Origin of the sequence: Nonomuraea sp. NPDC051191 (genome assembly GCF_044455665.1) — a bacterium.
Taxonomy (GTDB): domain Bacteria; phylum Actinomycetota; class Actinomycetes; order Streptosporangiales; family Streptosporangiaceae; genus Nonomuraea.
Window position 1 is genome coordinate 1 of record NZ_JBITEZ010000020.1, and the last position, 171,865, is coordinate 171,865.

The 171,865-nt window shown below is 70.5% G+C and carries 193 protein-coding genes and 4 pseudogenes; 96 read left to right on the forward strand and 101 right to left on the reverse strand.

Annotation, left to right across the window (positions count from 1 at the left end):
- Positions 1-312: pseudogene (locus ACIA8R_RS43050) on the forward strand (hypothetical protein); the annotation flags it as partial.
- Between the two features lie 257 nt (positions 313-569).
- On the opposite strand, the gene ACIA8R_RS43055 reads toward ACIA8R_RS43050, so the two are convergent.
- Positions 570-1,148, reverse strand: coding sequence for an AAA family ATPase (locus ACIA8R_RS43055; protein ID WP_397043383.1), 579 nt, complete (start codon positions 1,146-1,148; stop codon positions 570-572).
- A gap of 284 nt (positions 1,149-1,432) precedes the next feature.
- Here ACIA8R_RS43055 and ACIA8R_RS43060 point away from each other — a divergent pair, with 284 nt between their 5' ends.
- Positions 1,433-1,633, forward strand: coding sequence for a hypothetical protein (locus ACIA8R_RS43060; RefSeq protein WP_397043385.1), 201 nt, complete (start codon positions 1,433-1,435; stop codon positions 1,631-1,633).
- A gap of 87 nt (positions 1,634-1,720) precedes the next feature.
- Complete coding sequence (locus ACIA8R_RS43065) at positions 1,721-2,308, forward strand: hypothetical protein (protein ID WP_397043387.1); 588 nt, start codon at positions 1,721-1,723, stop codon at positions 2,306-2,308.
- A 12-nt stretch (positions 2,309-2,320) separates the two neighbouring features.
- Here the strand turns inward: ACIA8R_RS43065 and ACIA8R_RS43070 are convergent, their stop codons facing one another.
- Positions 2,321-2,776 carry a hypothetical protein gene (locus tag ACIA8R_RS43070; protein ID WP_397043642.1) on the reverse strand — a complete coding sequence of 152 codons (456 nt, stop codon included), beginning with the start codon at positions 2,774-2,776 and terminating at the stop codon, positions 2,321-2,323.
- A pseudogene (locus tag ACIA8R_RS43075) lies at positions 2,727-3,575 on the reverse strand (tyrosine-type recombinase/integrase); the annotation flags it as partial. The pseudogene ACIA8R_RS43075 and the gene ACIA8R_RS43070, both read right to left, overlap by 50 nt.
- 551 nt (positions 3,576-4,126) lie before the next feature.
- Between ACIA8R_RS43075 and ACIA8R_RS43080 the strand changes: the two are divergent.
- On the forward strand, positions 4,127-5,008 hold the full coding sequence (locus ACIA8R_RS43080) for an NEW3 domain-containing protein (protein WP_397043389.1): 882 nt from the start codon (positions 4,127-4,129) through the stop codon (positions 5,006-5,008).
- A gap of 217 nt (positions 5,009-5,225) precedes the next feature.
- A complete protein-coding gene (locus ACIA8R_RS43085; protein ID WP_397043391.1) occupies positions 5,226-7,046 on the forward strand; it encodes a M4 family metallopeptidase in 1,821 nt (606 codons plus the stop codon).
- 102 nt (positions 7,047-7,148) lie between these two features.
- Here the strand turns inward: ACIA8R_RS43085 and ACIA8R_RS43090 are convergent, their stop codons facing one another.
- Positions 7,149-7,718, reverse strand: a complete 570-nt coding sequence (locus ACIA8R_RS43090; protein ID WP_397043393.1) for a hypothetical protein — start codon at positions 7,716-7,718, stop codon at positions 7,149-7,151.
- Between the two features lie 119 nt (positions 7,719-7,837).
- Positions 7,838-9,910 carry an NAD-dependent DNA ligase LigA gene (gene ligA, locus ACIA8R_RS43095; RefSeq protein WP_364088719.1) on the reverse strand — a complete coding sequence of 691 codons (2,073 nt, stop codon included), beginning with the start codon at positions 9,908-9,910 and terminating at the stop codon, positions 7,838-7,840.
- A gap of 158 nt (positions 9,911-10,068) precedes the next feature.
- Here ligA and ACIA8R_RS43100 point away from each other — a divergent pair, with 158 nt between their 5' ends.
- Entirely contained in the window at positions 10,069-10,185 is a 117-nt protein-coding gene (locus tag ACIA8R_RS43100; RefSeq protein ID WP_357699642.1) for an alpha/beta hydrolase, read from the forward strand.
- A 25-nt stretch (positions 10,186-10,210) separates the two neighbouring features.
- On the opposite strand, the gene ACIA8R_RS43105 is transcribed toward ACIA8R_RS43100, so the two are convergent.
- The 3 genes from ACIA8R_RS43105 to ACIA8R_RS43115 all read right to left on the reverse strand — a co-directional run bounded on the left by ACIA8R_RS43105 (position 10,211) and on the right by ACIA8R_RS43115 (position 12,888).
- Entirely contained in the window at positions 10,211-11,107 is an 897-nt protein-coding gene (locus ACIA8R_RS43105; protein ID WP_357699644.1) for a hypothetical protein, read from the reverse strand.
- A gap of 202 nt (positions 11,108-11,309) precedes the next feature.
- Positions 11,310-12,233, reverse strand: coding sequence for an endonuclease/exonuclease/phosphatase family protein (locus ACIA8R_RS43110; RefSeq protein ID WP_364088715.1), 924 nt, complete (start codon positions 12,231-12,233; stop codon positions 11,310-11,312).
- 79 nt (positions 12,234-12,312) lie between these two features.
- Positions 12,313-12,888: a TetR family transcriptional regulator gene (locus ACIA8R_RS43115; RefSeq protein WP_364088710.1), complete on the reverse strand. Its 576-nt coding sequence runs from the start codon at positions 12,886-12,888 to the stop codon at positions 12,313-12,315.
- Positions 12,889-12,951: 63 nt separating this feature from the next.
- Between ACIA8R_RS43115 and ACIA8R_RS43120 the strand changes: the two genes are divergently transcribed.
- Positions 12,952-13,926 carry an SDR family NAD(P)-dependent oxidoreductase gene (locus ACIA8R_RS43120; RefSeq protein ID WP_397043396.1) on the forward strand — a complete coding sequence of 325 codons (975 nt, stop codon included), beginning with the start codon at positions 12,952-12,954 and terminating at the stop codon, positions 13,924-13,926.
- A gap of 139 nt (positions 13,927-14,065) precedes the next feature.
- Entirely contained in the window at positions 14,066-14,464 is a 399-nt protein-coding gene (locus ACIA8R_RS43125; RefSeq protein ID WP_364088704.1) for an ATP-binding protein, read from the forward strand.
- Positions 14,465-14,482: 18 nt separating this feature from the next.
- Here the strand turns inward: ACIA8R_RS43125 and ACIA8R_RS43130 are convergent, their stop codons facing one another.
- A complete protein-coding gene (locus ACIA8R_RS43130) occupies positions 14,483-14,848 on the reverse strand; it encodes a nuclear transport factor 2 family protein (protein ID WP_364088701.1) in 366 nt (121 codons plus the stop codon).
- Positions 14,849-14,918: 70 nt separating this feature from the next.
- Here ACIA8R_RS43130 and ACIA8R_RS43135 point away from each other — a divergent pair, with 70 nt between their 5' ends.
- The 19 genes from ACIA8R_RS43135 to ACIA8R_RS43225 all read left to right on the forward strand — a co-directional run bounded on the left by ACIA8R_RS43135 (position 14,919) and on the right by ACIA8R_RS43225 (position 30,899).
- Positions 14,919-15,806 carry a LysR family transcriptional regulator gene (locus tag ACIA8R_RS43135; protein ID WP_397043398.1) on the forward strand — a complete coding sequence of 296 codons (888 nt, stop codon included), beginning with the start codon at positions 14,919-14,921 and terminating at the stop codon, positions 15,804-15,806.
- A gap of 52 nt (positions 15,807-15,858) precedes the next feature.
- Entirely contained in the window at positions 15,859-16,299 is a 441-nt protein-coding gene (locus ACIA8R_RS43140) for a ClpX C4-type zinc finger protein (protein ID WP_397043636.1), read from the forward strand.
- A gap of 47 nt (positions 16,300-16,346) precedes the next feature.
- Positions 16,347-16,985 carry a TetR/AcrR family transcriptional regulator gene (locus ACIA8R_RS43145; RefSeq protein ID WP_397043400.1) on the forward strand — a complete coding sequence of 213 codons (639 nt, stop codon included), beginning with the start codon at positions 16,347-16,349 and terminating at the stop codon, positions 16,983-16,985.
- 12 nt (positions 16,986-16,997) lie between these two features.
- A complete protein-coding gene (locus ACIA8R_RS43150; protein ID WP_357699660.1) occupies positions 16,998-17,282 on the forward strand; it encodes a DUF6204 family protein in 285 nt (94 codons plus the stop codon).
- A gap of 37 nt (positions 17,283-17,319) precedes the next feature.
- A complete protein-coding gene (locus ACIA8R_RS43155) occupies positions 17,320-17,880 on the forward strand; it encodes a helix-turn-helix domain-containing protein (RefSeq protein WP_397043402.1) in 561 nt (186 codons plus the stop codon).
- A gap of 19 nt (positions 17,881-17,899) precedes the next feature.
- Entirely contained in the window at positions 17,900-18,430 is a 531-nt protein-coding gene (locus tag ACIA8R_RS43160) for a GNAT family N-acetyltransferase (RefSeq protein ID WP_397043404.1), read from the forward strand.
- 55 nt (positions 18,431-18,485) lie between these two features.
- Positions 18,486-19,784, forward strand: a complete 1,299-nt coding sequence (locus ACIA8R_RS43165) for an alpha-amylase family protein (protein WP_397043406.1) — start codon at positions 18,486-18,488, stop codon at positions 19,782-19,784.
- A gap of 175 nt (positions 19,785-19,959) precedes the next feature.
- Entirely contained in the window at positions 19,960-20,592 is a 633-nt protein-coding gene (locus tag ACIA8R_RS43170; protein WP_397043408.1) for a DNA/RNA non-specific endonuclease, read from the forward strand.
- Between the two features lie 61 nt (positions 20,593-20,653).
- Entirely contained in the window at positions 20,654-21,247 is a 594-nt protein-coding gene (locus ACIA8R_RS43175; protein WP_357699670.1) for a biotin transporter BioY, read from the forward strand.
- Positions 21,247-22,599 carry an AMP-binding protein gene (locus ACIA8R_RS43180; protein WP_397043410.1) on the forward strand — a complete coding sequence of 451 codons (1,353 nt, stop codon included), beginning with the start codon at positions 21,247-21,249 and terminating at the stop codon, positions 22,597-22,599. The genes ACIA8R_RS43175 and ACIA8R_RS43180 overlap by 1 nt, the downstream gene beginning before the upstream one ends.
- A gap of 1 nt (position 22,600) precedes the next feature.
- The gene (locus tag ACIA8R_RS43185) at positions 22,601-23,737 is read left to right on the forward strand and encodes a thiolase family protein (RefSeq protein WP_397043412.1); all 1,137 of its coding nucleotides are present in this window, start codon (positions 22,601-22,603) and stop codon (positions 23,735-23,737) included.
- Complete coding sequence (locus tag ACIA8R_RS43190) at positions 23,734-24,408, forward strand: energy-coupling factor ABC transporter ATP-binding protein (protein ID WP_397043414.1); 675 nt, start codon at positions 23,734-23,736, stop codon at positions 24,406-24,408. The genes ACIA8R_RS43185 and ACIA8R_RS43190 overlap by 4 nt, the downstream gene beginning before the upstream one ends.
- Positions 24,405-25,010 (forward strand): energy-coupling factor transporter transmembrane component T family protein, encoded by a 606-nt coding sequence (locus ACIA8R_RS43195; protein ID WP_397043416.1) that lies wholly within the window; start codon positions 24,405-24,407, stop codon positions 25,008-25,010. Before ACIA8R_RS43190 ends, ACIA8R_RS43195 begins: the two co-directional genes overlap by 4 nt.
- A gap of 309 nt (positions 25,011-25,319) precedes the next feature.
- Complete coding sequence (locus ACIA8R_RS43200) at positions 25,320-26,198, forward strand: hypothetical protein (protein ID WP_397043417.1); 879 nt, start codon at positions 25,320-25,322, stop codon at positions 26,196-26,198.
- 287 nt (positions 26,199-26,485) lie between these two features.
- Positions 26,486-27,403 carry a discoidin domain-containing protein gene (locus ACIA8R_RS43205; RefSeq protein ID WP_397043638.1) on the forward strand — a complete coding sequence of 306 codons (918 nt, stop codon included), beginning with the start codon at positions 26,486-26,488 and terminating at the stop codon, positions 27,401-27,403.
- Positions 27,404-27,489: 86 nt separating this feature from the next.
- The gene (locus ACIA8R_RS43210) at positions 27,490-29,529 is read left to right on the forward strand and encodes a prolyl oligopeptidase family serine peptidase (RefSeq protein WP_397043419.1); all 2,040 of its coding nucleotides are present in this window, start codon (positions 27,490-27,492) and stop codon (positions 29,527-29,529) included.
- 32 nt (positions 29,530-29,561) lie between these two features.
- Positions 29,562-29,900: a metalloregulator ArsR/SmtB family transcription factor gene (locus tag ACIA8R_RS43215; RefSeq protein WP_357699687.1), complete on the forward strand. Its 339-nt coding sequence runs from the start codon at positions 29,562-29,564 to the stop codon at positions 29,898-29,900.
- Positions 29,887-30,504, forward strand: coding sequence for an SRPBCC family protein (locus ACIA8R_RS43220; RefSeq protein WP_397043422.1), 618 nt, complete (start codon positions 29,887-29,889; stop codon positions 30,502-30,504). The genes ACIA8R_RS43215 and ACIA8R_RS43220 overlap by 14 nt, the downstream gene beginning before the upstream one ends.
- Positions 30,501-30,899 carry a VOC family protein gene (locus ACIA8R_RS43225; protein WP_357699691.1) on the forward strand — a complete coding sequence of 133 codons (399 nt, stop codon included), beginning with the start codon at positions 30,501-30,503 and terminating at the stop codon, positions 30,897-30,899. Before ACIA8R_RS43220 ends, ACIA8R_RS43225 begins: the two co-directional genes overlap by 4 nt.
- Positions 30,900-30,914: 15 nt before the next feature.
- On the opposite strand, the gene ACIA8R_RS43230 is transcribed toward ACIA8R_RS43225, so the two are convergent.
- Both ACIA8R_RS43230 and ACIA8R_RS43235 read right to left on the reverse strand, forming a co-directional pair.
- Positions 30,915-31,106, reverse strand: a complete 192-nt coding sequence (locus ACIA8R_RS43230; protein ID WP_397043424.1) for an SDR family oxidoreductase — start codon at positions 31,104-31,106, stop codon at positions 30,915-30,917.
- Between the two features lie 68 nt (positions 31,107-31,174).
- A pseudogene (locus tag ACIA8R_RS43235) lies at positions 31,175-31,519 on the reverse strand (SDR family oxidoreductase); the annotation flags it as partial.
- Between ACIA8R_RS43235 and ACIA8R_RS43240 the strand changes: the two are divergent.
- Together ACIA8R_RS43240 and ACIA8R_RS43245 are read left to right on the forward strand one after the other, a co-directional pair.
- Positions 31,470-31,601 (forward strand): hypothetical protein, encoded by a 132-nt coding sequence (locus ACIA8R_RS43240; RefSeq protein ID WP_397043644.1) that lies wholly within the window; start codon positions 31,470-31,472, stop codon positions 31,599-31,601. The pseudogene ACIA8R_RS43235 and the gene ACIA8R_RS43240 sit on opposite strands and share 50 nt — an antisense overlap.
- A 54-nt stretch (positions 31,602-31,655) precedes the next feature.
- The gene (locus ACIA8R_RS43245; protein WP_397043426.1) at positions 31,656-32,294 is read left to right on the forward strand and encodes an NAD(P)-dependent oxidoreductase; all 639 of its coding nucleotides are present in this window, start codon (positions 31,656-31,658) and stop codon (positions 32,292-32,294) included.
- 7 nt (positions 32,295-32,301) lie between these two features.
- Here the strand turns inward: ACIA8R_RS43245 and ACIA8R_RS43250 are convergent, their stop codons facing one another.
- Positions 32,302-32,892: a TetR/AcrR family transcriptional regulator gene (locus tag ACIA8R_RS43250; protein ID WP_357699698.1), complete on the reverse strand. Its 591-nt coding sequence runs from the start codon at positions 32,890-32,892 to the stop codon at positions 32,302-32,304.
- 43 nt (positions 32,893-32,935) lie between these two features.
- Here ACIA8R_RS43250 and ACIA8R_RS43255 point away from each other — a divergent pair, with 43 nt between their 5' ends.
- A complete protein-coding gene (locus ACIA8R_RS43255; protein ID WP_357699700.1) occupies positions 32,936-33,883 on the forward strand; it encodes a GNAT family protein in 948 nt (315 codons plus the stop codon).
- A 7-nt stretch (positions 33,884-33,890) separates the two neighbouring features.
- Here ACIA8R_RS43255 and ACIA8R_RS43260 read toward each other — a convergent pair whose 3' ends face one another.
- Positions 33,891-34,388 carry an FBP domain-containing protein gene (locus tag ACIA8R_RS43260; protein ID WP_364088651.1) on the reverse strand — a complete coding sequence of 166 codons (498 nt, stop codon included), beginning with the start codon at positions 34,386-34,388 and terminating at the stop codon, positions 33,891-33,893.
- A gap of 69 nt (positions 34,389-34,457) precedes the next feature.
- On the opposite strand from ACIA8R_RS43260, the gene ACIA8R_RS43265 reads away from it, so the two are divergent.
- On the forward strand, positions 34,458-35,027 hold the full coding sequence (locus tag ACIA8R_RS43265; RefSeq protein ID WP_357699704.1) for a WHG domain-containing protein: 570 nt from the start codon (positions 34,458-34,460) through the stop codon (positions 35,025-35,027).
- Positions 35,028-35,048: 21 nt separating this feature from the next.
- Here ACIA8R_RS43265 and ACIA8R_RS43270 read toward each other — a convergent pair whose 3' ends face one another.
- Positions 35,049-35,555, reverse strand: coding sequence for a ricin-type beta-trefoil lectin domain protein (locus ACIA8R_RS43270; RefSeq protein WP_357699706.1), 507 nt, complete (start codon positions 35,553-35,555; stop codon positions 35,049-35,051).
- Positions 35,556-35,662: 107 nt separating this feature from the next.
- Between ACIA8R_RS43270 and ACIA8R_RS43275 the strand changes: the two genes are divergently transcribed.
- Positions 35,663-37,147 (forward strand): pyridoxal phosphate-dependent decarboxylase family protein, encoded by a 1,485-nt coding sequence (locus ACIA8R_RS43275; protein WP_397043429.1) that lies wholly within the window; start codon positions 35,663-35,665, stop codon positions 37,145-37,147.
- A gap of 90 nt (positions 37,148-37,237) precedes the next feature.
- Here ACIA8R_RS43275 and ACIA8R_RS43280 read toward each other — a convergent pair whose 3' ends face one another.
- Positions 37,238-38,377, reverse strand: coding sequence for an SWIM zinc finger family protein (locus ACIA8R_RS43280; RefSeq protein WP_397043431.1), 1,140 nt, complete (start codon positions 38,375-38,377; stop codon positions 37,238-37,240).
- Positions 38,374-41,025, reverse strand: a complete 2,652-nt coding sequence (locus tag ACIA8R_RS43285) for a DEAD/DEAH box helicase (protein ID WP_397043433.1) — start codon at positions 41,023-41,025, stop codon at positions 38,374-38,376. The genes ACIA8R_RS43280 and ACIA8R_RS43285 overlap by 4 nt, the downstream gene beginning before the upstream one ends.
- Before the next feature lie 174 nt (positions 41,026-41,199).
- Here ACIA8R_RS43285 and ACIA8R_RS43290 point away from each other — a divergent pair, with 174 nt between their 5' ends.
- The 4 genes from ACIA8R_RS43290 to ACIA8R_RS43305 are packed head-to-tail and all read left to right on the forward strand — an operon-like array spanning position 41,200 to position 44,447.
- The gene (locus ACIA8R_RS43290; protein WP_357699714.1) at positions 41,200-41,817 is read left to right on the forward strand and encodes a DedA family protein; all 618 of its coding nucleotides are present in this window, start codon (positions 41,200-41,202) and stop codon (positions 41,815-41,817) included.
- Positions 41,801-42,901: a sensor histidine kinase gene (locus ACIA8R_RS43295; protein WP_397043435.1), complete on the forward strand. Its 1,101-nt coding sequence runs from the start codon at positions 41,801-41,803 to the stop codon at positions 42,899-42,901. Before ACIA8R_RS43290 ends, ACIA8R_RS43295 begins: the two co-directional genes overlap by 17 nt.
- A complete protein-coding gene (locus ACIA8R_RS43300) occupies positions 42,892-43,536 on the forward strand; it encodes a response regulator transcription factor (RefSeq protein ID WP_357699718.1) in 645 nt (214 codons plus the stop codon). Before ACIA8R_RS43295 ends, ACIA8R_RS43300 begins: the two co-directional genes overlap by 10 nt.
- Positions 43,537-43,547: 11 nt before the next feature.
- A complete protein-coding gene (locus tag ACIA8R_RS43305) occupies positions 43,548-44,447 on the forward strand; it encodes a GNAT family N-acetyltransferase (RefSeq protein WP_397043437.1) in 900 nt (299 codons plus the stop codon).
- A 5-nt stretch (positions 44,448-44,452) separates the two neighbouring features.
- Here ACIA8R_RS43305 and ACIA8R_RS43310 read toward each other — a convergent pair whose 3' ends face one another.
- Positions 44,453-45,367 carry an alpha/beta hydrolase family protein gene (locus tag ACIA8R_RS43310; protein ID WP_397043439.1) on the reverse strand — a complete coding sequence of 305 codons (915 nt, stop codon included), beginning with the start codon at positions 45,365-45,367 and terminating at the stop codon, positions 44,453-44,455.
- Between the two features lie 166 nt (positions 45,368-45,533).
- On the opposite strand from ACIA8R_RS43310, the gene ACIA8R_RS43315 reads away from it, so the two are divergent.
- Both ACIA8R_RS43315 and ACIA8R_RS43320 read left to right on the forward strand, forming a co-directional pair.
- Positions 45,534-46,094: a helix-turn-helix domain-containing protein gene (locus ACIA8R_RS43315; RefSeq protein ID WP_364088636.1), complete on the forward strand. Its 561-nt coding sequence runs from the start codon at positions 45,534-45,536 to the stop codon at positions 46,092-46,094.
- A 330-nt stretch (positions 46,095-46,424) separates the two neighbouring features.
- A complete protein-coding gene (locus ACIA8R_RS43320) occupies positions 46,425-46,793 on the forward strand; it encodes a dihydrofolate reductase family protein (protein ID WP_397043441.1) in 369 nt (122 codons plus the stop codon).
- A gap of 123 nt (positions 46,794-46,916) precedes the next feature.
- On the opposite strand, the gene ACIA8R_RS43325 is transcribed toward ACIA8R_RS43320, so the two are convergent.
- Positions 46,917-47,735 carry a TetR/AcrR family transcriptional regulator gene (locus ACIA8R_RS43325; RefSeq protein WP_397043443.1) on the reverse strand — a complete coding sequence of 273 codons (819 nt, stop codon included), beginning with the start codon at positions 47,733-47,735 and terminating at the stop codon, positions 46,917-46,919.
- A gap of 140 nt (positions 47,736-47,875) precedes the next feature.
- On the opposite strand from ACIA8R_RS43325, the gene ACIA8R_RS43330 reads away from it, so the two are divergent.
- From ACIA8R_RS43330 to ACIA8R_RS43340, 3 genes are all read left to right on the forward strand, one after another.
- Positions 47,876-48,223, forward strand: a complete 348-nt coding sequence (locus ACIA8R_RS43330; protein ID WP_397043445.1) for a hypothetical protein — start codon at positions 47,876-47,878, stop codon at positions 48,221-48,223.
- A 45-nt stretch (positions 48,224-48,268) separates the two neighbouring features.
- A complete protein-coding gene (locus tag ACIA8R_RS43335) occupies positions 48,269-48,868 on the forward strand; it encodes an SRPBCC family protein (protein ID WP_397043447.1) in 600 nt (199 codons plus the stop codon).
- 192 nt (positions 48,869-49,060) lie between these two features.
- Positions 49,061-49,957, forward strand: coding sequence for an RNA polymerase sigma-70 factor (locus ACIA8R_RS43340; protein ID WP_397043449.1), 897 nt, complete (start codon positions 49,061-49,063; stop codon positions 49,955-49,957).
- A gap of 60 nt (positions 49,958-50,017) precedes the next feature.
- Here ACIA8R_RS43340 and ACIA8R_RS43345 read toward each other — a convergent pair whose 3' ends face one another.
- Positions 50,018-50,842, reverse strand: a complete 825-nt coding sequence (locus ACIA8R_RS43345; RefSeq protein WP_397043450.1) for an alpha/beta hydrolase family protein — start codon at positions 50,840-50,842, stop codon at positions 50,018-50,020.
- A gap of 81 nt (positions 50,843-50,923) precedes the next feature.
- Between ACIA8R_RS43345 and ACIA8R_RS43350 the strand changes: the two genes are divergently transcribed.
- From ACIA8R_RS43350 to ACIA8R_RS43360, 3 genes are all read left to right on the forward strand, one after another.
- Complete coding sequence (locus ACIA8R_RS43350) at positions 50,924-51,514, forward strand: TetR/AcrR family transcriptional regulator (protein WP_364088621.1); 591 nt, start codon at positions 50,924-50,926, stop codon at positions 51,512-51,514.
- A 634-nt stretch (positions 51,515-52,148) separates the two neighbouring features.
- Positions 52,149-52,685 (forward strand): dihydrofolate reductase family protein, encoded by a 537-nt coding sequence (locus ACIA8R_RS43355; RefSeq protein WP_357699739.1) that lies wholly within the window; start codon positions 52,149-52,151, stop codon positions 52,683-52,685.
- 1 nt (position 52,686) lies between these two features.
- The gene (locus ACIA8R_RS43360; RefSeq protein ID WP_364088619.1) at positions 52,687-53,088 is read left to right on the forward strand and encodes a hypothetical protein; all 402 of its coding nucleotides are present in this window, start codon (positions 52,687-52,689) and stop codon (positions 53,086-53,088) included.
- 132 nt (positions 53,089-53,220) lie between these two features.
- Here ACIA8R_RS43360 and ACIA8R_RS43365 read toward each other — a convergent pair whose 3' ends face one another.
- A complete protein-coding gene (locus tag ACIA8R_RS43365; protein ID WP_357699743.1) occupies positions 53,221-53,688 on the reverse strand; it encodes a GNAT family protein in 468 nt (155 codons plus the stop codon).
- Between the two features lie 198 nt (positions 53,689-53,886).
- Between ACIA8R_RS43365 and ACIA8R_RS43370 the strand changes: the two genes are divergently transcribed.
- The gene (locus ACIA8R_RS43370; RefSeq protein WP_357699745.1) at positions 53,887-54,171 is read left to right on the forward strand and encodes a hypothetical protein; all 285 of its coding nucleotides are present in this window, start codon (positions 53,887-53,889) and stop codon (positions 54,169-54,171) included.
- A 65-nt stretch (positions 54,172-54,236) separates the two neighbouring features.
- On the opposite strand, the gene ACIA8R_RS43375 is transcribed toward ACIA8R_RS43370, so the two are convergent.
- Both ACIA8R_RS43375 and ACIA8R_RS43380 read right to left on the reverse strand, forming a co-directional pair.
- Complete coding sequence (locus ACIA8R_RS43375) at positions 54,237-55,199, reverse strand: RNA polymerase sigma factor (RefSeq protein ID WP_397043453.1); 963 nt, start codon at positions 55,197-55,199, stop codon at positions 54,237-54,239.
- 138 nt (positions 55,200-55,337) lie between these two features.
- A complete protein-coding gene (locus ACIA8R_RS43380; protein WP_397043455.1) occupies positions 55,338-55,667 on the reverse strand; it encodes a YciI family protein in 330 nt (109 codons plus the stop codon).
- A 34-nt stretch (positions 55,668-55,701) separates the two neighbouring features.
- Here ACIA8R_RS43380 and ACIA8R_RS43385 point away from each other — a divergent pair, with 34 nt between their 5' ends.
- Positions 55,702-56,133 (forward strand): SRPBCC family protein, encoded by a 432-nt coding sequence (locus ACIA8R_RS43385; protein WP_364088613.1) that lies wholly within the window; start codon positions 55,702-55,704, stop codon positions 56,131-56,133.
- Here the strand turns inward: ACIA8R_RS43385 and ACIA8R_RS43390 are convergent.
- Complete coding sequence (locus ACIA8R_RS43390) at positions 56,130-56,825, reverse strand: response regulator (protein WP_397043457.1); 696 nt, start codon at positions 56,823-56,825, stop codon at positions 56,130-56,132. The genes ACIA8R_RS43385 and ACIA8R_RS43390 overlap by 4 nt on opposite strands.
- Positions 56,806-58,095 (reverse strand): sensor histidine kinase, encoded by a 1,290-nt coding sequence (locus tag ACIA8R_RS43395; RefSeq protein ID WP_397043459.1) that lies wholly within the window; start codon positions 58,093-58,095, stop codon positions 56,806-56,808. Before ACIA8R_RS43395 ends, ACIA8R_RS43390 begins: the two co-directional genes overlap by 20 nt.
- 90 nt (positions 58,096-58,185) lie before the next feature.
- Here ACIA8R_RS43395 and ACIA8R_RS43400 point away from each other — a divergent pair, with 90 nt between their 5' ends.
- Entirely contained in the window at positions 58,186-59,169 is a 984-nt protein-coding gene (locus tag ACIA8R_RS43400) for a hypothetical protein (RefSeq protein WP_364088608.1), read from the forward strand.
- 11 nt (positions 59,170-59,180) lie between these two features.
- Here the strand turns inward: ACIA8R_RS43400 and ACIA8R_RS43405 are convergent, their stop codons facing one another.
- On the reverse strand, positions 59,181-59,882 hold the full coding sequence (locus ACIA8R_RS43405) for a hypothetical protein (RefSeq protein ID WP_364088606.1): 702 nt from the start codon (positions 59,880-59,882) through the stop codon (positions 59,181-59,183).
- Positions 59,883-59,952: 70 nt separating this feature from the next.
- Here ACIA8R_RS43405 and ACIA8R_RS43410 point away from each other — a divergent pair, with 70 nt between their 5' ends.
- Positions 59,953-60,816: a LysR family transcriptional regulator gene (locus ACIA8R_RS43410; RefSeq protein WP_397043462.1), complete on the forward strand. Its 864-nt coding sequence runs from the start codon at positions 59,953-59,955 to the stop codon at positions 60,814-60,816.
- A 33-nt stretch (positions 60,817-60,849) separates the two neighbouring features.
- On the opposite strand, the gene ACIA8R_RS43415 is transcribed toward ACIA8R_RS43410, so the two are convergent.
- The 5 genes from ACIA8R_RS43415 to ACIA8R_RS43435 all read right to left on the reverse strand — a co-directional run bounded on the left by ACIA8R_RS43415 (position 60,850) and on the right by ACIA8R_RS43435 (position 67,491).
- The gene (locus ACIA8R_RS43415; protein ID WP_357699763.1) at positions 60,850-62,181 is read right to left on the reverse strand and encodes a serine hydrolase domain-containing protein; all 1,332 of its coding nucleotides are present in this window, start codon (positions 62,179-62,181) and stop codon (positions 60,850-60,852) included.
- 89 nt (positions 62,182-62,270) lie between these two features.
- Positions 62,271-63,302: an alpha/beta hydrolase family esterase gene (locus tag ACIA8R_RS43420; RefSeq protein WP_397043464.1), complete on the reverse strand. Its 1,032-nt coding sequence runs from the start codon at positions 63,300-63,302 to the stop codon at positions 62,271-62,273.
- Positions 63,303-63,432: 130 nt separating this feature from the next.
- Positions 63,433-63,744, reverse strand: coding sequence for a MiAMP1 family antimicrobial peptide (locus tag ACIA8R_RS43425; protein WP_397043465.1), 312 nt, complete (start codon positions 63,742-63,744; stop codon positions 63,433-63,435).
- A gap of 231 nt (positions 63,745-63,975) precedes the next feature.
- Complete coding sequence (locus ACIA8R_RS43430) at positions 63,976-65,166, reverse strand: Ig-like domain-containing protein (RefSeq protein WP_397043467.1); 1,191 nt, start codon at positions 65,164-65,166, stop codon at positions 63,976-63,978.
- Positions 65,167-65,322: 156 nt separating this feature from the next.
- Positions 65,323-67,491 carry an ATP-dependent RecD-like DNA helicase gene (locus tag ACIA8R_RS43435; RefSeq protein ID WP_364088597.1) on the reverse strand — a complete coding sequence of 723 codons (2,169 nt, stop codon included), beginning with the start codon at positions 67,489-67,491 and terminating at the stop codon, positions 65,323-65,325.
- A 303-nt stretch (positions 67,492-67,794) separates the two neighbouring features.
- Here ACIA8R_RS43435 and ACIA8R_RS43440 point away from each other — a divergent pair, with 303 nt between their 5' ends.
- Complete coding sequence (locus tag ACIA8R_RS43440; RefSeq protein WP_357699773.1) at positions 67,795-68,292, forward strand: GNAT family N-acetyltransferase; 498 nt, start codon at positions 67,795-67,797, stop codon at positions 68,290-68,292.
- A 36-nt stretch (positions 68,293-68,328) separates the two neighbouring features.
- Here ACIA8R_RS43440 and ACIA8R_RS43445 read toward each other — a convergent pair whose 3' ends face one another.
- Positions 68,329-69,282: a radical SAM protein gene (locus ACIA8R_RS43445; protein ID WP_357699775.1), complete on the reverse strand. Its 954-nt coding sequence runs from the start codon at positions 69,280-69,282 to the stop codon at positions 68,329-68,331.
- Positions 69,283-69,381: 99 nt separating this feature from the next.
- On the opposite strand from ACIA8R_RS43445, the gene ACIA8R_RS43450 reads away from it, so the two are divergent.
- From ACIA8R_RS43450 to ACIA8R_RS43460, 3 genes are read left to right on the forward strand one after another with little or no spacing between them, the layout of a single operon-like run.
- Positions 69,382-69,705 (forward strand): multidrug efflux SMR transporter, encoded by a 324-nt coding sequence (locus ACIA8R_RS43450; RefSeq protein ID WP_357699777.1) that lies wholly within the window; start codon positions 69,382-69,384, stop codon positions 69,703-69,705.
- 58 nt (positions 69,706-69,763) lie between these two features.
- Positions 69,764-70,318 (forward strand): GNAT family N-acetyltransferase, encoded by a 555-nt coding sequence (locus ACIA8R_RS43455; RefSeq protein WP_364088592.1) that lies wholly within the window; start codon positions 69,764-69,766, stop codon positions 70,316-70,318.
- A complete protein-coding gene (locus ACIA8R_RS43460) occupies positions 70,315-70,611 on the forward strand; it encodes a DUF952 domain-containing protein (RefSeq protein ID WP_357699781.1) in 297 nt (98 codons plus the stop codon). The genes ACIA8R_RS43455 and ACIA8R_RS43460 overlap by 4 nt, the downstream gene beginning before the upstream one ends.
- Here ACIA8R_RS43460 and ACIA8R_RS43465 read toward each other — a convergent pair.
- Complete coding sequence (locus ACIA8R_RS43465) at positions 70,599-70,943, reverse strand: STAS domain-containing protein (RefSeq protein WP_357699783.1); 345 nt, start codon at positions 70,941-70,943, stop codon at positions 70,599-70,601. The genes ACIA8R_RS43460 and ACIA8R_RS43465 overlap by 13 nt on opposite strands.
- A gap of 305 nt (positions 70,944-71,248) precedes the next feature.
- Complete coding sequence (locus ACIA8R_RS43470) at positions 71,249-71,542, reverse strand: hypothetical protein (protein WP_397043471.1); 294 nt, start codon at positions 71,540-71,542, stop codon at positions 71,249-71,251.
- 410 nt (positions 71,543-71,952) lie between these two features.
- Here ACIA8R_RS43470 and ACIA8R_RS43475 point away from each other — a divergent pair, with 410 nt between their 5' ends.
- Positions 71,953-72,174: a hypothetical protein gene (locus ACIA8R_RS43475; RefSeq protein ID WP_397043473.1), complete on the forward strand. Its 222-nt coding sequence runs from the start codon at positions 71,953-71,955 to the stop codon at positions 72,172-72,174.
- Between the two features lie 47 nt (positions 72,175-72,221).
- On the opposite strand, the gene ACIA8R_RS43480 is transcribed toward ACIA8R_RS43475, so the two are convergent.
- Positions 72,222-72,596, reverse strand: coding sequence for a nuclear transport factor 2 family protein (locus tag ACIA8R_RS43480; protein ID WP_364088585.1), 375 nt, complete (start codon positions 72,594-72,596; stop codon positions 72,222-72,224).
- Positions 72,597-72,879: 283 nt separating this feature from the next.
- Between ACIA8R_RS43480 and ACIA8R_RS43485 the strand changes: the two genes are divergently transcribed.
- From ACIA8R_RS43485 to ACIA8R_RS43500, 4 genes are all read left to right on the forward strand, one after another.
- Positions 72,880-74,580, forward strand: a complete 1,701-nt coding sequence (locus ACIA8R_RS43485; RefSeq protein ID WP_364088583.1) for an enoyl-CoA hydratase-related protein — start codon at positions 72,880-72,882, stop codon at positions 74,578-74,580.
- Positions 74,581-74,614: 34 nt separating this feature from the next.
- A complete protein-coding gene (locus ACIA8R_RS43490; RefSeq protein ID WP_357699793.1) occupies positions 74,615-76,126 on the forward strand; it encodes a UDP-N-acetylglucosamine 1-carboxyvinyltransferase in 1,512 nt (503 codons plus the stop codon).
- A gap of 82 nt (positions 76,127-76,208) precedes the next feature.
- Positions 76,209-77,261, forward strand: a complete 1,053-nt coding sequence (locus ACIA8R_RS43495) for a tyrosine-type recombinase/integrase (RefSeq protein ID WP_364088580.1) — start codon at positions 76,209-76,211, stop codon at positions 77,259-77,261.
- A gap of 112 nt (positions 77,262-77,373) precedes the next feature.
- A complete protein-coding gene (locus tag ACIA8R_RS43500) occupies positions 77,374-77,892 on the forward strand; it encodes a dienelactone hydrolase family protein (protein WP_397043476.1) in 519 nt (172 codons plus the stop codon).
- Positions 77,893-77,896: 4 nt separating this feature from the next.
- Here ACIA8R_RS43500 and ACIA8R_RS43505 read toward each other — a convergent pair whose 3' ends face one another.
- Both ACIA8R_RS43505 and ACIA8R_RS43510 read right to left on the reverse strand, forming a co-directional pair.
- Positions 77,897-78,148 (reverse strand): helix-turn-helix transcriptional regulator, encoded by a 252-nt coding sequence (locus ACIA8R_RS43505; RefSeq protein WP_357699799.1) that lies wholly within the window; start codon positions 78,146-78,148, stop codon positions 77,897-77,899.
- Between the two features lie 63 nt (positions 78,149-78,211).
- Positions 78,212-79,423 (reverse strand): alpha/beta hydrolase family protein, encoded by a 1,212-nt coding sequence (locus ACIA8R_RS43510; protein ID WP_397043479.1) that lies wholly within the window; start codon positions 79,421-79,423, stop codon positions 78,212-78,214.
- A 176-nt stretch (positions 79,424-79,599) separates the two neighbouring features.
- On the opposite strand from ACIA8R_RS43510, the gene ACIA8R_RS43515 reads away from it, so the two are divergent.
- Together ACIA8R_RS43515 and ACIA8R_RS43520 are read left to right on the forward strand one after the other, a co-directional pair.
- Complete coding sequence (locus ACIA8R_RS43515) at positions 79,600-80,751, forward strand: sensor histidine kinase (protein WP_397043481.1); 1,152 nt, start codon at positions 79,600-79,602, stop codon at positions 80,749-80,751.
- Complete coding sequence (locus tag ACIA8R_RS43520; protein ID WP_397043483.1) at positions 80,748-81,410, forward strand: response regulator; 663 nt, start codon at positions 80,748-80,750, stop codon at positions 81,408-81,410. Before ACIA8R_RS43515 ends, ACIA8R_RS43520 begins: the two co-directional genes overlap by 4 nt.
- Here the strand turns inward: ACIA8R_RS43520 and ACIA8R_RS43525 are convergent.
- Positions 81,377-83,077 carry an alpha/beta fold hydrolase gene (locus ACIA8R_RS43525; protein ID WP_397043485.1) on the reverse strand — a complete coding sequence of 567 codons (1,701 nt, stop codon included), beginning with the start codon at positions 83,075-83,077 and terminating at the stop codon, positions 81,377-81,379. The two genes, ACIA8R_RS43520 and ACIA8R_RS43525, sit on opposite strands and share 34 nt — an antisense overlap.
- A 30-nt stretch (positions 83,078-83,107) precedes the next feature.
- Between ACIA8R_RS43525 and ACIA8R_RS43530 the strand changes: the two genes are divergently transcribed.
- Positions 83,108-83,869 (forward strand): MerR family transcriptional regulator, encoded by a 762-nt coding sequence (locus ACIA8R_RS43530; protein ID WP_364088568.1) that lies wholly within the window; start codon positions 83,108-83,110, stop codon positions 83,867-83,869.
- 191 nt (positions 83,870-84,060) lie between these two features.
- Here the strand turns inward: ACIA8R_RS43530 and ACIA8R_RS43535 are convergent, their stop codons facing one another.
- Positions 84,061-85,101, reverse strand: a complete 1,041-nt coding sequence (locus tag ACIA8R_RS43535; RefSeq protein ID WP_357700089.1) for a DUF4037 domain-containing protein — start codon at positions 85,099-85,101, stop codon at positions 84,061-84,063.
- A gap of 102 nt (positions 85,102-85,203) precedes the next feature.
- Here ACIA8R_RS43535 and ACIA8R_RS43540 point away from each other — a divergent pair, with 102 nt between their 5' ends.
- Entirely contained in the window at positions 85,204-85,800 is a 597-nt protein-coding gene (locus ACIA8R_RS43540) for a dihydrofolate reductase family protein (protein ID WP_397043487.1), read from the forward strand.
- Here the strand turns inward: ACIA8R_RS43540 and ACIA8R_RS43545 are convergent.
- Both ACIA8R_RS43545 and purB read right to left on the reverse strand, forming a co-directional pair.
- Entirely contained in the window at positions 85,782-86,555 is a 774-nt protein-coding gene (locus ACIA8R_RS43545; protein ID WP_397043489.1) for a GNAT family N-acetyltransferase, read from the reverse strand. The genes ACIA8R_RS43540 and ACIA8R_RS43545 overlap by 19 nt on opposite strands.
- On the reverse strand, positions 86,552-87,982 hold the full coding sequence (purB, locus tag ACIA8R_RS43550) for an adenylosuccinate lyase (RefSeq protein ID WP_397043490.1): 1,431 nt from the start codon (positions 87,980-87,982) through the stop codon (positions 86,552-86,554). The genes ACIA8R_RS43545 and purB overlap by 4 nt, the downstream gene beginning before the upstream one ends.
- A gap of 229 nt (positions 87,983-88,211) precedes the next feature.
- Between purB and ACIA8R_RS43555 the strand changes: the two genes are divergently transcribed.
- Complete coding sequence (locus ACIA8R_RS43555) at positions 88,212-88,406, forward strand: CsbD family protein (RefSeq protein WP_357699819.1); 195 nt, start codon at positions 88,212-88,214, stop codon at positions 88,404-88,406.
- Between the two features lie 218 nt (positions 88,407-88,624).
- Here ACIA8R_RS43555 and ACIA8R_RS43560 read toward each other — a convergent pair whose 3' ends face one another.
- A complete protein-coding gene (locus ACIA8R_RS43560; RefSeq protein ID WP_397043492.1) occupies positions 88,625-89,017 on the reverse strand; it encodes a hypothetical protein in 393 nt (130 codons plus the stop codon).
- A 1,097-nt stretch (positions 89,018-90,114) separates the two neighbouring features.
- Here ACIA8R_RS43560 and ACIA8R_RS43565 point away from each other — a divergent pair.
- The 9 genes from ACIA8R_RS43565 (at position 90,115) to ACIA8R_RS43605 (ending at position 100,351) form a co-directional block, all read left to right on the forward strand.
- The gene (locus ACIA8R_RS43565) at positions 90,115-91,785 is read left to right on the forward strand and encodes a TROVE domain-containing protein (RefSeq protein ID WP_397043494.1); all 1,671 of its coding nucleotides are present in this window, start codon (positions 90,115-90,117) and stop codon (positions 91,783-91,785) included.
- Between the two features lie 533 nt (positions 91,786-92,318).
- Positions 92,319-93,125 (forward strand): pentapeptide repeat-containing protein, encoded by an 807-nt coding sequence (locus ACIA8R_RS43570; protein WP_397043496.1) that lies wholly within the window; start codon positions 92,319-92,321, stop codon positions 93,123-93,125.
- A gap of 281 nt (positions 93,126-93,406) precedes the next feature.
- On the forward strand, positions 93,407-95,491 hold the full coding sequence (locus ACIA8R_RS43575) for a prolyl oligopeptidase family serine peptidase (protein WP_397043498.1): 2,085 nt from the start codon (positions 93,407-93,409) through the stop codon (positions 95,489-95,491).
- A 215-nt stretch (positions 95,492-95,706) separates the two neighbouring features.
- Positions 95,707-95,919 (forward strand): hypothetical protein, encoded by a 213-nt coding sequence (locus ACIA8R_RS43580; protein ID WP_397043500.1) that lies wholly within the window; start codon positions 95,707-95,709, stop codon positions 95,917-95,919.
- Between the two features lie 425 nt (positions 95,920-96,344).
- Positions 96,345-96,917, forward strand: a complete 573-nt coding sequence (locus ACIA8R_RS43585) for a hypothetical protein (RefSeq protein ID WP_397043502.1) — start codon at positions 96,345-96,347, stop codon at positions 96,915-96,917.
- Between the two features lie 373 nt (positions 96,918-97,290).
- A complete protein-coding gene (gene rsgA, locus ACIA8R_RS43590) occupies positions 97,291-98,064 on the forward strand; it encodes a ribosome small subunit-dependent GTPase A (RefSeq protein WP_397043504.1) in 774 nt (257 codons plus the stop codon).
- Complete coding sequence (locus ACIA8R_RS43595) at positions 98,061-98,807, forward strand: NAD(P)-binding domain-containing protein (RefSeq protein ID WP_397043506.1); 747 nt, start codon at positions 98,061-98,063, stop codon at positions 98,805-98,807. Before rsgA ends, ACIA8R_RS43595 begins: the two co-directional genes overlap by 4 nt.
- A 36-nt stretch (positions 98,808-98,843) precedes the next feature.
- Complete coding sequence (locus tag ACIA8R_RS43600) at positions 98,844-99,107, forward strand: hypothetical protein (protein ID WP_397043507.1); 264 nt, start codon at positions 98,844-98,846, stop codon at positions 99,105-99,107.
- Between the two features lie 8 nt (positions 99,108-99,115).
- Entirely contained in the window at positions 99,116-100,351 is a 1,236-nt protein-coding gene (locus ACIA8R_RS43605) for a M28 family metallopeptidase (RefSeq protein ID WP_397043509.1), read from the forward strand.
- 410 nt (positions 100,352-100,761) lie between these two features.
- On the opposite strand, the gene ACIA8R_RS43610 is transcribed toward ACIA8R_RS43605, so the two are convergent.
- From ACIA8R_RS43610 to ACIA8R_RS43645, 8 genes are all read right to left on the reverse strand, one after another.
- Positions 100,762-101,190: an arsenate reductase ArsC gene (locus tag ACIA8R_RS43610; protein ID WP_397043511.1), complete on the reverse strand. Its 429-nt coding sequence runs from the start codon at positions 101,188-101,190 to the stop codon at positions 100,762-100,764.
- Positions 101,183-102,298: an ACR3 family arsenite efflux transporter gene (gene arsB, locus ACIA8R_RS43615; RefSeq protein WP_397043513.1), complete on the reverse strand. Its 1,116-nt coding sequence runs from the start codon at positions 102,296-102,298 to the stop codon at positions 101,183-101,185. Before arsB ends, ACIA8R_RS43610 begins: the two co-directional genes overlap by 8 nt.
- A gap of 12 nt (positions 102,299-102,310) precedes the next feature.
- Entirely contained in the window at positions 102,311-102,652 is a 342-nt protein-coding gene (locus tag ACIA8R_RS43620; protein ID WP_357997322.1) for a metalloregulator ArsR/SmtB family transcription factor, read from the reverse strand.
- Between the two features lie 92 nt (positions 102,653-102,744).
- Complete coding sequence (locus ACIA8R_RS43625) at positions 102,745-103,398, reverse strand: arsenate reductase ArsC (RefSeq protein WP_397043515.1); 654 nt, start codon at positions 103,396-103,398, stop codon at positions 102,745-102,747.
- Positions 103,399-103,526: 128 nt separating this feature from the next.
- Positions 103,527-104,756, reverse strand: coding sequence for a GNAT family N-acetyltransferase (locus tag ACIA8R_RS43630; protein WP_397043517.1), 1,230 nt, complete (start codon positions 104,754-104,756; stop codon positions 103,527-103,529).
- A gap of 12 nt (positions 104,757-104,768) precedes the next feature.
- Complete coding sequence (locus ACIA8R_RS43635) at positions 104,769-105,104, reverse strand: ArsR/SmtB family transcription factor (RefSeq protein ID WP_397043518.1); 336 nt, start codon at positions 105,102-105,104, stop codon at positions 104,769-104,771.
- 74 nt (positions 105,105-105,178) lie between these two features.
- Complete coding sequence (locus ACIA8R_RS43640) at positions 105,179-105,601, reverse strand: recombinase family protein (RefSeq protein WP_397043520.1); 423 nt, start codon at positions 105,599-105,601, stop codon at positions 105,179-105,181.
- Positions 105,602-105,618: 17 nt separating this feature from the next.
- Positions 105,619-105,879, reverse strand: coding sequence for a recombinase family protein (locus ACIA8R_RS43645; protein ID WP_397043522.1), 261 nt, complete (start codon positions 105,877-105,879; stop codon positions 105,619-105,621).
- Positions 105,880-106,259: 380 nt separating this feature from the next.
- Between ACIA8R_RS43645 and ACIA8R_RS43650 the strand changes: the two genes are divergently transcribed.
- A complete protein-coding gene (locus tag ACIA8R_RS43650; RefSeq protein ID WP_397043524.1) occupies positions 106,260-106,988 on the forward strand; it encodes a CAP domain-containing protein in 729 nt (242 codons plus the stop codon).
- A 196-nt stretch (positions 106,989-107,184) separates the two neighbouring features.
- Here ACIA8R_RS43650 and ACIA8R_RS43655 read toward each other — a convergent pair whose 3' ends face one another.
- Positions 107,185-108,054 (reverse strand): hypothetical protein, encoded by an 870-nt coding sequence (locus tag ACIA8R_RS43655; RefSeq protein WP_364088531.1) that lies wholly within the window; start codon positions 108,052-108,054, stop codon positions 107,185-107,187.
- A 183-nt stretch (positions 108,055-108,237) separates the two neighbouring features.
- Here ACIA8R_RS43655 and ACIA8R_RS43660 point away from each other — a divergent pair, with 183 nt between their 5' ends.
- A complete protein-coding gene (locus ACIA8R_RS43660) occupies positions 108,238-108,987 on the forward strand; it encodes a DUF6082 family protein (protein ID WP_397043526.1) in 750 nt (249 codons plus the stop codon).
- A 79-nt stretch (positions 108,988-109,066) separates the two neighbouring features.
- Here the strand turns inward: ACIA8R_RS43660 and ACIA8R_RS43665 are convergent, their stop codons facing one another.
- From ACIA8R_RS43665 to ACIA8R_RS43680, 4 genes are all read right to left on the reverse strand, one after another.
- Entirely contained in the window at positions 109,067-110,032 is a 966-nt protein-coding gene (locus ACIA8R_RS43665; protein WP_364088527.1) for a tyrosine-type recombinase/integrase, read from the reverse strand.
- Complete coding sequence (locus ACIA8R_RS43670; RefSeq protein WP_364088525.1) at positions 110,029-110,322, reverse strand: hypothetical protein; 294 nt, start codon at positions 110,320-110,322, stop codon at positions 110,029-110,031. Before ACIA8R_RS43670 ends, ACIA8R_RS43665 begins: the two co-directional genes overlap by 4 nt.
- Before the next feature lie 368 nt (positions 110,323-110,690).
- Positions 110,691-110,957 carry a hypothetical protein gene (locus tag ACIA8R_RS43675; RefSeq protein WP_397043528.1) on the reverse strand — a complete coding sequence of 89 codons (267 nt, stop codon included), beginning with the start codon at positions 110,955-110,957 and terminating at the stop codon, positions 110,691-110,693.
- 72 nt (positions 110,958-111,029) lie between these two features.
- Complete coding sequence (locus ACIA8R_RS43680) at positions 111,030-111,341, reverse strand: helix-turn-helix domain-containing protein (protein WP_364088521.1); 312 nt, start codon at positions 111,339-111,341, stop codon at positions 111,030-111,032.
- Between the two features lie 148 nt (positions 111,342-111,489).
- On the opposite strand from ACIA8R_RS43680, the gene ACIA8R_RS43685 reads away from it, so the two are divergent.
- On the forward strand, positions 111,490-111,831 hold the full coding sequence (locus ACIA8R_RS43685) for a hypothetical protein (RefSeq protein ID WP_397043646.1): 342 nt from the start codon (positions 111,490-111,492) through the stop codon (positions 111,829-111,831).
- Positions 111,832-111,936: 105 nt separating this feature from the next.
- Here the strand turns inward: ACIA8R_RS43685 and ACIA8R_RS43690 are convergent, their stop codons facing one another.
- Both ACIA8R_RS43690 and ACIA8R_RS43695 read right to left on the reverse strand, forming a co-directional pair.
- Positions 111,937-112,095 (reverse strand): hypothetical protein, encoded by a 159-nt coding sequence (locus ACIA8R_RS43690; RefSeq protein ID WP_397043647.1) that lies wholly within the window; start codon positions 112,093-112,095, stop codon positions 111,937-111,939.
- 37 nt (positions 112,096-112,132) lie between these two features.
- A pseudogene (locus ACIA8R_RS43695) lies at positions 112,133-112,963 on the reverse strand (recombinase family protein); the annotation flags it as partial.
- A gap of 184 nt (positions 112,964-113,147) precedes the next feature.
- Here ACIA8R_RS43695 and ACIA8R_RS43700 point away from each other — a divergent pair.
- The gene (locus ACIA8R_RS43700; protein ID WP_357699845.1) at positions 113,148-113,339 is read left to right on the forward strand and encodes a hypothetical protein; all 192 of its coding nucleotides are present in this window, start codon (positions 113,148-113,150) and stop codon (positions 113,337-113,339) included.
- Positions 113,340-113,451: 112 nt separating this feature from the next.
- On the opposite strand, the gene ACIA8R_RS43705 is transcribed toward ACIA8R_RS43700, so the two are convergent.
- Both ACIA8R_RS43705 and ACIA8R_RS43710 read right to left on the reverse strand, forming a co-directional pair.
- Positions 113,452-114,372 (reverse strand): hypothetical protein, encoded by a 921-nt coding sequence (locus ACIA8R_RS43705; RefSeq protein WP_397043530.1) that lies wholly within the window; start codon positions 114,370-114,372, stop codon positions 113,452-113,454.
- 843 nt (positions 114,373-115,215) lie between these two features.
- The gene (locus tag ACIA8R_RS43710; protein WP_397043532.1) at positions 115,216-115,389 is read right to left on the reverse strand and encodes a hypothetical protein; all 174 of its coding nucleotides are present in this window, start codon (positions 115,387-115,389) and stop codon (positions 115,216-115,218) included.
- A 101-nt stretch (positions 115,390-115,490) separates the two neighbouring features.
- Between ACIA8R_RS43710 and ACIA8R_RS43715 the strand changes: the two genes are divergently transcribed.
- Positions 115,491-116,636: a pentapeptide repeat-containing protein gene (locus ACIA8R_RS43715; RefSeq protein ID WP_397043534.1), complete on the forward strand. Its 1,146-nt coding sequence runs from the start codon at positions 115,491-115,493 to the stop codon at positions 116,634-116,636.
- Between the two features lie 1,183 nt (positions 116,637-117,819).
- Here ACIA8R_RS43715 and ACIA8R_RS43720 read toward each other — a convergent pair.
- Entirely contained in the window at positions 117,820-119,205 is a 1,386-nt protein-coding gene (locus ACIA8R_RS43720) for a NucA/NucB deoxyribonuclease domain-containing protein (protein ID WP_397043536.1), read from the reverse strand.
- Positions 119,206-119,597: 392 nt separating this feature from the next.
- On the opposite strand from ACIA8R_RS43720, the gene ACIA8R_RS43725 reads away from it, so the two are divergent.
- The 5 genes from ACIA8R_RS43725 (at position 119,598) to ACIA8R_RS43745 (ending at position 123,284) form a co-directional block, all read left to right on the forward strand.
- Complete coding sequence (locus tag ACIA8R_RS43725; RefSeq protein ID WP_397043537.1) at positions 119,598-119,936, forward strand: hypothetical protein; 339 nt, start codon at positions 119,598-119,600, stop codon at positions 119,934-119,936.
- Between the two features lie 1,095 nt (positions 119,937-121,031).
- A complete protein-coding gene (locus ACIA8R_RS43730) occupies positions 121,032-121,400 on the forward strand; it encodes an HNH endonuclease family protein (RefSeq protein WP_397043539.1) in 369 nt (122 codons plus the stop codon).
- 154 nt (positions 121,401-121,554) lie between these two features.
- Positions 121,555-121,962, forward strand: a complete 408-nt coding sequence (locus ACIA8R_RS43735) for an ACT domain-containing protein (protein WP_397043541.1) — start codon at positions 121,555-121,557, stop codon at positions 121,960-121,962.
- Positions 121,963-122,016: 54 nt separating this feature from the next.
- Entirely contained in the window at positions 122,017-122,334 is a 318-nt protein-coding gene (locus tag ACIA8R_RS43740) for a PadR family transcriptional regulator (RefSeq protein WP_397043543.1), read from the forward strand.
- Between the two features lie 26 nt (positions 122,335-122,360).
- Entirely contained in the window at positions 122,361-123,284 is a 924-nt protein-coding gene (locus ACIA8R_RS43745) for a hypothetical protein (protein WP_397043544.1), read from the forward strand.
- A gap of 90 nt (positions 123,285-123,374) precedes the next feature.
- On the opposite strand, the gene ACIA8R_RS43750 is transcribed toward ACIA8R_RS43745, so the two are convergent.
- The gene (locus ACIA8R_RS43750; RefSeq protein ID WP_397043546.1) at positions 123,375-123,629 is read right to left on the reverse strand and encodes a hypothetical protein; all 255 of its coding nucleotides are present in this window, start codon (positions 123,627-123,629) and stop codon (positions 123,375-123,377) included.
- 208 nt (positions 123,630-123,837) lie between these two features.
- Here ACIA8R_RS43750 and ACIA8R_RS43755 point away from each other — a divergent pair, with 208 nt between their 5' ends.
- Positions 123,838-124,386, forward strand: a complete 549-nt coding sequence (locus ACIA8R_RS43755; RefSeq protein ID WP_397043548.1) for a hypothetical protein — start codon at positions 123,838-123,840, stop codon at positions 124,384-124,386.
- Between the two features lie 15 nt (positions 124,387-124,401).
- Here ACIA8R_RS43755 and ACIA8R_RS43760 read toward each other — a convergent pair whose 3' ends face one another.
- Genes ACIA8R_RS43760 through ACIA8R_RS43780 form a run of 5 tightly spaced genes read right to left on the reverse strand, consistent with a single transcriptional unit; the run spans position 124,402 to position 129,215 of the window.
- A complete protein-coding gene (locus tag ACIA8R_RS43760) occupies positions 124,402-125,205 on the reverse strand; it encodes an N-acetylmuramoyl-L-alanine amidase (RefSeq protein ID WP_397043549.1) in 804 nt (267 codons plus the stop codon).
- Positions 125,206-125,209: 4 nt separating this feature from the next.
- Positions 125,210-125,356 (reverse strand): hypothetical protein, encoded by a 147-nt coding sequence (locus ACIA8R_RS43765; RefSeq protein ID WP_357699872.1) that lies wholly within the window; start codon positions 125,354-125,356, stop codon positions 125,210-125,212.
- Positions 125,357-125,365: 9 nt separating this feature from the next.
- Positions 125,366-125,704, reverse strand: coding sequence for a hypothetical protein (locus ACIA8R_RS43770; RefSeq protein ID WP_397043551.1), 339 nt, complete (start codon positions 125,702-125,704; stop codon positions 125,366-125,368).
- Positions 125,701-126,375, reverse strand: a complete 675-nt coding sequence (locus ACIA8R_RS43775; RefSeq protein ID WP_397043553.1) for a hypothetical protein — start codon at positions 126,373-126,375, stop codon at positions 125,701-125,703. The genes ACIA8R_RS43770 and ACIA8R_RS43775 overlap by 4 nt, the downstream gene beginning before the upstream one ends.
- A 29-nt stretch (positions 126,376-126,404) precedes the next feature.
- Entirely contained in the window at positions 126,405-129,215 is a 2,811-nt protein-coding gene (locus tag ACIA8R_RS43780) for a hypothetical protein (protein ID WP_397043555.1), read from the reverse strand.
- A gap of 31 nt (positions 129,216-129,246) precedes the next feature.
- Here ACIA8R_RS43780 and ACIA8R_RS43785 point away from each other — a divergent pair, with 31 nt between their 5' ends.
- Positions 129,247-129,570, forward strand: coding sequence for a hypothetical protein (locus ACIA8R_RS43785; RefSeq protein ID WP_397043557.1), 324 nt, complete (start codon positions 129,247-129,249; stop codon positions 129,568-129,570).
- A gap of 26 nt (positions 129,571-129,596) precedes the next feature.
- On the opposite strand, the gene ACIA8R_RS43790 is transcribed toward ACIA8R_RS43785, so the two are convergent.
- The 4 genes from ACIA8R_RS43790 to ACIA8R_RS43805 form a co-directional block, all read right to left on the reverse strand.
- On the reverse strand, positions 129,597-130,271 hold the full coding sequence (locus tag ACIA8R_RS43790) for a hypothetical protein (protein WP_397043559.1): 675 nt from the start codon (positions 130,269-130,271) through the stop codon (positions 129,597-129,599).
- 6 nt (positions 130,272-130,277) lie between these two features.
- Entirely contained in the window at positions 130,278-130,745 is a 468-nt protein-coding gene (locus ACIA8R_RS43795; RefSeq protein ID WP_397043561.1) for a hypothetical protein, read from the reverse strand.
- On the reverse strand, positions 130,742-133,504 hold the full coding sequence (locus ACIA8R_RS43800; RefSeq protein WP_397043562.1) for a hypothetical protein: 2,763 nt from the start codon (positions 133,502-133,504) through the stop codon (positions 130,742-130,744). The genes ACIA8R_RS43795 and ACIA8R_RS43800 overlap by 4 nt, the downstream gene beginning before the upstream one ends.
- 117 nt (positions 133,505-133,621) lie before the next feature.
- A complete protein-coding gene (locus tag ACIA8R_RS43805) occupies positions 133,622-135,040 on the reverse strand; it encodes a sporulation protein (RefSeq protein WP_397043564.1) in 1,419 nt (472 codons plus the stop codon).
- 201 nt (positions 135,041-135,241) lie between these two features.
- Between ACIA8R_RS43805 and ACIA8R_RS43810 the strand changes: the two genes are divergently transcribed.
- From ACIA8R_RS43810 to ACIA8R_RS43825, 4 genes are all read left to right on the forward strand, one after another.
- On the forward strand, positions 135,242-136,267 hold the full coding sequence (locus ACIA8R_RS43810; RefSeq protein ID WP_397043566.1) for an NAD-dependent epimerase/dehydratase family protein: 1,026 nt from the start codon (positions 135,242-135,244) through the stop codon (positions 136,265-136,267).
- Between the two features lie 131 nt (positions 136,268-136,398).
- Positions 136,399-137,079 carry a hypothetical protein gene (locus tag ACIA8R_RS43815; RefSeq protein WP_397043568.1) on the forward strand — a complete coding sequence of 227 codons (681 nt, stop codon included), beginning with the start codon at positions 136,399-136,401 and terminating at the stop codon, positions 137,077-137,079.
- 12 nt (positions 137,080-137,091) lie between these two features.
- A complete protein-coding gene (locus ACIA8R_RS43820) occupies positions 137,092-138,459 on the forward strand; it encodes a hypothetical protein (RefSeq protein ID WP_397043569.1) in 1,368 nt (455 codons plus the stop codon).
- A gap of 130 nt (positions 138,460-138,589) precedes the next feature.
- Positions 138,590-139,414: a phosphotransferase gene (locus tag ACIA8R_RS43825; RefSeq protein ID WP_397043571.1), complete on the forward strand. Its 825-nt coding sequence runs from the start codon at positions 138,590-138,592 to the stop codon at positions 139,412-139,414.
- A 45-nt stretch (positions 139,415-139,459) separates the two neighbouring features.
- Here the strand turns inward: ACIA8R_RS43825 and ACIA8R_RS43830 are convergent, their stop codons facing one another.
- Entirely contained in the window at positions 139,460-140,767 is a 1,308-nt protein-coding gene (locus ACIA8R_RS43830) for a helix-turn-helix domain-containing protein (RefSeq protein ID WP_397043573.1), read from the reverse strand.
- Positions 140,768-140,939: 172 nt separating this feature from the next.
- Between ACIA8R_RS43830 and ACIA8R_RS43835 the strand changes: the two genes are divergently transcribed.
- From ACIA8R_RS43835 to ACIA8R_RS43850, 4 genes are all read left to right on the forward strand, one after another.
- A complete protein-coding gene (locus ACIA8R_RS43835; RefSeq protein WP_397043574.1) occupies positions 140,940-141,230 on the forward strand; it encodes a hypothetical protein in 291 nt (96 codons plus the stop codon).
- Position 141,231: 1 nt separating this feature from the next.
- Positions 141,232-141,636 carry a hypothetical protein gene (locus tag ACIA8R_RS43840; protein ID WP_397043576.1) on the forward strand — a complete coding sequence of 135 codons (405 nt, stop codon included), beginning with the start codon at positions 141,232-141,234 and terminating at the stop codon, positions 141,634-141,636.
- Entirely contained in the window at positions 141,633-141,866 is a 234-nt protein-coding gene (locus ACIA8R_RS43845; protein WP_397043578.1) for a hypothetical protein, read from the forward strand. Before ACIA8R_RS43840 ends, ACIA8R_RS43845 begins: the two co-directional genes overlap by 4 nt.
- 228 nt (positions 141,867-142,094) lie before the next feature.
- A complete protein-coding gene (locus ACIA8R_RS43850; protein ID WP_397043580.1) occupies positions 142,095-142,415 on the forward strand; it encodes a hypothetical protein in 321 nt (106 codons plus the stop codon).
- Between the two features lie 70 nt (positions 142,416-142,485).
- On the opposite strand, the gene ACIA8R_RS43855 is transcribed toward ACIA8R_RS43850, so the two are convergent.
- The 27 genes from ACIA8R_RS43855 to ACIA8R_RS43985 all read right to left on the reverse strand — a co-directional run bounded on the left by ACIA8R_RS43855 (position 142,486) and on the right by ACIA8R_RS43985 (position 165,415).
- Positions 142,486-143,067, reverse strand: coding sequence for a hypothetical protein (locus ACIA8R_RS43855; protein WP_397043582.1), 582 nt, complete (start codon positions 143,065-143,067; stop codon positions 142,486-142,488).
- Positions 143,068-143,075: 8 nt separating this feature from the next.
- Complete coding sequence (locus ACIA8R_RS43860) at positions 143,076-143,822, reverse strand: hypothetical protein (protein WP_397043584.1); 747 nt, start codon at positions 143,820-143,822, stop codon at positions 143,076-143,078.
- Between the two features lie 123 nt (positions 143,823-143,945).
- A complete protein-coding gene (locus ACIA8R_RS43865; RefSeq protein WP_397043585.1) occupies positions 143,946-146,228 on the reverse strand; it encodes a hypothetical protein in 2,283 nt (760 codons plus the stop codon).
- A 58-nt stretch (positions 146,229-146,286) separates the two neighbouring features.
- Complete coding sequence (locus tag ACIA8R_RS43870) at positions 146,287-149,733, reverse strand: hypothetical protein (protein WP_397043587.1); 3,447 nt, start codon at positions 149,731-149,733, stop codon at positions 146,287-146,289.
- 187 nt (positions 149,734-149,920) lie between these two features.
- Entirely contained in the window at positions 149,921-150,385 is a 465-nt protein-coding gene (locus tag ACIA8R_RS43875; RefSeq protein WP_397043589.1) for a hypothetical protein, read from the reverse strand.
- A gap of 3 nt (positions 150,386-150,388) precedes the next feature.
- Positions 150,389-150,856 (reverse strand): phage tail tube protein, encoded by a 468-nt coding sequence (locus ACIA8R_RS43880; protein WP_364335529.1) that lies wholly within the window; start codon positions 150,854-150,856, stop codon positions 150,389-150,391.
- A gap of 64 nt (positions 150,857-150,920) precedes the next feature.
- On the reverse strand, positions 150,921-151,379 hold the full coding sequence (locus tag ACIA8R_RS43885; protein WP_397043591.1) for a minor capsid protein: 459 nt from the start codon (positions 151,377-151,379) through the stop codon (positions 150,921-150,923).
- Positions 151,376-151,729, reverse strand: a complete 354-nt coding sequence (locus ACIA8R_RS43890; RefSeq protein WP_397043593.1) for a hypothetical protein — start codon at positions 151,727-151,729, stop codon at positions 151,376-151,378. Before ACIA8R_RS43890 ends, ACIA8R_RS43885 begins: the two co-directional genes overlap by 4 nt.
- Positions 151,726-152,046 carry a hypothetical protein gene (locus ACIA8R_RS43895; protein ID WP_364335523.1) on the reverse strand — a complete coding sequence of 107 codons (321 nt, stop codon included), beginning with the start codon at positions 152,044-152,046 and terminating at the stop codon, positions 151,726-151,728. Before ACIA8R_RS43895 ends, ACIA8R_RS43890 begins: the two co-directional genes overlap by 4 nt.
- 15 nt (positions 152,047-152,061) lie before the next feature.
- Positions 152,062-152,454: a hypothetical protein gene (locus ACIA8R_RS43900; RefSeq protein ID WP_397043595.1), complete on the reverse strand. Its 393-nt coding sequence runs from the start codon at positions 152,452-152,454 to the stop codon at positions 152,062-152,064.
- 12 nt (positions 152,455-152,466) lie between these two features.
- A complete protein-coding gene (locus tag ACIA8R_RS43905) occupies positions 152,467-152,814 on the reverse strand; it encodes a hypothetical protein (RefSeq protein WP_397043597.1) in 348 nt (115 codons plus the stop codon).
- Positions 152,801-153,235 (reverse strand): hypothetical protein, encoded by a 435-nt coding sequence (locus ACIA8R_RS43910; RefSeq protein ID WP_397043599.1) that lies wholly within the window; start codon positions 153,233-153,235, stop codon positions 152,801-152,803. The genes ACIA8R_RS43905 and ACIA8R_RS43910 overlap by 14 nt, the downstream gene beginning before the upstream one ends.
- A complete protein-coding gene (locus ACIA8R_RS43915) occupies positions 153,235-153,618 on the reverse strand; it encodes a hypothetical protein (RefSeq protein ID WP_397043601.1) in 384 nt (127 codons plus the stop codon). Before ACIA8R_RS43915 ends, ACIA8R_RS43910 begins: the two co-directional genes overlap by 1 nt.
- A gap of 58 nt (positions 153,619-153,676) precedes the next feature.
- Entirely contained in the window at positions 153,677-154,588 is a 912-nt protein-coding gene (locus ACIA8R_RS43920; RefSeq protein ID WP_352350527.1) for a P22 phage major capsid protein family protein, read from the reverse strand.
- Between the two features lie 65 nt (positions 154,589-154,653).
- Complete coding sequence (locus ACIA8R_RS43925; protein ID WP_364335515.1) at positions 154,654-155,469, reverse strand: hypothetical protein; 816 nt, start codon at positions 155,467-155,469, stop codon at positions 154,654-154,656.
- Between the two features lie 72 nt (positions 155,470-155,541).
- Positions 155,542-156,690, reverse strand: a complete 1,149-nt coding sequence (locus ACIA8R_RS43930) for a phage minor capsid protein (protein WP_397043603.1) — start codon at positions 156,688-156,690, stop codon at positions 155,542-155,544.
- Entirely contained in the window at positions 156,690-158,270 is a 1,581-nt protein-coding gene (locus ACIA8R_RS43935) for a hypothetical protein (protein ID WP_397043605.1), read from the reverse strand. The genes ACIA8R_RS43930 and ACIA8R_RS43935 overlap by 1 nt, the downstream gene beginning before the upstream one ends.
- A gap of 1 nt (position 158,271) precedes the next feature.
- Positions 158,272-158,421, reverse strand: a complete 150-nt coding sequence (locus tag ACIA8R_RS43940; protein WP_364335509.1) for a hypothetical protein — start codon at positions 158,419-158,421, stop codon at positions 158,272-158,274.
- A gap of 3 nt (positions 158,422-158,424) precedes the next feature.
- Positions 158,425-159,369, reverse strand: a complete 945-nt coding sequence (locus ACIA8R_RS43945) for a hypothetical protein (protein ID WP_397043607.1) — start codon at positions 159,367-159,369, stop codon at positions 158,425-158,427.
- A 13-nt stretch (positions 159,370-159,382) separates the two neighbouring features.
- Positions 159,383-160,090, reverse strand: coding sequence for a hypothetical protein (locus tag ACIA8R_RS43950; protein WP_397043609.1), 708 nt, complete (start codon positions 160,088-160,090; stop codon positions 159,383-159,385).
- Positions 160,091-160,567, reverse strand: coding sequence for a hypothetical protein (locus ACIA8R_RS43955; protein WP_352350513.1), 477 nt, complete (start codon positions 160,565-160,567; stop codon positions 160,091-160,093).
- A 2-nt stretch (positions 160,568-160,569) separates the two neighbouring features.
- On the reverse strand, positions 160,570-161,043 hold the full coding sequence (locus ACIA8R_RS43960) for a hypothetical protein (protein ID WP_352350511.1): 474 nt from the start codon (positions 161,041-161,043) through the stop codon (positions 160,570-160,572).
- 43 nt (positions 161,044-161,086) lie between these two features.
- Positions 161,087-161,284, reverse strand: a complete 198-nt coding sequence (locus tag ACIA8R_RS43965) for a hypothetical protein (protein ID WP_397043611.1) — start codon at positions 161,282-161,284, stop codon at positions 161,087-161,089.
- Positions 161,285-161,329: 45 nt separating this feature from the next.
- Positions 161,330-162,492 (reverse strand): IS3 family transposase gene (locus tag ACIA8R_RS43970; protein ID WP_397043640.1). Its coding sequence is split into 2 segments (ribosomal slippage): positions 161,330-162,294 and positions 162,294-162,492, totalling 1,164 coding nucleotides; the frame shifts between segments, so codons are not numbered across the junction.
- A 442-nt stretch (positions 162,493-162,934) separates the two neighbouring features.
- The gene (locus ACIA8R_RS43975; RefSeq protein WP_397043613.1) at positions 162,935-163,618 is read right to left on the reverse strand and encodes a hypothetical protein; all 684 of its coding nucleotides are present in this window, start codon (positions 163,616-163,618) and stop codon (positions 162,935-162,937) included.
- Positions 163,619-163,712: 94 nt separating this feature from the next.
- The gene (locus tag ACIA8R_RS43980; protein WP_397043615.1) at positions 163,713-164,993 is read right to left on the reverse strand and encodes a PBSX family phage terminase large subunit; all 1,281 of its coding nucleotides are present in this window, start codon (positions 164,991-164,993) and stop codon (positions 163,713-163,715) included.
- Positions 164,990-165,415, reverse strand: a complete 426-nt coding sequence (locus ACIA8R_RS43985) for a hypothetical protein (protein ID WP_397043617.1) — start codon at positions 165,413-165,415, stop codon at positions 164,990-164,992. Before ACIA8R_RS43985 ends, ACIA8R_RS43980 begins: the two co-directional genes overlap by 4 nt.
- 139 nt (positions 165,416-165,554) lie before the next feature.
- On the opposite strand from ACIA8R_RS43985, the gene ACIA8R_RS43990 reads away from it, so the two are divergent.
- Positions 165,555-166,088, forward strand: a complete 534-nt coding sequence (locus ACIA8R_RS43990) for a hypothetical protein (protein WP_397043619.1) — start codon at positions 165,555-165,557, stop codon at positions 166,086-166,088.
- On the opposite strand, the gene ACIA8R_RS43995 is transcribed toward ACIA8R_RS43990, so the two are convergent.
- Complete coding sequence (locus ACIA8R_RS43995; RefSeq protein WP_397043621.1) at positions 166,075-167,124, reverse strand: GNAT family N-acetyltransferase; 1,050 nt, start codon at positions 167,122-167,124, stop codon at positions 166,075-166,077. The two genes, ACIA8R_RS43990 and ACIA8R_RS43995, sit on opposite strands and share 14 nt — an antisense overlap.
- A gap of 113 nt (positions 167,125-167,237) precedes the next feature.
- Between ACIA8R_RS43995 and ACIA8R_RS44000 the strand changes: the two genes are divergently transcribed.
- From ACIA8R_RS44000 to ACIA8R_RS44010, 3 genes are read left to right on the forward strand one after another with little or no spacing between them, the layout of a single operon-like run.
- Positions 167,238-167,603 carry a PadR family transcriptional regulator gene (locus ACIA8R_RS44000; protein WP_397043623.1) on the forward strand — a complete coding sequence of 122 codons (366 nt, stop codon included), beginning with the start codon at positions 167,238-167,240 and terminating at the stop codon, positions 167,601-167,603.
- Positions 167,600-168,142 (forward strand): hypothetical protein, encoded by a 543-nt coding sequence (locus tag ACIA8R_RS44005; RefSeq protein ID WP_397043625.1) that lies wholly within the window; start codon positions 167,600-167,602, stop codon positions 168,140-168,142. The genes ACIA8R_RS44000 and ACIA8R_RS44005 overlap by 4 nt, the downstream gene beginning before the upstream one ends.
- Entirely contained in the window at positions 168,142-168,651 is a 510-nt protein-coding gene (locus ACIA8R_RS44010) for a hypothetical protein (RefSeq protein WP_397043627.1), read from the forward strand. The genes ACIA8R_RS44005 and ACIA8R_RS44010 overlap by 1 nt, the downstream gene beginning before the upstream one ends.
- Before the next feature lie 9 nt (positions 168,652-168,660).
- Here the strand turns inward: ACIA8R_RS44010 and ACIA8R_RS44015 are convergent, their stop codons facing one another.
- The 3 genes from ACIA8R_RS44015 to ACIA8R_RS44025 are packed head-to-tail and all read right to left on the reverse strand — an operon-like array spanning position 168,661 to position 170,660.
- The gene (locus tag ACIA8R_RS44015; protein ID WP_397043629.1) at positions 168,661-169,272 is read right to left on the reverse strand and encodes a hypothetical protein; all 612 of its coding nucleotides are present in this window, start codon (positions 169,270-169,272) and stop codon (positions 168,661-168,663) included.
- Positions 169,272-170,300, reverse strand: a complete 1,029-nt coding sequence (locus ACIA8R_RS44020) for a hypothetical protein (RefSeq protein WP_397043631.1) — start codon at positions 170,298-170,300, stop codon at positions 169,272-169,274. Before ACIA8R_RS44020 ends, ACIA8R_RS44015 begins: the two co-directional genes overlap by 1 nt.
- Positions 170,301-170,327: 27 nt before the next feature.
- A complete protein-coding gene (locus tag ACIA8R_RS44025; RefSeq protein WP_397043633.1) occupies positions 170,328-170,660 on the reverse strand; it encodes a hypothetical protein in 333 nt (110 codons plus the stop codon).
- A 918-nt stretch (positions 170,661-171,578) separates the two neighbouring features.
- On the opposite strand from ACIA8R_RS44025, the gene ACIA8R_RS44030 reads away from it, so the two are divergent.
- A complete protein-coding gene (locus tag ACIA8R_RS44030) occupies positions 171,579-171,752 on the forward strand; it encodes a hypothetical protein (protein ID WP_397043634.1) in 174 nt (57 codons plus the stop codon).
- Positions 171,753-171,865 lie beyond the last annotated feature (113 nt).

Consider the following 171,865-nt stretch of genomic DNA (forward strand, 5'->3'; position numbering starts at 1 on the left):
GTGCCGGTGCCGGAGATCGCGGCCAAGCTGGTCATCCCCGCGGGCAAGAACAAGGGCCGGCACCCGTCACTGGCCAGCGTCTATCGGGTGCTGGCGGACGTGCACGGCATGGCGCCGGAGGAAGCGAAAGCCGTACCAGTCACTGGCAGCCCGGCACAGGTGGCGGAACGCCTCCACGCCTACTCGGAGGCCGGTGCCGACATGGTTGGGCTCAGCCTCGACGGCGGGGACTGGACTCGGCAGGCAGAAGCACTCGCAGAGGCCAGAGCGCAGCTGAGCCATGTCCGGGCGGCTGAAGCAGACCACCCTTAAGCCACAGTTCGGGTCGTCGACATCCAACACCGTCCCTCGGCCGAAGGCTTCGCCACGCCCACCAGGCCATTCCCTTCAACCGATCACGAACGAACACGCGATGCCGGCTGGCCGTCAGAGGTGTAAGTTCCGGCGGTAAATGGCCGGGATTTCCAGTGCTATTTGGCCGGACGTGATCTCGTGGCGGTACAACCCCGGCCCCGCCGTGGCGGGGCCGGGGTTGTCGATGTGGTGGGTCGCGAGTTCGAGGGGGAGCCTCACATGACTCCGATGATCAGGTTCTCACGGGCGGCTTCGACGACTTCCTTGGTCACGGTGCTCAGCTGGTTAATCTCCAGGACGCGTTCGATCTGGTCGACGAGGCGGGTGATGAGGCGGAAATTTCCGCTGGTGATGCGGGTGATGGCGGCGATGGCCTCGGTGGTGGCGAAATCGTCGCTTGCGCTGAGCCCCAGGTGGGGCCACTTGCGGTCCAGGACGTGCGCCTGTTCGTCGATGGACAGGGGCTTGTAGTGGTGGATGAAGCCGACCCGGGAGTAGAGCTGGGGGTAGCGGGCCAGGCGCTTTTCGATGCCGGGCATGCCGATGAGGATCACACCGATGCCGGTGCGATCGTGGTGGTCGCGGAGTTGTTCGAGCCCGGCCGTTTTGAGCCGGTCGGCTTCATCCACGATGAGGAGCTCGGCACCGGTGGAGCTGGTTCCCGGGGGTGGGTTGTCGCCGTTTCCCCGGCCGGTCTGCAGCATGAGGTCGACTGTGCGGCCGAGCCGGTCGCACAGCAGGGAGATCTCTTTGTCGAGTTTATCGGGGGTGCTGTGGACCTTGGGGGTGTACATGACGGCGCGGACGGCCAGGACGTCGTCGGCCTCGGGCGCGGCGGCCGATCCCTGCCCGTTGAGGTGCGGGGCGAGCTGGTCCCAGCGGGTGTAGGCGCGGGCAGTACCTGTGGCGGGTCAGCGATCCCGCAGCGAAGAACACCAATAGCCGCGCCCGGGCCCGGTGCCACAGCCTGTGGCTAAACTTCAGCACTAACGGCCAGGAATGCGATGAGTATCCATTCGCCTCGGCCGGCAACCGGACCAAGGACACGGACAGCGACCGGAACTTCTCCGTCTGCGCCATGCCCGGCGGCACCAAGGGGCCGAACTATGTCGCGGGGATGGCTCTGCGGCGTTTCCAGAAGAAGGACAGGCTCCTGTACGGCCAGGACTTCTTCAACCGGTTCTCCACGGAACTGCAAACCCTGCCAGCCATGGACAACATCTGCTGGAAGCCGGCCAACACCGGCTCGATGTACTGGGCCGACAAACAGAAGGATTAGTGGCTGACGCACCCGGCCGCCGTGGACGCGACAATGTTGCCCGCGGCGGCCGGGTGCCCACTAACGCCTTGGATTCAAGGAGTATCGATGAGCCTGGACAGCTTGTCAGCGCATTACGGCCACCTCCTGCAGGGCGACGGGAGCTGGCTGGCCGAGGGGCTGGCGTGGACCGCCGTCCTGCCGGAGGAGGGGTCGCTCTCACTGGAGGAGATCGCGGCGCGCCTGCTCGGCGGGGATGAACGGCCGTCCCTGACGATCTGCGACATCGAGGAGGCGAGCGAAGGCGACGTCGCCATTGTGGAGCAGTCAGGCAGGGCTGCCATGATCGTCGACTTCTCTGGTGCCGGCCGCACATGGGACGACGACATTCTCAGGCGGCTCAGCGCCGGTGCGCAGGTCTGGCACGTGTCGTGGGAGGTCACGCGAAACTCCCGGCTGATCCACGCCGCCCACGGACATGTCGTCACCCGGATCCCGCATCTGGACCCCATCGGTGCTCCAGGGGCTGACGTCTCCCTCGCCGGGACGGAGCTCACAGCGCTGGGGCGCACGCTCGACGCTCCCTGGCCGGCTGCGCAGGCCATGGCCATGGCCATTGTGGAGGAGCGCACGGGCGCGCACTTGGACAGCACATGGCTCGCGTCCTCCCACCCGGCGATTCCCGTGGACGGGTGAGCAGCGGCGCCTTCAGCGCGTCCACCATCCGAAGGAACGGACAGGCCCGGTTCCGCGTGGGGATCCGGGCACCGGAAGGGTGGGGGACTTGCCGCTGCGCCTGCTCACGGGGCGAAGGGTCTCGGCGGCGGTGCGGAGTGCGGCGGCCAGTTCGCGCCCGCGGCCGTTGAGCGTGTCGAGGATGTCGGCCAGTTCGGTGGCGAGCTGGAGGTCGAGGTCGCGGGTCAGACGGCGGCCGTCGTCGTAGGTGCGGTTGATCCGGATGGTCGGCAGGAGTTCGCCGACTTGGCCGATGAACAGCTCGATCTCGACGCCGTTGACGCGCCAGAGGGGCGAGCTGGGCGGCGTGGCCGGGCAGATCGTCCATGCCGGCGCCCCGGCGCAGGAGCCAGGTGGCGTAGGTGTGCCGGAATTGGTGGGGCTCGAAGTCGATGCCGGTCCGGCGGCGCAGCCGTATGACCAGGTCATAGACGGCCGGGTAGGTGAGCGGCCGTCCATGCGGTTCGGCCCAGAGGTTGACGAAGTCGTAGTCGGAGTCCAGGACGCCGTACTCCTCGTTGAGGTAGCCGGCGTAGAGCCGCATCAGCTCGGCGCCGGCCGGGATCGTTCGCGCCCGATCGCCCTTGGCTCGGGCACGGTTGTCGTTGAGGCGCGGGGTGACGGTCACGGCGCGGCCGGCGATGTCCATGTCCTCGTGCCGCAGGCCCAGGGCCTCGCCGATGCGAACGCCGCAGTCCAGCAGAATCCCGAAGACGAGGCGATCCCGCAGATGATCGCAGGCATCCAGGATGGCCTGGGCCTCGTCAGCGGTCAGCACGTGGGGCCGCGGCCGCGAGGATCTCAGCTTGATGGTCCGCCGCCGCGGGGCCATGTGCTTGGTGACGTGGTGCAGGAACGGCTTGTAGGAGGTTCCTGGCGATCCGCGTCGATGTCCTGACGGAAGGTTGGTGACCAAGAGACCGGCCAGCTCGACGCCGTGCCGGGCGTGGAACTCGCAGAAGGAGGTCAGGGCCGCCAGCTTGCGGTTCACGCTCGCCGCCGAGCAGTGGTGATCAACCGTGGGCAGCACGCTGACCTTGCCATGGCGGGCCTCGGGCGGCAGCCGCAGCCAGGCCACGAACCCCGCCACGTCTTCCAGCGTGGCGGTCTTCCAGTTGAGGTCGTGGCCGGTCAGGTAGACGAACCAGTCCTTTAGATCGTGAGCGTAGGCCTTGACCGTGTTCGGCGACCTCTCGATCGAGGTCAGATAGGCCAGAAACTGCTCCACCGGCTCGACCGGGACGTGCTCGTTCCCGAGCAGAGTCCATGACTCCGCCTCCTAGTCCGGCATGAGTACTCGCTGTACACGCATCGCTTCCCCCGCTTCCGTGCTGGACAGCGGAAGGTAATCGCATCCACCACGATGATCGGGAAGGAGTTAGCGCAGGTCATACACGTCAGAGACAGACCCTTGAGGGCTCAAGATAACGAAGCCCAGACGTGTCGCGCCCGTCTTGATTCCGACCAGTTCCCAGTCGCCGTCCAGCAGCGTCCAGGCCGCAATCAGCTCCTCTGGCTCCCACTCTCGACGCATCCCCATCGCTCCCCTCACCCGACCGACCCCCGAGAACAGGGCAACACGATCGAACGGGGAACGCCCTCTACGCCCCGGTCCACGGGAGTCGTGACGATCGCGAACCGCAACTGTGATCTAGCTCATCGCTACTTTGGGGCTGGGGGACAGCTTCGGGAGCGGAGGGCCGAGTAGCGCCTGGACATGGCCTGACATTTGAGCATCGGCCTACTCAGCCGAGCAGAAGGTGACCTACACCGTGCCGGGTGCAGGTCACCGACGGCCAGGTGCTGACGAACCGGGTGCAGGTCACCGGCAAGGACGCCGCCGGACAACCCGAACCCGACTGGATGCTGACCGACAACACCGCCACCGCGGACACCACCGCCCACACCCCCCGCCTGTCGCTCGCCGTGGAGGGCACGCCGTCGGCCGGCGCGGGTGAGACGCTCACCTACACCGTCACCTACCGCAACACCGGCTCCGCCCCGGCGACCGGCGTGATCCTCACCCTGGACGCGCCCGACGGCGTCACCCCGCGCGCCCTGCGCCAGGAGGTGGGCACGGTGGCGGCGGGCGCGTCGGGCACCGCGCGGTTCGCCGTCCGCACGAGCCTGCTGACCACGGGCGGGACCACTGTCACGGTTGGGGCCTCGGCCGCGTACGGCGGGGCGGGCGGCTGCGCCTACCCGGCCGCGAACGCCACGGCCACCAGCACCGTGACCGAGCAGCCGCCCGGCCGCGACCCGCAGATCTCCGCCCTGTGGCTGCTGCGCACCGGCGGCCTGCCGGCCGAACTGCCGGCCCGCGTCCAGGCCACCGACACCCGCTTCGACGGCGCCGACGGCTCGGCCGCCGACAGCGTGCTCACGTCCGGCGAGGTGCGCCGGGTGCTGCTGAACCCGGTGACCCCGCTGCGGGCCGAGCTCCTGACCGTCTACCTCAACCTGGGGGAGCGGCGGGTCAACGCCGCGACCCGCATCGAGTCCCTGATCGCGACCAGGCTGGGCACCGCCACGGTGGCCGCGGCCGCCCGGCACGCCCAGGCGACGCTGGCCCTGCCCGGCACGCCCGCCAACCTGCCCGCCCACGCCACGGCCGAGGCCCTGCTGACCTCGATCAACCTCAACCTCAGGCCACGCTACTGACCCGGTGCATGGAACGGCGGCCGCGACGGCGTCGCGGCCGCCGTTCCATGCCGGACGCCCGCCACGTGCCGCCTGCCGGGGCGGCTCGGCCAGCCGCCTGCCCTGTGGCGATAAATACTGACTTTCTGCTGTTTACCACGTTATTGACCTCTTGTGGTTCATCAACTCAAATGCAGGTGACCCCATTCATCGCCCGCCTGCGCAAAGGAGCGACCACGTGAGACGCAATGCCGCGTTAGCCCTGGTCACGAGTGCCGTATGTGTGCTCGTGGCCACTTCGGTCCCCGTCCCGGCGAACGCCTCCAGGAGCGATCCCGCCGACCTCCTGGTGAAGGCCAGGCCCGCGCTGCTCCACAGCTCACCCAAGGACACCTACGTACGGCAGGGTGTGATCGAGGGGCAGGGCGGCCTGCGCTACACGACCTACACCCGCACGTACGCGGGGCTGCCCGTCTACGGCGGCGACTTCGTCGTGGTCAGCGGCGCCACCGGCGAGGTCCTGAGCACCTCCGTCTCCCAGGACAGCCCCCTGGACGTGGCCACCACGCCCAGGCTCGGCCCCGCCGACGCGATCCGGGTGGCCCGGAGCCAGCTGCCCCAGGTCTCCTCGATCACCACGCCCCGGCTGCTGGTCATGGCTCAAGGACGCGGCCGGCTGGCCTACGAGGTGGTCGTCCACGGCGCCGCCAACGGCAGGGAGAGCAAGCTGCACGTCTTCGTCGACGCGCTGACCGGCGCGGTCGCCGAGAAGTCCGACGAGGTCCGGGCGGGGGTGGGCAACAGCTACTACAACGGCAACCCGGTCACCATCGGCACCACCGGGTCCGGCGCCACCTTCTCCATGGCGGATCCGGTACGGCGGGGCGTGCGCTGCGGCGGCCAGAACGGCACCGCCTACACCGGGCCCGACGACTTCTGGGGCAACGGCTCCGGCACCAACTTCGAGACCGCCTGTGTCGACGTGCTCTTCGCGATCGACACCGAGTGGGACATGCTGAAGAACTGGCTGGGACGCGTCGGCTTCAACGGCCTCGGCGACGGCTACCCCGCCCGCGTCGGCCTGAACGACGTCAACGCCTATTGGACCGGCTCCTATGCCTCCTTCGGCCACACCTCCGACTACCAGCGCCAGCTCACCTCGATGGACGTCGTGGCGCACGAGTACGGCCACATCGTCTTCGCCACCACGCCCGGCATCGACCTAGGCGACAACGAGAAGGCCATACTCAACGAGTCCACCGGCGACATTCTCGCCGCGCTGACCGAGCAGTACGCCAACGAGCCCGCCGCCTTCGACCCGCCCGACTACATCGTCGGCGAGGAGATCAACATCACGGGAAGCGGCCCGCTCCGCTACATGTACAAGCCGTCGCTGATGCCCGGCGACCCCGACTGCTTCAGCAGCGCGGTGCCGACGATGTTCCCCCAGATCGGGGCCGGGGTCCAGAACCACTGGTTCTACCTCCTGGCCGAGGGCACCAACCCGACCAACGGCCAGCCGCCCAGCCCGACCTGCAACTCCTCCACCATCGTCGGGCTCGGCGCGCGCAAGGCCGGCCAGATCTACATGGGCACGCTGCTGCGCAAGACCTCTTCGTGGCCGCACACCGCGGCCCGCCGAGCCTCGATGCAGGCGGCGCTGGACCTGTTCCCCGGCTCGTGCCTGGAGTACAACACGGTCAAGGCCGCGTGGAACGCCGTGCGCGTGCCCGCCCACGGCGGCGAGCCGTACACGTGCGAGTTCTCGGTCGGGGTCGCCCCCGATGCGGTGACCGTGCAGCCCGGCCAGCAGGTGAGCGTCACCGTCAACAGCAGCACCGTCTCGCGCGCTCCGCAGCAGATCTCACTGGTCGCCAAGGGGCTTCCGGCAGGTATGACGGCCTCCTTCAGCCCGGCGAGCATCACCACCGGCGCGACGTCCACGCTGACCTTCACGGTCGCCGCGAGCACCGCGCCCGGAACCTACACGATCACGGTGCTGGCCGACGGCGTCGCCGTCGACCACACGGCCACCGTCACCCTGACCGTGATGTCATGAGCCGGTGACCTTGCTGCCAGGGTGCTGCCAGGGTGCCGCCAGGGTGCCGGACACCCTGGCGGCGACGCGCCCGCGTGGGCTGTCGAGGACGCGGCGCCTGCGTCAGCAGTTGAGGGCGACGGTGGACCGGGGCCTGCCCGAGCCGGGATCCAGGGCCACGGGGAACGTGCGCCCGTCGCCCACCCGGATCTCGATCGAATTCGGCCCCGTCCAGCTGACGGAGTCGAAGCCGTCGTCGGGGTCGTCGTCGTTGAAGCAGCCGAGATCCCACTCCCTGCTGAGCAACCCGCCGTCCCTGCGCACGCTGAGCCATGTCACCGTGTCGGGCCCGAGCCCCGCCATCGACTTCTGCAGCCTGAGCCGGTACGGATCCGGCCCGTCGACGAAGCCGGCCTCCTCGGTGGAGGTGAACGACAGGATCAACAGCCCCCCGAGCATCGCGACGGTCGCGACCAGCCCGGCGACGATGCCGATGAGGAGGCGCAGCCACCTCCATCGCAGCCCGGCGGCGGCCCACGCCATCAGGAGGCAGGCCAGCGCGCCGAGCGCGAACGGATGGTTGAGATGTTCCCTCAGAAGCACCAGGTCGGACTCCTGGAAGTACACCAGGGCGGCGAGGCCCCCCGCGCAGAGCGAGGCGCCCACCAGTACGAGCGAGCGGACAGGCGACATGGGATCCCATCGGTAGAGGTGCCACGAAGGATCATGACAGCCCCGCGACGCCACAACTCCGAGATGCACAGAATCACGACGATTCCCGCACAACCTCAGCGGATGCCCCGCTCCCGCGGCTAAAGCAGGGCGGCGACGAGCTCGGCGAATTCCTCCGGCGTGGCGATGCGTACGCCGAGGCTTTCCGCCTTGACTCGCTTGGAACCCGCCTTTTCGCCTGCCACCAGCAGCGACGTCTTGGCGGACACGCTGGAGGACGCCTTCCCGCCCGCCCGCTCGATGAGTTCGTTGACCTCGTTGCGCGTCAGGGCCGCCAACGGCCCCGACATCGCGCCGGTGACCACCACCGACATCGAGGCCAGCGGCAGCTCGATCGCCACGTGCTCCTCCGACGTTCCCTGGGCGGGCGGCCGAGCGCCGGGCTCGACCATGTTGACGCCGGCCTGGACGAGTTTGTCGATGAGGGGGGCGAGCTCGATCAACTCGGCCACCACGACCGGGGCCTTCTCCGGCCCGATGCCCTCCACCTCCTGGATGGCCTCGGCGTCGGCCGCGCGGACGGCGTCCATCGTGGCGAAGTGGCCGGCGATCCGCCGGCTCATCGAGCGGCCCGTGCCCCTCACCCCGAGCGCGGCGAAGGTCCGGCTCAGGGGCTTGGTCTTGGCCTGCTCGATGGCGGCCAGCAGGTTGTCGGTGCTGGTCTCGCCCATGCGCTCCAGGCCGAGCAGCTGCTCACGGGTCAGGTAGAACAGGTCGGCGAAGTCGGCGATCAGACCGGCGTCGAGCATCTGCTTGATACGGTTCTCGGCCAGGCCCTCGATGTCGAGCTGGTCGCGTCCGGCGGCGTAGACGATGGAGGCGATCGCCCGGCAGGCGCGGCCGCGCACGCACCGCCACCGCTCCTGCGAGCTGTCGATGGCGTCGCCGCAGGACGGACAGACCTGCGGGATCGGGATCGGCCGCTCCTCCCCGGTGCGCAGGTGCACCACCGGGGACTCCACACGCGGGATCACGTCGCCCGCCTTGTAGACGACCACGCTGTCGCCCAGCATCAGGCCGCGGCGGGTGATGTCGGCGACGTTGTGGAGGGTGGCGTAGGTGACGACGCTGCCGTCGAGCTCGACCGGCTCCAGCACGGCGCGCGGGGCGATGACGCCGGTGCGGCCGGTGTTCCACTCCACGCCGACCAGCTTGGTGATCTTCTCCGTGGCGGGCAGCTTGTAGGCGATCGCCCAGCGCGGCGCGCGCGAGCTGAACCCGGCCTCGGCCTGGTCGGAGGCCAGGTCACACTTGATCACGATGCCGTCGATGCCGAACGGCAGCCCGGCGCGGGCCGCGGCGATCTCGCCCACGCGCTCCTGCACCCGCTCCAGGCTGTCGGTGACGATGCCGGCGACCGCGGTGACGGCGGTGGTCTGCACGCCCTGCCCGGCCACCCACTCCATGACCTGGCTGTGCGGCAGCTCGCGCAGCCGCGTCGCGAGGTCGGAGTCGTCGCCGGGGGCGGGCAGCGCGCCGTAGCCGAAGAACGTCAGCTCGCACACGTAGGGCCGGTCCTGGGCGCGCAGCGTGCCGGCGGCGGCGCTGCGCGGGTTGGCGAACGTGGTGCCGTCGTGCGCCGAGCGCTTGGCGCACGCCTCCTCGAACTGCGACGTCGTCATCATCACCTCGCCGCGCAGCTCGACGGTGACCGGCTCGGCCAGCCGCTCGGGCAGGCCGACGATGGTGCCGACGGCGTGCGAGACGTCTTCGCCCGCCGTGCCGTCACCCCGGGTGACGAGCTGGGCCAGCCGGCCGCCGCGGTAGCGGGCGGAGATGGCCAGGCCGTCGAGCTTGGGCTCGACGCTCCACGCGGTGACCGGACGGCCGAGCCTGCGCTCGACCGAGGCGGCCCAGTCGGTGAGCTGCTCGGCGCCGAACACGTTGTCGAGGCTGAGCATCGGCACGGTGTGCGGCACGTCGCCCACGACCGCGCCGCCTGCGACCTTGCCCGTCGGCGAGGCCGGCAGCACCTGCTCGGGATGGGCCTCCTCGTAGGCCTGGATGCCGCGCACCAGCCGGTCGTAGGCGTCGTCGTCGAGGGTGGAGGTGCCGTCGGCGTAGTAGGCGGCGGCGGAGTCCACGGCCAGTTGCACGGCCTCGGCGTAGGCCGTCTCGTCGGCGAGTGCGGTGAAGGGAGGGGCGTCGCTCATAGTCACATCCTGCCTGGCCGGACCGACAATCTCCGACGGCGCAGGGCCGCACGGGCGAGCTCGCGCGGGCGCGTCGTCAACTGCCGCGAGCACCGCGGGGACGGCCAAGGGGTGATCGCCGTGGATCCGCGCGCCATGGGCGGCTCGGCCTGCGGGCGGTGCTGCCGGGCACGGGCACCGACGTCGAGGTGGTGCTCGTGCCCGGCAGCGGCCACTACATCCCCGAGGAGCAGCCCGAGTTCGTCGTCAGGCGGCTGAGCGACTTCTTCGGCTGAGCCGTCCTCGGAGCCGCCGGTGGCGTCAGGCGGGTGGCACCGCGCCGTTCTTGGACATGGGTACGGCGAGCTGCGTGGCGCCGGTGAGCCTCACGTCCTCGGCGGGCAGGTTCGCCAGCACCGGGTTCAGGTGCTTGAGGTTCAGCCCCACGATGGGCGTCGCCGGGCCGGTGACGTCGAACTTCTCCAGGTCGACCCAGCGGACGATGTCGAACACGTCCGACGGGATCTGGTCGCCGCCCTTCTGCACCGGGACGCAGAGCTGACGGGCGGCGCCGACCTGCACGGTCCTGGGCGGGATCTGGTTGACCAGCACCGGGTTGAGCTGGGTCAGGTTGAGCGCCTTATTCATCAACGGGTTCGGCGTGTGGCCGTAGCACAGCAGGTCGATGTGCGAGACGACGCGCAGCACGTCAGCCGGTGGGACGACGCCGTTCTTGGCCACCGGCACGCACAGCTGCTGGGGCGTGTTCAGGGTGACGTCGAAGCCCGGCAGGCCCTGCAGGACGGGGTTGAGGTGACGCAGCCCCAGCGGCTGGTTGATCTGCGGCCCGGTCACCTGGTAGCAGGACAGGTCGACGTACCGGACGTAGTCGAGCACGGACGCCGGCGGGATGACGTTGTTCTTGGCCACCGGAACGCACACCTGCGTGCGCTGGCCGAGCGTGACCTGCACGGGCGGCTGGTTGGCGAGCACCGGGTTGATGTGCCGCAGCGACAGCGTGACGGCCGGCGGCTGGTACGTCGTGGTCTTGTAGCAGTCCAGGTCGAGGTTCGACACGAACTCCTTGGCCGTCGGCAGTGCCAGGGCCCCTGCGGGGGTCGCGACGAGGAAGGCGGCGGCGAACACCGCGAGACCAGCGGATAAGAGACGTCTTACCGCGGTCGTCGCGTAGCGGTGGGGGGCGGGTCTTGCGTTCATCCATCCTCCTGGGCTGGGCGATCGTGCCTTGACTGTGCGCCCGCGCGCCCTGCCCGACAAGGTGGATGGCCGCTGTTTGACATGCCCTTGTCAGCGGGCCGGAGACGTTCATGTGATCTTCGGGCGGCGGCTCCCGGGACGTCCCGTGAAGGGCGTGTGCACGCCCCCCGTCCACCTGCCCGCCTTCGCCGACCGGCCGGGCTCAGGACAGGGTGACGGTCCCGACCAGCACACGGTGGTCGGAGCACAGGCCGCCGGGGTTGCCCGCGCACGTGGTCGCGGGGGCGAGCGAGTCGGCCGAGTAGGCGCCGCTGATCCTGTCCTCCCTGGCGAAGATCATGTCGAGTTTCGTCCCGGAGGCGCAGGGGCCCTTGCCGTCCGGGGTGCTGACGGTCAGCTCGCCGTAGCCGGGGCAGTTGCCCGCGTCGGCGTCGTCCAGCTCGTGGTAGCGGCCGGTGTTGCCGCGGTTGTTGGCGGTGTCCACGGTGGTGGAGTAGTAGCCGTTCAGCCGGGCGGCGTCGGGCGGGAGGTTGAGGTCGCCCGCGACGACCACGGTGTCGCCGGCCGCGTGATAGGCCTCCAGCTTGGCCAGGACGGCGTTGAGCTGGGCGGCGCGGTAGGCGTCGACGTACGTGGTGTGCGTGACGCAGAACCGGAGGCCGGGACGGGCCTGCATGGGGGCGCAGAGCATCTTCCGCTTCTCGGTCTTGCCGTCGTCGGGCAGGGTGATCCTCTCCGCGGCGCCCAGGGGCTGCTTGCTGAACAGGGCGTTGCCGTACTCGCCGCCGCCGCACGGGCCGCCGGACTGGGCGGGGTACGTGGCGACGAACCGAGCGAAGTTGCTCCGGTCAGCGGGCCAGCCGGCGTCCCGCAGGCCGGTGACCAGCGCCTGGTACTGGCTCGCGCACAGCTCGTTGAACGAGACGAGGGTCGCGCCGCGCGCCACGATCGAGCTCACGGCGGCCCGGACCATGCCGTTGCCGGTCGAGCCGTGATTCAGGGTGTTGCCGGCCGCGTTCCAGTGCCAGACGACGGCGGGCGTGGCGGCTCGGGCCGCGCCGGGCACGGCCGAGGCCGCCAGAACCGATGAGACGATCACGGCGGCCAGGCGCCTGGGGAACCACACGGGGCACGCTCCGGGAGTCGATGATCAGGAGGGTCCAGCGGACCAGAGCCGGGGCCGTCGCGTCAACCGCCCGCGGGCGTCAGGCGCGCTCGTTCCAGCCGGATTCCAGGAGGTCGAAGACGGCGTCCAGGGCGGCACGGGGGTCGGGCTCGGCGCCGGCCAGCTCGGGGATCTCCAGCACGTAGCGGGCCAGGGCGCGCACGGTCATGTCGGCGGGCTCGCGCCCGGTGGCGGCCGCGATCGCCTCGGCCAGCGGGCCCTCGGCGGCGATCCACAGGCGGCGCGAGTACTCCCGCAGAGCGGGCGTGCCGACGATCAGGTCGCGCTTGCGCCGCTGCTCGGGCGGCAGGTCGCCGGCGAACGGCCCCCGCTCGGCCAGGCAGCGGCGCAGGGCCTCCAGCACGCTCTGCCCCGGGGGCCGCTCGCGGACGGCGTCGGCCAGCCAGACGTGCCGCTCGTCGCCGTCGTCGAAGATCAGCGCGTCCTTCCCGTCGGGCACGTGCGCGAACAGGGTGGCGATGGAGACGTCGGCCTCCTCGGCGATGCGGGCGACGGTGACGCCGTCGTAGCCGTGCTCGGCGAACAGCCGGACGGCGGCCTCGGCCAGGGACTTGCGGGTCTGGGCCTTCTTGCGTTCGCGGCGCCCTGTCGTCATGCTTCCAGCGTAGCGGAAAACTAGAATGATTCTGATTTCATAGTCATTACAGAAGGAGACGACATGTCCTCCCACCCCGCCCCCTGGGACGTCGGACGCCTGCCGGCCGCCCCGGGCAGGCACTTCCTGGTCACCGGCGGCAACGCGGGCATCGGTTACTTCGTGGCCGAGCAACTCGCCGGCACCGGCGCCACCGTGATCCTCGGCAGCCGCGACCCCGCCAAGGCCGAGACGGCCGCGCTCTCCATCCGCGGCCGCGTCCCCGGCGCGCGCGTCCGGCACGTGCCGCTGGACCTGGCCGATCCCGCCTCGGTCGAGGCCGGCGTCCGGGCGCTGCGGCTGGAGAGCCTGGACGCGGTCGTGTGCAACGCCGGCGTGCTGCTCGACCACCCGCCGCGGCGCGAGACGCCGGACGGCCACGAGCTGATGTTCGCCACCAACCACCTCGGGCACTTCGCGCTGGTCGCGCGGCTGGCGCCGCTGCTGGCCGCCGCTCCGGTCGCCCGGGTGGTGACCACGGGCAGCCTCACCGCCCGATCGGAGACCTTGGACCTGGACGACCTCCACAGCGTCGGCGACTACCGGCTCAAGCGCGCCTACGCACGCTCGAAGCTGGCGCAGATGCTCTTCGGCTTCGAGCTGGACCGCCGCCTGCGCGCCGCCGGGGCCACGACGGCGAGCGTGGTCACGCATCCCGGCGGGGCCCTGGACTGCCTGACGCCCTCGCGGCCGGTCCGTCCGCGCACCGCGGGCGAGCGGCTGCGTGGCCTGCCCGCCGGGCTGCTGTTGCAGGGCAAAGAGGCCGCGGCGTGGCCGGCGGTGCGGGCCGTGCTGGATCCGTCCGTGCGCGGGGGGCAGCTCTGGGGGCCCCGGGTGCTGGGGATGCGCGGCCTGCCGGTCCTCGAACCGCTGCGCGGTCAGATGGCCGACGCCGAGCTGGCGGGCCGCCTGTGGGCGGTGAGCGCCGCTCTGACCGGGCTCGACCCGTTCGCGGACGCTTCCGGCGGGCCGCGCCCGGTTTCCCGGCGCGAGCGCTGACGCGACGTCCCGGTGCTACGCTTCGACGACCGTGCCCCGGTGAGGGCTCAACAGCGGCTCAACACAGGCTCAACGCCCCGATTTCCATACTCAGGGCAGTCCCACCCGTTCAAGGGGAGGGCGGCCGGGAGGAGATGCGATGACGGGCATCATGGACAAGGCCGGGCCGGCTCTGGCCGGGGAGCTGGAGAGCGTCTGCGGCCGGTGGTCCGAGCGCACGGGCGTCGCCGTGGAGATCTGGGCGCTGCCCGCCGGTCCCGTTGCGGCGGCGTTGCGGCGGGCCGTGCTGGCCGTCGTGGGCGAGGCGCTGGACAACGTCGAGGCACACAGCGGCGCGAGCACCGCCTCGCTGGCCGTGACCGCCGGGGCGTACGGCCTGCGCCTGACGGTCAGCGACAACGGCCGCGGCTTCGCCTCCACGGCCCCGGGCGGCGGCACGGCCCGCATGCGCGCGGCGTTCGCCGAGCTGGGCGGGCGCCTGTCGGTGCGCGGCGTGCCCGGTGAGGGCACGACCGTCAGCGGCACCGTCCCGGTCTGACCCCACCGTTCCGGGCCCTCACTGTGCCGGGTTGACGAACTCGGGCTGGTCGAGGACGCGCAGCCAGCTTCCGTCGGGCTGGCGGCGTACGACCTGGGCGCGGGCGCCCGAGCCGTCCTTGGGCGGGGTGGAGGTGAGGGCGAGGTCCCCGCTGACCAGCGTCGGCAGCGGCTGCTCCGGCTCGAAGTGCGGCCGGCCCGCCAGCACCTTCTCCCACAGGGCCTGGATGGCGGCCCGCCCGACGGTCTGGCTGCCGGGCGGGTAGGCCAGCACGGCGTCCTCCTCGTAGAGCGCGGCGACGCCGGCCGCGTCGCCGGCGTTGGACCGTTCGACGAACAGGCGGGTGATGTCCTCGGGGCGCATGGCCTTCTCGTATGTGGTCATGGTTCCAGCCTGCCGCCCTCCTTTCCAGAAGTCCAACAGATGGTTCTGATGGCTTCTAGAATCTGTGGTTATGGAACTGAGGCAGCTGGAGTACTTTGTCGCGGTGGCCGAGGAGCGGAGCTTCACCCGAGCGGCCGAACGGGTGCACATCAGCCAGTCGGGCGTCAGTGCCCAGATCCGGCAGCTCGAACGCGAGCTCGGGGCCGAGCTGTTCGACCGTTCGGCCCGGGTGGCCACGCTCACCGTCGCGGGCAAGGCTGCGCTCGAACACGCCCGCGCGGCGCTGGCCGCCGCCGGGGCGGTGGGCCAGGCGGTGGGCGAGGTGACCGACCTGATCCGCGGCACGCTGACGGTCGGCATGGTGCTCGGCTGCACGGTCACGCCGCTGTTCGACGCGCTGGCCGCCTTCCACCGGGCGCATCCGGGCGTCGAACTGTCCCTGCTGGAGGACAACTCCGACAAGCTCGTCGAAGGGGTCCGCGGTGGTGCGCTCGACCTGGCGCTCATCGGCACCGCGAACGCCGTCCCCGAGGGGCTGGAGGCGTTGACGGTCGTCAGCGAGCGGCTGGTCGCGGCGGTCCCGCCCGGACATCGGCTGGCCGCCCGGCCGCGGATCGCCCTGGACGACCTCGCCGACCACTCCATCGTGTGCATGCCGCGCGGCACGGGGCTGCGCGCGGTGTTCGACGAGGCGTGCGCGGCGCGGGGGCTGCGGCCGCGGATCGCGCTGCAGGCCGGCGCCGCCGACGCCATCGCCGACCTGGCCGTGCGCGGCCTCGGGGTGGCGATACTCAGCGAGTCGATGGCCGAGCGCCACCGCGACCGGCTCACCGCGCTGCTCCTGGACGACGTGCCGGCGCCCGCGCTGCTCGCCCTGGTCTGGCGGGAGGGCGGCGGCCCGGCGGTGCGGGCGCTGCTGCCCCACGCCCGCCGCGCGTTCTCCGCCGGACCCCCATAGCTGTCAGCCCACCCTTGACACGGCGGGCCGTCAAGGTCAGGCTGACAGCGTGATGACACGCAGCAAGAGCACCCGAGAGGTGACGCCCGTCGACCAGCTGGCGACGCGGTGTTCGTTCTGCGGCAAGCCGCACGAGGAGGTCAGGAAGCTCGTCGCCGGGCCCGGCGTCTACATCTGCGACGCCTGCATCCAGCTCAGCCAGGACATCGTCACCGGCGAGCTCGACAAGGCCGAGCAGGAGGGCGACCGCGAGCCCCGTGCCCACTGGGGCCCCGATGCGTCCGACCAGTACGTGACCGGCATGTCCGACGAGGACGTGCTGGCCGCGCTGCCGCGCCAGGCGCTCACCGTCGAGCTGGCCGAGCGCGACCTGCGCGCCTGGGTGGGCATCCTGCGCGACCGCAACGTGACGTGGGCCAGGATCGGCGAGGCCCTCGGCATCACGCGCCAGGCGGCGTGGGACCGGTTCGCCGCCGACATCGAGTCCCGGTGACGGCCGGAAAACAGTAATCCACTTCAAATTTGCAGTAGGGTCCTGTCATGACCGAAGGGCTTCGCGAGCGGAAGAAGCGCAAGACCCGCCGGCACCTCGCCGACGTGGCGATCGGCCTGTTCGTGGACCGCGGGTTCGACCAGGTCACGATCGCCGAGATCGCCGCGGCGGCCGAGGTGTCGGTGAACACGCTCTACAACTACTTCACCTCCAAGGAGGACCTCGTGCTGTCGCCCGAGGACGCCTCGCCGCAGCGGCTCGCCGACATCGTGCGCGAGCGGGCGCCGGGCGAGTCGGCGGCGGGGGCGGTGCTGGCCCGGCTGCGCGAGGAGGTGCACGCGCGTGAGCGCAGGCTGGGCCTGACGGCCGGGTTCGGCCAGGTGCTGGAGATGATGCTCGCCGCCCCCACGCTGCGGGCGCGCCTGGAGGAGCTGGGCCGGCAGATGACCGACGCGCTGGCCGAGGCGCTGGCCCAGGAGACGGGGGCCGCGCCGGGCGATCCGCTGCCGCGGGCCGTCGCCTGGCAGATCGGCTGCCTGCACTCGCTGGTGTACGCCGAGGTCGGCAGGCGGGTGTCGGCCGGGCAGCGGCCCGACGACATCGCCGAGGCCGTGCTGGAGCTGCTGGACGTGACCGAGGGGCTGCTCGCCGAGCGGTTCCTGACCTATGCCGTACGGGAGGGCTGAGCGTTGTTCCGGGTGACCATCCGCGGGAAGTTCGACGGACTCGACGAGGAGGGACGGGCCGCGGTGCTGGGGGCGCACGACACGGCGTTCACCGAGGCGGGCACGTTCACCCATGACGGGACCCTGTCGGCGTTCACCTTCCGGTGCCAGGTGGCCGCCGGGCCGGGCGACGGCGAGCACGAGGCGACCGGGCGGGCGGTGGCGGCGCTGGAGGCGTACGGGGTGCCGTACCAGGTGTTGCAGGTCGCGGTGACGGACATGCGGGACATCAAGATCCGCCGCAAGGGCCGCGCCTGACACTACCGTGTCCCTGATCTGGGATATAGTCCCGAATGTGGGACATGATTTGGACGACCGCCTGGCCGCCCGGCTCGCCGAGCTGCGGGTCGAGCGCGACTGGTCGCTCGACGACCTGGCGCGACGCGCCGGGATCAGTCGTTCGACGCTGTCCCGGCTGGAGCGCGGGGAGATCAGCCCGACCGCCGCCCTGCTCAACAAGCTCTGCGCCGTCTACGGGCGCACGATGTCGCGCCTGCTGGCCGAGGTGGAGTCCGAGCCGGCGCAGGTGGTGCGGGCCGCGGCACAGGCGGTGTGGCGGGACGAGGACTCGGGCTTCGAGCGCCGTTCGGTCTCGCCGCCGCATCCCGGGCTGCGCGGCGAGGTCGTCGAGGGGCGGCTGCGGCCGGGCGCGGACATCGCCTACGACGAGCCGCCGGTTCCCGGGCTCGAACAGCACGTCTGGGTGCTGGAGGGCGTCGTGGAGATCACCGCCGACGGCCTGGCCCACCGGCTGGAGGCGGGCGACTGCCTGCGTTTCCGCCTGTGGGGGCGGTCGCGGTTCCGCTGCCCCGGCCCCTCGCCGGTCCGTTACGCCCTGTTCGTCGTCCTGCCCTGAGCTCGGAAGGAGCCCCCTCGTGCACACCGTCACCCGCATCTCGGCGCAGGAGTTCGCCGCCTGCGTCGAGGAGCTGGCCGCGCTGCTGGCCGACGCCGTGGACGGCGGCGCCTCGGTCGGCTTCCTGAAGCCGTTCGGCCCGGCGCAGGCCGCGGCGTGGTGGCGGGAGCAGGCGGCGGCGGTGGCCGAGGGCGGCATGGCGGTGTGGGCCTGCCGCGACCCGGACGGCTCCCTGGCCGGCACGGTCAGCCTGGTCATGGCCCGCAAGCCCAACTCGCGTCACCGCGCCGAGCTCGTCAAGCTGCTGGTGCACCGCCAGGCGCGCGGGCGCGGCCTGTCCCGCCTGCTGCTGGCCGCCGCCGAGGAGGGCGCCGTCGCGTCCGGGGCCGGGCTGCTGGTGCTCGACACCGAGACCGGCAGCACCGCCGAGCACCTCTACCTCACCGGCGGCTGGACCCGGTACGGCGTCGTGCCCGCCTACGCCGGCGCCCCCGACGGCACCCTGCTCGACTGCAGCTTCTTCTACAAGCGCCTCACCACCCCCGCCTGAGCCCGTCGAGGGGCCGCGCCTAGAATGGGCTTCGGATCTTCGTCGGGGGGTTGACGTGCCGTCCTGGGCAGAGCAGGCGATCTTCTGGCACGTCTATCCGCTGGGCTTCCTGGGCGCCGAGCGCGCCGCCGTGCCGCGGGTCACCCATCGGCTCGGGGGCCTGGTGCCGTGGCTGGACCACGCCACCGCCCTGGGCGCCGACGGGCTGCAGCTCGGCCCGATCTTCGCCGCCGAGACCCACGGCTACGACACCCTCGACCATTTCCGCGTCGATCCGCGCCTGGGCGACGACGATGACTTCGACGCGCTGGTGTCGGCCGCGCACGACCGCGGCCTGCGGGTGCTCCTCGACGGCGTCTTCAACCATGTGGGCCAGGGCTTCCCGCGCTTCCAGGAGGCCCTGCGCGAGGGGCCGGACTCGCCGGCCGCGCGCTGGTTCCGGCTGCGCTGGCCCGCCGGCGGCGGCGCTCCCGCGCACGACGACTTCGAGGGGCACCAGTCGCTCGTCGCGCTGAACCATGCCGAGCCGGCGGTGGCCGAGCACGTCGCGGCGGTGATGGCCCACTGGCTCGACCGCGGCGCCGACGGCTGGCGGCTGGACGCCGCCTACGCCGTGCCGCCGTCGTTCTGGGCGCGGGTGCTGCCGCAGGTGCGCCGCGGGCGGCCGCAGGCGTACGTGGTGGGGGAGGTCATCCACGGCGACTACGCCGCGTTCGTGGCCGAGACCGGCATGGACGCCGTCACCCAGTACGAGCTGTGGAAGGCGATCTGGAGCTCGCTCAACGACCGCAATGCCTTCGAGCTGGCCTGGGCGCTCAAGCGGCACGCCGCCTTCGCCGAGTCCTTCACGCCGATGACGTTCGTGGGCAACCACGACGTCACCCGCCTGGCCAGCCGCCTGACCGACGAACGCCACCTGCCCCACGCCCTGGCCGTGCTGATGACGGTCGCCGGCACGCCGTCGCTGTACGCCGGCGACGAGTACGCCCTGCGCGGCGTCAAGGAGGAGCGCGAGGGCGGCGACGACGCCGTACGCCCGGCCTTTCCCGCCTCCCCGCGCGAGATGCCGCCGGACGGCCTGCCGGTCCTCGGCCTGCACCGGCGGATCGTCGCCGTGCGCCGCCGCCATCCGTGGTTGTCGCGCGCCCGCACCACCGACCTGACCCTGTCCAACCAGCTCTACGCCTACGAGAGCCGCTCCGGCGGCCACGCGCTGGCGGTCGCGCTGAGTACCACCGACGAGCCGTCGCAGGTCACGCTGCCCTTCCCCGGAAGCATCGCCGCCGGGGACGGCGAGCTGGACGGCGCGCTGCTGACCCTGCCCCCGCACGGCTGGGCCGTCGTCGAACCCTGAACAGGGCGACCTACCTGCAATCACTACGAAAAGTAGCGTTCTAGCAACGTTCCGCTACTAGCTTCTCCGGGCATGAATCTCGCGACAAAGCCGACGTGGTCGCCGATAGCGCGAAGCAACCCGTCAAAGCGGGCCCGTCGTGCGTTCCCCGCGAGAGGAAACCCTTCTCATGCCCATGACCCGGCTTCCCCCTGTCCTGTGCGCCGCCGCCCTGGCGCTGGCCACCCTGACCGGCCCCGCGCAGGCGGCCGACACCGACACCGCCTCCTGCGTCCGGCAACTGGCCAAGAACCACACCTACAAGGACGGCCCCCGCACCTACACCACCGACGGCGCCGGACGGCCCGCCCAGGCCCTGGCCCCGCAACTGGCCAGGAAGGCGGCCGCGCGCAGCGGGTGCGAGGCCACCGTCGGCAACTGGGGCGGCAGCGGCGACTGGCAGGGCGGCCATCTCATCGCCTCCTCCTTCTCCGGCTCCAGCATGCGCTACAACCTGGTCCCGATGCGCGGCAGGCAGATCAACCAGGGCCTGATGCTGCGCGTCGAGAACGGCGCCCGCGCCTGCCTGGCGGCCAAGGGCGGCGCGGTGGCCGACTACCGGGTCCAGGTGCACTATCCCGACGGCACGACGGTGATCCCCGACCGCATCCACGTCTCGATGGCCGCGAAGATCGGCGGGGTGTCCCGGCAGGTCAACGTGACCTTCCCGAACGCCACCCTGTCGGCCGGCGACCTGGACTCCTGGCACACGAAGATCGGCAACGCGTTCCGGGCGGCGCACTGCATGAGCGGCTCTGACAAGGCGTAGCCACCGGCGTTGTGGGAACCCTGCATGCGGGATCGACCCGTTCTGGTGTGGGATCGTCCTCATGACGAACGCAGGAAGACAGCGACGGTTCCCCACCGGCGACCTGGCCAGGATCGCGGTGTTCGCCGCGCTGATCGCGGTGCTGGGCGCGCCGGGCGCGGTCAACGTCTTCGGCAACGGGGTGCCGATCACGCTGCAGACGCTGGGCGTCATGCTGGCCGGGGCCGTGCTCGGGGGCTGGCGGGCGGCGCTGGCGGTGGTCGTGCTGCTGGTCCTGGTCGCGGCCGGGCTGCCGCTGCTGGCGGGCGGGCGCGGCGGGCTGGGCGTGTTCACCGCCGCCTCCGCCGGGTTCCTGATCGGCTGGGTTCCCGGGGCCGCGGTCACCGGGCTGCTGGTGGAGCGGGCGGGCCGGACGCCGGGTCTCCTGCGGCTGCTGGTGGCCTGCGCGGTGGGCGGGATCGGGGTGGTCTACCTGGTCGGGGTGCCGGTGCAGGCGCTGGTGACCGGGCTGCCGCTGACCAAGGTGATGGGCCTGACCGCCCTCTTCCTGCCGGGTGACGCGCTCAAGGCGGTGGTGGCCGCGCTGGTGGCCCGGGGCACGCAACGCGCCTATCCCGACGCCGTTCCCGCCGTGCACCGCGAGCGGGTGCGCTGATGCCCGTCGCCGAGCACGTCCTGCGGCACGCTGCCGAGAGCCCGTCGCGGGTCGCGCTGCGCGGTCCGCGCGGCAGCCTGACCTACGCCGAGCTGGCCGAGCGCGTCCAGGGCGGCGCGCGGCATCTGCGGGGGCGGCTTCAAGGGCGGGGCGCGCTGGTCGCCATCGCCCTGGAGGACCCCGTCGAGCTGCTGGCCGCCGTGCTGGCGGCCGATCTGGCGGGCGTGACGCCGCTGGTGGGCGACCCGGGCTGGAGCCCGGAGCGGTGGGCGCGCGTGGCGGCGGCGGCCGGGGCCGACCTGCGGGTCGGCGAGCCGCTGCCGTGCGTTCCGGGCGCGCCGCCGGCGCCCGATCCCCGTCCCGATGACCGGGCGTGGGCCTGCTTCACCTCCGGCAGCACGGGCCGGCCGCGCGCGGTCGTCCGCACCCGCGCCTCCTGGACGCGTTCCTTCCCGCACCTGTGCGAGCTGACCGGGATCGGCCCGGCCGACGTCGTCCTGGTGCCCGGCCCGCTGGTCTCCTCCCTGTACGCCTTCGCGGCCGTGCACACGCTGGCCGTCGGCGCGACCGCCCTGGTGCCGGGCGGGCGGCCGGCGTCGGCGGAGCTGCGGGCGGCGACCGCGATCCACCTGGTGCCGCACCGGCTGCCCGAGGTGCTGGAGCAGGCTCCCGGCCTGCGTACGGCCGTCGTCGGCGGCGCGGCCCTGAGCCCGCGGGCGCGGGACCTGGCCGGGCGGGCGGGGGTGCGCGTGGTGTCCTACTACGGCGCGACCGAGCTGTCGTTCGTGGCCTTCGACGCCGACGGGGGCGGGATGCGTCCCTTTCCGGGCGTCGAGATCGAGGTCAGGGCCGAGCCGGGGCGCGCGCTGGGCGAGGTGTGGGCGCGTTCGCCGTGGCTGGCCGAAGGCTATCTGGGCGGCGCGAAGGGTCCGCTGCGCCGCGACGGCCAGGGCTGGATGACGGTGGGCGACCTGGCCGAGCCGTACCGGGCGGGGCAGGTGCTGCGGGTGCGCGGGCGCGGCGACGGCGCGATCCAGACCGGCGGCGCGACCGTCGTCCCCGAGGACGTCGAGGCGGTGCTGCGGAAGGTGCCGGGCGTGGGGGACATCGTGGTGATCGGCTCGCCGCACCCGTCGCTCGGCTCGGTGGTGACCGCGGTGGTCGAGGGCGCCTGCCCGCCGCCGCGCGCGCTGCTGGAGGCCGTCGCCCGCGGCGGGCTGGACGTGGCGCAGCGGCCCCGCCGCTGGTATGCCGTCCCCGCGCTGCCGCGCACCGGGTCGGGCAAGCCCGCGCGCGGCCTGGTGGCCGACCGGCTGGCCGGCGGCGACCCCGAGATCCGGCGGCTGGTCTGACGTGGGCGGACGACCCGTCGTCGTGGCGGCCCGCCGTACGCCGATCGGCACGGCCGGGCACGCCTTCAAGGACGTGACCGTCGACCGGCTGGCCGCCCCCGTGATCCAGGCCGTGACCCAGGCCGTGACCGGTGAGGCCGGCCGGCCGGTGGACGACGTCGTGCTCGGCAACTGCATGGGCCCCGGCGGCAACGTGGCCCGGGTGTCGGCGCTGGCGGCCGGGCTCGGCCACGGCGTGCCCGGCCTGACGGTCGACCGGCAGTGCGGCAGCGGGCTGGCGGCGATCCTGGTGGCCGGGCAGGCGGTGGCCGCGGGCGAGATGGACCTGGTGATCGCCGGGGGAGCCGAGAGCGCCTCGACCGCGCCGCTGCGTACGCCGCGCGGCGCCGACCGCCCCTACGAGCGGGCGCCCTTCGCCCCCGACGGTCATCCCGACCCCGACATGGGCCCGGCCGCCGACGCCCTGGCGGCCGCGTACGGCATCAGCCGCGACCGCCAGGACGACTACGCCCGCCTCAGCCACGCCAAGGCGCTGGCCGCCCGCGCCGCGGGCGCCTTCGACCAGGAGATCGTGCCGATCGGCGGGCGGGCGGAGGACCAGCGGCCCAGGGTGCTGCGGGCGGCCTCGCTGGCCCGGCTGCCTGCGGCGTTCGTGCCGGGCGGTACAGTGACGGCCGGTAATTCCTCCCCGGTCAGCGACGGCGCGGCCGCCGTGGCGCTGGTTCCCGAGCGGGCCGGCCTGCCGGGGTTGCGGCTGGTGGCCGGGTCCGTCGTCGGGTGTGATCCGGCGCTGCCCGGGTGGGGTCCGGTGCCCGCGGTCCGCCGGGTGCTGGCACGTGCGGGAGTGGACATGGGACGGGTGGCGGCGGTGGAGATCGTGGAGGCGTTCGCGGCGCAGGTGCTGGCCGTCACCGACGCGCTCGGCCTCGACCCGCTGGAGGCCGACCGTGAGCGGGTGTGCGCCGGCGGGGGCGCGCTGGCGCTCGGCCATCCGTGGGGCGCGACCGGCGCGGTGGTGGTGACCAGGCTCTTCTCCAGGCTGGTGCGCGCCGGGGCGCCGGCGGGCACGCTGGGGCTGGCGGCCGCGGCGGTGGGCGGCGGGCTGGGCGTGGCCGCGCTGTTCGAGGTGGTCGCGTGATCGAGTTCGCCGACGTGCACGTCCGGCTGGGCGGGCGTGACGTGCTGCGCGGCGTCACCGCGAGCCTCAGCGAGCGCCGGGTGGGCGTCGTGGGCGCGAACGGCTCGGGCAAGAGCACACTGGCCCGGCTGATCAACGGCCTGGCGGTGCCCACCTCGGGCGAGGTCACCGTGCTCGGCCTGGACACCCGTCGTCAGGCCGCGCGGATCAGGCGGCGGGTGGGGTTCCTGTTCACCGACCCCGACGCGCAGATCGTCATGCCGACCGTGGCCGAGGACGTCGCCTTCTCCCTGCGCCGCAAGGGCCTGCGGCGCGAGGAGGTCGAGCGCCGCGTGCACGACGTGCTGGCCCGGCACGGCCTGGGCGGGCACGCCGACCATCCCGCACACCAGTTGTCCGGCGGCCAGAAGCAGTTGCTGGCCCTGTGCGCGGTCATGGTGCTCGAACCCGACATCCTGGTCATGGACGAGCCCACGACGCTGCTCGACCTGCGCCATTCGCGGCAGGTGGCCGAGCTGTTGCGGGAGATGCCGCAGCAGGTGGTGGCGGTCACGCATGATCTGCCGCTGCTGGCCGGGTTCGACCGGGTGCTGGTGCTGGACGAGGGCCGGGTGGTCGCCGACGGCTCACCGGCCGAGGCGATCGGCCACTACACCGAGCTGATGGCGTGAACGGGCTCACCGGCGCGTACGTGCCGGGCGGTTCGTGGCTGCACCGGCTGCCGGCCGGGGTCAAGCTGGCGGGGCTGGCGTTGTCGTGCACGGCGCTGGTGCTGCTGCGCCCGCCTGTGGCGCTGGCGGGGGCGGCGGTCGTGGCGGCGGCGCTGTACGCGTCGGCGCGGGTGGGGGGCCGGGCGGCGTGGGCGCAGGTCAGGCCGGTGCGCTGGTTCGCGGTGGTGCTGTTCGTCGTGCAGCTGGTGTTCGCGGACCTGGACGCGGCGGTGTCCTCGACGTTGCGGGTGGCGCTGGCCGTGGCGCTGGCGGGGCTGGTGACGCTGACCACGCGGACGGCCGACATGCTGGCGACGCTGGAGCGCGGCCTGTCGCCGGTCCGGTTCGTGGGGCTGGACCCGTTCCGGCTGTCGTTGCTGCTCTCGCTCACCGTGCGCAGCGTGCCGGTGGTGGCGTCGCTGGCGACGCGGGTGCGGGAGGCGCAGCGGGCGCGGGGGGTGGAGCGCAGCGTGCGGGCGTTCGCGGTGCCACTGGTGGTGGGCGCGCTGCGGCACGCGGACGCGCTGGGCGAGGCCCTGTCGGCCCGTGGCCTCGACGACTGAGCCCGCACCTCATCACAAAGCGGACATAAGGCAGTTACAACTTACATCTGCACTTTTGGGCAAATATAGCCTTCTTGCGTAAATAAACGACAAAGCGGACGTCGATCGTTCGTTGCGCAAGGAGTCCTTCCCCCGTGCTGCCCACAAGAGCACTGCTCGCCGCCTGCCTGCTGGCCCCCCTTCCCGCCGTCCTGCCGGGCACGGCGCACGCGCGCCGCGTACTGCTCGCTCCCCGACACCCCCGCCCTCACCGCCCAGGAGTCGGGGCCGCGTGAGGGCTACCTGGCAGGATCGGGCAGCGACGCCTTCGTGGACTGGATCTACCCCAGCCCGCGCCCGGCGGCCAAGGAGCCGACGGCGGCCCAGCGCCGCGACTACGCCGGCTTCCCCAACCTCACCGCCGTCGACGTCGTCAGGCCCGACGGCACGCCCGGCCAGAAGCTGATCGCCACCTGGTCCACCAACGTGGACGCGGTCATGGCCCAGACCAGCGGCATGGCCGTCTCCGACGACGGCGGCCTGACCTTCGGCCCGCCGCGCGCCACCCCGCTGCGCGAGGCCCCGGTGCAGCTGCACGACGGCCGCCTGTTCGGCACCGCCTACTACCTGACGAAGGTCGACGCCCGCACCAACGAGCTGGACGTCCACACCTCCACCGACCTCGGCCAGACCTGGGACACCGCCAGGGCCACCTTCACCAGCCCCGACGAGCTGGTCGGCGGCGGCGTGGCGCACGGCGTGCCGGTGCAGCTCGCCGACAGGACCGTCCTGGTGACCGTCTACGCCCGTTACACCGTCACCGGCGGCAAGAACCAGGCCGAGCTGTACGCCAGCGCCGACGGCGGCAGGACCTTCGCCCGCCGCGGCGTCATCGCCCGCCCGGCCGGGGAGACGACCTACAACGAGACGGCCGTCGAGCAGACCGCCGACGGCAGCCTGCTGGCGTCATGCGCAAGGACGGCGGCACCTACTCCACGCTGGCCTGGAGCCGCTCCACCGACGAGGGCCGCACCTGGTCGGCGGTGCGTGACCTGCAGCTTTCCGGGCAGAGCTGCACGGTGCGCGGCGTGGCCCCGCGCCTGCTGCTCATGCCCAACGGCGTGCTGGTGCTCAGCGCGGGCCGTCCGGACAACTGGCTGGCGATCTCCTCCGACGGCCGCGGCGACTCCTGGACGCAGCAGCGCGTGACGTACCACAACCGCGACGGCGTCTACGACACGCACGGCTCGTCCGGTTACACGGCGCTGGCCGCCGTCGGCACGAACCGGCTGGTGCAGGTCTTCGACAACTGCAAGCTGCCCGGCGTCAACGCCGGCGGGACGCTGAACGAGACCGCCTGCCCGGCGAGCGGCACGTTCGAGAACGGCGGCTGGTACGGCGTCAGGCGCCGCCACCTGGACGTCCTGGCGCCCGGCGCGGGCCGGATCGACCTGGCCGCCAAGCAGCGTGCCGGCGAGCTGACCGTCGAGACGAACATGACCTGGGCCGGCGCGAACCGGCCGCGGGTGCGTCCCGACGGCGCCTTCGACGGCAGCACCGCCTATTGGTCGAGCGCCGTCTCCCAGGGGCCCGGCGAGTACGTCGTGCACCTGGACCGCGAGCAGACCTTCAACCGGATCGGCCTCAGCCTGCGCCCGGGGCATCCGGCCTCCGCCCGCGTCTACGTCTCCAAGGACGGCGCCGACTGGGGCCCCGCGGTGGCCACGGTCGGCGGGCGCACCGACTACGCGCTGCGCTACCAGCCGGTCAACGCCGCCGGCCGGCACGTCAAGGTCGTCGTGGACGCCACGCAGGGCTGCGACGCCGAGATCGGCCAGAGCTGCGCGATGCTGAACGAGGTCGAGCTGTACTCCACGACCGACACCTTCGACAACGACCCGATCTGGCTGCGTCCGCGGGGCTACCAGAGCCTGTCGGCGGCGTGGGTGTCGCCGTACGAGGTGGGCGCCGACCGCGCGCTGCCCCTGTCCGACAAGTCCACCACCCTCATGGCCAAGGCCGCCCGCACCACGACCGCGAGCGCCCGCAAGACCCTGGAGTTCCGCTACCGGCCGGTCAGCGTGACCAACTCCTTCCTGTTCACGGTGACCAGCGGGACGACCTCGGCCTACCACCTGAGCATCAGCAGGGCCGGCGCGGTCAGCCGCTACGACGCCGCCACCAAGAAGTGGACGACGCTGGCCCCCGCAGGGACGGTCGGCGAGGGCTGGACCAGGATCCGCCTGGAGGCCACCACGTCCGCCGCCACCCTGTACGCCGGTGACCGCCAGATCGCCACGCTGCCCCGCACCGCCGCCGTGACCTCGATGGACGGCTACGCCTTCAGCAGCGCGGGCACCGCCCCCACCGGCGACGAGGCGCTGTTCGACGACGTGCGCTTCGAGGATCGCTGACCTCGCGTGGCGGCGCGGGAGCGTGCCCGCGCCGCCACCCTGGCCTGCCTTGCGCCGCCTCGACGGGCCGTGTCTATGATCGCGCCATGCCTCCCCTGACGCTTCCCCGCCAGCACGCCCGGACGGCCCGCTTCACCTACGGCGTCCCGCGGAACTTCACGATCTCCCCGGACGGCGCGCGCGTGATCTTCCTGCGGTCCTCCTCGGGCGAGGACCCGGTGCACCGGCTGTGGTCGTTCAGCGTGGCCACGGGGGAGGAGCGCCTGCTGGCCGACCCGGGCACGCCGACGCCCGGCGCGCGGCCGTCGGAGGCCGAGCGGGCCCGCAGGGAACGCACCCGCGAGCAGGCCTCCGGCATCGTGGCCTACGCCACCGACGCGGCCGTCACCAAGGCCGTCTACGCGGCCGAGGGCGCGCTGCACACCGTCGACCTGCTGACCGGCGAGGTGACGGCGCTCGGCCTGAGCGGTTCCGACCCGCGGCTCGACCCGACCGGCGAGCACGTCGCGTTCGTCTCCGGCGGCGCGCTGCACGTCGGCGAGCGGCCGCTGCTGGTCCCCGACGGCACCGACGTGACGTGGGGGCTGCCCGAGCACGTGGCCGGCGAGTCGATGGGCCGCCACCGCGGCTACTGGTGGGCGCCCGACGGGAGCCGGCTGCTGGCCGCCCGGGTGGACAACGCGGCGGTGCAGAAGTGGTGCCTGGCCGAGCCGGCCGAGCCCGGCAGGCCGCCGCGGACCATGGCCTACCCGCCGGCCGGCACGCCCAACGCCGACGTGTCGTTGTGGCTGGTCACGCTGGAGGGCCGGCGCACCCGGGTGGTGTGGGACCGCGCGGCCTTCGAGTACGTGGCGGCGGTGTCGTGGACCGGTCAGGGCCTGCTGGTGCTGGTGCAGAGCCGTGACCAGCGCACCACCCGCGTCCTGGAGGTCGATCCGGCCACCGGCGCGACCACCCTGGTGCGCGAGGACACCGACGACGCCTGGCTGGAGCTGGTGGGCGGCGTGCCGTCGCGCACGGCCTCGGGCGAGCTGGTCTGGACGGTCGACCGCGACGACACCCGCCGCCTGATGGTGGGCCAGGACGTGGTGACCCCGCCCGGCCTCCAGGTGCTGCAGATCCTGGCCGTCGACGGCGACACCGTGCTCTTCCAGTGCTGCGAGGAGCCGACCGAGCGGCACCTATGCACCTGGTCCAGGGCCGAGGGCCTGGTCAGGGTGACCGCCGAGCCGGGCGTGCACACCGGCACGCGCGCCGGCGGGGCGACGGTCGTGGTGCGCCGCGCCCTGGAGGAGCACGGCGTGCGGGTGAGCGTGGGCGATCGGGTGATCGCCTCCCACGGCGCGGTGCCGGTGCTGCGGCCGCGGGTGGAGCTGGTGTCGCTGGGCAAGCGCGACCTGCGTACGGCGGTGCTGTTCCCGTCCGGGCACGTGCCGGGGTCGGGGCGGCTACCGGTGCTGCTGTCGCCGTACGCCGGGCCGATGGCCGCGCGGGTGCTGCGCGGCCTGGACGGCTTCGCGATCGAGCAGTGGTTCGCCGAGCAGGGCTTCGCCGTGCTGGTGACCGACGGGCGGGGCACGCCGGGGCGGGGGCCGGCCTGGGAGCGCGCGGTGCGCTTCGACAAGCTGAGCGCCGCGCTGGAGGACCAGGCCGACGCGCTGCTGGCCGCCGGTGCCCGCCATCCCGACCTGGACCTGGGCCGGGTGGCGATCCGCGGCTGGTCCTACGGCGGTTATCTGTCGGCGGCGGCCGTGCTGCGCCATCCCGACGTCTTCCACGTGGCCGTGGCGGGCGCGCCGGTGACCGATGCCCGCCTGTACGACACCCACTGGCAGGAGCGTTACCTGGGCCACCCCGACGAGCATCCCGAGGCATACGACCGCTGCTCGCTGCTGCCCGACGCGCCCCGGCTGACCCGTCCGCTGATGCTGGTGCACGGGCTGGCCGACGACAACGTCTTCGCCGCCCACACGCTGCGGCTGTCGGCGGCGCTGCTGGCCGCGGGCCGCCCGCACACCGTTCTGCCGCTGAGCGGCGTGACGCACATGACCCCCCAGGAGGACGTGGCCGAGAGCCTGCTGCTGCTGGAGCTGGAGTTCCTGCGCCGCCATCTACCCCAGGTTTGACTTATATAAGGCTGTCCTGAAACACTGAGGTCGTGCACGCGTTCGACGTCCTCGGGGATCCGGTCCGCCGCCGGATCCTGGAGCTGCTGGCCGGCGGCGAGCAGAGCTCCGGCGAGGTCACCTCAGTCATCCAGCGAGAGTTCGGCATCTCGCAGCCGGCGGTCTCCCAGCATCTGAAGGTGCTGCGCGACAACGGGTTCGCCAGCGTGCGGGCCGAGGGCACGCGACGGCTCTACGCCGTGCAGGCCGCGCCGCTGCGCGAGGTCGACCTCTGGCTCGACCGTTTCCGCGGGTTCTGGGACCAGCGCCTCGACGCGCTGGCCACCGAGCTGGCGCGGGGCAGAAGAAAGAAGCACGATGGACAGCCTTGACGAGATATCCCGGATCAGGCGCGAGCTGAAGGACGGCGAGCGCAAGACCGTGTCACTGACCCGCCGCTACGACGCGGAGGTGGAGGACGTCTGGGAGGCCTGCACCGACGGCGAGCGCATCGCCCGCTGGTTCATGCCCGTCTCGGGCGACCTGCGGCTGGGGGGCACGTACCAGCTGGAGGGCAACGCGGGCGGGGAGATCCTCGACTGCGAGCCGCCCTCCTACCTCAGGGTGAGCTGGCTGTTCGGGCTCGACCCCGGCTTCTCCGAGGTCGAGGTGCGCCTGTCGCCCGAGGGCGGGGGCACCCTGTTCGAGCTGCGCCACACCGCCGAGGTGCCGCCGGAGATGTGGGGCAGGTACGGGCCCGGGGCGGTGGGCGTGGGCTGGGACCTCGCGCTTCTGGGCCTGGGCCTGCACCTCTCGGGTGCGCCGCTGCCCGACAAGGCCGGTTTCGAGCTGACCGGCGAGGGCCGGAGCTACATCACGGCCAGCAGCAGGGCGTGGGGCGAGGCGTTCGAGCAGGCGGGGGCCTCGCCCGAGTCCGCCGCCACCGCGGTCGCCGCCACCACCGACTTCTACCTACCGACGGAGGACCAGTCATGAGCCAGAAGACCACGACGTTCCTGATGTTCCAGAACCGCGACGCCGAGGAGGCGATGAACTTCTACGTGTCGCTGTTCGAGGACTCCAAGGTGGTGGCCGTCTCCCACTACGGCCCCGGCGGGCCGGGGCCCGAGGGCACCGTCATGCATGCCACGTTCACCCTGGCCGGCCAGGAGTACATGTGCATCGACAGCAGTGAGCAGCACGCGTTCGGCTTCACCCCCTCGATGTCGATCTGGGTCGCGTGCGACACCGAGGAGGAGATCGACCGGCTGTACGCGGCGCTGCTGGAGGGCGGCCGGCCGCTGATGCCGATCGGCTCGTACGGCTTCAGCACCAAGTTCGGCTGGGTCAACGACCGCTTCGGCGTGTCCTGGCAGCTCAACCTGGCCTGACGGCCGCGACGGAGGTCAGACCAGGCTCTGGCCTCCGTCGACGGTCAGGACGGTCCCGGTCACGAAGTTGTTGGCCATGAGGAACAGCGAGGCCGAGGCCGCCTCCTGGGCGGTGCCGAACCGGCCCAGCGGCGTGCCCGAGCCGGCCGCGGCGACCGCCTCCGCGCCGTCGAGGCCGACGGTGCCGCGCGAGAGCGGGGTGTCCACGATGCGTACCTGACGGTGTTGACGCGCAGCCGCATCGGCGCGAGCTCGACGGCCAGCGTCCTGGTGAGCCCCTCGACGGCGCCGAGGATCGCGATGGCGGCGGCCGCGCCGGGGATGGGCCGCTGGAGGTAGAGGCCGGAGCTGAAGGTGATGGAGCCGCCGGGGGGCAGGACGCGGGCGGCGGCGCGGGCCGCGCCGTAGGCGCCCCAGAAGCGTCCGTCCACGGCCTGGCGGAGCTGTTCGACGGGGGTGTCGAGGAACGGGCCGCCGGCCAGGTCGCCCGCGGTGACCAGGACGTGGTCCACGGGGCCGGCCTCGTCCAGCACACGTCGCAGGTCGTGTTCGTCGCTGCCGTCCGCGGCGATGCCCGTCACGGTGCCCATCGCGGCGGCGGAGGTGCGGACTCGGTCCACGGCGGCGGCCCGCCGCCGCGCGGCGGTCGTGGAGGCGGCGCGCGCCCTGGCGGCGGCCCACGTCCCCGTCCCCGCCGGCTGAGGGGGGCGAGTAGGGTGAGTAAGTGTTCACCCACCCTCTCGCGAAGGGCACGACATGAGGCTCGTCATCTTCGGCGCGACCGGCCGCACCGGGCTCGAACTCGTCCGTCAGGCGCTCGACCCGGGCCACGAGGTCACCGCCGTCGTCCGTGATCCCGCCCGGCTGCCGGACGGGCTGCGCGGCCGCGTCGAGACCGTGACCGCCGACCTGGCCGACCCGCAGGCCATCGCCCCGGCGATCAAGGGCCGGGACGCCGTCCTGATCGCGCTCGGCCCGCGCGGGCGCGGCCCGACCACCGTGCACTCGTCGAGCATGCGCTCGATCACCCAGGCGATGGCGCGCGTCTCGGTCCGGCGGGTGCTGCTGGTGAGCGCCGCGGGCCTGGTCGCCGACGCCGGTGACGGCGCGGTCACCCGGTACGTGCTCAAGCCCCTCATCCTGCAGCCGCTGCTCAAGAACTCCTACACCGACCTGGCCGAGTCCGAGCGCCTGCTGCGCGCCTCGGGCCTGGACTGGACGATCGTGCGCCCGTCGCGCCTGCTCGACGGCGGGCTCACCGGCCGTTACCGCACGGCCCGGGATCTCAACCTGCGCGGGGGCCGCTCCACCACCCGCGCCGACCTGGCCGACTGCATGCTGAAGCTGGCCGCCGACCCGGCCTCGGCGGGGCACGTGGTGTCGGTGGCCACGTAGCAGGGTTTCAGGCCGCGATCGAGGCCAGGAAGTCGTCGAGCAGGGCCGTCTGGGTCTCTTCGGGGAAGCGTCCGGGGTCGAACAGCGCCTGGACGACGAGCCCGTGGACGAAGGCCACGGCACTGGCCGCCAGCCGTTCGGGGTCGGCCGCCGGAGGCAGTTCGCCGAGGTCGCGGGCGGCCTCCAGATGGGCGCGCAGCGCCGAGCGCAGCCGGGTGTAGCGGGCGGCCTGGCCGGCGCCGAGGTCGTCGTCGGCCAGGGCCAGGTCCCATGAGCTGACCCAGATGCGGTTGCGGGCGACGTCGGCGGGGGCCAGCGGCAGGATGTCGAGCAGCGCGGCCCGCAGGGCGGCCAGGCCGGCGGCGGGGGCCCGGCGCCGGGGGCGGCCGGCCGTGCGCCGCTCCAGCAGGTCGAGCGCGTGCCCGACCAGGGCCCGCTTGGTGGGGAAGTAGTGCATGAGCAGGCCGGTCGAGACGCCCATGGCGGCGGCGACGGCGCGCAGGGTGAGCCCGCCGAACCCCTTGTCGGCCAGCACCTGCCAGACCGCCTGTGAGACGTCCTCGCGGCGGGCTTCACGGTCTCCGGCTGCGGGTGGCATGCTGCTACCTTACATACCGAACGCTCGTTACGTACCTTGGACGGTGTCCGTGTTCACACTGCCGCTCGGCGATGACGCCGAGCTCCGCCCGCTGGAGCCCTGGCAGGCCCAGGAGTTCCTGGACCACATCGACCGCGCCCGCCCCTTGGTGGACCCGTGGATCCCGTGGGCCGAGCGCAGCACCGACCTGGCCTCGGCCACGGCCGTCCTGCAGCGCTATGCCGACGACCAGGCCGGCGACGGCGCCCGCATCTACGGGATCTGGCTGGCCGGCACGCTGGTCGGCGGCGTCATGTTCACCCGGTTCGACGCGGTCTCGGGGGTGTGCGAGATCGGCTGCTGGCTGGAGGCGGCCGGGACGGGCCGTGGGCTGGTGACCCGGGCCTGCCGGCTGCTGATCGACTGGGCGTTCGCCGAGCGCGGCATGGCGCGCGTGGAATGGTGGGTCTCGCCGGGCAACACGCGCAGCGTCGAGGTGGCGCGCCGGCTCGGGATGACCCGCGACGGCGTGCTGCGCAAGCGTTTCCCGTACCGGGGCGAGCGGCAGGACAGCGAGGTCTGGTCGCTGCTGGCCGACGACGGGCCGCCCTGCGGCGTCAAGGCCGAGCTCGACGGGCTGATGGCGGCGTTCATGGGCGCCTTCACCAACACCGGCGGACGCCGCCCCGACGTCGGCGTCGTGCGCGACCTGTTCGTCCCGCAGGCGATGATCGTCAACAACACCGGGCCCGAGCCCGTGGTCCACGACCTGGACGGCTTCGTCGAGCCCCGGCAGCGCATCCTCACCGACGGGACGCTGACCGAGTTCCGCGAGTGGGAGGTCGCCGAGCGCACCGAGATCTTCGGGTCGGTGGCGCACCGGTTCAGCGACTACCGCAAGTCCGGCGTCCGGGACGGCGTGCCGTTCGAGGGCGGGGGTCGCAAGACCACCCAGTTCGTCCGGACGCCCGCCGGGTGGCGGATGAGCTCGATGGCCTGGGACGACGAATAAGGCCGGGTCAGGCGGCCACCTTGTCCAGGAAGGAGCGCACGTTGGCGTGCGTGCGGGCGATCTTCTCCGCCGGCGTCAGCGACTCGTCCACGACGCCGGCGCCCGCGGCCTGCTTCCTGCCACGCAGGTAGAGGGGGCAGGCCAGGTCGGCGCACAGGTACTGGCCGACGGTGTTGCCCTGGCGGCCGGGCTCGCCGGTGCGGCGGGCGGTCATCAGGGCGACGCCGCCGCTGGTGTGGGTGGTCAGGCAGAAGGAGCACATGCTGCGCGAGGTGAAGGCCCTCGGGGCGCCGGAGGTCACGCGCAGGGCGACGCCCACGATGGCCTCGTCGCGTTCGGCGACCAGGTAGGCGCGCTCGGGGGCGCCGGGATCTCGCCAGCCGAGGAAGTCGAGGTCGTCCCAGGGCAGGTCGGCCAGTTCCCTGGGCAGGCCGACGCGTTTGGCCTCGCCTTTGGTGCAGTTGATGAACGACGTGCGGATGTCGGGTTCGGTCAGGGGTCTCATGGTTGTGGAGGCTAGCCCTTCTTAACGGTAGTATGCAAATACTTAAAGCCTTTAAGAAGGGGTGCCGTCGTGGCCCGCGCCGGAGTGACCGTCGACCGTCTGACCAGGGCGGCCGCGGACCTGGCCGACGAGGTCGGCTTCCAGAACGTGACCGTCTCCGCGCTCGCCCGCGGCTTCGGCGTCAAGCCCGCCGCCCTGTACGCGCACGTCAAGGACCTCCAGGAGCTGCGGCTCAGGGTGGCGGAGCTGGCCTTGGGCGAGATGGCCGACCGGGCCGCCGCCGCGCTGGCCGGCCGGTCGGGCAAGGAGGCGCTGGTGCCCTTCGCCAACGCCTACCGCGGCTACGCCAAGGAACATCCGGGCCGGTACGCCGCCACCCAGCTGGAGCTCGACTCCGAGTCGCTGGACGTCAGCGCGGGCCGCCGCCACGCGGAGCTGACGCGGGCCGTCCTGCGCGCCTACGGCCTGTCCGAGCCCGACCAGACCGACGCGCTGCGCATGATGAGCAGCACGCTGCACGGTTACGTGACGCTGGAGACGGCCGGCGGGTTCCGCCGTCATCCCCGCGACGTGGAGTCCTCCTGGTCCAGGACGCTGGACGCCCTGGACGCCGTCCTGCGGAACTGGCCCCCGGCCTGAGAACCGGCCTGAGGACCGGGCTCAGACGGCCGCCCACAGCTGGGCCTTGTTGGTCAGCCCCGGCGAGCACGGGAAGATCTTGACGAAGGTGTCCAGGGTGTCCAGGCAGCTTCCCGACGCCAGGGCCGAGCGGATCTGGTTGAACCCCGAGCCCTTGACGAACGGCACCCCGCCCAGCGTGAACCATCTGACGGCGGGGTCGGACTCGCCGCAGGCCCGTTCCACCACCTGCGCGCCGAACCCGGCCGATTCGGCCGCCACGCACATCCGGGTCAGCGGGTTGCGCAGCAGGAACGCGTCCCCGGCCAGCGGGAGGATCTCCCACTGCTGCTCGTTGACGCTGTGGCAGGTGAAGCGCTGCAGCCGGGCACCGGGGACGAAGATGTCGTCCTCGGTCCGGATGTCGAGGCATTTGCTCTGTTCGGCCTCCTTGACGTGGACGGGCGTCGCGGCGTGGGCGGTGGCGGGGATCAGGCCGAGGGCGAGCGCGGCGCCCAGCGCGTACCCGATCCGGCGCAGGTGTCTCATGGGGGTCTCCTTCTGGTCGTTGCGAGTGTCCATCTGTCTGGGCGTTCCATGGCGTTCCATCGGGGTGCGTGTTGGCCGCGGGGCCGCCGGTGCCGCACAGTGGCCGGGTGAGCGATGTGACGACGGATCAGGCCCTGTCCGGCGGCGTGGGCGGGGCGGCCGCGCTGGAGCCGCTGCTGCGTGACGTGCTGGCCGCCCTGGCCGAGGGCGCGCGACGGCGGGCCGGTCCGCTGCCCGCCGGCACGCCCGGTGAGCTGGCGGTCGAGGTGGCGCGGGCGTTCGCGTCGGAGGGCGGCGGCCTGACGGCGCTGACCGAGCTGCTGGCCTACGGGAGCGCCGATCCGGCCGATCCGTTCTGCGCGGCGCATCTGCACTGTCCGCCGCTGGCCGTGGCGGTGGCGGCCGATCTGGCGGTCTCGGCGCTCAACCCGTCGCTGGACTCCTGGGACCAGGCGCCGGCCGCGACCGCGCTGGAGACGTCGCTGCTGGCCGAGCTGGCCGATCTGGTGGGGTTCGGGTCGGCGGCGGCCGGCGTGCTGACCTCGGGCGGCACCGAGTCCAACCTGATGGGCCTGATGCTGGCCAGGGACGCGGTGGTGGGCCGGGCGGCGGGCGACAGGGTCGAGCTGGCGGGCCTGCCGGGGCGGGGGCCCGCCGGCTCGGCCCGGCCGCGAGTCTTCGCCTCCGAGGCGGTGCACTTCTCCGTCCGGCGGGCCGCGGCGCTGCTCGGGCTCGGGGAGGAGGCGGTGGTGGCCGTCCCGGCCGACCGGGAGCTGCGGATGGACGCCGGCGCGCTGGCGGGGGCGCTGGGGGCGAGCGTGCGGCGTGGGGAGCTGCCGGTGGCGGTGGTGGCCACGGCGGGCACGACGGACACCGGGGCGATCGACCCGTTGCGGGCGTGCGCGGCGCTGGCCGCCGAGCACGGCGCCTGGCTGCACGTCGATGCCGCCTACGGTGGTGGCGCGCTGCTGTCGGACCGGCTCGCGCCGCTCCTGGACGGTCTCGCGCTGGCCGACTCGGTGTCGCTGGACTGGCACAAGCTCGGCTGGCAGCCGGCCGCGGCGGGGGTCTTCCTGGTGCGCCGGGCCGAGACGTACGCGTCGCTGGCCCGGCGGGCGGCCTACCTCAACCCCGCCGACGACGAGGAGGCCGGTTACCCGAGCCTGCTGGGGTACTCGCTGCGCACCACGCGGCGGGCCGACGCGTTCAAGATCGTGGTGACGTTGCGCACGCTGGGCCGGGCGGGGCTGGGCCGCCTGGTGGAGGCCTGCCATGACCTGGCCTGGCACGGCGCGGCGGCGGTGCGCGCCCATCGGCGGCTGGAGCTGCACGCCGATCCGGTGCTGACCGCGTTCCTGTTCCGGTACGTGCCGGCCGATCCGGCGCGCTCGGACGAGGTGAACGCGGGGTTGCGGCGCAGGCTGCTGCGGGAGGGGCGGGCGGTGGTGGGGCGTACCGAGCTGCCGGGGTCGGGGCCGGGGCGGGTGCGGCTCAAGCTGACCCTGCTCAACCCGTACGCCACGCCGGCCGACCTCGACCGGCTGGTGGCGGCGGTGGCGGCGGCGGGCGAGGCCGAGGAGCTCGCCCCCTGACCGGCCCCACCTCGGCCCGCCATCCCGGAGCCTTCAGCATCGCGGCCCCACCCCGACGCCCCGTCTGTTCGGGGCGCCGGCGCGGCGGGGTCAGAGGAGGAGGGTGGAGGGGTCGCGTTCCGGGGGGCCCGCGGGCCACCAGTGGCCGTCGTGGCGGGTGAAGGGGTACCAGCGGCCGTCGCGGCCGTAGCGGACCTGGCGGGGGCCGAGGGTCCAGCGGTTGCGCCAGGTCTCCAGGCCGGGCGGGGGGTCGCCGTCCCAGCCGGACTCCAGCAGCGCCTGCGCTCTGGCCAGGTCCTGGCGGGGCGGCGTCCAGGGGGTTTCGAGGGCGTCGAGGCCGGGGGCGCCGCCGTAGCGCCAGGCCTGGACGGCGGGTTCCAGGCCGAGGTCGAGGTCGTGCTCGGCGGCCAGGCGGACGCGGTCCTGGTGTTCGGTCAGCGGTTCCAGGCGGCCGCGCAGCAGGATCTGGCGGGCGCGGCCGGCGGCGGAGGCGGCCAGCACGGCCAGGGCGGCCACGTCCACGCCGGGTGCGGGGTCCAGGGCCAGGGGGGTGAAGGCGGTCTCGTGCGGCGGGGGTTCGGGAAGCGGCGGCCGGCCGACCGCGAACGCCTGCGCCGCGGGCACGCCACCGGCCGCGGCAGTGGTCCCCGCGCCGGCGGCGGGGGGCTGGGCCGGGGGCAGGTGGCGGGTCTGCAGGGCCTCGATCAGGTCCCGCTCGCCGCGTCCGCGCAGCAGCAGCAGGACGAACGGGTCGCCGTCCAGCAGCCAGGACGCCTGGTAGCACAGGGCGGCGGCGTGCTTGCACGGGTGTCCCCAGTCGGGGCAGGAGCATTCGGGTTCCAGGTCGCCGACGGTGGGCAGCAGCGGCACGGCGGCGTCCTCGGCGGCCTCGACCAGGTCGTGCGGGACGTCGCGGTCGAGCAGGGCGGCGATGTGCCCGGCCTTGGCGGCGACCTGGTCCAGGAAGCGTTCCCAGGCGGCGTCGGTGAGCTGTTCGACGCGGACGACGGTGTCGTACTCGTGCTCGGTGACGGCGGCGAGCCTGCCGGGGCTGACGGTGATCGGGCCGACCTGGCCGGTCTTGGCGTAGGCACGGCCCTTGCGCAGCAGGGTCTGGTCGAGCGAGGTGTCCTCCAGGGCCTTGATCCACGCCTGGCCCCACCAGGTGGTGGCGAAGCGGGCGCCGGCGCGTTGCGGGGGGAAGGCGGCGAATCCGCGTACGGCGGTCATCTGAGCTCCACGAGTGCGGCGAGTTCGGCGTCGGTCAGCTCGGTGAAGGCGGCCTCGCCGGAGGCCAGGACGGCGTCGGCGAGCGAGCGCTTGGCGCTCAGCATGGCGGCGATGCGGTCCTCGATCGTGCCTTCGGCGATGAGGCGGTGCACCTGGACGGGCCGGGTCTGGCCGATGCGGTAGGCGCGGTCGGTGGCCTGGTCCTCCACGGCGGGGTTCCACCAGCGGTCGTAGTGGATGACGTGGTCGGCGCGGGTGAGGTTGAGGCCGGTGCCGGCGGCCTTGAGGGAGAGCAGGAAGACGGGGGCGTGGCCGTCCTGGAAGCGGGCGACCATCTCCTCGCGGCGGGCGACCGGGGTGCCGCCGTGCAGGAGCTGGGTGCCGACGCCGCGGCCGGTCAGGTGTTTGTCCAGGAGCCGGGCCATGGCGACGTACTGGGTGAAGACCAGCACGGCGCCGTCCTCGGCGACGATCGTGTCGACGAGCTCGTCGAGGAGTTCGAGCTTGCCGGAGCGGCCGGTCAGCCGGGGGGACGATTCGTGCAGGTAGTGGGCGGGGTGGTTGCAGATCTGCTTGAGCCCGGTCAGCAGTTTGACGATCAGGCCGCGTCGGGCCATGCCCTTGGCGTTCTCGATCTGGGTCATGCTCTCGCGGACGACGGCCTCGTACAGGGCGGCCTGTTCGGTGGTGAGGGGGACGGGCCGGTCGGTCTCGGTCTTGGGCGGCAGTTCGGGGGCGATGCCGGGGTCGCTCTTGCGGCGGCGCAGCAGGAACGGGCCGACGAGCCTGGCCAGCCGGGCGGCGGTGTCGGCGTCGCCGGACTCGACCGGTTTGGCCCAGCGGGCCCTGAAGCGGGTCAGGGGGCCGAGCAGGCCGGGGGTGGTCCAGTCGAGGACGGCCCACAGTTCGGACAGGTTGTTCTCCACGGGCGTGCCGGTGAGGGCGACGCGGGCGGCGGCGGGGATCTCGCGCAGCGCCTTGGCGGTGCCGGAGGCGGGGTTCTTGACGTGTTGGGCCTCGTCGGCGACCAGCAGGCCCCAGGGGTGGGCGCCGAGGGTGGCGGCGTCCAGGCGCATGGTGCCGTACGTGGTGAGCACGAACCCGTCGTCGGCCAGGGTGCGGGCGGCGCCGTGGTAGCGGCGGACCGGGACGCCGGGGGCGAACCTGGTGATCTCGCGTTCCCAGTTGCCCAGCAGCGAGGCCGGGCAGACGACGAGGGTGGGGCCGGTGCCGGCGCGGTGCAGGTGGAGCGCGATCAGGGTGATGGTCTTGCCCAGGCCCATGTCGTCGGCCAGGCAGCCGCCCAGGCCGAGCGAGGTCATCCTGGCCAGCCAGCGCAGCCCTTGGAGCTGGTAGTCGCGCAGGGTGGCGGCCAGGCCGGACGGCGGGTCGACGGGGTCGGGGGCGGTGAGCCGGTCGCGCAGGTCGGCGAGCCAGGCGGTGGGCTCGACGGGGATCTGTTCTGGTTCGCCTTCGGCGTCGATCTCGACCGTGCCGGTGAGCGCGGCGCCGAGCGCCTGGAGGCCGGTGAGGGGTTTGAGGTCGCGCAGGCGGGCCTTGCGGGCCAGGCCGGGTTCGATGAGCACCCATTGGTCGCGCAGCCGTACGACGGGCCGGTGGGACTCGGCCAGCAGGTCCATCTCGGCGGCGCTCAGCGGGGCGCCGCCGAGGGCGAGCCGCCAGTTGAAGCTGGTCAGGTGGTGGCCGCCCAGGAAGGAGGGCAGGTCGGAGGGCGCGCTGTCGCGTTCGCCGACGACGGCGTGGGCGCTCAGGCCGCGGACGAGGGAGCGCGGCCAGTGGACCTCGACGCCGGCGGCGGTGAGCCGGTCGGCCGCGCCGGTCAGCAGGTCCTCCACGTCGCCGTCGGTGAGGGCGAGCTCGTCGGGGACGGCGTGGTCGAGCAGCCGTTCCAGGCGGGGCCAGGCGCGGGCGGCGCGGCGCAGGGCGAGGGTGACCTCGATCCTGGCGCCGGGGCCGAACCCGGGGTCGTGTCCTTGCCACAGGTCGGCGGCGTCCACGACGAGCGAGGGGTCGGCCAGGCCGTGCACCTGGACGACGGCCCGGAAGTCGGCCTGGGCCAGGTCGTCGGTCTCCAGCCGGAGCGAGAGCCGGACGCCGGAGTCGAGCCCCGCCGAGACCTCCTGGGCCCAGGGCCGCAGGTGGGGCACCTTGACGGGTTTGACGGCGGCGAAGGCGGTGGTGCCGGTGGCGCGTACGGCTCCGGGCGAGCGGGGCATGGCGTCGGCCACGGCGTCGAGGAAGGCGCGCACGAGCGGCTCGGCGTCGGGCAGCAGCAGGTCGCCCACGGGGAGGGCGCGGGCGGCGGCGGGCATGGCCTCGGCCAGTTCGCGCACCCGGCGGGCGTCGGCGGCGTCGAGGGGGCCGGCGCGCCAGGAGTCGTAACCGTTGGGTGAGACGGCGGGCAGGATGCGGCCGCGGGTGACGAGCTGGAGGGCGACCAGCGCGACGGCGCCCCAGAAGCGGGTGGCCGGGTGCGCGGCGGCGTCGGCGCGCGCCCTGGCCAGCACGGCGACGGCGTCGGCGACGGGGATCTCGGTGACGGCGCGCTCGCGGGGGCGGGGCGAGCCGTCACCGTCCTGTTCGATCACCGTGGCTGTGCCGTCGCCTTCGTCGTCGAGGAAGACCAAATGACCGGACCTGGGGGGATCGCCGGGTCGGAAGATCGCTGGGTGTCGTGCCAGATCCGGAAGAGGACTCATAGACCGTACAGTGTACGGTACGTGGGGGTGTGGTTTACCACAGAGCACATCCGGCAGTCCGCCTCATTACCGGTCTACCCGATCATTCGTAGCCTGGGGGACATGACGGATTGGTTGATTGCGTTGATGGAGAACCTCGGCGCCTTCGGGGCCGGGCTGGCGATCATGCTGGAGAACCTGTTCCCGCCGCTGCCCAGCGAGGTCATCCTGCCCTTGTCCGGCTTCACCGCCGCCAGGGGCGAGCTGGCCCTGCTGGAGGTGCTGGTGTGGACGACGCTCGGCTCCGTCGCCGGGGCGCTGGCGCTGTACGGGGTGGGCGCGATGCTCGGCCGCGAGCGCACGCTGGCCATCGCCGCCAAGCTGCCGCTGGTCAAGGTGTCCGACATCGAGAAGACCGAGGCGTGGTTCCTGCGGCACGGCCGCAAGAGCGTCTTCTTCGGCCGGATGATCCCCGTCTTCCGCAGCCTGATCTCGGTGCCGGCGGGTGTGGAACGTATGCCGCTGGTGACGTTCACGCTGCTCACGACGGCCGGCAGCGCCATCTGGAACACCATCTTCGTGCTTGCGGGATACTTTCTCGGCGAGAACTGGTCGCTGGTGGAGGCCTACGTGGGCATCGGCACCAACGTGGTGATCGGCCTGGTGGCGCTGGCGATCGTGGTCTTCGTCACGGTACGGCTGACGGAACGGCGCAAAGGACGGCATGCGAACCGCCGCTGAAGGGCTGAAGGTGCTGGGCGCGGTGGTCCTGGGCGGGCTCACCGCGCCGGCCGGCGCGCTGTTCCTGCTGCTCACCCTGCCCGTGCTGGGCCGGCCGCGGGTGCGGGAGCGGGCGGCGCGGCTGGCCGCGTTCGAGGCGCGCCGCCTGCGCCTGGACACCGCCGCGCTCGACGCCCTGTCCGGGTGGGACACGCGGCCGGCGCGCTACCTGGCCGCCAGGATCCCGGCCGGGGTGCTGGGCGGGCTGGTGGTGACGCTGCTGGTCCTCGGCGCGCGCGCCGGGGTGCTGCTGCTGGGGGCCTGGGCCCGGGGCGAGCCCTACGACGGGATGACGCCGACGCCGCCGCTGGTGCTCTACTTCGTGGTCGGCGGGTGCGTGCTGCTGTTCATCGCCCTGTCGGGGCTGGCGGGGGTGCACGCGCTGGAGCGGCGGCTGGCCGGGCGCATGCTGGGGCCCGACCGTACCAAGGCGCTGGAGCGCAGGATCGCCGAGCTGGCCGAGAGCCGGGCCGGGATCGTGGCCGCGGTCGACTCCGAGCGCCGCCGGATCGAGCGTGACCTGCACGACGGGCTCCAGCAGCGCCTGGTGGCGTTGTCGATGCTCATCGGGCGGTCCCGGCGGGGGCGCCCGGAGCTGCTGGGGCAGGCGCACGAGCAGGCCCAGCAGGCGCTGGCCGAGCTGCGCGAGGTGGCCTGGCGGGTCTATCCGAGCGGGCTGGACTCCCTCGGGCTGGGCGAGGCGCTGGCCGGGGTGGCCGAGCGCGCGGGCGTGCCGGTCACGGTGGTGTGCGAGCTGCCGCTGCGGCCGCCGATGGCGGTGGAGACGGCGGCGTACTTCGTGGTGAGCGAGGCGGTGACCAACGCCGCCAAGCACGCGGCCGCCACGCTGGTGACGGTCGAGGTCAGGCAGGAGGACGACAGGGTGCTCGTACGGGTGGGCGACGACGGGACGGGCGGCGCGCGGCCCTCGGGGGGCGGCCTTTCCGGGCTGGCCAGGCGGGTGGCGGCGCTCGACGGCGCCTTCGAGGTGGTCAGCCCGCCCGGCGGCCCGACGACGGTGTCGGCGGTGCTGCCGTGCGGGTGATCCTGGCCGAGGACTCCACGCTGCTGCGCGAGGGCCTGGTACGCCTGCTGGGCGAGGAGGGCCACCAGGTGCCGGCCGCCGTGAGCGACGGCGAGGCCCTGGTGGCGGCGGTGGCCGAGCACGCCCCGGACGTCGTGGTGGTCGACGTGCGCATGCCGCCGACCCACACCGACGAGGGGCTGCGGGCGGCGCTGGAGATCCGTCGGCGCTGGCCGCACGTCAAGGTTCTGGTGCTGTCGCAGTACGTGGAGAAGCGGTACGCCACCGAGCTGATGAGCGCCGACGTCGAAGGCGTGGGCTACCTGCTGAAGGACCGGGTGGCGCAGGTCGGCGACTTCCTGGACGCGCTGGAGCGGGTAGCGGCCGGTGGCGCGGCCTTCGATCCGGAGGTGGTGCGGCAGCTGCTGGCCCGTACCACGCAGGTCGATCCGCTGGCCCGGCTGACCGCGCGGGAGCGGGAGGTGCTGGAGCGCATGGCCCAGGGCATGACCAACGCCTCGATCGCCGCGCAGTTGCACGTCTCGCAGAGCGCGGTGGAAAAGCACGTCAACTCGCTGTTCGACAAGCTGGGCCTGTCGCACGCCAGCGGGTACAGCCGCCGGGTGCTGGCCGTCCTGCACTTCCTGAAGTCCTGAAGGGGTCCGTTGTGCGCGTGCGTGTCTTCCGCCATGAGGATCTGCCGTCCCTGCGGTCGGTCATGGCGGGGTGGATCGGCGAGGCCGGGCGGTGCGGTTACGACCATGTCGGCGAGCTGCCGCACCGCGTCTATGACAATCTGCGCGACCGCCGTCCGGCCGCCGAGCTGGTACGGCTGTGGGAGGACGGCGACGGCCTGGCCGGGATCGCGATCCTGCTGCGGTTCGGCTGCGCCTTCGACGTCTTCGCCGCGCCGCGGCTGCGTGGCGGGCCGCGGGAGCTGGACATGCTGGAGGAGGCGGCCGGGGCGACCGCGCGGATGATGGACCCGGGTGAGCCGTACGTGCTGACCGACGTCTTCGACTGCGACACCGCGCGGATCGGCCTGCTGGGACGGGCCGGTTTCGAGCGGTTCCGGGTGTGGGACCACGTCAACGAGCGCGATCTGCGCGACCCGGTGCCCGAGCCGGGCGTGCCGGCCGGGTTCGTGGTGCGGCACGCCGTCGCCGAGGACGCCCATGGGCTGGCCGAGGCGCGCAACGCGGCGTTCGGCGACGACTGGACCGGGCCGCTCTACCGCGCGGCGGTGATGGAGCGGCCCGGCTACGACCCGGCCGACGAGATCGTGGTCCAGGCGCCGGACGGGCGGATCGCGGCCTTCGCGGTCGGCTGGATCGACGAGCGCAACGCGATCGGTCACTTCGAGCCGGTCGGCACCCATCCGGCGTTCCGGCGGCGGGGCCTGGCGCGGGCGGCGATGTTGCACGCGATGCGCTGCATGCGGGCGCTGGGCGTGGGGGTGGTGACGGTGAACCACGACGCGACCAACGTGGCCGCCCGCGAGCTCTACTGTTCGCTGGGTTTCGTCCGGCGGCACGAGACGTTCGGCTTCCGCCGCCCGGTGGGCTGAGCGGCCTACTTGCTCCGGATCTGGCCCAGGGGGTGGGGGGCGGCTCGCAGGGCGGCGCGGGCGTCGGGCCAGGCGGTGTCGCGGGGGTCGAGGGCGGTGCGCAGGTAGGCCGTGGTCAGCCGCTGCAGCAGGGCCAGGCGTTCGGGGCTCTCGTCGGTGGTCTCGGCGACTTGGTGTCCGGCGACGCCGCCGAGGGTGTGCTCGGCGCCGAACAGGGTCAGCAGGCTCTTGTCGCCGGGGCTGAGGTGGTAGCCGTCGGTGAACCAGTCCGGCCCTCGCGTCGACAGCGGGGAGTCGTCCTTGTCGCCGGCGACCAGCAGGGCGGGGGTGGTCATGCCGTCGAAGGCGGGGTTCATGAAGGGGAAGTGCTCGGCGGCGAACGGTGACAGGTCACGGCCGCCCAGGCCGGGGAGGGCGAGCAGCACGCCTGCCTTGACGCGGGGGTCGGACAGGTCCTGTCCTGGCGTGCCGTCGGCGTCCAGGACGCGGGCGCCGAGGAGCATGCCGGCGCTCTGGGCTCCCCAGGAGTGGCCGGCGACGGCCAGGCGGTCGTGGTCCAGGCGTCCGGCCAGGCCGGGGAGGGCGGCTTCCAGGACGTCCAGGTCGTCGATGACGCGCCTGAGGTCCTCGACCCTGACGCGCCAGATCGTGGGGGTGCGGGGGTCGTCGGCGGGCAGGGCGAGGGTGCGGGAGTCGAGGTGGGTGGGTTGCACGACGGCGAAGCCGTGGGCGGCCCAGAAGTCGGCCAGAGGGGCGTAGCCGTCCATGGACCAGCCGTGGCCGTGGGACAGGACGATGACGGGCAGGCGGTCGCCGGTGGCGGGGGCCGAGACGCGGACCTGGAGGTCCTCGCCCCGTCCGGGTGCGGGCAGGACGACCGGCCTGACCGAGACGACCGGGGTGCTGGGCGATGTGGGCATGGGTGTGCCTTCCGGGTGGGTGGTGGCAGGTGGGCAGGGCGGTGTGCAGGGCGGAGGGCAGGGCTTTGCCGCCGGCGCTCCGCTCTGACATCATGAGCAAGCGGGACCGTGTCCCGTTTTTGACGATACGGGACCGTGTCCCGTTTAGCAATCCGGAGGGAACGGCGTGGACCACTCGCGTCCGAAACGGGCTGATGCCCGGCGTAACGAGGAGAACCTGCTCCGCGCGGCCGCCGCGGTGTTCCTCACCTCGGGCGTGGAGGCGCCGATCCGTGACATCGCGGCCGAGGCCGGGGTCGGGACCGCCACGATCTACCGCCATTTCCCGACCCGGGCCGACCTGGTCATCGCCGTCTACCGTCACCAGGTCGAGTCCTGCGCCGAGGCCGGTCCGGCGCTGCTGGCCGCCGCCGCGAGCCCGTACGCGGCGCTGGGGCAGTGGATCGACCTGTTCGTCGACTTCCTGGTCACCAAGCACGGGCTGGCCGCGGTGCTGCAGCCGGACAACACCGGCTTCCAGACGTTGCACGCCTACTTCCTGGACCGGCTGGTGCCGGTGTGCGCGCGCCTGCTGGAGGCCGCGGCGGCCGCCGGTGAGATCCGCGCCGGCCTGGACGCCTTCGAGCTCATGCGCGGGGTGGGGAACCTGTGCATCGGGGCCGGCGCCGACCCCCGCTACGACGCCCGCCGCCTGGTCGGGTTCCTCGTGGCGGGGCTGGGCCGGTGAAAGGGTGACCGTAGGAGATCTGTAAAGCCGAACTTCGGGCACAACGCGACACGGCGTGGCCGGACGGCCCCGCCCCCGCATGGAGGGTCATCATGAGGACGATCAGCGCAAACCTGTTCATCTCGCTCGACGGTGTCATCCAGGACCCGGCCGACTGGCACTTCCCGTACTTCGACGATGAGATGGGCGCGGCGGTGACGTCGCAGATGGCCGACACGATGCTGCTGGGCCGCAACCTACGACAGCTTCGCCGGGGCGTGGCCGCAGCGCGAGGAGGCGGGCGGCGAGGACGCCGATTTCGCCAGGACGATCGGCGACGCGCGCAAGATCGTGGTATCCCGTCAGCCGCTGGAGTTCACCTGGCGCAACTCCGAGCTGCTGCAGGGCGACCTGGTCAAGGCCGTGACCGCGCTGAAGTCCGAGCCGGGCGGCCGGATCGCGATGAGCGGCTCGGTCTCGGTGGTCCGCCGGCTCCTGGCCGCCGGGCTGCTGGACGAGCTGCACCTGCTCGTGCACCCGATCGCGGTACGCAAGGGCGAGCGGCTGTTCGACGAGGGGGACACCCCGATCCCGCTGGAGCTGGTCAGCTCCCAGACGTTCACCACGGGCGTGTTGTACCTGGTCTACCGTCCCGCCGAGGCCGTGGGCGAGGGCTCCTACGACGACGCCAAGGCCCATCTGCCCCAGGACGTCCGGTAACGCTCGGTAACGCGCGTCGCACAGGTCCGGTCCCGCCTCGCGCGGGGCCGGGCCTGTGGCGCGTCTCGGGCGGGATCGGGCCGGGCCGCTCCAGCCCGGGCCGGGTCTGTGGTGTGTGCCGGGTCAGCGTGCCAGCAGGTCGTCCACTTCGGCGGCGAAGAGCAGGGCGGGGTCGAAGCCCATGCCGGTGAAGTGGCCGGCCAGTTCCAGGGACAGCACGCCGTGGACCCGGGTCCAGAAGCTGAGCGCCTGGTGCAGGACGGCGGGCGGGGCGGGGTGGCCGGCGGCCCAGTCGCCATGGTCGGCCAGGTGGCGTTCAAGCAGGCTGGCGGGCTGCTCGGGCTGCTCGGGCGGGGTGGCCGAGCCGGCGTCGAGCAGGAGCGTCATGATCTGGGATGAGATGGCGGTGATGTCGTCGGGGGCGTGGTAGCCGGGGACGGGGGTGCCGTAGATGAGCAGGTACCGCTGGGGGTCACGCAGAGCCCAGCCGCGTACGGCGTGAGCAAGCACGGCCAGGCCACCGCCTTCCTCGCCGCTTGTCCCACCGCCTCCCGTGCCGCCTTCCACCCCGCCTTTTCCGCTGCTCTTCTCGCCGCCCCGCATGCTGCTCTTCTCGCTGCCTTGCACCCCGCCTCGCGCACCCCCTTCCTCGCTGCTTGTCCCGCCGTTTTTCCCGGCGGCCTCTTCGGCGGCTGTTCGGAGGGTGTCGGCGAGGCTGCGGTAGGCGTCGCGGATGAGTTCGGTGATCAGCTCGTCGCGGTTGGCGTAGTAGCGGTAGAGCGCGGGGCCGCTCATGCCCATCTGTTTGGCGATCGCGTTGAGGGACAGCGCGGAGGCTCCGGTGGTGGCGATCTGCCGCCAGGCGTGTTCCTTGATCTCGGCGCGGACCTGGGCGCGGTAGCGCTCGCGCGGGGTCGCCGTGCCGGTGTCGGCCATGGTCATACCGCCTTCCGCTACACCTCAGAAATTTAGTTAGAGGCTATCACGAACGTTGTTGACACTCCGCTCGCCGCACGGTTATAACTTCTAACGAACGCACGAGCTTCTAACCGCTCGTAGCCGTCCAGATGAAGGGGAACGTCATGACCAGCACGTACCAGCCGCCCGCCCGTACCGGTCGCGGCACGCCGGTGGCGGTGAGCGTCGCCGCCTGGGCGGTCCCCGCCCTGGTAGTCGGCCAGTTCGCGCTGCTGGCGGCCGTTCCGGTCGCGGTCGTGCTGGTCGGCGCCCTGCGTCACGCCCGGGACCGGGCGGTGCGACGGGCGGCCGTGCTGGTCGCCCTCACCTACGCGGCGCCGCTGGCCGTGTGGCTGGTCCGGTCCGACGCGGCGCCGAGCCTGTCGAAGGACCTGCACCCCGCCTTCGCCGTGCTGATCGTCGCCGCCTGCGCCGCCCTGGTCGCGGCCGTCCTGCGGGCCGGCCGCCGCTGAGGCGTCCCCCTTCGATCTCGATCCTTCAACGAGAGGAACACCACCATGTTCAGCAACGTCCGCATCGCCTCGTTCCTGATCCCGCTGGCCGTCGCCGGCGTCCTGGCGGGCAACGTCCCGGCCGCCCAGGCCACCACTCACGGGTCCCGGTGCCGCGGGGAGGGCGTGGACGCCTCGGCCCGCATCCGCTACCACGCCGACATCGTGATCAAGGCTCCGCTGAGCAGGATCTTCCGGCTGCAGACCCGGGTGGAGGGGTGGCCCGACTGGCAGAAGCCCGTCCTGTCCAGCAAGCGCCTCGACCACGGCCCGCTGCGCGCCGGGTCGTCGTGGCGCTGGACCACCCCGGCTCCGGCCACCGCCACGACCCCGGCCACCACCATGCACATCACCTCCACCTTGCGCCGCCTCAAGAGCGAGGACTGCCTGCTGTGGAGCGGCCCGGCGGTCGGCGAGGGCGTGCGTATCGACCAGGGCGTGCACCTGTGGACGTTCACCCGGGTCAAGGGCGGTGTGCGCGTGCACACCGAGGAGACCTGGACCGGCGCCCAGGTCGAGGCCGACGTGGCCACCTCCACCAAGCTCCTCGGCGCGGGGCTGGAGGCGTGGCTGCGCGACCTGAAGACCGCCGCCGAGTCCCGCTGACCGCCCGCGCCCTGTGACGCACGCCCTGTGACGCACGCCCTGTGACGCACGCCCTGTGACGCACGCCCTGTGACGCACGCCCTGTGACGCACGCCCTGTGACGCACGCCACCGTCGCCGGATGTCACAGGGCGGCGGCGGCCGGCGTCCTGTGCGTGTGGCAGGGTCGAGAACCGACAGGCAGGAGCAGATTGTGAGCCAGAGCGCCGAACCGGCGGACCCGTCCGACAGCGCGACCCAGACGTTCGTCGCCCATCGCAACCTGCTGTTCACCGTCGCCTACGAGATGCTGGGCTCGGCCGCCGACGCCGAGGACATCCTGCAGGAGACCTGGTTGCGGTGGGCGTCGATCGAGCTGGAGGGCGTGCGTGACCGGCGCGCGTTCCTGGTCCGCATGGTCACCCGGAAGGCCCTGACCCGGCTGCGCACCCTGCGCCGGCGTAAGGAGTCCTACGTCGGCCCGTGGCTGCCCGAGCCGCTGCTGACCTCGCCGGACGTGGCCGAGGACGTCGAGCTGGCCGAGAGCGTCTCGATGGCCATGCTGCTGGTGCTGGAGACCCTCCATCCCACCGAGCGCGCGGTGTTCGTGCTGCGGGAGGTGTTCGGTCTGGACTACGACGAGATCGCCGAGGCCGTCGCCAAGACCCCGGCGGCGGTGCGGCAGATCGCCCACCGCGCCCGGGGTCATGTGGCCGCGCGCCGTCCCCGCGCGAGCGTCTCGGCCGAGCAGGCCCGCCAGGCGCTGACGGCCTTCCAGGGCGCGATCGAGACCGGCGACCTGCGGGGCCTGCTCGACCTGCTGGCGCCGGACGTCGTCCTGCTCACCGACGGCGGCGGCGTGGTGCGGGCCGCGCTCGCGCCGGTCGAGGGCGCGCTCACGGTGGCCGGGGTGCTGTCCAGGATCGCCGGCGCGGCCCGTCTGCGCCCGGCCCAGGTCAACGGGCATCCGGCGTTGATCGTCGAGATCGACGGCGAGGTCGACTCCGTCCTGGCCATCCGCCTGGACGACGGTCTCATCAGCGGCCTGTACGCCGTGCGCAACCCCGGCAAGTTGTCGCGGGTCGAACACGAAACCGTCGTGACCCGCTGACACGACGCGCCGACATCGACATCCGGGTGCGGCAGGTGCCCGGTCGCCGATCATGTCCCGTCACAGGACGCGGTCCAGGAAGGCGAGGATCGTGCGGGCCAGGGTGACGCGGTGGTCCGACAGGGCGTGGTCGGTGGGGAAGAGGTGGTGTTCGAGGCGTTCGACGGGTTGTGCCTGGTAGGCGGCGACGAGGGGATCGTGGTGCAACTCGTTCGGGGTGACGGCGTCGTGGCCGGTGCCGATGAGGAGCACGGGGCGTCCGGCCAGCCGTGGTGCGAGCCGGGCCAGTTGCCAGGCGTCGCCGGCCGCCTCCATCTCGCCGACCAGCGCCTGCCCGCTGGTGCCGCGCAGGGGAGCCAGCTCGCCGTCGAACGCCTTGACGTACCGGGCGCGAACCTCGGCGTCGTCCCGGCACAGCGCGGCGGCCGCGCCGAGGTCGAACGCGGCGGCGGAGGCGACGGCGGCCACGGACGGATGGGCCGCCGCCGTCATCAACGCCGCGAACCCGCCCATGCTGTGACCGGCCAGCGCCAGACGCCGCAGGTCGAGCCGATGAGCCTCGGCGAGGCCGGGCAGCCCGGCGACGACGGCGGCCGCGTCCTCCAGCACGTGCCCCCAGGACCACGAACCGCCGACACCCCACGATCCCCGGTAGTGGAACACCAGGCCGGCGTACCCGGCGCGACGCAGTGCCTGGGCGAGGTCGAAGTTGCGTTCGTTGCCGGGGAATCCGTGCAGCAGCACGACGGTGGGGTGCGGGCCGCGTCCGGCGGGCACGTGCAGCACGCCGAGCAGGCGCTCGCCTCCGCTGTCGAACGTCACCTCCGGCGTGGTGGCCGGGAATTCGGGGTCACGCGGCGGGTCAGCGGCAAGCGGATCAAACATGGGTGAACTCCCGGAGATCGAACCGATCGGTACGAGCCGAGACGTTAGCATCGGATCGAACCGACCGGTACTATCTGTGCCATGCCCGTGGCCAAAGGCTCCACGATCGACCCCGCCCGCACCCGCGCCGCCATCCTGGGCGCCGCCACCGAGCTGCTGTACGAGCACGGCCTCGACGGCATCGGCGTCGCCGGACTGTGCTCCGGCATCGGCATCTCCAAGGAGACCCTCTACCGCCACTTCGGCACCAAGGACGGCCTGGTCGAAGCCGTGCTCCGGGAGCGCAGCGACCGGGTCGCACGCCGGCTGGCCTCCTGCGCCCAAGCCGCGGGCGACGATCCGCGCGCCCAGCTGGCCGCGGTGTTCGACGCTCTGCGGCAGTGGTACGACGACCCGGTCTTCCGCGGCTGCGCCCTGCTGAACGCCGCCGCCCAGCACCACACCGATCCCGTACGGGCCATCACCGCCCGCCACCTGGACCGTTACCTTGAACTGCTGACCGGCATCGCCGAACGCGCCGGGGCCGCCGATCCGCGACTTCTGGGACGGCAGCTGCTGATGCTGGTCGAGGGCGCTACCGTCGTGGCAGCCCACCACGACAGCACCGACGCCGCCGACCAGGCCCGCCAAGCCGCCTTGACCTTGCTCTCCGCCGCCACACCCCACACCTAGCAACCCCAGTCCCCGGCCCGCACGCCTCTCCCTGCCCCGCCCCCGCCCTGTCGCGCTCTGCTCCGCCCTGCCCTGCCCCGCCTAGCTGCGCTTCGCCTGGCTGCGACCGGCCGCGCCCAGGGCCGCCCCGCGCAGTCCCGAACTCAGCCGACCGTCCTTAGTGCGCGATGGGGGCCGTTCCGTAACAACCGGCGGCGGGGGCCCTCCGCCCGCGTTCGAAAGCCCTTCTGCGCGCCCGACAATCCGCACCCACGCGGGGGCTCTCGCGTGCTCACCATCCCGCCCGTCTTCCTCTCGCCGCACCACCCCGCCCGTCTTCACCACCCCACCCGAACGCCACCCCGCCTTCGCCTCTCGCCGCCCGCCCAGGGGCCCGCCCGCGCGGAGGCTTTCGGGTGTCGCCGTCCGGCCCGAGGCCGCGCCGCCGTCGCCTTTCGCGGTCCCGCCCCCAAGCCCGTGCCGTCGCCGCGTTTCACGGCCCGCTCCCGTGGCCGCTGCGCCGTTGGGCAGCGCGTATCCCATACCGCCGGCCACCTCCACACCCCCGAATCTCGGACAAGCGAAGTCGTCTTGACAACTTCATTTGTCGGTGGGAAGGTTGAGCCACCTTAAGAACTCAAGGAGAGCGACAATCATGAGAAAGATCACCGCGGGCCTGTTCATCTCCCTCGACGGCGTCGTCGAGGCCCCCGACACCTGGCACTTCCCGTACTTCAACGACGAGATGGGCCAGTCGGTCGGCGAGCAGATGCAGGCCGCCGACGCCATGCTGCTGGGCCGGAACACCTACGAGGAGTTCGCCGCCTACTGGCCGAACCAGGACCCCGAGAAGGAGCCGATGGCCGAGGCGATGAACTCGCAGACCAAGTACGTCGTCTCCACCACACTGACCTCGCCGTCCTGGCAGAACACCGAGGTCGTCAGCCTGGCCGACCTGGCGGCGCTGCGGGAGCGCCCCGGTGGGAACATCTCCGTCGTGGGCAGCGGCACCCTGGTCGTCTCGCTGCTGCGCGAGGGCCTGCTCGACGAGCTCAACCTGCTGCTCCACCCGATCGTCGTCGGCTCGGGCAAGCGGCTGTTCGACGACGCGCGCGAGCAGATCCCGCTCCGCCTGACCACCTCCACCACCTTCAGCACCGGCGTGCTGAACCTGATCTACACGAAGGCATGACATGACCGCCAAGACCGTCGCCGACAAGCTGCTCATCAAGCCGCGAAGCAGCGTGTGGGTCTCCGACCCCGCCCACCGGCCGCTCCTGGGGCCGCTGCCGGAGGGCGCCCAGGAGGCCGAAGCCGTCAAGGACGCGGACGTCGCGTTGATCTTCGCCTCCGACGCCGCCGCGGCCCACCGCATCCTGGACGAGCACCGCGACGAGCTCACCACCCCGCCCGTGGTCTGGGTGGCCTACCCCAAGGGCAACAAGTCCGACATCAACCGCGACACGCTGTGGCCCATCGTCGGCGAGTACGGGCTGCGTCCCAACGGCCAGGTGGCGGTGGACGAGGTGTGGTCGGCGCTGCGCTTCCGCGCCCTGAAGGAGGGCGAGCCCCCGTTCACCGGCGGCCGCGGCTGACCCCGCAACCCCGTCGGACGCCCCCGCCAAACCCAGCCCCCCAGGCGAAACCCGCACCCCGGGAAGCCCGCGCCCTGGCCGGAAGCCGGTCGGCGACGGCCCCGCCCGGTAAAGGCCCACCTCCACCCGAAATCAGGCGGGCAGGTCGTCGCCCAGCACCATCAGCAGATGCTCGTCGTCGCCGTGCAAGACCGTGCCCGCGTGCCGGAACCCGTGACGTTCCAGCAACCGCACCGAACCGGTGTTGCCCGCGAAGGGGTCGGCGTGCAGGGGCCTGGTCCTCTCCTCCGCCAGGAACAGCCCCAGCGCCGTGGTGCCGACGCCGTGGCCCCAGTGGGAGCGGCCCAGCCAGTAGCCGACGAACCGCCGCCTGCCCTCCCACCAGGACACGATGTTCCCGGCCACCTCCCCGTCGACCGTGACCGCGCGCACCAGGACGGTGGGATCGCCGAGCACCCGGGTGGCCCAGTGGGTCATGAAGGCCGCCCGCTCGCGCGGGACGAACCTGGACCGCCGGACGGCCTCCTCGTCGTGCTCCTGCTCCAGGAACACCTCCAGATCGGCCTCCTGGACGGGCCGCAGCCGCACGTCATCGCTCATGCCCGCCGAGTGTGCCACCAGGCACCGACAGTTCTCCGGCGGCACGCGCGCAAGGCGACCGTTTCCATCACCCAACGTGATCGCCGCCCCGGCCTTGAGCTGCGGACGAGGGATTTTACCTGGCCATCGAGCTTCACGGAGAGTGACATGGGGTAGTCACGGTGCAGAGTCGCCCGCTCGGGCAGGGAGGAGGAGCGCATGACAGGCAGAGCCGTCAGCGAGCCGGGGGCCGTCGTCGAGGTGCCGGCGGCCACGCTCGCGGGCGGCGGTGTCGCGGCCCAGGTCGCGACGGGCCCGGGCACGTTCCCGGGCAGGGCCGCGGGCCGCTGCGGCCATCACGGTCGCCCCGACGTTCACCCCCATGACGCGGGGCAGGCCGCTGTGCGCAGCAGGGCCGCGTACCGCCGGGCCGGGCACGCCAGGCCGTACCTCACCGCGTACGGTCTGGCCGGCCACGGCGGGAGTTCCTTGCCCGGGTCGTGATCCCGAGGCCGGTCCCGCCGCCGATGCTGACTTCCCCAGTCCTCAGCCCCGGCGGCGGGACCTTCTCATGCATCCGCCCGTGTCACCTCCGCCAGCCGCCTGGCCAGGTAGCGGCGCTCGGCCTCGGCGGGGGCCAGGCCGAGCGCCCGCCGGTAGGCGGTGGCGGCCTCGTCCCGGTGTTGCAGGCGGCGCAGCAGGTCGGCCCGGGTGGCGTGCAGCACGTGGTAGTCGCCGAGCGCGCCGGTGGCGGCCAGGCGGTCCACCAGCGCGAGCCCCGCCGCGGGGCCGTCCGCCATGGCGACGGCCACGGCGACGGCCACGGCGCGGTTGAGCTCGACCACGGGGGAGGGCAGCAGCGTGGCCAGCCGCCCGTACAGGACGGCGATCTGCGGCCAGTCGGTCGCGGCGGGCTCGGCCGCGATGGCGGCCTGCACCTGGTACGGCCCGGCCGCCCGCCGGGCCAGTGCCGTCTCCAGCACGAGCAGGCCCTCCTCGATCTCGGCGCGGTTCCACAGCGTGCGGTCCTGCTCCTCCAGCGGCACCGGCGTGCCGTCGCCGGAGGTCCTGGCGGGGCGGCGGGCGTGGTGCAGCAGCATGAGGGCCAGCAGGTCGCCGGTCTCGGGCTCGCCGGGCAGCAGGCCGGCCAGCAGCCGGGCCAGCCGGATCGCCTCCTCACCCGGCCCGCGCGGCCCGACACCGGAACGGACCTCGCTCTCACCCGGCCCGCCGCCGGAGCGCCCCTCGCTCTCGTCCCATGCGGACTGGCCGGAGTAGCCCTCGTTGAACAGCAGGTACAGAACGCCCAGCACGGCCTGGAGACGTTCGGGCAGCAGGTGCGGCGGCGGCACGCGGAAGGGGATGCCGGCCTGGCGGATCCTGCGTTTGGCGCGGACCGGGCGCTGCGACATCGTCGCCTCCGGCACCAGGAACGCCCGCGCGATCTCGGCGGTGCCCAGCCCGGCCAGCGTCCGCAGGATGAGGGCGACCTGCGCGGGCAGCGGCAGCGCCGGATGGCAGCAGGTGAACATCGTCGCGCGGCCAGCGTTCCAGGGCGGCGGCGAAGGCGTCCTGGGCGCACTCCTCGGCCAGGTCCCAGTCGCCGGTGAGCCGGATGAGGGCGGCCACGACCGTGCCCCATTCGGCGCGGAAGACCGCCTCCAGGTCGTTCACGGCTCCAGGACGGGCCTGATCTCGATCGAGCCGTAGCGGGCCACCGGGTGGGCGGCGGCGATCTCGACCGCCTCCCGCATGCCCTCGCACTCGATCAGGGTGAACCCGCCGACCTGGTCCTTGGTCTCGGCGAACGGCCCGTCGGTGAGCAGCACGTCGCCCGCGCGCACGCGCACGGTGGTGGCCTCGACGGCCGGTCGCAGCCCGATGCCGCCCCGGACGACGTCGCGCCCCGCCATCTCCGCGCTCCAGCCGCCGCACCCGTGCAGCGCGATCTCTTCCGGCACGTCGGATTCGTCCAGCCCGATCATGAGCACGTACTTCATGTCCCCGAGGATGGCCAGCACGAGGAGGCGGGCGATGAGACCGGTGTACGCGGGTGCGGCCGTGCAGGTCGCGGCGCCGCCGCAGGAGGTGTTCGCGCTGATCACCGACTGGCCGCGGCATCGCGAATGGATGTTCATGACGTCGGCGCGGCAGGTGGGCGAGCGGCGGGTGGAGGCCTACACCGGGGTGCGGCCGGTGGGGTTCCTGGACACGATGACGATCCTGGTGTGGGAGCCGCCGTCGTACGTGCTGATGGAGCACACCGGGCGGCTGGTGCGCGGCCGGGGCGCGATCCGGGTGCGGCCGTGGCGGGGCGGCAGCCGGGTGATCTGGGCCGAGGAGCTGCTGCTGCCGCTGGGCCCGGCCGGACGGGCGTTGTGGCCGGTGACGCGGCCGATCGTGACGGCCCTGGCCCGGCATTCGCTGCTCCGGCTGGCACGCCTGCTGCCGCCCGGCCCGGACTAGGTGGCGTCGTGGACGACCAGGGCCAGCTGCACCCGGTTGTCCAGGCCCGCCTTGGTCAGGATGCGGGAGATGTACCCCTTGACGGTGCCCACGCTCATGTGCAGCTCGCCGGCGATGACCGCGTTGGGCTTGCCCTGCCCGACCGCGAGCGCCACCTGCCGCTCGCGTGCGCTGAGGGCCGACAGCACGCGGCGGGCCTCGGCGCGCCGCCGGTCGTCCTCCTCGGGCATCAGGTGGGCGATCAGGCTGCGGGTGACGCTGGGCGACAGGCTGGGCTCGCCGGCCATCACCCGCCTGATCGCCTCGACGATGCCCTCGGGAGGGGTGTCCTTGAGCAGGAAGCCGCCGGCTCCGGCGCGCAGCGCCCGCAGGACGTGCTCGTCGGCGTCGAAGGTGGTCAGGATGATGACGTGCGGGGCGCCGGTGCGGGCGCGCAGACGCCGGGTGGCCTCGATGCCGTCGAGGCCGGCCATGCGGATGTCCATCAGCACCACGTCGGGGGCGTGCTCGCCGACGGCGGCCTGGACGTGGGCGCCGTCGGCCACGGCGCCGACCACGCGCAGGTCGGGGGCGCCCTTGAGCATCAGCGTCAGCCCGGTGCGGACGAGCGCGTCGTCGTCGACGATCAGCACCCGGATCGGGCCGGGCACACTCGGCGGCACACTTGGCGGCTCACTCGGCGGCTGGCTCACGGGGCCATGGTAGCCGTGCGGCCAGCCGGAACCCGCCGTCCGCGGCCGGTCCCCGTTCCAGCCGGCCGCCGGCCAGGGTGACGCGTTCCTCCAGTCCGGCCAGCCCGGCTCCGGCGCCGGTGGCGGCCAGCGCCGGAGCCGGCCCGGCGGGCGCGGGGTTGCGCACCTCGACGATCAGCTCCCGGCCGGCGGCGCCGCCGACCTCGACGGTGACGGGACGGCCGGGGGCGTGCTTGCGGGCGTTGGTCAGACCCTCCTGCACGACGCGGTAGGCGGTGCGCCGGGTCGTCTCGGGCACGTCGGCGAAGCGTACGCCGTCCTGGCGCAGGTCCACGCGCATCCCGGCCCGCCGTGACTCCTCCACCAGCGGCGCCAGGGCCGCAGGCGCCGGCGGCGTGGACGGGCTCTGCCGCAGCACCCCGATGACGCCGCGCAGCTCCTGCAACGCCTGGTGGGCGCTGGAGCGGATGACCTCGGCCGCCTCGGCGACCTCACCGGGGGTGGCGGCGGCGTTGAAGCCCAGCGCCCCGGCGTGCACGGCCAGCAGCGACAGCCGGTGGGCCAGCACGTCGTGCATCTCGCGGGCGATGTCCAGGCGTTCGGCACGGCGGGCCTCCTCGGCGCGGCGCCGCTGGTCGGCCTCGGCGCGGCGGGCGCGTTCGGCCAGCGAGGCCAGCAGTTGCCGCCGCGTCCTGGCCAGGATGCCCCAGCCGGTGACCGCCCCGCCGAACAGCACGGCGACCAGCGCCCACACCGGGTACGGCGCCAGCCCCGGCGGCCGCAGCGCGAACCTGGCCAGCGAGGCGGCCACCCACGCCAGCCCGACCGCGACGGCGGCGGGCGGGCGCCGGTGGAGCGCGACCAGGAGCGTGGCGATCCCGGCCGCCACCGACGCGGCGGCCGCCGGCACCGACAGCGCGACGGCGACCAGCCCGGCGGCCACCGGACTGCGGCGGCACCACCACAGCGCCGCGCACGCCGCCGCCCCGCCCGCCACATCCGCCCACAGGTACCAGCCGGGCGTGCCGGGGGTCAGGTCTCCCCCCACCACCGAGACGGCCGCGGCCAGGGCGAGCACGATCCCGCCCGCGGCCGCCGCCCCCTCCCGCCACGACCACCCGCCGACCTGCCCCACCAGCGCCCGTCTCCCCGCCGCCTGCCCGGCCTGATCCTCGCCGCCCGTCTGCGAGCCGCCCGCCCCGAACACCATGGCCGATCGTAGCCCGCGCCCGCCGAGCCGGCCGGCAACCCCGGTCACCGGCCATGACAACCAAAGTCACCTCCGGCTCACGACCGCGGTGGCCACGGACCGGCCGCAAGGCAGCAGCGCCGAGCCCCCGCCGCGGGCGAGCGTGAGGTCATGGTCTCCCTTCGGGCACGCGGCCGGTGGGCCGCGCTTGTGCTGGCCGGGCTCACCCCGGTCCTCGCCGAGCTCACGCTCGGCAATCCGCCGCTGCGCCAGGCGTGGCTGCTGCTGGTGTGGACGCCCATCTACGGCGCCGGCACCCTGCTGATCCGCGACCTGGTACGCCGGGCCGGCCGCGGATGGGGGTCGGTGCTGCTGCTGGGGGCGGCGTACGGGATCGTGGAGGAGGGGCTGGCGCTGCAGGCCCTGACCAGCCCCACCCTGTACGGCGCCGCGGGCTGGGCGCCGCGCGTCCTGGGCCTCAACAGCGCCTACGCCGAGCTCAACATCCCCTACCACGCGGTGTTCAGCGTGGCGCTGCCGATCCTGCTGGCCGACCTGCTGTTCCCGTCGCTGCGCGAGCGCCCCTACCTGGGACGGGCCGGGCTGGCGGCGACGGGCGTGGTGTTCGTCCTGGGCGGGCTGCTGCTGCGCTGGACGGCCACCTTCATGGACCCCGGCTACCTGGCGCCGTGGCCGATGACGGCGGGGCTGCTGCTGGCGGTCGCGGCGCTGGCCGTGCTCGCGCTGCGCGTCCTGCCGCCGACCGCACCCCCGCCCGCCGGGGTTGCGGGCGACGTTCCCGCCCCGGCGGTGGTCGCGGCCGGGGCCGCCGTCGTCGCGTTCGGGTACCTGGCGCTGCTGTTCCCCTTCGGCGGCGCCCGCCATCCGGCCTTCACCCAGGGCGGCTGGGTGGTGGCGCCGATGGTGGCCGCCGCGCTCCTGGCGGTGACGGCCGGGCTGCTGCTCCGGCGGTGGGCGGTGGGCGGCGCCTGGCGGGACCGCCACAGCCTGGCCCTGGCCGGTGGCGCGCTGGCCGGGCACACCGCGTTCGGGGTGCTGGCCAACGCCGAGACGGTCGCCGACCGGGCCGGGCTGGCCGTGCTCGGGCTGGCGGTGGCCGCCCTGCCGGCGCTCCTGGCCCGCCGCAGCCGCTGACCCGGCTGCGCTCAGGAGACGGGCACCGGCGGGTGGGCGTGGCGGCGTACGGCGGCGGCGAACGCGCCGATCAGCGGGTGCGGCCGCCGCCCGTCGCCGGCCAGCTCCGGCTGGAACAGCGTGCCGACGAAGAACGGGTGCCCGGGCAGCTCGGCCACCCGCACCATGCCGTCCTCGGCGTGGCCGGAGAAGACGAGCCCGTGCTCGGCCAGCGTCCGGCGGTAGGCGTCGTTGAGGCCGTAGGAGCAGCTGTAGGCCTCCACGACGGAGGTGGCCCCCATGATTTGCTCGACCCGCGAGCCGGGGGTCAGGCGCACCAGGCCCTCGTGCCCGACCAGCGAGCACGACAGCGGCTCCACCAGGAACGCCTGCGCGGCGCCGGGGGTGTTCTCGGCGTGGGCGACGTCCAGCCCGCACACGTTGCGGCCGTACTCCAGCAGCATGTGCTGGAAACCGCCGCACGTGCCCAGGAACGGGATGCCCAGCTCCCGGGCGGTGCGGGCGGCGTTGACCGCGCCGGCCTCGCTGACGTACGGGCTGCCGGGCACGACCCAGATGCCGTCGAAGCCGCCGAGGTCGTCGGCCTCGGTGCTGGGGATCCAGTAGGGGTCCAGGGCGATGCCGTCACGTTCGCGCAGCGCCTCGATCAGCCGGGGGATGCGGACGTGCGAACGGACACTGGGAGAACGGTCTCCCACCAGGGCGATTCTCATGCCCCCATCGTGGCCCCCACCCCCGCTTAAGCGCCAACGATGATGTCTGCACCTGCTATAAGCATTACTGATGGACCCGAATCTGTTGCGCACCTTCGTGACCGTGGCCCGCCACCGGTCCTTCTCGGCCGCCGCCCACGAGCTCGGCTACACCCAGTCGGCGATCTCCCAGCAGGTCGCGGCGCTGGAGGCCGACCTGGGCCTGCCGCTGCTGAACCGCCGCCCGGTGGAGCCCACCGCGGCCGGCGAACGGCTGCTGGAGCACGCGGCGCCGCTGCTGCTGCGCCTGCGGGCGGCACGCGCCGACGTGTTGCGGGCGGCCGCCCAGCCGGCCCACCACCTGCGCCTGGCCGCCACCCCGCTGGCCGTCAACGCCGTGCTGGCCGAACGGCTGGCCGCCGCGCGCGCGGCCCAGCCGCGCCTGCACGTGGTGGTGCGCACCTGCGGCCGGGAACACCTGGCCGAGCTGCTGGCCGAGGGCGAGGCCGACCTGGGGCTGGCTGATGGCATCGCCGCCCCCAGCGACCCGCTGCGCCTGCCGGAGTCGGGGCCGATGACCACGGTGGGGGTCGGCGAGGAGGACCTGGTGGTGGCGCTGCCGCCGGGCCATCCGCTGGCGGGCAGGCGGGCCCTGCGCCTGGCCGACCTCGTCGACGCCCGCTGGCTGCAGACGCCGCTGTGCCCGTTGCCGCGCCTGCGCGACCTGGCCGGTGACGGCTTCGCCGCCGCGATGGTCTACGAGGGCGACGACGTGCACACCGTGCTCAACCTGGTGGCCGCCGGGCACGGGCTGACGCTGCTGCCGGCCTCGGCCGGGCCGGGGGTGCCGCTGGTGGCGCCACGCCTGGTGCACCGGGTGGAACTGCTGCACGGCACGCTGCCGCCCGGCCCGGCCACCGCCCTGGCCCGGGCGCTGGCCGGCCCGCCGGGCTGACGCCCTCCCCGACGGGCAGACGAGCCGAAGGGCTCAGGCGTGCCAGCCGGTCACGCCGCCCGGCACCGGCGCGGCCGGGTCGTAGGGTTCGCGGGTGAAGACGAACGTGTTGAGGTCGAGGTGGTCGGCGGCCACGCGCAGCGTCTCACCGGCGTAGTAGCCGTCCAGCCCCAGCCACGTCCCGTCGTCCTGGGGCACGAAGCGGGAGGCGCGCCCGCTGCCGTCGACGGGCGCCAGCGACAACCCACGCCCGGGCAGCAGCCGCAGCGCGTACGGCTTGGGCCCCCAGTGCCACAGCCCGGTCAGCGCCAGCAGGGCGGGGTCGGCGGGGGCGGGCTGCCACTCCTCGGGCAGGCGCGGCTCGTGCTCGTCGAGGATGTCGAGCAGGTCGGTGGGCAGGGTGTAGCTCATGCCGCTGGTGGTGTTGGCCATGAACAGCACGCCCACGCCTTGCGCCGGGTCGGCCCACACGGTGGCCAGGAACCCGGGCATGGACCCGGTGTGCCCGGCCAGGCGGCGCCCGCCGGCGCGGGCCAGTTGCAGGCCGAGCCCGTAGCCGGCGGTCCAGGAGTCGCCGTCGGCGACGCCGGCCGGTTCGCGCATCTCGGCCAGCGTGTCGGGCGACAGCACGCCGCCGGTGTCGCCGCCGACGAAGGCGGCCCAGCGGGCCAGGTCGTGCGGGGTGGACCACAGCTGCCCGGCCGGCCCCATGGCCACCGCGTCGTGCTCGGGCTCGGTCAGCACGACGTCGGCCCACGGGTGGACGGCGTAGCCGGTGGCGTGCGGGGCGCGGGGACGGGCGGTGGTGGCGTTCATCTCCAGCGGCGCCAGCACCTCCTGCCGCACGGCCTGCTGCCAGCCGGTGCCGCGCAGCCGGGCCACCAGCTCGCCCAGCAGCGCGAACCCGACGTTGGAGTAGTGGTAGAGGCGGCCGGCCCGGTGCTTGACCTGGTCGGGGCCCACCTGCTTGAGCAGGTCAGGCACGTCGAGGCCGGGGGTGCGCTCCCACCATTCGGTCGGCGGCTCGGCGGTCAGGCCGGAGGTGTGCGACAGCAGCTGGGCGATGGTGGCCTGCCCGGCGGCGGTGCCGGGCACGTGGCGCTCCAGCGGGTCGGTCAGCGCGATCTTGCCCTCGTCGCGCAGCCGCATGACGGCCACGGCCACGATCGACTTGGTGATCGACCCCAGCCGGTACTGGGTGGCCTGGGTCGGCGGTCCGTCGCCGACGCGGCCCCGGCCGCCGAACCACACCGTCCGCCCGTCGCGGACGATCGCCGCCGTCAGCGACGGCACCCTGCACTCGGCCTGCTCGACGGCCAGCCTGCGCAAAAGCGCACGGGCCGTCACCTGTCCCACCTGACTCATGGCGACAGACTAGCGGCGTCGACCCTCCACCCGGTGCGCACCCGTCGGCTCACCCCCGTGGCCCTTTCCCCGGGGCGGCCGGTGGGCGGTCAGTGGGCGGGGGCGCGGTCGAAGGTGTCGAGGATGAGCCGGCTGGCGTCCAGGTCGCGGGCGGTGTGGCCGAGCCGGGGCACCTCGATGGGGCCGGGCCAGGTGTGGCCGCCGCCCTCGACCGTGTACAGGCGCAGCGTGGCCCCCCGAGGGCAGGACGCCCACACGCGCAGCCGGACCCGGGGCTGAGGGCTGGTGGTGGCGGGGGGCGAGCAGTGCTGGGCGGCGGCCCAGGCGTCCATGGTCTGCTCCACGGGCGGCAGCACGACGAGCGCGGCCAGGTTCCTGAGCTCGCCGCCGGTCTCGGGGTGGCCGCCGCCATAGGGGACCAGGCGGTCGGCGGTGCCGTGGAAGGCGACCATCGTGGTGGGGGCGGGGGTGCGGCAGGGCTGGGCGATGGGGATGCCGGCCACGGCGGCCACCCCGCTCAGGCGGCCGTCCAGGGCGCAGACCAGGGAGGCGGCCAGGCCCGCGCCGTAGGACAGGCCGGCGGCGAACTCACGGCCGGGGTGGACGCACTGGCGGCCTTCGACCTCGTCGAGCAGGGCGGCCAGGTAGGCGGCGTCGTCGGGGCCGGCGGTGTGCGGCAGGGTCCAGGCCAGCCGTCCGGGGGCCGATCGGGGGGTGATGACGATGTAGCCGCGTTCGGGGCCGATCCGGGGCAGGCGGCTGTAGGCGGCCTGTTCGGCGGCGTCGGAGCCCAGGCCGTGCAGGTTGAGCAGCACGGGGTGGGGGCCGGGGGAGTCGGGGACGGCCAGCAGGTAGCGGCGGGTCAGGCCGGCGAAGGTGAGCTGGTGGGAGCCGGAGGCGAGCCGGTGCGCAGAGGCGGCGCACCCACGGCTCACCGTGGCCCGCAACCGCTCCCGCGCTCGGCCTTGTGCCTGGGCCGGCGCGGATGCCCGGCCCGGCAGCGAGGTGGAGGCCGGGAACGGCGGCCGGCCGGTGCCCGGCCGGGAGGGGGTCGCGCAGCCGGACGGCAGCACGCCCAGCAGGAGCATCAGCAAGGCCGTGGCGGCGGCGCTCCTGCCCATCTCGCCCCCTTGCGCGTGCCGATGGTCCTACCGCCAGTCTGCCTTGCGCCGCCGGCCGGTACGCGCGCGCCCCGAGGCCGGCCGCCCCCGGGGTGCCTGAGGGGACGGCCGGCCTCGCGGGGGGGGCTGGTCAGCACACGATGAAGATGCTCTTCCAGCCGACGGGGGTGCGCTGCTCGGCGTTGCGGTTGGAGGCCAGCTCGAAGTGCATCACGCCGGTGGCGTTGGGCTGGTTGTACATGCGGCCGCTCTGGCCGTCGCCGTACCACTTGTAGGAGCCGTGGTAGGGGATGTTGGACACGCCGCAGGCGTCCAGGACGACCGAGCGGCCGGTGAAGCCGCGGCCTTCGTAGGCGACGTATTGGGAGGCGTACGCGGCGCCGGCCGAGGCCAGGACGAGACCGGCCGTGATCGCGGGGACGAGAAGGATCTTCTTCAACATGTTCTCCTTCGGGGTTCCTGACGAATGCCTACGGCCAGTCATCGTATGGCAACCCTCCGTGCACGTCGAGGCGTTTTCGCTGATGGCGACGGCAAAGGCCGGCCCAGCACCGTTCGGCGGACCGCAAAACAACAGCCGCTCACCGCCGCGAATGGCTCGGCGGCGATGAGCGGCTGGAAGACGTCCCGGAGCCGGGGGAGCGAGGGGGAGCCGGCGGGAACGGGGGAGCGGTCAGGCCTTGGCGTTCAGGGCGCTGCCCTTCTTCCACTGCGAGAAGGTCATCTGCCAAAAGCCCCAGCCGTTGTTCCACTCCAGCTTGCGGTCGGTGCCGGAGATGTCGACGACGTCGCCGCGCTGGAAGTTGTCGTAGAACCACTTGGCCTGGTCGGGGCGGGAGTTGATGCAGCCGTGGCTGACGTTGCGCGTGCCCTGGGCCCAGACGTTGTCCTTGGCGTGGACGTACTCGCCGGAGTTGGAGATACGCACGGCGTGGTCGATCATCACGTCGTAGTAGCCGGGGTCGCCCTTCTTGCGGCCGGGGGAGATCATGCGCACCGGGTTGCCGCGTTCCATCGTCAGGTGGACGCCGGAGGTCGTGGTGTACTCGCGCGTGGTGGCCATGCCGGCGCTGATGCGCATGGTCTGCACGCGCTTGCCGTCCTTGTAGACGTACATCATGTGGGTCTTGGTGTCGACCTTGCTGATGACCTTGGCGCCGATCTTCAGGTTGGCGGTGTAGTCCTTCACGCCGTACAGGCCCTCGCCGGCCTTGACGCCGGTGATGCGGGCGTTGAGGGTGACCTTCTGGTGGGCGGGCCAGTACTTGGCGGTGCGGTAGATGACGGTGGTGTCGTTGATCCACCGCCAGGCGCCGGTGACGGGCTTCTCCGCCTCCACCTCAAGGGCGCGCTCGATGGCCGCCTTGCCCGTGACGGGCTGGTTGAAGGTGACGATGATCGGCGCGCCGACGCCGAGGGTCTCGCCCTTGGCGTTGGGGGTGACGTCGGCGACCTGCAGCTCCCGCGCGGGCTTGACCGTGGTGAAGGTGCTGGTGGCGTCGGTCGCGCCGGCCTTGGCCGAGACGTTGTAGTTGGTGGAGGGCTTCAACGGCGTCCGCGAGACCCACTTGGTCTTGTCGGCGTTGAACCTGCCCTCGACCGTGTGGCCGCCGCCCTCGACGGTCACCTGCTCCAGCGCGCCGCCGGCGGAGGTGACCACGACCTTCTTGTCGGGGCTGACCTTGGCACTGCCTTCGGCGGGGCTGATGGTGACGGTGGGCGCCTGCGGGGTGGCCACGGTGGTGGCATCGGGCGCCTCGGGCCCGCGCGAGGCGGCGTTGCCGCTCGAGCAGGCCGTCAGGGCCGCCACCGCCAGCAGCGCGAGGCCGGCGGCAGACTTCGTCCATGCGGGCGCAACGTTCAAGACTGTCCTCTCCCCCAGGGCGGCAAACCCACCCCAAAGACTTTAATGCTCCTGCATGTATGACGCAGAATCATTTAGGAGAGTTCGGTCACATTTGCATCACTAATTGCTGTCAACCCCAGGTCAACCGGGGTCAACGCGCCGATCAACACGGCGTCAGGGCCGCTCCAGCCGATGGGTCAGGCTCGTGTGCCGCCGCCCGGCCCCCTTGGTCCGTACGGCCTGGGCCAGCGCCCGCCGCGACCCCACGATCACCACCAGCCTCTTGGCCCGGGTGATCGCGGTGTACAGCAGGTTGCGCTGCAACATCATCCACGCGCTGGTGGCCAGCGGAATCACCACCGCCGGATACTCACTGCCCTGACTGCGGTGGATGGAGACGGCATAGGCGTGAGCCAGCTCGTCCAGCTCGTCGAAGGCGTAGTCGACCTCTTCGTCCTCGTCCGTGCGCACGGTGAGACTGTGGTCGTCGGGACGGATGCCAGTGACGATCCCCACCGTCCCGTTGAACACCCCCGCCGCACCCTTGTCATAGTTGTTGCGCAACTGGGTGACCTTGTCACCCACCCGGAAGACCCGCCCCCCGTAACGCCGCTCGGGCATGCCCTCCCGCGCCGGCGTCAACGCCTCCTGCAACGCCATGTTGAGCGCGCCCGCCCCCGCCGCACCACGATGCATCGGCGCCAGCACCTGCACCTCACGCCGGGCGTCCAGCCCGAACCTGGCCGGGATCCGCCGCGCCACGACATCCACCGTCATCGCCGCGATCTCCTCCGGCTCCTCACACGGAAACAGAAAGAAGTCCGACATACCGGCCAGCACCGGATGATGCCCGGTGTTCACCCGGTGAGCGTTGGTGACCACCCCCGACTCCTGCGCCTGACGGAAGATCTGCGTCAACCGCACCCGGGGCACGTCCGCGGCCGCCAGCAGATCCTTCAGCACCTCCCCGGCCCCCACCGACGGAAGCTGGTCCACATCACCCACCAGCAACAGATGCGTGCCCGGCGCCACGGCCTTGAGCAGCTTGTTGGCCAGCAGCAGATCCAGCATCGACGCCTCGTCCACCACCACCAGGTCCGCATCCAGCGGATTGTCACGGTCGAACGTGGCCTCCCCACCCGGCCGCAACTGCAACAACCGGTGAACAGTGGTGGCCTCGTGCCCGGTCAGCTCCGACAACCTCTTGGCCGCCCGGCCCGTCGGCGCCGCCAGGATCACCCTGGCCCGCCTGGCCCTGGCCAGCGTCACGATCGACCGCACGGTGAAACTCTTGCCGCAACCCGGCCCGCCGGTCAGCACCGCCACCTTGCACGTCAGCGCCAGCCGCACCGCCTGACGCTGCTCCGGCGCCAGCTCCGCACCCGTCTGGGCGGCCAGCCACCGCTCGGCCCGCTCCCAGTCGACCTCGGCGAAGGCCCGCAACCGGTCATGACCACTGTGCAGCAACGACAACAACCCCCCGGCCAGCGACACCTCGGCCCGATGGAAGGGCGGCAGATACACCGCCGGCACACTGTTGTCCCCGGCCGGCACCTGCTCACGCACCACCCCCTCCTCGGCCGCCAGCTCCTCCATGCACCGCGCGGCCAGCTCCGCCGGCACCTCCAGGATCTTCACCGCGTCGGCGACCAGATTGGGCGAGGGCAGGTAACAGTGGCCGTCATCGGCCGCCTGCGACAACGTGTACCGCAGCCCCGCCTTGACCCGCTCAGGACTGTCGTGCGGGATGCCGACGGCCTGAGCGATGGTGTCGGCCGTCTTGAACCCGATACCCCACACCTCATCGGCCAGCCGGTACGGCTGCTCACGCACCACCGAGATCGACGACTCACCGTACTGCTTGAAGATCCGCACCGCGATCGAGGTGGACACCCCCACCCCCTGCAAAAAGATCATCACCTCCTTGATGACCTTCTGCTCCTCCCACGCGGCCGCGATCATCTTCGTCCGCTTGGGACCCAGCCCCGGCACCTCCACCAGCCGCTGCGGCTCCTGCTCGATCACCTCCAGCGTCCCGGTACCGAAATGATCGACGATCCGCTCGGCCATCTTCGGCCCGATCCCCTTGATCAGCCCCGACCCCAGATAACGCCGGATACCCTGCACCGTGGCCGGCAACACCGTCGTGTAGGACCACACCTCGAACTGCCGTCCGTACCGAGGATGAGACGTCCAGCGCCCCCGCAACCGCAGCGACTCCCCGACCTGCGCCCCCAGCAGCGGCCCCACCACCGTCAACAGCTCCGCCCCCGACCGCTCGGTGGCCACCCGCGCGATCGTGTACCCCGTCTCCTCACTGGCGAACGTGATGCGTTCCAGCACGGCGGAAAGCTCGGTACCGACGACACCAGACGCACTCTCGCCCACCGCTCGCCCCTCCCACCGATACACCTGCGGTGCCAGGGTAGAGGAATCACCACTTATGAGAACCGTGACCACCCGCCGCCCCAGCCGCCGATCTCAAGGCGACCGCGACGCAGGGGCGAGGGGGCGACCACAGGCACACCTGTGGCGCCGGTGATCGAGGCCGGGGGAGTGCCCCCCTGAGGGCCTCGACACGCAGTCAGGACCCGACGACCACCCCGTCAGCACCCACCCCCGACGGCACCCCTTACAGTGACACCGGTGAAGATCAGACAAGGCCGCCCCGGCGACGACGCGCTCCTCCTGACCATGTTCGACAGCGCCGTGCAATGGCTCGTCAGCCAGGGACGCACCGGCCAATGGGGCACCCGCCCCTTCACCGGCGACCCCCGCCGCACCCAGCAGGCCACCGACTGGCTCGCCGGCGGCGGCATGCGCATCGCCGAACTCGACGGCGAGCCGGCCGGCTGCATCGTCGTCGGCGACGCCCTGCCCTACGTCACCCCCGCCACCGAACCCGAGCTCTACGTCCAGGTCCTCGTCATCGACCAGCGCCACTCCGGCCGAGCCGTCGGACGGCACCTACTGCAATGGGCCTTCCAGGAAGCCCGCGACCGCGGCCTCGGACTCGTCCGCGTCGACTGCTACGCCGGCGACGACGGCCGCCTCGTCTCCTACTACGAAAGCTGCGGATTCACCCGCGAGGCACCCTTCACCGTGGGGGAGTGGCCCGGCATGATCCTCCACCACCGCCCCTGAACCCCGCCCACCCCGAGCCCGACCCGGGCCAGGGCCTCACACCAGCGCCAGCTGCGCCGCCCGCGGCCCCCGCCCCACCGGCTCCGGCGCACCGCACCGCATCCCATAAACCCGGCACAACTGCGCGATCTGCCCCGTGATGCGCTGCTCATAGCCGGGGGAGGGGAGACCCGCCCGATCGTAGAGCTCCTCATAACGCTCCACCAGGTGCGGATGCGCCCCGGCCAACCACCGCAAGTACCACTGCCGCGTCCCCGGCGGCAACCGCAACACCACCGGCTCCACCGCCACCGCCCCCGCACCCGCGATCCGCCGCACCGTCGCCGTCAACTGGTCAGCGGCATCACTCAGCAACGGCAACACCGGCCCCATCAGCACCCGGCACTCCACCCCGGCCTCCACCAGCGCCGACACCAACTCCAACCGAGCCTGCGCCCCCACCGCCCCCGGCTCCACCGCACGCCTGATCCGCTCGTCCACGAACGCGATCGACACCGCCACCCGCGCACCGGCCCCCGCCAGCACGGACGCGTCCCGCAACACCAGAGCACTCCTGGTGTACACCGTGAACGGCACCCCCGCCGCCCCCAGCGCCCCCACCACCCCCGGCATCAACCGGTACCTCTCCTCAGCGGCCTGATAACAGTCGCCACCCACCCCCACCGCCAGCGGCTCACCCGCCCACCGCTCCAGCTCCGACCGCAACCGCTCCACCACGTTCGCCCGGACCACGATCCGCGTGTCGAAATCAGCCCCCGCGTCCAACCCCCACCTGCGATGACCGTCGCGCGCCCCGCACCCCAGACACGCATGCGCACAACCCCGATAAGGCGAGACCGCCCACCGCTCGGCGATGCCCGCACTCCCCGGCACCCGCTCGATCACCGTACGGGCCTGCGTCTCATAGAAACCGTCACGCACCACCGCACGCCGCTCGATCAGCGGCCGGTCGTCGACGGCCTCGACAAGCGCCAGCGCATCCCAACCCACCCGACCAGTGGAACACGCATTCGACTGCCTTTTCAAGCGGAACCCCCCCACTAAACTGGCACACCCGTCCCACTTACCAGCCCCCGAGGAACCCACCCCATGGCCTGGATCCTGCTCGCCTTCGCCATCGCCTCCGAAGTCCTGGCCACCACCGCACTCAAACTCAGCAACGGCCTCACCCACATCGGCTGGACCATCGCCGTCGCCACCGGCTACATCACCTCCTTCGTCCTGCTCGCCCGCGCACTCAAACTCCAACTCGACATGGGCACCGCCTACGCCGTCTGGTCCGGCGCCGGCACCGCCGCCATCGCCCTCATCGGCGCCACCCTCATGGGCGAAACCCTCACCCCCCTCAAAATCGGCGGCATCCTCCTCATCATCGGCGGCGTCATCGTCCTCAACCTCGCCGGCAGCCACTGACAAGCAGGCACCCAGAAAACGCGTTGAACACCCCCCACCCCCTCCCTACACTGCCCCCGTGCTCACACCCGAATACCCCATCACCACCCCCCGCCTCCACCTACGCCCCTTCACCCCCGACGACCTCGACGCCCTCCACGCCTACGAATCCCGCCCCGACGTCGCCCGCTACCTCTACTGGGAACCCCGCGACCGCCACACCACCGCCACCTTCCTCGACAAGAAGATCACCCGCCACAGCCTCCACGACGAAGGCGACGCCCTCGACCTGGCCATCACCCTGCGCACCACCGGCCAGCTCATCGGCAACACCCTGCTCATCTGGACCAGCAGACAACACCGCCAAGGCGAGATCGGCTACGTCCTGCACCCCGACCACCACGGCCACGGCTACGCCCCCGAAGCCGCCCGCCACATGCTCGACCTCGGCTTCACCCACCTCGGCCTCCACCGCATCACCGGCCGCCTCGACGCCCGCAACAAACCCTCCGCCCGCGTCCTGGAAAAACTCGGCATGCGCCACGAAGCCACCCTCGTCGACAATGAGATCGTCAAAGGCGAATGGACCAGCGAAACCATCTACGCCATGCTCGAAACCGAATGGACCCCATGACCGTCCACCACCTCGCCCTGCAAACCGACTGGGAACACGCCCAGCAAGCGGGGGAGTACCGCATCTCCACCCTCGGCCACACCCTCGACGACATCGGCTTCATCCACCTCAGCCGCGACCACACCCAGCTGCGCACCGTCCACGACACCTACTACACCGCCGTCACCCAGCCGCTCCTCGTCCTCGACATCGACCCCACCGGCCTGGACATCCGCACCGAGAACGGCTACCCCCACCTGTACGGCCCCCTCCCGCTCACCGCCGTCACCGCCACCCACCCCTACACCCCCTGACCGCCCGTCCACCCCATCGACCGGAACAACCGCAACACATGCGGCGGCGTCCCCACCACCTGCGTGCGCCCCGCCCGGCACGACAGCACCAGCAGCCGCGCCCCCTCCACCCCCAGGAAAGCCAGCCCGCTCACGTCCACCACCAGCGACTCGTCGATCCGCCGCGCCCGCTCCAGCGCCTCGGCCAGCGCCGCCTGGTTGGTCGCGTCCACCTCGCCCACCAGCGAGATGATCGACGGTCCGGGCATCGGGCAGCACGTGATGCGCAACTGGTGGTCGACGTAGAGGAGTTGGGGGAGGGACGCGCACCCGAGGGGGTCCGGGGTATTCACGACAAAGCCGCCATTCCCGGGCTCTCACATGCCCGGCTTCGCAAACAGGGGAGTGGACCGTGGACCGTGCGGCCGGTGAGCCCCACCGAGGCCGCCACCCCCCCAAGGACCAGGGCAGCCCCACCGAGGCCGGAGGGGTTTCACGCCCCCCATTCACACACCCGCACCCCGACAGCATAGAGCAGCCGTCCGACCGCCGTGCGTAATCGCCGGGATCTCCAGAACGGGACGACCAGCGCTTTTAAGGACGATTTACCCAAACCAAACAGAATCCACGTTCTGTACGGTATGAGCAGTTTGTCCAGCTAGAGGCGGTTCACGAAGCGGGAGGCGGCCCGCTGGCTCATGCCGGTCTCGCCGCGTACCAGGAAGACGGCTTCCTGGATCTGGCCGACCGCCTTCAGCTCGCGGGCCTGGTCGACCAGGTCGACACTGGGGTTGGGGCGATTTCGGGGGCTCTTGGTGAGCCGGACGGCCAAGATGATCAGCCAGATGACGGCGGCGACGATGACGGCGGTGAGTGCGACGAGGCCGGCCGTCGAGGCCGCCAGGGCCGTCGGCGCCGTGAGGATCAGGCTGGACGTCGTCAGGCTGGACATGGCAGGAATCTGCCCGGCGTGTGACCGTTCATGCGGGGTGTTTTTGCCGGGTCGTGGCGTGTGGCTGGTTGCTCGATAATGAACATTATGTCAAGTAGATCGGATGGAGGGCCTCCTCCGCCTTCCGGTCACGGCCCAGGGGCGGCCTCGGGCCGGCGGGCGTTGCTCGTGGGGAAGCTGTGAAGTTTTTTCTGCCGTTCCCGCCCCCGTCGTGATCTTGGCGGCCGGATTGGGGTGCGGCGTGATCTGGGGTTTCGTGGGTCCGGCGGTGCTCCCCTGGGTGCTGACGGGGTGTTTGACGCTGTGTTGATTCGCTGTCTTTGTCATGGTGGGTGGATTTAGGGTAGAGCTCCTGCCTATTCGCTCAGCGAGAGGAGCAGCACGTGGGGACCGAATCGGTTTTATGTCCGGTGTGTCAGGGGGTTCTGCCCGCTTCGGGCAGGGAGGCGTACACCCCGCTGCGGGGCCGGTTGATCGTGACGAACGGGTACTGCGCGGGCGGGCACGCCGAGGGGCGTGCCGAGGCGGCGCAGGTCGAGCAGGTGGAGCAGACGCGGCAGGTGGCGCGTCCGATGCCGGCCCAGCCTGTGGTGCAGGGTGTGGTGGCGCCGGTGCCGATGGGGCGGCGCTGAGTTTCGGCTGAGTCCCCGCCGTGTCCCCACCGCGTCTCGGCCGTGTCTCATCGGTGGCCGGGGGTGGTGTGCCAGTAGTCGCGGGTCTGTACGGCCAGCCCGTCGGGGTTGAAGCGGGCGAAGACGCAGCCCGCGAGGGTGACGGGGTGGCCGTTGTCGAGGGCGTGGACCCGGTATTCGATGGCGGCCTGGTCGCCGTCGACGATGGGGGTGGTGAAGGTGACGTGGGGGTCGCTTTCGCCGGTGAAGGATTGCCGGATGTAGTCGGCGATGGCGTGTTTTCCGTGGTGGGGTGGGCGGAAGGGCATGCTGGTGTGGGTGGCGTCGTCGCTGTAAAGGGCGATGATGGCGGTGGTGTCGTGGTGGGTCCAGCCGTGTTGCCAGGTGTCGGCGAAGTGCTGGGCGGCTGTCTGGGTGTCCATGGGGACCATTGTGGGCGGGTTGGGGTTCCTGGTCGGGGTTGAGGTGGTCTCCCCCGCCGGGATTTTCCGGGCATATCAGGGCAATATGGCTGCTCAGCGCAGGTGTCTGTGGTGATTTGTCAGCATCGGTGGAAGATTCGTGTCAACATCTAGAGATGTCTGGGCCTCATGGGACTGCCGTTGACGGCGGTACTGGTGGTGTTCCTCCGGTCGCGATCGGTTGACACCCCCGCTCCCCCTTTGCCCGCTGCCCCTTTGACGTCTCCGCGAAGGAAGTTCCGCGTTGCGTATCCTGCTCCTTTGTTCCTCGTTCAACGGCCTGACCCAGCGTGCCTGGCTGGAGCTGCGGCGGGCCGGCCATGACGTGAGCGTCGAGCTGGCGGTCTCGGAGCAGGCGATGGTGGAGGCGGCCGAGCTGGCCAAGCCGGATCTGGTGATCTGCCCGTTCCTGAAGGAGCGGGTGCCGCAGGCGTTGTGGCGCGGGCACCGTACGGTGATCATCCATCCGGGGCCGCCCGGTGACCGCGGGCCCTCCTCGCTGGACTGGGCGATCGCCGAAGGCGAGCGCGAGTGGGGGGTGACGGCGCTGCAGGCGGTGGAGGAGATGGACGCGGGCCCCATCTGGGGGTGGCGGACGTTCCCGATGCCGCCGGAGCCGCCGCGCAAGTCGGCGCTGTACAACGGGCCGGTGGCCGACGCGGCGGTGGAGCTGGTGGCGGAGGTGGCGGTCAAGGCGGCCGACCCGTTGTTCGCGCCGGTGCCGCTGGACTACCGCTCCCCCGAGGTGACGGGACGGTTGCGGCGTGCGATGCGGCATGCCGACCGGGAGTTCTCCTGGGAGCAGCCGGCCGAGGAGATCGTGCGGGTGGTGCGGGCGGCCGACGGTTCGCCGGGCGGGCGGGCGCGGTTGTGCGAGCTGCCGGTGCGGGTGTTCGACGTGCACCGGGGTCCCGATCTGGCGGGTGCGCCGGGGGCGGTGGCGGCGCGGCGTGAGGGGGCGGTGCTGGTGCACGCCGGTTCCGGGACGGTGTGGGTGGGTCATCTGCGCCTGGAGGAGGGCGGGGTGAAGCTGCCGGCGTCGATGGTGCTGGGTGAGCGGCTGACGGGGGTGGGTGAGCGGGCCGGTTACCGGGAGATCGCCTATGAGCGTGGCGAGGACGTGGGGGTGGTGAGTTTCGACTTCTACAACGGCGCCATGTCGACCGATCAGTGCCGGCGGCTGGCGGCGGCGTTGCGGTACGCGGCGGCGCAGGACACGCGGGTGCTGGTGGTGCGCGGTGGTGAGGTGTTCTCCAACGGCATCCATCTGAACGTGATCGAGGCGGCGCGTCATCCGGAGCTGGAGGCGTGGATGAACATCAACGCGATCAACGCGGTGTGCCGGGAGATCGTGGCGTGCACCTCGCAGCTGGTGGTGACGTCGATCGCGGGGAACGCGGGGGCGGGCGGGGTGATGATGGGCCTGGGGGCCGACCGGGTGATCGTGCGGGAGCCGGTGGTGCTCAATCCGCATTACCGGACGATGGGGTTGTTCGGCAGTGAGTTCTGGACGTACGTGCTGCCGCGGCGGGTGGGGGCCGAGCGGGCGCTGGAGCTGACCGGGCGGGCGTTGCCGGTGGGGGCGTCGGAGGCGGTGGAGCTGGGGCTGGCCGACCGGGCGGTGGGCGGGTCGCGGCAGGAGTTCGAGCGGCGGGTGCTGGATTACGCTCATCGGCTGGCCCAGGACCCCTCCTATGAGGGGTTGCTGGCGGCGCGGCGGCAGGTGCGGGAGGCCGATGACCGGCGTAAGCCGCTGGACGCCTATCGGGCCGAGGAGCTGGCGGAGATGAGCCGGGACATGTTCGACGATCGTCACGGGTTCCGGGCGGCGCGGCGGGCGTTCGTGGGGAAGGTGAAGGCGTCGGCCACTCCCCCGCATCTGGCGGGTGTTCGGGAGTTGTCCGGCGCGTCGGACCCCTCGGTCCCGTTCGCATCTCATATGTGAGATATGGTCTCGTGTTGTGGCAGATGATTATCTTGTGCGGATCGGCAGGCTCATCCGGGACGCGCGTCAGCATCGCGGTTGGACGCAGCTTCAGCTGGCCGACGCGCTGGCGACGAGTCAGAGCGCGGTCAACCGGATCGAGCGCGGCAACCAGAACATCAGTCTTGAGATGATCGCCCGGATCGGGGAGGCGCTCGACAGCGAGATCGTGTCCCTGGGGTATGCCGGTCCGATGCATCTGCGGGTGGTGGGCGGGCGGCGGCTGTCGGGCAGCATCGACGTCAAGACGTCCAAGAACGCTTGCGTGGCGTTGCTGTGCGCGTCGTTGCTGAACAACGGCCGGACGATCTTGCGTAAGGTGGCGCGGATCGAGGAGGTCTACCGGATCCTGGAGGTGCTGGCCTCGATCGGGGTGCGGGCGCGGTGGATCAACGAGGGCAACGACCTGGAGATCGTGCCGCCGGCCCGGCTGGAGCTGGAGGCGATGGACACCGAGGCGGCCCGCCGTACCCGTAGCGTGATCATGTTCCTGGGTCCGCTGATGCACCGTACGGGCCAGTTCCAGATCCCGTACGCGGGCGGCTGCGACCTGGGGACGCGTACGGTGCAGCCGCACATGTCGGCGCTGAAGCACTTCGGGCTGGACATCACCGCGACGGGCGGTTTCTACCACGCCAAGGTCGACGGCGGGGCGGCTCCGGCGCGGCCGATCGTGCTGACCGAGCGCGGCGACACCGTGACGGAGAACGCGCTGCTGGCCGCGGCCCGTCATCCGGGGGTGACGGTGATCCGCAACGCCTCCTCCAACTACATGGTGCAGGACCTGTGCTTCTTCCTGGAGCAGCTGGGCGTGCGGGTGGAGGGCATCGGCACCACGACGCTGACGGTGCACGGGCTGGCCTCCATCGAGCGGGACGTCGACTACTCCCCTTCGGAGGACCCGGTCGAGGCGATGAGCCTGCTGGCGGCGGCGGTGGTGACCAGTTCGGAGCTGACGATCTGCCGGGTGCCGGTGGAGTTCCTGGAGATCGAGCTGGCGGTCCTGGAGGAGATGGGGCTCGACTGCGACCGGACGGGTGAGTACTGGGCGGCCAACGGGCGTACCCGGCTGGTGGACCTGACGGTGCGGCCCTCCAAGCTGGCCTCCCCCATCGACAAGATCCATCCGATGCCGTTCCCGGGGCTGAACATCGACAACGTGCCGTTCTTCGCCGCGATCGCGGCCGCGGCGCAGGGGTCGACGCTGATCCACGACTGGGTCTATGACAACCGGGCCATCTACCTGACGGAGCTGACCCGGCTGGGCGCCTCGGTCAAGCTGCTGGACCCGCACCGGGTGCTGGTGGAGGGGCCCACGCGCTGGCGCAGCGCGGAGATGATGTGCCCGCCGGCGCTGCGTCCGGCGGTGGTGGTGCTGCTGGCGATGATGGCGGCCGAGGGCACGTCGGTGCTGCGCAACGTGTACGTGATCAACCGCGGCTACGAGGACCTGGCCGAGCGGCTGAACGCGCTGGGGGCGCGCATCGAGACCTTCCGCGACATCTGATTTTCGTCGGTGGCGGCCGCTACCGTCTCCTCTGCAGGCAACATCATCTGCATGCGTCGCCGAGATGTGAGGAGGGGAGCCGGTGCGGCCCGCGGAGCTCGACAGGTTGACGGTGGGACAGGCGGCTGACCGCTACGTGGAGCTGGTGGTGGCCAAGACGTCCACGGGGGCGCTGTCCCCGGCCACGGCCGAGGTCTACGCGCGTGACGTGGCCACGCTGGTGGCGCTGGCCGGCGCGGAGGTGGTGCTGGACGACCTGACCGGCGAGGACGTCGATGCGATCTTGCTGGCGTTCGCACGCAAGCCCGACGCGCGGCAGGCGGCGGCCCCCGGGCCAGGGTCGGGGCCGGGTCCGGGGTCGGGGCAGTCGCCGTCCTCGCAGGCGCGGTTCCGGCGGTCGATCTCGGCGTTGTTCAAGCACGCCACGCTGGCCGGGTGGGTGCAGATCAACCCGATGACGGCGGCCACGGTGACGGCCAAGCAGCGGGGCGGGCTGCGTCCGGAGCGGCGGGCGCTGACGCGGGAGCAGGCCCAGGGGCTGATCGGGGCGGCCCGGCAGTTGCGGGAGGCGCCCGAGCAGGACGGTAAGCGGCGCGACCAGCGCACGCAGCTGCGTGACGCGGTGATCGTGCTGCTGCTGTCGACGGTGGGGCCGCGGGTGTCGGAGCTGGTGCGCGCCAACGTGGAGGACTTCTACACCAACGACGGGGTGCGCTACTGGCGGATCTTCGGCAAGGGCGGCCGTACGCGTGACGTGCCGCTGCCCGACGACGTGGCCGAGGTGTTGCAGGCCTATCTGGCGCGTGGCCGGGGGCAGGTGGCCGGCGCCGACGGTGACAAGGCGTTGCTGCTGTCGTGGCGGGGGCGGCGGCTGGCGCGGGGTGACGTGCAGGCGGTGATCGACCGGGTGCAGCGGCACGTCGATCCCGACCAGCGGCGTTCGGTGACCCCGCACGGGCTGCGGCACACCACGGCCACCCATCTGCTGGCCGACGCCGTCGACATGGACGCGGTGCGGCGGGTGCTGGGGCACAGCGACCTGTCGACGCTGGGGCGCTACCGCGATGAGCTGCCCGGGGAGCTGGAGGTGGCCATGCGGTCGCATCCGCTGCTGCGTGACAAACCCTCCCGATGAGCGGTCGCCGGCCTTGCGCGGGCCGGTGATCGGGCCGGTGATCGGGATGGTGATGGCGGCCATCGGTCCGGTGATTGGCCGGGAGGCGGGCGGGGCTGGTTGGCTCGGCGGCGTGAACGCACAGATCACCACCGGATGGGTGGACATCGCAGGTATGACGGCCTACACGGCCCTGCCCGTGGGAACGCGGCGGCCTGTGGGCGTGCTGGTCGCCGGTGAGATCTTCGGGGTGAGCCGGTACGCCCGGCGGATGCCCGACCGGCTGGCCGGGCTCGGACACGTCGTGTGCTCGGTGGCGGGCGAGCTGGGGTTGTCGGCGGCGGTGGCGCTCTACCCGGGCTGGCTGACGGGCACCGACCTGCCGCTCAGCCGGCCGGAACCGACACTGGAGCCGGCCGCGCGGGCGCCGGGACGGCTGGTGGTGCTGCTCGGCGCCGACGACCCGATCATCGACGCACGCCAGCAGGAGGCGATCGGCGAGCGGCTGGAGACGGTGGTGTATCCGGGCGCCGGCCACGGGTTCGCCGCCGACGAGCGCGACAGCTTCCACCCGGCCTCGGCGCGCGAGGCCTGGCGGCTGATCGAGGAGGTGCTGGACCAGGTGCGCCGCTCACCGCAGACGGCCGGCTGACCTTTCAGGTGCGGGCGGGGGTGGCGCGCACGGCCAGACGGTCGAGGGAGATGCCCAGCACGTCGGCCAGCGAGGCGATGGTGAAGAACGCCGGCGTGGCGATGCGCCCGGTCTCGATCTTGCGGAGGGTCTCGGCGGACATGCCGGCGGCGGCGGCTATCTCGACGATGCTGCGCTCGCCTCGGGCCTGACGCAGCATGTGGCCGAGCTGCTCGCCGCGCAGCCGCTCCTCGGGGGTCAGCGGGGATCGCACCATGCCCCCAGCCTACACCCCCGGGATACTTATACCGGTATTGTTATCGCCCCCGCGGGGGTCGGGTCAGGGGATGCGGGACACCTCCGGGAAACCACCACCCGACCCTTCGAACAGGCGCGTCGCCTTCCCCCGCAGGTGCAGATCGAAGAACGCCCCGACATAGGCGCGCTGAGCCGCCACCGACCGTCGCGCATCGATCGTCCCGACGAAATCGGCCACCGCCACCCCGCCCTTGGGCAGCGCCGCGGCGACCTGCGGCAGCAGCGCCTGCAGGTCGGTGAACGAACCGTGCGCGGCGCCCTTGAACCGCAGCTCCCGCTTCCACCCGGTCGAGGCCCGCCAGAACGACCTCCAGCTCGGCTCGCTCTCCCGCGTGTGCGCCTCGGCCGCCAGCTGCAGGAACGGCCTGGCCACCCCGGTGACGGCCACCGGCCCCACATAACCGCCGTCCAGATTGACCCCCGCCACCACCCGCCGGTCGTCGTGGACGAGCTGGGCCGCCACCGACCCGCCCAGCGACTGCCCCAGCGCCCCCACCCGCGACAGATCCGGCGCACCCCGCAACCCGGCGGGCAACGCCACACCCCCGATCGCCTCCCCCCGCCCCAGAGCGGCCACCCGATCCAGCACGAACCGCATGTCGGCCAGCCGCGCCCGCGCATGCCGCTCCAGCAACCCGGCGATGACCCGCGGCGTCAGCTTGGCCGGCAACGGCAACGCCCGCACCACCCGCCCACCGGGGAACTCCACCTGATCGGCCTCAAAGGTGTGATCCACCGTGACGACGAGATAGCCACGCGAAGCCAGATCCTGCACCAGCGCCGTGCCCAGCGTGCGCGGCCCGCCGTCCCCCGAACCGAACAGCACCACGGGCAGCCTGCCTCCGCCGCGCTCCACCGGCGCGCCGGAACGCGCCGCGGTGACGGTGGCGGCCCAGTCGACCGCCCCCTTGGCGATCCCCATGGGTGGCGCGGAACGACGATCCCAGTCGGCGGCGGCCAGCGGCGCCATGTGCGGGGCCGGTGGCAGCGCGCTGCGCGCGGCCGGGTACCACAAACTGACCATCAGCTCCCGATACCGCTTCGACCTCACCAGCGGGTCGGGACGCGACCGGTCGACCAGGCGCACGGCCACCGTCCCCACGGGGAGAGGACCAGCGGGCGCGGGCAGGGTGAGCGTGACCGCGGGCCGCCCTTGCTGCTCCTGCACGGCGGTGGCGGGCGCGAGGGCCAGGGCGGCGACGGCCAGATGAGCCGCGTACGTCATCACGGACATGCCGGTTCTCCTCCAACGGAACGACAACGGGGATGTGCGCCGACACTGGCAGCCGCGCCCGCCGACCGGCCAGCGGCCACAGGCTGACCTGCGGGTACGACTTTCGGATGAGAGCCCCCGATGTTCATCCCCGAGGAGGATGGGGGGCGCCACGGCCCGGCCTTTAGGGTGGGCGCATGAACCCGGCCGCCCGCCTGACCACGACGATCCGCTCGGTGCCGCCCACGGCCGCCGACGCACTGCTGGCCGCCGTCATCTTCACCGTCACACTGGGCCCCGGACGGGTGACCGAAGGCGGCCCGCACACGCTCGCGCTCCAGGTCGCCCTGGTGGCGCCACTGGTATGGCGGCGGCGCGCCCCGCTACTCGTCCTGTGCGCCACCGGCGGCGCGGCCGCCCTCCAATGGGTTGCCGGCGTGCAACTCCCCGCCGACGCCGCCCTGCTGGTCGCGCTCTACACGGTCGCCGCCCACCGCCCCTGGCGGGCCGCGCTGGCCGCCACGCTCGCACTGGAGACCGGCGTCGTGCTGGCCGCCACCCGCTGGGCGCCACCGGGACAGACGCCGTTCACGGTGGCCGCGCTCAGCGCGATGTCGGCCGCCGCCCTGGCCGCCGGCCTGTGGACGCGGGCACGGCAGACCCACCTCACCTTCCTCGAACGCGACCGCGACCAGCGGGCCCGCCTGGCGGTCGCCGAGGAACGCGCCCGGATGACCCGCGACATGCACGACATCGTCACCCACAACCTGTCGGTCATGGTGGCCCTGGCCGACAGCGCCGCCTACGTCCACGACCGGGTACCCCGCCAGGCCGCCGCCGCCATGACCCAGATCGCCGACACCGGCCGCCAGGCACTGCGCGACATGCGCCGCTCCCTCGGCGCCGACCAGGGGGCCGACCAGGGGGCCGACCAGGAGGAGGCCGCCCTCCACCCGGCGCCCGGCATCGCCCAGCTCCACCCCCTGGCCGACCGCATGCGCTCCGCCGGCCTGCCGACCCGCCTCCACATCACCGGGAACCCCGCCGACGTCCCCGCCGCGGCCCAGCTCACCCTCTACCGGCTGGCCCAGGAGGCGCTGACGAACACGCTGCGGCACGCCCCCGGCGCCCAGGCCCACGTCCAGGTGCGCCTCACCCCCGCGCGGGCCGACATCGAGGTCACCGACGACGGCCGCCACCCCACCACCCCCCAACCCGCCGGGAGAGGACTGGCCGGGATGCGCGAACGCGTCACCGCCTACGACGGCACCCTGCACGCCGGCCCCGCCCCCGGCGGCGGCTGGCAGGTCACCGCCACCCTCGACCTGACCGGCCCGGACACGCCATGACCATCCGGCTGCTGATCGCCGACGACGAAGCACTGCTGCGCATGGCCTTCCGCATGGTCCTGGACGCCGAACCCGACCTCCACGTCGCCGGCGAGGCCACCGACGGAGACCAGGCCACCCGCCTGGCCCGGCACCTGCGCCCCGACGTCGTCCTCATGGACGTCCGCATGCCCGGCCTCGACGGCATCCAGGCCACCCGGCAGATCGCCCGCGACTGCCCCACCTCCCGCGTGCTCATCCTGACCACCTTCGACCTCGACGAGTACGCCTTCGCCGGACTCAAAGCCGGCGCCGCCGGATTCCTGCCCAAGAACACCCCGCCCGCCGACCTGCTCAGCGCCATCCGCAACGTCGCCGCCGGCGAAGCCGTCCTGTCGCCACGCGTCACCCGCCGCCTGCTGGAGAAATTCGCCCCCCAGCTCACCCCAGACCCCCGCGAACAGGACCGGCGGCTGCGACAGCTCACCGCCCGCGAACACGACGTCCTCGTCCAGGTGGCACGCGGACTGTCCAACGCCGAAGTAGCCGCCTCACTGCACCTGGCCGAAGCCACCGTCAAGACCCACCTCAGCCGCGTCCTGCTCAAACTCGGGCTGCGCCACCGCGCCCAGGTCGTGGTCTTCGCCTACGAGAGCGGACTCGTCCGCCCCTCCTCCTGACCCCGCTCCGCCCGCTCCACCAAAGCGGCGATCCGCGCGCTCACCAGCGGCCACACCCCCGGCGGGAACCCATGCCCCATGCCGTCCACCAGCAGGAACTCCGCCCCCGCGATCGCCTGCGCCGTGGCCCGCCCACCGGCCGGATCGGCGACGGCATCAGCCGCGCCATGGATCACCAACGCCGGCACCGCCACCCCGCCCAACCCCTCCCGCCGGTCACCCGACCCGATCACCGCGGCCGCCTGCCGCAACATGCCCGCCAGCGACCAGCCCCGATCCCACACCCGCTCCGCCAACGCCCGAACCGCCTCCACATCGGCCGCCACACCACCGGTCACGGCCCCGGCCACCATCCGCTCCACATACAACTCCCGCGTCGTCGGCGGCGGCCCGCCAACAGGCGGCGGAACCCCCGGACGCGGTGGCGGCGTCATCCGGTCACCGGCGGTGGACATGATCGACGTCAGCGACCTGACCCGGCCCGGATGCCCGATCGCCACCGCCTGAGCGATCATCCCGCCCAGCGAGGCGCCCACCAGATGCACGCCGTCCAGCCCCAGAACATCCAGCAAGCCCACCGTGTCGGCCACCAGATCGTCCAGCGTGTACGCCAGCGACGACAGATCACCCGCCAGCGCCGCCCCGAAATCCGGCTCCCCCGCACCGTCGAACCGCGTCGAGCGCCCGCAGTCACGACCGTCGAAACGGATCACCTGCAGGCCATGCCCCACCAGCGCCGCACACAACCCGTCAGGCCAGCTGATCAACTGCCCGCCCGCCCCCATGATCAGCAACACGGGCGGCGCGGCCCGATCCCCCAGCCGCTCGTACACGATCTCCACCCGGGAAGGCCCCACCCCGAACGCCCGCTCCTCACCCATCCGCTCCCCCTCCTCCCGCACCGGAACCAGCAGATCCGTCACCAGCTCCTCAACCGGCGTGCACGCCGGATCCGACACGTACACCTCCCGCAAAGGCCCGCTCACCGCCAGCCCCCGCTCGGCACACCACGCCAGAACGGCATGCACCGTCAACGAGATCTGGTCATAAGGCCCCACATGAGTGGCACGCGCGAACATCCCACCCGGCAACACCCCCACCTCGGCCCCGCCACCGGGCTTCGCGTCACCTTCCAGAATCAACCCCACCCGGACCTGCACCACCTCGCCCACATCCACCGGGAACAACCCCACCAACCGAACCGGCCCCCGCACCCCCTCAAGCAACCGCGCCACCGCCGCGGACGTAGCCCGCCCCACATCCTCCAACCCCGCCGCCCGCTCACCCACGAACGCCGCCCGCCACCCCGGCTCCCGCACCAACCCCACCTCAGGCGCTGGCAACCCCTCAGCCAGCACCCGCTCCAACGACGCCAACGTCCGCCGCCGCCGCGCCAACTCCGCCTCCAACGACACCCGGACCGACTCCAGCGCCCCCGTCTCCCCCGACAACACCCGCCCCACCACCGGCAACGGCACATCCAACGACCGCAACAACCCGATCGACAACGCCTCCCGCGCCTGCCCAGCCCGGTAATACCGATAACCCGTCCCCGCATCCACATACGCCGGACGCAACAACCCCAACTCGTCGTAATGCCGCAACTGCTTCACACTCAACCGACCAAGCCGCGCGAACTGCCCAATCGACAGCAACTCCTCATCCACCAGCACACACCCTCACGTAACGTCAGACCCATGACCCTGTCCATCGGCCAAGTCGCCAAACTGGCCGGCATCACCGTACGGACCCTCCACCACTACGACGAGATCGCCCTCCTCACCCCCAGCCAACGCACCACCGCCGGCTACCGCCGCTACACCGACCACGACCTCCTCCGCCTCCAGCAAATCCTCCTCTACCGCGAACTCGGCTTCCCCCTCGAAGAGATCACCGACATCCTCGACCACCCCCACACCGACGAACTCACCCACCTCCACCGCCAACACGAACTCCTCACCCGCAAAGCCCAACGCCTCCACCACGTCATCACCAACGTCGAACGCGCCATCCACGCCCACACCCAGCGCATCACCCTCACCCCCCAAGAGCGCTTCGACATCTTCGGCGACTTCCACCCCGAAGACCACCAACCCGAAGTCCAACGCCGCTGGGGCCACACCGACACCTACGCCGAAAGCCGCCGCCGCGCCGCCACCCACACCAAAACCGACTGGCTCCACCTCACCACCGAAGCCGCCGCCATCGACGACGACCTGCGGGCCGCCCACACCCGCGGCCACGCCCCCGACAGCCCCCACGTCATGGACATCGCCGAACGGCACCGCGCCCACATCACCCGCTGGTTCTACGACTGCACCCCCGAACACCACCGGCGCCTCGGCGACCTCTACGCCACCGACCCCCGCTTCACCGCCCACTACGACCGCCTCGCCCCCGGCCTGGCCGCCTACTACCGCCAAGCCATCCACGCCAACAGCGCCCGGCAGCAGAAGTAGACAGGCCCGCGTGACCCCGCCGTTCGCCGGCCCGGGGAACGCTCAACCACCAGGACTGCCGGCACAACAACGAGAACCCCGCGACGGACACCCCACGGACTGAGGAGCGCCGCCCTCCTGACCTCGATGATGGGCTTGTGCTGCTCACCTTATGATCTTGTGCAAACCCATCGGCTTTACAATGTAGATTTCTAAGCTCCGAGATCGAGAGCCGCGGCCGTGAGCGCCCGTGCCCGGCGCGGTGAGGTCACCAGCTCCACCGTGTCCGACAACTGATCGATGCACCCCGCCACCGGCAACCCCCTGATCACCGGGTCCGTCACCGACTCCATCAGCGCCCGCGCGAACCGCTCCCCGCCGATCACCTGGAACGGCCGGTCGAAGAACCCCCGCACCCCCTCCTCCAGCCGTCCGGTCAGCGCCATGCGGTTCTGCAGCGCGGCCAGCCGTCCGTAGGCAGCCGTCAGGCCCTGCTCGCGCTCCCGGAACGAGCGCGCCGCCATCGCCGCCTCCAGCGCCTCGCCCAGCTCGGCCGAGCCCGGCAACCGCGCCAGCGCGCTGCCCAGCCATTTGGCGTACGGCGGATAGCGGCGCCGCAGCAGCAACGCCAGCCGCATCACCTCCCGCGCCAGCCGCGCCCCCACCACGGCGGAACCGAGCTCGTCCCCGACCTCCGCGCACCGCCCCGGGAACGGCTCCTCCTGGCCGATGCGCTGCCACTGACAGGCCAGGACGTAGCGCCACACGTCCTGCGGATACCAGCGCAACGCCTGCCGGACCGCCTCCAGCCCCTCGCCCGGCAGACCGTCGCAGAACACCTCGCCCCCCGTCACCTCGGCCAGGCTCTGCCACGGCACGGACAACCAGTCCAGCAGCGACACCCCCTGGCGCGGGTCGAACCCGAGCCGTCCCACCAGCCACTCCCCCAGCTCGGCGACCACGACGCCCGGCTGGCGGACCCCGTGATACTCGAAGACCGTGTCAAAACCGCCGAACCGGTCGGGCAGCCCCGCCGTGACACGCTCGCGTACCGGCTCCACCTGGCCGGCGGGCACGAACAGCAGGACCCGCGGCCCCCAGTCATGGTCGGCCGAGCGGGCCGTGTCGAACTCGAGCACCTCCGACCCCGGGCCGATCAGCGCGGCGCTGTGCCGCACCCCGGGCAGCAGCGGCGCCACGACCTCGCCGTAGAAGGCGCGAGAAAGCTCAATACCAGGCACAAAGTTGGACATCACGCCGTCAACTCTGCACGAGCACCGCCCGAACCTCACCCGGTTTTCCCGCCGCCGGTGACAGCGTGGTCCGCGACCGGACACGCCAGGGGGAGGGACCCGTTGAGCAAGGTCGTCGCCGACATCTCTGTATCACTGGACGGCTACGTCACCGGCCCCGACCCCGGCCTGGAGCACGGCCTCGGCACCGGCGGCGAACTCCTGCACGCCTGGGCCCGCCAGCCCACCGACGTCGACGCGCGCGTCCTGGGCGGCGCCGTCCGCGACACCGGAGCGGTCATCATGGGACGGCGCACCTTCGACGTGGTCGACGGCCCCTACGGCTGGGGCGACCCGCTCGCCTACGGTTCGGCCCGCGACCAGCCGCAGGCGCCGCCCGTGTTCGTCGTCACCCACGTCCCGCCCTCGGCGGTACGCCGGCCCGAACTGTTCACCTTCGTCACCGACGGCCCCGCCGCGGCCGTCGAGCAGGCCCGCACCGTGGCGGGGGACGGCGACATCGTCATCATGGGCGGCGCCGACCTGATCGGCCAGGCCACCGACGAGGGGCTGCTCGACGAGTTGCGCCTGCACCTGGTGCCGTTGCTGCTGGGCGCCGGCACCCGTCTGTTCGCCCGGGTACGTCCGCGCCAGTGGGAGCCGGTCGAGACGCACTTCTCCCCGCTGGCCACCCACCTGACCTATCGCGCCATCATCTGAACCCCGGCGGGATCGGGGCCGGTCACCTGGCAGGCCAGCACCGGCCTGCGGCGGTACCCGATCCGCTCGTACACCTTGATCGCCGCGGTGTTGACGTCGTCCACCATCAGGGCCGCGCGTCCGTGCGTGGCCACGAGCTGGGACGACCCCCACCCGCACACCCGCTCGGCCAGCCCCCGCCCGCGGAAGCGGGCGGCCGTGGCGACCCCGGCCAGCAGCCCCACCGACGGCGCGGACCACGCGTCGGCCGCCACCGCCGCCAGCTCGTGCCCCACGCGCACACCGGCCCACCGCCGCACGCCGGGCGCACCCGGCACCGCGTACGACGTGGGCGCGTCACCGGCCAGCAGGGCCGCGACCTCCTGGTCGGCCTCACCATCGAGCCAGCCGACCTCCGGCGGCGGCGCGGCGGGCGCGGCCTTGAGGCTCATCCAGGAGAACGCGCCGCTCTCCCGCACGCCCTCCAGCCCCGCCGCCACCCGCCGCATCAGCTCGCGCTCGCCCAGCGGCCGGTAGGTGGGGCCCAGCTCGGCCAGCGCGTGCCGGACCAGTTCGACGGCGTCGTCCGGATCGTCCGGGTCGCCCCACACCGCCAGCCGGTCGTGCAGGGAGATGCGCGGCGCGCCGGCCACCACCGCGTTCCCCAGCGCCCAGGCGCGGGCCTGGCCGCGCAGGTCCTGGGCGGTCCACATGACCAGGTCGTCGTCGCCGCACGCGGCGCGCAGCACGTCCAGGTCGCGCAGCCGGTGGATCACAAGATCTCGCCGGGCCGGTACGCGGCGGCCTCCGGGTGCTCGGTCACGACCTGGGACACCAGCCGCACCAGCTCCTCGACCTGCGAGGCGGCCGCGCCGGTGAAGGACACCCGGTCGGCCAGCAGCGCCTCCAGCTCGCCGCGGTCCAGCGGGAAGCGCTCGTCGCCGCCCAGCAGGTCCAGCAGCTCGTTGGACGCGCCCCGCGACCGCATCGCCAGCGCCGCGGCCACCGCGTGCTCCTTGATCAGCTCGTGGGCCTGCTCGCGCCCCACGCCGGCGCGGACGGCGGCCATCAGCATCTTGGTCGTGCCCAGGAAGGGCAGGTAGCGGCCCAGCTCGGCCGAGATCACCGCCGGGAACGCGCCGAACTCCTCCAGCACGGTCAGCATCGTCTCCACCAGCCCGTCGAAGGCGAAGAACGCGTCCGGCAGCGCGACCCGGCGCACCACCGAGCACGACACGTCGCCCTCGTTCCACTGGTCGCCGGCCAGCTCGCCCACCATGGAGGCGTAGCCGCGCAGCACCACGGTCAGGCCGTTGACGCGCTCGCAGGAGCGGGTGTTCATCTTGTGGGGCATCGCCGAGGAGCCGACCTGCCCCTCCTTGAACCCCTCGGTGACCAGCTCGTGCCCGGCCATCAGCCGGATCGTCTTGGCCAGCGAGGACGGCGCGGCGGCCAGCTGCACCAGCGCCGAGACCACCTCGAAGTCCAGGGAACGCGGGTAGACCTGGCCGACGCTGGTCAGCCGCCGCGAGAACCCCAGGTGGGCGGTGACCTTGTCCTCCAGCTCGGCCAGCCTGTCCTGCCGGCCGCCCAGCAGGTCGAGCATGTCCTGGGAGGTGCCGACGGGGCCCTTGACGCCGCGCAGCGGGTAGCGCGCGATCAGCTCCTCCAGCCGGTGGTAGGCCACCAGCAGCTCGTCGGCGGCCGAGGCGAACCGCTTGCCCAGCGTCGTGGCCTGCGCCGCCACGTTGTGGGAACGTCCGGCCATGACCGTGGCCGTGTGCTCCCCGGCCAGCGAGGCCAGGCGGGCCAGCAGCGCCACGACGCGGTCGCGTACCAGCAGCAGGCTGTCGCGGATCTGCAGCTGCTCGACGTTCTCGGTCAGGTCGCGCGAGGTCATGCCCTTGTGCACCTGCTCGTGCCCGGCCAGCGCGTTGAACTCCTCGATGCGCGCCTTGACGTCGTGGCGGGTGACGCGCTCGCGCGCCGCGATGGACTCCAGGTCGACCTGCTCGACGACCTTCTCGTAGTCGGCTATCGCGCCCTCGGGCACCGCCACCCCGAGCTCGGCCTGCGCCCGCAGCACCGCCAGCCACAACCGCCGCTCAGCGATGATCTTGTACTCGGGAGACCACAGGCGGGCCAGCCCGGGTGAGGCGTAGCGGGCGGCCAGGACGTTCGGGATGCGCGGCTTGGAAGTCACGTTGGACAAGTGTATTCACACCCCGTTACCGGCACCGCATCCAGTCCGCACGGCCCGTCCCGCGCCTGCGGTCACCGCGGGGGTCACCGGTTCCCATGCGGCCCCGCCGGCCTCGCGAACGGCCCCTGACCAGCACCGTCCTGCATACGGCCGGACCGGAACCATGTTTCCTCCTGTCCTGGCCGGTAAGTACAGGAGGTCGCGAGGAAACGACCAGAAAGGCATGAACATGAGCACCGACGACAAGATCCGCAACAAGGCCCAGGAGCTCAAGGGACGCGCCAAGAAGAACGTCGGCGACGCCACCGACAACGAACGGCTCCAGGCCGAAGGCCGCGCCGACCAGACCAAGGGCGGCCTGAAGCAGGCGGGCGAGAAGGCGAAGGACGCCGGCAAGAAGGTCAGGGACGCCTTCAAGAAGTGACCGCACGCTCCTGGCTGTGAACCGCGCCGGCCACCCGCCGCCGCCTGGGACGGACAGACACCGGACCCGCCGTGCCGCGATCGGCTGCCGCAGATCGGCTCGATGTTGCCGATCCGCAGCAGCCGACAGGCCGCACGGCGGGTCACGCCGACTCCGCACCGCCTCCGCCCGCCTTCCGGCCTACGAGACCGTCGCCGGACGCCGGCTGTCGCACTCCGCTAGCTGTTGCACTCCCTGGACAGGACCTTGCCGGTCTTGGCGTCCGTGCAGGTCTTGCAGGTACGGTTCGGGCTCGCCGGGAGCGGTTCCTTGGTGGTCGTGCACTCGCGCTCGGTGGACTGCTCCTGCTTCTGGGTCTTCTGCTCGCAGTACTGCTTCTTGAACCCGCCGCCCTTCATGTCACGGCAGTAGTAGCACCTCTTGTTGCCCTCCTCCAGCCACTTGCACTTCGGAGCGCGACCGGCGGCACAGTCGGCGAGCGCGACGGACGTGGTGGGCGTGGTGGGCATGGTGGCGCCGGTGTGGGCTTGGGCCCCCAGCGCCTGCGAGGCCATCGAAGGGGCGAGGGCGGCAGCGACAAGGGCGCTGACAGCGCATGCTTCCTTGAACACGTTTCCTCCCGCAGAACATCTTCCTCTGGCCCCTCCATCGTGGCCCGCCATTGTGGGGACGCGTCAATACACAAGCCCGGAATTTATTCTCCGCCGCCGAACGCATGTCTTCACCCTAAACGCTGAATCGCATTTCTCGTACGCCGCCGAAGCCGTCATCAGAAGCCTTCTTTGCTTTTCCTGGCCGCTTTATCTCGTCGCTCTGCCGTACGCTTCACACGTGTTTCCCGGCCCTGACATGAGCCAGGCTCACTTACGCCTTCTCGTCCGGACAGCCGATTGACTGGTCCGACCTCACCGGATGCTCCGACATCCCCGTCAACGGCACCCCAGGGGCGGTCGGCGGCGCACAGGTGACCACCCGCGCCGTCATCCACGAGAGCCTCGCCCGCTTCAGGACGCTGTTCGACCAGAGCGTCACCTTCAACGACGTGTAACATCCCGCAGCCTTTCTGGACCGGCACGACGACCAGCCGCGCGAGATGTTCTCCGTGCCGTCCGGCAGGTGGTGGTGATCGCCAGAAAATGGATCGAAGTCCGACGACTGATCCGCTAGCGTCTGTTTCGCAAGTCCCCCTCAGATCCGTCGGGTCTGGTGAGGGCACGGGTCGAAGTTCGTCGGTTACCACTTCTAATGGGGCGGTCGCAGGTTCGAGTCCTGCCCGGGGCCAACGCTCCGGTAGCTCAGTCGGCAGAGCACCTGAACGCCGGTGAACGTCCCACATCCGTGTCCTCTCCAGGCCTCGCCGGTCCGTCAAGTCAGCATGGCCCGGTGGCACGGGTCGAATCCGGTCGGTTACCACAGGGTTCGATTCCTTCCGGCCCCTCCTCATGGGGCCGGCCGCCCAGATCGGCTGGGCACCCGGTCGGAAACCCCACATCCGTGCCGTCGGCCGGCTGGCGACGGAATGACGGCGGGTCGACGTCGTTCGGTCATCTCCGGCACCGGCGGTCGCGGGGTTCGAGTCCCCGCTGCGCGAGTTCTCGCGCACAGCTCAGCGGTGGAGCTCCGGTCCTGACCCGGTCGACGCACCCATGTCCGCCGTTCCATCACATCCGCCGCCTGGCGGGTCGAACACCCTTGTGGAGGCACATCCATGACCCGCAACCGTGACCCTCTGGCCGGCGTCTCCGCCATCGCGACGCCGCAGACCCGGCCCATCCCCGGTCGCCCCGACCAGGTTCGGAACGCGGCAGGCGGCCACGTCTTCGCCAAGGACGTGTGGCGCAAGCTGGAGGACTTCCTGATCCTCGGCACCACCGGCGGCACCTACTACGTGGGCGCGGACAAGCTGACCGCCGACAACGCCGGCGTGTTGTTCCAGGCGATCGCCGAGGACGGCCCCCGCGTGGTCGAGCTGCTGACCGCGATCTCCACGGCGCGTCCGCCCCGAGCGCCGAAGCAGCGTCCGGCCCTGTTCGCGCTGGCCGCCTGCTACGCCAAGGGCGACGCCGACACCCGTCAGGCCGCCAAGGTGGCCCTTGCCAAGGTCGCTCGCACGACTGACCATCTGGCCCAGTTCTTCGGCTACTACAAGAACCTGGGCGGTAAGGCGACCGCCCGCGGTGTCGCGCCGACGGCGGGCCGTTCGCTGCGGACCGCGCTGGGCTCGTGGTTCCTGAACGGGACCGCCGACGACGTGGCCTTCAAGGCGTGCAAGGCCCGTCAGCGCAGGACCCCGCAAGGTGAGGCGTTCGACCTGCGCGACGTTCTCCGCATCGCCCACCCGGCAGCGGACGGAGAGCAGCGCAGGACCCTGTTCGGGTGGATCGCCGGCAACGTGGGCGACGAGCGGGCGCGCGAGGCGCTGCCCGCGGTGGACCGGTTCCTGACCGCGAAGGCCGTCACGAGTCCGTCCGAGGCGGTACGGGTCGTGACCGCGGAGAAGGTGCCATGGGAGTTCCTGCCCGACGCCATGCTGCGCGAGCCCGCCGTGTGGGAGGCCCTGATCGAGACGGTCGGCATGACGGCGCTCATCCGTAACCTGGCACGGATGACCCGCCTGGGCACGCTCACGCCGACGGCGGCGGCGACGTCGCGTGCGGTGCTGCGGCTCACCGACCGCCAGGCGGTCCTGCGGGCCCGCATCCACCCCATGGACGCCTGGCTCGCCCTGCGCGTCTACGCCTCCGGGCAGGCTCAGCCGAACCCGCGCGCGGGCCGCCAGACCTGGCATCCCGTCCCGGCCATCCTGGACGCGCTGGAGGAGACGTACGAGGCGGCGTTCGGCACGGTCGAACCGTCCGGGAGGCGACTGCTGGTCGCGGTGGACTCCTCCGGCTCGATGAGCTGGGGCGGCGGCGTCCGGCTGGGCGGTTCGCCGATCGGGTCGCCGTACGAGGTCGGCAACGCCATGGCGGTCATGCTCGCCCGCATCGAGCGCGGCAACGTGCACGTCATCGACGTCGACACCGGCGTCCACGCCTCGAAGGTGACCCCTCGCACCAACCTGCGTGAGATCGCCTCATGGCAGCCGTCCGGCGGTGGCACCGACCTGTCCCTGCCGTTCCGGTGGGCGCGCGAGCAGCGCATGCGGACGGACGGGATCGTCGTCTTCACCGACAACGAGACGTGGGCGGGCCGGGCTCACCCGTCGCAGGAACTGGACGCCTACCGCCGTACCGTGGCCCCGGGGGCCCGCGTGATCGTGGCCGCGATGACCGCGGCGGGTTACTCGATCGGCGACCCCCAGGACGACGGTGTGCTCAACGTGGCAGGCCTGGACGCCTCACTGCCACTGATCGTCAACGGCTTCCTCCGAGGCTGACTGAGTTCTGGCTCCTCCCCAGGGTCCGGCAGCGCCTGCACGAGGTGCTGCCGGACCGGTGCCGAGCGGCGCACGCCCTGAACTTCTCCCGCCGGAAAGGGCGAACTACGGCAAGCCGCAGCTCCGCTGCCTTTCATGGTGGACATGATCTTCGCAGGCGCAGGGAACGCCTGCGGCCAAGAGCGGCACGTGCACGCAGGAGAATCTCATGTCGGTTAATTCGATCTCGCTGGACGACCTGCCGGCCCGTCAGGAACAAGCGGCTCTGCTGTCCACAGTCGAAGCCATATCGGACAAGCCGGGCCACATCAAGGTGACGCCCTACATGCGCGACGCCGGCTGCCTCTGCTCCCACGCCGTCACACTGCCGCGCGAGGAGATCGCGTCCATCACCATCACAGATCAAACGCACGACTGCTGCGGCAAGACCTTGACCGTTGTGTCGGTGATCCGAGCGACCTCATCGGGGGAGGCTCACGCACATTGCACACCTCCTTCATGGGGGTCACGATCCCGTCACTCCATACCTGCGCATGCTGTGGAAAGCGCCGGACGTCCAGGATCGGTCCCAGCAGGTCCGCGCCGCCCAGCGCGCTGCCCGTACCCCGGCTTCGGGCCGTGCTCAGGCGCGGGCGGGCAGGGACCCCAACGAGGAACGACAGGTCCGGCTCACCGCCCAGCGTTTCCTCACCGACCACCTACGCTGCTACCGGCGCCGCTGGTGGCAGCGCCGCACCGCCGTCAACCCGCACTACTGGCCCGGCATCAGCCTCGATCTCACCGGTGCCGTGCTCATCTCCTTCAAGTTGACCTCCTGCCGGATGCATCGGGCGCACTTCAGCGAGGCGCTCTTCCTTGGGGACGCCGACTTCAGGGGGGCGACCTTCACCGGCGATGCCTGGTTCAGCGGGGCGACCTTCACCGGCACCGTCGCGTTCAACACCACGACCTTCACACGCTCGGCCGACTTCAAGGAGGCACGGTTCACCGGTGTCCACGTCTTCTTCAACGGAGCGACCTTCACCGGCGAGGCCACGTTCAACGGAGCGATCTTCGCGAGCCATACCGACTTCGACGGGGCGATCTTCGCCACCTACAGCCGCTTCAATGGGACCGCCTTCACTCGTGGTGCCACGTTCAGTCGGGTGAGCTTCGCTGACAACCCCGGGTTCAACCACACCCGGAACTCGCGCATCTACGTAGCGAATGCGCGGATTGGCAGGCAAGAGTGGGCAACAGCCTCGAACGTGGTGACCGACCCCGCCGATGAAGTACTGAAGCCCACCCAGCCGCCTGACGAGAAGGCCCGCGCTCCCGGAGCACGGCGAGGGGCAAAGTAACTCGCCGGCAACTTAGAGATTCCGGCTCATGACGCCCTCTCCACAGCCGCCTGACGACCTGCCGTCCGCCGCCCGGGCCCGCGGCCGGATCGGGGGCCGGCCCACCGTGGTCAGGCCTGAACTGCTGCGGGCGGCCCGTACCCGCTGCCCAACCCTGAGCGCTCCATCACCTCGATCGCGCGCCTGCTCGGCGTGAGCCCCGGCACGCTCTGCAACCACCAGCCGACCGGCGGCGCTGGATCCGATAAGCCGCTGGATCTCCGGCATATGATCATGCGCCTATGAGCGACATCACCGAACCCGCGATCGCCCGGGTGGACGTCGTGCGCGAGACCCTCCACGGCCTCACACTCGAAGACCCCTACCGGTGGATGGAAACCGAAGGCGAGGAGTTCCACCACTGGCTGGACGGCCAGGCCAGGCACGCCCGCGAGCACCTGGACGCCCTGCCGCACCGCGCCGGCCTGCTGACCCGGATCCGCGAACTGGACAGCGCGCTCACGCGGCACTTCGGCCTGGCGATGGCAGCCGACAAGGTCTTCGCCCTGGTACGCGAGCCGGACGCCCGCGTACCGGTGCTGACGGTGACCGAGGCCGACGGAGCGAGCAGGGTCCTGTTCGACCCCGGCACGGTGCCCGGCGACGGGCATCACACCATCGACTGGTACGTGCCCTCCCCCGACGGCCGCCACGTCGCCTGCGCCGTCTCCGACTCCGGGTCGGAGGACAGCTCCATCCACGTGATCGACGCCGACTCGGGGGTTCTCCGGGAGACGATCCCGCCCACGACCCGTTTCGCCTTCCTGAGCTGGCTGGAGGACGGCCGGTCGTTCGTCTACCACCGCTACGCGGAGCAGCACCGCTTGGACAGCCGCTCCTTCCTGCATCGGCTGGGCGCCGACCCGGCGCAGGACACGGTGGTGTTGGCCCGCGGCCTCAACCCCCACGTCGAGCTGACCCCGCGGGACCGGCCTTTCCTGGTGGTGCCGCCGCACGGCGAGTGGATGCTGGCGATCGTCTCCCACAGCGCGCTCAGCCCCTGGCCCTGGACCAGCGAGCAGCTGAGCGACTGCACGGTGTACGTGGCGCCGCGCGCCGGGCTGGCCGACCCGGCCGCCTGCCCGTGGCGGAAGGTCGCGGGCGCAGCCGACGGCGTAACCGCCTTCGCCACCAGCCACGACACCCTCTACCTGGTCTCCCATCGGGACGCACCGCGCTCCCGCGTGCTGGCCGTTCCGCTTGCCGCACCCGATCTGTCCCGAGCCCGAGTGGTCGTACCCGCAGGTGAGCGGGTGGTGGAGTCGGTGCGGGTGGTGGGCGACCGGCTGCTGGTGCGCGATCTCGACGGCGGCGTCAGCCGGGTACGGCACGTACCCCTGTCCGGCGGCGAACCCGCCGACCTCCCGATGCCGGTGGACGGCGCCATCGTGGAGTGGACCACCCACCCGACGCGGCCCGAAGCCCTGCTGCTGGTGGCCGGCTGGACCCACGCGCCGCGGCTCTACCGCTACGACGGCCGGTCACTCCAGGACACCGGGCTGGCGCCCCGCTCACCGGTGCACTTCGGCGACGTGCACGTCCGTACTCTGCACGTGCCCGCGAGGGACGGGACGCCGATCCCGCTCACCGTCATCCACCACAAAGACCTGAAGCTGGACGGCGACCACCCGGCCGTGCTCACCGGCCACGGCTCCGGCGGGCTCATCGACCTGCCGGAGTTCCGTCCCGAGATGCTCGCCTGGTACGAGCGTGGCGGCGTCTACGCCGTCGCGCACCTGCGCGGTGGCGGCGCCTACGGCCGCGAGTGGCACGAGGCCGGGCGCGGCGAGCGCAAGGAGGCCACCATCACGGACTTCATCGACTGCGCCGAGCATCTCATCGCCCTCGGCTACACCCGTCCGGGTCGGCTGGCCGGCGAGGGCATCAGCGCCGGCGGCATCCCCACCGGCGGCGCGTTGGTGCGGCGCCCCGATCTGTGGGCGGCCATGGCGATGCGGGTGCCGACGGTGAACGCCACCCGCAACGAGTTCACCGAGAGCGGGCCGATCAACGTGCCCGAGTTCGGCAGCGTCACCACTGAGGAGGGCCTGCGTGCCCTCCTGATCATCGATGCCTACCTGCGGGTCCGGGACGGCGTGCCGTACCCGGCGGTGCTGCTGACCACCGGCCTGCGCGACGCGCGGGTGCCGCCGTGGCAGCCGGCGAAGCTGGCCGCCCGCCTGCAGGCGGCCACCGCCTCCGGCCGGCCGGTGCTGATGCGCGTCGAGGAGCACGGCGGGCACGGCGCCGGCTCGGACCGAGACCAGGAGCAGGCCCTGCTCGCCGATGTGCTGGCCTTCATCCTGCACGCGTCCGACGGGTCATGACGACGACAGACCTGTCAGGTACGGCACGCGCACGCCCCCTCAGCCACGTCGCGGCCCGGTCGATCCCGGGCTGTGTGTGACGCTCAACCTCCATCCCGACCGCCCGGTGGGCGAGTCGGCGATCCTCGACAGGCCGGCAAGGACGGCGTCTACCGGTCCCGGTTCGTCACTGAGACCGGCAACGGCGGCCTGACCGCCCACCCCGGCGGGGACAGGTGGCCCTGAGAGGGCCGCATCTTCGCGCGGGCGCCGACGACGAGGCGCCGCGCGACAAGGTTGAGCAGGCCGCCACCGCATGGGTGGCGGCGCGCCGTCACGACGTCGTCTACCACGGCAAAGCCGTCAAAGGTCGCGGTGACGAGGATCAGGAGGAGCAGAAGATGCGGTCGGGCGACGCCGGTGAGGGCATCGACAGGGCAGGTGCTTGAGCCAGTCAGAGCGCACCGGCGTGAACAGGCGTCTGACGTGGCGTGGTGCCCTGCCGGCTGTCGCAGCCGGACGGCAGGTCGTCGAGGGGAAGGCCCTGAGAGGCGGTGAGGACGGGCCGCCTGGGCGAAACCTGGCGCGGGTGCACAGAGGGCAGGGTCGGACGGTCGCGTCCGGGTCCAGTTCATGCAAGTCCGGAGCCCGCTCGCCTCACCTGGGACCGTTTGCCCAAATATGAGCGCCAGCCCCTATTTGTCGCCGAATATCTGAAATGATTGCTTTTTTATTTGCCTTTCGATACTCCTTACCTTCCACAGAAAACTCGCGCGCTTTATCGCTACATCGAAGGGGGTACCTCAAACGCGCAACCATTTAGGGCCAGCTCTTGGCCCCTTTCGTTCGAATCCGGCATCTTCAGGGGAAACACGTGGCTCAACACCAGAGCGGGCGCGCTTCGCACCCACTCAGCATCACACGTACGCTGGCGTTCGCCGTTGCCGCTACGGCGACCAGCGCACTCACGGCTCTTTCCATTCCAGCGCCGGCCTCTGCCGACGTCCAGACGACATCGGTCGTCAGCGGTCACGGCCTCGCGGATGCCAAGGTCGCGAAAGCAAACCATCGCTCCTTCCCCCTCGGGGTGGACGACGACAACGCTGTCGCGATCGACTCGGCCTTCCAGGGGGACCCGGAGGACGAGGAGAGGCCCCCGACCAAGTTCGTGGGGGTCGTTCGGGAGGACAAGGTACTGATCAGGGATCCGCGGTCGACCCCACGGTGGCACGACCTGTCCTCGCGGCTGCCCAGGAACTTCGGCCGCCTGGTCGACATCACTCTGGCTGCGCCCGACGAGGGGACGACAGTGCACGTCACCGTGCTCAACGCACACTCCCGCATAGCGCAGAGCACGTGCGCCGTCTTCCCGCCTCCGGGCACCATGACGACGCGGCCCTGGCCTGCCAACTGCAGCCCCTTCGTCGACATCACGCCGCCCGCCTGAGTCGACCGGATCTGATCCGCTGACGCCACTTGCCGTGCCCTGGAACGTCCGGGGCACGGCATTCACGTTTACCTCTGTGGTGGCGGGCGTGCACGGCGTGCCGGGCTGCCTGGGCCTGTAGACGATGCGGCGGGTGGCCTGCTCGATCTTCTCAGGCGCCCTGTCGGCAGAGCGGTTTGCACGGCGCCGAGGGGCACGGAACGCGCCCCGGGCCGGAACGCCTTCCGCCGTCGGCGGGCCGCTCTGCGACATCTGCACTCGGGATCCTGGACGCGGAGCAGACCCGCGGCGAACCCCTGATCCACGACCTGACGAAGGATCGCCCCGGCGCCGCATGAGGTCGGCGCCGGGGCGATCCTGTCAGGAGGTGGGGGTGAGGACCCTGGCTCGTGCTTGGGCGGCGACGGCCTGCGCCGCATCCGCCGTCGACACGGTCGTCATCGCCCTGTCCCTGGCCACGCCCCTGGACGCGGCCAAACTAGAACGGCTGCTCGCCCTGGCCTGGGAGAGCGGAGCACAGCCGTTGATCGTCTTGACCAAGGCGGACCTGGCCGCCGATCCCGAGGGTGTCCAAGCCGAGGCCGGCGCGCTGGCACCCGGTGTGGACATCCTGGTCACCAGCGTCGCCACTGGTCACAACATCGACGTACTGGCCGCGATGATGCACGGCACCACCGTGCTGCTCGGCCCCTCGGGCGCGGGCAAGTCCACCCTCGGCAACACGCTGCTCGGCGAGGAACTGCTGGCCACCGGAACGGTACGAGAGCAGGACGGCAAGGGCCGCCACACCACCGTCCGCCGCGAGCTGCTCCCCCTGCCCGGCGGCGGGGTCCTCATCGACACGCCCGGCCTGCGCGGGATCAGCCTGCACGACGCCGCCGACGGCCTGGAGCAGGTCTTCGCCGAGATCGAAGAACTCGCCGCGTATTGCCGCTTCGGCGATTGCTCCCACGACACCGAGCCAGGATGTGCGGTGCAGGCCGCCATCCAGGCGGGTGAACTGCCCGAACGTCGCCTGCACAGCTACCGCAAACTGCAACGGGAGAACGCCTGGGCGGCCTCACGTACCGATGCACGGCTGCGCGAAGAGCGCGACAACCAGAAGAAGGCCATCACCAGTCACCCAGCTCCCTGCCCGGCCGGATGATGCCGATCCCGGCCGACGGCGGCTACCCGGACGCCGCCCACGTCGTCGCCTACCTCACCGACTACGAGCAGCGTTACCGGCTGCCGATCGTCCGCCCGGCCGCCGTGCGGGCCGTGCGGCGCGCCGGCCCGAACCTGGCCGTGGACAGCAGCGCCGGCACCTGGCACGCCCGGATCGTGGTCAGCGCCACGGGCACCTGGTGGCGTCCCTACGTGCCGCACTACCCCGGCATCGGTGACTTCCGTGGCGAGCAGTTGCACACCGCCGGCTACCGCGGCCCCGGGCCCTTCCGCGACCGTCGGGTGCTGGTCGTGGGCGGCGGCAACTCCGCCGCGCAGATCCTCGCCGAGCTCTCCCGGGTCGCCCCGACCACCTGGGCGACGCTGCGCCAGCCCCGGCTGCTGCCCGACGAGATCGACGGCCGCGCCTTGTTCGACCTGGCCACCCGCCGCCACCCCGCTACGGCTGCGCGGCCCCGGCGGCGCGATTCCCACCGACGGCACCCGCGCCCTGGCCGAACCGCGCCTGCACCTGCTCGGCTACGGCGACTGGACCGGCCCCGCCTCGGCCACCCTCATCGGCGCCGACCGCACCGCCCGGCAACTGGCCGCAGAGGTCATCGCCCAGCTTTAGGCGCACGCACTACGGTGTCATTCACCGTTGATTCGACCTTCGTCTATCTTGACGTACATCTAAGCAGCGTGAGATCGTGGCTCCTGATTCGACATACATCTAAGTGTTGATGGTCTCGACCTCACACAGGCAGAAGGGCAACCACCATGACGACGAACCAGACCAGCGGCGGCTTCATCGGCGACCTGGCAGAGGCCTTCGTCCCGCCCGCCGCCGGCGGCTGCTGCGGAGCTCCTGCCTCCCCCTCCGTGGCCAGTGACACGGCCCAGCAGGCAGATGCAGCCGCCACCGCCTGCTGCGGCAGCACGTCCGCCACGCAGCAGGCCACCCAGGCGGGCTGCTGCGGTCAGGCGCCGGCGTCGGCCGCCATCCCGGCCGTAGAGGCAGCCTCCACCGGCTGCTGCGGATGACCTCCACCATGCCGGACCTCCCTCAGGCGCCCGGCCTGGCCGCCGTCGTGGAGCGGGTGTCGGCGGCGCGGATGCAGGCCACGGTGCACGAGCTGGCCCGCGACCACTACGCCGGGCGGCGCGTGGGCACGCCCGGAGGCCGCGCCGCCGCCGCCTGGCTCGCCGAGCGGCTGCGCGAGCTGGGCGCCGAGGTCGCACTCGACTCCTTCCCCGTCGCCGACGTGCGGGAGCTGTATGCCACCCCGGTGCTCGAATGGAACGCAGGCGGCCAGGTGCTGCGCCTGGAGCACCGCCGGGACTTCGTCGAGCACCTCGCCTCGGCTGAGTTGCCGGAGCCACGCACCGCGCCGCTGGCCGCCGCCTCCGAGGCCGACCTGCACGGCCGATGGGTGCTGGCCGAGGCCGGAGACTGGGCGCAGGCGTGCGAACGAGCCGAGGCCCACGGCGCGGCCGGAGTACTGACCGCGCGCGGCACCGACGCCGAGGGGTGGATGCCCAAGATGATCGCCGGACCGGCCACCCGCGGCGTCCCGATCATCGCCCTGCGCATCGACCGGCACGCCCGCCTGGCCGACATGCCGGCCGCCGGCCCGGTGCAGGTGACCGGGTCGATGCCGCTCCGGCAGATCTCCGCGGACGGCCACAACGTCCACGCCCGCTTCCCTGCCTTCTCCCACGCCAGGGGCGCGGGGACCGGGCCGCGGGTACTGCTGACCGCGCACTACGACGGCGTCGGCGATGACCCCGGCCAGCGCATGCCGGCAGCCGCCGACAACGCCTCCGGCGTGGCCGCCGTCCTGGAGGCCGCCCGCGTCCTGACAGCAGACCCGGCCATCCAGGCCGAGCTGTCGGTGGCCTTCCTGGACGCCGAGGAGAGCGGGGCATGGGGCTCGGCCCACCACGCGCCCGCCCTGCCGCCCGACACGCTGGTGATCAACCTCGACGGCGCCGCGCAGCTGCATCAGGCCGCCTCCGTCGAGGCCGGCGGTCCCGCCCACGCCCTGCTGGCCACTCTCGATCAGGCAGCCCGCCTGGCCGGCGTGCCGCTGCGAGCGGGCGCGATGGCGTCTGACAACCGCCGCTACGCCGCCGCCGGGCTGGCCGCGATCGGCATCGGCATGGGCATGCCTGGCTACCAGACCCCCGCCGAAACCCCCGACCGCGTCGAGGCAGACACCCTCGTGGCGGCCGCGCGACTGCTGGTCGCCTCGGTCGGACTGCTGGCCGTCCAGGCCTCGGTCTGATCAGCTCACGATGGCCTACCCAGGCGGAGGTTGTGGTGCTCAGGTGCCGCCGGCCGATGATCGGGCGGCGGCTTGCTGGGTGAAGTGCTCAGCCAGGGCGGTCATCTTGCCCAGATAGCGGGCGGCCAGTTGCAGGTGGGTGTAGGCCGTGTCCTCATCGACGGCTTGCCCGCGCGGGTGGCCGGCCTCGTTGCGGTGGCTGGCAGCCGGTGGCTGCCCGGATGGCCTGGGGCAGGTAGGCGTCGTGGAAGCGGGTGTCAGCGCGCGGGATGGCCATCAGTCTGAGGACCTGGCTACGGATCTGCATCCCGACACAGTAGCCAGCCGATTGCCGTCCGTACCGGCCTGAAGCGGGCAGTGGCCACCCTCTCTCGGCGAGAGCGGCCACCACCGTCGTTCATCTCGGCTGCTCAGCTTGGCAGCAACTCGCTGAGCAGCTTCTCCACTCGTAGGCGGATGTCGTCCCGGATGGCTCGGACGGCGTCGATGCCCTGCCCAGCCGGGTCGTCGAGCTGCCAGTCCTCATACCGCTTGCCGGGGAAGATCGGGCAGGCGTCCCCGCAGCCCATCGTGATGACCACGTCGGAGGCTTGGACTGCGTCGACGGACAGGACCTTGGGCCGGGCGGTGGTGATGTCGATGCCGACCTCGGCCATGGCCTCCACAGCGACCGGGGCGACCTGGTCGGCGGGCGCGGAACCGGCCGAGCGGACCTCGACGCGGTCGCCTGCCAGGTGGGTGAGCCATCCTGCGGCCATCTGGGAGCGTCCGGCGTTGTGCACGCAGACGAACAGGACTGACGGCTTACCGGTGATGGTCTCGGGGGCGTGCTCAGGCACGGGCGGGCTCCTCGGCGGTGGGGCGGAACAGGCGGCGGCCGGCCAGGCTGACGTAGACCAGGGCGACCAGGACGGGAACCTCGATGAGCGGGCCGACCACTCCGGCCAGGGCCTGGCCGGAGGTGACGCCGAAGACGCCGACCGCCACGGCGATGGCCAGCTCGAAGTTGTTCCCGGCGGCGGTGAAGGCCAGCGTGGTCGAGCGCTCGTAGCCCAGGCCGATCAGCTTGCCGGCCAGGAACGACCCACCCCACATGAGCGCGAAGTAGGCCAGCAGCGGCAGCGCGATCCGGGCCACGTCGCCGGGACGGGAGGTGATCGTGCCGCCTTGCAGGGCGAACAGGATGACGATGGTGAACAGCAGCCCGTACAGGGCCAGCGGGCCGACCTTGGGCAGGAAACGGGTCTCGTACCAGTCCCGGCCGCGGGCGCGTTCGCCGAGCTTGCGGGAGGCGTAGCCGGCGACCAGTGGGATGCCGAGGAAGATGAGCACGTACTGGGCGATGTCGAAGGCCGAGACCTCCAGCGCGGACTGAGCGAGGCCGAGCCAGCTGGGCAGCACCTGCAGGTAGAACCAGCCCAGTGCGCCGAAGGCGACCACCTGGAAGACCGAGTTGAGTGCCACCAGGACGGCGGCGGCCTCGCGGTCGCCGCAGGCCAGGTCGTTCCAGATGAGGACCATGGCGATGCACCGGGCGAGCCCGACGATGATCAGGCCAGTGCGGTACTCGGGCAGGTCGGGCAGGAAGGTCCAGGCCAGCGCGAACATGACGGCCGGGCCGAGCAGCCAGTTCAGGACCAGGGAGGTCAGCAGCAGGCGGCGGTCGCCGGTGACGGTGCCCAGGCGGTCGTAGCGGACCTTGGCCAGCACCGGGTACATCATCAGCAGCAGCCCGAGGGCGATCGGCAGCGAGATCTCGCCGACCTTCACCGCTTCCAGCGCGGTGTTCAGCCCCGGCACGAGCCGTCCGAGCAGCAGCCCGGCGGCCATGGCCGCGATGATCCACACAGGCAGGAACCGGTCGAGCGTGGACAGGCCGGCGATGACACCCTGCGCGGGCGCGGCGGCCGCTGGCGCCGATGACGCCGGAGTGGGGGAAGAGGACATCAGGCTTGCTCCTCAGACGGTGGCGGGCACGTCGAGCAGGGCCGACAGCTCACCCAGCGTCTCGGGCACCAGCCGGTAGTACACCCAGGAGGCACGCCGCTCCGAGGTCAGCAGCCCGACCTCCTTGAGCACCTTCAGGTGGTGGCTGATGGTCGGCTGGGACAGCTCGAACGCGCCGGTGATGTCGCACACGCACACCTCACCGCCGGCGCGACTGGCCACGATCGACAGGATGCGCAGACGCACCGGATCGCCCAGCGCCTTGAACACCCGCGCCACCCCGGCCGCCTGCTCGGCGTCCAGCGGCTCGCGGGCCAGCGGCGGGCTGCACTCCAGGATCTCCAGCAGTTCCATCCACTGCCCTTCCGTATAGACATTCATCGAAATAGGTACCTGTCTATATTGACATCTGCCGATGTGTGCTCCGCACGCGAGGGCGGCAGGCATCAGAGGGCGGGGATCTCCAGGTCGGCCAGCAGGGTGCGGACCCGGCGCTCGATGTCGTCGCGGATGGGGCGGATCTGCTCGACCGCCTTGCCGTCGGGGTCGTCCAGGTCCCAGTTCAGGTAGCGCTTGCTCGGGTAGACCGGGCAGGCGTCGCCGCAGCCCATGGTGACCACCACGTCGGCGGCCTGGACGATCTCGCTCGTCCACGGCTTGGGGAACTCGCCGGTGATGTCGATGCCGCGCTCGTGCATCACCTCCACGACGGCCGCATTGATCAGCTCGCCGGGCTCGGTGCCGCCGGACCAGCCGAGCGCGCGCTGCCCGGCCAGGTGGGTGAAGAAGCCGAGCGCCATCTGCGAGCGGCCGGCGTTGTGCACGCACAGGAACAGCACGATCGGCACGCCGGCGTCGTCCTTGCCCTCGACGCGGGCCAGCGCGCGCAGCTGCTGGCGGGCGAACCGCTCGGCCAGCAGTGGCAGGTAGTTGGCGATGACGGCGCGGCCGGCGAACTGGTCGTAGCTGCTGTGCAGGAACCGCTCGATGGTCTCGGTGCCGAAGGTGCCGGTGAACTCCTCGGCGAGGGTGCGGGCTGCGGTGAGCAGGGCGTGCTGCTGATCGGTGGTCAGATCGGCGTGTCGGTAGGTGCTGTCCATGAAGGGCTCCGGCGGCGTCGCTCATATCGACGGCTGTCGATTTCGATGTACGTCGATATTGGCAGCCGTCGATGTCGTGAGGGTGAACGCCGGGCCGACAGCGAGTCCTTGCGAGCCCTTGCGGGCTCTCAGGCGCCGACCAGAGTGCTGCGGCGTTCGATCATCAGCACGTCACGCCACACTCCGTGGTGGCGGCCGACGCGCTCGCGGGTGCCCACGACGCGGAAGCCGAGCGCCTGGTGCAGGCTCAGGCTGGCGGCGTTCTCGGCGAAGACGCCGGACTGGATCGTCCAGACGCCGGCGTCCTCGGCGGCGGCGATGAACGCCGCCAGCAGCGCCCGGCCGATGCCGTGGGCCTGGCATCCGGGATGGACGTAGATGCTGTGCTCGACCACACCCGCATACACCGGACGGGACGAGACCGCCGAGGCGGCCACCCAGCCGAGCACCTCGCCAGAGTCGGTATCCACCGCCACGTACCGCAGGTGCGACAGCCGGCTCGCGGTGAACCCCTCCCAGCTGGGCGCGGTGGTCTCGAAGCTGGCCTGGCCGGTGTCCAGCCCGGCCTGATAGATGGCCAGCACCTGTTCGGCGTCGCTGTCGCGCATCGGCCGGATCTCCAGGCCAGGCCCGATGGCAGGCTTGACGGCCCGGACGATGGCCGAGTGCACCCCGTCGCCGTGATCGGCGGTCAGCGTGATGGCGATCTGGACGAAGCCGGCCTCGATCAGCAGGTCCCGGTACTCCTGCACGGTGAGCGACCCGGCCGCGCAGCCGATGCGCTGCTCGGCCCGCTGACGCGCCTGCTCGTCCAGCACCCGTGCGGTGACGACGTCACTGACGCCGAACCGGCCACCCGGTCGCAGCACCCGGAACGCCTCGGCCAGCACCGCCGCCTTGTCATCGGACAGGTTGATCACACAGTTGGAGATGACCACGTCGACCGTGTGGCCGGGCAGCGGGATCGCTTCGATCGTGCCGTGCAGGAAGCGCACGTTGGACGCGCCCGCCTGTCCGGCGTTGCGCTGGGCCAGGTCCACCATGGCAGAGCTGGCGTCCAGACCGAAGACGGTGCCGTGCGGGCCGACCCGGCGGGCCGACAGCAGCACGTCGATGCCGCCACCGGACCCGAGATCGAGCACCGTCTCACCGGCACGCAGCTCGGCGACGGCGACCGGGTTGCCACATCCCAGGCTGGCCCGCACCGCCCCCTCGGGCAGCACGGTCAGGTCGCCGTAGCCCGCCGGACCGAAGCCGCCCTGCTCGAACGCCTCCTGCCGGCAGTCGGCGATCGTCCGCCCGGCGTCCGCGGCACGGGCCAGGGCCGAGTAGCGGTCGATGATCTCGTCGTGCGCCATGGCGAAGCTCCTTCACTCGCAGGTGGGCGCGGCCGGCACGGGCTTGCCCATGACCACGTCCGCGGCGGTCGGGAAACAGCTCACGCAGTTCTCGTTGATCCGGTACAGGCTGGAGGTGCCCTGCCGCTCCACCAGCACGAACCGCACCTCGGCCAGGATCTTCAGGTGGTGCGACACCGTGGACTGCCCCACCCCGGACGCGGCCACGATCTCGCCCACGCTCATCGGCGCGCGCCGCCGGGCCAGCAGCGACACGATCTGGATGCGAGTGGCGTCGGCCAGGGCCTTGAACCAGCTCGCGTACTCTTCGGCCTCCGCGCGGGGCAGAGGCTCCCGCTCCTCATTCATCGTCAATCGACGATAGTCGATATACAGGAGCCGGGGGAAGCCCGCAGGGCGACCATCATCGGAGATGGCGGCGATCAGGTTCCGGCCGGAACTCCGCCATCATCGGCCAAGATCCGGTAGACACTGGCCACCGAAGGATGCTGGCCCTTATTCTTCCCGGTGGGGATGACCAGCTTGCGGGCGATGTCAGGCACCGCCACACCGCGGGCACGCAGCGACCGCGCATAAGCGATCATGCCGTCGTCGAACACCTTGGGACGGCCGCCGTGCCGGCCGCGCTCGCGAGCGGAGGCCTGGCCTTCGAGGGACTTCTCCCGGATGTACTCCCGCTCGGACTCGGCCATCCCGGCGAAGAAGGCGAACAACGCCGCCCCGTGCCCTGAGGGGTTGTAGATCCCCTGCAGCGGGCCGAGCAGCAGCTCCAGCTCGATGTCGTGGCGCCGTAGGTCCTCGGCGATGGCGAGCAACTCGGCGGCGCCCCGGCCCAGGCGCTTCATCTCGTGCACCGTGACGATCACGCGCTGGGCGGGACCGCTCGTTTGATGGTGCGGGCATAGTCCATCGCGTTGGCGAACTCCGGCCGCACTTTGATGCGCGTGCTGATCTTCTCGGCGAAGATCGGTTCGCAGCCCGCCTCCTTCAGGGCGTCAAGCTGGCCGTCCAGCTCCTGCTGCGCCGTGCTGCACCGGGCGTAGCCGACCCGGGTCGGCCTGGCCGAAGCCGCCGGCACCATGTGCCGTACGGGGAGGTTGCCTTTGCGGGGCGGGGCGGACACCGCACCGGTCGCAGGCCACCCAGTGGACCGCGTCGGTGCTGGGCGGGGTCGGCCCGTACTCGTCGACCACAGGCTTGTGGCCACGGAGTCGGCACCAGAGCATGAGGCGCGGCACCTGGTGCGCCCAGAACCCGCGGTGAACAAGCATGCCGCGCTGGCGGCCGTCCCGCTTGAGGTAGTCGGTCGAGTGCCACCACATGATCAGGTCTCCGAGGGGTGAGAGGTGTCAGGCGCAGGGCAGCCAGTGCCAGGTGCCGGGCTGGTCGCCCTTGACGCGAAGGTTCGCGAACAGCCTTTACCCGTCTTGCCCGAAATGCCCCGTTTTGCGTGCTCCCGCTGAGGCAATAGCAGCTGCAGGAACCAACGAGAGGGGAGCGCACATGCGTCACACGACGCACGTGTCACCCGTCTTTGCCGCATCAGGCGCGCTGCTTTTGGCCCTGGCCGCGGCTACTCCACCACAGGTCACAGCCGAAACCGCGGCAACTAAGTTCGGCAGGGCATGCGACAATGCCTACCTCGTCTTCAAGCCGAGGTCGGCGTATCCCGACACGAACGCAGGCAACGTTTGGTACCGCAGGCAGTTCACAGACATCGAACTGTCGCTGTTCTGCCTGGTGAACGAACTCCGGGCGCAGTACCAAAGGCCGCCGGTGAACCGTGTGCTTCTCCTGTCCGCGAAAGTCAGGGGAATTAACGGGGCTGCGGCCGACCATGCCAGAGCTGCGGCACAACAGCGGTGGTGGGGAACGGTGGAACAGGTTCCCGGCTGCAAGCCCTATCCGCTGGACCCCAGCCGCTGCGACTCCCACTACGACCCTGTGTCGCAAACCGACCCCGTACAGCGGGCAAAGAACAACAAATACGGGAGCTCCTGTCCGACATGGTCGGTCGGTGAGAACACCTATACGGGGTGGGGAGCCGAAAAAGTAACACCTAGGGCGGCCTTCGAAGCCTGGAAGCACAGTCCGCCCCACCTGGAGAACATGCTACGCCCGGAGTTCAAGCAGATGGCCATCGGCACGGCGGTCGGAAGCGCGGACCCGAGTGCCCCCGCCGACTTCTACCCCGCCATCACCTATGTGCAGGATTTCGGGACCTGCGGCTAGCACAGCAGATGGGCCAGTACGAGGTCACGCCATGATCGAATGACCAGATCAGGTGTCGCTCAACAGCCGGGACCGCATCACGGTGTGGCAGTATGCCGCACCCGGTCATCCGGGTCCTGCCGCACCCCGTTCTCGTGATTCGATCGAGGCGGCCCCGCATCTCAGGGTGCGGGGCCACTCGCATGCGGGCGTCGCCTCACGCCGTGGCGGCGCGATGTACCCGGTCCTCCCGGTCGTCGGCGAGCAGGTCGTACACCGTCACCGGCAGACTGAACGTCACCTCGGCCAGGGTGTCCGGCGCGAGCCGCGCCCACCACCGGCGTTCCCGCAGGCCCGCCATCGCGCGCGTCCACTTCTCTGCCGCCGGCAGTTCGTACCAGCCGTCCCACACCGGCTCGTCGTCCTCGTCGAGCGGAGGTTCCCAGCCCGCGATCGTCGCGTTCGGGAACGACTCGCCCGCCGAGTACGACAACACCACCGGCTCGTCATCGCGCTCCCGCAGCAGGGCCAGCACGTCCCCCCAGCCCAGCTCGACCGTCCGCTTCGGCCCGTGCGGCACGGCCTGGGAGGTGAGCTGCTTCCGGAACGGCCCGGCCGCCAAGCCCTGGTCGACGATGTCGGCCGCCCATGCCCGGTCCGGGCCCTCGATGAAGGCGTGCTGCGAACCCCACGCGGCGATCTTCGCCGCGAGCCGCATCGGGTCACTGCCGACGGCCAGCGCCGTGTTCAGGTCCACGTTGCCGGTGTTCAACCGGACCCCGGCCACATCCAGGTCCAGCCCGGACAGGCGCATCCGGACCTGTAGCGTCTGCACCAGGCGGTGCCGCAGGGCGGCGTCGTGCGGGTGAGTCTTCGCCTCGGTCAGCAGCTTGCGCAGGTCGGTCGTGCCGTCACCGTCGGCCGCTCTCGCCCAGCCGAGGATCAGCTGTACCCGGTCCAGCGAGCCGGCCCGGTCCAATGCCCACGCCGCTTCGGCAGGCTGTCCGGCCAGGTTGTGCAGCCACGCGTACTCCGCCCCCAGCAGTTCGGCGGTCCGGGTCGGGGTGTGCCAGTACAGACGGCTCACTGGCGCCTCCATGCACGCGCGGGCAGGGCTTGTCCCGGCCACTGACGTCCGGGACAAGTTACGCCAATCCGGGCCCCGTCGTGCCGCCCGTCCTCCTCTGACGCCCGCTCCGCTGAGGTCGCAACAGGCATACCACCCGAGAGAGAACATCAGGAGACTAGGTTCAGCGAAGGGGACACAGCCATGACCCGTAAGACTCGGCGAACGACGCTCACTCTTTCTGTCCTGGCAGGGGCACTCCTCGGAGGAACACTGCTGCTTCTGTCACCTCTGGCCGCACAGCTCCTTGCAGAATCCATCCCGGGACTAGACTGGGCGCTTCTCAGCAACATCGGGCAGGCGTACGGGGCCGTCGCTGCGCTACTCACTGCATTGTCGCTGGTAGGCGTCATGATCTCGACGCTCGTCCAAGCCCGAAGCGTCCGCATCGCCAGCGAGCAGACCTGGCGTCTCACGCAACTGGAACTTGCGAAGCTTGTCATCGATGACCCGAAGCTCGTGCAGTTTGAGGGAGTCCCGTGGCACGGCCCAGAAGACGACCTCCCCCTTCGGCTTCGCATCCTCGTCAACCTCTGGCTTGAGCAGTGGCGCTCGATGCACAACTTCGGGCTGATGGATGACTCGGAAATCCATCGGCTTGCTTCAGGTCTCTTCGCAGGTGAGGCAGGTCGGAGGCACTGGGTGGAGAACAGCGACGGGTACAGAGCCGACCGGCGAAACGTCCGCACCCGCGCTTTCTCCCGGATACTGGACGAAGAGCTGGCGAACGCTACTCGGGTACCAGCAGTACCCATACCCCTTCCACAAGCCGCACCGGGCAAGAGGCACTGGCGTGCCGCTGCGGTAGCAGGAGCTGCCCTCATCGTCGGCGTTGCGATAGGACGGCTCCGATGGCCCGTTAGGCCCGCCTGGGCACACGGCTACGCCGTGTAGCAGACCACCTGCTGGAACAACGCTGGATCAGCATGTCGGAAGGACGACTACTGATCACAGTCGTGGGCGACCTCGTGGCCTATTCGATCGATGCAGCGACGAGGTCGGATGGATCGTCCTCCAGCCGCCGAGCGGACGTCAGGTAGATGTCCGTGGTCGAGGACTGAGCGTGATCCAGCGCCTCCTGGATCTTCTTCACGCTGACGCCCGCCTCCTCGGCGAGCGTCGCGAACGTGTGCCGCAGCTTGTGCGGGTGCAGCCCCTCGATCCCGGCCTGACGACCGACGCGCCGGACCAGCTCGTACACGTCCTTGCGGTCGAGCCGTCGCCCCGTGGCGGACGCGAACAGCGGGCCGGTCAGCTCCGCCACCGCCACCCCGGCCCGCCCCGCGCGGTCAGCCAGGTACACGTCGATCGCGTGCGCCGCCGCCGGCGGGACCTTGCGCGTCTTCGGCTTGTCGCCCTTGCCGACGATGCGCAAAGTGCGGTGACCGCGCTCGTACCCGAGGTCGTCGATCTGGGCGGCCAGGGCCTCGGTCTCCCGGATGCCGGTCTGCAGGAGCAGCCGGATCAGCGCCGCGGTGCGCAGGCGTTCCCGGCCGTGGTCGTGGTCGGCCGCATGGAGCACGTCGCGGGCTTCGGCGCGGGTGAGACCGACCGTCTCGGAGTGCTGCCGGTTGACCTTCGGGCGCTTCACCCTGTCGAACGGGTTGAAGTCGGCCGCCTCCTCCTCGACCAGGTAGCGGTACCAGGACGACACGGTGGCGAGCCGCCGCGCGAGCGTCTTCGCTGGCAGGGGCTTGTGGGCTTGCAGGTCGAGCCACCGCTTGTAGACGTCGCCGTGCGGGCGTCGCACCTCGGCGATGTCGAGGTCGTGTTCGGTGAGGAAGTCGAACCACATCTCGATGTCGCGCCTGTAGGCGGCGCGGGTGTTCGCGGAGTTGTAGCTGAGGAGCCACGCCTTCGACAGGTCCTGGACGTACCCGAGCAGCTTGGGCGGGAACGCCACCTCGCCGCTGTGCCGCGGGGCCAGCTCGGCCGTCACGGCGCGTCTCCGAAGAAGTCTTCGGGGCGGTAATCGGCAACGATCACTCCCCTGTGCCGGATCTGCACAGCCTCGACCTGAACGTCGACGCGCATGAGATGTGACTTGGCCAAGAGTTCGGCAGGCTGGCGCATGGGCAAGGCGCAGACGATGGTCCATTCCCGCGTGCCGTCCTGGTGTTTTACCAGGACGGCAACCTCATGGAGGTCGTCGCGAGATGCAGGTGTTTCAAGAGTGGGAGGCCGAAGAAACGCATCTGCCTGTGGGGGTAGACCGTGAGGGTCGCTCATGATCAGTTGCTCTCTCGCGGGTATGCAACAGCGATCATGCTATACCCCCATAACGTGGATTATGAGGGGTCGAGAGGAATCATGAAGACACACCCCGACCACACAGCACCATCCGCAAGATCCCGGCTTCGATACGTGCGCAGGCCGGACGGTGTTTGATCACAGCAAGCCCCGCTCCTTAGCAAGCAGGGCCGTCTGAAACCGAGTCCTAGCACCGAGCCGCTGCATTACATTCGCCACGGCGCCTCGATAGGTCCTCAAACTGACACCCAGCGCCTCACCCAACCTTACAGAGAATCGCAGGTCAGCGACAGATCGTTTACCGGTCAAAGCTCCGACCGGTAACCTGCTGAGCTGCTGCAGAGCGGTCAGTCGCCGCCGTCGCCCCCATCGCCACCGAAGCCTTCGCCGCCCCGGCCCCCGCTGTATCCGGCGCCCCCCTCGGCCTGGCGGGACTTCCTCACAAGGTTGTCGATCTCCCGCGCGCGCTTCCGTTGAACCCGCCTCGCGTACCTGTTGGCGCTGCGGGTGCTGCCGACCGAGCTACCGCCGGAGCCACTGCCTGAGCCACTGCCTGAGCCGTCCATCGCCCAGATGACCAGACCGATCAACAGCAGTACCGCCAGAACTTCCACGGTCCACCTCCTCCAGCCACCAAGTCGGCGGCCTTGCACTGAGCTGGTATCCGCATCATCACACAGGCGTGCCTAGTACAGGGTTAGATCGCTCTCCACGGGGCGAACCCGCCGTAGGTTCGTTGCGGGGCGCGCAAGCCTCGCTGCTGCTGGTGAAGACCCCAACTCCTGGCCCAGCCGCCCCAGCTCGTCTGCAGCAGCACGCCGCTCCACATCATCCCGGCGCCGGAACTCCTCGACATCCGCCCGCGCCACCCGCCATTCACCGTCATCCACCCGCGCAGGGATCACGCCCTCCTCCAACAGCGTCACCACGAACGCCGGCGACACGTTCAACATGTCCGCCGCCTGCTGCACCGACAGCTCTCCACGCACATCCGCCACCACAACACCCCCTCCCCTGCAGCGTCTTCCAAGACACGAGACAAACGCAACCACCCCCACCTGTCCCCCGAAACGTGGCAGACTGGATGGCGCAGCACCAAATACCAAGGGCCAACGCCGTCCCTTCCAGAACCTGGAAGGGACCAGCATGCCCTCCGCCGTTCAGGCCACCCGCGAAGCCATCGACCAGCTCATGCTGCTCATCATCGCCATCGGCGGCCTCATCGCACTCACCCTCGTCATCACCCACCTGACGATCGGCACCTACCGCGCCCTCTTCCCCACCGGCCGCGCCCGCACCGCACGCTCCACCTGCAACAACCGATCAACATGCACCACCCGCCGGCCCGACGCATCCAACCGGGTCGTCACCCGCCCAGCCGCGTCCGGCCCAAACCACCCCTCCCCCACCCACCGCCGAACCGATCCCACCGACACCCCACACCGCGCAGCCGCACCCACAAGATCCACCCACACACCACCAGCATGAACCAAAAACCCGACACCAACTCCAGGCGGGGGGTGGGGGGTGGGGGGGCTCGCCGACACGCGAAAGCCGCGCGGCCAAGGACCGCGCGGCTTCCGGTTGGCACAGCTAGTCGGCGTAGCGCTTCACGCGTTGGATGGCGCGCTGCTGCGCGATCCCCTCGCGGCGGACAGCGAAACGAGACAGCGTGCCGACAACTCCGGCCATCTCCGATGGCGGCGTCTCGTGGTTCTCGCACATGCGGATGAAGCCGGTGAACTCGTGCACCGAGCGCGAGGGGCGCGTGACTTTCGCGTCTCAACTTGACGTACCGATCCCACAGCTCAGCCTCGATGAGCGGTTGGTGCGCCCCGGGCCGGAACACCTTCTGCTGGCAGCGGGCCGCTCTGCGACATCTGCACTCGGGATCATGGATGCGGAGCAGACCGGCAGAGAACCCCTGATCCATGACCTGGCGAAGAGTCTCGGCGCTCCACGGCAGACCACCCTCGGTGGTGTACCCATCCCGGTTGAGCCTGCGGGCCAGGTAGGCGAAATTCTGCTCCGCCATATATGTCTCGTAGCAGCCAGCTAATGCCTCTGCCGCTCCGGAGCCGATGTCGGGTACGTAGCGTTCTTCGCCATCGGCGGGGTTTCGCAGCGTGCGCTTCGGATCCAGCGGATGAGGCTGCCGGCCTCGGCGCACGTACCCGAAGTACTGAGCGCCGAACGGCGGCAGGCCGCGGGCGAGGCGGTTGTGGTACGCCTCAGCCCACTGCTCACCAGATCGGTCGTCTCGAACGCGGGTCAGTTTCCCAACCGCAGTGCTGGCGTCCACCTCTTCGGTCGCCGACACCAGCTCGCCACCGGCGGTTTCCACCCTGGCGAGGTTGAGCTGATTGCCGGTCCGATTCCGGCCGAAACGCGAGTACTTCCAGACGAGGATCGCCTTGGCCAACCCCGATTCGACGTGGGAGACGGCCTCCATGATTGTCCGTTGGAAGCTCCTGCCGGACACGTCCAGGTCTTCAATCCAGCCGCCGTCCGGCCATGCGCCCGGCGGGATGTAGTAGCCCCGCCGGGCGGCTGATGCCTCAATGGCGTCACGCCGGATGGCTGGCGAGATCTTTTCCTCCAGCATCATCGACACTCTCACGTAGCCGATGGCCGGAATGAGTCGGGCGCGGTCCTCGATCGCGCTTCCGAGTTATAGCAACATAGAGGGTAGGCACGCGCATCCTTGTGGCAACCGTAATAGCGATGTGATTCGGCGGCGTGCTGTTCCGCTCCGCCCAAACGTCCTGTGTATGAATGTGTCGATTGTGTGAGATAATCACAGGGTGACGACGCGCGCTCAAGCACTCGCCGCCGCCGGCCGCACGCTCGCCCAGGCGCGGGCTCGCCGTGACGCCCTCTCCCCCGAAGAGGCCGCGCACGCTGCCTTCACACCGGGCGGACTGTCGATCGAGGAGCTCGCCACCCTGATCCGCAAGCAGAGGGCCCTCGCCATCGTTGAGGCTTCTGCGGCTTGAGGCGTTGGCCCACAATGGCCCCTGCCCTTTACAAAGTAGATCAACTTATGTGATCTCTTCTGCCACCTCGGCCTGACCAACGCTCGCGACTCCCGATCGCGCCTGCCGACCATCACCGTGACCACCTCTGGATGTAGCCAAGGGGGCCACCACTCCGGTTCTGGTCCGCTCGCTCGCACGCCTCACGGCGGGCATGCTGCTCGGCGAGCAGTGCGGCATGCTCGACACTCCGCCGCTGAACCGGCCACCGGGCGACGAGCTGCCCGTCCCGGGAGATCCACGCCGACAGGCGGTGCTGCACCCATCCCGGCACTGAGCGCGGGGCATGGGTGTGAATCCATGCGCTGCCGTCCGGCCGGTGGTCGAGGGCGTGCCGGATGTCGCTGATGGTCGCGCCGAGGTCGAACGCGCCCCGCAGCACGCTACGAAGGTGACGGGCCGACAGCTTCCGGAACAGGGGAATCTCCGCGATCAGCCGCTCACATGCTGTGAGCCGGTCTCTTCTGGTGACCGGCGTGACGGTCGCGGGCCACGAACTGGCCGGTGTCGCTGGCGCGGCCGGTCGTCTCGCGCGCGCGTTACGGGGAGTCTCCTCGCCTACAGAAGAGAGTGGGGGGTTGGGGGTGAAAGATCTTTCCACAGGGTCGTGAGCTGCGGAAGCGTCGGGCACCGTCTCCGGGTGCGGGCGGGTCAGCACGGTTGCGCACGGCCAGGGAAGGTCTGCCTGGCTCTCCACGGTCGCGCTCGGAGGCGGTGTCTCCTCGCCGTCCTCGGCCTCGAGGATCGCCTCCGGGACGATGAGGAGGTACTGCGCGGCTTCGTTGCCGCGGCCGTCGTCGTCCAAGCCGCCCCGCGTTCCTTTCCGGTAGCGGACGGTCGTACCGGGCACGGCGCGGGCCAGCAGGCCGGCGTCGATGAACCACGCGTACAGCGCGCCGATCGTCCGCTGCGACAGGCCGAGCTCGGCGGCCAGGTGCTGCCAGGTGGCACCCTTCTTCGGCGCGGTCAGCATCGCCCACGTGGAACGGCGCATGACCTGCCAGGCGAACCGCAGAGCGTTGCGTGTCCAATCAGCGCGCCGGTTCGCCGCCTGGACCAAGTAGTGGGCAGCGTCATGCCAGAGAGGGTGTGCAGGCGCGACGATGTGCCCGGCTGGGACCAGGGGGGCCACTCCCCCGCCAGTCGCAGCAGCGGGGGGTGGTGGTGAAGGCGCGACCGTCTCGCACACCGCGGATTCTGTTTCCGGGCATGCCGAGATAGCCGCTTGGCGGCGTGCTATGGTCGGCTCCAAGCGTCACTGTTTTGGCGCGCGAAAGGCCCCCGCAACGGCTCGGGCCGCCGCGTGAGAGCACCGTCAGACGCGATGTGATGTTGTGGAGGCCGGAACGGCGACTCGGCTGCTCAGCTCGATGAGGTTGACCGCCTGGAGCTGAGCGATCTGGTCGCGGGTCTCGACCTCGGGAAGGCCGCGCGCTGCGCGGCTTTTCTCATTTCCGGGCGCGCTCCCCCCGCCGGATGGGCGGCCAGGCATGAGGACGGCAACAGGCCGGGACGGGCCTCTTCGGCGCGCGGACGTATCGCGTACTGCTCGCGACCTCGCGCACCAACACGCCCTCCCGACAGCATCCGAGCATTCGACGGGCCGGACGGTCCGTCAACGACGCACACTAGCGCTCCAAAACCACACATACCACCCGCAACTCACACAGCCCACACAATCGTCCCCAGCAGCGCGTGAGCGCGTCACCGGCCCACAGGCCCACCTCGCCCTCCTGCACGCGTCTGCGACGCGCACAGGCCCGTACACGCAGCACGACGGGTCCACCGCAGCGCGCTCACCCCGAGCATGCGACCCACGACATGAGCACTGCCGCGATCAGCAACGCCGTCCCACCGTCTCGTCGAGCGACAGGTGCCTGCCAGCCACCACTTCAAGACCAACTGCCAGGCGTTCACCACTCCAGCGGTCGTGACCTATGTCGAGCAGCAGGGTTAGCCAGCTCAACAGCTCAATCTGTTCACAGCCGCGTAACGTCCCCTCGACGGTCACCGTTGGCGAGGCATGCTGATGACATGCCATTACCGAGCCTTCGCCGCGCTCCCGAGGCTCTTCGATCGACCCGCTGGCGGGAGCCGCGAATTGGGCGCCCCATGCAGCTGCTGCCTATCAGCGTGGCCATCACTCTGACGGTCGTACTGGCGGGCGCAGCAGCGGTTGGCCTGGTCGCCCTGGCACTCGCCCAACTCGCCACGGTTAACCTGGCGAACCTACGGCCGACCACGACGGAGATCCTGGAGATCGTCAAGATCTCCCTAGCCGTCGTGGCCGGCATCGGCGGAGTGGTCGCCCTCGTCGTTGCCTACCGAAAGCAACGCATCACGGAAGCCGGGGAGAGTCGCGAGCAGGCCAAACTTTTCAACGAGCGCTTCGCCACTGCCAGCGGCCGCCTCGGTGACGACTCGCCAGCGGTCCGCCTGGCTTGTATACACGCCTTGGCCGCTCTGGCTGACGATTGGGAAGGGGGGCGGCAGATGTGCATCGACGTGCTGTGCGCCTATCTACGCATGCCCTCAGCCCCTGAACCAGAGGCGAGTCCCGACCCTGCAACGCATCTCGCCTGGCGCGCCATGCGTGAGGTCCGCTTGACCATCTGGCGTCTGATCGCTGCTCACCTCAAGGCCGACGCTCCCATCCCCTGGCATGGCGCCGACCTCGACTTCACCGGTGTGACCATCGACCACAACATCAACTTCACCAGCACCGTTTTCCCTTCTGGTGTCGTCCGGTTCAGTGGGGCGAAGTTCCTGGGGGGGAGGGTCCGCTTCGACGGAGCGAAATTCTCTGGCGGCTCGGTTCTGTTTGGTGGGGCCGAGTTCTCTGGCGGCGAGATTTTGATCTACCAAGCGGAGTTCTCCGGCCATGTCTCCTTCACCCGGACCAAATTTTCCGGCAGCACCGTCCAGTTCGGTCGGGCGGAGTTCTCCGGCGGCCGGGTCGAGTTCGACAAGGCTGAATTTTCTGAGGGCCGCGTCGGCTTCAGCGGTGCAGAATTCTCCGGCAGCACCGTCCAGTTCCGAGGAGCGGAGTTCTCCGGCGGGACGGTTCAATTCGACGGAGCAAAATTCGCTGGCGGCACCGTTCACCTCGATGAGGTAGCAGATTGGTCGCATCCTCCGACCGGCCTGCCGACGAAGAACGTTCCCGGTTTGCTGCTTCGTCCATCTGCATTGTCAGCCGCGGTACAGGAACCTGATCGAGCCGACAAGAGTCACCCTGATACGATCCGTCCATCCTGATGTGAGCCGCCAGGGCAACCGAGCGGGTCACGGCGTGGTCAGGCGCTGTCGCGGCGGTCGGCAGATAGCTCGTTGTCGTTGGCACCTTCATGGCCGCGCGCGGTTCTCTGATCGCAGGGCATGCGGCGATGGGTGCTGGACAACTTGATTGCACTGTCATCCCGGTGACCCAGAACGGACATGGTCACGAGAACGTAGCGGGTCTCCTGACCGGAGAGGTTCTGGCCTCCGTGCGCATCGCTGGCCAGGTCGCCATGACGTGGGAGATGGCGCTGAGCCTACTCCCACTGCAGCGGCCAGGCGGCACGAACCCGCGGCAGAACAAGTGCACCGGGGCACCACTGGCAGCGCGGAGCCCCGGAAGGTGCGATGATGGAGATCGCCACTGGTTGTCTCCGCCGAGCGCGGCTGGGTCCTGTGGTTGCTCTGTTTCGGGAGCGATGAAGACGGCCTCCGGGCGCGGGGTAGGCGCAGCAAGCCGGAGGCCGTCACCCATCCATGTGTGGACATTTGTTCCCCTGTAGCGGCTCTCGTTGAGTCCTTCCACTACTCGCGCCTTAGTTGAGGGCGTGCCCAATCATCCATGGCCTCGCCTTTCGAGCGCGGCTTGCGGTTTGGAGCCGCAGGTGGAGTCTCGTCTGGCTGGTCGGCGGCGCTCGTCCTCCACCCTCTGCCGAACGCGTCGCTCTGCTTATGGATCGCATCCGGCTGGGCCGGCGCTCGCCACAGTTGAATGAGAAATGTTTCGACAGGATTAAGGGCTACGCCATCGACCTGTGTATCGCGTCCTCTTGCATGGACCCGAATGCGGTATGCGCCCGCGCCTTCCCACGCGAGGTTGCCGAATCCCCGAGGTGTGGCTGAACTGAGGCCAACGAGGCCGAGGCGGCCGGTAGACGATTCGAGAGAGGTTTCAGCGACCTCCTCCCACTCATTGACTCGGAGAGGAGGAGGCCCTGAGTGAAGTTGAACGGTGACCTCGATGACTCCCGAGTGGATGCCGGTCAGGATCACCGCTGCGTCACGCCACGCCGCCACAAGCGCATTTGAGATCTTGTTGGGATGCGGGGTCGTTGTGCCCCCTTCGATGAGCAACTGATGGTGCGTGACGTTTACTGGTCCATGCCAGGTCGTCAGAGCGTTCATGGCGCCGACGTTAACACATAAGCGCTACCCCGGTCCGCTATGTGCAGTCGTTCTTGTTGGGAGGCGAAGAGGTGTAGGGGGGATCGACATATACGTAGAAAGCATCCATGTCAAGAAGTCTCTTTGTATTTTCGAAGGCTCCTTGAATTCCGCCTCCGGTGGAATTTTGTACGGCGTTGATCATACGGCAGCTATAGAAGCCGCCACCCGTCTCTGCGCCTTCCAGCGTTGACGCCATGGGATACTCATCACATGACTGCCCGCTTGGCCGCGGGTCCGGTGCGTTCTCGCAGGCAGTGTCTCGGTTGCCATTGATATCAGCGTCGTCCACGATGCGGTGGAGGGGGAAGCCGCTGCCATATAGCCCTGCCAACCCACGAGTAAGCGTTGCCCACCCGATATGGTCAGTGAGCTCGGGAAGCTGCGACCGGCTGAAAATCAGGATAGGCACGAACTGCGAGAAGACACAGCCATGCGTGTAGGCACTGCCCGCAGAATCGGACCCCTTCAGAACTTGATTGTCGCAGCGAATCGGGTGCGAACCATCAAGCTCATTCGGGATCTCGATGTCAGGCGTAGCGGGATGCGTAAGCCACACATCCATAGTCGTGTAGATTTTCGCCGATTTTCTTGCGCTGACAGTCGAATCCCAGATCGCCTCGCCGAGAGTCCATTGGTTGAGAGTCAGCGCGGTGCGCCCCGTGCCGCTTGCGGAATCGAGTGCACATTGCGTGTCACACACCTCATGCAGCCACCGTCCTGAGCGGACCGCTTCGCCTTCGACGATAAATGGCGCGACCCAATTTCGGTGGACGACGTAATCTCTGATTGGGGACGTGTAAATCATGTCCCACACGGCGAATTTGATACGCCCGATCTTGTCCATGAGCGGAGGCTGAAGAATATCATAGTCGTCGATGAAGCGCTTGCACGCAAAGGCGCGGTCTGTGACCCATGCAGTACCGAACTCGTTCCTGCACCAGTCGGGGATCTCTGCAGGCGGAGCTGGCGGAGGAGGCTCGGCATTCGTACGTTGTGCCGTGTCCGTGTTCCTGCACCAGATAGCGGTTCTGCCGGCCTCGCGGGCTTCCGCACTGATTGTCGGCGGGTTAGCGCGTACCTGCGCACAGGTGGGAATTTTCGATTGAGCAATTGCCGGGTTCGGGGATCCGTAGGGCTCCGGCTGCAGCTTGTTGGAGTCGGCCATGGCGGTGGCCGCCCATTTACGCATTTCCACTGACTTTGGATTGTCGTCAGGGATGTTGAGGCTGGACGAGCTTGCATGAGTAGGCGTTGAGAGAAAGGCAAGGGAGAGAACTATTGCGCCTACAAGCCTGATGACTGTGCGTAACGAATGAATGACGATTCCTTTGCTGGGCAACATTGACTCTGAAACTATTAGCCAGCCAACGCTGATGGTCAAGACTTGACTTTGCCTCACGCTGCTGACTCCATCAGCGAGGCAGTCAGCGGGCTCTTCCGTGACCGGGCCATCGTCCTCATTGGCGAACAGGGTGGGGCAGGCTGCCACGGCAGCGATCCGCCTGGCCGGGTACTGGCGCGGGTGCCGGATTAACCGGGAACCTCGCGGGCCACAAGCACGGCCAGGGCCCATCCGGGGTCGGCACCCGGCACACCTTCGGCGGCCTGTCTGACGCGGCCTTCAAGCTGATCCCCATCCTGGAAGCCCGCCACTCGGCCGGCTGGCCCTTCTAACAAGACGATGGGCCCGCGCCGCCGTGGCGCGGGCCCATCGTCTTGTCACCGACTCACTCGCCTTCAGGTCCATAGCGCTTAAGCGCTACAGTCGACCATGTGGCGCGCACGAACATCTTCCGCAACCACGATGACGGCTGGACTCTCGATGGCTGGTTCGACCCCGACCTGGCGGAGGGGTACGACGAAGCCACCCATCTGGTCGGCATCGACTTCGTCAGCGTGCTCACCGGCGACCCCGCCCAACACCAAACCCTCTATCGCACGCCTGAGAATCGATGGGTGCTCCACCGCTGGTCCCAATGGGAGGGTGACACCGACACCTACGAGTTCATCGACGCCGCCCAGGCCCGCATCTGGCTGCTCACCTGCCACCATGACGCCACCGTCGAAGAACACTTCGGGCCCCTGCCGGACGAGGCCGGCCCGGACCTCTGATCCGCTCAGTCGCACAACTCGAATGTCCCGATTCCTCAGGCGAACCAATGACCGCCGAAGGCAGAATGGTCGCGTCGTGCGCTCACAGATGGAAGTCTGTAGTGAGCGCGCCCAGCGGTTTTGGCCTTGCTTGATCAACCAAGCATGTTCCGTTGGGCAGCTTCGAGGCAAGGGAAGGCACTTGGACGCCTCTGGCTCGCGACGCCGAGCGGGCCGCGCTGAGGACGACCCGATCGGTAGCTTCACCATCCCAAGGGGTGCCATGCCGTGCATCCATCCGCATTCGTGAGAAGGGAGAACAGGATGACGTCTAACCAGATCGCCATCCAGTTCGCCGCGTAGACCAAGGATGGCCAGCCTCTGGAACACGCTCCAGACGGCTGGTCCCTGGGGAATCGTGGTCTTGGCGCTCGTGGTCGGAGCCGTCCTCCTCGGAGTGCGTTCGATGAGTAATCGCGCACTGAAGGCACCCGACATCAACGAGTTCGAGGCGACGGTCAGTCCACGTGGTCTTCGCGTCCGGTGGAGCAAAACGATGACGCAGGCGGACGAGGGCATTGCCCTTCCGCCCCCACGGCTAGCAGGCCCATCTGCTGCCACTTCCGACGAGAACGGGGGTGGCACTACGAAGACGTGACGTGAACAGACAGCAGCGCCCCGCCTCCCTTGGCTGGCGGGGCGCTGCTGTGTCTTGACTGGGCGGCACGGGGCTGTAACTGCGGCGGCAGTGGCTGCACCCAAGCAGTCATTACTACTCTTTGTATTTATTCAACCTCAGAGAGTAGTTGGTGGATCATGCCTCTCCCCTTGTGGCGCCCCGCACTTGCCATCGCCATCCTGGCCGGCCTACTCACCGCACCCGGGCTTGCCAATGCAGACGCACACCGCATCCACCACGCCGCACCCCCACCCCTGCTCCGAACTGCCGTAGACGACCTGACAGTCGCCGCAGAATCTCGGGAAGGCTACAAGCGGACTAGCTTCAAGCACTGGGTCGACGCCGACGCAAACGGATGCTCGGCGCGATATGAGGTACTCATCTCCGAGGCCATAGACCCGCCCACAGTCGGTCCGAGCTGCACGCTGAGCGGAGGCGTGTGGTATTCGTACTATGACGATCAAATAGTGATAGAAGCTAGCAAACTGGACGTCGACCATCTCGTGCCCCTGGCGGAAGCCTGGGATTCCGGCGCCTCGGCATGGGACGCCCAGCGGCGGGAAGAGTACGCCAACTACTTGCAGCGGCCGGAGCATCTGGTCGCCGTCACGGCGCGGAGCAACAGGCAAAAGGCAGACAAGGACCCGTCGGCATGGATGCCCATCGAGCAGGTCCGCTGCCGGTACATCACCGAATGGGTGGCGGTTAAGCGCCACTGGCAGCTCAGCGTGGACGACGCCGAGAAGGCCAAGCTCGCCGAAGTCGCCCAGGGCTGCCCGAACGCCCCACTGCCTCAAGCGCCCTGATTCGTGCACTGGAGGGGCCCGTCGTCCCGTGAGGACGACGGACCCCTCGGTTGTGGCGGGATTTCCTCAACTAGTGCTGTGACCGGAAACGTTCGCCGGGTGCCACCGGCCCCATGAGCGGGTGGGGCGCAGGATCTCTGGTAGACACGCGTCCATGAACTCGTTCACGACCCAACACCTGCGAATCGTCTCTCCAGAGTTCGCCATCGAGCAGCTGCCGCACGCGGCGTCGCCCGAGGATGACTGGATCGTGCTTGTTCGCGCGCCCGAAGGGCTGACCGTTGTCCGTGCGGTCCGGCCTCTGGAGTCAGGGGAACGGTGGATCGGTTTCTACAGCGGTGCGACAGCCCACGATCTGGACGTTCCCGGGATGCTGGTAGCGATCACCAAGCCGCTGGCAGAGGCGGCGATCCCGGTGTTCGTCGCCTCGACGTTCGACGCCGACCTGGTCCTGGTTCCACTGCAGAGAAAACAGCAGGCCGTCACCGCCCTGGAGGAAGCTGGACACCAGGTGCAGAGTGGGACCCGCGAGGCCGGTGAACCTTTCCGGCCACAGCACTAGGTAGAACTCTAACTAGCCCCTAGTTAGAGTTAGAGCATGGGTAAGCAGCCCCGCATGACCATCCCCACCCAACTCGTCCTCCGCGCTCTCCTTGAAGACCCCTCACGCGAGATGTACGGGCTGGAGATCTGCCAGGCCGCCGGCCTCGCGCCCGGCACCATCCACCCCATCCTGGCCCGCTTTGAGGGCATCGGATGGCTGGAATCACGCTTCGAGGACGTCGATCCGCACGAGGCCGGTAGACCCCGCCGCCGCTACTACCGCATGACACCAGATGGGGCAGAGCAGGCCCGGCTCCAGCTCGCGCAGGCTCACACCAAGGTGAGCGACCTATTCGGCGTTCGCGCCAAAACTCTCTGGGGGGAGGCGTGACGGGGAATGCCTCCGAACAGGAATCCGTGAGCGAGCAAGTCTTTGCTGAGGCGACCGTCGGAAGCCTTCCTGACAGAAGCGCTCTCGCCTTGGAGGTTTATGAAAACCTCGGCCAAATCCATCGCGAAATTTCCAACCTTTATAAGGGGCTCATGCTCGCGCCCCGGCCTCGTGAGCTTGAATTTGGACTGGAAGAGGCAGAAAGGTGTGCGCATTTCGCCAGTGGTTATGTGGAGCTAGCCAGCGATCTCGCGCAGAGTGGGTGGTGCAATCCCGCTGCTAAACATATCGGTTCAGCTCTAACTTTGATATCCGACCTTTCTCTGACGCTAGACAAAGCAAAAACATACGGCCAAGATGCTTACCGTGAAGCGGCATCTCTGCATGTCCATTTCCTGAGACATGCCCTAAGCCATGTGCAGGGCACGCTGGAGCTGCTGGGCGATGAAAGCGCGATTGGCAGTGTCACCCCGACCAAGCGGGACCCAGAAAAGAACATCCGAGTGCCTGAATCGGTCGAACGCCTTATCTGCTGGCAGATCACGCTACTGCCAATACCGCAGCGCACGCGATACGCTGAAGAACTGCGCGCCGAGCTACACGATCTGACTCAGGCTGGGGCCACTAAGGCCATGCTTTTTCTGTATGCCTTTCAGCAGATAACGCACGTCGTTGCGCTTCGCGCTGCCATCCAGTCACCGAGCCGACCCCGTCTCTACCGGCTGCACAAGACGGCATGCTGGATGCTTGCCTCGGATTGGCGTACTTGGGGCCTTCTCGGCCCTGTAATGGCTGTCGCGCTTGTTAACGTGCTTCTTCAGCAGGGCTGGGGATCGGCGTTCTACACAATCCCCGCCGTTGTAGCATTCTATGCGGGTGTCGAATGGCTCCGGAACCGCTGGGGTGTGAGCGTGAAAGCTCGCAGACGTGGCCGTAAATCCACCGAGTAAGCACATGCCGAACCCTCGCCCCCAGTAGACCTAGCCTCAACGCGAAAAAGCGCCCGCCACCCTGGAGGGTGACGGGCGCCTTTCACGAAGCTATCGCTGCTCCGACGGCAGGTCGGGCCTCGGAGTGTGCTTGGACTTGTAGCCGGACACGAACGTGATCAGGCCCGGCAGCAGCGGGACCGCGAGCGACTCCAGCCAGTCCGGCAGCCCGGCGATGAGGTCGAGGTCGGCGTTGACGGTCTGCAGGACGGTCAGAACCGCCAAGAGGCCGAGGTAAGACCCGGCCGTAGCGGCGGTGACCTTCCGCTCTACCGGCTTGCCGTAGCTGACGGGTTCTCCATGCATGGGTTCCTCCAATGGGGTTAGACATGCGAAAGGCCCACCCAGATGGGCAGGCCAAGCAAGATCAGTGCGCTTCGTACAGCAGGGCCTCTGATGCGCGAGCAGGGACGCGGCGAGGAGCATGCGCCGCGGACGTGCGATGGATCGGCGATCTGAGAGGTCACCTACAAGGCCCCTCCCAGGACCACGCAGAGCATGCTCAACTGACGGGGTGCAGACTGCGATCACGAGCCTCATCGCCATCGCCGGAACACTGCTCGGCGCCGCCGCCACTTACCTCTTCCAGGGACGCGCGGCAAAGCAAGCACGAATAGAAGCCCGCGATGAGCGGCTCTGGCAGGAACAGCTCGCCGCCTACAGCGCGTTCGCCGGCGCCATCACCTCGTACCGATCCAGCCAGAGCGCTCGCTGGTATCGCAAGCGCGAAGACCCGAGCGGGGCGCCGTATATCAACGCTCGCACTGAGTCACTTAACGAACGCACGAAGGCCAAGGCGGCGCTGTTCAGGCTCCGACTGCTCAACTCGGACGATGAGCTCAATCGGCTGGCCTCGGAGGCGTTGGAGGCCACCACCGCCATCCACCGTGCCGTAGATGAAGCCGCGAGAGATCAGCAGGCAGAGCAATCACAGCTCGCGCTCCTGGCCTTCGTCGAGGCCGCCTCGAACCAGGTTCGCGCACGGACTTCGATGCATCAACATCAAGGTCACCAACCCCTGCAGGCTGACATACGCACGCCCGTCCAAGGCTCATCGGGATGAGCTCCAGCACATCGCTCACACTGCTGGCGGCTTCCACGACCAGGTGAGATCCCAGGTCGTCTCGTCGATGACGCCGGTCGGCTTCGCGCCGACCTTGTCCTGGTAGCTGGCGCACACGGCCTTCGACTTCGGCCCGTAGATGCCGTCCACGTCGATGGTCCAGCCCCGCTTGCGGAGCTTGTACTGCCAGGTCTTGACGTCGTTGCCCTGCATGCACGGGTCCACCAGCCGGATAACGCGGCCGGGCCAGAGCGGAATGCCGTCCTCGTACGTGATCTTGATGGGCTTCTCCAGCGGCTCATCCGGCCGTGGGGCGCCCCGCTTCACCCACGCGTACAGCCCGTCGCCGGGGCACGAGGTGGAGTAGCCGTCGCGGTGGCCCTTGATCTCGTTCCCCGCGCCGCCCTCCTCGCGCAGGTACTCGATCGCGTCCCGCAGAGCGTGGAGCAGGGCGTTGTTCGGCTTCGTGAACCCGGAGCTGCCAACCAGGCCGAGCACCGCGTAGTGACCGGAGTTGAGGCCGGGCCCGTTCGCAGCCGGCAGGTGGTGCACACCTCGGCCGATGAACGTATAGCCGTGTGGGCAGCAGATCAGGTTGTAGCCGATGTCGATGTACGTCTCGCCCCGGCCGCCGGACATGTGCATCTGCTGGATCTGGTGGACGTGCTGCACGCACAGCCGGTGCTTGGTCGGCCCGGCGATGTCGGCCGGGACCGGACCGCCGGTGTAGTGGATCTTCACGCCGCGCGGCGAGCTGATGCGGCTGTAGGGGCCGGACGGTGCGATCGCGTTCCAGGAGGCACGCGAAACCTTCTTCACGGGGTCACCTCTTCTCTGAGGGCTGGAGGTTGAGCCACTCGGCCACGGTGAGGCCGAGTGCGGCAGCGGGGACATGGATCGGGAGGACGGCGGGCACGAGCAGCACGCCGTCCTGGCACGGGAAGACCGTGCCGACGGGAGGGGAAGTCAAGGCCGCGGGTCAGCCTCGGGTGAGCTGGATGAGCGCGATCACCGTGCCCGCCACGGCGACCACGATGGTGACGACAGCGATGATCTGCCGAGTCCGCTCCGCGAGCTGGCCGCGCGTCACGGCCTCCCGCTCCAGCGCGTCGAGCCGGGACTCCATCGCGACATGACGGAGCTCGGCGGCGGCCTGATTCTGCTCCACGCGCTTGACCAGTTCGGCATGCCGGTCATCGACCTGGTCCAGTCGCTGCAGGATTAAAGCGGTGGATCCGTTCGTCCGTTCGAACCCCAGCTCGACCGCGCCGCGCAGCTCCGCCAGGGCCAGCGCCAGGTTCGGCGTATCCTCGCTCACGAGCTGCCCCCGGTCTCGGCGGCGCTGAGGAACGTCAGCGGCGGCTTCAGCGCGAAGCTCGGCGGAACCGTCCGCACCGACGACTCTCTGCCCCACTCGATCGCCATGCGTTTGGCCTCCACCCTGATCGGGTCGATCCGGGCCTGGCTCGTGATCGGGTCCAGCGGGTCGGCCGACGCCGCGCGGGCGGCGCCCACGTAGGTCAGCGCGCCCTGTCGATCGTGGAGGGGAGCTGCCTGCATCGCGAAGCGGTGCTCCTTGACCAGCCGGATCCGCTCCAGATGAGCGGCCAGCCGGTCAGCGTCGGACACGCCCGGCGTCCAGCAGGTCGGCAGGTCGCGGGTGGCGTCCAGGATCGCGGCATGCGCCTCATCCGGCAGGGTCGGAGGGTCATCCGCGTACGGAATGCCCATCTCGTGCAGCGCGACGTCGAGCAACGTCGTTATGTCCTCGGGGTCGATGCCGTAGGCGGCCGACCTCCACTCGAACAGCGCGTGCGGCATCACCATCACGCCGACGCCGCCGGCGCCGTTCGTCATCCAGATCCCCCACATCGGCTCCGCACCGGGCGCGCCGGGGTCGATCTCGACCGGCCCGCCCTCCTTGCGTGATTCGATCGCGGCACGCGAGTAGCCGAGCTCGGCGTCCCACACCTGTATGACCTGCGGCATGCCGGTCCCTTCTCCCGTTGGTGTCGTGATCAATGCCGGTGGGCCCAGAAGTAGAAGGCGAACGACGTGCTGTTCGCGAGGTTCACCTGGAAACCACTGGTGTCGGACGCCGTGAGCGCCCACGCCTTCGGCACGTAGTTGTTGGTGAACGCCGATGGGCCGCCCGAGCCGCCGTCGCGCAGCGCGACGACGGGCCCCATGTTGGTGGCCATCGAGGTCGGCGAGCTGGGCGGCCCGTAGCGGTAGATGGCCCAGTTCGGGGACGCGGCCCCGCCCACGGAGACGGACCCGGCGGCGAACGCGTCGTATGGGGAGGTCTCGTTGGCGTCCCACACCCGGCCCCTGATGTAGAACCGGCCCGTGCTGTTGAGGTAGATGAACGTGTCGAACGACGAGCTACCGGTGGAGTACCCGAACATCGCGTAGCCCTCGGCCACGTCCAGGCCGCCGCCCTGGCGGTTGGAGAACGATGAGTCTCGAATGCCCAGCCGGACCAGGCCCGCGGCGACCTGCAGCTCCGCCCGCGCGGTCCCGGACTGGTTGGTGCCGCTGGTGATGAACGTCGTTGTCTCGCCGGGGTACCAGCCATCCTCGGCGTAGATCCTGGTGTAGTTGTTGTTGCTCGCCGGGTAGAAGCGCAGGTCCAACGTGCTGGAGTCGAGCACGAAGCGCCGGCCGGTGGCCGAACTGCGCATGACAGACCCGGTGATCGTCTTGCCGGTGATCGCGTCGGCGGCGATCGTGCTGGCGGTGACAGACCCTGCCGCCAGCTTGTCAGCCGTGATCGCCGCAGCGGCCAGGTGACCCGTCTGGATCGCCCCAGCCACGATCTTGTCGGCCGTCACAGCGTTGGCCTGGATGTGCCCGGCCTGGATCGCCAGCGCCTGAATCAGCCCGCCCGTGATCGATCCGGCGACGATCTTCGCGTCGGCCGGGATCGACCCCGAGATGATGTGCTCGGCACCGTCGATCACCTCGCCGATCAGGTCGGTGTCCACCAGCGGGTGCGTGGACGCGACCGCCCTCGCCGACTCTCCGGACACGTTGCCCGACCGGTCGAGCGCGACGAGCCAGAACTCCCTGTCGGCGTTGTAGGGGAGGCCGGGCACGACCGCGGTCCCCGCCAGCTCCAGCCACTCCACCGCTTGGCCCTCATCATCCGGGTCGAGCGGGTCACGCATCATGATCAACACCCGGTGAAAGTCAACAGGCATGCCCGTCCCAGAGCTGGTCAGCCCGTCCCAGGTGACACGGACAATCCCCAGCCGGGAGTCCACCACCGGCGTCGACGGGCTTGGCGGCGGCGTCTCGTCGTCCGGAATGGTGATGACCGCCGAGGTGGCGAGCTGCCCCTTGACCCCCTGATTGGTGGCGCGCACCCCGAACCGCCACTGGCTCTTGGGGGTCAGCGGGCTGTAGGAGATCGAGGTGCCGTCGGTGTGACCGAGCACCCGTTCCGCGCCGGTCCCGGGCGGGGTCTGCCCGATCAGCTCGTACCCGTCCACTGACAGCGAGACGCCGTTCACGTCCGTCGAGACGGGCAGCCACGACACCGTGATCAGCCCGTGCGCGTAGCCCTCCGCGTCGAGGTACGCCTGCGGATTCACCACCAGCCCGGTCGGGGCGGCCGGGACACGGTCCTTGCTCTCCGGCGCCGGCTCGCCGCCGTTCCCGCCCTCCGACACCCCGCCGGACAGGATGCCGTTCGCGCGCCGCGCGAGGCGGATGTCCCTCTCCAAGAACCGATCGTTGAGCACGAGGTTCCCGCTGATCAGCCCGTCGCCGTCCACCGACAGAGTGATCTGCCGGACGCGCAGCGCCTGCATGACCGCCTGGTCACCCGGGGCGCGGATCGTGTCACCCAGCCGGTAGTCGCGCAGCGGCAGGAACCGGGCCGCGTACGGCGTGATCTGCCGGGTGAGCTGTACCCGCTCCCCCGACGCGCGGTCGAGGGCATACTGCGCGAGCAGACGTGCGGTGCCCTCGTCCTTCACCCCGCCCTGCGACTGGACCGCCTCCCACCGCCCCCACGGCGCGGCAGCACCGGGATTGGTCACCTCGACCGACAGGCCGTCCTCGCCGGTGATGAGGATCGCCGACGCCGCGTCCTCGAACGTCGCATCGTCGGGGGCTTGGTCGACGTCCCGCCCGAGACGCAGCTCGACCGGCGCGGGCCCGGAGCCGAGCTGACGGCCGAGCACGGTGTCGGGGTTGAACACCTGCAACGTGCGGCCCTGCATCTGCCAATCACACACGCCCTGCTCGCCGAGGTTGATCAACACGGCCAGCAGATCCGTGCCCGGGTCGAGGCCGAGCGTCAGCGTGGCCGCCCACTCCTGACCATTGGAGTCCTGGACGGCGTCGAAGTCGTAGGACAGGCCGGGAAGCGTGCCGCGTCCTCTGGCCTCGTCGATCATCTGCGAGAGGATGTCGCCGACGCTGGTGGCCGGGAACTGCCTCTTCCCGTCGATCATCCCGATCGACGGGTACAAGGTCAGCTTGCGCAGCATCCAGACGTAGCCCGGCATGTCGTAGGAGCGGCTGAGCGCCTGGTCCGCGCCGTCACCTGACCTCTTGATCCGAAGGAACCGGCCGTTGGCCGGCTCCGTCCACGCCCCGCCCGCCGACCACTCCACCGCCACCTCACACGGCGAAGCGAGCCACTGCGAACCGGCCGCATGCCCGGAGTACGTCACCTTCAGACTCGGCGTGTCGTTGAGCGGCATGCCCGTCTCGAATCCGAGATGCTGCCCGAGCACCCCTAGACGCGGCCCATTTGGCTGGTAGGCGACCAGACGAAGCCCGTACCGCATCGGCTCGCCCGGGATGATGACCTGCACGACTCACCCCCTTTGGTGGTGTCATGTATGGGTGGAAGATGAGCAGCCGAAGATCACCGCTGGTGGTATGTCGCTGGACGACATAACGTTTGGCTACCTGCCCTCAGGCGCCATCAGGGCCCGCTCCATCGAGATCAATGACCTCGCGCGCTACTACGACTTCCCGGACAACGCCGCCTACCTGGCCAGCATTGGACTGCCCGCCGACGCGACGATGGATGAAGTGCAGCTTCGGCTTATGGGCCTGCACGACGTGCGTGGGGGCAGCGTGGATGGCCTCATCAACGACCTGCACCAGCGAAGTGAGGGCCGGTTTCGCCGCCTGTGGCGGCGGCGACATCGTCCGACCTCATAAGTTCACCTTCACCTGGGACTCTTGCCTTAGTTCCAGTCGTCAGCGGTAACCATGATCACCCGATCCAGCAGCTCGCCGTACCCAGCGGCACCGGACACCAGCTCAACGGGGGGCAACGTCGCTCGCTGCCCTACCCGGCTGCGCATGCCGAACAGCGAGTTCTTGAGGGACTGGTCACCACCCGGGAGGCCAGGCAGCTCAACCGGCCTCGTGGACAGCAGCTTCGGCGGAGTCGTGTACGCGGCAACGAGGACCGCCACCCACACGAACCGATCCACCGTCGGAGCAGGCACAGGATTCGGTACCCCCGGCTCGGACTCCAGCCGCCAGCGGCGATTGCCCTGCTCCGAGAACGCATCCGTGCGCGGCACCGACGAGTACACCGACATGGTGCCCAGCTCCTCCGCGTAGACGGCGACTCTCGACTCACCACCGACGAGGCCGGACGCCGGCGCGCACGTCGTCACCCACACACCATTGATCGACAGGCCCGCAGGCTGCACCAGCCGCGCCATGTACACCGCGCTGACCTCGGCCGGAGGCTGGACGGAACTCGTGCACGCGTCAGGGTGAGCAGACGACATCCAGCCGTCCCAGCCAAGCGGGGCTCCCGGAGGAGGAGGCACCATCACCGGCGTGCCCGCAGGCGGCGGCTCCTGCGGCTCCTGTACACATGAGCAGTTCACGGTGATCGAGCACATGATCTTCTACTCCTTGTCTGCCCGCTCAGACGCGAGCAAGTACCTGTCGATGTCCAACCGCATGGCCGCGATCCGTACCGGATCGGTCCGGACGCCGTCGCGTAGCACCTGCAACGGATCGGCCTGACCACGCCGGACGGCAGACCTCGATGTGGCCACCTCGCCGAAGCGCTCCTTGCAGACGGCCACCTGGCCAAGCACACGCGCCCGCGCGGAGGTGGCATCGCCCTCCAGCACAGGAAGGGCGTCCTCCTGGCCGTCGGCATGCATCGCGTGCAGCAGCGGCGTGTACAGCAGCACCTCGATCGCCTCGTCCAGCGTCTCCAGGCCGTGCTCAGCCATCCGAATCTCGAACGCCTCCTTCGGCCACGACGCGGCGAACGCCTCGCTGCCGTCGTCCAGCGGCTCGTAGAAGATGAGCCAGCTCTCCGGCCCCTCGACCACATCCGAGATCCGCCACCGCTGCACCATCACGTCACCCCATGCTGTCTCCAGGCCCACACATGCAGGGCCACCGTGAACGTGGGCGGACTGCCCAGGCTCGATTCGCTCGACCGCAGCGTGAACCCACCCGTCCCCGGGTTACGCATGTGAAATGACAACCTGTCCGGGACCGGGTTGTCGGCCGAGAACACGAGCCGCGGCGTCGACGCCAGCGTGACGGCGAACCCGACGAAGTACGTGGCCGCGGCCCCGCCCGACTCCGGCAGCGACCGCGCGAACATGAGCATCCCGGCGCCCGTCTCGAACGACCACGTGCCCCGGAACGTGGTGTAGCCCGTCGTGGATGTGCCACCCCGAGAGAACAGAAACCGGTTCAGGCGGCCTTGGATGTCGTTGTGGCCGACCTCGAGTTGTGTCGGCTGCGCGAACATGTAGCCGCCCCCGGCGAGCCCGTCGCTGGCCTGGACCATGTGCATGCGCCACTCGTCGCCGCGCTGGATGACGTAGGAGCGGCGGGTGGTGTCGGGCGACAGGCCAGACACGTGGATGATCGCGCCGTCGCTGTCGGCGTACGTGCGGGCGTAGTTCGTTCCGCTGCCCGGGTAGTAGCGGATCTCGGGGTCGGCCGCCCCGGCCGGGTTGATGATGATGCGTCGGCCGGTCACGCCGGTCGCGAGCTGGCCCACGATGCTGACCGCGCCGGACGCGGAGGAGATGAACACCGTCTGCACGCTGGAGGCGTTGTAAGCCTCCAGGCCCGAGCTGTTGAGCTCGACGCGCGCCCCTCCCGGATCCCCGGCGACGATCCGGGAGGCCAGCGCGAGCACAGCCTCCAGCTTCGCGGCGGTGATCGCCCCGGCCGCGATGTGCCCAGCGAGGATCTGACCGGCGGCGATCTTCGCCGCGGTGATCGCGTTGGCCAGGATCGCGCCGGTGGTGATCGAGTCGTTCGCGGCGTCGCCCTGGACGAGCTGCACCGCGGCGATCGTCGCGGTGGCCGAGCGCGCCGAGGTGTTGCCGGAGCGGTCGATCGCGGTGAAGGAGAACTCCCTGTCGAGCCCGTACGGCAGGCCGGGCACGATCAGCGACCCGGCCGCGTCCATGTACCCGATCTCCTCCCAGCCGGGGGCCAGCGGGTCCTGCATCCACACGAGCACCCGGTGGAAGTCGGCGGGCATCGGGGCCGCCCCGACACCGAGCCCGTCCCATGCAACGTGCACGACGCCGAGCCGGGACGCGAGCGTGGGAGCGGTCGGCACGGGCGGAGCGGTCGTGTCGTCCGGGATCGTCACCGCCACCGAGCTGGAGAAGGGGCCCTTCTTGCCCAGGTTCACCGCGCGTACCTTGAACTGGTACTGCTGCCCGACCACCAACGGCGAGAACGTCGCGTTGGTGTCGGCGGCCTCCGTCGCCGCCACCAAATACCAGGGCGCTCCGACCTCGTTGATCCGCATGAACAGCTCGTAGCCGCCCACGATCAGCGCCACGGCGTTCACGTCCTGGGTGACCGCGCCCCACGTGGCGGTCACCTGCCCTCTGGGCAGGCCGTGCTCGTCGATGTACGCGAGCGGATCGACAATCAGCCCGGCCGGAGCCGCAGGTGTGCGCGGCGTCGGCGACTCCGGCGCCGGCCGCGCACCCGACCCGCCCTCGGCCGTCGAGCCACCGACGATGCCGGCCGTGCGGCGGGCCAACCGCAGATCGCGCTCCAGCAGGCGATCGTTGAGCACCAGGTTTCCGCCGAGCACGCCCTTCTGATCGCGGGTGATCGTCATCTGCCTGACGCGCAGCGACTCCATCGCCCCGCCCTCGCCCGGCGCGAGAATGCGGTCCCCGGGACGGTAGTCCCGCCACGGCAGCCAGCGCGCGGTGTGCAGGGTGATCTGCCGCGTCCGCTGGACGCGCTCGTGCCCAACCCGCAGCAGCAGCGCCTCGGCCAGGAGGAACGCCGTCCCCGGATCAGACACGCCGCCCTGGCCGATCGCCGCCTCCCACCGGCCCCACGGAGCTTCGGCGGCCCCGTTCGTGAACGACATGCGGAACCCGTCATCGCCGACCACGAGCGCCGACGTGGCCGCGTCCTCGTAGGTGCCGATGTCGGGAGCGGCCACGATGTCACGCCCGAACCGCAGGTCAACCGGCGCGGCACCGCTGGCCAGGTCCCGCCCCAGCATGGTGTCGGCGTTGTACACCTGCAACGTGCGCCCGTTCATCCGGAAGTCGAGTGTCCCCTGCTCGGCCAGGTTGATCAGCGTCGTCAGCGCGTCGATCCCCGGCTGGTAGTAGATGGTCAACACCTTCGCCCACGGCTGGCCCGCGCTGTCGTGCGTCGGCGTGAAATCCCAGGAGACGCCTGGCACCGCGCCGCGCGCCTGCCCCTCCTGCAGGAACGTGGCCAGGATCGCGCCTGGCGTCGAACTCAGGAAAGCGCGCTTCCCGTCGGCCAGCGGAGCTGAGCCGGGGAAGAGCACCACCTTGCGCAGCATCCATGCATAGCCGGGGAGCTCGAACCGGCCCATCCCGGCCCGATCCGTGCTGTCACCTCGACGCTTGATTCGCAGGAACCGGCAATCCGGTCCCTCCGTCCAGGTCTGCCCATCGACACTCCACTCGACCGCGACCTCGACCGGCCCGTTTAGCAGGTCCGCGTTGACCGCGTTCGCGCTGGTGGACAGCATGAGCGCGGGCACGTCATTGAGGGGGCACGCGACCTCCACACCCACCGGATGCGGAAGCACCCCCAGACGGGCCCCGAAGGGAGCGTGAACGACGCACCGCAGCTCCAGCATGATCGCCCTCCCTCCCCGTTCAGGAAGCGACACAGACGATCTGAAGCACACTCAGGGCGCATGCTCACACGTAGGCCAGCCCACGAGGTCAGAACCCTTTCGCCGCACGAGCGGCTATCAGAGGCTCGCGGAAGGGCGGAGCTCCTGGCTGGCGCGTTGGCGGAACTGCCGCACAGACGGCTCAGAGTCCCACGGTTGCAGGGTGTCCAGGAAGTGCCTGACGTAAGTGAGAGATCGGGTCGAGGCCACGCGGGACAGGATGTCCACGGCGCGGTGACCGCACTCCAGCCCCTCGTCAAGCCGGCGCGCCTGAAGGTGGGCGGAGCCCACGATGGCGTTACGCATGCCGCAGGAACGTGTGTAGGTGAGTGCGGGCATCGTTGCCATCTCCTCGAAGCGCATCACCATGTGCGGCATCTCAAGGTCACGATGGATCTCGGTGGCGTCGGCGGCCAGCCGGGCATGGGTGAAGAAATCGATCCAGGCAGGGTCGCCATCGTCCACGTGGGCCCGGCCGAGCAGGGTTTCTGACTGGGCCAGCGCCAGCGCGGCGGCACGGCGGGCGTGGCTGTGTCCGTGCAGGCGGGCCGCGCGAGCGTGCGCGCGAGCCTCGACCAGCTTGAAGAACGCCAGGGTGCGGGGAGTGGCCCGATCCCGGGCCCGCTCGTAGGCGCCCTGCGCCATGTCGATGGCGTCGTCCACGTGGTCGTTGAGCCCGGCCTGCAAGGACATCGAGGCCAGGATGTAGCCGCCCAAAGGCACATCGCCGGCGGCACGGGCCAGGCGCAGAGCCTGAATGTAGTGCCGCTGGGCGCCGGCTTGGTCGCCGACGTCCCACGCCGAGTAGCCGGCCAGCCGGCCGAGCTGGGCGGTGGCGCCGAACAGCTCGCGGCCCACGGCGTCGGTGTAGGTGCCCTTCAACAAAGGGATCGCGCGGTCGCGCAGGCAGGCGGCCACCAGGGAGGAGCTGAAGGAGCCGCCCCCGTATTTGGAGTCGATGTGGCGGGCGTGCTCGGCCGCGTCATGTAGTTCGGCGAGGTCAGCGGCGCCGACGCGGCGGCCACGCGACTGGGAGGGGCGCAGGGCGGCGTCAGCGTCAGCGGGCTGGATCAGCCACCGGGTGCTGGGCGTGGCGAAGGCCGCAGCGGCGAAGGCGAGGCGGCTGAACGTGCGGCGGTTCACCTGGTCCCCCAGGGTCCACCAGGCGGCGGCGGTGTCGATCGCGCGGGGAAGCTCACGAGGGAAATCCAACCCGATTTCGGGGGAGGCTGTCGCCGGTTGCGGCATGCCGATTTCGGCCACGCTGATGGGCCGGCCGAGCCGTTCGGACAGGGCGGCCGCGATCGCCTGCGGAGTCGGCCAGCGCGGGATCATCCCGCAGATCCAGTTGGCGACCGAGGTGTGGGTGTAGCAGGCGACCTTGCCCTGGGACTGGCAGTGCTGATTCACCCGGGCGGCCAGCGCCTTGTGGCTGGCGCCGGACTCGGTGATCAGCTTCTCCAGCGCGAGGTTCGGGGCGTGTCCAGATGCGACCACGATGCCTCCTGGAGGCTCGGCGATGCGATCCCGCGAACGTGCCCATACCGTAACGCCGACGGCGCAGCCGGTGAACCTGAACGGCGATCTGTGGGCCCCCTCGTGTGCCCTCCCGCCGGTCGCATGGCTCCGGTTCCGTGGAAGGCACCAGCCGGCCCCACCTGAATCGGCCGGCACCCACGAACGAGGAGGTGAGCGCGCATGTCCCTGCACCAGCTCGCGGGCATGACCGTGCTCGTCACAGGAGCCGGAGGACTGATCGGCAGCCGCCTGACGGCGCAGCTACGCCGGATCGGCGCACGCCCGGTCTCCCTGTGCAAGATCGACGCCTACCCCAGGGCCGTCTACCACGACCACTTCGGGATCAGCCTGGACGACCCCGACTTCCACGTCGGCGACATCGCCGAGCCCGGCGTCGTGGACAAGCTCATCGACGGCTGCGACTACGTCATCCACGCCGCCGCTCTGGCCGACGTCGCCGCCTGCACCCGGCGCTCGGTGGACGCCATCAAGACCAACGTCATCGGCACCCAACGCGTGCTGGAGGCAGCCGCTGCCACGCCAAGCGTGCGCCGGGTGGTGTTCGTCTCCTCCGCCAGCGTCTACGGCAACCAGCCGCCGCGCGAGGACGGATTCGCCCGGTTCACCGAGGACGCGGCCCTGCACCCGGTGTCGATCTACGGCACCACCAAGATGTGCGGCGAGAACCAGACCACCACCGTCCTGGGCGAGGCGGGCACCTCGCACGCGATAGTCCGCTACTTCTCCGTCTATGGGGAGCCGCAGGTCGTCAAAGAGAACTCACACAGCTGGGTGGTGGCCTGGTTCTGCATGCGCGCCGCCCTCGGGCTGCCGCTACACCTCAATGGCGGCGGGCGCCAGGTGCGCGACATGGTCCACGTGAACGACATCGCCACCGGCACCCTGCACGCCCTGGTCGCGCCAGCCGCCCACAACCAGATCCTCAACATCGGCACCGGCACCGGCACCACGATCCGTCAGATCGCCGACCTGGTCCGCTGCCACTACCCGGACGCCACTGTCATCGACACACCCCGCCCGCCCGGCGACCCGCTCGGCGGATACGCCTGCACCCGGCGCATGACCGAGCTGCTCGGCTGGCAGCCCGGCATCACGATCACCGAGGGTGTCGCCCGGTACGCGGCCTGGCTCACGGACAATCCCTCGGCCATCCCCGCCTGGCTGCGTCAGCCTGCCGCCGCCTGACCGCCCCTTCGTCCTGGCCGCCCCCCTGGGTGGCCCTCGCCCCGGGAGAGACGCCCATGCCCGCCTGCCCGCAGCCTGCCCTGTCGCTCCGTGAGGCAGCCCTGCAACGGTGTCTGCCGCGCCACCAGGTTATGGACCAATCCACCCTGAGCTGGATCGGGGCGAACAGGCCCACCGAGACGGCCCGCACCGTGGCCGTGCCCGATCACCCCGTGCCTCTGCTGCCCAAGGTCGCATGGTTCGCCCGGGAGCAGGCCGCCGAGGGCATCCACGGTGTGCGCCACAACGCGCGGGTCTGCCTGCTGGCGGACCTGCTGGCCCAACATCTCGGCCTGGACGACGATCATCGCGCGGCGCTGCGTCTGGCGGCGGCCGTCCACGACTGCCGCCGCCACGATGACCAGACCGACCCGGAGCACGGGCAGCGGGCCGCCCACTGGCTCGCCCGCCATCACCAGGTCGTCACCGCCTCGTTCGGCCTGCATCTGCCGGCCGAGGCGGTGACCGCAGCCGGCTTCGCCGTCAGCGTGCACAACGTCGACTACACCGTCTTCTCGTCCGCCCAGCGCGAGGTGTACGCGCGGGCCCCGCGGCTGACCGACCTGCTCAAGGCCGCCGACTGTCTCGACCGCTACCGGCTGCCCCTGGACCCCTGGTGGCCCGACCGCACTCGGCTGCGCGTGGACGTGCCCGCCTGGATGTACGGCGTCGCCTTCGACCTGATGCTGGCCAGCGAACAGGCCCGCCTCGTCGGCGCCACACACCACGAAGCGATCGCAGCCGGCCGCCACACCATCTCCCACCTGCCCTAGGAGTCCGTCGTCATGGACCATGACCTGTCCACCGTCACCGCCCCTGCACCCACCGACCCGGTCTGGCAGGACGCGCACACCGACTACAGCCCCGGCCACCCGCCGCGCCCGGCCCCCCGCGGCCTGGCCGCCGACGACACCGAATGGAGCACCTATCTCCAGCAGCACACCCCCAACGGCTGGCTCATGCGCGCCGGCTCGCTGCTGGAGACACTGGCCAGCGGCCGGCCGATCTACCTCATGCACACCACCGCCAACCTGAACGCGATCCGCGCCAGCGGCCAGCTCTACCAGGCCCCCGGCTGCATGGTTGGCGCCCTGTACTGCGTCCTGCTCACCCCCGGCCCCGCCGGACTGCGGCCCCACAACCTGGGTGCGTGGTTGCTGGCGAACAAGGCCCACCGCGACATCCTGATCATCGAGGTCACCCCCGGCGGCCCTGTCCCGGCCAAGGGGATCGACTACCTGCGGCTGGGCGCCGTGCACCTGGCCTCCTACGTCGATCACCGAGCCTTCCTCACCCCGGCCGAGGACGATCATCTGCGCGCGGCGGCCGTGCAGCGGATCCGGCAGGCCGCGACCGTGCTGGACATGCTGGTCCGGAACGCGTGCGGGGCCGCCACGCCGGCCGACCGGTTCCTCGACCAGGTCGCTGGCGCGGTGCCTCTGGTGCCCTTCCTGGGCTACCTGTACTTCGAGGCGGTGTCGGAGTACCTGATGCTGCATTCGACCAGCCGCCAGACCCGCGCCTGCGCCGAGGTCGGGGAGATGAACACCCTGCTGTCCAAGGACCTGGCCTTCGCCGCGGTGGACACCATGGGCGAGCTGTTCGACCTGGCCCTGTTCCAGCCCGGCCACGCCCGGCTCCGCGAGCTGATCGGGCAGGTCGAGCCCGGCCTGGTCGACGGCGCAGCGGAGTACGTGCGCCGCCGCCTGGCGCACCTGTTCGCCTGCGTGGCGCTGGACCCCTCCCAGGACGCCACTGCGGTCACCTTCGCTCAGGCCACCTTCGACACGCTGGCATGGGCGGCACCGGGGCTGCTGGGGCAGATGGTCTTCCGGCTCCTGCGCACCAGCCCCCGCTACCCGCAGCTGTACCCGGTGTTCGAGCAGCCCAAGGCGACCGGCGCGTCCGCGTTCTGGACCGCCCACGGCATCCCCGCGCCGTTCAACGGGGTGATCCCGAAGGGCGAGATCGGCCTCAACATGGCCTGGCCCGCCGGCGCCCGAATCTGGACCGCCGACGTCAACGAGGGCGTGCTCCACCCCGCCGAGGAACTGCCCCTCACCCTGGTGCCTCGCCTCTCGGATCTGCGCGACACGGCGTTGGGCCGGGCCCGGTTCACGCTCCCCGACAGCGAGCAGCAGCGCAAGCACTGACCCCAGACCCCGATCTCCGCTCGCCTGAGAGCGGGCCGCCGCCTGAGGTAGTCTCAGCCCTTTCCCTTCCCTGCACCGAATGTAGCCGGAGGGCAGTGTGCCCTCCGGCCCGAGGGACAGAAAGAGCGAGGTGGACGTGACGCTCGGCCGATGCACCCACAACCTCGACATTCAAGACGACGTCGTGGTCAAGCGCTACACCTCTTGGGAGAGAGGCGAACCGGGCCGAGAGTGGGCAGCTCTCACGCTGCTGGGCGAGCACGCGCCCAACCTCGCACCCGCGCCCATCCAGGCCGCGCTGGAGGCAGACCCGCCCATGATCGTGATGAGCAGGCTGCCCGGCCACGTCCTACGCGGCCAGCACGCCACCGGCGAACAGCTCACGGCGATGGCCGCTGCCCTGACCCGGTTGCACCAGATACCGACCGCCGCCGTGGAAGCCATCGCGCCTGCCGCCTGGGGGCCTGCCGCCGCCGTGCACAAGACCCGAGCATGGGCCGAAAAACAGCCGGACCTCGGCGACGATCCTCTTGTGCAGGAGGCGTTCCAGGCCGGGGCCGCGTGGCTGGCCTCTACCGCCCCCGACAAGCTCATGGTCAACCCACTGCCTCCCGTCCTCGGGCTGGCCGATGGGAATCGGGCGAACTACCTATGGTCGCCTAGCGAGGGTCGGGTGCGGCTGATCGACTGGGAAGACTCGGGCCGCAACGATCGAGCGTTCGAGCTCGGCGAGGTCTGCGAACACATCTCCCGTCTCGACGGCACCTTGGACGCAGACCAGCTCCTGTCCCACATCGACTTGGCCTCGGGAGAAGCGGCGCGGGTACGTGACTTCCGGCGCCTGATCGCGCTGGGCTGGTTTCTCCAGCTCGGCCCTCACGGGCCAGCAACCCCGCACAACCCGCCCGGCACCCTCCAGGCCCAGGCCGAGCGGGTTCTCTTGCTGCTCAACTGAGACTGCCCATGCGACCGCTGGCCATCTGCGTAGCCGCTGGAGGACTTAGCGCCCCTCGATCGCCAGCATCGACCGCAGGTCCGCCACAGCCGGGCGGGCCTGCTCGCCGAGCGGTACCGCACGGAGCACCATACGGCCCGTCTCTCGGACGTGGTTGGTCCGGAACTCGGCAGGCAACGAATCGATCACCCCCGCTGCGATCCGGGCGCCCTCATCCACCCCTCCGAGAGCCGCAGTGCTGATCGCCTCGTGGAGCCGCGCGTTCACGCGATATTGGTAAGAGCCTTCAGGGATGATGCTCAGCACCTTGTCCCGGGCAGCATCTGCAGCAGCTTCGTCACCGGCATAGGCGGCTACCCAGCTCTCGGCGAACGGGATCTGGTCCGGCTTGAAGAAGTCCCACCGATCGGCGACGACGCCGCGGTGCATGTGGTCATGCAGCGCGTGGAGGGTCGCGGTCGCCTCTGCTGGGCGGTTGAGAAGGGCGAGTGCCTTGGCCTGAGCGGTCATCAGCCGCGGCCACGGCCGGCGTGTGAGACGCCGGGCGTGCTCGATCAACCGGAGTACGGTTTCAGGCTCCCGCTGGCCGTACAACCCGTGAATCGCCTCTTCGCCGCGCACGAGCAGGCTGAGCTCCAAGTCGCGGGAGGCGTCGGCGGTCTTCTTCGCGGTGCTCCACCACCTGATAGCGCTCCCGTGTTCGCTCATCCGGGTGAGGGCGTTGGCCTGGATGCTGGCCAGCATCGCCGCCACCCGGTGAAGCTCAGTGAGTTCTTCACCGCGGGCGATCTCCATCTGCTGCCGCAGCACGTACAGATCGATGGACAGGTCTCTCACCACCTGCGCGGGTGGGCGGGTGCGCAGGGCGTGAAGGTGGTCAGCGCGGGCGATGTCCCAGTCTTCGGCGCTGCGGTCTGGTGTGGTGGTCAGGTCCAGGCCCTGGCGGACGATCTCGTCGAAGCCGAGGACACTTGCCGCGCCAGCGGCAAGTCCGAACAGCGCTCGGCGTTTCGTGGCGTCCTCCCCGTCGTCCGCAGCGTGCATGCCAGCCATATCAAGAGTAGGCACAAAACCCATCTGATCGGTAGGAGCACCAACTGCGGCATTTCGCGCGCCTGGCGCATCCGCCACGAAAGCCTCAACCAGTTCACCGTGCGCCCCGAGAGCGTGGTCCAGCGACACCGCCGTCTTAAGTGATGGATTGGCGGTGCCTTTCTCCAGCATGGTCACGTAGCTGGGGCTGATGTGCCCGCGCCGCGCGAACGCGCGCACGGACGCTTCGCCGCGTAGCCGCCGCAAGACATCACCGAACCGTGCGCCCATCGACCACCCCTGCCGGTGCTGTGCGTTCACCGGTGTTCAGAGTCCGTGAACGGCAGTGAACGGCTGTGAACGCGAACCCTCTAGTCCTGGTTTCCTGTGACGGCCACGCTACTCCTGCGGCGGTAATCGCCCAACCGAATCGCCTTTTGAGATGGGCGGAATCTGCGCGAATACGGCACCATTCTCATCCGGAGCACACCTCATGCTGTCTGCAAAAGAACCATTAATCACGGTCTATGCCTGGCGTGTCCGCAGCGACGCCGATCGCGAAATTTCAGGTGTGACGGACGATCAGGGAAAGGCCCTCGGCGACATGCTCGGCGCATTCGCCGAACTGCCAGGCATGCCCCTCCGAGCAGACCTGCGGATCGTCGGCGTTAACCCCCGTGAGGTGGCAGTGCAGTACCGCCGCACCCGGACCCTAGTCCTTGCCCAGCGGTCGCCCACGCATCCGACGATGGCCCCCTCGACGCTGCCTGAGCTGGTGGGATGACATGGACCAGCTTCTCCCCACCACCAGAAGCCAAGCCCTGCAGTACACCCTCAACGCTCAGGTCCAGAATTGGCGCAAGCTCGTGCTGTCCCGCCTAGCCGCACGAGACGTCAACGGCCGGCTCGCCGAGCTCGCGTGGATGTCGGCCATCACCTTCACGGCCTACGACAGCCAGATGGCCAGCGCCGGGCGCCTCCTCCTGCACGACATGCCCATCCCCCAGGTGCTCGGCGCGCTCGGCGCGCGCGACGTCCCCTCGCTGCTGGCCCTGTGGAGGCCGTGGGCCGCCCACCAGAGCGAACTGTTCCGGCTGGGGCGCGGGGTGCTGTCGCCGCAAGACGCAGACCACGTGACCGCCCTGCTGACGACGAACAACATCAGGCCGCACTCAGGAGAGATCGCATGAACGGCAGTCGAGCCTTCCGCAATTGGGGTCACCTGGAGAACGCCAGAGCGGCCGTCGATCCGATGCTGTTCGCGCCGATCAGACCCGGTGAGGAGAACGGCCTCGAATTTCTGCCGATCAAGGGGGCTGAGGGAGTCGTCGCGCTCCGCCGCCCACAGAGCCCTGATGAGGTAGTGATCGTCGCCTTGCTGGAGCTCGCGACGCTGATGAACATCATGCCGCAGCCCTAGCTCACCGTCGTTCGGCATCCCTTTCGCAGTCCGATGCCGGACGGGCCCGTCGGTTCGCGCGACGGGCCCTCCTTCGCAGCTCACCCATGCGGAGGGAGTGGCCAGGGCAGGAGATAAGCCGCCTCCTGATCCTGGCCACTCACAGAGTCACCCCGCACGCACCGCCGCCATCGGCTGCCGCTGTGTGCGGTCAACAAGCGCCAATCGTCTCCAACGGAAGGACCCAGCATGTCACCCGAACAGCTCCTGGCCGAGCGGGTCAACGACCACATCGAGTTCTCCGATCCCCGCGTCGATGACGGGCCCACGGTGATCGCGTCGCTCGACGAGTGGGGCGCGTTCCTGCTCGCCCTCCAGGAGGACAAGCCGACCCAGGGCGCCGTGCGGACGAGGATCGACGACACGGGTGTGGTGAGCATCTGGCACGTCCACGGCAAGGACGCTCCGGTCACGCTCGCCGCCCCGGATTGGGCCGAGTTCGTCGCCCTTGTCAAGCAGGGCGAGTACGACATCGAGCGGCTGCCCCGCCAGGCCGCTCAGTCGGCCTGACCGGCACCACAGCAGGAAGGGCCGCAGCGTACTCGGGGACGCTGCGGCCCTTCCCCGTTCTATGGCTGTATCAGCGCAGCGCGATCAGCGGGGTCATCCCGAAGGCTTGCCACTGGCTGAGTTCCAGCACCGCAGGGGGCTCGTCATGCTGCATGCTGACCCAGCAGGCGTCGGCGATGAACGGGGCAACAGCCGACTCAGGCTTGTACGCCGCCACGCCGCCGTTCTCCATGAGCCCCACGGACAGCACGACGTGCACCCATCGTCCCTCCGAAGCGGCGGGGACCACCTCGTACAGTGGCGATGCGGCCCACCCGGCCCCGAAACCAGCAGCCGTCGCCGCCGTACCGGCCACCGGAACGGCCGGCTGGCCGTGGCCCGATTCGTAGATGGCGGCCCGCCAGGTGCCGGTCGTGGTCTGGGTGTTGCGGAGGGCGGTCCAAACGGTCTCGATCGTCTGGCCAGCAGGCACGTACATCATGACCGCGTACGAACCCGGCGTGTCACCGGGAGGGCTGATCAGGCGGTCCTTGGCCAGCCAGGTGGGCACCGTCTGCGCGAACCCCCACTGGAAGAGTGCGCTCTCCAGGTGGTAGTGCGGCTCGGGCGGGCCGGACAGAGAGGGTGCGGCGTCGATAGCGGTGTCGTGCATGGATCTCCTCACAGGAACGAACGACGGGCCCGGATCTCAAGCCCGGATGCCGATGTGGTGGACGTGGCGGTCGCAGTCACGAGAACGGCGCGGGAGTGCGGGTCACCCACGGCGATCGCGGGCGTCAGGTGCAGCCAGCGGAACGCGCTCCCCGGCCCCGTGGCGACGATGCTGCCGGTCACGTCCGTCCCGGACGTGAAATCCCAGGTATCGGAGGTGACGAGCCGGGCCCGCATCTGCCCGCAGTCGATGAGCAGCCGCTGCCCCGCCAGCAGGCCGGAGGAACGGCCCACTGTGCCGCCGCTCGCGACGTCGGTCATCGACGGGTTGACGGCCGGACCGGTGACGCGCAGGACCGCGTCCACGATCGGGCCAGTGCTGCCCGCGAGCGGGGTCACCAGCTGGCTGGCCGCGTTCGCCCCCCCGGCCCAGGTGACCTCGGCCGGGTCACGCCAGTACACGCCGGGGATCTTGCAGACGGCGGTGAGCCGGGCCCGGGCCGCTGAAGTGTTGATCTCCGGCTCGGACACCGCTTCCACGGTGATGCCCGCGACGCGCACGATGCTGCCCGCCGTGTAGGTGAGCTGCATCAGCCGGTGCCGTACCCCCAGCATGGCCGAGACCGCTTCAAGATTGTGCTCTAGCTGCTCGAACCCGCCATCGGCCCCGGCCGGGGTGCGGCCGGTCACGCCGAGGACGAGCGGCAGTGTCGTGGTCTCCAGGTCCAGCCCGTACACCGGCAGCTCGCCGGCCACCCCCGGAACCGTGATACTGACCGACCTCGCGCCGGGGATGGGGCGGCGTTTCGTCCCTACCTTGGCCCGCCAGCACCCGGCCGGATGATCGAGCGGTACTCCGTCGAGGTGATACATCGGCATCTACAGCACCCCCAACATTCCCGCGTAGGCCAGGCCCCGGTTGACGGTCTCGCTGGTCGGCTCGGCAACCGGGTTGATCGCCGTCACCTGGATGGTCACCGGACCGCCCGGCCGGTCGTGTGTCCCGGTCACGGCCCGGCCGGTTGAGCCGATGTCCACGCTCAGCTCCGGCCGGAACGACCGCTCCAGGTCCCCGGCGATCCTGCTCGCGGTGGCCAGAACCGTACGAGCCGAGTTCTGCATGCCCTGCGCCATGCCGAGCATCGTGAAGTGGCCGATCTCCGCGAACAGCGTGGAGGGCGAGTTGATGCCCATCGCCTGCCGCACCCAGTCCGGCAGGATGTTGCGGAAGAAGTTCCAGATCACGTCCCGGAACCACCCGGCCGCCGCCTGGATGCCGTTCCACAGCCCTTGCAGGAGCTGCCAGCCGAGGTTGTCAATGACGACCAGGAACTCCAAGATCGCGCGGCCGGCCGTGCCGATCGCGCCCACCAGGTCGCCGCGCAGCAGTGCCGCCGCGGACTGCACCAGCGTGATCAGCGGTGGCAGCAGCGTCGTGACGAGCTGCAGCAGCGGCGGCAGCAACGGCAGGATCACCGGCAGCAGCTCCGCGACGGTGCCGACCAGCGTGATCACCGCGGGCGTCACCTGCACCAGCGCCTGCAGGAGGACCTGGCCGAGCTGCCCGCCGACCTGGGCGAGCAACGCGATCACCGGGCCGAGGATCGGCACCAGCCCGGTCACGAGCTGCGCGGTCAGCGCAGCGAGCTGCGGCAGCAGCGGAGCCACCGCGGGGATCACACTAGCTGCTAGCACAACCGCTAGCGCACCTAAGAGCGGGAGCATCGGAGCCAGTTCCCGGGCCGCGAGCGCGAACGCCGCGACCAGCAGGTTCAGCGACGGGAGGCTCGCCTGCACGGCGGCCGCGAGGACCTCGGCGACGAGCGCGGCAAGCTGGCCGACCACCGGGAGCAGCGGAGCGACCGCGACCATGATCGACGAGAACGCCGTGGCGAGCGGCACCAGAGCGGGCGCGACGGCCTGGACCGCCTGTCCGAGCGCGGCGAAGATCGCCGACACCCCGGGGAACAGTGCGGCCAGTGCGGGGACGACTGCCTGAATCGCGGCGGTCAGGATGGGCCCGATCTGCACGGCGAGCGCGGCCACGAGCGGCGCGAGCAGGCCGACCCCTTCGGCGACCGCGACGAGTGCGGGCGCGAGCGCCGACCCCATCTGTCCGAGCGCGACGAAGATCGCCGTCAGGGTCTGCTGACCGGCCAGCGAATTGACCCACACCGCGATCCGGTCCAGGACCGTACCGAGGACGCCGAGCGCGTCGCTCCCGGTCGCCCGCATGGCCGCGAAGACGCCGGACACGATGTCCCACACGTCGGACGCGATCCCGCCGAGCTGACGCAGGACCTGAACGGCGCCCTCCATCCAGGCCAGAGCCCGCCCCGAGTCGGCCGCCCGTGCCAGGAAGTCGCCGAACCGGACCGCAAGCTGGGCCAGCTCGGGCGCGAGCCCGGCCGCGAACTGGGCGCCGACCTGCGTGATGCGGGCCAGCCCGGTCAGCACGGGATCGATCGCGACGGCCAGCTCATCGACCGCGCGCCGCAGGGCCGCGAACACCGTGGTGATCGCGGACACGGCGACACTCGACCGGGCGAACTCGGCGACCCGCACAGCAGCGCTGGCGATCGCGCTAGCTACGGACGACATGCCGATCGCGAGCGGGCCGACGAGCACGTCCGCGAGCGCTGTGAGCTGGCCCGCGAGCGGCGCGAACAGCGCGTCCTGAACGAAGTTCCGCACCGCGAGCAGGACGGGCCGCAGTTCTCGCAGCTCCCGGACCGCTGCCTGCGCGGCCGGGGACAGGCCGGAGATGGCCTCCTCGAACTTCTTCTGGTCCGCTCCCAGAGCGGCCTCGAAGGCGTCGCCCACCCCGGACAAGGCCACGGTCAGGGTGAGGAGCCCGGCCGCGCCGAGCGCTGCCGCGCCCGGAAGCGCCGCGACCAGGCCGACAGCGGGAGCGAGCGCCGCCCCGAGCGAGATCACGCTGTTGGTGACCGCGCCGGCGGCGGCGGACAGGATCGCCATCCGGGCCGCCGCGGCGACGACCTCGACGCCCATCCGGGCCACGGACGTGGTGATCCCGGCCACGGAGGTCCGGAACCGGCGTGACGCCTGCTCGGCGTCGCCGACCGCGCGTCGTAACCGGGCGGCGAACGACTGGTCGCGCAGGTCGATCGTGACGAACAGCTCGCCCACGTTGATCGCCATGTCTCCACCTCCTGTGGGGTCCGGAAGGGAGGTGGAGCCAAGGCGACGATTGCGCCGGTCAGGCCAGGCCGAGCACCGCGGCGTACTGGAGGCCCTTGTTGACCGACTTGCTGGTGGGTTCGGCCTGCGGGTAGTTGTTCGTGACGTGCACGGTGGTGCGGTTGCCAGAGCTTCCCGGCACCATCCCCGGCGTGAGCGTCGCCACTGGACGGGGGGTGAACGCCTTGGAGAGCTGGCCGGCGATCCCGGACGCCCGCGCGAGCACCTTCGGCGCGGCCTGGGCGATGCCCTGGTCGAGCCCGGCCACGGTGTTGACGCCGATGTCGGCGAGGACCTGGCTCGGCGACTTCATCTTCAGCGACTTCTTGATCTGCGCGACGAGGGCGTTGGCGATGTCACGCATCGCGGCCTCGATCGCCTTCTTCTGCGAGACGATGCCGGTCAGAAACCCCTTGCCAGCGTTGCGGCCGGCGTCGAACATCGCATCGGCGGCGGCGCGCCCGGCCTGCTTGGCGGCCTTCTCGATCATCCCGTACGTCGAGTTGATCGACTTGAAGGTCGCCGAGTCGGCCTGGAGGATCGCCTGCCCGAGTTCGGTCCCGGCGTCGGGCCCGGCCTCGATGATCTGCTGCAGAAGCCCCTTCGACAGGCCGCGCTTGGCCAGCTTCTTTATCGTGTTCGCCCACGTTTTGACCTGCGCGAGCCGGGACTTCAGCCCTTCCTGGATCTTCTCCGCGCTGACCGGGTTCTGCTCCGAGAACCCCATGCTCGACAGGCTCGCGAACTGGCGGCCTTGGTCGGCGATCTGCTTGGCGTACGCCATCGCGTCGGCCAGGACCTTGACGATCGTCTCGCGCTCCTTGGCGAGCTTGGCCAGCTCGCCGTTCCCGGAGCGGATCGACTCGACCAGGTGGTCCTTCACGCCGGAGGTGATCTTGCCGGACTTGAAGGCGTTCACCACGGCGTCGACCATGCGGCCCGCGGTGTCCTTGATCTTGGACTCTTCGCCTTGGAGGCCGAGCAGCCAGCCCTTGGCGGTGTCGGAGCCGATCGCCATCATGACCTTCGACGGCGAGGCGATGCCGAGCAGCTTCTTGATCCAGGAGATGAAGCCGGAGAAGAGGTTGCTGACGCTGGAGGTGAAGGAGTTCCAGGCGTTGACGAACCCCTCTTTGATGCCGTTGACCAGGTCTTTTCCGAGATCCCACAGCTTTTTGAAGGCGCCGGTGATGGTCTCGCCGAACTGTTTGACGCCGTTCTTGATCGTGTCCCAGGCGCCCTGGAAATCGCCCGTCAGGACCTTGGCCAGGGCCGTGACGATGCTGATCACCAGCGGCAGCACGGACGTTCCCAGCTCGATCAGCGGCGGCAAGAACGGCGTCACCGCGCCGACGATCTTGGTGAAGATCGACGCTAGCCCGAGCAGGATCGGCGACAGCGCCGTGATGAGCTGCACCAACGGCGGCAGCAGACTCGTGGCGAGCTGCATGATCGGCGGCAAGATCGGCAGGATAGCCGAGATGAGCTGGCCGAAGATCTGCGCGAGCTGCGTGAAGATCGGCGACAGCGCCGTGATGGCCTGCTGGATGGTCTGCCCGAACAGCACGGCCATCTGCGAGATCGGCGGCAGCAGAGGAGTGATCGCCCCGACCAGGATCGTGATCGCCTGAACCAGCACGCCACCCAGCGCGGCCGCGATCTGGCCGACGACCGGGATCAGCGGCGCGATCGCCGGGACAAGCCCGGTGATCAGCTGCGTCGCGAGCTGAGCGATCGGCGGCACGACCGGTAGCAGGGCCATGACGAGCTGCCCGAACGCCTGCGCGATCTGGCCGATCACCGGCCGGAGCTGCGTCAGCATCGGAGCCAGCGCCGAGGTCAGGGTCTGGCCGACCTGGACCAGCACCGGGACAAGCGACGCGGCGAAGACGGCCACGAGCTGAAGCACGGGCGGCAGCAGCGGGATCAGCGCGGCGGCGAGCTGCGCGAACGACGCGACCAGCACACCGATCGACGGCCCGAGCTGGACCAGAACCGGCCCGAGCTGCCCGGCCAGCGTTTGCGCGATCAAGGTCAGGCCCGACATGAGCGGACCCGCCAGCGACCCCGCTAGCGTCACCAGAGCACCGAGCAGAGGAGCGACCGCCTGGAGCAGCCCACCGAGTCCAGTGATCAGGGTGGCCAGCAGGCCGGAGTTCTGGCCCAGCGCGGCCGAGATCGGCGCCAGGAAGCCGGCGAGCTGCGACCCGAACTGGCCGAGCTGTCCGGCGACCGCCGCCAGCATCGGGGTCACCGCCGCGACCACGCCCTGGATGGCGGGCAGCATCGGCCCGAGGAACTGCCCCAGCCCGGCGGTGAACTGGGTGATCAGCGGCGCGATCTGCTGGAACATCTGCTGGAGCGCGGGCGCGATCTGGGTGGAGAACATGCTCTTGAGCGACCCGGCCGCCTGCGTCAGCGGACCTTGCAGGACCGATGCGGCCTGCGCCAGGTCGGCCTGGACGGATTTCTTCATGTCCGCGAACGCGGCCTTGACCTTCGCGCTCTCCATCGCGGCTTTGATGCCGATGACCGCGATCCCGGCTGTGATCCCCGCGAAGACGCCGGCCAGCACGCCGCCCGCCGCGACCCCTGCCGCGCCCATCCCGACCAGCGCGAGCCCGGTCTTGCTGGCCAGTCCGAGCATCATCGGCGTGGCCGACAAGGACGTGGTGCCGAACTGCAGCAGGCCGGTGCTCATCGTGGCCAGCGCCCCGCGCACGGTCAGCGACGACAGCCGGACCAGGCCCGAGATGACCGTCCACGCGGTGTGCGCCCGGCGCAGGTTCGTCACCGCGCCGGAGATCCGGTCGTACGCTTGGGAGATGCGGTTGCGGGCCTCCTGCGCGGACGCCCACATGCCGCGCACCCCGGCCGCGATCCCGGCGGCGGCGGCCTGCACGCGGGGCCGCAGCGCGTCGACGGCCTTGCCGACCGCCATGGACGCTAGCTGGAACGCTAGCGCGACCGGGGAGAAGCCGAGCATGGCCGCGCGCAGCCCGGACATCTCGCCGTTCATCACCTTGCGGGCGATGATCACGGCGGCGGCCAGCAGCGCCAGGACCGCGATGACCTTCAAGAATGAGCGGCTGGATTCGGACTCGAACAGCCGCGAGGTGAACCCCATGATGCCCATCGCCTGGCCGAACACGCCGGCCACCGCGGACACCTTGGAGATCGCCCCCGACAGACCCCCCAGACTGCCGAGCACCCCGGAGACGACCTCGCCCAGCCGGGTGCCGGACAGGGCGGCGTTGATCGCCATCTCAGCCAGCGCGAGCCCGGCCTCCTTGGCGGCCGAAGCGACCGCGTCGCCCATCCTGGCCCCGGCCGCCGTCATGGCGTCCATGACCGCGCCGAACAACGGGCTCGCCGCGCGGGCCTTCGCGACCGCCGACGACAGCGTGCTCGACACCCGCTCCCTCAGATCGAGGGTGATGAACAGTTCGCCCACGTTCAGGCCCACAGCCGAACCTCCTCACCTGGTCACTGCTTGTCAGGGGTGAGGGCGCGGGCAATCCGCGTGTCAGCGTCGAGCAGGCCGAGAACGCGGGTCCGCAGCCACCGCCAGGACCGGCCTTCCAGCGACGCGGGCGTCTCCAGGTCGATGCCGTAGACGGAGTGCAGGTCGCACTCGATCAGCGCCCATCGGCTCAGGAGGTCTTCCCAGCCGACCGCTTGCCCGTCGCCTTGGTGGGCCGGGTCAGGCTCGTACCACTCGTAGAGCCCCGTGATGGCGTCGAAGTCGCCGCCTCCGCCTTCGGGGCTTCGGATTCCGGGCCGGCGTCCCAGAACTTCGCCGCGGCTTCCTCATCACCGGCGATCCAGAGGAACGCGGTCACGCCGGCGTGCTTGAGCCGCGGCCACGACACCTTGTCGGCTCGCATCTCGTCATAGGCCGCGCCCAGGACACGCTGGTACAGGTCAACCTCGCCCGCGTCGTCGAGCTGCGCGGCGTCCACCTCCTTGCCGTTGGCGGCCGCGATGCCTGCGGTCATGAGCCGCTGGCAGAGCAGGCCGGTGTCGGCGTCCGGGGGCGGGACTCGGTAGGTCTTGCCGCCGATCGGGAGCGGCAGCGAGTCGTCGAAGAACTCGTCAAGATCACGGAACTTGGCCATGGGTCACGCCGCCGGGTTCGTGATCTCGACCGGCGCGCTCTGCCCCACGAACTCGATCTCGAAGGGCTCCAAGTCGGTGGTCTTACCACCGCTGCCCTTGTAGTCCACGGTGGCGGTACCGGTGTAGGCGTCTGGCGCCCCGTCCCGCCTGTACCAGCGCACCTCGACGGACGCTTCCAGACCGACGACCCGGCCGGCGCGGCGGACGTAGTCCTGGCCCGGGTCAGGCACGAACGTGGGCGAGGAGTCGTCGCGCTTGCGGTTGCCTTTCGTCTTCAGCGTCCACGCCCTCTGCGTGGCCACCTCGGACGCCCAGCCGTCGCCGTCGAAATCCGAGTCGTCCTCGGTCTTGGTCTTGATCTCCTCCTCGAACGAGGTCAGGCCCCGGATCTTCGTCCAGGTCGCCGAGGCGTCGGGCGTGGTGTTGACCTCCACGACCCAGTCCTTGGCCAGCAGGGATCGCCATCCCATAGGGGTGCCTCCTCAGGCATGCGAGAAAGCCGCTAGCTGAACCGCTAGCGGATAAGGAAGAAGGTCAGTCGCGGTGGCGCGTCGGCCAGTGCACCGTCAGCTCGTAGGAGTCGGCCCGCTCCCACCGGCCGGAATCGTCTCGGCCCAGCGGGGCGACGATGCGCCGTTGCGCGAGCAGCACGAACACGCCCGTCACCAGCCGGGTGTCGGCCAGGCCGTGCACCTGGTCGTAGACGCCGTCGGCAAGGTCGTCAACGAGGCGCGGGTCAGCGCCGCCCCGCATGCGGGCCTGGACCTGCACGACGGTGTCGGCGTTGACCGGGTCGTCCAGGCTCGTGCCCGTGCCGTACATGGCCAGCGCGATCGCGCCGTCCGGGGACGGCGGCAGCCCGCCGATCGTCAGCGCGGTCTGCGCCGACGTGTAGACGCCGTCCGGGTCCCAGTCCCCGACCCCGCCAGCGGCGAGGAGCTGAGCGAGCCCGGTCAGCAGCTTGCGGGAGAAGCCCGGCGGCGGCGCGGTCACGACAACGCCCGCTCGATCGCCGCCGCGATGATCCGCTCGATGACCTCGGCCTCCTCGCGGGCCGGGTTCTCCAGGTACTTCCACTCGCGGCCGGGCAGGTGGTTCAGGTTCGGCGTCTCGTGCTGGTACACCGCGTACGGCGTCCCGTAGGAGACGGCCGCGCGCAGCTCCGACCGGTCCACGCTGGTGGCGCCCGACCGCTCCAGGTCGCCAAACTCCAGCGGCACCCGCTGCCGGGACACCTGAAGGACGTGCTCGGCGGACAGCTCCAGGCCCTGCACGGCACCGGCCTTCCAGCGCGCGTTGATCTCGGCCGGGGTGTGGCCCGGCCGCCACTCTTCCGACCTCATTTGCACACCACCTCCACGTGGTCAGGGGTGGGCAGTCGGCCGCCGTCGCGGTTGAAACTCGCGATGGCGATCATCTGGCGGCCGTTGGCGGTGATCCGCGAGCCTGCCGGGCAGCGCGTGCCCGGCAGGAAGAAAATCGTGGTGTCGCTGACGACTTCGGTTCCTTCGTCGTCGCGGACCATCCGCCGCTCGTCATCGATCAGGCACGGCTCGTCCTCGATCGGCGGCTCATACAGTGGCCCGTACGCGCCGTTGCCGCGGAACGGCTCGATCGTGGCGGTGTGCGGCAACACCCACTGCGGCAGCGAAGTCCCCATGGTTCCTCCCCCCGCTCACCAGTAGGGGCCGTCGATGACGTATCCCGGCAGCAGCCCGGCCGCGCGCAGGATCGACACGGCGTCCTGGGCGTAGCGCGGCGGGCCGGTCGCGCCGCCGCCGCCGCGTTCGAGCTGGACACTGCCGATCTTCACCGTGCCGAAAGCGGAAGCGACGCCGTAGGGATCGCCCACCGCCCGCGACCACGCGGCCTGCGCGCACGTCGCACGCACGATCGCCTCGCGCTCCTTCGCGTCGGCCGCCCTGCCGTCCCCGTCCACGCGGTAGACGGCGCACAGCAGCAGATCATCGATCCGCTCTGACGCCCGTTCCAGGTCGCCCGCGATGTCTGCCGGTGCCGGGGCCCTGGTGTAGTCGGTGTAGTCCTGGGCGGTCGCGTACACCAGCACGACGGCCCCCTTCTACGGCTCTTCCAGGACCGCGACCGACAGGCCGGTGACGCTGCCGGTGTAGTTGATCCACACCTTGCCGTCGCCGCGCCGGTAAGCGGCCGGGAGCGGCGGGATGAGCACGTCGCCCGTGGTCGCGGGGATCGTGTACGGCCGGTCGTTGATGTCCTGGCCGTCCACGGTGCCGGGAATCTCGATCGTGACCGTCTTCGGCGTGCCATCGGTGTTCTTGAACCGCAGCCTGCGCTTCTCGGACCAGGCGAACGCGTTGCCGTCCACGTTCGCGTTGTTCGGCAGCGCCGCTGCGAGGTTCAGGCCGGCGCGCGGCACGGCCGTGACGGTGAGATCAGTCCTCGCCATTGACGATGTCTCCCTCCTGGCCGAACTCCTCGATCAGCGCCTGCTTGGACAGGGCCTGCGCGTCCCGGGGCTTCATGCCGCGCTGGATCGCGTACGCGACCCATTCCTTCTTCGGCTCATGCTCAGCGGGCCGGGTGATCGCGGTGGCCACGTCGGCCAGTCCCGGCCCGGCCTGCCCCTGCACGGGGCCTGCGGCGGGCTCGTCCGGCACGCCGATGAGGATCCACACCTCCAGCGCGTCCAGACGCGCCGACCGGTGCGGGTACTGCACGACCTGGCCGGTGTTGACGTTCTTGTACTGGTAGGTGGAGGAGACATCGGCGTGGATGCCCTCCACCTTGGACAGTGCGCCCATGGCGTTGACGTTCTCCCGTGCCGTCAGGGCGCCCATGTGGTCGACGGGAGTCCGGGGGCCGGGCATCAGAAGTTGGCGTCCTTCTCGATGTCCACCTGGATGATGAGGTCGGTCGGGCTGCCTCCGGCCGACACGACGGTGACGGCCAGGGTGTCGCCCTCCAGGAAGCGCCGGTTGGCCAGCCCCGCGAGTGAACCGGCCATCCAGGTGCTCGCGCTGCTCACCGACAGGTCGCCGGTGAGCAGGTTGGTGGTGACCGGCGAGCCGTTGGACGGGTTGATGGTGGTCCTGGTGCCGTTGACGGCCGCGGCGGTGCCGCCAACGCGGTAGGCGCGGACGGCCTTGACCTTGCACGGGACGGACGCCCGCCACAGCACGAAGGAGCCGGCCGCGATGTCGGCCCCCTTCAGGGTGAGCGTCTTCTCGGTGAGGCGCGGCTTGTATGCCATCGTGGAACTTCTCCTTCAGGAAGAAGGCCGCTAGCTGTTTCGCTAGCGGCTTTCGGCGTTAGTTGTCCACGTCCTTGACGAGAACGGCGCGGTTCGGGTCCAGGGTCTTGGTGCCGTAAAGGGTGTCGATGGAAATGACGTCCTGCTTGAGGTCGATGTCGTAATCCATGACCACCCTGAGCGAAAAGCCCTTGTAATTCGCGACGACTGCGTTTGCGGCACCCTGCGGCAAAATCAGGGGGCGGGTGACGAGGCAGAACGCGGTCCTGTGGAACGCCACACCGACTTCGCTCTTGCTGTTTCCCGAAGTCTGCGGCGGCACCTTGATGTTCTGGGTCGAATACGCGTCGAACCCGAAAACGCGACGGCCGAGCGACGCTTCCCGAAGGCCGTCGGTGTCGCCGCGCACGTCAAGCTGGTGGAACAGCGGGTCGGACAGCCAGTGGGCCTTGACCTGCGGACCGATCACCACGGACCGCTGAGACGGGGACACGTTGCGCTCGTTGAGCACACGGTCGGCGTCGATCATCACCTTGGGCGTGTCCCACGTGTGAATGTTCGGCAGGCCGCCGTTCCCCACTTCCTGGGAAATGTCGTCCCGGAGGGCGAGAAGGTCGCGGTCGATTTTCTGAGAAATCGCCTCCATCGCCGGGTTAAGGAGCTGCGTGGCGAAGTCCTGAATTTGCAGCGTCATTTCCTCAGCAGTAACAGCGAAGGAAACGTCCGCGAAATGGTTCAGCCGCACCGGAATATCGGTCTCGACGGCGTTCTGGATCTGGATACCGGCGCTACGGTCGTACTCGTAGGCGTCGAACGTCGCGGGCTTTCGGACGTTGACGGTGTCGCCCTGCTTACCGGCGAAATCCTCGTCCAGGTCCCGGTGAACCAGTTGGGCCATGACACAGGTTTCATAAAGCGTCGCGAGCGCTGCACGCGCGATGACCTGCGGAGTGAGGAATACATTGGCCATAAGGCCGTCTCCTTACAAATGAAAAAGCGCTAGCGAATCAGCTAGCGCTGCGGCAGAGCCGCTCGTCAGGGCGTGGACTCGCGCTTGCGGCGCTTGCGGAAGTCGTCCACGGTGAGCTGGTCCTCGCCGGTGCGTCCGCCGGGCCCGCCGCCGAACTCGCCTCCGGACTTGGTGTGGGCCGCCGCCTGGGCCGCCGCGAACTTCGGGTTCTCCTCGACCGCCTTCTGGATCGTGGCGGTGACCGTCTCGGCGAACGCCTTGTCACTCGGGTCGAGGTCGCGGACGTTCGCCAGGAACGACCGGCTGTCGAGAAGCGCTTCGGCGTCGGCGCCGGCCTTGAGGGACTGGCGCACGACGGCGAGCTCGATCTGCGTCCGGCGCAGCAGGTTCGCGGTGTCGCTGTTCTGCTGCGTGAGCGCGGCCTTCTCGCCCGTGAGCTGCTCGATGACCTCGGCCGGGTCGAGAGGCTTCTCCTCCTCCGGAGCGAGGCCGAGCGCTTTGGCGATCTGCTGGGCCACCTCCTGGCGAGCGGTCTCGACGAGCTGTTCGGCGGTGGGGCCGTCCGGCTTGGTCTCGCTCTGCTTGCGCAGGTCGGCGAGCTGGGTGCGGAACTCCGCGGCCTCGGCCCTGGTGTCCTTGATCAGCTTCTGTGCCCAGGTGGGCAGGTCGGCGACCTTGCGCGGGTCGGCGACCGTGGGCTGATCCGGCTCGACGGGGGCGCCCGTGACCTCGGCGCCGCCGTCCGCGTCCGCGGGGGCGGGTGCGGCGGGCTGGCCTTCGGGCGCTGCTTCGGAGCCGCCCGCGATCAGGAAGATCGGGCGGCCATCAGCTCGGTAGCCGAGTAGCGCGCCGGGCGCGGTCGGCAGGGTGTGGTGCTTCACGGTGTGGCCCTCCTGGAGCCGGACATGACGAAGGCCCGCGCCTGGCGGGCCGTGGATGCGGAAGTGTGCTGGTCAGCGGGGCCGGGGCAGGCCCTTCGAGGTGGAGATGCGACGGGCGTCGGCCCGGTACTCGCGGGCCGTCGCGAGAGCTTTCTTCTTCGCCTCGGGGGTGAGGGCTGCGGCGGCCCGGCGCTCCCATTCGCGGGCCTGCCGCATCCTGCGGCGGACCTGCTGGGTGTCGTCGTAACTGCCGCTGGTCGCGGGTTTGGCCGCGGCCCGGGTGACGCCGGGCAGGTAGGCCGACAGCGAGTGGCGGCATCCCGGATGCAGGAGTCCCGCGAGACGGGCCTGCTCAACAGTCGCGGTCACGCGGACGGTGACCGGCTCGTTGGTGAGCAGGTTGACCTCTTCACGGTCCCCGCTCCTCCCGCGCTGGGAGAGCACCTTGCCCTCCCAGGGGTCACACCGGGAGCACGAGTACGGCGTGGTCGAGACGATCACCAGGTCGATGCCCGCGTCCCGCAGAGTCGCAAGGTGGCCGTCCACGGCCGCGCGCGCGGTCGCGGTCCTCATCGCCATCTCGACGTAGGACTCCAGGTTCCACCTGCGGATCGTGTCGGGCGGCCCGATCCCCGTCACCCCCCGGGCGGCGAGCCGGGCCAGCGCTTCCTGCGCCGCCTCGCGCCGGGTCTGCGCGCCGGTCAGCGCCCGGCCCGCGGTCTCGGCGATGACCTGCCGGTAGATGTCATCGACCGCGCGCAGCGCGGCCAGCTCGACGGCAGCGATCTTCTCGATGGTCTGCCGGGCCAGCTCGTCCACGCCCTGCCCTGGGTTGATCAGCTTCTCGGAGCCGAGCCGGCGTGCGTCCCGGAGGACCTGTTCCAGGCGTTTGCGGACCTTGGCGTCATGCACGCCGAGGACGGCGTTGATGACGGCCTGATCCATCCCGGCCGCCCACGCTCCGAGCACCGACTTGCGCGCGGCGGCCTTCGCGGCGCGCTGCAGCCGGCCGATGATCCGCTCAGCCTCCTTGCGGAGCTGGACAAGTTCGGCGAGCCGCGCGGCCTCCCACGCGTGCAGGTCCTCGTCGGCCTGGTCGACGCCGTCGGCGACTCGGGCCGCGATCCGCTGGAGAAGCACCTGTTCGGCGTCGGCGTACATGTCGGCGACACGCTGGGCCTGCTCGATCGCTGTGGCGATCTCCCGCGCAGGAGAGGCCATCAGCTTGCCGTTTCGCTAGCTGATAAATCGTCGGCCTCGGGAAGGATCATCTCGCGCAGCTCGGCAGGATCTGGGGCGTTCAGGCCATGCTCGTCGCGCAGGCGGTCCACCTCGGCCTTGACCTGGGTGTCCTCCCACTCGGGGTGCAGCATGCGGATCCGCGTGTCGAGGCTGGCGGACTGGGCGCGGTTAAGCATGTCCAGCGTGCGTGACAACGCTTCCGGGTCGGGTGTAACACCATCCGGCCATTCGACCTGCGCCCGCTCCGCGACGACCTTGGTGCCGTAGACCGCGTTGTCGATCGCGAGCAGGCACTCCGACAACCAGCTCAGGGCCGGTGTCCAGTAGCCGATCTTGCGGCGCCTGGTGGTGAAGCTCCTGCGCTCGCGGGAGTGGATCTCGGTCGCGGTCGCAGCCGCGCCCTCCCCCGCCTCCCCGAAGGACTGGACGCTGTAGCCCGCACCCCTCAGGATTTGGGCGAGCAAGCTCTTGGCGGTGGCCTGGTGCTCAGCCACGCGGATGTCGAACTGGCTGACGGTGATCATGGATGAGCCGCTGCCACCGGGCGGTGGCAGCATCCCGAGCGGCGCGTAGACCTCGCGGTCGGGGTCGAACATCGCGCCCCTGCCCCGGCCGGTGTTTTGCAAGTAGACCTCGGGAACGATGATGCGGCCCTTGCCGAGCCGCAGGTCCCGCATCCAGCTCGTGAACGTCTCATCCAAGCTGTCCATCAGGATCTCGACGCCAGCGTAGTCGGAGCGGCCGAGCGCCGTGCCGCGGAGCGTCCGGTGCGGCCGCATGTTGGGCACGTAGTGCACGAGCAGGCCGCGGTAGTGGCTGTCGAACCCGCCCTCGGCGTCCACCAGTTCGCTGAACGACTCCGTTTCCGGAAGGTCCTGCAGCGGCACCTGCATGCCGAGCCGATCGGCATCTCCTCGGTACAGCCCGTGGAAGACGCGTCCGAACTCGTGCCGTTCGAGGTGCCGCCACACCTCGTGCTCGTCCTCATGGACGATCCGCCAAAACGTGACGGCCTTCAGCCTGCCCTTGGAGAACTCCGGCACTGCCGCGTCAGCCGGGACGGTGTCGATGATCGGCATGTCCGACAGTTCGGTGTCCCAGCCTGCACGCAGAAAGACACCGCCGTGCGCGGCGGCAAGCTCGCCGCCTTCCAGCAGGACCGGGATCACGCCGCCGTCGGCGAGGATCTTGTCGAGGCGCTTCTGGCTCGGGGTGCCGGATAGGCGCAGCGATGGCGGCTCGGAGAACAAGAGGTCGGCGGACGTGGACGCGATGTCCGCCGCGATCGGAACATGGATCTTCGTGGAGCGGGTCTGCCCTGCCGGAACCGGCGTCCCCCAGAACATGCGGGTGATCCTGTTGAGCCACCCGCCGCCCCGGACGAGCGGCCGATCCCAGCCCTTCAGATCCAGGCCGATGCCGGGAACCACCCCAGCCCCGTACACCCTCGCGAGCTGGTCCGGATCGCCCGCGTACCAGGCGCCGTGCTGGGCGTACAGGAGCATCTCCGGTTTCATCACCGGGGGCGGCCACTCCTGATCAGTGGTGGGGAGCGGCACGTCAATCCCTCTCTTTCTCCGCCAGCAGCCGCGCGAGCGTCAGCCACGAGTCGGCCAGGCCCTCCATGCGCTGCATGCGCGGCAGCTCGTCCTCGAGTTCGGCATTCAGCAGCAGGCGGGCGGCGTGGTCGATGGCGTCGTCGAACGTCATGCGTCAGGTGATGGGGACGAGCCCGGACGGCAGGACCGGCCGCTCACTGGGCGTGGTGACGCGCACCCACCCCTGATAGGTGCCGTCCACCAGGACCAGAGCGCCTGGGCCGACACGGATCCGGGCCCGTGCTCCGGCCCGGCCCGCTGCTCCCCAGGAGGCCGGATGCCACTGGCCTTCGGTCGGCTCCTGGCCCGGCGCCGTGAACGCGACCTCGACCTGTTCGCTGCCGGAGGCGTTCTCGACGAAAAACTCCAGGTACTCCAGCGACAGGCTGCTCATGGGTTCCACGCCCCCGCGCCCCCTTCCGACGAATCGAGCGGACCAGGAGCGGATCGGCAGGCCGACCCGCAGTGGCGGGGTACGCCGCTGCATCAGCCTCGGGGAGCCGCCTCCGGCGACGCGACCGATACGGAACGTCTTCGACCCCCGCAGCGACAACACGTTGCCCGTCGACGCGGCCTGGCCCACTGGCCCACCTTGAGCCCGGTTGACCGTCCGGGCCTGCCCGACGCCCACCACGCGCGGCGCGATGTACGCCTTGCCCAGGCGCATGGAGCGGACCGTCCCGGATGTGACGACCTGATGGGCCTGCGGGTCGCCGCTGATCGTCCGCGCGACTCCGCTCGTCGCGGCCTGGCCCGTTGTCCTGCGCTTGATGCGGACGACGGCAGCGGTGGCCCCAACGCCTGTGACATGGCCAGCAGCCCGCATTCTGGTCGGGACTGTCGCTGTGGCCGTGCCGGACGCTGACGCCGGGTTGATCGTCCGCTTCTTGACCGCCACCAACGGCCGGGCGGCACCTGCCGCGGCAACCTGTCTGGCCTGCCTGGAGCGAGCGGCCAGTACGGCGGACGTCACGCCCTGCGTCTGGACTCGGGCCGCGATCAGGTCCGGCGACCGGGTGAACACGGGACGGTTGGGGTAGGCGCGGCCTGCTCTCGCCATGGCGTTGCCTCCTCTACCAAGTCGCGGCGCGGTGCACGGCAGCAGACGACATCGGGACGGCGCGGCCGGACCCCGGCGCCGGGATTCGGAGCGTGAAACCGTGGGCGGCGTAGAGGCCGGCGGCTCCGACCGTGTGGTTGCGCACCGCACTGGTCGCGCTCGTCAGGGTCTGCCTGGTCAGCTGAGCTGTCACGTACCGGTCGGTCAGGTCGCAGACCTCAATCGTCGATCCCGGCGCAGTCCAGGAGCGCTCCGCCGAGGAGGTGTAGTCATCGCCGGCCACCCACCGCAGTTCCAGGTCTCCGATGCCGGGGGGTGGCCCAGCCGGGCTGGTGACCGTCGTGAACACGGTGCTGGCTGTCTGATCAGCTGACACAGTGAACAGGGGCGCGTCCACCTGTGCGTCCGTGACGGCGATCACGGCGACGGCCAGGTACTGCGACGGCGCCTCTAGAGTCCAACCGGTCTCGCCGACGCCTGCGGGCTTCCACCAGATGCCGGAGGAGATGATGCCCTTCGTGCTCTCGCCACTCCCGTTGACGGTGGACTTCGATGCCAAGGGTTGCCACTCCGGCGTCCCACCGGTCAAGGTGACGCCGAAGGTGGAACTCTCGCTGGTCACGAACGCCAGCAGCAGATCAGCCGGTGTCGCCGTAGAAGGCTTCGGGATCGATGTGACCGCACCAGTCAGTTGCGTGGTCTCTGGACGGACTGAAGGCATTCAGCACCGTTCGACCCACAGGCAGGCGGTGATCGACACTGCGGCGGCGAACTTGGCGCGCAGCACGAACCCCGTGTTCGGCCCGCAGTCCGGCGAGTCGCCGAGCGGCAGGTCATACAGGACTGTCGCGCCGTTGGGGGTGAGCGGCCAGTAGTCGACCGGCGTGAGCACGGTCGGTTCCTTGGTCGCGGCCCAAGCAGATGCCGCCAGGAACCCTGGCGTGATGGGGCGGCCGTAGAGCTGCTGAGGCGTGACCGCTGTCGAGTCCGCGGTGCCGGGCGGATTCGTCGCGAACGTCGCCGTGCACAGCTCGATGTCGCCTGGTACGCCTGAGGCGGTGCCGAGCGTGCCGATCCTGATCTTCTTGATCTCCAGACCGAACGAGGCAGGGGCGAGCACGCCGAGCACGCTGCGCGCGGTACCGGCGGCCAGCGTGACGGCGGCGGGGGTGATGGCGGAGTATCCCGTTTTTGCCATGGTTACACCGCCCCGTAGAAGCCGGCCGGGTCGATCTGCATGACGATGTTGCTGCCGTCGGGGGTGAGGGGGAAGTCGTGCGCCGTCATGGGGATGACCTGGCCGTCGGGTGCGGCGGTGGCGGGCCGGTAGCAGACCAAGACCTTCGCCCACGCTCCCCCGGCGGCCTGCACTGCCAGCCAGGTCTGGTCGGGGATGTCGATGTCCATCCGGTCGAGAGCGTCGTTCGGGGCCAGCGCGTTCAGGTCAGCGGCGCCGAGAACCTTCCTGGCGTAGCCCGCGTTCGTGGCCTCGTCGGTCGGGCCGGACAGGATGTCGGCCAGCGTGTCCTTGTCCTTGAGGATGGCGTCGCTCTCGACGTTCGCCGCGGCCAGGGCGACGATGATCAGCGCCGAAGTGGCCGGGTCGCCGGTCTTGACCCGGTTGTAGAGTTCGACGCTCCTGCCCTTGCTGATGTTGAACTCGAAGTCGGCCACAGGGGCCCTCCTCCTTGGTTGGGGTGTCGTGCGGGATGAGGAGTCACCAGGTGGCCGAGCGGTGCACGGCGGTGACGGGCATCAGTGACCGGGGCGCCGACGTGTCGAGGAGCGGGCCGATCCAGTCCTGGTCGGACCAGGCCACGGAGTCGGTGTAGCGGGGAGCGCCGCTGGCGTTGAAGCCGCCGAACCGGGCCGCCACCCAGGTGGTCGCGACATGAGAGATGGGGGCGGACAGCACGAAGGTCGGCGTGGCGGTTGGAGTTGCCCCGGTTCGATAGACACATCAGGGCTTGCGACTACGCGGCAGCATAGTCGAGGGTTGGGCGTTCTTGAGCGTGTGTCGGCGTTCGTATTCGGCCGGGCTGAGCTGACCGTTGGCGGAATGGCGGCGGCGTGGGTTGTAGAACCCTTCGATGTAGCTGAACAGGGCTCGTTCGGCCTCTGACTTGGTGCGGAAGGTGCGCCGATCGATGAGCTCGCACTCCAGCGAGGCGAAGAAGCTCTCGGTGATCGCATTGTCGAAGCATGTCCCGGTGCGGCCCGTGGACGGGCGGACGCCGGCCTGCTCACAGCGCTGGCCGAAGGCGATGGAGGTGTATTGGCTGCCCTTGTCGCTGTGATGGATCACCCCGGCCTCGGGGCGGCGCTGGTGCAGCGCCATCGCCAGGGCGTCGGTCACCAGTTCGGTGCGCATGTGATCGGCCATCGCCCAGCCGATGATCCGGCGGGAGAACACGTCCAGCACCACCGCCAGGTAGACGAAGCCCTGCCAGGTCGGCACGTAGGTGATGTCGGCGGTCCAGACCCGGTTCGGCTCGGCCGCAGTGAACTGGCGTTTGACCAGATCGGAAGCCGCGGCACGCCCGTCCGCGATCGTGGTGCGGCAGCCTCTGCGCCTGCTCACCCCGGCCAGCCTGGCCCGGCGCATCAGCCGGGCCACCCGCTTGCGACCGACCCGAACCCCATCGAGCTCACGCAGGTCGGCGTGGATGCGCGGCGCACCATAAATCTCGTCCGAGGCCCGATGATGCTCACGAATCCGCTCCGTCAACTCGGCGTCGCGGCGGGCTCGAGCCGATGGGCCGCGCACCTGGCGAGCCGCCCAGGCGTAGTAGCCCTGGCGCGACACACCCAGCACCCGGGCCAGCAGGGAGACCTCGTGGTGGTCCTTCTCCGCATGAATCAGCCGGAACTTCATCTCGGCAGATCCGTCTCCCGCGCGAAGAAAACCGCGGCCTTCCGCAAGATCTCCTTCTCCTCACGAAGGATCCTGTTCTCGCGGCGCAGCCGGGCCAGCTCCTCCTTCTCCGCGCTGGTCACGCCGTCTTGGCGGCGGCCATCATCTAGATCGGCCTGGCGCACCCAGGTACGGATCGACTGCGCGGAGGGCTGGAACTCCTTAGCCAGCTCCTCCGGCGTCCGTCCCGCGCGCACCAGCTCCACCATCTGCCGGCGAAACTCCGGCGGATAGTTGTTCGGCACAGCAGACTCCTTCTTCCGGGAACCAGGGTTCCCCAGAGATCAGCTGTCCACCAAACCGGGCCAACTCCACCTGCTGTCCGCGATCAGCCCTGACAGGCTGCCACGGTGGACTTGGGCGTTGCTGTACGTCATGGCGGTTGCGGTGAAGAACGCTGTGCCGGATGACGCGCTGTTCGCGGGAGTGATGGCCTGGCCGGGAGTACCGCCATCGAAGCTGTTGCTCGCTCCTGCCATCGCTCTCCTTCCCCTCGAAGGTGAGGTGCGGGGGTGTGATCCCTGGCCGCCTGCTGCCCCTCAACAACGGGGGCCAGGGATCACACCTGGTGCTCGACGCAGGCCACGGGAGGGCGTGCGGAGCAGGCCCGCCCCAGCTGTAGATGCGGGGCGGACGATCAGGGTTCTGCGGCTACCAGCGGCTGGCGCGGTGGCTGGCAGCAGGGGAGATCAGGCGGCTTCCGCTTACGGAGGAAGGCGTCACGGTGGGGCCGATCCAGCCTTGGTCGCTGACACCCACGTCATCGACCCACCAGCCGGACGGAGTGATGAAGTTCGCGGTACTGAAGGCGGCGGTGAGCCCGATCAGCGTCCCGCTGACGGACGCAGTTGGGGTGAGGGAGTCGGGGTTGTTGAACAGCCGGGTCTCCACGGGCCCGTTGAGGTCCCACATGGTCTCCACGCGCACCCACTGGTCGGTGGCTATACCGGCGGAGGTGGCGCCGAGCGAGGTGTAGGTGGGCGTTTCGGTCGCCTTGCTGAACAGCTCCAACGCGCCGTCGCTGCGTACATTGACGTACTGGTTGAGCTGCGAGGCCCCGTCGATGGAGTGGATGCGCACAGGAGAGGATGGCAGCCCAAACGTGTAGATGTAGGACCGCAGATACCAGGGCCCGGTGAAGGTCCCCGCGCAATACCACTTCAGCGTGTAGTAAAGGAACGAGCTCGATGCCGAGAGCCGTCCCCGAGCCGGTGCGCTGGCGTACGTCAGGGCGTCGGCGGCGTAGAACGCATCTCCGCTGTCTCCGCCAGAGTTGGCGACCGTCACGGTCTGTCCCGCGACACCGCCGTCGAAGCTGTTGCGGTAGACCGTCACATGCTCTCCTGCGTCGAGGTGATCTGCGCCCGGCCCTTCCTTTCGCAGAAGGTGTGTGACTTGGAACGGAAGGAGAGGGGCGGAAGGTCGGTGTCTAGTAGGCGGGGATGGGCTCCAGCAGCGGCGCCCAGGCTGCCTGGGTGGTGTGCAGCCCGTACCTGGCGGCATCCATGCTGTGGTCGTCCAGCTTGATCGGGACGTCGTCGCCGATGGCGGCCTTCTTGTCGTCCCACGAGTAGCTGCCAACCTCGCCCAGCCAGCCCTGGCAGCTTCGGTGGATGCGCAGGTGGTCGGCGGCCAGCAGGTTGGCGACGGTGCGGATGCCGTCCAGGACGCTGTTGTCGCCCATCGTGGGCAGCATCCCGTCACGGTGCAACTGCGTGATGAACGACGCGGCGGACGGATCCACCACGATCCACTCCGGTGCGACGCCGGACGTGCCGGGCCCGTAGCTGCCGGGGAACGTGTCGAGCCAGCGGCCCAGCCGGGCGCTGTACTCGGCGTCGGTGAGCTGCCGGCGTTCCTGGCGGGAGTCGTAGCGCCACTCCCCCGCGAGGTAGACGCGGCGCTGCCGGTCGGCGTCAGGTGTGGAGACGCCGACCAAGATCGCGGCGAACGGGTTGACCGTGCCGTAGTCCACGCCCACGCTGATCCAGCGCTCCATCAGCGGCAGGTGGTCCACGACGTGCCGGTCGGGGTCGAAGGAGTCGAAGATCATGCCCTCCGCCATGCACCACTCGCCCAGGATGTAGCGGCGGTACCAGAGCCCCGAGTACTCCGACTTCAGGTTGTTGACGTACGCCGGATCCAGCGACGGGTTGTCGTCCAAGACGAAGTGCCAGAACTTCAGGTCGAGCTCGCCCTGCCGCAGGATGAACCGCTGACGGAGCCAATGGTTGGGCGCATCGGGATTCGTCGTGCAGAAGATCATCGAGCCTGGCACGCTGCACCGGGCGAGGAGTTGGTCCCAGAACGTTTCAGGGATCAAGGTCGCTTCGTCCACATAGGCTCCGGCGCAGGTCATTCCCCTGAGTCGTGACTCAGCGCGGATGTCGTTCGCCGAGACGATCTCGATCCGCCGGCCGAGCACGTTGGCGGTGGGGGCACCGCGGTTGTAGAAGATCCGCCGCGAGACGGGCCCGGTGAGTGCGGGGTCCATCAACGGCTCGAACACATTCCGCGCCACGGTGTCGTTCGTTTTCCCGACTACGACCAGGGAGCCGCCGCGTGGTGCTGTCGCGACGTACATCAGCCAGCGCAAGAGGCTGGCGATGGTCTTGCCGCTACGGACCGCGCCCGACCAGATGTTGATGCGCGCGGTCGCCTCCGCGATGGAGCGGGCCTGCTTGGCCGACAGGGAGACGGGAGCGGTCACCTGATGACCTCGACCGCTTCCACCACCTCCACCTCCTCGGCGTCCAGGACGGCGGACGGAAGCGCGGCTTGGCCGTTGGTGGCCTGGATCTGCGCGAACAGGTTGCCTAGCAGCGAGACGACGTCGCTGTTCTCCGCGCCGTTGCGGTTGAGGAGGTCGAGGCCGAGCAAGCTGCTGCGGCGGGCGATCAGCCGCTCGACGGCCTCGACGGCCTTGACGTCGCCGCCGCACGCCGACGTCCACAGGGCGGCCATCATCCGGTCGAGCCGGTCGATCTCGATTTGCAGGAGCTGCTCGCTGGACTCCTGCTGGGCCCTGGCCGCCATCTGCAAGGCGCGCGTGACGTCCTTCGAGGCGGCGGCCTGGCTGCTGTAGCCGAGCTTGTCGGCGATCGTCTTGTACTGGACTCCGGCCAGGCGCATCTGCACGGCCTTGGTGCGCCGTTCAGCGATTGCGACCGCTCGGGCCTTAGTAGGACGGGCTATGAGGGGAACCCCCGAATATGTGAATTGTGACCACGGACACCATCCGTGGTCGCGATCAATGGGTTAATCTGCGGAAATGCAGCACGTCAAAATGATCACCATTCAGCAACCGTGGGCCGCCCTCGTCGTGTACGGATACGTGGACGAGAATGGAAATCGGCAGTTTAAGGACGTCGAGAATCGGTCATGGACGACCGCTTATCAGGGGAAACTGCTGATCCATGCCGCGCGAAAAATCGACCCGGCCGGCATGCAAAGGGTGGACGCCCTCGGGCTGGACGTCGTAGGGACGTTGCACCGCGGCGTGATGCTCGGGTCGGTCGTGCTGGGCGAGATCGTGCGCGACAGCGACAGCCCGTGGGCCCGGCCGTTCCGTCAGCACTGGCAGATGTCCGAACCGAGCCCGGCCTTGCGCCTGCTGGAGGTGCGGGGCCAGCAGGGGCGGCTGTTCGATCCGCCGGCTGATTGGCGGCGGGGGTTCTCCGAGGCCGATGCGTCCCGGGCTGCGTTGTCGCGGGTCAGGGACGTGAGCCTGGATGACCTCGGATCGCCGTTCCGGGTCCGTGTCGATCCGGCGGCGGCCCTGATGGCCGCGCTCAGCGTGACGTGAACTGGGCGGCGGGGGGCACGTACTCGAAAGAGATCACTCCGAGTCTGCGCGGGTCCAGGGACTGTTCATGCATCCAGGCGTGCTTGCTGGCGGTGCCCAGCTTGCGGTCCTGGCGCTGCATGCGCCAGCGCGGGCTCCGGGCCCGGTAAGCGTTGAGCGCCGGATGGGAGGACACGGCACGCATCCGGTAGCCGCGCTCATACAGATATTGGCCCATCCATTCCGTCATCCGGCCGCCGAGCGACAATCCCTGATAATCGGGTAGCACCACCGTGCGATGCGCCATTTTCAGATTCCGCGTGCGCGGGTGCTGGAAATGCCGATAGCTGGTGAACGCGGCCAATTCGCCGTCCACGTATCCGGCGAAGCATTGCGCGGCCGGATGCAAATCAGCGGTCAGATAGTGATGGCGGCTAAACACTCGCCAGAAGGAGCGGTCCGCGTGGTGGATGGCGAGCCGGAGCGCGGGCCGGGATTGAACCGACCTCCACGTGAACGAGGTCGCGGCCACGTCGTAGGTCCAGTCCGGCTGCAGCCAGTCCTCGACGTCGTAGTGGCAGGTGACGGCGACGAGCTGGCGCTTACGGCGGCGGACCGCCTTCTGCACGGCGTGCGACGCTATGCGCGCGACCTGCCGGTCCACCACGCTGGTGAACTCGTCGATCACGACCAGGCCCTCATGCTCGGCGAGCGCTCGCGCGAGCCCGGCCCGGAACGCCTCCCCATTGCTGAGGGTGGCGTAAGGCCTGAGCCAGGCCGGCGGCGAGTTCAGGCCGACCGCGCCGAGCAGCCCGACGACGTCCTTGATCGACATACCGCGCGGGAAGTCGTCCACGAGCGGCCGGTCGCTCCACTCCTGGGTGCCGACGAGGGCGTCCGGCCAGAGCTGGCGGGCGATTGTGGACTTGCCCGCACCACTGGGGCCGACGAGCAGGCCGACGTTCCACGGCTTGTCCTCGATGGGCAGGTTGACGCTCCACGAGCTGGCCAGCTTTTCGCTGACCGGCACGTCGAACAGGCCCTGAAGCTGGAGCACTCGCGCGCTCCGCTTGACGGGGGACGACAATGTGATCTCAGCGCGCACGACACCCCCTCAAGAAGTTCGCTCGCAGCCGCACGGTCCTTATTTCACCTAGGTACGATAGCTGCATGGCAGGTCTCGAACGGATCACCCAGCCCACCCTCGACGTGCTCGAAGTCCTCGTTCGCGCCTTCGACTGCAACGAGCAGATCCACGGCTGGGCCATCATGAAAGCCACCAAACGAGCAGGCCCCACGGTCTACAAGGTGCTCGACCGGCTTGAAGACGCCCGCTGGATCACCGGCGAATGGGAGGAGTTGGGCCCTGACGAGCCAGGTCCCCGCCGCCGTTTCTACCGGCTGACCGGCGAAGGCGCTTCGGCCGCCCGTACGCTCCTTTCACAGCGGCGCCCAGCAGCTCTCGAACCGCGCCCCGCGCTCGGATTCGCCCCGATTGGACGTCTGGTCGCTCTCTTGCCGGGAGGCGGTCGTTGAGTGGCATCGAGATCATCCTCGGCACCCTGCTCGGCCTCATTGTCAATGAGGCATGCGAGATCTCCCCATGGATGGCCCGCAAGCTCGTACGGAAAGCCGCCTATCTCCGATACCCCGACACAGATCAAGCAAGGGTGAGGGCAGAAGAGCTTGAGTCATTGATCAACGAGCGGCCTGGAAAGCTGTTCAAGCTCGCCACCGCCATAGCCTTCACAGCGAGCGCCACGATCGCTCGCCTGACGTACCGAGCTGGGGTGCTCTGGTCCGTCCTGCGCGAGGTTGTGCAACGCTACATTCTCATCATGCGGGCGCGGCGTCGCACGTACCGGAGAGGACGGTGGGAAAAGACCGCCGTTCGAACACCTATCAGAGTTGGGGAGGGCAAAGTTGAAGCCGCTGCGGAAGCAGCAGCTTGGCTTCAAGGGGAGAAGCGGGGCCTGATGACCTTCCAGGAGCTTGCCAAGGCTACCTCGCCAGAGATGGAAGAGCACGTCCGGAACCATGCTTGCCCTCAGAGTCCATCCGCTGGTGGCGTTTGATGAGTGGTGCAGAGATCGTCCTTGGAGTTCTCCTGGGGCTGATCGCCAACGAAATGTGCGACGTCTCTCCTTGGCTCGCACGCAAGCTCGTGGCAAGCGCTGCCCACCTGCAGTATCGAGATCCGGCGCGCGCAGCGATGCGAGCGGAGGAACTTGAGGCTCTGGTCAATGAGCGGCCAGGCAAGCTGTTCAAGCTAGCAACGGCACTTGCCTTTGTGGCGGGCGCCCTGATAGCACAACTTCGCCGCACGTTCCTGACGTCTTTGACGGGAGTAGCGTTGTGGCTATTCGACCGGAGCTCGCAGGTGCGCTTGCTTGTTGCCTGGTCAACTGGGGTTAGACACAAGGTTCGTATCACCGTTGCAGATAATGACGATCACGGGCTTTATGTCGTGCACTACACAGGCAGCGGAAAGACTTCTGATCTCCTCTCCGTGCTACTCAAGGTGCAAGAGGCTGAACGGCAAGCTGCGAGGTCAGCGCTTCAGCGGCTCTTTGGCGCGGATTAAGTAGGCGCGCTACATGAGAGCCCTGACTTGCCATCCCTCATCAGCCAGGCGCTCGAGTAACCGCGTCTGCTCGGTCTCGTTGGCGCAGGTGACGACGATGCCCCACACCTCGGGCCGGACGTCCTCGTCGGCGTCACCCGGCTCGGGCAGTTCCTCCTCGGGCCGGTGGTCGTCGGCCGCGGCCATCTGGGTGAGGTCGTCGGCGGTGTAGCCGGTCGCGGCGAGCAGGTCCGGGTCGGCGTCGCGGACGTCGGCCAGGACCTCGGCCAGCATCCGCTCTTCCCAGCCGCCGCGTTCGGTGGTGCGGTTGTTCGCGATCAGGTACGCCTCGGCGTCCGCGTCGCTGCGGCTCGACCAGCCGCGCACGATCGGCGGCAGCCATGTCCCGTCGTCGTCGATCAGGACGCCTTCGGGTGGGGACTCCCCTTCGGCGGCCATCTCCTCTAGGACCTGGAGGCGGCCGTGGCCGACGACGAGCCGGCCGGTCCGCTCATCCAGCTCGCCGGCGATGACGCAGCCGAACTCCTCGATCGAGGTGCGGATGGCGGGGAGGTCGTGCTCCTTGGGGTTGCGGACTGCGCGCGGGATCGCGTGCAGGCGCATGTGCTCGATGCGGCGCATCAGCCCTCCGTGTTCTGCGCGCGGTAGCCGTACTGGGCTCGCTCGTCGCTGAGCTTGCGGGCGACGATCGCGCACGCGAGCACGTCCCACGAGCGGGTTTCGACGGCTTCGTCGGGGACGTGCACGGAGGAGCCGGTGATCCGGTTACGGCCGTTCGTCTTGGTGGGGATGCCGCCGTTCGGGGTCTCCCAGTCCACACTCCAAGCCCACTTGGCCCGCTTGAGCCTGGGGCGGCCGAGGCGTTGCCGCTGGAGGGTGAGCTGCACCTGATGGGAGTCGCCCTCGGGCATCTTGATCCAGCCGAGCACCGGCCCCTCAACCGTCTCGTAGCTGTACCTCTTCGGCCCGAACAGCGCCTGGACCAGGTCGAGGCTGATGGAGCCGTGCATCCACCATGGGTCGTCACGTGACCAGTGGTTCTCGCGCGCCCACCACTTCCAGCGGATCGCCCACTCGCCGATCGACACGTTGATGACGCGGGACTCGTAGCCCTCGGGGACGAGGCGGCGCTGTAGCCACGTGCCGAACGCTTCGGTGTGGAGGTAGAGCGCGCCGAGCGGCCACACCCGCATGTGCCCGGACACGGGGTGATCGGCCCCGGCCGCGCCGATCGTGAGCTGGGCGGAGAAGACGCCGAACGTCTTGCCGAGGACGAGCTCGCCGCCGAGAGTGCCGGTCGGCCGGTCGGGCCACGGGCCGGGCCCCCACGTTGTCGAGCCGAGAGCCTGCATGGCCTGGGTGAACTCAGGCGTGTACACCTTGCCGTTGTAGGGCTGTCCGACGTCGAAGTGCTTCACAGGCAGGTTGCCTTGCGGGTCAGGGCGGACACCGCACCGGTCACACACCACCCACCGGGCCGCGTCGGTGCCGGGCGGCGTCGGCCCGTACCCGTCGACCACCGGCTTGTGACCACGGAGCCGGCACCAGAGCATGAGGCGCGGCACCTGGTGCGCCCAGAACCCGCGGTGGACGAGCATGCCGCGCTGGCGGCCGTCGCGCTTGAGGTAGTCGGTCGAGTGCCACCACATGATGGGTTCTCCGAGGGGTGAGAGACGTCAGACGCGAGGTGGCCAGTGCCAGGTGCCGGGTCGGTCGCCCTCGACGCTGCTGGTGACCCAGTAGGTGTCGTTGCCGTCCAGATGGACCTGGAGGTTGACGTCGGCAGCACCGCGGTAGGCGCGCACGACCATGGCCGGGAAGATGTCGCCCGCGATGACCCGAGTACCGACATGGGCGACGTGGCCGTCCCGACCAGGCTGGCCGGGTAGTGCCGGGGTACGGCCGCGTTGGAATGCCTCGTAGTCATCGCGGCGCCGGTTGATGTCGTCGGCGTCCTCGTCGGCGAGCTGGTAGTGGACGATGCGGCCGATGGTCGGCACGGGGCTCATGCGGGGCTCCTGTGCTGGTTGAGGGCATGCGAAAGGCCCTGGACCGGGGAGTGTCCAGGGCCTAGCTCGTGATCTTGATTCTCAGGGGGTGACACTCGGGGGTTCCCGGAGTGTTGGGAGGGTGGTGCTCGTGCGGGAGGGACGCTCTCAGCGCTTCCCTCGAACCTCTCACGCGGTCGTAAACCTGCGCGTACCGACACGAATTCCAGATTGATCATGAGGGTACACGCGGTTGTCAAGCCGGGGCAAGGGCTGCGTGCGCGCCTGATCATGGTGATGCCGGGCCACCCCGCCTCACGCTGGACCGCATGGGGCCCCGCTGGGCGGCGCGCGGGCCGCCGTTGGCGGAGATCATGTTCCCCTGTGAGCGAACGTTGAGGGGGGACGACTGCCGCCTCTGGGCGCAGATCCTTCCGCGAGAGGCCCCGTCGCCGGGGCCGCACATCGTTGAGTCCGGCCGGCGCGGATGGCTAAGCGCATGCCGAACCTATCCGTCCTGAGCGGGCCGTCCAGGGGGTCTCAACGCAAACCCTTAGCCTGCGGAAATGGCCAATTCCGGGAAATGCGGAGCGCGAACTAACGCGCCGAAAAGTGCCGCGCGTAAATGGGCTGTAGCCTTATTCGGGGACATTCTGAGGCGTTAAATGCCTGTACAACCTGCGGAAACTTCATCGGCCATGGGTTCGATCGCGATCGAACTTAGTACATGAGAGATACGACCCGGCAGCTTCGAACCGGCGCGCATGAAAGGGCCTGGACCCGTCATACTGGAAACGCGCAACCCCCCGGAGGAAATCTCCGGGGGGCAACTAGCGATACTGACCGACCCCCTCAGGGCCGTGCCAGCGGGAACCTCAGCCATTCCAGCGTACAGGCACGGACCTGGGGTCGGGCAGATCGCCTGACCAAGGAGTCCCCATGGATTTGATCATCCCCTCGCGACCGACCTTCGACCTCCGCTCCCTGTGCCTGAGCCCGCTGTGGGAGCAGGCGCGGCCCTGGGTGGCGGAGGCCCGCGTCACCGTGCTGATCCTCGTGCTCCTCGTGCTCCGGCAGATGGCGCCGGTGTACGCGATCCACATCCACCTCTAGCGCACGGCGCGGGGGGGGGGGGGGGGGGCGGGGGGGGGGGGGGGGGGGCGGGCGGCGGGCGGGGGCCCGCCCCGCGCGGGGGGCGCCCCCCCCCGCCGGCGGGGCCGGGCGGG

Bases quoted from the DNA above. Each gene is read 5' to 3' on its own strand.
- ACIA8R_RS43055 (WP_397043383.1), bottom strand. From the start codon at position 1,148: ATGTACACCCCCAAGGTCCACAGCACCCCCGATAAACTCGACAAAGAG.
- ACIA8R_RS43060 (WP_397043385.1), top strand. From the start codon at position 1,433: ATGCCCGGCGGCACCAAGGGGCCGAACTATGTCGCGGGGATGGCTCTG.
- ACIA8R_RS43065 (WP_397043387.1), top strand. From the start codon at position 1,721: ATGAGCCTGGACAGCTTGTCAGCGCATTACGGCCACCTCCTGCAGGGC.
- ACIA8R_RS43070 (WP_397043642.1), bottom strand. From the start codon at position 2,776: ATGACCTGGTCATACGGCTGCGCCGCCGGACCGGCATCGACTTCGAGC.
- ACIA8R_RS43090 (WP_397043393.1), bottom strand. From the start codon at position 7,718: ATGTCGCCTGTCCGCTCGCTCGTACTGGTGGGCGCCTCGCTCTGCGCG.
- ligA (WP_364088719.1), bottom strand. From the start codon at position 9,910: ATGAGCGACGCCCCTCCCTTCACCGCACTCGCCGACGAGACGGCCTAC.
- ACIA8R_RS43105 (WP_357699644.1), bottom strand. From the start codon at position 11,107: ATGAACGCAAGACCCGCCCCCCACCGCTACGCGACGACCGCGGTAAGA.
- ACIA8R_RS43115 (WP_364088710.1), bottom strand. From the start codon at position 12,888: ATGACGACAGGGCGCCGCGAACGCAAGAAGGCCCAGACCCGCAAGTCC.
- ACIA8R_RS43120 (WP_397043396.1), top strand. From the start codon at position 12,952: ATGTCCTCCCACCCCGCCCCCTGGGACGTCGGACGCCTGCCGGCCGCC.
- ACIA8R_RS43125 (WP_364088704.1), top strand. From the start codon at position 14,066: ATGACGGGCATCATGGACAAGGCCGGGCCGGCTCTGGCCGGGGAGCTG.
- ACIA8R_RS43130 (WP_364088701.1), bottom strand. From the start codon at position 14,848: ATGACCACATACGAGAAGGCCATGCGCCCCGAGGACATCACCCGCCTG.
- ACIA8R_RS43135 (WP_397043398.1), top strand. From the start codon at position 14,919: ATGGAACTGAGGCAGCTGGAGTACTTTGTCGCGGTGGCCGAGGAGCGG.
- ACIA8R_RS43140 (WP_397043636.1), top strand. From the start codon at position 15,859: ATGACACGCAGCAAGAGCACCCGAGAGGTGACGCCCGTCGACCAGCTG.
- ACIA8R_RS43145 (WP_397043400.1), top strand. From the start codon at position 16,347: ATGACCGAAGGGCTTCGCGAGCGGAAGAAGCGCAAGACCCGCCGGCAC.
- ACIA8R_RS43170 (WP_397043408.1), top strand. From the start codon at position 19,960: ATGACCCGGCTTCCCCCTGTCCTGTGCGCCGCCGCCCTGGCGCTGGCC.
- ACIA8R_RS43175 (WP_357699670.1), top strand. From the start codon at position 20,654: ATGACGAACGCAGGAAGACAGCGACGGTTCCCCACCGGCGACCTGGCC.
- ACIA8R_RS43180 (WP_397043410.1), top strand. From the start codon at position 21,247: ATGCCCGTCGCCGAGCACGTCCTGCGGCACGCTGCCGAGAGCCCGTCG.
- ACIA8R_RS43205 (WP_397043638.1), top strand. From the start codon at position 26,486: ATGACCTGGGCCGGCGCGAACCGGCCGCGGGTGCGTCCCGACGGCGCC.
- ACIA8R_RS43210 (WP_397043419.1), top strand. From the start codon at position 27,490: ATGCCTCCCCTGACGCTTCCCCGCCAGCACGCCCGGACGGCCCGCTTC.
- ACIA8R_RS43220 (WP_397043422.1), top strand. From the start codon at position 29,887: ATGGACAGCCTTGACGAGATATCCCGGATCAGGCGCGAGCTGAAGGAC.
- ACIA8R_RS43225 (WP_357699691.1), top strand. From the start codon at position 30,501: ATGAGCCAGAAGACCACGACGTTCCTGATGTTCCAGAACCGCGACGCC.
- ACIA8R_RS43240 (WP_397043644.1), top strand. From the start codon at position 31,470: ATGCCCGTCACGGTGCCCATCGCGGCGGCGGAGGTGCGGACTCGGTCC.
- ACIA8R_RS43245 (WP_397043426.1), top strand. From the start codon at position 31,656: ATGAGGCTCGTCATCTTCGGCGCGACCGGCCGCACCGGGCTCGAACTC.
- ACIA8R_RS43250 (WP_357699698.1), bottom strand. From the start codon at position 32,892: ATGCCACCCGCAGCCGGAGACCGTGAAGCCCGCCGCGAGGACGTCTCA.
- ACIA8R_RS43260 (WP_364088651.1), bottom strand. From the start codon at position 34,388: ATGAGACCCCTGACCGAACCCGACATCCGCACGTCGTTCATCAACTGC.
- ACIA8R_RS43270 (WP_357699706.1), bottom strand. From the start codon at position 35,555: ATGAGACACCTGCGCCGGATCGGGTACGCGCTGGGCGCCGCGCTCGCC.
- ACIA8R_RS43280 (WP_397043431.1), bottom strand. From the start codon at position 38,377: ATGACCGCCGTACGCGGATTCGCCGCCTTCCCCCCGCAACGCGCCGGC.
- ACIA8R_RS43290 (WP_357699714.1), top strand. From the start codon at position 41,200: ATGACGGATTGGTTGATTGCGTTGATGGAGAACCTCGGCGCCTTCGGG.
- ACIA8R_RS43295 (WP_397043435.1), top strand. From the start codon at position 41,801: ATGCGAACCGCCGCTGAAGGGCTGAAGGTGCTGGGCGCGGTGGTCCTG.
- ACIA8R_RS43310 (WP_397043439.1), bottom strand. From the start codon at position 45,367: ATGCCCACATCGCCCAGCACCCCGGTCGTCTCGGTCAGGCCGGTCGTC.
- ACIA8R_RS43325 (WP_397043443.1), bottom strand. From the start codon at position 47,735: ATGACCATGGCCGACACCGGCACGGCGACCCCGCGCGAGCGCTACCGC.
- ACIA8R_RS43330 (WP_397043445.1), top strand. From the start codon at position 47,876: ATGACCAGCACGTACCAGCCGCCCGCCCGTACCGGTCGCGGCACGCCG.
- ACIA8R_RS43335 (WP_397043447.1), top strand. From the start codon at position 48,269: ATGTTCAGCAACGTCCGCATCGCCTCGTTCCTGATCCCGCTGGCCGTC.
- ACIA8R_RS43345 (WP_397043450.1), bottom strand. From the start codon at position 50,842: ATGTTTGATCCGCTTGCCGCTGACCCGCCGCGTGACCCCGAATTCCCG.
- ACIA8R_RS43350 (WP_364088621.1), top strand. From the start codon at position 50,924: ATGCCCGTGGCCAAAGGCTCCACGATCGACCCCGCCCGCACCCGCGCC.
- ACIA8R_RS43355 (WP_357699739.1), top strand. From the start codon at position 52,149: ATGAGAAAGATCACCGCGGGCCTGTTCATCTCCCTCGACGGCGTCGTC.
- ACIA8R_RS43360 (WP_364088619.1), top strand. From the start codon at position 52,687: ATGACCGCCAAGACCGTCGCCGACAAGCTGCTCATCAAGCCGCGAAGC.
- ACIA8R_RS43365 (WP_357699743.1), bottom strand. From the start codon at position 53,688: ATGAGCGATGACGTGCGGCTGCGGCCCGTCCAGGAGGCCGATCTGGAG.
- ACIA8R_RS43370 (WP_357699745.1), top strand. From the start codon at position 53,887: ATGACAGGCAGAGCCGTCAGCGAGCCGGGGGCCGTCGTCGAGGTGCCG.
- ACIA8R_RS43375 (WP_397043453.1), bottom strand. From the start codon at position 55,199: ATGTTCACCTGCTGCCATCCGGCGCTGCCGCTGCCCGCGCAGGTCGCC.
- ACIA8R_RS43380 (WP_397043455.1), bottom strand. From the start codon at position 55,667: ATGAAGTACGTGCTCATGATCGGGCTGGACGAATCCGACGTGCCGGAA.
- ACIA8R_RS43385 (WP_364088613.1), top strand. From the start codon at position 55,702: ATGAGACCGGTGTACGCGGGTGCGGCCGTGCAGGTCGCGGCGCCGCCG.
- ACIA8R_RS43400 (WP_364088608.1), top strand. From the start codon at position 58,186: ATGGTCTCCCTTCGGGCACGCGGCCGGTGGGCCGCGCTTGTGCTGGCC.
- ACIA8R_RS43405 (WP_364088606.1), bottom strand. From the start codon at position 59,882: ATGAGAATCGCCCTGGTGGGAGACCGTTCTCCCAGTGTCCGTTCGCAC.
- ACIA8R_RS43410 (WP_397043462.1), top strand. From the start codon at position 59,953: ATGGACCCGAATCTGTTGCGCACCTTCGTGACCGTGGCCCGCCACCGG.
- ACIA8R_RS43415 (WP_357699763.1), bottom strand. From the start codon at position 62,181: ATGAGTCAGGTGGGACAGGTGACGGCCCGTGCGCTTTTGCGCAGGCTG.
- ACIA8R_RS43420 (WP_397043464.1), bottom strand. From the start codon at position 63,302: ATGGGCAGGAGCGCCGCCGCCACGGCCTTGCTGATGCTCCTGCTGGGC.
- ACIA8R_RS43425 (WP_397043465.1), bottom strand. From the start codon at position 63,744: ATGTTGAAGAAGATCCTTCTCGTCCCCGCGATCACGGCCGGTCTCGTC.
- ACIA8R_RS43450 (WP_357699777.1), top strand. From the start codon at position 69,382: ATGGCCTGGATCCTGCTCGCCTTCGCCATCGCCTCCGAAGTCCTGGCC.
- ACIA8R_RS43460 (WP_357699781.1), top strand. From the start codon at position 70,315: ATGACCGTCCACCACCTCGCCCTGCAAACCGACTGGGAACACGCCCAG.
- ACIA8R_RS43470 (WP_397043471.1), bottom strand. From the start codon at position 71,542: ATGTCCAGCCTGACGACGTCCAGCCTGATCCTCACGGCGCCGACGGCC.
- ACIA8R_RS43480 (WP_364088585.1), bottom strand. From the start codon at position 72,596: ATGGACACCCAGACAGCCGCCCAGCACTTCGCCGACACCTGGCAACAC.
- ACIA8R_RS43505 (WP_357699799.1), bottom strand. From the start codon at position 78,148: ATGGTGCGATCCCCGCTGACCCCCGAGGAGCGGCTGCGCGGCGAGCAG.
- ACIA8R_RS43510 (WP_397043479.1), bottom strand. From the start codon at position 79,423: ATGTCCGTGATGACGTACGCGGCTCATCTGGCCGTCGCCGCCCTGGCC.
- ACIA8R_RS43515 (WP_397043481.1), top strand. From the start codon at position 79,600: ATGAACCCGGCCGCCCGCCTGACCACGACGATCCGCTCGGTGCCGCCC.
- ACIA8R_RS43520 (WP_397043483.1), top strand. From the start codon at position 80,748: ATGACCATCCGGCTGCTGATCGCCGACGACGAAGCACTGCTGCGCATG.
- ACIA8R_RS43530 (WP_364088568.1), top strand. From the start codon at position 83,108: ATGACCCTGTCCATCGGCCAAGTCGCCAAACTGGCCGGCATCACCGTA.
- ACIA8R_RS43535 (WP_357700089.1), bottom strand. From the start codon at position 85,101: ATGTCCAACTTTGTGCCTGGTATTGAGCTTTCTCGCGCCTTCTACGGC.
- ACIA8R_RS43555 (WP_357699819.1), top strand. From the start codon at position 88,212: ATGAGCACCGACGACAAGATCCGCAACAAGGCCCAGGAGCTCAAGGGA.
- ACIA8R_RS43565 (WP_397043494.1), top strand. From the start codon at position 90,115: ATGACCCGCAACCGTGACCCTCTGGCCGGCGTCTCCGCCATCGCGACG.
- ACIA8R_RS43570 (WP_397043496.1), top strand. From the start codon at position 92,319: ATGCTGTGGAAAGCGCCGGACGTCCAGGATCGGTCCCAGCAGGTCCGC.
- ACIA8R_RS43575 (WP_397043498.1), top strand. From the start codon at position 93,407: ATGAGCGACATCACCGAACCCGCGATCGCCCGGGTGGACGTCGTGCGC.
- ACIA8R_RS43595 (WP_397043506.1), top strand. From the start codon at position 98,061: ATGATGCCGATCCCGGCCGACGGCGGCTACCCGGACGCCGCCCACGTC.
- ACIA8R_RS43600 (WP_397043507.1), top strand. From the start codon at position 98,844: ATGACGACGAACCAGACCAGCGGCGGCTTCATCGGCGACCTGGCAGAG.
- ACIA8R_RS43605 (WP_397043509.1), top strand. From the start codon at position 99,116: ATGCCGGACCTCCCTCAGGCGCCCGGCCTGGCCGCCGTCGTGGAGCGG.
- arsB (WP_397043513.1), bottom strand. From the start codon at position 102,298: ATGTCCTCTTCCCCCACTCCGGCGTCATCGGCGCCAGCGGCCGCCGCG.
- ACIA8R_RS43620 (WP_357997322.1), bottom strand. From the start codon at position 102,652: ATGGAACTGCTGGAGATCCTGGAGTGCAGCCCGCCGCTGGCCCGCGAG.
- ACIA8R_RS43625 (WP_397043515.1), bottom strand. From the start codon at position 103,398: ATGGACAGCACCTACCGACACGCCGATCTGACCACCGATCAGCAGCAC.
- ACIA8R_RS43630 (WP_397043517.1), bottom strand. From the start codon at position 104,756: ATGGCGCACGACGAGATCATCGACCGCTACTCGGCCCTGGCCCGTGCC.
- ACIA8R_RS43635 (WP_397043518.1), bottom strand. From the start codon at position 105,104: ATGAATGAGGAGCGGGAGCCTCTGCCCCGCGCGGAGGCCGAAGAGTAC.
- ACIA8R_RS43640 (WP_397043520.1), bottom strand. From the start codon at position 105,601: ATGAAGCGCCTGGGCCGGGGCGCCGCCGAGTTGCTCGCCATCGCCGAG.
- ACIA8R_RS43650 (WP_397043524.1), top strand. From the start codon at position 106,260: ATGCGTCACACGACGCACGTGTCACCCGTCTTTGCCGCATCAGGCGCG.
- ACIA8R_RS43660 (WP_397043526.1), top strand. From the start codon at position 108,238: ATGACCCGTAAGACTCGGCGAACGACGCTCACTCTTTCTGTCCTGGCA.
- ACIA8R_RS43670 (WP_364088525.1), bottom strand. From the start codon at position 110,322: ATGAGCGACCCTCACGGTCTACCCCCACAGGCAGATGCGTTTCTTCGG.
- ACIA8R_RS43685 (WP_397043646.1), top strand. From the start codon at position 111,490: ATGCCCTCCGCCGTTCAGGCCACCCGCGAAGCCATCGACCAGCTCATG.
- ACIA8R_RS43705 (WP_397043530.1), bottom strand. From the start codon at position 114,372: ATGCGCCGTTCCACGTGGGCGATGCTGACCGCGCCGAAGAAGGGTGCC.
- ACIA8R_RS43715 (WP_397043534.1), top strand. From the start codon at position 115,491: ATGCAGCTGCTGCCTATCAGCGTGGCCATCACTCTGACGGTCGTACTG.
- ACIA8R_RS43735 (WP_397043541.1), top strand. From the start codon at position 121,555: ATGAACTCGTTCACGACCCAACACCTGCGAATCGTCTCTCCAGAGTTC.
- ACIA8R_RS43740 (WP_397043543.1), top strand. From the start codon at position 122,017: ATGACCATCCCCACCCAACTCGTCCTCCGCGCTCTCCTTGAAGACCCC.
- ACIA8R_RS43750 (WP_397043546.1), bottom strand. From the start codon at position 123,629: ATGCATGGAGAACCCGTCAGCTACGGCAAGCCGGTAGAGCGGAAGGTC.
- ACIA8R_RS43775 (WP_397043553.1), bottom strand. From the start codon at position 126,375: ATGCCGCAGGTCATACAGGTGTGGGACGCCGAGCTCGGCTACTCGCGT.
- ACIA8R_RS43790 (WP_397043559.1), bottom strand. From the start codon at position 130,271: ATGTGCTCGATCACCGTGAACTGCTCATGTGTACAGGAGCCGCAGGAG.
- ACIA8R_RS43800 (WP_397043562.1), bottom strand. From the start codon at position 133,504: ATGCTGGAGCTGCGGTGCGTCGTTCACGCTCCCTTCGGGGCCCGTCTG.
- ACIA8R_RS43810 (WP_397043566.1), top strand. From the start codon at position 135,242: ATGTCCCTGCACCAGCTCGCGGGCATGACCGTGCTCGTCACAGGAGCC.
- ACIA8R_RS43815 (WP_397043568.1), top strand. From the start codon at position 136,399: ATGGACCAATCCACCCTGAGCTGGATCGGGGCGAACAGGCCCACCGAG.
- ACIA8R_RS43820 (WP_397043569.1), top strand. From the start codon at position 137,092: ATGGACCATGACCTGTCCACCGTCACCGCCCCTGCACCCACCGACCCG.
- ACIA8R_RS43835 (WP_397043574.1), top strand. From the start codon at position 140,940: ATGCTGTCTGCAAAAGAACCATTAATCACGGTCTATGCCTGGCGTGTC.
- ACIA8R_RS43840 (WP_397043576.1), top strand. From the start codon at position 141,232: ATGGACCAGCTTCTCCCCACCACCAGAAGCCAAGCCCTGCAGTACACC.
- ACIA8R_RS43845 (WP_397043578.1), top strand. From the start codon at position 141,633: ATGAACGGCAGTCGAGCCTTCCGCAATTGGGGTCACCTGGAGAACGCC.
- ACIA8R_RS43850 (WP_397043580.1), top strand. From the start codon at position 142,095: ATGTCACCCGAACAGCTCCTGGCCGAGCGGGTCAACGACCACATCGAG.
- ACIA8R_RS43855 (WP_397043582.1), bottom strand. From the start codon at position 143,067: ATGCACGACACCGCTATCGACGCCGCACCCTCTCTGTCCGGCCCGCCC.
- ACIA8R_RS43865 (WP_397043585.1), bottom strand. From the start codon at position 146,228: ATGGCGATCAACGTGGGCGAGCTGTTCGTCACGATCGACCTGCGCGAC.
- ACIA8R_RS43875 (WP_397043589.1), bottom strand. From the start codon at position 150,385: ATGGCCAAGTTCCGTGATCTTGACGAGTTCTTCGACGACTCGCTGCCG.
- ACIA8R_RS43880 (WP_364335529.1), bottom strand. From the start codon at position 150,856: ATGGGATGGCGATCCCTGCTGGCCAAGGACTGGGTCGTGGAGGTCAAC.
- ACIA8R_RS43890 (WP_397043593.1), bottom strand. From the start codon at position 151,729: ATGAGGTCGGAAGAGTGGCGGCCGGGCCACACCCCGGCCGAGATCAAC.
- ACIA8R_RS43895 (WP_364335523.1), bottom strand. From the start codon at position 152,046: ATGGGGACTTCGCTGCCGCAGTGGGTGTTGCCGCACACCGCCACGATC.
- ACIA8R_RS43905 (WP_397043597.1), bottom strand. From the start codon at position 152,814: ATGGCGAGGACTGATCTCACCGTCACGGCCGTGCCGCGCGCCGGCCTG.
- ACIA8R_RS43910 (WP_397043599.1), bottom strand. From the start codon at position 153,235: ATGCCCGGCCCCCGGACTCCCGTCGACCACATGGGCGCCCTGACGGCA.
- ACIA8R_RS43915 (WP_397043601.1), bottom strand. From the start codon at position 153,618: ATGGCATACAAGCCGCGCCTCACCGAGAAGACGCTCACCCTGAAGGGG.
- ACIA8R_RS43920 (WP_352350527.1), bottom strand. From the start codon at position 154,588: ATGGCCAATGTATTCCTCACTCCGCAGGTCATCGCGCGTGCAGCGCTC.
- ACIA8R_RS43930 (WP_397043603.1), bottom strand. From the start codon at position 156,690: ATGGCCTCTCCTGCGCGGGAGATCGCCACAGCGATCGAGCAGGCCCAG.
- ACIA8R_RS43940 (WP_364335509.1), bottom strand. From the start codon at position 158,421: ATGACGTTCGACGACGCCATCGACCACGCCGCCCGCCTGCTGCTGAAT.
- ACIA8R_RS43945 (WP_397043607.1), bottom strand. From the start codon at position 159,369: ATGGCGAGAGCAGGCCGCGCCTACCCCAACCGTCCCGTGTTCACCCGG.
- ACIA8R_RS43950 (WP_397043609.1), bottom strand. From the start codon at position 160,090: ATGCCTTCAGTCCGTCCAGAGACCACGCAACTGACTGGTGCGGTCACA.
- ACIA8R_RS43955 (WP_352350513.1), bottom strand. From the start codon at position 160,567: ATGGCAAAAACGGGATACTCCGCCATCACCCCCGCCGCCGTCACGCTG.
- ACIA8R_RS43985 (WP_397043617.1), bottom strand. From the start codon at position 165,415: ATGCGCCTGGCCGGAGTCCAGTACAAGACGATCGCCGACAAGCTCGGC.
- ACIA8R_RS43990 (WP_397043619.1), top strand. From the start codon at position 165,555: ATGCAGCACGTCAAAATGATCACCATTCAGCAACCGTGGGCCGCCCTC.
- ACIA8R_RS44000 (WP_397043623.1), top strand. From the start codon at position 167,238: ATGGCAGGTCTCGAACGGATCACCCAGCCCACCCTCGACGTGCTCGAA.
- ACIA8R_RS44010 (WP_397043627.1), top strand. From the start codon at position 168,142: ATGAGTGGTGCAGAGATCGTCCTTGGAGTTCTCCTGGGGCTGATCGCC.
- ACIA8R_RS44015 (WP_397043629.1), bottom strand. From the start codon at position 169,272: ATGCGCCGCATCGAGCACATGCGCCTGCACGCGATCCCGCGCGCAGTC.
- ACIA8R_RS44020 (WP_397043631.1), bottom strand. From the start codon at position 170,300: ATGTGGTGGCACTCGACCGACTACCTCAAGCGCGACGGCCGCCAGCGC.
- ACIA8R_RS44025 (WP_397043633.1), bottom strand. From the start codon at position 170,660: ATGAGCCCCGTGCCGACCATCGGCCGCATCGTCCACTACCAGCTCGCC.
- ACIA8R_RS44030 (WP_397043634.1), top strand. From the start codon at position 171,579: ATGGATTTGATCATCCCCTCGCGACCGACCTTCGACCTCCGCTCCCTG.